Annotated in this window: 176 protein-coding genes, 7 tRNA genes, 4 other RNA genes and 34 pseudogenes (2 of these 221 running past the window's edge); 143 read left to right on the top strand and 78 right to left on the bottom strand. The window is 56.2% G+C overall.

Annotation, left to right across the window (positions count from 1 at the left end; genetic code table 11):
* The 18 genes and pseudogenes from pbpC to WLO32_RS15145 all read left to right on the top strand — a co-directional run.
* Positions 1–34, top strand: partial view of a peptidoglycan glycosyltransferase PbpC gene (gene pbpC, locus WLO32_RS15230; RefSeq protein WP_435945842.1) — the final stretch only. 2,288 nt of this gene lie to the left of the window's left edge; 34 of the gene's 2,322 nt are visible here — the last part of the coding sequence; the start codon falls outside the window, past its left edge; its stop codon occupies positions 32–34.
* A 165-nt stretch (positions 35–199) separates the two neighbouring features.
* Positions 200–631 carry a nucleoside-diphosphate kinase gene (gene ndk, locus WLO32_RS15225; RefSeq protein ID WP_121265977.1) on the top strand — a complete coding sequence of 144 codons (432 nt, stop codon included), beginning with the start codon at positions 200–202 and terminating at the stop codon, positions 629–631.
* Between the two features lie 176 nt (positions 632–807).
* Positions 808–1,975, top strand: a pseudogene (locus tag WLO32_RS15220) (bifunctional tRNA (adenosine(37)-C2)-methyltransferase TrmG/ribosomal RNA large subunit methyltransferase RlmN).
* Positions 1,976–2,400: 425 nt separating this feature from the next.
* Positions 2,401–3,393 (top strand): cytoskeleton protein RodZ, encoded by a 993-nt coding sequence (rodZ, locus tag WLO32_RS15215; protein ID WP_435945841.1) that lies wholly within the window; start codon positions 2,401–2,403, stop codon positions 3,391–3,393.
* 37 nt (positions 3,394–3,430) lie between these two features.
* Positions 3,431–4,552, top strand: coding sequence for a flavodoxin-dependent (E)-4-hydroxy-3-methylbut-2-enyl-diphosphate synthase (ispG, locus tag WLO32_RS15210; protein ID WP_121265984.1), 1,122 nt, complete (start codon positions 3,431–3,433; stop codon positions 4,550–4,552).
* A 117-nt stretch (positions 4,553–4,669) separates the two neighbouring features.
* Entirely contained in the window at positions 4,670–5,944 is a 1,275-nt protein-coding gene (gene hisS / locus WLO32_RS15205; RefSeq protein ID WP_435945840.1) for a histidine--tRNA ligase, read from the top strand.
* Positions 5,945–5,979: 35 nt separating this feature from the next.
* Positions 5,980–6,600: a YfgM family protein gene (locus tag WLO32_RS15200; protein ID WP_435945839.1), complete on the top strand. Its 621-nt coding sequence runs from the start codon at positions 5,980–5,982 to the stop codon at positions 6,598–6,600.
* A 10-nt stretch (positions 6,601–6,610) separates the two neighbouring features.
* Entirely contained in the window at positions 6,611–7,792 is a 1,182-nt protein-coding gene (bamB, locus tag WLO32_RS15195; RefSeq protein WP_435945838.1) for an outer membrane protein assembly factor BamB, read from the top strand.
* Positions 7,793–7,913: 121 nt separating this feature from the next.
* A pseudogene (gene der, locus WLO32_RS15190) lies at positions 7,914–9,417 on the top strand (ribosome biogenesis GTPase Der).
* A 222-nt stretch (positions 9,418–9,639) separates the two neighbouring features.
* A pseudogene (locus WLO32_RS15185) lies at positions 9,640–9,986 on the top strand (Arm DNA-binding domain-containing protein); the annotation flags it as partial.
* A 470-nt stretch (positions 9,987–10,456) separates the two neighbouring features.
* Positions 10,457–11,293, top strand: a complete 837-nt coding sequence (locus WLO32_RS15180; protein WP_435945837.1) for a YPO3983 family protein — start codon at positions 10,457–10,459, stop codon at positions 11,291–11,293.
* 48 nt (positions 11,294–11,341) lie between these two features.
* Positions 11,342–11,755 (top strand): DUF943 family protein, encoded by a 414-nt coding sequence (locus WLO32_RS15175; RefSeq protein ID WP_435948313.1) that lies wholly within the window; start codon positions 11,342–11,344, stop codon positions 11,753–11,755.
* A gap of 1,043 nt (positions 11,756–12,798) precedes the next feature.
* A complete protein-coding gene (locus WLO32_RS15170) occupies positions 12,799–13,638 on the top strand; it encodes a YPO3983 family protein (RefSeq protein ID WP_435945836.1) in 840 nt (279 codons plus the stop codon).
* Positions 13,635–14,105, top strand: coding sequence for a DUF943 family protein (locus tag WLO32_RS15165; RefSeq protein WP_435945834.1), 471 nt, complete (start codon positions 13,635–13,637; stop codon positions 14,103–14,105). The genes WLO32_RS15170 and WLO32_RS15165 overlap by 4 nt, the downstream gene beginning before the upstream one ends.
* Before the next feature lie 509 nt (positions 14,106–14,614).
* Positions 14,615–14,869, top strand: coding sequence for a hypothetical protein (locus WLO32_RS15160; RefSeq protein ID WP_435945833.1), 255 nt, complete (start codon positions 14,615–14,617; stop codon positions 14,867–14,869).
* Between the two features lie 367 nt (positions 14,870–15,236).
* Positions 15,237–16,157 (top strand): peptidoglycan-binding protein, encoded by a 921-nt coding sequence (locus WLO32_RS15155; RefSeq protein ID WP_435945831.1) that lies wholly within the window; start codon positions 15,237–15,239, stop codon positions 16,155–16,157.
* Positions 16,154–16,606, top strand: coding sequence for a lysozyme inhibitor LprI family protein (locus tag WLO32_RS15150; protein ID WP_435945830.1), 453 nt, complete (start codon positions 16,154–16,156; stop codon positions 16,604–16,606). Before WLO32_RS15155 ends, WLO32_RS15150 begins: the two co-directional genes overlap by 4 nt.
* A gap of 198 nt (positions 16,607–16,804) precedes the next feature.
* Positions 16,805–17,027, top strand: a pseudogene (locus WLO32_RS15145) (zinc ribbon domain-containing protein).
* A gap of 3 nt (positions 17,028–17,030) precedes the next feature.
* Here WLO32_RS15145 and xseA read toward each other — a convergent pair.
* Positions 17,031–18,413, bottom strand: a complete 1,383-nt coding sequence (gene xseA, locus WLO32_RS15140) for an exodeoxyribonuclease VII large subunit (RefSeq protein WP_435945829.1) — start codon at positions 18,411–18,413, stop codon at positions 17,031–17,033.
* Between the two features lie 169 nt (positions 18,414–18,582).
* Here xseA and guaB point away from each other — a divergent pair, with 169 nt between their 5' ends.
* The gene (guaB, locus tag WLO32_RS15135) at positions 18,583–20,049 is read left to right on the top strand and encodes an IMP dehydrogenase (protein WP_435945828.1); all 1,467 of its coding nucleotides are present in this window, start codon (positions 18,583–18,585) and stop codon (positions 20,047–20,049) included.
* Positions 20,050–20,117: 68 nt separating this feature from the next.
* The gene (gene guaA / locus WLO32_RS15130) at positions 20,118–21,695 is read left to right on the top strand and encodes a glutamine-hydrolyzing GMP synthase (protein ID WP_435945826.1); all 1,578 of its coding nucleotides are present in this window, start codon (positions 20,118–20,120) and stop codon (positions 21,693–21,695) included.
* A gap of 97 nt (positions 21,696–21,792) precedes the next feature.
* On the opposite strand, the gene WLO32_RS15125 is transcribed toward guaA, so the two are convergent.
* Positions 21,793–22,158, bottom strand: coding sequence for a winged helix-turn-helix transcriptional regulator (locus WLO32_RS15125; RefSeq protein WP_435945825.1), 366 nt, complete (start codon positions 22,156–22,158; stop codon positions 21,793–21,795).
* A 91-nt stretch (positions 22,159–22,249) separates the two neighbouring features.
* On the opposite strand from WLO32_RS15125, the gene WLO32_RS15120 reads away from it, so the two are divergent.
* Both WLO32_RS15120 and WLO32_RS15115 read left to right on the top strand, forming a co-directional pair.
* Entirely contained in the window at positions 22,250–22,576 is a 327-nt protein-coding gene (locus WLO32_RS15120; protein ID WP_435945823.1) for a nuclear transport factor 2 family protein, read from the top strand.
* Positions 22,576–23,356, top strand: a pseudogene (locus tag WLO32_RS15115) (SDR family oxidoreductase). The gene WLO32_RS15120 and the pseudogene WLO32_RS15115 overlap by 1 nt, the downstream one beginning before the upstream one ends.
* 139 nt (positions 23,357–23,495) lie before the next feature.
* Here the strand turns inward: WLO32_RS15115 and WLO32_RS15110 are convergent.
* A complete protein-coding gene (locus WLO32_RS15110; RefSeq protein ID WP_435945821.1) occupies positions 23,496–23,687 on the bottom strand; it encodes a YfgG family protein in 192 nt (63 codons plus the stop codon).
* 352 nt (positions 23,688–24,039) lie between these two features.
* Between WLO32_RS15110 and WLO32_RS15105 the strand changes: the two are divergent.
* Positions 24,040–26,296: pseudogene (locus tag WLO32_RS15105) on the top strand (EAL domain-containing protein).
* 20 nt (positions 26,297–26,316) lie between these two features.
* Here the strand turns inward: WLO32_RS15105 and ppx are convergent.
* The 4 genes from ppx to purM all read right to left on the bottom strand — a co-directional run bounded on the left by ppx (position 26,317) and on the right by purM (position 31,773).
* Positions 26,317–27,858 carry an exopolyphosphatase gene (ppx, locus tag WLO32_RS15100; RefSeq protein WP_435945820.1) on the bottom strand — a complete coding sequence of 514 codons (1,542 nt, stop codon included), beginning with the start codon at positions 27,856–27,858 and terminating at the stop codon, positions 26,317–26,319.
* Positions 27,859–27,862: 4 nt separating this feature from the next.
* Positions 27,863–29,923 (bottom strand): polyphosphate kinase 1, encoded by a 2,061-nt coding sequence (ppk1, locus tag WLO32_RS15095; protein WP_121266004.1) that lies wholly within the window; start codon positions 29,921–29,923, stop codon positions 27,863–27,865.
* A gap of 171 nt (positions 29,924–30,094) precedes the next feature.
* Complete coding sequence (purN, locus tag WLO32_RS15090) at positions 30,095–30,736, bottom strand: phosphoribosylglycinamide formyltransferase (protein ID WP_435948312.1); 642 nt, start codon at positions 30,734–30,736, stop codon at positions 30,095–30,097.
* On the bottom strand, positions 30,736–31,773 hold the full coding sequence (gene purM / locus WLO32_RS15085; protein WP_435945819.1) for a phosphoribosylformylglycinamidine cyclo-ligase: 1,038 nt from the start codon (positions 31,771–31,773) through the stop codon (positions 30,736–30,738). Before purM ends, purN begins: the two co-directional genes overlap by 1 nt.
* Before the next feature lie 369 nt (positions 31,774–32,142).
* On the opposite strand from purM, the gene upp reads away from it, so the two are divergent.
* The 3 genes from upp to WLO32_RS15070 all read left to right on the top strand — a co-directional run bounded on the left by upp (position 32,143) and on the right by WLO32_RS15070 (position 34,940).
* Positions 32,143–32,769 carry a uracil phosphoribosyltransferase gene (upp, locus tag WLO32_RS15080; RefSeq protein ID WP_435945818.1) on the top strand — a complete coding sequence of 209 codons (627 nt, stop codon included), beginning with the start codon at positions 32,143–32,145 and terminating at the stop codon, positions 32,767–32,769.
* Positions 32,770–32,851: 82 nt separating this feature from the next.
* The gene (uraA, locus tag WLO32_RS15075; protein ID WP_435945816.1) at positions 32,852–34,138 is read left to right on the top strand and encodes a uracil permease; all 1,287 of its coding nucleotides are present in this window, start codon (positions 32,852–32,854) and stop codon (positions 34,136–34,138) included.
* 100 nt (positions 34,139–34,238) lie between these two features.
* Positions 34,239–34,940, top strand: coding sequence for a DnaA inactivator Hda (locus tag WLO32_RS15070; protein ID WP_220667426.1), 702 nt, complete (start codon positions 34,239–34,241; stop codon positions 34,938–34,940).
* Positions 34,941–35,028: 88 nt separating this feature from the next.
* On the opposite strand, the pseudogene arsC reads toward WLO32_RS15070, so the two are convergent.
* Positions 35,029–35,386: pseudogene (arsC, locus tag WLO32_RS15065) on the bottom strand (arsenate reductase (glutaredoxin)).
* A gap of 11 nt (positions 35,387–35,397) precedes the next feature.
* Positions 35,398–36,861: a beta-barrel assembly-enhancing protease gene (bepA, locus tag WLO32_RS15060; protein WP_435945815.1), complete on the bottom strand. Its 1,464-nt coding sequence runs from the start codon at positions 36,859–36,861 to the stop codon at positions 35,398–35,400.
* A 221-nt stretch (positions 36,862–37,082) separates the two neighbouring features.
* Here bepA and WLO32_RS15055 point away from each other — a divergent pair, with 221 nt between their 5' ends.
* Positions 37,083–38,153 (top strand): AI-2E family transporter, encoded by a 1,071-nt coding sequence (locus WLO32_RS15055; RefSeq protein WP_435945813.1) that lies wholly within the window; start codon positions 37,083–37,085, stop codon positions 38,151–38,153.
* A 45-nt stretch (positions 38,154–38,198) separates the two neighbouring features.
* Here the strand turns inward: WLO32_RS15055 and bcp are convergent, their stop codons facing one another.
* Positions 38,199–38,669, bottom strand: a complete 471-nt coding sequence (bcp, locus tag WLO32_RS15050) for a thioredoxin-dependent thiol peroxidase (protein ID WP_435945812.1) — start codon at positions 38,667–38,669, stop codon at positions 38,199–38,201.
* A gap of 15 nt (positions 38,670–38,684) precedes the next feature.
* Positions 38,685–39,239: a glycine cleavage system transcriptional repressor gene (locus tag WLO32_RS15045; RefSeq protein WP_220667422.1), complete on the bottom strand. Its 555-nt coding sequence runs from the start codon at positions 39,237–39,239 to the stop codon at positions 38,685–38,687.
* A 145-nt stretch (positions 39,240–39,384) separates the two neighbouring features.
* Here WLO32_RS15045 and dapA point away from each other — a divergent pair, with 145 nt between their 5' ends.
* From dapA to ypfH, 6 genes are all read left to right on the top strand, one after another.
* A complete protein-coding gene (gene dapA / locus WLO32_RS15040; RefSeq protein WP_435945811.1) occupies positions 39,385–40,263 on the top strand; it encodes a 4-hydroxy-tetrahydrodipicolinate synthase in 879 nt (292 codons plus the stop codon).
* Positions 40,264–40,279: 16 nt separating this feature from the next.
* Complete coding sequence (gene bamC / locus WLO32_RS15035) at positions 40,280–41,314, top strand: outer membrane protein assembly factor BamC (RefSeq protein WP_435945810.1); 1,035 nt, start codon at positions 40,280–40,282, stop codon at positions 41,312–41,314.
* A gap of 106 nt (positions 41,315–41,420) precedes the next feature.
* Positions 41,421–42,134, top strand: coding sequence for a phosphoribosylaminoimidazolesuccinocarboxamide synthase (gene purC, locus WLO32_RS15030; RefSeq protein ID WP_435945808.1), 714 nt, complete (start codon positions 41,421–41,423; stop codon positions 42,132–42,134).
* A 134-nt stretch (positions 42,135–42,268) separates the two neighbouring features.
* Positions 42,269–43,147 carry a KPN_02809 family neutral zinc metallopeptidase gene (ypfJ, locus tag WLO32_RS15025; protein ID WP_435945806.1) on the top strand — a complete coding sequence of 293 codons (879 nt, stop codon included), beginning with the start codon at positions 42,269–42,271 and terminating at the stop codon, positions 43,145–43,147.
* Positions 43,148–43,167: 20 nt separating this feature from the next.
* A complete protein-coding gene (locus tag WLO32_RS15020) occupies positions 43,168–45,177 on the top strand; it encodes a tRNA(Met) cytidine acetyltransferase TmcA (RefSeq protein ID WP_435945805.1) in 2,010 nt (669 codons plus the stop codon).
* 74 nt (positions 45,178–45,251) lie between these two features.
* Positions 45,252–45,950, top strand: coding sequence for an esterase (gene ypfH / locus WLO32_RS15015; RefSeq protein ID WP_435945804.1), 699 nt, complete (start codon positions 45,252–45,254; stop codon positions 45,948–45,950).
* Positions 45,951–46,001: 51 nt separating this feature from the next.
* Here the strand turns inward: ypfH and WLO32_RS15010 are convergent, their stop codons facing one another.
* Genes WLO32_RS15010 through WLO32_RS15000 form a run of 3 tightly spaced genes read right to left on the bottom strand, consistent with a single transcriptional unit; the run spans position 46,002 to position 47,709 of the window.
* A complete protein-coding gene (locus WLO32_RS15010) occupies positions 46,002–46,190 on the bottom strand; it encodes a YpfN family protein (protein ID WP_121266037.1) in 189 nt (62 codons plus the stop codon).
* A gap of 30 nt (positions 46,191–46,220) precedes the next feature.
* Positions 46,221–47,348 (bottom strand): succinyl-diaminopimelate desuccinylase, encoded by a 1,128-nt coding sequence (gene dapE / locus WLO32_RS15005; protein ID WP_435945802.1) that lies wholly within the window; start codon positions 47,346–47,348, stop codon positions 46,221–46,223.
* Between the two features lie 4 nt (positions 47,349–47,352).
* Positions 47,353–47,709, bottom strand: a complete 357-nt coding sequence (locus WLO32_RS15000; protein ID WP_435945801.1) for an ArsC family reductase — start codon at positions 47,707–47,709, stop codon at positions 47,353–47,355.
* A 529-nt stretch (positions 47,710–48,238) separates the two neighbouring features.
* Here WLO32_RS15000 and ypfM point away from each other — a divergent pair.
* Complete coding sequence (ypfM, locus tag WLO32_RS14995) at positions 48,239–48,298, top strand: protein YpfM (protein ID WP_087867655.1); 60 nt, start codon at positions 48,239–48,241, stop codon at positions 48,296–48,298.
* 109 nt (positions 48,299–48,407) lie between these two features.
* Here the strand turns inward: ypfM and acrD are convergent.
* Positions 48,408–51,526 (bottom strand): annotated as a pseudogene (gene acrD / locus WLO32_RS14990) (multidrug efflux RND transporter permease AcrD).
* Between the two features lie 417 nt (positions 51,527–51,943).
* Between acrD and WLO32_RS14985 the strand changes: the two are divergent.
* From WLO32_RS14985 to WLO32_RS14975, 3 genes are all read left to right on the top strand, one after another.
* The gene (locus WLO32_RS14985; protein ID WP_435945800.1) at positions 51,944–53,623 is read left to right on the top strand and encodes a methyl-accepting chemotaxis protein; all 1,680 of its coding nucleotides are present in this window, start codon (positions 51,944–51,946) and stop codon (positions 53,621–53,623) included.
* Between the two features lie 191 nt (positions 53,624–53,814).
* Positions 53,815–54,390, top strand: a complete 576-nt coding sequence (nudK, locus tag WLO32_RS14980; protein WP_435945799.1) for a GDP-mannose pyrophosphatase NudK — start codon at positions 53,815–53,817, stop codon at positions 54,388–54,390.
* A gap of 147 nt (positions 54,391–54,537) precedes the next feature.
* Positions 54,538–55,581 carry a DUF1176 domain-containing protein gene (locus tag WLO32_RS14975; protein ID WP_435945798.1) on the top strand — a complete coding sequence of 348 codons (1,044 nt, stop codon included), beginning with the start codon at positions 54,538–54,540 and terminating at the stop codon, positions 55,579–55,581.
* Between the two features lie 93 nt (positions 55,582–55,674).
* On the opposite strand, the gene tkt is transcribed toward WLO32_RS14975, so the two are convergent.
* Together tkt and tal are read right to left on the bottom strand one after the other, a co-directional pair.
* Positions 55,675–57,678, bottom strand: coding sequence for a transketolase (gene tkt / locus WLO32_RS14970; protein WP_435945797.1), 2,004 nt, complete (start codon positions 57,676–57,678; stop codon positions 55,675–55,677).
* A 19-nt stretch (positions 57,679–57,697) separates the two neighbouring features.
* Complete coding sequence (tal, locus tag WLO32_RS14965) at positions 57,698–58,648, bottom strand: transaldolase (RefSeq protein ID WP_435945796.1); 951 nt, start codon at positions 58,646–58,648, stop codon at positions 57,698–57,700.
* Positions 58,649–58,908: 260 nt separating this feature from the next.
* Here tal and maeB point away from each other — a divergent pair, with 260 nt between their 5' ends.
* A complete protein-coding gene (gene maeB, locus WLO32_RS14960) occupies positions 58,909–61,188 on the top strand; it encodes an NADP-dependent oxaloacetate-decarboxylating malate dehydrogenase (protein WP_435945795.1) in 2,280 nt (759 codons plus the stop codon).
* A 34-nt stretch (positions 61,189–61,222) separates the two neighbouring features.
* Here the strand turns inward: maeB and hemF are convergent, their stop codons facing one another.
* Together hemF and amiA are read right to left on the bottom strand one after the other, a co-directional pair.
* The gene (gene hemF, locus WLO32_RS14955; RefSeq protein ID WP_435945794.1) at positions 61,223–62,128 is read right to left on the bottom strand and encodes an oxygen-dependent coproporphyrinogen oxidase; all 906 of its coding nucleotides are present in this window, start codon (positions 62,126–62,128) and stop codon (positions 61,223–61,225) included.
* Between the two features lie 4 nt (positions 62,129–62,132).
* Positions 62,133–63,005, bottom strand: a complete 873-nt coding sequence (gene amiA, locus WLO32_RS14950; protein WP_435945793.1) for an N-acetylmuramoyl-L-alanine amidase AmiA — start codon at positions 63,003–63,005, stop codon at positions 62,133–62,135.
* 214 nt (positions 63,006–63,219) lie between these two features.
* On the opposite strand from amiA, the gene WLO32_RS14945 reads away from it, so the two are divergent.
* The 9 genes from WLO32_RS14945 to cysM all read left to right on the top strand — a co-directional run bounded on the left by WLO32_RS14945 (position 63,220) and on the right by cysM (position 70,726).
* Entirely contained in the window at positions 63,220–63,645 is a 426-nt protein-coding gene (locus WLO32_RS14945; protein ID WP_121266058.1) for a GNAT family acetyltransferase, read from the top strand.
* A complete protein-coding gene (locus tag WLO32_RS14940; RefSeq protein WP_435945792.1) occupies positions 63,645–64,091 on the top strand; it encodes a DUF2919 domain-containing protein in 447 nt (148 codons plus the stop codon). Before WLO32_RS14945 ends, WLO32_RS14940 begins: the two co-directional genes overlap by 1 nt.
* A 64-nt stretch (positions 64,092–64,155) precedes the next feature.
* Positions 64,156–64,731 (top strand): RpoE-regulated lipoprotein, encoded by a 576-nt coding sequence (locus WLO32_RS14935; protein WP_435945791.1) that lies wholly within the window; start codon positions 64,156–64,158, stop codon positions 64,729–64,731.
* A 104-nt stretch (positions 64,732–64,835) separates the two neighbouring features.
* Positions 64,836–65,735, top strand: a complete 900-nt coding sequence (locus WLO32_RS14930; protein WP_435945790.1) for a Dyp-type peroxidase — start codon at positions 64,836–64,838, stop codon at positions 65,733–65,735.
* 208 nt (positions 65,736–65,943) lie between these two features.
* Positions 65,944–66,960, top strand: a complete 1,017-nt coding sequence (locus WLO32_RS14925) for a sulfate ABC transporter substrate-binding protein (RefSeq protein WP_435945789.1) — start codon at positions 65,944–65,946, stop codon at positions 66,958–66,960.
* Positions 66,960–67,793, top strand: coding sequence for a sulfate/thiosulfate ABC transporter permease CysT (gene cysT, locus WLO32_RS14920; protein WP_121266067.1), 834 nt, complete (start codon positions 66,960–66,962; stop codon positions 67,791–67,793). The genes WLO32_RS14925 and cysT overlap by 1 nt, the downstream gene beginning before the upstream one ends.
* Entirely contained in the window at positions 67,793–68,668 is an 876-nt protein-coding gene (gene cysW, locus WLO32_RS14915; protein WP_121266069.1) for a sulfate/thiosulfate ABC transporter permease CysW, read from the top strand. The genes cysT and cysW overlap by 1 nt, the downstream gene beginning before the upstream one ends.
* Positions 68,658–69,743 (top strand): sulfate/thiosulfate ABC transporter ATP-binding protein CysA, encoded by a 1,086-nt coding sequence (cysA, locus tag WLO32_RS14910; protein ID WP_435945788.1) that lies wholly within the window; start codon positions 68,658–68,660, stop codon positions 69,741–69,743. Before cysW ends, cysA begins: the two co-directional genes overlap by 11 nt.
* Positions 69,744–69,814: 71 nt before the next feature.
* On the top strand, positions 69,815–70,726 hold the full coding sequence (cysM, locus tag WLO32_RS14905) for a cysteine synthase CysM (protein WP_435945787.1): 912 nt from the start codon (positions 69,815–69,817) through the stop codon (positions 70,724–70,726).
* A 67-nt stretch (positions 70,727–70,793) separates the two neighbouring features.
* Here the strand turns inward: cysM and crr are convergent, their stop codons facing one another.
* From crr to cysZ, 5 genes and pseudogenes are all read right to left on the bottom strand, one after another.
* The gene (crr, locus tag WLO32_RS14900; RefSeq protein ID WP_121266075.1) at positions 70,794–71,303 is read right to left on the bottom strand and encodes a PTS glucose transporter subunit IIA; all 510 of its coding nucleotides are present in this window, start codon (positions 71,301–71,303) and stop codon (positions 70,794–70,796) included.
* Between the two features lie 40 nt (positions 71,304–71,343).
* Positions 71,344–73,073: pseudogene (gene ptsI, locus WLO32_RS14895) on the bottom strand (phosphoenolpyruvate-protein phosphotransferase PtsI).
* Positions 73,074–73,117: 44 nt separating this feature from the next.
* Positions 73,118–73,375, bottom strand: coding sequence for a phosphocarrier protein Hpr (gene ptsH, locus WLO32_RS14890; RefSeq protein ID WP_034459025.1), 258 nt, complete (start codon positions 73,373–73,375; stop codon positions 73,118–73,120).
* A gap of 387 nt (positions 73,376–73,762) precedes the next feature.
* A pseudogene (gene cysK, locus WLO32_RS14885) lies at positions 73,763–74,735 on the bottom strand (cysteine synthase A).
* Between the two features lie 150 nt (positions 74,736–74,885).
* A pseudogene (gene cysZ / locus WLO32_RS14880) lies at positions 74,886–75,648 on the bottom strand (sulfate transporter CysZ).
* 231 nt (positions 75,649–75,879) lie between these two features.
* Between cysZ and zipA the strand changes: the two are divergent.
* The 3 genes and pseudogenes from zipA (at position 75,880) to WLO32_RS14865 (ending at position 79,164) form a co-directional block, all read left to right on the top strand.
* Entirely contained in the window at positions 75,880–76,860 is a 981-nt protein-coding gene (zipA, locus tag WLO32_RS14875; protein WP_435945786.1) for a cell division protein ZipA, read from the top strand.
* 67 nt (positions 76,861–76,927) lie between these two features.
* Positions 76,928–78,947 (top strand): annotated as a pseudogene (ligA, locus tag WLO32_RS14870) (NAD-dependent DNA ligase LigA).
* 1 nt (position 78,948) lies between these two features.
* A complete protein-coding gene (locus tag WLO32_RS14865) occupies positions 78,949–79,164 on the top strand; it encodes a DUF3820 family protein (protein ID WP_435945785.1) in 216 nt (71 codons plus the stop codon).
* Here WLO32_RS14865 and WLO32_RS14860 read toward each other — a convergent pair.
* Positions 79,161–80,156, bottom strand: coding sequence for a bile acid:sodium symporter family protein (locus tag WLO32_RS14860; RefSeq protein WP_435948311.1), 996 nt, complete (start codon positions 80,154–80,156; stop codon positions 79,161–79,163). The genes WLO32_RS14865 and WLO32_RS14860 overlap by 4 nt on opposite strands.
* Before the next feature lie 90 nt (positions 80,157–80,246).
* Here WLO32_RS14860 and WLO32_RS14855 point away from each other — a divergent pair, with 90 nt between their 5' ends.
* On the top strand, positions 80,247–81,188 hold the full coding sequence (locus tag WLO32_RS14855) for a LysR family transcriptional regulator (protein ID WP_435945784.1): 942 nt from the start codon (positions 80,247–80,249) through the stop codon (positions 81,186–81,188).
* Here the strand turns inward: WLO32_RS14855 and WLO32_RS14850 are convergent.
* The 9 genes from WLO32_RS14850 to WLO32_RS14810 form a co-directional block, all read right to left on the bottom strand.
* On the bottom strand, positions 81,185–81,520 hold the full coding sequence (locus WLO32_RS14850) for a FlxA-like family protein (RefSeq protein ID WP_435945783.1): 336 nt from the start codon (positions 81,518–81,520) through the stop codon (positions 81,185–81,187). The genes WLO32_RS14855 and WLO32_RS14850 overlap by 4 nt on opposite strands.
* Before the next feature lie 135 nt (positions 81,521–81,655).
* Positions 81,656–81,776, bottom strand: a non-coding RNA gene (locus tag WLO32_RS14845) — RtT sRNA.
* Positions 81,777–81,807: 31 nt separating this feature from the next.
* Positions 81,808–81,928, bottom strand: a non-coding RNA gene (locus tag WLO32_RS14840) — RtT sRNA.
* A gap of 31 nt (positions 81,929–81,959) precedes the next feature.
* Positions 81,960–82,080, bottom strand: a non-coding RNA gene (locus WLO32_RS14835) — RtT sRNA.
* 31 nt (positions 82,081–82,111) lie between these two features.
* A non-coding RNA gene (locus WLO32_RS14830) (RtT sRNA) lies at positions 82,112–82,232 on the bottom strand.
* 31 nt (positions 82,233–82,263) lie between these two features.
* Positions 82,264–82,339: transfer RNA gene (locus WLO32_RS14825), tRNA-Lys, on the bottom strand.
* A 3-nt stretch (positions 82,340–82,342) separates the two neighbouring features.
* Positions 82,343–82,418, bottom strand: a tRNA-Val gene (locus tag WLO32_RS14820).
* A 32-nt stretch (positions 82,419–82,450) separates the two neighbouring features.
* Positions 82,451–82,526, bottom strand: a tRNA-Val gene (locus WLO32_RS14815).
* A 46-nt stretch (positions 82,527–82,572) separates the two neighbouring features.
* A tRNA-Val gene (locus tag WLO32_RS14810) sits at positions 82,573–82,648 on the bottom strand.
* Positions 82,649–82,908: 260 nt separating this feature from the next.
* On the opposite strand from WLO32_RS14810, the gene gltX reads away from it, so the two are divergent.
* Positions 82,909–84,321, top strand: a complete 1,413-nt coding sequence (gene gltX / locus WLO32_RS14805; protein WP_435945782.1) for a glutamate--tRNA ligase — start codon at positions 82,909–82,911, stop codon at positions 84,319–84,321.
* Between the two features lie 43 nt (positions 84,322–84,364).
* Here gltX and WLO32_RS14800 read toward each other — a convergent pair.
* Positions 84,365–84,707: pseudogene (locus WLO32_RS14800) on the bottom strand (YfeC-like transcriptional regulator).
* 237 nt (positions 84,708–84,944) lie between these two features.
* Between WLO32_RS14800 and WLO32_RS14795 the strand changes: the two are divergent.
* The 5 genes from WLO32_RS14795 to WLO32_RS14775 all read left to right on the top strand — a co-directional run bounded on the left by WLO32_RS14795 (position 84,945) and on the right by WLO32_RS14775 (position 89,281).
* Positions 84,945–85,020: transfer RNA gene (locus WLO32_RS14795), tRNA-Ala, on the top strand.
* Between the two features lie 46 nt (positions 85,021–85,066).
* Positions 85,067–85,142: transfer RNA gene (locus tag WLO32_RS14790), tRNA-Ala, on the top strand.
* Between the two features lie 340 nt (positions 85,143–85,482).
* Positions 85,483–87,624, top strand: coding sequence for an EAL domain-containing protein (locus WLO32_RS14785; RefSeq protein ID WP_435945781.1), 2,142 nt, complete (start codon positions 85,483–85,485; stop codon positions 87,622–87,624).
* 21 nt (positions 87,625–87,645) lie between these two features.
* Positions 87,646–88,170, top strand: coding sequence for a hypothetical protein (locus WLO32_RS14780; RefSeq protein ID WP_435945780.1), 525 nt, complete (start codon positions 87,646–87,648; stop codon positions 88,168–88,170).
* A 508-nt stretch (positions 88,171–88,678) separates the two neighbouring features.
* Entirely contained in the window at positions 88,679–89,281 is a 603-nt protein-coding gene (locus WLO32_RS14775; protein ID WP_435948310.1) for a diguanylate cyclase, read from the top strand.
* A gap of 40 nt (positions 89,282–89,321) precedes the next feature.
* Here the strand turns inward: WLO32_RS14775 and WLO32_RS14770 are convergent, their stop codons facing one another.
* Positions 89,322–90,509: a NupC/NupG family nucleoside CNT transporter gene (locus tag WLO32_RS14770; protein ID WP_435945779.1), complete on the bottom strand. Its 1,188-nt coding sequence runs from the start codon at positions 90,507–90,509 to the stop codon at positions 89,322–89,324.
* 355 nt (positions 90,510–90,864) lie between these two features.
* Here WLO32_RS14770 and WLO32_RS14765 point away from each other — a divergent pair, with 355 nt between their 5' ends.
* Complete coding sequence (locus WLO32_RS14765) at positions 90,865–92,103, top strand: Nramp family divalent metal transporter (protein ID WP_435945778.1); 1,239 nt, start codon at positions 90,865–90,867, stop codon at positions 92,101–92,103.
* A 35-nt stretch (positions 92,104–92,138) separates the two neighbouring features.
* On the opposite strand, the gene WLO32_RS14760 is transcribed toward WLO32_RS14765, so the two are convergent.
* Together WLO32_RS14760 and mgrA are read right to left on the bottom strand one after the other, a co-directional pair.
* Positions 92,139–92,453, bottom strand: a complete 315-nt coding sequence (locus tag WLO32_RS14760; protein WP_435945777.1) for a DUF2502 domain-containing protein — start codon at positions 92,451–92,453, stop codon at positions 92,139–92,141.
* Positions 92,454–92,605: 152 nt separating this feature from the next.
* Positions 92,606–93,595, bottom strand: coding sequence for an L-glyceraldehyde 3-phosphate reductase (gene mgrA / locus WLO32_RS14755; protein ID WP_435945776.1), 990 nt, complete (start codon positions 93,593–93,595; stop codon positions 92,606–92,608).
* A 180-nt stretch (positions 93,596–93,775) separates the two neighbouring features.
* On the opposite strand from mgrA, the pseudogene WLO32_RS14750 reads away from it, so the two are divergent.
* A pseudogene (locus WLO32_RS14750) lies at positions 93,776–95,435 on the top strand (alpha-keto acid decarboxylase family protein).
* On the opposite strand, the gene WLO32_RS14745 reads toward WLO32_RS14750, so the two are convergent.
* A complete protein-coding gene (locus tag WLO32_RS14745; RefSeq protein ID WP_435945775.1) occupies positions 95,432–96,667 on the bottom strand; it encodes an ion channel protein in 1,236 nt (411 codons plus the stop codon). The pseudogene WLO32_RS14750 and the gene WLO32_RS14745 sit on opposite strands and share 4 nt — an antisense overlap.
* A gap of 223 nt (positions 96,668–96,890) precedes the next feature.
* Here WLO32_RS14745 and glk point away from each other — a divergent pair, with 223 nt between their 5' ends.
* The gene (gene glk, locus WLO32_RS14740) at positions 96,891–97,856 is read left to right on the top strand and encodes a glucokinase (RefSeq protein ID WP_435945774.1); all 966 of its coding nucleotides are present in this window, start codon (positions 96,891–96,893) and stop codon (positions 97,854–97,856) included.
* A gap of 39 nt (positions 97,857–97,895) precedes the next feature.
* On the opposite strand, the gene WLO32_RS14735 is transcribed toward glk, so the two are convergent.
* The 3 genes and pseudogenes from WLO32_RS14735 to WLO32_RS14725 all read right to left on the bottom strand — a co-directional run bounded on the left by WLO32_RS14735 (position 97,896) and on the right by WLO32_RS14725 (position 101,736).
* Complete coding sequence (locus WLO32_RS14735) at positions 97,896–98,627, bottom strand: LytR/AlgR family response regulator transcription factor (RefSeq protein ID WP_121266106.1); 732 nt, start codon at positions 98,625–98,627, stop codon at positions 97,896–97,898.
* A pseudogene (locus WLO32_RS14730) lies at positions 98,624–100,334 on the bottom strand (LytS/YhcK type 5TM receptor domain-containing protein). Before WLO32_RS14730 ends, WLO32_RS14735 begins: the two are co-directional and overlap by 4 nt.
* 159 nt (positions 100,335–100,493) lie before the next feature.
* Positions 100,494–101,736: pseudogene (locus WLO32_RS14725) on the bottom strand (DUF1479 domain-containing protein).
* A gap of 246 nt (positions 101,737–101,982) precedes the next feature.
* Between WLO32_RS14725 and alaC the strand changes: the two are divergent.
* Complete coding sequence (alaC, locus tag WLO32_RS14720; RefSeq protein ID WP_435945773.1) at positions 101,983–103,221, top strand: alanine transaminase; 1,239 nt, start codon at positions 101,983–101,985, stop codon at positions 103,219–103,221.
* A 53-nt stretch (positions 103,222–103,274) separates the two neighbouring features.
* Here the strand turns inward: alaC and ypdK are convergent, their stop codons facing one another.
* Positions 103,275–103,334, bottom strand: a complete 60-nt coding sequence (gene ypdK / locus WLO32_RS14715) for a membrane protein YpdK (RefSeq protein WP_435948309.1) — start codon at positions 103,332–103,334, stop codon at positions 103,275–103,277.
* Between the two features lie 620 nt (positions 103,335–103,954).
* On the opposite strand from ypdK, the gene WLO32_RS14710 reads away from it, so the two are divergent.
* The 3 genes and pseudogenes from WLO32_RS14710 (at position 103,955) to WLO32_RS14700 (ending at position 106,700) form a co-directional block, all read left to right on the top strand.
* On the top strand, positions 103,955–105,454 hold the full coding sequence (locus WLO32_RS14710) for an MDR family MFS transporter (RefSeq protein WP_435945772.1): 1,500 nt from the start codon (positions 103,955–103,957) through the stop codon (positions 105,452–105,454).
* Positions 105,455–105,515: 61 nt separating this feature from the next.
* A pseudogene (locus tag WLO32_RS14705) lies at positions 105,516–106,281 on the top strand (LamB/YcsF family protein).
* Between the two features lie 146 nt (positions 106,282–106,427).
* Positions 106,428–106,700, top strand: a complete 273-nt coding sequence (locus WLO32_RS14700; RefSeq protein ID WP_435945771.1) for a hypothetical protein — start codon at positions 106,428–106,430, stop codon at positions 106,698–106,700.
* 367 nt (positions 106,701–107,067) lie between these two features.
* Here the strand turns inward: WLO32_RS14700 and WLO32_RS14695 are convergent, their stop codons facing one another.
* The 5 genes from WLO32_RS14695 to WLO32_RS14675 all read right to left on the bottom strand — a co-directional run bounded on the left by WLO32_RS14695 (position 107,068) and on the right by WLO32_RS14675 (position 112,579).
* The gene (locus WLO32_RS14695) at positions 107,068–108,903 is read right to left on the bottom strand and encodes an acyltransferase family protein (RefSeq protein ID WP_435945770.1); all 1,836 of its coding nucleotides are present in this window, start codon (positions 108,901–108,903) and stop codon (positions 107,068–107,070) included.
* A 103-nt stretch (positions 108,904–109,006) separates the two neighbouring features.
* Positions 109,007–109,228: a hypothetical protein gene (locus WLO32_RS14690; RefSeq protein WP_435945769.1), complete on the bottom strand. Its 222-nt coding sequence runs from the start codon at positions 109,226–109,228 to the stop codon at positions 109,007–109,009.
* 46 nt (positions 109,229–109,274) lie between these two features.
* Positions 109,275–110,375, bottom strand: a complete 1,101-nt coding sequence (locus WLO32_RS14685; protein WP_435945768.1) for an acyltransferase family protein — start codon at positions 110,373–110,375, stop codon at positions 109,275–109,277.
* Between the two features lie 1,109 nt (positions 110,376–111,484).
* Positions 111,485–111,559, bottom strand: a tRNA-Arg gene (locus WLO32_RS14680).
* Between the two features lie 87 nt (positions 111,560–111,646).
* A complete protein-coding gene (locus tag WLO32_RS14675; RefSeq protein WP_435945767.1) occupies positions 111,647–112,579 on the bottom strand; it encodes a formate/nitrite transporter family protein in 933 nt (310 codons plus the stop codon).
* Between the two features lie 189 nt (positions 112,580–112,768).
* Between WLO32_RS14675 and WLO32_RS14670 the strand changes: the two genes are divergently transcribed.
* The 3 genes from WLO32_RS14670 to WLO32_RS14660 all read left to right on the top strand — a co-directional run bounded on the left by WLO32_RS14670 (position 112,769) and on the right by WLO32_RS14660 (position 114,502).
* Complete coding sequence (locus WLO32_RS14670; protein WP_435945766.1) at positions 112,769–112,921, top strand: TPR domain-containing protein; 153 nt, start codon at positions 112,769–112,771, stop codon at positions 112,919–112,921.
* Between the two features lie 121 nt (positions 112,922–113,042).
* Positions 113,043–113,801 carry a phospholipid-binding lipoprotein MlaA gene (gene mlaA, locus WLO32_RS14665; RefSeq protein WP_435945765.1) on the top strand — a complete coding sequence of 253 codons (759 nt, stop codon included), beginning with the start codon at positions 113,043–113,045 and terminating at the stop codon, positions 113,799–113,801.
* A 317-nt stretch (positions 113,802–114,118) separates the two neighbouring features.
* Positions 114,119–114,502 (top strand): hypothetical protein, encoded by a 384-nt coding sequence (locus WLO32_RS14660; RefSeq protein ID WP_435945764.1) that lies wholly within the window; start codon positions 114,119–114,121, stop codon positions 114,500–114,502.
* 229 nt (positions 114,503–114,731) lie between these two features.
* On the opposite strand, the gene fadL is transcribed toward WLO32_RS14660, so the two are convergent.
* Complete coding sequence (gene fadL / locus WLO32_RS14655; protein ID WP_435945763.1) at positions 114,732–116,051, bottom strand: long-chain fatty acid transporter FadL; 1,320 nt, start codon at positions 116,049–116,051, stop codon at positions 114,732–114,734.
* Between the two features lie 370 nt (positions 116,052–116,421).
* Between fadL and WLO32_RS14650 the strand changes: the two genes are divergently transcribed.
* The 4 genes and pseudogenes from WLO32_RS14650 to sixA all read left to right on the top strand — a co-directional run bounded on the left by WLO32_RS14650 (position 116,422) and on the right by sixA (position 121,041).
* Entirely contained in the window at positions 116,422–116,706 is a 285-nt protein-coding gene (locus WLO32_RS14650; protein ID WP_435945762.1) for a YfcZ/YiiS family protein, read from the top strand.
* Between the two features lie 165 nt (positions 116,707–116,871).
* Positions 116,872–118,182: an acetyl-CoA C-acyltransferase FadI gene (gene fadI / locus WLO32_RS14645; protein WP_435945761.1), complete on the top strand. Its 1,311-nt coding sequence runs from the start codon at positions 116,872–116,874 to the stop codon at positions 118,180–118,182.
* Positions 118,182–120,343 (top strand): annotated as a pseudogene (gene fadJ, locus WLO32_RS14640) (fatty acid oxidation complex subunit alpha FadJ). The gene fadI and the pseudogene fadJ overlap by 1 nt, the downstream one beginning before the upstream one ends.
* A gap of 209 nt (positions 120,344–120,552) precedes the next feature.
* Positions 120,553–121,041 carry a phosphohistidine phosphatase SixA gene (sixA, locus tag WLO32_RS14635; RefSeq protein WP_435945760.1) on the top strand — a complete coding sequence of 163 codons (489 nt, stop codon included), beginning with the start codon at positions 120,553–120,555 and terminating at the stop codon, positions 121,039–121,041.
* Positions 121,042–121,166: 125 nt separating this feature from the next.
* Here sixA and smrB read toward each other — a convergent pair whose 3' ends face one another.
* Positions 121,167–121,718: an endonuclease SmrB gene (gene smrB / locus WLO32_RS14630; protein WP_435945759.1), complete on the bottom strand. Its 552-nt coding sequence runs from the start codon at positions 121,716–121,718 to the stop codon at positions 121,167–121,169.
* 170 nt (positions 121,719–121,888) lie between these two features.
* On the opposite strand from smrB, the gene prmB reads away from it, so the two are divergent.
* The 6 genes and pseudogenes from prmB to WLO32_RS14600 all read left to right on the top strand — a co-directional run bounded on the left by prmB (position 121,889) and on the right by WLO32_RS14600 (position 126,477).
* Entirely contained in the window at positions 121,889–122,821 is a 933-nt protein-coding gene (gene prmB, locus WLO32_RS14625) for a 50S ribosomal protein L3 N(5)-glutamine methyltransferase (protein ID WP_435945758.1), read from the top strand.
* Positions 122,822–122,895: 74 nt separating this feature from the next.
* Entirely contained in the window at positions 122,896–123,981 is a 1,086-nt protein-coding gene (gene aroC / locus WLO32_RS14620; RefSeq protein WP_435945757.1) for a chorismate synthase, read from the top strand.
* Positions 123,982–123,985: 4 nt separating this feature from the next.
* On the top strand, positions 123,986–124,810 hold the full coding sequence (gene mepA / locus WLO32_RS14615; protein WP_435945756.1) for a penicillin-insensitive murein endopeptidase: 825 nt from the start codon (positions 123,986–123,988) through the stop codon (positions 124,808–124,810).
* 11 nt (positions 124,811–124,821) lie between these two features.
* A complete protein-coding gene (locus WLO32_RS14610; RefSeq protein ID WP_435945755.1) occupies positions 124,822–125,619 on the top strand; it encodes a sulfite exporter TauE/SafE family protein in 798 nt (265 codons plus the stop codon).
* Positions 125,620–125,621: 2 nt separating this feature from the next.
* Positions 125,622–126,170, top strand: coding sequence for an elongation factor P hydroxylase (locus WLO32_RS14605; protein ID WP_435948308.1), 549 nt, complete (start codon positions 125,622–125,624; stop codon positions 126,168–126,170).
* A gap of 27 nt (positions 126,171–126,197) precedes the next feature.
* Positions 126,198–126,477: pseudogene (locus tag WLO32_RS14600) on the top strand (YfcL family protein).
* A 45-nt stretch (positions 126,478–126,522) separates the two neighbouring features.
* Here the strand turns inward: WLO32_RS14600 and mnmC are convergent.
* Positions 126,523–128,524: pseudogene (gene mnmC, locus WLO32_RS14595) on the bottom strand (bifunctional tRNA (5-methylaminomethyl-2-thiouridine)(34)-methyltransferase MnmD/FAD-dependent 5-carboxymethylaminomethyl-2-thiouridine(34) oxidoreductase MnmC).
* A 157-nt stretch (positions 128,525–128,681) separates the two neighbouring features.
* On the opposite strand from mnmC, the gene fabB reads away from it, so the two are divergent.
* Both fabB and WLO32_RS14585 read left to right on the top strand, forming a co-directional pair.
* Positions 128,682–129,899 carry a beta-ketoacyl-ACP synthase I gene (gene fabB / locus WLO32_RS14590; protein ID WP_435945754.1) on the top strand — a complete coding sequence of 406 codons (1,218 nt, stop codon included), beginning with the start codon at positions 128,682–128,684 and terminating at the stop codon, positions 129,897–129,899.
* A gap of 218 nt (positions 129,900–130,117) precedes the next feature.
* Positions 130,118–131,299: an MFS transporter gene (locus tag WLO32_RS14585; RefSeq protein WP_435945753.1), complete on the top strand. Its 1,182-nt coding sequence runs from the start codon at positions 130,118–130,120 to the stop codon at positions 131,297–131,299.
* A gap of 66 nt (positions 131,300–131,365) precedes the next feature.
* Here the strand turns inward: WLO32_RS14585 and flk are convergent, their stop codons facing one another.
* Positions 131,366–132,373: a flagella biosynthesis regulator Flk gene (gene flk / locus WLO32_RS14580; protein WP_435945752.1), complete on the bottom strand. Its 1,008-nt coding sequence runs from the start codon at positions 132,371–132,373 to the stop codon at positions 131,366–131,368.
* A gap of 126 nt (positions 132,374–132,499) precedes the next feature.
* Between flk and pdxB the strand changes: the two genes are divergently transcribed.
* The 15 genes and pseudogenes from pdxB (at position 132,500) to hisP (ending at position 146,655) form a co-directional block, all read left to right on the top strand.
* Positions 132,500–133,636, top strand: coding sequence for a 4-phosphoerythronate dehydrogenase PdxB (gene pdxB, locus WLO32_RS14575; RefSeq protein ID WP_435945751.1), 1,137 nt, complete (start codon positions 132,500–132,502; stop codon positions 133,634–133,636).
* A gap of 67 nt (positions 133,637–133,703) precedes the next feature.
* Positions 133,704–134,718 (top strand): annotated as a pseudogene (locus tag WLO32_RS14570) (aspartate-semialdehyde dehydrogenase).
* The gene (gene truA, locus WLO32_RS14565; RefSeq protein WP_435945750.1) at positions 134,718–135,530 is read left to right on the top strand and encodes a tRNA pseudouridine(38-40) synthase TruA; all 813 of its coding nucleotides are present in this window, start codon (positions 134,718–134,720) and stop codon (positions 135,528–135,530) included. The pseudogene WLO32_RS14570 and the gene truA overlap by 1 nt, the downstream one beginning before the upstream one ends.
* Before the next feature lie 28 nt (positions 135,531–135,558).
* Complete coding sequence (locus WLO32_RS14560; RefSeq protein ID WP_435945749.1) at positions 135,559–136,218, top strand: DedA family protein; 660 nt, start codon at positions 135,559–135,561, stop codon at positions 136,216–136,218.
* Between the two features lie 138 nt (positions 136,219–136,356).
* On the top strand, positions 136,357–137,277 hold the full coding sequence (gene accD, locus WLO32_RS14555) for an acetyl-CoA carboxylase, carboxyltransferase subunit beta (protein ID WP_183042684.1): 921 nt from the start codon (positions 136,357–136,359) through the stop codon (positions 137,275–137,277).
* A gap of 77 nt (positions 137,278–137,354) precedes the next feature.
* Positions 137,355–138,623 carry a bifunctional tetrahydrofolate synthase/dihydrofolate synthase gene (gene folC, locus WLO32_RS14550; protein ID WP_435945748.1) on the top strand — a complete coding sequence of 423 codons (1,269 nt, stop codon included), beginning with the start codon at positions 137,355–137,357 and terminating at the stop codon, positions 138,621–138,623.
* Positions 138,613–139,341, top strand: a complete 729-nt coding sequence (dedD, locus tag WLO32_RS14545) for a cell division protein DedD (protein ID WP_435945747.1) — start codon at positions 138,613–138,615, stop codon at positions 139,339–139,341. The genes folC and dedD overlap by 11 nt, the downstream gene beginning before the upstream one ends.
* A gap of 165 nt (positions 139,342–139,506) precedes the next feature.
* Positions 139,507–139,995 (top strand): colicin V production protein, encoded by a 489-nt coding sequence (cvpA, locus tag WLO32_RS14540; RefSeq protein ID WP_435945746.1) that lies wholly within the window; start codon positions 139,507–139,509, stop codon positions 139,993–139,995.
* 34 nt (positions 139,996–140,029) lie between these two features.
* On the top strand, positions 140,030–141,547 hold the full coding sequence (gene purF / locus WLO32_RS14535) for an amidophosphoribosyltransferase (protein WP_121268464.1): 1,518 nt from the start codon (positions 140,030–140,032) through the stop codon (positions 141,545–141,547).
* Positions 141,548–141,647: 100 nt separating this feature from the next.
* Positions 141,648–142,217 (top strand): UbiX family flavin prenyltransferase, encoded by a 570-nt coding sequence (locus WLO32_RS14530; RefSeq protein WP_435945745.1) that lies wholly within the window; start codon positions 141,648–141,650, stop codon positions 142,215–142,217.
* Between the two features lie 285 nt (positions 142,218–142,502).
* Positions 142,503–143,279 (top strand): lysine/arginine/ornithine ABC transporter substrate-binding protein ArgT, encoded by a 777-nt coding sequence (argT, locus tag WLO32_RS14525; RefSeq protein ID WP_435945744.1) that lies wholly within the window; start codon positions 142,503–142,505, stop codon positions 143,277–143,279.
* Between the two features lie 284 nt (positions 143,280–143,563).
* Complete coding sequence (hisJ, locus tag WLO32_RS14520; RefSeq protein WP_435945743.1) at positions 143,564–144,346, top strand: histidine ABC transporter substrate-binding protein HisJ; 783 nt, start codon at positions 143,564–143,566, stop codon at positions 144,344–144,346.
* Positions 144,347–144,472: 126 nt separating this feature from the next.
* Positions 144,473–145,159 (top strand): histidine ABC transporter permease HisQ, encoded by a 687-nt coding sequence (locus tag WLO32_RS14515; protein WP_435945742.1) that lies wholly within the window; start codon positions 144,473–144,475, stop codon positions 145,157–145,159.
* On the top strand, positions 145,156–145,872 hold the full coding sequence (locus tag WLO32_RS14510) for an ABC transporter permease (protein ID WP_435945741.1): 717 nt from the start codon (positions 145,156–145,158) through the stop codon (positions 145,870–145,872). Before WLO32_RS14515 ends, WLO32_RS14510 begins: the two co-directional genes overlap by 4 nt.
* 9 nt (positions 145,873–145,881) lie before the next feature.
* Complete coding sequence (gene hisP, locus WLO32_RS14505; RefSeq protein ID WP_435945740.1) at positions 145,882–146,655, top strand: histidine ABC transporter ATP-binding protein HisP; 774 nt, start codon at positions 145,882–145,884, stop codon at positions 146,653–146,655.
* Positions 146,656–146,696: 41 nt separating this feature from the next.
* Here hisP and WLO32_RS14500 read toward each other — a convergent pair whose 3' ends face one another.
* The 4 genes and pseudogenes from WLO32_RS14500 to yfcG form a co-directional block, all read right to left on the bottom strand.
* Positions 146,697–147,791, bottom strand: coding sequence for a toxin-antitoxin system TumE family protein (locus tag WLO32_RS14500; RefSeq protein WP_435945739.1), 1,095 nt, complete (start codon positions 147,789–147,791; stop codon positions 146,697–146,699).
* Positions 147,792–147,795: 4 nt separating this feature from the next.
* Entirely contained in the window at positions 147,796–148,689 is an 894-nt protein-coding gene (locus WLO32_RS14495; protein WP_435945738.1) for a TIGR01777 family oxidoreductase, read from the bottom strand.
* A gap of 22 nt (positions 148,690–148,711) precedes the next feature.
* Positions 148,712–149,080: a dihydroneopterin triphosphate 2'-epimerase gene (gene folX, locus WLO32_RS14490; protein ID WP_435945737.1), complete on the bottom strand. Its 369-nt coding sequence runs from the start codon at positions 149,078–149,080 to the stop codon at positions 148,712–148,714.
* 70 nt (positions 149,081–149,150) lie between these two features.
* Positions 149,151–149,781, bottom strand: a pseudogene (gene yfcG, locus WLO32_RS14485) (GSH-dependent disulfide bond oxidoreductase).
* A 152-nt stretch (positions 149,782–149,933) separates the two neighbouring features.
* Between yfcG and yfcF the strand changes: the two are divergent.
* From yfcF to yfcD, 3 genes and pseudogenes are all read left to right on the top strand, one after another.
* Positions 149,934–150,578, top strand: coding sequence for a glutathione transferase (gene yfcF, locus WLO32_RS14480; RefSeq protein WP_435945736.1), 645 nt, complete (start codon positions 149,934–149,936; stop codon positions 150,576–150,578).
* A gap of 58 nt (positions 150,579–150,636) precedes the next feature.
* Positions 150,637–151,189 (top strand): annotated as a pseudogene (yfcE, locus tag WLO32_RS14475) (phosphodiesterase).
* A gap of 59 nt (positions 151,190–151,248) precedes the next feature.
* A complete protein-coding gene (gene yfcD / locus WLO32_RS14470; RefSeq protein ID WP_435945735.1) occupies positions 151,249–151,794 on the top strand; it encodes an NUDIX hydrolase YfcD in 546 nt (181 codons plus the stop codon).
* A 55-nt stretch (positions 151,795–151,849) separates the two neighbouring features.
* On the opposite strand, the gene WLO32_RS14465 is transcribed toward yfcD, so the two are convergent.
* The gene (locus WLO32_RS14465) at positions 151,850–152,863 is read right to left on the bottom strand and encodes a LacI family DNA-binding transcriptional regulator (RefSeq protein WP_435945734.1); all 1,014 of its coding nucleotides are present in this window, start codon (positions 152,861–152,863) and stop codon (positions 151,850–151,852) included.
* 170 nt (positions 152,864–153,033) lie between these two features.
* On the opposite strand from WLO32_RS14465, the gene hisD reads away from it, so the two are divergent.
* The 3 genes from hisD (at position 153,034) to WLO32_RS14450 (ending at position 157,095) form a co-directional block, all read left to right on the top strand.
* Entirely contained in the window at positions 153,034–154,341 is a 1,308-nt protein-coding gene (hisD, locus tag WLO32_RS14460; RefSeq protein WP_435945733.1) for a histidinol dehydrogenase, read from the top strand.
* Between the two features lie 148 nt (positions 154,342–154,489).
* The gene (locus tag WLO32_RS14455; RefSeq protein WP_435945732.1) at positions 154,490–155,887 is read left to right on the top strand and encodes an NAD(P)/FAD-dependent oxidoreductase; all 1,398 of its coding nucleotides are present in this window, start codon (positions 154,490–154,492) and stop codon (positions 155,885–155,887) included.
* Positions 155,884–157,095, top strand: coding sequence for an NAD(P)/FAD-dependent oxidoreductase (locus WLO32_RS14450; protein WP_435945731.1), 1,212 nt, complete (start codon positions 155,884–155,886; stop codon positions 157,093–157,095). Before WLO32_RS14455 ends, WLO32_RS14450 begins: the two co-directional genes overlap by 4 nt.
* 52 nt (positions 157,096–157,147) lie before the next feature.
* On the opposite strand, the gene WLO32_RS14445 is transcribed toward WLO32_RS14450, so the two are convergent.
* The 4 genes and pseudogenes from WLO32_RS14445 to WLO32_RS14430 all read right to left on the bottom strand — a co-directional run.
* Positions 157,148–157,519: a DUF1937 family protein gene (locus WLO32_RS14445; protein WP_435945730.1), complete on the bottom strand. Its 372-nt coding sequence runs from the start codon at positions 157,517–157,519 to the stop codon at positions 157,148–157,150.
* A gap of 56 nt (positions 157,520–157,575) precedes the next feature.
* Positions 157,576–157,746: a hypothetical protein gene (locus WLO32_RS14440; protein ID WP_435948354.1), complete on the bottom strand. Its 171-nt coding sequence runs from the start codon at positions 157,744–157,746 to the stop codon at positions 157,576–157,578.
* Positions 157,747–157,776: 30 nt separating this feature from the next.
* Positions 157,777–157,929: pseudogene (locus tag WLO32_RS14435) on the bottom strand (FGGY-family carbohydrate kinase); the annotation flags it as partial.
* A gap of 445 nt (positions 157,930–158,374) precedes the next feature.
* A pseudogene (locus WLO32_RS14430) lies at positions 158,375–159,019 on the bottom strand (FGGY family carbohydrate kinase); the annotation flags it as partial.
* A 268-nt stretch (positions 159,020–159,287) separates the two neighbouring features.
* Here WLO32_RS14430 and WLO32_RS14425 point away from each other — a divergent pair.
* Positions 159,288–160,067: a DeoR/GlpR family DNA-binding transcription regulator gene (locus WLO32_RS14425; RefSeq protein ID WP_435945729.1), complete on the top strand. Its 780-nt coding sequence runs from the start codon at positions 159,288–159,290 to the stop codon at positions 160,065–160,067.
* A gap of 32 nt (positions 160,068–160,099) precedes the next feature.
* Here the strand turns inward: WLO32_RS14425 and WLO32_RS14420 are convergent, their stop codons facing one another.
* On the bottom strand, positions 160,100–161,323 hold the full coding sequence (locus WLO32_RS14420; protein ID WP_435945728.1) for an MFS transporter: 1,224 nt from the start codon (positions 161,321–161,323) through the stop codon (positions 160,100–160,102).
* A 523-nt stretch (positions 161,324–161,846) separates the two neighbouring features.
* On the opposite strand from WLO32_RS14420, the gene WLO32_RS14415 reads away from it, so the two are divergent.
* The 6 genes from WLO32_RS14415 (at position 161,847) to WLO32_RS14390 (ending at position 167,874) form a co-directional block, all read left to right on the top strand.
* The gene (locus tag WLO32_RS14415; protein WP_435945727.1) at positions 161,847–163,076 is read left to right on the top strand and encodes an ester cyclase; all 1,230 of its coding nucleotides are present in this window, start codon (positions 161,847–161,849) and stop codon (positions 163,074–163,076) included.
* Positions 163,077–163,251: 175 nt separating this feature from the next.
* The gene (locus tag WLO32_RS14410; RefSeq protein ID WP_435945726.1) at positions 163,252–164,016 is read left to right on the top strand and encodes an SDR family NAD(P)-dependent oxidoreductase; all 765 of its coding nucleotides are present in this window, start codon (positions 163,252–163,254) and stop codon (positions 164,014–164,016) included.
* A 12-nt stretch (positions 164,017–164,028) separates the two neighbouring features.
* Entirely contained in the window at positions 164,029–165,222 is a 1,194-nt protein-coding gene (locus WLO32_RS14405) for an MFS transporter (RefSeq protein WP_435945725.1), read from the top strand.
* The gene (locus WLO32_RS14400; protein ID WP_435945724.1) at positions 165,215–165,931 is read left to right on the top strand and encodes an alpha/beta fold hydrolase; all 717 of its coding nucleotides are present in this window, start codon (positions 165,215–165,217) and stop codon (positions 165,929–165,931) included. Before WLO32_RS14405 ends, WLO32_RS14400 begins: the two co-directional genes overlap by 8 nt.
* Positions 165,913–166,695 carry an HpcH/HpaI aldolase family protein gene (locus WLO32_RS14395; RefSeq protein ID WP_435945723.1) on the top strand — a complete coding sequence of 261 codons (783 nt, stop codon included), beginning with the start codon at positions 165,913–165,915 and terminating at the stop codon, positions 166,693–166,695. The genes WLO32_RS14400 and WLO32_RS14395 overlap by 19 nt, the downstream gene beginning before the upstream one ends.
* A gap of 12 nt (positions 166,696–166,707) precedes the next feature.
* A complete protein-coding gene (locus WLO32_RS14390; protein ID WP_435945722.1) occupies positions 166,708–167,874 on the top strand; it encodes a cupin in 1,167 nt (388 codons plus the stop codon).
* Between the two features lie 58 nt (positions 167,875–167,932).
* On the opposite strand, the gene WLO32_RS14385 is transcribed toward WLO32_RS14390, so the two are convergent.
* Positions 167,933–169,552 (bottom strand): FGGY-family carbohydrate kinase, encoded by a 1,620-nt coding sequence (locus tag WLO32_RS14385; RefSeq protein WP_435945721.1) that lies wholly within the window; start codon positions 169,550–169,552, stop codon positions 167,933–167,935.
* 23 nt (positions 169,553–169,575) lie between these two features.
* Positions 169,576–170,325 carry an SDR family oxidoreductase gene (locus WLO32_RS14380; protein WP_435945720.1) on the bottom strand — a complete coding sequence of 250 codons (750 nt, stop codon included), beginning with the start codon at positions 170,323–170,325 and terminating at the stop codon, positions 169,576–169,578.
* Positions 170,326–170,446: 121 nt separating this feature from the next.
* Here WLO32_RS14380 and WLO32_RS14375 point away from each other — a divergent pair, with 121 nt between their 5' ends.
* Entirely contained in the window at positions 170,447–171,469 is a 1,023-nt protein-coding gene (locus WLO32_RS14375) for a LacI family DNA-binding transcriptional regulator (RefSeq protein ID WP_435945719.1), read from the top strand.
* Positions 171,470–171,476: 7 nt separating this feature from the next.
* Here the strand turns inward: WLO32_RS14375 and WLO32_RS14370 are convergent.
* A pseudogene (locus WLO32_RS14370) lies at positions 171,477–172,419 on the bottom strand (sugar-binding transcriptional regulator).
* 208 nt (positions 172,420–172,627) lie between these two features.
* Here WLO32_RS14370 and dalD point away from each other — a divergent pair.
* From dalD to hxpB, 4 genes and pseudogenes are all read left to right on the top strand, one after another.
* Positions 172,628–173,996: pseudogene (dalD, locus tag WLO32_RS14365) on the top strand (D-arabinitol 4-dehydrogenase).
* Positions 173,997–174,006: 10 nt separating this feature from the next.
* On the top strand, positions 174,007–175,470 hold the full coding sequence (gene xylB / locus WLO32_RS14360) for a xylulokinase (protein WP_435945718.1): 1,464 nt from the start codon (positions 174,007–174,009) through the stop codon (positions 175,468–175,470).
* A gap of 67 nt (positions 175,471–175,537) precedes the next feature.
* Positions 175,538–176,818, top strand: a complete 1,281-nt coding sequence (locus WLO32_RS14355; RefSeq protein ID WP_435945717.1) for an RbtT/DalT/CsbX family MFS transporter — start codon at positions 175,538–175,540, stop codon at positions 176,816–176,818.
* Positions 176,819–176,868: 50 nt separating this feature from the next.
* Entirely contained in the window at positions 176,869–177,534 is a 666-nt protein-coding gene (gene hxpB, locus WLO32_RS14350) for a hexitol phosphatase HxpB (protein WP_435945716.1), read from the top strand.
* A gap of 85 nt (positions 177,535–177,619) precedes the next feature.
* Here the strand turns inward: hxpB and WLO32_RS14345 are convergent, their stop codons facing one another.
* The 5 genes and pseudogenes from WLO32_RS14345 to ackA all read right to left on the bottom strand — a co-directional run bounded on the left by WLO32_RS14345 (position 177,620) and on the right by ackA (position 184,521).
* Positions 177,620–178,879 (bottom strand): sugar ABC transporter permease, encoded by a 1,260-nt coding sequence (locus tag WLO32_RS14345; RefSeq protein WP_435945715.1) that lies wholly within the window; start codon positions 178,877–178,879, stop codon positions 177,620–177,622.
* 1 nt (position 178,880) lies between these two features.
* On the bottom strand, positions 178,881–179,690 hold the full coding sequence (locus WLO32_RS14340; protein WP_435945714.1) for an ATP-binding cassette domain-containing protein: 810 nt from the start codon (positions 179,688–179,690) through the stop codon (positions 178,881–178,883).
* Positions 179,691–179,753: 63 nt separating this feature from the next.
* A pseudogene (locus tag WLO32_RS14335) lies at positions 179,754–180,783 on the bottom strand (ABC transporter substrate-binding protein).
* Between the two features lie 307 nt (positions 180,784–181,090).
* Positions 181,091–183,233 (bottom strand): annotated as a pseudogene (gene pta / locus WLO32_RS14330) (phosphate acetyltransferase).
* Positions 183,234–183,318: 85 nt separating this feature from the next.
* Positions 183,319–184,521 (bottom strand): acetate kinase, encoded by a 1,203-nt coding sequence (ackA, locus tag WLO32_RS14325; RefSeq protein WP_435945713.1) that lies wholly within the window; start codon positions 184,519–184,521, stop codon positions 183,319–183,321.
* Positions 184,522–184,853: 332 nt separating this feature from the next.
* On the opposite strand from ackA, the pseudogene yfbV reads away from it, so the two are divergent.
* The 4 genes and pseudogenes from yfbV to WLO32_RS14305 all read left to right on the top strand — a co-directional run bounded on the left by yfbV (position 184,854) and on the right by WLO32_RS14305 (position 188,466).
* Positions 184,854–185,310: pseudogene (gene yfbV / locus WLO32_RS14320) on the top strand (terminus macrodomain insulation protein YfbV).
* A gap of 71 nt (positions 185,311–185,381) precedes the next feature.
* Positions 185,382–185,876, top strand: a complete 495-nt coding sequence (locus tag WLO32_RS14315; RefSeq protein WP_435945712.1) for a YfbU family protein — start codon at positions 185,382–185,384, stop codon at positions 185,874–185,876.
* Positions 185,869–186,549, top strand: coding sequence for a sugar phosphatase (locus tag WLO32_RS14310; protein WP_435945711.1), 681 nt, complete (start codon positions 185,869–185,871; stop codon positions 186,547–186,549). The genes WLO32_RS14315 and WLO32_RS14310 overlap by 8 nt, the downstream gene beginning before the upstream one ends.
* Positions 186,550–186,633: 84 nt before the next feature.
* Positions 186,634–188,466: an SLC13 family permease gene (locus WLO32_RS14305; protein ID WP_435945710.1), complete on the top strand. Its 1,833-nt coding sequence runs from the start codon at positions 186,634–186,636 to the stop codon at positions 188,464–188,466.
* A gap of 31 nt (positions 188,467–188,497) precedes the next feature.
* On the opposite strand, the gene yfbR is transcribed toward WLO32_RS14305, so the two are convergent.
* On the bottom strand, positions 188,498–189,097 hold the full coding sequence (gene yfbR, locus WLO32_RS14300) for a 5'-deoxynucleotidase (RefSeq protein ID WP_435945709.1): 600 nt from the start codon (positions 189,095–189,097) through the stop codon (positions 188,498–188,500).
* A gap of 79 nt (positions 189,098–189,176) precedes the next feature.
* The gene (gene alaA, locus WLO32_RS14295; RefSeq protein WP_435945708.1) at positions 189,177–190,391 is read right to left on the bottom strand and encodes an alanine transaminase AlaA; all 1,215 of its coding nucleotides are present in this window, start codon (positions 190,389–190,391) and stop codon (positions 189,177–189,179) included.
* A 1,002-nt stretch (positions 190,392–191,393) separates the two neighbouring features.
* Here alaA and lrhA point away from each other — a divergent pair.
* From lrhA to nuoN, 14 genes and pseudogenes are all read left to right on the top strand, one after another.
* Positions 191,394–192,329 (top strand): transcriptional regulator LrhA, encoded by a 936-nt coding sequence (lrhA, locus tag WLO32_RS14290; protein ID WP_435945707.1) that lies wholly within the window; start codon positions 191,394–191,396, stop codon positions 192,327–192,329.
* Positions 192,330–192,957: 628 nt separating this feature from the next.
* Positions 192,958–193,404: an NADH-quinone oxidoreductase subunit NuoA gene (nuoA, locus tag WLO32_RS14285; RefSeq protein ID WP_435945706.1), complete on the top strand. Its 447-nt coding sequence runs from the start codon at positions 192,958–192,960 to the stop codon at positions 193,402–193,404.
* 15 nt (positions 193,405–193,419) lie between these two features.
* Positions 193,420–194,097 carry an NADH-quinone oxidoreductase subunit NuoB gene (nuoB, locus tag WLO32_RS14280; RefSeq protein WP_121268543.1) on the top strand — a complete coding sequence of 226 codons (678 nt, stop codon included), beginning with the start codon at positions 193,420–193,422 and terminating at the stop codon, positions 194,095–194,097.
* Between the two features lie 89 nt (positions 194,098–194,186).
* On the top strand, positions 194,187–195,998 hold the full coding sequence (gene nuoC, locus WLO32_RS14275; protein WP_121268545.1) for an NADH-quinone oxidoreductase subunit C/D: 1,812 nt from the start codon (positions 194,187–194,189) through the stop codon (positions 195,996–195,998).
* 2 nt (positions 195,999–196,000) lie between these two features.
* Entirely contained in the window at positions 196,001–196,501 is a 501-nt protein-coding gene (nuoE, locus tag WLO32_RS14270; protein ID WP_435945705.1) for an NADH-quinone oxidoreductase subunit NuoE, read from the top strand.
* Complete coding sequence (nuoF, locus tag WLO32_RS14265) at positions 196,498–197,844, top strand: NADH-quinone oxidoreductase subunit NuoF (protein ID WP_435945704.1); 1,347 nt, start codon at positions 196,498–196,500, stop codon at positions 197,842–197,844. Before nuoE ends, nuoF begins: the two co-directional genes overlap by 4 nt.
* Positions 197,845–197,963: 119 nt before the next feature.
* Positions 197,964–200,688: pseudogene (gene nuoG, locus WLO32_RS14260) on the top strand (NADH-quinone oxidoreductase subunit NuoG).
* Positions 200,685–201,662, top strand: coding sequence for an NADH-quinone oxidoreductase subunit NuoH (nuoH, locus tag WLO32_RS14255; RefSeq protein ID WP_435945703.1), 978 nt, complete (start codon positions 200,685–200,687; stop codon positions 201,660–201,662). The pseudogene nuoG and the gene nuoH overlap by 4 nt, the downstream one beginning before the upstream one ends.
* A gap of 14 nt (positions 201,663–201,676) precedes the next feature.
* On the top strand, positions 201,677–202,219 hold the full coding sequence (gene nuoI, locus WLO32_RS14250; RefSeq protein ID WP_435945702.1) for an NADH-quinone oxidoreductase subunit NuoI: 543 nt from the start codon (positions 201,677–201,679) through the stop codon (positions 202,217–202,219).
* Between the two features lie 10 nt (positions 202,220–202,229).
* Positions 202,230–202,787 carry an NADH-quinone oxidoreductase subunit J gene (gene nuoJ, locus WLO32_RS14245; RefSeq protein WP_435945701.1) on the top strand — a complete coding sequence of 186 codons (558 nt, stop codon included), beginning with the start codon at positions 202,230–202,232 and terminating at the stop codon, positions 202,785–202,787.
* Complete coding sequence (nuoK, locus tag WLO32_RS14240) at positions 202,784–203,086, top strand: NADH-quinone oxidoreductase subunit NuoK (protein WP_121268556.1); 303 nt, start codon at positions 202,784–202,786, stop codon at positions 203,084–203,086. The genes nuoJ and nuoK overlap by 4 nt, the downstream gene beginning before the upstream one ends.
* Positions 203,083–204,925: pseudogene (nuoL, locus tag WLO32_RS14235) on the top strand (NADH-quinone oxidoreductase subunit L). The gene nuoK and the pseudogene nuoL overlap by 4 nt, the downstream one beginning before the upstream one ends.
* A 75-nt stretch (positions 204,926–205,000) precedes the next feature.
* Entirely contained in the window at positions 205,001–206,530 is a 1,530-nt protein-coding gene (gene nuoM / locus WLO32_RS14230) for an NADH-quinone oxidoreductase subunit M (protein WP_435945700.1), read from the top strand.
* A 6-nt stretch (positions 206,531–206,536) separates the two neighbouring features.
* Positions 206,537–207,994 (top strand): NADH-quinone oxidoreductase subunit NuoN, encoded by a 1,458-nt coding sequence (gene nuoN / locus WLO32_RS14225; protein ID WP_435945699.1) that lies wholly within the window; start codon positions 206,537–206,539, stop codon positions 207,992–207,994.
* A gap of 49 nt (positions 207,995–208,043) precedes the next feature.
* On the opposite strand, the gene rnz is transcribed toward nuoN, so the two are convergent.
* The gene (gene rnz / locus WLO32_RS14220) at positions 208,044–208,958 is read right to left on the bottom strand and encodes a ribonuclease Z (RefSeq protein ID WP_435945698.1); all 915 of its coding nucleotides are present in this window, start codon (positions 208,956–208,958) and stop codon (positions 208,044–208,046) included.
* 76 nt (positions 208,959–209,034) lie between these two features.
* On the opposite strand from rnz, the gene WLO32_RS14215 reads away from it, so the two are divergent.
* The 8 genes and pseudogenes from WLO32_RS14215 (at position 209,035) to menE (ending at position 217,014) form a co-directional block, all read left to right on the top strand.
* Complete coding sequence (locus WLO32_RS14215; protein WP_435945697.1) at positions 209,035–209,484, top strand: GNAT family N-acetyltransferase; 450 nt, start codon at positions 209,035–209,037, stop codon at positions 209,482–209,484.
* Positions 209,485–209,574: 90 nt separating this feature from the next.
* Positions 209,575–209,874: a stress response protein ElaB gene (elaB, locus tag WLO32_RS14210; protein ID WP_435945696.1), complete on the top strand. Its 300-nt coding sequence runs from the start codon at positions 209,575–209,577 to the stop codon at positions 209,872–209,874.
* Positions 209,875–209,997: 123 nt separating this feature from the next.
* Positions 209,998–211,299, top strand: a complete 1,302-nt coding sequence (gene menF / locus WLO32_RS14205; RefSeq protein ID WP_435945695.1) for an isochorismate synthase MenF — start codon at positions 209,998–210,000, stop codon at positions 211,297–211,299.
* A gap of 82 nt (positions 211,300–211,381) precedes the next feature.
* A pseudogene (gene menD / locus WLO32_RS14200) lies at positions 211,382–213,054 on the top strand (2-succinyl-5-enolpyruvyl-6-hydroxy-3-cyclohexene-1-carboxylic-acid synthase).
* Complete coding sequence (gene menH / locus WLO32_RS14195; RefSeq protein ID WP_435945694.1) at positions 213,051–213,830, top strand: 2-succinyl-6-hydroxy-2,4-cyclohexadiene-1-carboxylate synthase; 780 nt, start codon at positions 213,051–213,053, stop codon at positions 213,828–213,830. The pseudogene menD and the gene menH overlap by 4 nt, the downstream one beginning before the upstream one ends.
* Positions 213,827–214,684, top strand: a complete 858-nt coding sequence (gene menB, locus WLO32_RS14190; protein ID WP_435945693.1) for a 1,4-dihydroxy-2-naphthoyl-CoA synthase — start codon at positions 213,827–213,829, stop codon at positions 214,682–214,684. The genes menH and menB overlap by 4 nt, the downstream gene beginning before the upstream one ends.
* Positions 214,684–215,649, top strand: coding sequence for an o-succinylbenzoate synthase (menC, locus tag WLO32_RS14185; RefSeq protein WP_435945692.1), 966 nt, complete (start codon positions 214,684–214,686; stop codon positions 215,647–215,649). Before menB ends, menC begins: the two co-directional genes overlap by 1 nt.
* A gap of 9 nt (positions 215,650–215,658) precedes the next feature.
* Positions 215,659–217,014, top strand: a complete 1,356-nt coding sequence (gene menE / locus WLO32_RS14180) for an o-succinylbenzoate--CoA ligase (RefSeq protein ID WP_435945691.1) — start codon at positions 215,659–215,661, stop codon at positions 217,012–217,014.
* 13 nt (positions 217,015–217,027) lie between these two features.
* On the opposite strand, the gene WLO32_RS14175 is transcribed toward menE, so the two are convergent.
* Positions 217,028–218,476, bottom strand: coding sequence for a catalase (locus WLO32_RS14175; protein ID WP_435945690.1), 1,449 nt, complete (start codon positions 218,474–218,476; stop codon positions 217,028–217,030).
* A 262-nt stretch (positions 218,477–218,738) separates the two neighbouring features.
* Here WLO32_RS14175 and WLO32_RS14170 point away from each other — a divergent pair, with 262 nt between their 5' ends.
* The 4 genes from WLO32_RS14170 (at position 218,739) to glpQ (ending at position 223,338) form a co-directional block, all read left to right on the top strand.
* Positions 218,739–219,281: a YfaZ family outer membrane protein gene (locus tag WLO32_RS14170; protein ID WP_435945689.1), complete on the top strand. Its 543-nt coding sequence runs from the start codon at positions 218,739–218,741 to the stop codon at positions 219,279–219,281.
* A 103-nt stretch (positions 219,282–219,384) separates the two neighbouring features.
* Positions 219,385–220,581: a nicotinamide mononucleotide deamidase-related protein YfaY gene (locus tag WLO32_RS14165; protein WP_435945688.1), complete on the top strand. Its 1,197-nt coding sequence runs from the start codon at positions 219,385–219,387 to the stop codon at positions 220,579–220,581.
* A gap of 336 nt (positions 220,582–220,917) precedes the next feature.
* On the top strand, positions 220,918–222,270 hold the full coding sequence (gene glpT, locus WLO32_RS14160; protein ID WP_435945687.1) for a glycerol-3-phosphate transporter: 1,353 nt from the start codon (positions 220,918–220,920) through the stop codon (positions 222,268–222,270).
* A gap of 9 nt (positions 222,271–222,279) precedes the next feature.
* The gene (gene glpQ, locus WLO32_RS14155; RefSeq protein ID WP_435945686.1) at positions 222,280–223,338 is read left to right on the top strand and encodes a glycerophosphodiester phosphodiesterase; all 1,059 of its coding nucleotides are present in this window, start codon (positions 222,280–222,282) and stop codon (positions 223,336–223,338) included.
* Between the two features lie 30 nt (positions 223,339–223,368).
* Here glpQ and yfaE read toward each other — a convergent pair whose 3' ends face one another.
* From yfaE to ubiG, 4 genes are all read right to left on the bottom strand, one after another.
* Entirely contained in the window at positions 223,369–223,623 is a 255-nt protein-coding gene (gene yfaE, locus WLO32_RS14150; protein ID WP_435945685.1) for a class I ribonucleotide reductase maintenance protein YfaE, read from the bottom strand.
* A 3-nt stretch (positions 223,624–223,626) separates the two neighbouring features.
* Positions 223,627–224,757: a class Ia ribonucleoside-diphosphate reductase subunit beta gene (nrdB, locus tag WLO32_RS14145; protein WP_435945684.1), complete on the bottom strand. Its 1,131-nt coding sequence runs from the start codon at positions 224,755–224,757 to the stop codon at positions 223,627–223,629.
* A gap of 131 nt (positions 224,758–224,888) precedes the next feature.
* Complete coding sequence (gene nrdA, locus WLO32_RS14140; protein ID WP_435945683.1) at positions 224,889–227,174, bottom strand: class 1a ribonucleoside-diphosphate reductase subunit alpha; 2,286 nt, start codon at positions 227,172–227,174, stop codon at positions 224,889–224,891.
* Between the two features lie 356 nt (positions 227,175–227,530).
* Positions 227,531–228,250 (bottom strand): bifunctional 2-polyprenyl-6-hydroxyphenol methylase/3-demethylubiquinol 3-O-methyltransferase UbiG, encoded by a 720-nt coding sequence (ubiG, locus tag WLO32_RS14135; RefSeq protein ID WP_435945682.1) that lies wholly within the window; start codon positions 228,248–228,250, stop codon positions 227,531–227,533.
* Positions 228,251–228,409: 159 nt separating this feature from the next.
* Between ubiG and gyrA the strand changes: the two are divergent.
* Positions 228,410–230,686 (top strand): annotated as a pseudogene (gene gyrA / locus WLO32_RS14130) (DNA topoisomerase (ATP-hydrolyzing) subunit A); it runs 361 nt beyond the window's last position.

Genomic DNA, 230,686 nt, shown 5'->3' with positions numbered 1-230,686 from the left:
CCAGCTTGCCGCCGCGAATTTCACCCTTCAGTGAGGAAAAACGTATTTTTTTCATGCCTACGGAGAAAGTGTTGCTGAAATTACTCTTATTTTAAAAAAATGTTATCTCCGTCCATAGGCAACGACAGACTTGCTCATTATAATCGGCGCCAATTCATAACCGGCTGGCCGGTCAAACAGAACAAACACAGAGGTAATCATGGCTATTGAACGTACTTTTTCCATCATCAAACCAAACGCGGTGGCAAAAAACGTTATTGGTAACATTTATGCTCGTTTTGAAGCGGCAGGGTTTAAAATCGTCGGCGCGAAAATGCTGCACCTGACCAAAGAGCAGGCGCAGGGCTTCTATGCCGAGCACGAAGGTCGTCCATTCTTTGACGGCCTGGTTGAATTCATGACCTCCGGCCCGATCGTAGTGAGCGTGCTGGAAGGCGAAAACGCGGTACAGCGTCATCGCGATCTGTTGGGCGCCACCAACCCGGACAACGCGCTGGCAGGCACTCTGCGTGCGGATTATGCCGACAGCTTCACCGAAAACGGCACCCACGGCTCCGACTCTGTAGAATCAGCAGCGCGTGAAATCGCCTACTTCTTCGCAGAAGGCGAAGTGTGCCCGCGCACCCGTTAATGGGCATGCACTGTTAAGCGACCGTTACATTTTATTTGGCTTCGGCCGCTTTCAGTCGTGGCATACTTGCCATAGAATTTGTACAATGTTGCGCCCCGGATGAGTCCGCTCTCCGGGGCGCATCTTTTTAACCCACCTGGGGCCGTAACGTGTAACAACGAGGCCGGAAAAAAATTATGTCTGAGCAAATTGTCACCTCCGAGACGCCAGTAGCCGTTGTTTCTGGTAAATCTGAAAAAATTAACCTGTTGGATCTCAACCGTCAGCAGCTGCGCGAGTTTTTCGCCGCTATGGGGGAAAAACCCTTCCGCGCCGATCAGGTCATGAAGTGGATGTATCACTACTGCAGTGATGATTTCGACGAGATGACCGATATCAACAAGGTGCTGCGCAACAAGCTGAAAGAAGTCGCGGAAATTCGTGCGCCGGAGGTTGCTGAAGAGCAGCGTTCTGCAGACGGCACCATTAAATGGGCGATCAAGATTGCCGATCAGCTTGTGGAAACCGTGTATATCCCGGAAGAAGACCGCGCCACGCTGTGCGTCTCATCCCAGGTTGGCTGCGCGCTGGAGTGTAAATTCTGCTCAACGGCGCAGCAGGGCTTTAACCGCAACCTGCGCGTATCGGAAATTATCGGCCAGGTCTGGCGCGCGGCGAAAATCATCGGCGCGCAGAAGAAAACCGGCGTGCGTCCTATCACCAACGTGGTGATGATGGGCATGGGCGAGCCGCTGCTGAACCTCAACAACGTGGTTCCGGCCATGGAAATCATGCTCGACGATTTCGGTTTCGGGCTGTCCAAACGTCGCGTTACGCTGTCCACCTCAGGCGTGGTGCCGGCGCTGGATAAGCTGGGCGATATGATCGACGTAGCGCTGGCGATTTCGCTGCACGCGCCGACCGACGACATTCGCGACGAGATCATGCCGATCAACAAAAAGTACAATATCGAAACCTTCCTCGCCGCCGTGCGTCGCTATCTGGAGAAATCCAACGCTAATCAGGGTCGCGTCACGGTCGAGTACGTTCTGCTGGATCACGTCAACGACGGCACCGAGCATGCGCACCAGCTGGCGGAATGCCTGAAAGATACGCCGTGCAAAATCAACCTGATTCCATGGAACCCGTTCCCGGGGGCGCCATATGGCCGCAGCTCCAATAGCCGTATCGACCGTTTCTCTAAGGTATTAATGAGTTACGGCTTTACTACTATCGTGCGTAAAACCCGCGGCGATGATATCGATGCCGCCTGCGGCCCAGCTGGCGGGCGAAGTTATCGACCGCACCAAGCGTACGATGCGTAAGCGTATGCAGGGTGAACCTATCGCCGTAAAAGCAGTCTGATAAGCAGTTTTGTGCGCTAAAACAGAGCGCAATCTTCTCTGTTTAGCGCAAAAAGGCGCCAAATCATCGCTAACTGTAAATTTGGCGCCTTATACGTTAAACCGGTTAATAATTACGGTGCGTTTCTTTGCGCTTTAAGGCAGTATGTAGCCGCACAACAACAGTTTAGCCGTAGGGTATGTGGGCAAGCATTAAGCAGGGTTAGCCAACAGCATTTAAAAATGCGGTCTATGGTTAACTTACTGGCCGGAAGCGCCGCACGGCGTGGTTACGTGATTTACGTAATGCGGGCTGGAGTTTTTGCTGAAGGTTAGCCTTCTGGTGTCAGATTAGTTTCGCGGTACGGGTGAGCGTGGCGTAGCGGAAATGTTGCGATACAAAGCTCGTGCCTATTCCTTAATGAACAGTACCAGCAGTTGTAGCTAATGAATACTGAAGCCACTCAAGAAACAAATGCAGCACAAACCACAGGCGTTCGTTTGCGCACCGCGCGTGAACAACTCGGTCTTAGCCAACAAGCCGTGGCAGAACGGCTATGCCTGAAGGTTTCTACCGTTCGGGATATTGAAGACGACAAGGCGCCTGCCGAGCTGGCGTCGACTTTCCTGCGTGGTTACATCCGCTCGTATGCGCGTCTGGTGCATATTCCTGAAGAAGAGCTGTTGCCGATGATGGAGAAGCAAGCTCCGGTCAGGGCGGCGAAAGTGGCTCCGATGCAGAGTTTTTCATTAGGCAAGCGCCGCAAAAAACGCGACGGCTGGTTAATGAGCTTCACCTGGCTGATTCTGTTCGTTGTGGTGGGTCTGACCGGCGCCTGGTGGTGGCAAAACCACAAAGCGCAGCAGGAAGAGATCTCCACCATGGCAGATCAATCCTCTGCGGAGCTGTCCGCGGGCAACACGGCGCAGTCGGTGCCGTTAAATACCGGTGCTGATACCCCATCAGCGCCGGACGCCGCGACTCAGCCTGCGCCCGTTCAGGAAGATCCTCAATCACCGCCGGCAGATGCCACCGCGCAAAACGCGACTGCAGATAATTCAGCGGTAGTTTCGCCATCCCAGGCTCCGATTGATAACGCACAGAACACCACTACTCCGGCGCCGGCTCCAGGCGCAGGCGCCGCGGCGTCTTTGCCAACTGACCAGGCCGGCGTAACTGCGCCTGCCGCGGACGCTAACGCGCTGGTGATGAATTTCAACGCCGATTGCTGGCTGGAAGTGACGGACGCCACGGGCAAAAAGCTCTTTAGCGGCATGCAGCGTAAAGACGGTAATTTGAATTTGGCCGGCCAGGCACCGTATAAGCTTAAAATCGGCGCTCCGGCAGCAGTACAGATTCAGTTCCAGGGTAAACCTGTCGATCTGAGTCGCTTTATCAGAACTAACCAGGTTGCCCGTCTGACCGTGAGTGCGGAATAATCGCTTCCGGCGAGACGTGTACTTGTGGAGACTTGTAATGCATAACGAAGCCCCGATTCAGCGTAGAAAATCTAAGCGCATTTATGTCGGGAATGTGCCTATCGGCGATGGGGCCCCTATCGCCGTCCAGTCCATGACCAACACCCGTACCACGGATGTGGAAGCCACGGTCAATCAGATTAAAGCTTTAGAAAGAGTCGGTGCCGATATCGTTCGCGTATCGGTGCCTACCATGGACGCTGCAGAAGCGTTCAGGCTTATCAAACAGCAGGTCAACGTTCCGCTGGTCGCCGATATCCATTTCGACTATCGCATCGCGCTTAAGGTTGCCGAATACGGCGTTGACTGCCTGCGCATCAACCCGGGCAATATCGGCAGCGAAGAGCGTATCCGGACGGTTGTCGACTGCGCGCGTGATAAAAACATTCCGATTCGCATCGGCGTTAATGCCGGCTCGCTTGAAAAAGATCTGCAGGAAAAATACGGCGAGCCAACGCCGCAGGCCCTGCTTGAATCGGCTATGCGCCATGTGGATCACCTTGATCGTCTTAACTTCGACCAGTTCAAGGTGAGCGTCAAAGCCTCAGATGTTTTCCTTGCGGTGGAATCTTATCGCCTGCTGGCAAAACAGATCGATCAGCCTTTGCATTTAGGGATCACCGAAGCGGGCGGATTCCGCAGCGGTTCAGTCAAGTCGGCCATCGGCCTTGGCTTACTGCTCTCTGAAGGCATCGGCGATACCCTGCGCGTTTCGCTTGCGGCCGATCCGGTTGAGGAGATCAAGGTTGGCTTCGATATACTGAAATCACTGCGCATCCGTTCTCGCGGCATTAACTTCATCGCCTGCCCAACGTGTTCGCGCCAGGAGTTCGACGTTATCGGCACCGTAAACGCCCTTGAACAGCGCCTTGAAGACATCATCACGCCGATGGACGTTTCCATTATTGGCTGTGTGGTCAACGGCCCGGGTGAAGCGCTGGTGTCAACGCTCGGCGTGACGGGCGGCAATAAGAAAAGCGGTTTCTACGAAGACGGCGTACGTCAAAAAGAGCGCATGGACAATGACAACATGATTGCTCAGCTGGAAGCGCGTATTCGTGCCAAGGCCAATATGCTCGATGAGAAGCAGCGTATTAGCATCCAGCAGCTGGAAAAATAGTGCGAAACATGGGAAGCATAGGGCTTCGAAGTGTATGATTGAACCCGCCGGGCTTTTTGCGACAGCGAAGAGCCTGATTTCGGGTTCATTTTTTGTATAAAACGACAGAGAACAAACGTGGCAAAAAACATTCAAGCCATTCGCGGCATGAACGATTACCTGCCGGGCGAAACCGCCATCTGGCAGCGCATTGAAGGCATTCTGAAACAGGTGCTCGGCAGCTACGGTTATAGCGAAATTCGTTTGCCGATTGTAGAGCAGACCCCGTTATTCAAACGCGCCATTGGTGAAGTGACCGACGTGGTTGAAAAAGAGATGTATACCTTTGAGGATCGTAACGGTGACAGCCTGACGCTGCGTCCTGAAGGCACCGCAGGCTGCGTGCGTGCCGGTATCGAACATGGTCTTCTGTACAATCAGGAACAGCGCTTGTGGTACATCGGGCCGATGTTCCGCCACGAGCGTCCGCAAAAAGGGCGCTATCGCCAGTTTAATCAGCTGGGCGTTGAGGTCTTTGGTCTGCAAGGGCCTGATATCGACGCTGAGCTCATCATGCTGACCGCGCGCTGGTGGCGTGCGCTGGGCATCGATAAAGACGTACGCCTTGAGCTGAACTCTATCGGTTCGCTCGACGCGCGAGCAAAATACCGCGAAGCGCTGGTGGCCTATCTCGAGCAGTTTAAAGAGCAGCTGGATGAAGACAGCCAGCGCCGCATGTACAGCAATCCGCTGCGCGTACTGGATTCCAAAAACCCGGACGTACAGGCGCTGCTGGATAACGCGCCGGCGTTAGGCGACTATCTGGACGACGAATCGCGTGAGCACTTCGCCGGCCTGTGCCGCTACCTGGACGCCGCCGGTATCGCCTATACCGTGAATCAGCGTCTGGTGCGTGGCCTTGACTATTACAACCGTACCGTTTTCGAATGGGTGACTAACAGCCTCGGCGCTCAGGGAACCGTGTGCGCCGGCGGTCGTTACGATGGCCTGGTTGAGCAGCTCGGCGGCCGCGCGGCGCCGGCGGTTGGCTTCGCGATGGGGCTTGAGCGTCTTGTTTTACTGGTTCAGGCGATTAATCCTGAATTTAAAGCAGAATCCGTTGTCGATATTTACCTGATATCGTCGGGTCAGGGAACGCAAGCTGCCGCCATGCTGTTGGCCGAGCAGCTGCGCGATCGGGTTCCGGCATTAAAACTCATGACCAACTACGGCGGCGGCAACTTTAAGAAACAGTTCGCACGCGCGGACAAGTGGGGCGCTCGCGTCGCGCTGGTTCTGGGCGAAGACGAAGTTGCTAACGGCCAGGTCGTGGTGAAGGATCTGCGCACGGGTGAGCAGCAAACCGTAGAACAACAAAATACGGGTGCGCATCTGCAGGCGCTGCTGGGCTGATTACCCGGCGATTAATCGTTAAGGAGAAGGACTGCGTGGAAGTTTACGAGAACGAAAACGAGCAGATGGAAGCGGTTAAACGCTTCTTTGCCGAAAACGGCAAAGCGCTGGTGGTAGGCGTCGTACTGGGGATCGGTGCGCTGGTCGGCTGGCGTTACTGGAACAGCCATCAGGCAGACTCCGTGATGGCGTCTTCCCTGGAATATCAAAATGTCACCAGCGCTGTTCGCGCCGATCAACCGGCCACTCTTAGCGCCGCTGAGAAATTCGCCGCGGAAACCAAAAATACTTACGGCGCGCTGGCTTCGCTGGAACTGGCTCAGAAGTATGTAGATAACAACGACCTTGCGAAAGCGGCTACCCAGCTGCAGCAGGGTCTGAGCAATACCGGCGATGCAAACCTTCAGGCCCTGATCAATATGCGTCTGGCTCGTATCCAGATTCAACAAAAACAGGCTGATGCAGCGCTAAAAACCCTCGACGGCATTAAAGGCGAAGGTTGGGTTGCGATAGTGGCTGATTTGCGCGGTGAAGCGCTGCTCAGCAAAGGCGATAAGCAAGGTGCGCGCGATGCCTGGAGTAAAGGCGCGCAGACCGACGCTTCTCCTGCACTGCGCGAAATGATGCAGATGAAAATTAATAATTTGTCCAGCTAAGAGGGACCCGATGCAATTGCGTAAATTACTTGTGCCAGGGCTGATTTCTCTGACGCTGCTCAGCGGCTGCTCATTGTTCAGCGGTGAAGAAGACGTTGTTAAAATGTCTCCGCTGCCAAAGGTTGAAAACCAGTTCGAGCCGGAAAAAGTGTGGAGCACTTCGGTCGGTAGCGGAATTGGCGATTTTTATTCCAACCTTCATCCTGCCTGGCAGGACAGCGCGGTTTATGCGGCCGACCGCCGCGGCACCGTTAAAGCGGTCAACGCGGATGACGGCAAAGAAATCTGGTCGGTGGATCTCTCTGAGAAAACCGGCTTCTTCTCCAGCAACCGCCCGGCGTTGCTGTCCGGCGGCGTGACGGTATCCGGCGCGCATGTTTACGTCGGCAGCGAAAAAGCGCAGGTTTTCGCGCTTAATACTTCCGACGGTAGTATTGCATGGCAAACCAAAGCCGCGGGTGAAGTGCTTTCTCGCCCGGTAGTCAGCGACGGTTTAGTGCTGGTGCATACCAGCAACGGCCAGCTGCAGGCGATGAACGAGACCGACGGCGCCGTAGCATGGACCGTTAACCTCGATATCCCGGCGCTTTCCCTGCGCGGTGAATCAGCGCCGTCAACCGCTTTCGGCGCCGCCATTGTGGGTGGCGATAACGGCCGCGTCAGCGCGGTGTTGATGAAGCAAGGTCAGCTGATTTGGCAGCAGCGTATTTCCCAGGCGACGGGCGCGACGGAAATCGATCGTCTGAGCGATGTGGATACCACGCCGGTTATCGTCAACGGTGTGGTTTACGCCCTGGCCTACAACGGCAATCTGACCGCGCTGGACCTGCGTTCAGGCCAGGTGATGTGGAAACGCGAGCTGGGCTCAGTGAACGATTTTATCGTTGATGCCAACCGTATCTTCCTGGTCGATCAGAATGACCGCGTTATTGCGCTCAACGCTGAAGGCGGCGTTACGCTGTGGACGCAAAGCGATCTGCTGCACCGCAACCTGACTTCTCCTGCGCTGTATAATGGCTACTTAGTGGTTGGCGACAGCGAAGGCTATATGCACTGGATTAACACCGACGATGGCCGCTTTGTCGCTCAGCAAAAAATGGACGGCTCAGGCTTCCAGACCGAGCCGGTCGTCGCCAGTGATAAACTGCTGATTCAGGCGAAAGACGGTACGCTGTACTCGATCAAACGCTAAACTTGCCGGATAATTAGCGAGTACGAAACGGTTCCCGAAGTCCGGGAGCCGTTTCCTGTTTTTGAGAACGACGCGCTTAGGCGTCGTTTGACGATGAATTTTGAGTAATGAGGCTTTTATAATGGTACCTGTGGTTGCGCTTGTCGGGCGCCCTAATGTCGGAAAATCCACGTTGTTTAACCGCTTGACGCGTACCCGAGATGCGCTGGTCGCGGATTTCCCGGGGCTGACTCGCGACCGCAAGTATGGTCGTGCTGAGGTGGAAGGCCGTGAATTTATCGCCATCGATACCGGTGGTATTGACGGCACGGAAGACGGCGTTGAAACACGTATGGCTGAACAATCCCTGCTGGCGATTGAAGAAGCCGATGTCGTGCTGTTTATGGTAGATGCGCGCGCAGGTTTGATGCCTGCCGATGAGGCTATTGCCAAACACCTGCGCTCTCGCCAGAAACCTACGTTCCTGGTGGCGAACAAAACTGACGGCATGGACCCGGATCAGGCGGTTATTGATTTTTACTCCCTCGGCCTGGGTGAAATTCACCCTATTGCCGCATCCCACGGCCGTGGCGTAACCAGCCTGCTCGAACACGTGCTGATGCCGTTTATCGATGAGGTCAATCCTCGCGAAGCGGAAGAGGAAATTGATGAGGACGCCGCCTATTGGGCTGCGTTCAACGCCAAAAACGGCATCGTTTCTGAAGACGAAGAAGAGGAGGCGGAAGAAGAGGAAGAGTTTAATCCTCAGGATCTGCCTATCAAACTGGCTATCGTTGGCCGCCCTAACGTAGGTAAGTCAACGCTCACCAACCGTATTCTCGGCGAAGACCGCGTGGTGGTTTACGATATGCCGGGCACCACGCGCGACAGCATCTACATTCCGATGGAGCGCGACGAGCGCGAGTACGTGCTGATTGATACCGCCGGCGTGCGTAAGCGCGGCAAAATCACCGAAACCGTTGAGAAATTCTCCGTTATCAAAACGCTGCAGGCGATTGAAGACGCCAACGTGGTGCTGCTGGTTATCGATGCCCGTGAAGGCATCTCCGATCAGGATCTCTCGCTGCTGGGCTTTATCCTCAATAGCGGGCGCTCGCTGGTGATCGTGGTCAACAAGTGGGACGGCCCTGAGCAACGAAGTCAGAGAACAGGTGAAAGAGACGCTGGATTACCGTCTTGGCTTTATCGACTTCGCCCGCGTGCACTTTATTTCTGCGCTGCACGGCAGCGGCGTCGGCAACCTGTTTGAATCCGTACGCGAAGCTTACGACAGCTCAACCCGTCGTGTGAGCACCGCGCTGCTGACTCGTATCATGAACATGGCGGCAGAAGACCATCAGCCGCCGCTGGTGCGCGGCCGCCGCGTGAAGCTGAAGTACGCCCATGCCGGTGGATACAACCCGCCGATTGTCGTCATTCACGGCAACCAGGTAAAAGACCTGCCGGATTCCTACAAGCGTTACCTGATGAACTACTTCCGTAAATCGCTGGACGTAATGGGCACGCCAATCCGCATCCAGTTTAAAGAAGGGGATAACCCGTTTGCCAACAAACGTAACACCCTGACGCCGAACCAGATGCGCAAGCGCAAGCGCTTAATCAAGCACATCAAGAAGAGCAAATAATCATTCTTTAAAATTATTTGCTAAAAAATCCGGAAGCCCGCCTCGCGCGGGCTTTTTTGTTGTCATTAGCTATCATTACGATGCATGACAACGCTTAATCAGGATGTATATATGGGTGTGCCTAATCCACAATGGCGTGATTTTGTGTACACATTAAAGCGGTTTTGTGTACACGAAGCGGAAATTTTATGTACAAAAGAGCCGAAAATGTGAGTGATAGCTATGCCTGGATTAACTGATATTCAGATCAGGGCTTGGATTAAAAGCGGGGAGAGGTTTGACGGTAGAGCCGATGGTAACGGACTTTATTTGAGCTTTCCAAAAGCTACACGTGTCCATTCTGGAGGTTTCGCTATAAATTTGCTGGCAAGGCACGAGCCATGGTCATTGGCTCGTATGCTGATATAACTCTGAGTAAGGCGCGAGAGGCTGCTAAAAAGTTACCCGCTCGCGTTACGCTGGGCTATGACGTTGCCGGGGAGGAACAAGAGCGAAAGGCTGAGGCTGTTGCAAAAATCGAGGCAGAGAAGAATGCTATTAACGTTTCACAACTAGCCGCTGAGTATTACACCCCCGCCATGACTGGCTTATTGCCGCCAATTCCTCGTGAAGCCAGTCAGAAAACCCCATATTTCCATCAAAAGTGTCAACCCGTGATGCTTAGAAATGCCAGGGGTATTTGGAAAACGGCGAAAAGTGTCAACCTCACCCGGAAAACGAAACCGATAGCTTTACACTTTGGCCGACCACTGTAAAAGCGTAAATCCGAATAAAGCCGCGTCACTGCTGGGGTTTCGGGGAAAGAGTCAGGTAAGGATGTTAAGGATTGTTAAGGTCAGGCCGCGAAAAGTTTTAACCTGCCTCCTAAGATTTCCTAAGATTTTTTGCTGAGGGTCGGTAAATCCCACAGAACTCTTTTACCGTTCAGAAATCCGAATTTGCACGGTATAAAACAGGAAATATTTACACCATGGCAAGGTTCTGAATATGATTAGCGGCGCTAAGGCAGCATGGACTATCACTACAAGGAATGTAATTTATGCCAGCGCTCCAGTTTCCCTGCACGATATTTAAAACTCGAAAATGCATGGACGACTACCACGCCAGCGATATGCTGTGCGGTGACCTGTCCGAAAGCCAGCTCAAAGAGCATTTTCATCTGGTGGATGTTTCCACCAAGGTGAACCCATACACGCTGACGAAGATCACTCCGTTCAGCCAGCCACAATCAATGTTTCATGGCTCACGCGGCGAAGGGGAGAAAATTACCCGGCAGCAATGCGCCGCTATACTCTTTGACGAATTCCGGGACTTATCCCGCACGTTTGCGATTTACAGCCCTTACCAGCTGCTAATAAAGCAGATGATTACCCATATGCAGAAAGCCAGCGGTACGCCGTTCCGGCATATGTTGCTGGACAGGGCATTGAAGGACCATATTCTGATGGATAGTACTAAAAACAGTACTCGCTCACGGTTAGAGGAAGTTATAGAGAAAAATATTGACTGGGATAGGAAGTGTTTTCCAGCGAAAAATAAAGAGAAGTTAAAAGAAATTATTCTTGGAGGGAAACTTCCTAAATTTGACCGTTTTCAGGATAATTTCAACGGTATGGGGATAACTGTCCACGATACCTGGGCAACGCATATCACCATAAAATCACTACAGATTGATAATGATCGTTTCCGGGCTGTGGTTCATTACAAAGTTCAGGATCACTTTGGGCTGGACAGTGACGATATATCAAAATTTAAATTTAGCCAGTTCCGATTTTTCCGTATCTGGTTTGTGCTCCAGCGATACAGTCAGCTTGGTTTTAAGCCATTTATGACCAATATGGAAACCACCATTGAAATCACAGGAGCCCGCAAATGAGAGTGAAAAAGAAGCAGGGCCATTGTGCTGATCTTCCTGACTGGATGCATGCTGCTGGGATATTGGCTTTGGTTGTCGCTGCGTACGGTGGAAATCGTCGCAGTTCATGAGGATGGCAACCATGCTTCTGTTTTAGTCAAGGCTTTCCCGGTTACAGATAAGGGAAAAATAAGCTGGTGGCTTAAAAACAAAGACATGATAAAGGATAAATATAATATACCGAAACTATCCTCCTCCGGGAACTTTACTATTGTCTTCTGGGATTTTGGAGATGGGTATAAGGAAGAGGGAAAATATGACAGGAGATGCTTTTCTGATATGAAAACAAAAGAAAATTGCATTGATAAAAATCGAGTATTCTCCGTTGAAACTGGTCGGGATAGTGATATTTTATTCACTGTAAGTGACGCTATATACCTAATGAAAAAAAATGGTGAGCTAATAAAAAACAAATACAAATAAACTCCAAAACTGTATGCTGAGTGGATTATGTACAAAATGGGTAGCACTTGCGTTTATCATGTACACAAGGGTGTATACATTAAAATATGTCTGTGATTAAATTTGTTATAAATCAACGATTACTTGCTTTATTTTCCTTTCACATCAAGAAGAGCAAATAATCATTCTTTAAAATTATTTGCTAAAAAATCCGGAAGCCCGCCTCGCGCGGGCTTTTTTGTTGTCATTAGCTATCATTACGATGCATGACAACGCTTAATCAGGATGTACATATGGGTGTGCCTAATCCACAATGGCGTGATTTTGTGTACACGTTAAAGCGGTTTTGTGTACACGAAGCGGAAATTTTATGTACAAAAGAGCCGAAAATGTGAGTAATAGCTATGCCTGGATTAACTGATATTCAGATCAGGGCTTGGATTAAAAGCGGGGAGAAGCAAGAGCGAAAGGCTGAGGCTGTTGCAAAAATCGAGGCAGAGAAGAATGCTATTAACGTTTCACAACTAGCCGCTGAGTATTACACCCCCGCCATGACTGGCTTATTGCCGCCAATTCCTCGTGAAGCCAGTCAGAAAACCCCATATTCCCATCAAAAGTGTCAACCCGTGATGCTTAGAAATGCCAGGGGTATTTGGAAAACGGCGAAAAGTGTCAACCTCACCCGGAAAACGAAACCGATAGCTTTACACTTTGGCCGACCACTGTAAAAGCGTAAATCCGAATAAAGCCGCGTCACTGCTGGGGTTTCGGGGAAAGAGTCAGGTAAGGATGTTAAGGATTGTTAAGGTCAGGTCGCGAAAAGTTTTAACCCGATATACAGATTTATTAAGGTGCCAGGGGCATTTTGCGAAAAAGTGTCAACCGGGCTCTTATGATTTCCTAAGATTTTTTGCTGAGGGTCGGTAAATCCCACAGAACTCTTTACCATCCAGAAATCCGAATTCTCACGGTATAAAACAGGAAATATTTACACCATGGCAAGGTTCTGAATATGATTAGCGGCGCTAAGGCAGCATGGACTATCACTACGAGGAATGTAAATTATGCCAGCGCTCCAGTTTCCCTGCACGATATTTAAAACTCGAAAATGGATGGACGACTACCACGCCAGCGATATGCGGTGCGGCGACCTGTCCGAAAGCCAGCTCAAAGAACATTTTCATCTGGTGGATGTTTCCACCAGGGCGAACCCATACACGCTGACGAAAATCACCCCATTCAGCCAGCCACAATCAATGTTTCATGGCTCACGCGGCGAAGGGGAGAAAATTACCCGGCAGCAATGCGCCGCTATACTCTTTGACGAATTCCGGGACTTATCCCGCACGTTTGCGATTTACAGCCCTTACCAGCCGCTAATAAAGCAGATGATTACCCATATGCAGAAAGCCAGCGGTACACCGTTCCGGCATATGTTGCTGGACAGGGCATTGAAGGACCATATTTTGAATGATAATTCACCGGGGAATAGTACTCGCTTACTGCTGGAAAAAGTCTTTAATACAAAAATTGATTGGGAAAATAAATGTTACCCCATAAGTGAAAAGGAAGAACTCAGAGGGGCAATCATGGATGGCAAACTCCCTAAATTTGACCGTGTTCAGGATAATTTCAACGGTATGGGGATAACTGTCCACGATACCTGGGCGACGCATATCACCATAAAATCACTACAGATTGATAATGATCGTTTCCGGGCTGTGGTTCATTACAAAGTTCAGGATCACTTTGGGCTGGACAGTGACGATATATCAAAATTTAAATTTAGCCAGTTCCGATTTTTCCGTATCTGGTTTGTGCTCCAGCGATACAGTCAGCTTGGTTTTAAGCCATTTATGACCAATATGGAAACCACCATTGAAATCACAGGAGCCCGCAAATGAGAGTGAAAAAGAAGCAGACCATTATGCTGTTCTTCCTGACAGGGTGTATGCTGCTGGGGTACTGGCTGTGGCTGTCTCTGCGTCCAGTTGAGATAGTCGCAATTCATCACAGGAGCAGTGGCTTTAGTGATGTTCTGGTTACTAATTTTCCACCGGCTGATAAAGGTAAAATCAAATGGTGGTTAAAAAATAAAGATATGTTAAAAAATAAATATGCCATTCCTTCCCCTGATTCGGATGGTTATTTTTATGTTACTTTTTGGTCGTTTGGTGATGGCTATAAAGAAGAAGGAAAATATGACAGATTATGCTTTGATGATATGAAAACAAAGATAAACTGTATTGAAAAGGATGCCATATTCTCTGTAGATAAAAGTAAGAACATGGGCGTAATGTTCACTGTGTATGATGGTGATAATTACCGTTTAGATCAGAACGAAGATATTATAAAAATTGGTCACGAATAAGCATTTTCCTCAGTACAAGTCACCGATTTATGTCGGTGGGCCTGTACTTCCCCAGAATAGCTCTCGACAAAATTCGCAAGTTATCTGACCATTTTGCGCGAATTGGCAACCCCCCAGATTAGGGCTATAAGTTGCGCCATGAGCGAGGTTTCCGCCGACCAAATTACGCAAAATCATGAATTGTATTGTGCAAAACGCACAATCGTATCGCTACAACCCGTGCCATTACTGGATTTAATTAGGACACAGTGCACAAAAAAGTGCGCAAATTCGTAGTTTTTGCCCTATATGATTTCGGAAACTGTTTGCTGCATTTTGTGGCTGAAATGCCTTGCGGTCGGATATTCAGAGCCCTTGCGATACGTAAGCCTGCCCCGTGATAGTAGCTTGGTTGCCGCTATCTAAACTGCGCAGTATGCACCGCTAACCTACCCCATGAGCTGCTAAGATTTGCTAAGGTTTCCACTGCCCCTTACCCTATGGGATATATAGATTTATATAGGTTTGCGATGGACGATAAATATAAGGTGCGATTGTTACGCCTGCATAAGGTCGTGTGCCAGAGAAACTATGAAGCTTTGAACAAATACCGGCAGCAGTGCGATGCGGCAGGTCGTGAAAGCCTGTTTACCCGAATGCTGACAGGCAAGAGAGTGAGCGGGATTATTCCACCAGCACCAGAGTATGAGTCTTATCCGGATATAAGCGGCCTCTTTATTGCCGTGTACCGCGTTTACTACGAATATTTTGAGTCAAAACGCTGAGTGGATTTTGTACAAAATGGGTAGCACTTGCGTTTATCATGTACACAAGGGTGTACACATTAAAATATGTCTGTGATTAAATTTGTTATAAATCAACGATTACTTGCTTTATTTTCCTTTCACATCAAGAAGAGCAAATAATCATTCTTTAAAATTATTTGCTAAAAAATCCGGAAGCCCGCCTCGTGGACTGACTCCATAAAGTTGGACAGATCAAGTTCCGCAAACAAATATTAAGACTCTTTCTTTGTCGCCCGCATACCAGGATTTATGCCCGGGCAAAAATCCTGTTTTAAACCCCTTTCAGGACATAGCAGAGAACAGCCATTACACTCTCCTGCGAAGACAAGAATAAAGGGAGGTTTTCATGTCCGGTTATCACGATCCAATGCTGCTTCATCCCTCGCGGTTATTTTCCTCAGTCGGAACCTGCGGCACCAACGCCGCTGACGATGTAAAAAGCATACAGAAAATGATGGCGAATGCCGGCTATCAGCAGGCGACCGGCCGGGTTCTTGAGATAAACGGGCGGTGCGGACAGGCGACCATTGAGGCCATTCGCTGGTATCAGCGCTTGCTGCATATGCATCCATCGGGTCTGGTTCATCCTGTCGACGCTGCCTTTATGGAAGCCCTGAGAAACGCAGCGCCGGGCTGGCGTCCGAAACACCAGCGTGGTTCGCTGACGGTAACGGAAGGACAGATAACCTTCGATGCGGAAGGCGTTGATTATGTGACCGCCGTGCAGCCGTTCAGGCAGTACAGGACGCCTGGTTTTTCACGGATACTGCACTGGCCTCCCGTGGGTTTGTCCGGGGTTACGCTGGGGCGGGGTTATGATATGGGGAACCGCTCTGCCGGAGAAATCTACGCCACGCTGCGGCAGGCGGAGCTGGAGGAGTATAAAGCCAGCCTTTGCGCCAGAGCGGCCGGCCTTAAGGGAAAGCGTGCAGGTGAATTTGTGAAGGTGTACGGGCCGCTGGTCGGAGAGATTACCCATCAGCAACAGATCGGGCTGTTTGAAATCGCCTATAGCGAAAAACTTGCATATACCAAAAGCGTTTATGGCAGAGTATCCCGGCGTATACCTGATGCCCCCTCCTGGCAAAGCTTTGACCAGCGTATAAAAGATGTTTTAGTAGATATATTTTTTCAGGGTGTTGAAAATGCAGCAGCATTATTCAGCGCGGCGATAAAAGGAAAGCAGGCGCTTATAATCCATATTCAATCTTCAACTACTTATATGTCATATGAAATGAACAGAAACAGATTAAGGTATTTGAAATGAAAGAGAAATTTTTTATGTTAATTGTATTGCTGACTTTGCCTTTATGCGCACAGGCAAAGCTGTCAAGCGGCGCAGAAAGAGATCTATGCTTTAAAGAGCAAAAGCAGATCGCTAATGCCTATAATTGCCTTTCGGCAAAAGCTAAAAAAAGCGAAAAAGAATTAGATAAAGTTATTCAGGAAACCAGTAAAAGAATATTAGCGAATTATGAGTATTTTACAGAAAATAAACAGGATGCAGGAGAAACTGTTGGCGCTATATATAACAAGCATTTTCTCGATGCGCAAACCGTATGGAAAAACTACAGAGAAACACAGTGTCTGGGAGTCGCAAGCTCAATCGGCGAAAGAGCGTATGATTATCAATCGTACAAAGATCAGTGCGTGATAAACCTTAACAAACGCCATATTGAGGAAATTCATCTGCTGGATTTACCGCCCGTCGGGTAATGTTCAGGCAGGAAATAAGCCGCATTCTTCTGAGCCTGGCTACGGCTTTTCCATGCCTGTCGGCGGGTGCATATTAAAGGGTATATGGCGTTAAGCTCCTTAAAAACTAATACTAATTTTCTTTAGTATACTTTCCCGGTAAGGTAAATCATTAAGGCGGGAGCGAAAGGCTCCCGTTTGGTTTTTTGAGGAGAAATGATGGAGCTTAATTGTCCAGTCTGCGATAAGCCGCTCACGGCAACGGATAGCGGCGCACGCTGCGAAAGCTGCGGCCAGGATTTCATTCTGCAGGCCCCGCTGTCCCGACTGTCATGCGCCGCTGGAAGTGCTAAAAGCCTGCGGCGCCGTAGATTATTTTTGCCAAAACGGCCACGGGCTGATCTCAAAGAAACGTGTCGAGTTCGTCCCCGTTGCTCGCTAAGACTTAGCTTTTCGCCGCGGGTTTACGCCTGCGGGCGGGTTTTACCGGCGTCACGCCGGTGACCTGGCTTTCCACCCAGCCGTCTTCCAGACGCGTGGTCAGCGTTTCACCGGACTTCACCTGTTTCGCCTTTTTCAAGACTTTGCCGTCGGCCTGCGTTGTGACGCTGTAGCCGCGGGCAAGGGTTGCCAGCGGGCTGACGGCTTCCAGTTGCGCAATGGCGGTGCCAAAACGCTGTCGGGTGGTATTCAGCCTGGCGGTCAGCACCTGCGACAGCCGATATTCAAGCTGCTGAATACGCGTTTGCGCGCGATGGATACGCGCCTGCGGCTGCTGCTGATTCAGCCGCTGCGCCAGGCGTTGCTGCAGCTGGGTGGAACGGCGCAGCCTGCTATCCATGGCGACGCTCAGGCGCTGCTGCAGGCGTTCAAGCGTCGTTTGCTGACGCGCCAGGCGCAGCTGCGGATGCTGCTGCTGCAAACGGTGCTGCAGACGAGTAAAGCGCTGCGTCCGTTGCGCAAGGTAATAATCCATCGCCATCTCCATGCGTACCTGCTGCGACTGAATCTGGCGTAACAGCTCCACCTGATTGCGGCTGACGATTTCGGCGGCCGCGGAAGGCGTGGGCGCCCGCAAATCAGCGATAAAATCGGCAATGGTAACGTCGGTTTCATGCCCTACGGCACTGACGACCGGGATTTGGCTGGCGAAAATAGCGCGCGCTACCCGCTCATCGTTAAAGCTCCATAAATCTTCCAGCGAGCCGCCGCCGCGACCGACTATCAGCACGTCGCATTCCCCGCGCAGGTTCGCAAGCTCGATCGCGCGAACGATTTGCGCTGGCGCATCCGCGCCCTGAACGGCCGTTGGGTAGATGACGACGGGCAGGGAAGGGTCGCGACGTTTTAACACATGCAAAATGTCATGCAGCGCAGCGCCGGTTTTTGAGGTAATAACCCCCACCCGGCGCGCCGGCGCGGGCAGCGCTTTTTTATGCTGCTGCGCGAATAGCCCTTCCTCGGCTAAACGCTGCTTGAGCTGTTCATACTGCTGTTGCAGAAGCCCTTCGCCGGCGGGCTGCATGCTCTCAACGATAATCTGGTAGTCGCCGCGCGGCTCATAAAGCGTGATGTTGGCGCGCACCAGCACCTGCTGACCGTGCTGCGGCCGGAAGGTCACGCGCCGGTTGCTGTTGCGAAACATCGCACAGCGCACCTGAGCGGTATCGTCTTTGAGGGTGAAGTACCAGTGGCCGGAAGAGGGCTGGCTGAAATTAGAAATTTCGCCGCTGATCCAGACCTGCCCCATTTCCTGCTCCAGCAGCGAACGGACCGCCTGGTTCAGGCGCGTGACGGTAAAAATTGAAGGAGAGTTTGCGATAGGCATGTGAGCTGGATCAAATTTTAAATCAGCAGGTTATTCGGTTCATACTACCCGCCCTGACGCGGGTGGCAAGGAGTTTTCTTAAAAAAGTGTGGATGCAATCGATTCCGCTCTGTATAATGCCGCGGCAATATTTTATCTGTTCTCATTCACCCCAGGTTGAGATATTGCCATGCTACGAATCGCCAAAGAAGCACTGACGTTTGATGACGTTCTCCTTGTCCCAGCTCACTCCACCGTTCTGCCTAATACGGCGGATTTAAGCACCCAACTGACCAAAACTATTCGTCTCAATATCCCTATGCTGTCCGCAGCCATGGATACCGTGACCGAAGCACGCCTGGCAATTGCGCTGGCTCAGGAAGGTGGTCTTGGTTTCATCCACAAAAATATGTCGATTGAGCGCCAGGCTGAAGAAGTCAAACGCGTGAAAAAACACGAAAGCGGCGTGGTTACCGACCCGCAAACCGTGCTGCCAACCACGACCTTACGCGAAGTGAAAGAGCTGACCGCGCGTAACGGCTTCGCAGGCTATCCCGTGGTAACCGAAAACTACGAGCTGGTGGGTATTATCACCGGCCGCGACGTGCGTTTCGTTACCGACCTGAACCAGCCTGTCAGCGTGTACATGACGCCGAAAGAGCGCCTGGTAACCGTGAAAGAGGGCGAGTCTCGCGAAGTTGTGCTGGCTAAAATGCACGAGAAACGCGTTGAGAAGGCGCTGGTTGTCGACAGCAGCTTCCATCTGCGCGGCATGATCACCGTTAAAGACTTCCAGAAAGCAGAGCGTAAACCAAACGCCTGTAAAGACGACCAGGGCCGTCTGCGCGTTGGGGCTGCCGTTGGGGCAGGCGCAGGCAACGAAGAGCGTATCGATGCTCTGGTAGCGGCTGGCGTGGACATTCTGCTGATTGACTCCTCTCACGGTCATTCCGAAGGCGTTCTGCAACGTATTCGCGAAACTCGCGCAAAATATCCCGATCTGCAAATCATCGGCGGCAACGTGGCGACCGCTGCCGGCGCACGCGCGCTGGCGGAAGCGGGCGTAAGCGCGGTGAAGGTCGGTATCGGTCCTGGCTCTATCTGTACTACCCGTATCGTAACCGGCGTGGGCGTTCCGCAGATCACCGCCGTAGCCGATGCCGTTGAGGCGCTGGAAGGCACCGGCATTCCGGTTATCGCCGATGGCGGCATCCGTTTCTCCGGCGATATCGCCAAAGCCATCGCCGCGGGCGCGTCTGCCGTCATGGTTGGCGGTATGCTGGCCGGTACGGAAGAGTCCCCGGGCGAAATCGAACTCTACCAGGGCCGTTCTTTCAAATCCTACCGCGGCATGGGCTCTTTAGGCGCGATGTCCAAAGGCTCTTCTGACCGTTACTTCCAGACCGATAACGCTGCGGACAAGCTGGTGCCGGAAGGTATCGAAGGCCGCGTGGCTTACAAGGGCCACTTAAAAGAGATCGTTCACCAGCAGATGGGCGGCCTGCGTTCCTGTATGGGCCTGACCGGCTGTGGTACTATCGATGCGCTGCGTACCAAAGCGGAATTCGTACGTATCAGCGGTGCGGGCATCCAGGAGAGTCACGTGCACGACGTGACCATTACTAAAGAGTCTCCGAACTACCGCATGGGCTCCTGATTCTCCTCGCCCGGCCATGCGCCGGGCGATTTACTTTCTCTGTTTCACTTGCCTCGGAATTAGCGTCAATGACGGAAAATATCCATAAACATCGCATACTTATCCTTGATTTCGGTTCTCAGTACACCCAGCTGGTCGCGCGTCGCGTGCGCGAGCTGGGCGTTTACTGCGAGCTGTGGGCATGGGATGTCACTGAAGCACAAATTCGTGAATTCAATCCAAGCGGCATCATTCTCTCCGGCGGCCCGGAAAGCACCACCGAGCTGAACAGCCCGCGCGCCCCCGAATACGTGTTTGAAGCCGGCGTGCCGGTATTTGGCGTATGCTACGGCATGCAGACCATGGCGATGCAGCTTGGCGGCCACGTGGAAGGCTCTAACGAACGCGAGTTTGGCTACGCGCAGGTGGAAGTTAAAACCGACAGCGCTCTGGTTCGCGGCATCGAAGACTCTCTTAGCGCCACGGGCAAACCGCTGCTGGACGTCTGGATGAGCCACGGCGATAAAGTCACGGCTATCCCTTCTGACTTCGTGACCGTCGCCAGCACAGAAACCTGCCCGTTTGCCATTATGGCCAACGAAGAAAAACGCTTTTACGGCGTGCAGTTCCACCCGGAAGTGACCCATACCCGCCAGGGCCAGCGTCTGCTGGAGCGCTTTGTGCTGGATATTTGCGGCTGTGAAGCGCTGTGGACGCCGGCAAAAATTATCGAAGACGCCATCGAGCGTATTCGCGAGCAGGTTGGCAACGACAAGGTTATTCTTGGCCTGTCCGGCGGCGTGGACTCTTCCGTAACCGCAATGCTGCTGCACCGCGCCATCGGCGATCGTCTGACCTGCGTATTCGTCGACAACGGCCTGCTGCGTCTTAACGAAGCCGCGCAGGTAATGGAAATGTTCGGCGACCACTTCGGTCTGAACATCGTTCATGTACCGGCAGAGGAACGCTTCCTGTCCCAGCTGGCGGGCATTAACGATCCTGAAGCCAAGCGTAAAACCATTGGCCGTGTCTTTGTCGAAGTGTTCGACGAAGAGGCGCTGCGCCTGGAAGACGTAAAATGGCTGGCGCAGGGCACCATCTATCCGGACGTTATCGAATCAGCTGCCTCCGCGACCGGCAAAGCGCACGTCATCAAATCCCACCACAACGTGGGCGGCCTGCCGAAAGAGATGAAGATGGGCCTGGTTGAGCCGCTTAAAGAGCTGTTTAAAGACGAGGTGCGTAAAATCGGCCTCGAGCTGGGCCTGCCGTACGACATGCTCTACCGTCACCCGTTCCCGGGACCGGGTCTGGGCGTGCGCGTGCTGGGCGAAGTGAAGAAAGAGTACTGCGACCTTCTGCGCCGTGCGGACGCCATCTTTATCGAAGAGCTGCATAAAGCCGATCTCTACAATAAAGTGAGCCAGGCGTTTACCGTATTCCTGCCGGTACGTTCCGTTGGCGTTATGGGCGATGGCCGTAAATACGACTGGGTTGTTTCCCTGCGCGCGGTTGAAACCATCGACTTTATGACCGCACACTGGGCGCACCTGCCGTATGACTTCCTTGGCCGCGTATCCAACCGCATCATCAACGAAGTCAACGGCATCTCGCGTGTCGTCTATGACATCAGCGGCAAGCCGCCGGCGACCATCGAGTGGGAATGATTGGGTGCCTGGCTTAAGCTCAGCATTGCTTATCAACCCTCTGTATTGACAGAGGGTTTTTTATTTTCTGGCGCTTGTTTTTATTAATGCCTTCAGGCTAGCCGGCAGGACCTTCTTCCACAGCCCCTTTCAGCAGCAAGGCGTCGCGTTGTTCCGCCCATTTCAGCATTGAGTCCAAAGCTGGGCACAGGGCCTGGCCCCACTCGGTGAGGCGATACTCAACTTTGGGAGGAACCTGCGGATACACTTTTCGTGAAACAATGCCGTCTTCTTCAAGCTGCCGTAACTGCTGGGCCAGCATTTTCTGGGAAATGCCCGCAATCAGCTTCTCAAGATCCGAATAGCGCTGCACTTTGCCATCGAAAAGGTGGAAAAGAATAATGAGCTTCCATTTTCCTTCCAGTAAGCGAATCACTTCTTCAACGCCCAGCGCGGCGCTGGCCGGGGTATATATCTTTCTCATAAGTCAGTAACTTACTTTTTAGTGCGTTCTTGATAATTAGTTAGTCTATGTCGAAAATGATTCTCCGGCAAACCTTAGCGAGAATGCGAACATGGCTCTGTCTCTTCCCGATGCTGTCACCCTGTACTTCGAGGCTGGTAACGGCGCGGATATAGCACAAATCACCCGTTGCTTCATGCCTGATGCGGTTGTCACTGACGAAAAACAGACGTACCAGGGGCTTGATGCCATCCTGAACTGGAAATACGAAGCGAAGAAGAAATTTGAATACTCCGTCGAACCGCTCGCGGCTTCACGAGACGGCGATCGGCTGATCGTTACGGCAAACGTTGTCGGCAATTTTCCCGGCAGCCCGGTTCAGCTCGACCATGTGTTTCACCTGACGGGCGACAAAATCAATTCGCTGGAGATCCGCTGATGTCAATGAATCTGGAGCTACAGGGGAAACGCGTCCTGGTAACGGCCGGGACGAAGGGCGTTGGCAAAGCCGTCGTTGGCTTGTTCAGCGAAATGGGGGCGAGTGTGCTTACAACGGCGCGAGAGCAGCCGGCGGCTACTTCAGCCGAAATTTTCATTGCCGCCGACCTGACAACCGTCGAAGGCTGCAAGCAGGTAGCCAATGCCGTTATGTCCCGTTTTGGCGGCGTGGATATCATTATTCATGTACTCGGCGGATCCTCGGCGCCTGCCGGAGGTTTCGCCGCGCTCGATGAAGAGCAGTGGCAGCGCGAACTGAACCTGAATCTGCTGCCGGCCCGTGCGTCTGGACCGCGCGCTGTTGCCGGCCATGCTGGCGCAGGAGGCCGGCGTTATCATTCATGTCACCTCTATCCAGCGCGAGCTTCCTTTGCCGGAGTCGACCACCGCATACGCGGCCGCGAAGGCGGCATTATCAACCTACAGCAAGAGCCTGTCGAAGGAGGTCTCCGCCAAAGGCGTGCGCGTTGTCCGGGTGGCGCCCGGCTGGATTGAGACGGAGGCGTCCGTCGCTTTGGCGCAAAGGCTCGCTTTGCAGGCAGGAACGGATTACGAAGGCGGGAAAAAGATCGTTATGGACTCGCTGGGGGGCATTCCATTAGGGCGGCCATCCAGACCTGTTGAAGTGGCGAACCTTATCGCCTTCCTGGCATCTTCTCGCGCAGCAACGATCACCGGTACGGAATATGTGATTGACGGCGGCACTGTGCCGACGGCGTAGTAAGGGAAACCCTGCTGATGTGATATCCGAAGGTTGCAGGCGGCAGCGCGTCGCCTGCTTTTTATCTTTCAGGAGCGCAAGACGGGCGTGACAAAGCGCACCGCGGGAAACGGCGAGATTTTATAACAAGAAGAATAGGTTACCGGTTAGCGCTGTCCACAGACAGGCTGTTTTGCTGTACCTGCGCCTTTTGGTCCTGATGGTGATACCAGGCGCCAATAGAGGAATAGACAAATCGGCCAAAAAGGAAAAGAAAACTGATAAGCAGAATAATGCGGGTCATTCGACTATTAAATCGGTGTCGTCTTCGCATACTCGTAACCTGTGTCACGCAAAAGGCCCCTGGGGTTTGCCCGTCAACCGCGGGCGACAAGAGATATTTAGGCATAGTGATACGCCAGGGTCAATTCTTAAACATGTAAAAAAGAGTCAAGGCAATCATTGACCCAGTTTATATAAAGCTTTCTTAATATTTATATGAGGTTATTTATTGCTGCGTAAAGCGTTTTTTTTCAGCCCCGCGGGCATAACTTCACGCATAAATTGATCTGGATCAATTCCTTGCTGAAATCCCTAACTAAAATTTGCTGTCCACGCCATAGCGATATGGTTTCTATCAGTCAGGATGGAGCCCTTGCTGAATATTACCCGAGCAGGATTGACAGGGTTTCTGGCGACCATCTATGCATTTTGTGACCTGGTACAACAAACATAAAAATAACTGGTGGGCGCTGCCCCTGATACTGCCGGCGTTCATGCTGCCGCTGGCCGTATGGTTTAATGCCAATACGCTGCTGGAAGGCGGACGCGTATTCCTGGTCTATATGCCGCTTGGGCTGCTGTCGGCTTTCATCATGGTGTTCGGCTGGGGCCGCTTTGCCGGGGATCGTCCTTGCGCTCGTTATTCGCTATCTCCCGATAAAAGGGGAGATAGTCACCCTGCTTGCCGTCGTCCATTTTCTTTTGCCGCTGTCGCTGAGCTTTGCCGCTTACCGCGTCTTCGTTCCGCGTCGCCACGCCGTCACGTTCGGCTTTATTCCGCTGACGCTGCCGCGCATGTTCTGGCTGGTGCTGGTTAATTCCGCGATTTTTCTTTTTATCTATCAAATCGGTCTGTTCTTCGGCTGGTATGACCCTTTGTTGAGCATGGTTTCGGAAAACCCGCTCCATCCGCGCACGCTGATAAATTTCCAGGCGGTATTGGTCGGCACTTTAACCGGCATGCCTTTTTTCTACTTCATCATTCGTATGATTAGAAACCCGCACTTTGTTTTTACCTTTTTGTCCAGGATGCGCGGGCAGGTGCAAAACGGGGTGACGAAAACCGAAGTGGCGCTCTGGCTTGGGCTGATGGCGCTGCTGGTGAATCTGCTGCTGTTGCCGCTGGGCGATTCCACCTCTATTTTCAGAACGGATTATACGCTGACCCTTATTTTGCCGGTGATGCTATGGGGCGCCATGCGATTCGGCTTCCTGTTTGTTACCAACGTCTGGACCCTCATCCTGATTATTCTGTGTAGCGGGTTCCATAACTATTTACCGACGGAAATGGGGTTCCAGCTTCATCTGGCCATCGCGTCCTCCTGCTACGCGATATTTTCAATAACGATTTACATGATGGCCTCGGTAACCACGCGCCAGCGTTTTCTGCACGCAAAGGCCCACCGGGCCGCCTTCACCGATCCCATTATCCAGATGCCTAACCTGCGCGCGCTTAACCGTGATATTGGAAGCCATTCCTGGTCCGCGCTTGCTTTTCTGTGTATCCCCGAGCTCGAACTGCTGGGACGAAACTACGGCGTGCTTTTACGTATTCAGTACAAACAGCAGCTGGGCGAGTATTTGCGCCAGATCCTTACCAGCGATGAAAAGATTTACCATCTCTCCGGGCATGATTTGGTTTTGCGATTAAATTACGAGTCGCACGAGGAGCGAATTGAAGCCATAGATCTTCGCGTAAAGCAGTTCCGCTTTATGTGGGACGGCATGCCGCTCCAGCCGCAGGTCGGCATCAGCTACTGTTACGTAAAGCAGCCGGTGTCCCACCTGTATCTTCTGCTGGGAGAGCTCAGCACGATGGCCGAGCTTTCGCTGACCACCTACCATCCTGAAAACCTGCAGCAGCAGGGCTCGGTGCAGGTTCAGAAGATGGTTAAAAGCAAGGTTGCGATGATGAACCGCCTGCAAAACGCGCTGGACTGCGGCAATTTCATCCTGATGGCGCAGCGAATCGCCGGCATACGCGGTGATTCTTACCATGAAATCCTGCTGCGCATGAAGGGCGACGAGGGCGAGCTGCTTACCCCGGACAGTTTTTTACCCATCGCCCATGAGTTTGGCCTGTCGTCGAGGATTGACCACTGGGTGCTCGAAGCTACCCTGCAGTTTATGGATCGCAGCCGTGAACGGCTTCCCGGCTGCCGTTTCGCTATCAACCTGACGCCCGCTTCCGTAAGCCGCACGCAGCTGCCAACGGAAGTCAAACGGCTGCTCAAAAAATATAACATCGAGCCGTGGCAGCTTATTTTTGAGGTGACGGAAAGCAACTCGCTGCTTAATTTAGATCAGGCCAATATTACGCTCAGCGCGCTTCAGCGCATGGGCTGCCGGGTGGCTATCGATGATTTTGGCACCGGCTACGCCAGCTATGCGCGCCTGAAGGAGATAAGCGCCGACATATTAAAAATCGACGGCAGCTTTATTCGCAACCTGCTTACCAGCAGCCTGGACTATCAGATTGTGGAATCCATCTGCCAGCTGGCAAGAATGAAAAAAATGCAGGTCGTGGCTGAATACGTGGAAAGCGAGGAGCTCAAGGAGGCGGTGCAACGCCTTGGTATCGACTATATGCAGGGCTTTTTGATTGGCTATCCGCAGCCGCTGGCATCGCTGCCGGAGACGGTTGAAGATGAAATTGCCGCGGGCGGAGCAGCGTTTTAGCGCCGTCCGCCGCAGGTGATTCAGGCCGCGATTATCGGGCTGGCCTCTTCTTCTATCCTGAGCTTCCAGCCGGGCGTGTTGTCCCAGTAGTGCTGCTCGCGTTCCAGATCGAGCAGCACCAGCGTGTTCTGGCTGAACCAGTCGTGCGGGAAACGTAGCGTCCAGTGGTTCTCGTCGGTTTCCAGCACCAGCGTAGGCGGGGTGCTGGTGGCCTGCCGTTGATTGTTGAGCAGCACGCCCAGACGCAAAATCTGAATCAGCGGCAGGAACTGCTTTTTCTTAAACAGCGTAAAGCGCGGCAGATCGTCAATTTTGATGCCCTTGCGGTGATAGCGAACCAGCGAGGCGATAAGCATCTGCTGCTCCTGATTAAAACCGGGCAGGTTGCTGTGCTGCAGAATATAGGCCGAGTGGCGATGCAGGCCGCTGTGGTTAATATTCAGCCCCACCTCGTGCAGCATGGCGGACCATTTTAGCAGCGCGGCCATCTGCGGGTTGGCAAGCTTCGGGTTCTGCACCTCCCACTGCCGATAGATATGCTCGGTGGTTTCCAGCACGCGCCGGGCCTGATCGCTATCGATATGGTACTGATCCGCAAGGCTTTGCGCGGTACGGATGCGGATATCCTGATGGCGGAAACGGCCTTCCATTTCGTAGAGCACGCCTTCGCGCAGCGCGCCGTCGGACAGGCGCAGCTCGCGAATAGCCAGCGAATCGAATACGCCGCACAGGATAGCCAGCCCGGGAACAAAGACGGCTTTACGCTCCTCGGACAGGCCCGGCAGGCTCATCGAGCCGAAGCTTTTAAATTTCAGCACCTCGTCGCGCAGCATTTCCAGGCGCTCGGGCGTAATAATGCCGTTTTTCTCGCCCATATTGACCAGCACCTCATGCGCGGCCTTGATGGTGCCGGAAGCGCCCATCGCGACATTCCAGCCCTGCAGGCGGTACTGCCAGGAAAGATTCTCCAGCTTTTGTACCGCCGCCAGACGCGCGCGCCTGAAATTTTCGGGCGTGATCGCGCCCTGCGGGAAGAAATTCTGCCCAAAGCTCACGCAGCCCATGCGGCGGCTTTCAACCAGGATCGGCTCAAAATCTTCGCCGATCACCAGCTCAGTGGAGCCGCCGCCGATGTCGATCACCAGCTTGCGGCCTTTTTCCGGCTGCGTGTGCTCAACGCCCATAAAAATCAGGCGCGCCTCTTCGTTGCCGGGAATAATTTCAATCGGGTAGGGGATAACCTGCTCGGCGCGTTTAAGAAACACCTCTGCGTTGACCGCCTCGCGCAGGCTGTGCGTGCCGACAATACAGACGTTCTCCGCGGCAAAGCCCTGCAGGCGCTCGGCAAACAGCGCCAGGCATGAAAGGCCGCGCTCCATCGCCTCTTCGCTAAGCTCGTTCTGGGCGTTCAGCCCGTCCGCAAGGTGAACGCGTTGCTTTAAGCGCCCGATAATTTGCATCGCGCCGTCAACCACACGGGCGATAACCATGTGGAAACTATTGGAACCGAGATCGACCGCGGCAAACTCCTGCGGCCGGGGGGCATGTTTTTTTATCGGCATAGCGTTAGTCAGGTTGTTCCAGAGATTTAATGTAATCGTAAATCGCCAGCTGCGAGCGCACCTTACGGCGGTTGCCTCGCGGCACATAGCGGTTACTCAGTTCTTTGTCGAGATAGCGCGCTTTCACGGTATCGCTAAACAGAATGTCGATAATATCCAGCACCCGCTGCCTCAGGCGCGGGTCAAGAATGGCAACGGCGACTTCAATGCGGTAATCAATGTTGCGCGTCATCCAGTCGGCGGAGGAGAGGTAGACCTTTTTATCGCCGCCGTTTTCAAACACGTATACGCGATCGTGCTCCAGATAACGGTCGACGATGCTGATAACGCGAATGTTATCGCTGATCCCCTCAAGGTTTGGAATCAAGGAGCACATGCCGCGCACCAGCAAATTGACCTTAATGCCCGAGCTTGAGGCAGCATATAACCTGTCGACCAGCCCTTTATCAACCAGATTATTCAGCTTGAGCGTAATGCCCGCGGGCAGGCCGTTTTGCGCATTGGCAATTTCGCGATCCACCAGGTCGTAGAGCAGGCGGCGCGAGTTTTGCGGCGAGACCATCAGATACTCGAAGGTCACCGGGCGGTAGGGATTTTCAATAAAGTTAAACACCCGGCGCACTTCGTTGGTGATGCGCGCGTCGGCGGTCAGCAGCGAATAGTCGGTGTAGAGGCGGGCCGTTTTCTCATTAAAGTTGCCGGTGCCGATGTGCGCGTAACGCACCACCTCATCGCCTTCCTTACGCGAAATAAGAAACAGCTTGGCGTGGATTTTCAGGCCCGGCGCGGAGAAGATGACGTGCACGCCCGCTTCCGTCAGGCGCTTCGCCCAGTGGATGTTGGCCTCTTCGTCGAAACGCGCCTGCAGCTCAACGACGACGGTCACTTTTTTGCCGTTGTGCGCCGCGTGAATCATTGATTCGATAATGCGGGAGTCTTTCGCCACGCGATAGATATTGATTTTAATGGCCAGCACGCTCGGGTCGAACGACGCCTGGCGCAGCAGCTCCAGCACGTGCTCAAAAGTGTGGTACGGGTAGTAGAGCAGCACGTCGCGATTGCGAATGGCGTCAAAGCCGTTGCGGAACTTATCGAACCAGAGATGGCGCAAACGCGGCAGCGGTTTATTCACCAGGTTGGCTTTGCCGACGTTGGGGAAATTGATGAAGTCTTTAAAGTTGTGGTAACGGCCGCCTGGAATGATGGAATCGTAGTTGGTGATGGTCAGCTTGTTGCGCAGCATTTCGACCATCGCGTCGGGCATATCGCGCTGGTAGACAAAGCGTACCGGCTCGGCGGTAAGGCGCTGCTTCAGGCTTGAGGACATCAGCTCAAGCAGGCTGGATTCCATTTCGGTCACCAGATCGTATTCCGCGTCGCGGGTCATTTTCATTGAGTAGGCGTTCAGCGAGTCGTAGTCGAAGAAGCCTTTGAAGATGTCGTCCAGGCAGTAGCGCAGAATATTGTCCAGCAGGATCATCGGCTTGCGGCGGCGCGGCGCTTCCGGCGGCAGATTGACAAAGCGCGGCACCTTATCGGACGGGATCTCCAGCAGGGCGTAGCGGATATCGTCGCCGCGGATAATCTCCACCGCCAGATAGGTGTAATCGTCCTTCAGGAACTGCACCAGGTCGGTGTCGCGGTTGATAAGAATGGGCGTGATGTGCTGGCGCAGATAGTGTTTAAAGTAGTGGCGCAGCCATTTTTGTTGGTTTTCAGAAAGCTGGCGTTCGTTAATCAGGAAAATCTGGTTACGGGCCATCTCCAGCAGCAGATCGTTATACAGCCCGTCGAATTCCTGGTCGGCTTTTAGCACCCGGGCCTGGATTTTATTCAGCAGGTGACGCGAGTTGGGCGCGGTTCCCTGTTCTTCGCTGATCAGAATGCGCCGTTTGAGTTCGGCGAAACGTACCTTGTAAAACTCATCAAGGTTATTCGAATAGATGCCGAGAAAACGCATTCTCTCAATCAGCGGATTGAGTTTATCCGCCGCTTCCTGCAGTACGCGTTCGTTAAAAGATAACCAGCTCAGTTCTTTTTCGATATACAGCTTATCCTGACCCATTAGCCCTCACTTCCGTTTTCGCAGACGTTAAAATGCCGTCACGCCGGCCATTATGGCGAGCTTTGGCCGGGAATGTCCAACGGCACAGGTCAAAGTATGGCTTTTGGCGGCGCTGAAGGTAAAGCCTCCCGCAAGAGAGACATTAAAAAAGGGGCCGCAGCCCCTTAATACCTATTCTTCCGACGCATGTCCCTGCGGGGGAAGCTCTTTTCCATCGAGCCAGGCCGCGTTATTGCGCATCTCAAGCCTTCCGTCGATAAACCAGCTGATAACCAGCGGATAGATGGCGTGTTCCTGGTGCTGCACGCGGGCGGTGATTTCGTCTTCGTCATCCCCGACAAAGACGGGGATTTTAGCCTGTAAAATTACCGGGCCGCCGTCCAGCTCGTCCGTGACGAAATGAACCGAGGTGCCGTGCTCTTCATCGCCGTTATCCAGCACCTGGCGGTGGGTATACAGGCCCGGGTATTTCGGCAGCAAAGAAGGGTGGATATTGATCAAACGGCCGGCGTAATGCGCCACGAATTGCGGGCTGAGGATGCGCATATAGCCGGCGAGCACCACCAGATCCGGAGCGTAGGCGTCGATCTCCTGCATGAGCTCCCGATCGAAAGCCGCGCGGTCGGCAAACTGGCTGGCGGTGAGCGCATGGGCCGGGATCCCGGCCGCGCGCGCGCGCTCAAGGCCGAAGGCGTCGGCCTTATTGCTGAACACCGCCGAGAGGGTGCCGTTAATCTTTTTCGATTTACAGGCATCGATAATCGCCTGCAGATTGCTTCCGTTACCGGAAACCAGCACCACAATGTGTTTCATCACTCAATAACCACGCGCTCATCGGTTTTGGCTGCTTTAATGATACCGATTTTCCATGCGTTTTCACCTTTGGCCCGCAGCGACGCAATGGCTTTGTCCGCTTCGGCGGCGGGCAGGGCGATAAGCATGCCCACGCCGCAGTTAAAGGTGCGGTACATTTCGTGATTGCTGATGTTGCCGGCTTTTTGCAGCCAGCTGAACACGGCGGGCCACTGCCATGAAGCTTCGTCAATCACCGCCTGGGTATTGTCCGGCAGCACGCGCGGGATATTCTCCCAGAAACCGCCGCCGGTCAGGTGGGCGATTGCGTGCACGTCCACTTCGCCAATCAGCTCAAGCAGCGGTTTGACATAGATGCGCGTTGGCTCCAGCAGGTGATCCGCCAGCGGCTTGCCTTCCAGTTCGGTGGTCAGCGGATCGGCGCCGCTGACTTCCAGCACCTTACGTACCAGCGAGTAGCCGTTGGAGTGCGGGCCGCTTGAAGCCAGCGCAATCAGCACGTCGCCGTTGGCAACTTTAGAACCGTCAATGATTTCAGACTTCTCGACTACGCCGACGCAGAAGCCCGCAACGTCGTAATCTTCGCCGTGGTACATGCCCGGCATCTCGGCGGTTTCGCCGCCCACCAGCGCGCAGCCTGACTGCAGACAGCCTTCAGCGATGCCGGTAATAACGCTCGACGCGGTATCCACATCAAGTTTGCCGGTCGCATAGTAATCAAGGAAGAACAGCGGCTCTGCGCCCTGAACCACCAGGTCGTTGACGCACATCGCGACCAGGTCGATACCTATGCTGTCGTGACGTTTTAAATCCATGGCCAGACGCAGCTTGGTCCCCACGCCGTCGGTACCGGAAACCAGCACGGGCTCACGATATTTCTGAGGTAACGCGCACAGCGCACCGAAACCACCCAGTCCGCCCATGACTTCCGGGCGACGAGTCTTTTTCACTACGCCTTTAATTCTGTCGACCAGAGCGTTACCGGCATCAATATCAACACCGGCATCTTTGTAGCTAAGAGAGGTTTTGTCGGTCATGGTTCAAATTCCATCGGTAAGATTGCTGACAAAGAGCGAAAAAGCGTGGTTTTCCCTCTTTGTGGTTATCAGCCGAAAATCAATAAATTGATTTTCCTGGTTTATCTGTCTGACAACATCTTGCTTTTCATTGCGGCATAAGGTCTGTCATCAGGCTGATAGCTGGCCTGCAATAAAAATCGCGGCAATTCTAACAGTGCAGGCAAACGTTTGCGAGCCTCTTGTGAAGCGGGAAGGTAGTTTGTTGCTATATACTCATTCGGCTTCGGTTGATCCCGATCAACCCCAATACCGATGGCTTCGCTGCAAAAAAGCGGTATAATCCGGCGATTTTTTTTGTGGTCGCCAACATCTCGGGGAGAAAGAGTTATGAAGATCGTGGAAGTGAAACACCCACTCGTCAAACACAAGCTGGGCCTGATGCGTGAGCAGGACATCAGCACCAAGCGCTTTCGTGAACTCGCCTCAGAAGTTGGCAGCCTGCTGACTTACGAAGCTACCGCGGATCTGGAAACCGAAAAGGTCACTATCGAAGGCTGGAACGGCCCGGTAGAAATCGACCAGATCAAGGGTAAGAAAATTACCGTTGTGCCGATTCTGCGTGCCGGTCTGGGCATGATGGAAGGCGTGCTGGAAAACGTACCGAGCGCGCGTATCAGCGTGGTGGGCGTTTACCGTAATGAAGAGACGCTCGAGCCGGTGCCTTACTTCCAGAAGCTGGTTTCCAATATCGCAGAGCGTATGGCGCTGGTGGTTGACCCAATGCTGGCGACCGGCGGTTCTATGATCGCCACTATCGACCTGCTGAAAAACGCGGGCTGCACCAGCATTAAGGTGCTGGTGCTGGTGGCCGCGCCGGAAGGTATCGCCGCGCTGGAGAAAGCGCACCCGGACGTTGAGCTGTATACCGCATCCATCGATCAGGCCCTCAACGAGCACGGATACATTATTCCAGGCCTCGGCGACGCCGGCGACAAGATATTTGGTACGAAATAAACAAGCAGCCGACTTCGAAAGTCGGCTTTTTTTTGGTTTTTAAAACTCGTCGTTCGTAAAACAATACTCAGAGGAAAACAACATGACCCGCCGCGCTATCGGGGTGAGTGAAAGACCACCTTTATTGCAAACGATTCCGTTAAGTTTGCAGCATCTGTTCGCCATGTTCGGCGCCACCGTGCTGGTGCCGATTCTGTTTCATATCAACCCGGCGACCGTGCTGCTGTTCAACGGCATCGGGACGCTGCTGTATCTCTTTATCTGCAAAGGTAAAATTCCGGCTTATCTGGGTTCCAGCTTCGCCTTTATTTCACCCGTGCTGCTGCTTTTGCCGCTGGGTTACGAAGTGGCGCTGGGCGGCTTTATCATGTGCGGCGTGCTGTTTTGTATCGTGGCGCTGATCGTGAAAAAAGCGGGCACCGGCTGGCTGGACGTGATGTTCCCGCCGGCGGCGATGGGCGCGATCGTTGCGGTCATCGGCCTTGAGCTGGCGGGCGTTGCGGCAAATATGGCGGGCCTGCTGCCTGCGGAAGGCGCCGCGGCGGACTCCACCACCATCATTATTTCCCTGGTGACGCTTGCGGTAACCGTCTTCGGCTCCGTGCTGTTCCGCGGTTTTCTGGCGATTATCCCGATTCTTATCGGCGTGCTGGCGGGCTACGCGCTCTCCTTCGCGATGGGCGTGGTGGACGTTACGCCAATCCGTGAGGCGCACTGGTTCGCGCTGCCGACCTTCTACACGCCGCGCTTCGAGTGGTTTGCTATCTTCACCATCCTGCCCGCGGCGCTGGTGGTCATCGCCGAGCATGTCGGTCACCTGGTGGTGACGGCGAACATCGTCAAGAAAGACCTGATTCGCGATCCGGGCCTGCATCGCTCCATGTTTGCCAACGGCGTTTCCACCATCTTCTCCGGTTTCTTCGGCTCCACGCCGAATACCACCTACGGTGAGAACATCGGCGTGATGGCGATAACGCGCGTTTATTCAACCTGGGTTATCGGCGGCGCGGCGATCCTCGCCATTCTGCTTTCCTGCGTCGGCAAGCTGGCGGCGGCGATTCAGATCATCCCGGTTCCCGTTATGGGCGGCGTTTCGCTGCTGCTTTACGGAGTAATAGGCGCATCCGGCATTCGCGTGCTGATCGAATCTAAAGTCGACTACAGCAAGGCGCAAAACCTGATTTTGACCTCGGTAATCCTGATTATCGGCGTCAGCGGCGCGAAGGTGCATATTGGCGCCGCCGAGCTTAAAGGCATGGCGCTGGCGACGATTGTCGGCGTTGGCCTGAGCCTGATCTTCAAAGTCATCAGCGTGCTGCGTCCGGAAGAGGTGGTGCTGGACGCGCCTGAAAACGAAGTAAAACCCTAGTTTTTCTCCCGCGCCGGGCGGCGTTCCCGCCCGGTTCTACAGCCCCTTAATTCTGTGATAGACTCTCAGCGTTTTTCTGCCTGTTATGGTTGAGGTACTTCTGAATACGCCGGCACAGCTTTCACTGCCACTCTATTTGCCTGACGACGAAACGTTTTCCAGTTTCTGGCCGGGTGATAACCCTTCTCTACTCGCCGCCCTGCAGGCCGTGCTGCGTCAGGATCACAGCGGGTATATCTATTTCTGGTCGCGGGAAGGGGGCGGGCGCAGCCATTTGCTGCACGCCGCTTGTGCGGAACTGTCGCAAAGAGGCGAGGCGGTAGGCTACGTGCCGCTGGATAAACGCACCTGGTTTGTGCCGGAAGTTCTGGACGGCATGGAGCAGCTTGCGCTTGTGTGCATCGATAACATCGAATGCATAGCCGGCGACGAACCCTGGGAGATGGCGCTTTTTAACCTCTATAACCGCATTCTGGAATCAGGCAAAACCCGCCTGCTTATTACCGGCGACAGGCCGCCGCGCCAGCTCAACCTGCAGCTGCCGGATCTCGCTTCGCGCCTCGACTGGGGGCAAATCTACCGGCTGCAGCCGCTGTCGGATGACGACAAGCTTCAGGCCCTGCAGCTACGCGCACGCCAGCGTGGCTTTGAGCTGCCGGAGGACGTGGGCCGCTTCCTGCTCAAACGCCTCGACCGCGAAATGCGTACGCTGTTTATGACGCTCGACCAGCTCGATCGCGCTTCTATTACCGCGCAGCGCAAGCTGACCATTCCCTTTGTGAAAGAGATTCTGGGGCTTTAACCGTGCGGTGGCGGGCACAGCGCCTATCCCTCCTCGAAACCAGCGATGCAGACAGGATAAGCGGCTGCGCCCCGGCATTTATTCCGCCTTACAAAATCTCCAGCACCGACTCGGGCGGCCCGGCCGATACGCGCCTGGCCATTCGCCACCACTATCGGACGTTCAATCAGCCTGGGATGCTCAACCATCGCCTGAATCAGCTGCTCTTCGCTTAGGCCCGCATCCGTAAGGTTGAGCTCTTTATACAGATCTTCTTTCTGCCGCATCAGATCGCGGGCGCTTGCAAAGCCTAGCTTGCCCAGCAGCGCCTTAATGGCCGCCGCGTCCGGAGGGGTTTCCAGATACAGCACAACTTCAGGCTCCGCGCCGTTTGCCTGCAGCAGGCTTAGGGTTTCGCGGCTCTTCGAGCAGCGTGGATTGTGATAGAGGGTGACGCCTGCGGACATATTAACTCCTGTTACATCTTCTGGTATTGAAGGAAACGTTTTTGCAATTCGCGGAACTGGTCGATGCGCGCATCGTAGCGCGCCTGCTGCAGGCTGCCGAGCTTCACCTGGGCGCTGGCGCTGCTGAGCAGGGAAATGGCCTGGTCGAGACGTCCGCCGAGCGCCATCACTTCGGCGCGCGCCGCCAGCTCCTGATCGCGATTGCCCATTGCGGCTTCGCTTTGCGCCAACAAATCCCAGCCGTTGCTGTCATCGGGATTTGAGAACGTGTAGCGGTTAAGGATGGCGGCGGCCTGGGCCGGCTGCCCGCCCTGCATATAGGCGTTGGCAAGGTTAAGCTGCAGCACCGGGTTGAGTTTCAGGCCCGGCGCGTTTTTCAGCCGGTTAATGGCCTCTGTGGCTTTGTTCTGCCCCAGATCGATATCGGTCGCTAAATCGAGATACCAGGGATTAGCCGGCTGCGCCGACAACAACGGCTGCAGCTGTTTGCGCGCCTCATCCCAGTTTTTAGCTTCCATGGCCTGCAGCGCGCGGCCATAAACGGCGGCGTGCTGTTCGCGGATATTGCCCTTTGACCAGGCGTCGAGCAGGTCGCTGGTGAGCTGGTTGCGCCCGGAGTTGTACATGCCGAGCGTACGCGCTTTCGCCATGTAAAAATCTTCTGAAGACTGCACCACCATTGGCCGCATCTGGTTGGCGCGGTTACGCGCGTCCGCCAGACGGCTTTCCGGCAGCGGGTGGGTCAGCAGGATTTCAGGCGGGCGCGTGGAGTAGCGCGCCTGATCGAGCAGCTTCTCGAGGAAGGTCGGCATCGCCTGCGGATCGAAACCGGAGCGCTGAAGCACCTGGATGCCGATGCGATCGGCTTCCTGTTCGTTTTGCTGCGTAAAGCTGATCACGCCCTGCTGCGTGCCTGCCAGCGTCCCCGTCAGGGCCGCCATTCCCGCCTGCGGGCTGGCCATCGCCAGCAGAATAGAGCCCAGGGCGCCGACCCACGTCAGGGGCGCGTTCTTTTTCTGGTCTTCCATCGCCCGGGCGAGGTGGCGCTGGGTTACGTGCGAGATTTCGTGGGCCATAACCGAGGCGAGCTGGCTTTCGTTGTCGGCATAGCGGAACAGCGCGGAGTGCAGGACGACGTTGCCGCCGAAGAAGGCGAAGGCGTTGATTTCGTCATTGTTGATAAGAAAGAAATGGAACGGCGTCTTAACCGAATTCGCGTGGCTGACCAGGCGCATGCCCAGGCTGTTAATGTACTGCCCCAGCAGGGGATCGTTAATCAGGGGCGCGCTGCCGCGCAGCTGGCGCACGTAGAAATCGCCCATCTGCATTTCCTGGCCAATTGACAGCGTGCTCCCGGCCGAGGTTCCCATATCCGGCAGTTGGTCGGCCACGTCCGCGAAGGCTGGCGGCACCTGCGCTGCCAGTAAGGTTGTCATGAGTGTTGCAACCAGCGTTTTTTTCAACTGCTTGAACATAACCGCTATCCTGTTTATTCGGGGTCTAGTTTCGACACGTTACGGGCTGAGTTGTTCGTCTTTTGGCAGCGTTTGTCGGCCACGTAACGAACGGAGAAAATCTTACCACTGAAAGCGCAAGCCTACCTCAACCAGGAGCTTTCCGGGCGTAAAAAGCGAAGTCTTTGCGGTGACATTTAGATACAATCCCGACTCGCCTAAAGCTGTCAGGGAAGGGATATATGCTCGAGATGTTGTTGCAGTGGTACCGACGACGGTTTAGCGACCCGGAAGCCATCGCCCTGCTGGTGATCCTGCTGGCCGGGTTTGTCATCCTCTTTTTCTTTCACGGGCTTTTAGCGCCGCTGCTGGTCGCCATGGTGCTGGCCTATCTGCTGGAATGGCCAACGGCGCGCCTTGAACGCATCGGCTGCTCCCGTAGCTGGGCCGCAAGCATCGTGCTGGTGCTGTTTGTCGGCATCCTGATGGTTATGGTGCTGGTGGTGGCGCCGGTGGCATGGCAGCAGGGCATCTACCTGATTCGCGATATGCCGGGCATGCTCAATAAGCTGTCCGACTTCGCCGCCGCGCTGCCAAAACGTTATCCGGCGCTGGTGGACGCGGGCATTATCGATGCGATGGCGGAAAATATGCGCGGCCGCCTGTCGGGCATGGGCGACCAGGTGGTGAAATACTCTCTGGCATCCCTGGTGGGGCTTTTGACGCTGGCGATTTATCTGGTGCTGGTGCCGCTGATGGTCTTTTTCCTCGTCAAAGATAAAGAGCAGATGCTCAACGCCGTGCGGCGGGTCCTGCCGCGTAACCGCGGTCTGGCCGGACAGGTATGGCTTGAGATGAATCAGCAGATCACCAATTACATCCGTGGGAAGGTGCTGGAGATGATAGTCGTAGGCATCGCCACCTACATTGGTTTTATCGTCTTCGGGCTTAATTACTCGCTGCTGCTGGCGGTGCTGGTCGGCTTCTCGGTGCTGATTCCCTATATCGGCGCTTTTGTGGTGACCATCCCCGTCGTCTGCGTGGCGCTGTTCCAGTTTGGCCTGGGCACGGAGTTCTGGACGCTGTTTGCGGTGTACCTGATTATTCAGGCGCTGGACGGTAACCTGCTGGTGCCGGTGCTGTTTTCAGAAGCCGTTAACCTGCACCCGCTGGTGATTATTCTTTCGGTGGTGATATTCGGCGGGCTGTGGGGATTCTGGGGCGTGTTCTTCGCCATTCCGCTCGCCACGCTGATTAAAGCCGTGGTTCACGCCTGGCCTGACGGGCTGGTCATCGATGATAAGCAGCCTTAAAAATAAAAAGCCGACGCGAAGTCGGCTTTTTTAATCTCTGCGGGCTTAAGCGTTTTCTTTCAGCCAGTTCAGCACGAGGTCATGGTGGTTGCTGGTTTTGAAGTCATCAAACACCTTTTCGACCTTACCTTCAGCGTCCAGCAGGAAGCTGATGCGGTGAATGCCGTCGTAGGTTTTGCCCATAAAAGATTTCTCGCCCCACACCCCGAACTGCTCGCAAACCTGATGATCTTCATCGGACAGCAGGGTGAAGTTAAGCAGCTCTTTTTCGGCAAAACGTGAAAGCTTCTCTGGCTTGTCGGTGCTGATGCCCAGCACTTCCACGCCCGCCTTTTTCAACTCATCCATGTTGTCGCGCAGACCGCATGCCTGAACGGTGCAGCCTGGCGTCATCGCTTTGGGATAAAAGTAAACCAGAACGCGCTGTCCCTGGAAGTCGGTCAAATTTACTTGCTCGCCGTCTTGATCGGGCAGGCTAAATTTCGGTGCGCTGTCACCGGCTTTCAGTGGGCTCATCACTACTCTCCGTCTTTAATCATCTTGCTGTGGATTCACCACGCTAATAGTGCCTTGTGCTTTAAGCTCTGTACATAGCGCTTTAAAGGCCTGCTCAATAATTGCCGCATCTTCTGACGCGGGGCTGTGGGCGGTTATCTGAATATACAACTGCGGCGGCGTATTGTCCTGAGCGGGCTGCGTGCGGGACACCAGCTCGGCGATATTCATATGGTGCGTGTCGAATAAATCGGTAAAGCGTTCGATCAAATGCGGCGAATCCGCGACTTCCACCTGTACCCAGACCGTGGCAGGCATTGCCGGGCGATCCTGGGCGGCGGTGCGCTTCATCACGATCAGCAAATCCAGCTCGGCGCCTTTAAGCGGCAGCGTCGACTCAATCAGCGTTATCGCGTTCCAGCTGCCGGACAGCAGCATAATAAACGTAAACTCTTCACCGAGCATCGCGAGGCGGCTGTCTTCGATATTACAGCCGCAGCTGCTGACATGACGGGTGATGGTATTAACAATACCAGGTCTGTCCGCCCCAAGGGCCGTGATAACCAAATAGTGGTGGGGTGAAGGAGTCAAGCGCATTCTTCCTTTGAATCGGTGGGATATCATAAGGAAAGCATAAAAAAATCCTGCATACAACCGTGTAGACTCACCTGGCAGCTTGCTTTTGATCCTGCACCAAACGTACCATTGAGGCACTTGTTTGCACAGAGGATGGCCAATGTTCACGGGAAGTATTGTCGCGCTTGTAACACCGATGGATGAGAAAGGTAATGTCTGCCGGTCAAGCCTGAAAAAACTGATTGATTACCATGTCGCCAGCGGAACATCGGCGATTGTCTCCGTAGGGACGACCGGAGAGTCTGCTACCCTAAGCCACGAAGAGCACGGCGATGTGGTTATGCTAACGCTTGAGCTGGCAGACGGCCGTATTCCGGTGATTGCAGGCACCGGTGCGAACGCCACTTCCGAGGCTATCTCTTTGACGAAGCGCTTTAATAACAGCGGCATCGTTGGCTGCCTGACCGTCACGCCTTACTACAACCGTCCGACTCAGGAAGGGTTGTTCCAGCACTTCAAAGCCATCGCCCAAAGCACCGATCTGCCGCAGATGCTGTACAATGTGCCGTCCCGTACCGGCTGCGACATGCTGCCGGAAACCGTCGCCCGTCTGTCGAAAGTAAAAAATATTATTGGTATCAAAGAGGCGACCGGGAACTTAACGCGGGTAAACCAGATCAAAGAGCTGGTTGAAGACGACTTCATCCTGGTCAGCGGTGACGACGCCAGCGCGCTGGACTTCATGCAGCTCGGCGGCCACGGCGTGATTTCCGTGACGGCAAACGTAGCCGCGCGTGAAATGGCGGAAATGTGTAAACTGGCGGCCAACGGGCAATTTGCACAAGCGCGTGAGATCAACCAGCGCCTGATGCCGTTGCATAACAAATTATTTGTAGAACCCAATCCTATCCCGGTGAAATGGGCCTGTAGAGAATTGGGACTTGTGGCGACCGATACCTTACGCCTGCCAATGACGCCGCTGACTGAAGCAAGTCGTCCGGTGATTATCAGCGCGCTTAAGCATGCGGGTTTGCTGTAAAGTTTAGGGAGATTTGATGGCTTACTCAGTACAAAAGTCGATGGTGACAAAAGTTGCAGTGGTGTCGCTTGCCATGCTGCTGGCTGCATGCAGCAGCGACCAGCGTTATAAGCGCCAGGTTAGCGGCGACGAGTCCTATCTGGATGCAGCACCACTGGCGGAAATCCACTCTCCGGCGGGCATGATTCTGCCCGTGGAGAACGGACAATATACGATTCCGGTTACCAACGGCAGCGGCGCAGTAGGCAAACAGCTGGACATTCGTCCGCCGGCGCAACCGCTGGCGCTGGTTAGCGGCGCGCGTACCCAGTTTACCGGCGATACCGCTTCGCTGATGGTAGAAAGCGCGCGCGGCGCTACGCTGTGGCCGCAGGTGGTCAGCATCGTGCAGTCCAACAACTACACCGTCAGCAAACGCGATGACGCAGGCCAGACGCTGACGACCGATTGGGTACAGTGGAACCGTGCCGATGAGGACGAACAGTACCGCGGCCGTTATCAAATTACCGTGCAGCCGCAGGGCTACCAGCAGTCGGTGGTGGTGAAGCTGCTGAACCTGGAGCAGTCAGGCAAGCCGGTATCGGACGCGGCTTCCATGCAGCGCTACAGCGCGCAAATGCTTAACGTCATCAGCGCGGGCCTTGATAAAGTACAAACCGATCGCCAGAACGCGCAGGATAACCGTTCTTCCGCCCAGCTTGACGTGCAGAGCGCCGCAGATGACACCGGCTTACCAATGCTCGTGGTTCGCGGTCCGTTTAACATCGTCTGGAACCGTCTGCCGGCCACGCTTGAAAAAGCTGGCATGAAGGTAACGGATTCCACCCGTTCCACCGGCAGCATGGCGGTGACTTACAAACCTTTATCCGACAGCGCATGGCAGGATTTAGGGGCGAAAGATCCACAGCTTGTCAGCGGCGACTATAAGCTGCAGGTCGGCGATCTTGATAACCGCAGCAGCCTGCAGTTCATCGATCCTAAAGGACATACGCTGACGCAGGCGCAGAACGACGCGCTGGTCGCTGTATTCCAGGCGGCATTCAGCAAGTAACTTAAAGGGCCGGAGCGATCCGGCCTTTTTTCTGGCCGGCTACGCAAACGTGTGCGTAGCCGCAGAGAGCGGAATTTTTAGTTAAATCACACCTGGAGTAAGAAAGATGCAAAAGCAAGCTGAGTTGTATCGTGGCAAAGCGAAAACCGTATACAGCACCGAAAACCCGGATCTGTTGGTGCTCGAATTCCGCAATGATACGTCAGCAGGAGACGGCGCGCGCATTGAACAGTTCGACCGCAAGGGTATGGTGAACAACAAGTTTAACCATTTCATTATGGCCAAACTCGAAGAGGCGGGCATTCCTACGCAAATGGAGCGGCTGCTCTCCGATAACGAAGTGCTGGTGAAAAAGCTCGATATGGTGCCGGTGGAGTGCGTAATCCGCAACCGCGCCGCAGGTTCGCTGGTAAAGCGCCTGGGCGTTGAAGAAGGCATTGAGCTTAATCCGCCGCTGTTTGACCTGTTCCTGAAAAACGATGCGATGCACGATCCTATGGTCAACGAATCTTACTGCGAAACCTTTGGCTGGGTGAGCAAAGAGCATCTCGCCCGCATGCGCGAGCTGAGCTACAAGGCTAACGACGTGCTGAGCAAGCTGTTTGACGACGCGGGGCTTATCCTCGTGGACTTCAAGCTGGAGTTTGGCCTGTTTAAAGGCGAAGTGGTGCTTGGCGATGAGTTCTCGCCCGACGGCAGCCGCCTGTGGGATAAACAGACCCTCGACAAGATGGACAAAGACCGTTTCCGCCAGAGCCTGGGCGGCCTGATTGAAGCCTATGAAGAAGTGGCCCACCGTCTTGGCGTTAAATTAGACTAAATTTCCGCCGCGCTATTTAAGGCCGGGTGTGTTTTGCACATCCGGCTTTTTCACATCTCGTTTCTTATGGTAATCCTGCGATTAACCACCTACGATCTACCTGATACAAGGCGTAAATAAAAAGAGGTAGGGTTATGCGTTGGCAAGGACGTCGCGAAAGCGACAACGTAGAAGACAGGCGTAGTAACTCCCCCGGCCCGAGTTTTGGCGGCGGCGGTGGCGGTTTTCGTTTACCCGGCGGGAAAGGCGGGATAGTCCTGCTGATTATCGTCGTCGTGGCCGGTTATTACGGCGTCGATCTCACCGCGCTGCTCTCCGGCGACCAGCCGGTCACGCAGCAACAGGCCTCCCAGCGCTCCATTAGCCCGAATGATGACGAGGCGGCCAAATTCACCTCGGTTATTCTGGCCACCACCGAAGATACCTGGGGGCAGATTTTCCAGCAGATGGGACGCACCTACCAGCAGCCTAAACTGGTGATGTACCGCGGCGCTACGCGTACCGGCTGCGGTACGGGTCAGTCGGTAATGGGGCCGTTCTACTGCCCGGCGGACAGCACCGTTTATATCGATCTCTCCTTCTATGACGAGATGAAAAACAAGCTCGGAGCGGACGGCGATTTCGCTCAGGGCTACGTTATCGCCCATGAGGTTGGCCACCACGTGCAGAAACTGCTGGGCATCGAGCCAAAGGTTCGCCAGCTGCAGCAGGGCGCTTCTCAGACCGAAGGCAACCGCCTGTCGGTGAAAATGGAGCTGCAGGCCGACTGCTTCGCGGGCGTCTGGGGCCACAGCATGCAAAAACAGGAAGTGCTGGACGCGGGCGATTTGCAGGAGGCGTTAAACGCCGCCGAGGCGATTGGCGATGACCGCCTGCAGCAGCAGGGACAGGGGCGCGTTGTGCCGGACAGCTTTACCCACGGCACCTCTGAGCAGCGCTATACCTGGTTTAAACGCGGCTTCGACAGCGGCGACCCGGCGCAGTGTAATACCTTCGGCAACAGCGTTCGCTAATCGCGCAGGCTCATACAGGGATGACCGGCATGGAGCAGCTTCAACAGGCAACGGCCAGCATGGCCTGCGCCGGCATTCGGCGTCTGCTTATCCTGGCCGGCGAAGGCGCGTGGAGCAGCCGGCAGGTAAACCTGTTGAGCGGCCTGCTGCCCGGCGACTGGCTGTGGGTGGGCGCGGCACCCGAGCTTCCGCTGAGCTGCGCGCCATCGGCCATGCGCACCCTGCTTGGCCGGGAGTTTCTCCATGCGGTGTTTGACGCCCGCAGCGGGCTGGATGCCGAAGCGCTGGCGGCCCTTGCCGGAACCTTAAAAGCCGGCAGCTGGCTGGTGCTGCTGGCTCCCGAGTGGCTAAGCTGGCCTGCGCTTCCCGACGCGGATTCCTGCCGCTGGAGCGATTTTCCGCAGCCCATCGCCACGCCGAACTTTATTTCTCATCTTCAACGCTGCGTGCTCGCCGACAGCGAATCTTATCTCTGGCAGCAGCATAAGCCGTTTTGCCTGCCTGAATTTCGGCCTCGTCCCTGCTGGCATCCTGCCCAAGGTGCTCCTGAGCGGGAGCAGGCCGACATCCTTTGCGCCTTGCAGGCTATGCCTGCGGGCGTAGCCGTAATCACCGCCCCGCGCGGAAGAGGCAAGTCTGCGCTTGCGGGCATGCTGCTGCGAAGCCTGCCGGGCAAAGCCCTGGTGACCGCGCCGACGCGTGCGGCGACGGACGTGCTGGCGTTGCACGCGGGTGAAAAGTTTAGCTTCATCGCTCCGGACGCGCTTCTGGCCCAGCCTGAAAATCATGCGCAGTGGCTGATTATCGATGAGGCCGCGGCCCTGCCGGCGCCGCAGCTGCGTCAGCTGATAGCTCGTTTTCCGCGCACGCTGCTCACCACTACGGTTCAGGGATATGAAGGCACCGGCCGCGGCTTCTTACTGAAGTTTTGCGCAGGCATCGACTCGCTTACCCGCTACTCTCTTTCAGCCCCGATTCGCTGGGCGCAGCACGATCCCCTGGAGTCGTTAATCGACGGCATTTTGCTGTTTGAAGAGGCGGATATTACCCAGGCGTCTCAGGAGCCGGTTACGCTAAGCCCCGTCGCGCAAAGCGAGGGCGGGCGGTTGCAGAACATGTATCGCCTGCTGTCCGGCGCGCACTACCGCACCTCGCCGCTGGACTGGCGGCGCATGCTCGATGCCCACGGCCAGAGTTTTATTGCCGCCGACTGCGGCGATGAAACCCTTGGCGCCGCCTGGCTGGTGGCGGAGGGCGGGCTTGATGAAAATCTCAGCCGCGCGGTGTGGGCAGGCTTACGGCGTCCGCGCGGGAACCTTGTCGCACAGTCCCTGGCCGCCCACGGCGGAAGCCCGCAGGCGGCGGTTTTAAAAGGTTTGCGCGTAAGCCGCATTGCGGTGCATCCGCTACGCCAAAGGCAGCAGTTAGGGCAGCGGATGATAGCGATGGCCAGGGCAGTCGCGCAGCAGAAGGCTGATTATCTGTCGGTAAGTTTTGGCTTCACCGATGAGCTGTGGCGGTTCTGGGAAAGCTGCGGATTCGTGCTCGTGCGCGTCGGCAGCCACCGCGAAGCCAGCAGCGGCTGCTACACGGCGATGGCGCTGTTGCCCCTGAGCGAGGCGGGGGTGATGCTCACCCGCCGCGAACAGCTTCGTCTGCAGCGGGATTTTATCTGGCTGCAGCCGTGGATCGGGCAGCCTTTACCCATTATTCCTGAGCCAGCGTCTACGCTAAATAGTGATGACTGGCTTGAACTGGCAGGATTTGCCTTCGCGCACCGCCCGCTGGAAGCTTGCCTGGGCTCGCTCAACCGTCTGCTGATAGCCTGCGATCTGCCGCTGAACGCTTTACGCGGGCGGGTACAAAACAGGCTTGGGGTAGAGGCGCTGTGTGCGAAGCTTCGGCTTTCCGGGCGTAAGGCGCTGCTGGGGGCGATGCGCCAGGAAGCGCGGCAGGCGCTTGAAGAACTTAATTCCGCACAAAGCGCCGCGCTTAAAAATTCTCTTTTGCAATTGCAATTTTTCCACTAAGTCGTTCAGCCAAACGGCATGGTCATCACCTTTATCCGGCGTATAGTCAGCTGCAGAAACTTAAGGAGATAACCATGAAGCACGACCATTTTGTTGTCCAAAGCCCCTCCGTTCCGGCAAAACAGCTGCTGTTGCTGTTTCATGGCGTGGGCGATAACCCGGTCGCGATGGGGGAAATCGGCCGCTGGTTCGCCCCGGTATTTCCCGACGCGCTGGTGGTGAGCGTTGGCGGCCCGGTGGCAAGCGGTTCGCCTCAGGGACGTGAATGGTTTTCAGTGGCCGGCGTGACGGAGGAAAACCGCCAGGGCCGCATTGATGCGGTGATGCCAACCTTTATCGAGGTGGTGCGCTACTGGCAGAAACAAAGCGGCGTCGCGGCGAATGCTACGGCGCTGATTGGCTTCTCACAGGGCGCAATAATGGCGCTGGAAGGCGTAAAAGCCGAGCCGGAGCTTGCCTCCCGGGTGGTTGCCTTCAGCGGGCGTTATGCCGGGCTGCCGCAAAACATTCCTGCCTCCGTGACTGTCCATCTGATTCACGGCGATGAGGACAGCGTGATTAATGTGAAGCACGCCGTTGAGGCCTCCGAGGCGCTCGAGCGCATCGGCGGGGATTTCACGCTGGATATCGTAGATGCGTTGGGGCACGCCATTGACGACCGCAGCATCCGCATTGCGCTCGACCATCTGCGCTATACGGTGCCGAAGCATTATTTTGATGAGGCGTTAAGCGGCGGGATCCCGAAAGATGACGATATTATTGAACTGCTGTAAGCATGCCCTCACCCTGCTGCAGGGTGAGGGAAAAAACGTGCGCTACTTTTTCTATTTTTTCTTTGGCCAGTCGTCTTCGTCGTCCCACTTATCGTTAAAATCACGATGCGGCGGCAAGTCAGGCTTGTTGGCCATGTACTTTTTCGGGTCGATGCGTTTCAGGTCTTTAATGACGTTAAGGAAAATACCCAGCAACAGCACCAGTACAATTACCCACCAGTAATGCGATAGCCATTCCATGCTAATACCTCACTTAAGTTGTGCAGCCGGTCAGGCGACAAGCTGTTCCATAATGCGTTGATACATACGGGCAAGAAGCTGCAGGTCGGCGGCGTTGACGCACTCGTTAATCTTGTGAATGGTCGCGTTTACCGGCCCAAGTTCCACTACCTGCGCGCCCATGCGGGCGATAAAGCGTCCATCGGACGTGCCGCCGGTCGTTAAAAGCTGCGGCCTTATTTCATTATAGTGCTCAACCGCGTTCACCACCGCATCGACAAGCTTGCCGCGCGAGGTGAGGAACGGCAGCCCGGAAAGCCACCAGTCCAGCGTGTAGCGCAGCTGGTGTTTCTCAAGCAGGGCGACCACGCGCTGTTTGATGTCCGCATCGGTCAGCTCGGTGCTGAAGCGGAAGTTAAACTGCACGAATATATCGCCTGGAATAACGTTGTTGCTGCCGGTGCCGGCCTGAATATTGGCGATCTGCATGCTGGTGGCCGGGAAAAACTCGTTCCCCTGGTCCCACTCAATGGCCACCAGCTCGCTTAGCATCGGCGCGGCACGATGCACCGGGTTATCCGCCAGATGCGGATAGGCCACGTGCCCCTGCACGCCATGAATCGTCAGGTTGCAGGTCAGCGACCCGCGGCGGCCGTTTTTCACCACGTCGCCGACCACCTCGGTGCTCGAAGGCTCGCCCACCAGGCAGTAATCGAGGCGCTCGCGGCGCTCCATCAGCGTTTCGACCACTTTTACGGTGCCGTTTTTGGCGCTGGCTTCCTCATCGGACGTGATCAGAAAGGCAAGGCGGCCTTTATGGTGCGGATGCTGCGCGACAAAACGCTCCGCCGCCACCACCATCGCCGCAAGCGAGCCCTTCATATCCGCGGCGCCCCGGCCAAACAGCATGCCGTCGCGAATGGTCGGTTCAAACGGCGGGTTAATCCAGCGGTCCGCGTCGCCGGAAGGCACGACATCGGTATGTCCGGCAAAAGCCAGCGTTTCGCCCTGTCCTCTCCATGCCCAGAAGTTTTGCGTGTCGCCAAAATCCATGTGCTCAACGGTAAAGCCGATAGCGCGCAGCCGCTCAATAAGCAGCGCCTGGCAGCCGGCGTCATCGGGGCTCAGGGAAGGGCGGCGGATAAGCTGTTGCGTCAGCTCAATAACCGGGCAGGACATAAGACTATACCTCGTTGATAAACTGCTGATAGTTCGATTCATTGAAACCCAGAAGCATAGGCCGCCCGGGCGCGCAGAGCAATGGGCGTTTAACGATCGCCGGCATTTCCACCATTAATGCGGCGGCCGAGCGCGCGTCTTTAATAGATTCGCGACGCGCCTCGTCCAGCTTGCGCCAGGTCGTGCCGCGGGTATTGAGCAGCGCCTCCCAGCCCAGCTCGTCGATAAAGCTATTAAGCAAGCTGGCGTCCAGGCCGTCTGCGCGGTAGTCATGAAACCGGTATTCGACGTTCTGCGCTTCCAGCCAGCGGCGCGCCTTCTTCACGGTGTCGCAGTTTTTAATGCCATACAGGGTAATCACGCGATGTCAGTCCTTTTGTCGAGACTCTGATTTTTTAATCAGATAATTAGAATGATTGAAAATGATAATAAAATACCACGGAAAAATATAACTTAATTGCTACTGCGATTATCACAAAATATAACCATTGTGGCGCATTTCGAATAAAATTTCATCAGTTATGCCATTTCATTTCACGGAGGCGTTGAATTTTATCGCGTTGACGGTATTCGGCCTTATCCGAAACTGAATATATAAATAGCTGCGGCTCCCTCGTTAATACCGCTGCTTTGCCTTCCCGGCGGCGAGAAAACCCCGTAACCAGCGCCACCGGCGCGCTTTTTCCGCTAAATGCGAGCAAATTCTGAAATTCGAAGAAACATTTTGATTCAGGTGCTCCGTCACATTAATAAGCGCGGAAGGGGTTAAGATTAGGTTATTACGCAATGGCAATAAATATACGGTGGATGTGATGAAAGCAGCGGTCCAGAATTGCTTCACTCCCCGCAATGATTTGCGTATAATTAAAGCAATTATAAGAGAGGCCGTTATGATTGAGCATGAACTGGGGAACTGGAAAGATTTCATTGAAGATATGCTTCGTAAATGATCTGACCAGAAAATAGCAAGAGCAGGATGTCCTTATTTGAAAATCTCTGTGGGTACATCACTAAAAAGGCGACCGAAAAGGCCGCCTTTTTTGTTCTCTTTTTTTGCCCTTAGTCCTTGTGCGGCTCTTTAAGCGGGAAGCGGCGACGCACCAGCACGAAGAACAGCGGCACAAAGAAAATGGCCAGAACCGTGGCTGAAATCATGCCGCCCATCACCCCGGTTCCCACCGCATGCTGGCTGCCGGAACCCGCGCCGCTGCTGGTGGGCCATCGGCAGCACGCCGAAGATAAAGGCCAGCGAGGTCATCAGAATCGGCCGCAGGCGCTGACGGCAGGCGTCGAGCGTCGCCGCGACCAGCTCCCGCCCCTGCGCGTTCATATCGTTGGCGAATTCGACGATCAGTATCGCGTTCTTCGCCGCCAGCCCGATGACGGTGAGTAGCCCAACCTGGAAGTACACGTCATTCTCAAGCCCCCGCATCCAGGTAGCGAGCAGGGCCCCGATGACGCCAAGCGGCACCACGAGCATCACGGAAAACGGCACTGACCAGCTTTCATAAAGCGCGGCGAGGCACAGGAAGACCACCAGCAGGGATACCGCATATAACGCGGGCGCCTGCGCGCCTGAAAGCCTTTCCTGATAGGACATGCCCGTCCATTCCAGGCCAAACCCGTTCGGCAGTTTATGCACCAGGTTTTCCATGATTTCCATGGCCGTACCGGTGCTGATGCCGGCTGCGGCCTCGCCCACGATCTCTACGGCGGAATACCCGTTGTAGCGCTCCAGGCGAGGAGATCCCGTTTCCCAGCGCGAAGAGGAGAAGGCGGAGAAGGGCACCATGCCGCCGTCTTTGTTGCGCACGTACCACTGGTTAATATCATCGGGCAGCATGCGGTACTTCGCGGCCGCCTGGACATAGACCTTTTTCACGCGGCCGCGATCCATAAAGTCGTTCACATAGCTGGAGCCCCAGGCCGTTTGCAGCGTGTTATTGATATCGTCGATGGAAACGCCCAGCGCCTGCGCTTTACGCTGATCGATATCGATCTGCATCTGCGGGCTGTCGTCGAGGCCGTTATGGCGAACGCGGGTTAGCTGAGGTTCGTTATCAGCCAGGTTGAGCAGCTGGTCGCGCGCGTTCATCAGCGCATCGTGGCCGGCGCCGCCGTGATCCTGCAGCTCCATATCGAATCCGGCCGCGTTGCCAAGGCCGCTGATGGCCGGCGGGCTGCTGGCGATTACGCGCGCTTCTTTAATATCATGGAAGGCCTTAGTGGCGCGTTCGATAATAGCGAAGGAGCTGCCGGTGTCCGGATCGCGATCGTCCCAGTCTTTCAGGCGCACAAACATACGCGCCACGTTCTGCCCGTTGCCGCCGGGGCCGGAACCTATGGTTGAGAACACCGACAGCACGTTATCTTTCTCTTTGGTCAGATAATAGTTTTCGAGATTAGCCACGACCTTTAACGTCTGCTGCTGGGTTGAGCCGCTTGGCAGCTGTACCGAGGTCGTGAATACGCCGCGGTCCTCCAGCGGCAAAAACGAGGTTGGCAGGCGCAGGAATAAGAACACCATTGCGCCTAGCAGCAGGGCGTAAATCAGCATCCAGCGCGCGCTGCGGGCCAGAATTCTGCCCACGCCGTTTTCGTACCGCGCGGCATTGCGGTTGAACATGCGGTTAAACCAGCCGAAAAATCCTTTCTGGCCGTGCTGCTCGCCTTTATGTAAGGGCTTAAGCAGCGTGGCGCACAGCGCAGGCGTAAGGATCATCGCTACCAGAACCGACAGCACCATTGCCGAAACTATGGTAATGGAGAACTGGCGGTAAATGGCGCCGGTCGTGCCGCCGAAGAAGGCCATCGGCACGAACACCGCGGAAAGCACCATCGCAATCCCGACCAGCGCGCCCTGAATCTGGCTCATCGACCTGCGGGTCGCTTCTCTGGGCGACAGTCCCTCCTCGCTCATGATGCGCTCAACGTTCTCCACCACCACGATGGCGTCATCCACCAGCAGGCCGATGGCGAGAACCATGGCGAACATCGTCAGGGTATTGATGCTATAGCCGAAGGCGTAGAGCACCGCGAAGGTGCCCAGCAGCACCACCGGCACGGCGATGGTGGGGATAAGCGTGGCGCGGAAATTCTGTAAAAACAGGTACATGACGAGGAATACCAGCGCGATGGCTTCCAGCAGCGTTTTTACCACGTCTTCGATAGAGGCTTTTACGAACGGCGTGGTTTCATAAGCGATTTTCGCTTCCAGGCCGTGGGGGAAAAACTGCGAAAGCTCTTCTATTTTGGCGCGGGCGAGCTTGTCGGTTTCCATCTCGTTCGCGCCTGACGCGAGCTTGATGCCCAGCCCCGAGGCCGCCTGGCCATTGTAGCGGCTCAGGAAGTCGTACTTCTCGGCGCCCAGCTCAACTTCCGCCACGTCGCCCAGGGTTACCAGCGAACCGTCCTGATTCACGCGCAGGGTAATGTCCTTAAATTGCTGCGGCGTTTGCAGCAAAGACTGGGAATTGATGGTGGCGTTTAAAGCCTGAAGATCGACCGACGGCGTGCCGCCGAGCTGCCCAACGGCTACCTGCGCGTTCTGCGAGCTGATGGCATCCACCACGTCCTGGGTGGTGAGCTGATAGCTGGTGAGTTTGGTTGGGTCAAGCCAGATGCGCATGGAGTACTGGGAGCCGTAGGCATCCACATCCCCGACGCCGTTAATACGGCTCAGGGGATCCTGGATATTACTGGCGACGTAGTCCGCAATATCCTGTTTATCCATGCTGCCATCAGTGGAAACGAAGGCGATCATCAGGATGTTGGTATCCCCGGTTTTCCTTACCGTCACCCCCTGGGTTTGCACGGCCCTGCGGCAATTTGCGCAGCGCGGACTGCAGCTGGTTTTGCACCTGCTGCACCGCCTCGTCCGGATCGGTGCCGGCCTTAAAGCTCAGCATGATGGTCGCCTGGCCGGTGCTGCTGCTCTGCGACGACATATACATCATGTTGTCGAGGCCGGTCATATTCTGTTCGATAACCTGGGTGACGGTGTTTTCCAGAGTCTGGGCTGAAGCCCCTGGATAGTTCGCGGTAATACGCACGTTAGGCGGTGCGAGATCGGGATATTGCTCAACGGGAAGCGAAAAAATTGCAAGCGTACCGGTGAGGCACAAAATAATGGCCAGCACCCAGGCAAAAATGGGGCGATTGATAAAGAAATTCGCCATCTGGTCGGGACCTCGTAAGTACTACAGATTGTTGTTATGGGGGGCAGTGGTCACTGTAGCCTTAACCTTAAGCCCAAACGTGGAGAAATTGAGGAGATAATGTAAATTATCTTAGCCTGCTATTGACAGCAGATTGTGAATTTCAAAGGGTTAAACGCCGCCGCCTGTTTCCGTCATCCCCGAAAAACCTTTGCCGTTTCCTGCCGCTGCGCCTGTCATTTTTCTTGCCGGATTTTCTGCGTTCCTCGCCGGGGGTTTATGCGCTTCTGTAGGGTGATTGAGAGAAAAGGTGGCAATTTTATCTGCTTATTACGCGAAGCCGTGGTTTATATATTCAACAGTTTTTCAGGTCCGGGCCGATATTATAGTAGAGATATGAACAAAATGGATAAAGCCCGGGCTTAAGGAGAAGGGAATATGTTGACACGTGTAAGAGTGGTAACCAGTTTGATGATTCTGCTGGGGTTGTTCAGTTTCATACAAATTCTGTCCGGCGGCCTGTTTTATAACGCTTTGAAAAATGCGAAGGAAGATTATTCCCACCAGCAAACCATTCGCAACGAGCAGGTTTCCCTGAACAATACTTGGATAGAGCTGCTGCAGGCGCGTAATTCTTTGAACCGCGCCGGCTCGCGTTTTTTACTGCTGCATAACGATCTTTACGCCACGGGCGGAGGCGAGGCGGCCATTAAAGCCATGCTGGACGACTCAAAAAAGCACCTTAAACTCGCCGAGCATCACTGGGGAACCTATGGCGCCGTGCCGGAGGATTTCGGCGGCAATGAGGAAAACTATCGTCAAATTAAAAGCACTTTTGCTCTCTATTTCGGCGCGCTTAACGAACTAGCCCAGCTGCTTGAAGCGGGAAAGATTCAGGAGTTCCTCGACCAGACCACGCAAAAATACCAGGATGATTTTGCCGCCCAGATAAATAAATATTTTGAAATTAACGATCTTATTTTCCAGCAAGGCGGCGCTAAAAATAACGCCGCCTACAGCATGAGTATCTGGACGCTTATTATTACCCTGGGTACCGTCGCGGTGCTGGTTATTCTCGCCTGGGCCGGCATCCAGAAGGTGCTGATCGTGCCCCTCAACAAACTGATTACCAATATTCGTCAGATTACCGAAGGCGATCTTGTTTGCCGGATCGAAGTCGAAGGCAGCAACGAAATGGGCCAGCTGGCTGCCAGCCTGCGCAATATGCAAACGGGGCTTGCCAAAACCGTGAGCGGCGTACGCGACAGCGCCGACGCCATTTTTACCGGCGCCAGCGAAATTTCTCAGGGCAATAGCGATCTCTCTTCCCGCACCGAGCAGCAGGCGGCCTCTCTGGAAGAGACCGCGGCCAGCATGGAAGAGTTAACGGCGACGGTGAAGCAGAACGCGGAAAATGCCTCGCAGGCCAGCCAGCTTGCCCTGAGCGCTTCTGAAATTGCCCAGCGGGGCGGTAAGGTGGTCGATAACGTCGTGGCGACGATGAATGACATCGCCGACAGCTCGCAGAAGATCGCTGACATTATCAACGTTATCGACGGTATCGCTTTCCAGACCAATATTCTGGCGCTTAATGCTGCGGTTGAGGCCGCTCGCGCCGGCGAGCAGGGCCGCGGCTTTGCCGTGGTGGCAAGTGAGGTACGTAACCTGGCCCAGCGCAGCGCGCAGGCGGCGAAGGAGATTAAGGGCCTGATCGAAGACTCCGTAAACAAGGTCGATACGGGATCGAGCCAGGTGGGAACCGCGGGGAAAACGATGGTTGAGATCGTAGAGGCCGTCACCCGGGTAACCGACATTATGAGTGAAATTGCCTCGGCGTCGGATGAGCAAAGCCGCGGCATCGATCAGGTCGCCATTGCCGTTACCGAAATGGATCAGGTGACGCAGCAAAACGCCTCGCTGGTGGAAGAGTCGGCGACGGCTGCGGCTGCGCTGGAAGAGCAGGCCCGTCGTTTGACCCAGGCCGTCTCGGTGTTTCGCATTCATCAACGTGCCCGGACGCAGGCGCAGAATTTCAAGGCGGCTAAGCCGGGCGGCAAAGCTGTTAAGCCAAAGCGTTCTGAGCAATCCGATTCAAATGAGGAGTGGGCCACGTTTTAAACCTGTCTATCCGCAGATAGCCTAATCTGCGGTTCTATGCCATGAAACGCGCAGCGTCGTTTGCTTCCCCCCGCCTGCCAGGGCGCGGGGGAATCAGGCTTAGGGAAAATCCGGGCAGATAAAACCGGACGCGACAAAACGAAAACAACGGCCTATGATTACCGGCTCCTCTAACACGCGGCGGAGACCCCATGTCGATCAAAATCGAAGTCATCAAAGATAAAATCCTCTCGGATAACTACTTCATCCTGCGCAATATCACCTACGATTTGTCCCGCAACGGGGCCGAAAAGGTGCGCCATAAGCGCGAAGTCTACGACCGCGGCAACGGCGCGACCATGCTGCTGTACAGCCGTGAAAAGAAAACCGTCGTGCTGACCCGCCAGTTCCGCGTGGCGACCTGGGTCAACGGCAATGCGGACGGCATGCTGATTGAAGCCTGTGCGGGGTTGCTGGACGCCGACGAGCCGGAAGTCTGCGCGCGTAAAGAGGCGATGGAGGAGACGGGGTATCTGGTCGGTGAGGTCGAAAAGCTGTTTGAGCTTTACATGTCCCCGGGCGGCGTCACGGAGCTTATTCATTTTTATATGGCGGAATATACCGACGCCCAGCGTGAATTTGCCGGCGGCGGCATTGACGACGAAGACATCGACGTGCTGGAGATCCCCTTCGCGCAGGCGCTGGAAATGATTAAAAGCGGCGAAATTCGTGACGGTAAGACGGTGATTTTGCTACAGCAGCTGCAGTTACGCAAAATCATGCAATAAAACTATTATAATTCAGTTGGTTACAGGGTGAGTTTTTTGCACAAAGCTATCCGATAAATCCGATTGAGCGCGGGCACTGAGAAGCCGAAGATATCGCCAAAATTTGTCTGTTTTTTTCTCTTCGTCTTCTCAGGATATGTGCTGCTAATGTGTTACCGGCTGAAATCGCTTCTTCTCTTCATCCTGCTTCTGGCGAGCTCCGCATTCGCTGCACCCGCACAAAAATCCTTTGCCGACTGGCAGGTCACCTGTAACAACCAGAATTTTTGCTCGGCGCGCAATACCGGCCTTCACCAGGGTCTGGTGATGACGCTTACCCGCAGCGCCGGGGCGCATACGGACGTCAATCTGCGCATCGATTTGGGCAATCTGGACACCGCCGAAAGCAAGGCGCCGGCCATTGCCCCGCGGCTGCAGGTTGACGGCGAGCCGCTTACGCTGGATAAAGCAAAGTGGCGAGAAACCCCGCATCACCTGGTGACCGACGACGCCGGCGCCATTAACGCCCTGCTGGATAAAATCGGCAACGCCAACGCTATTACGCTGTTAAACGGGCAGGGAAATATCTCCCTTGCCGGGCTGAAAGCCGCGCTGCTGTTTATCGATAGCCAGCAAAAGCGCGTGGGCAGCGAAACCGCGTGGATTAAAAAAGGGGACGATCCGCCGCTTAGCGTGCCGCCCGCGCCCGCGCTTAAAGAAGTTACCCTCACCAATCCCACCCCAACGCCCTTCGCTCAGGATGAACTTAACGATTTGCTGGATTACGGCAGCTGGCGCATGAACAACAGCCAGTGCTCGCTGGATCCGATGCGTCGTGAAGTGCGTATTTTCGCGCTCAGCGACGATAAGGCCCTGATGCTGATAAGCTGCGAGGCCGGGGCGTACAACGTCGTCGATCTTGCCTGGATTGTTTCCCGCCAGAAGCCTTTCGCCTCGCGGCAAATTCGCCTGAAGCTGCCGTTTACACCGGCCGGTGGCGAGACTGATTTAGAGCTGATGAACGCGGGCTATGACGAGACGAATAAAGAGTTGACCACCCTTGCCAAAGGGCGTGGCGTGGGGGATTGCGGAGTGTCGAGCCGCTGGCGTTTCGACGGGCAACGCTTTCGCCTGGTGCGCTATGCCGAAGAGCCCTCCTGCGACGGCTGGCACGGCAGCGAGGCATGGCCTACTTTGTGGGTCACCAGGTAGCTTTTTGAAATGTCGGGCAGCGCTGCGCTTACCCGAGCTGCAAAAATAGTGAAAAGCAGGGCGGACAGGCGCAGGCGCCGTCCGCCGCTACGGTCAGGCTTTTTTACCCAACACCTTCTTCGCTTTTTCCACCACGTTCTCGACGGTAAAGCCAAAGAACGGGAACAGCTTATCGGCCGGAGCCGACTCGCCGTAGCCGGTCATGCCGACGATGGCGCCTTTGAGCCCGACGTATTTATACCAGTAGTCTGCGATACCCGCTTCCACCGCCACGCGCGCGGCGATATCCGAAGGCAGCACGGATTCCCGATACGCTTCGTCCTGTTTGTCAAACACGTCGGTCGACGGCAGCGAAACGACGCGAACCTTGTGGCCCTCGGTCGTCAGCTTATCCGCGGCCTGGACGGTAATCTCCATCTCCGAACCGGTGGCGATCAGGATGATATCCGGCGTGCCGTCGCTGTCCTTCAGGATATAGCCGCCGCGGCTTATCGCTTTTAGCTGCTCCGGGCTACGCTCCATTTGCGCCAGGTTTTGACGCGAGAGGATAAGCGCCGTCGGGCCGTGGTGACGCTCGATAGCCGCTTTCCACGCCACCGCGGCTTCTACCTGATCGCAAGGGCGCCAGGTGCTGAAGTTTGGCGTCAGGCGCAGGCTGGCAAGCTGTTCCACCGCCTGGTGCGTTGGCCCGTCTTCCCCAAGGCCGATGGAGTCGTGCGTGTAGACCATTATCTGCCGGGCTTTCATCAGCGCCGCCATACGCGCCGCGTTACGGGCGTACTCCACGAACATCAGGAAGGTGGCGGTATAAGGCACGAATCCGCCGTGATGCGCGATGCCGTTGGCGATTGCCGTCATGCCGAACTCACGCACGCCGTAGTGAATGTAGTTGCCCGCGACATCTTCCTTGATGGATTTAGAGCCGGACCAGATTGTCAGGTTGCTTGGCGCAAGATCCGCCGAGCCGCCGAGCAGCTCGGGCAGCAGCGGCCCGACGCTGTTAAGGGTATTTTGCGAAGCCTTACGCGTGGCGATCTTCGCCGGATTGGCCTGCAAATCTTCGATCAGTTTCTGCGTGGTTTCCTGCCAGTTTTGCGGCATTTCGCCGTTCATGCGGCGGGTGAATTCCGCAGCCAGATCCGGATGCGCTTTTGCGTAGGCGGCAAATTTATCCTTCCAGGCGGCCTCGGCCTTCTCGCCTTCTTCTTTAGCGTCCCAGTCGCGATAAATCTCTTTTGGAATCTCGAAGGCCGGATAATTCCAGCCGAGCTTTTTACGCGCCAGCGCCACTTCTTCTTCGCCAAGCGCCGCGCCGTGGGCTTCTTCTTTGCCCGCTTTGTTTGGCGAGCCGAAGCCGATAACCGTGCGGCAGATAATCAGCGAAGGCTTATCCTTCACGCTTTGCGCTTCGAGAATCGCTTTTTTTACCGCTTCCGGGTCGTGGCCGTCTATCTCATGCACCACGTGCCAGTGGTAGGCTTCAAAGCGTTTTGCGGTGTCATCGGTAAACCAGCCTTCGGTTTCGCCGTCAATGGAAATGCCGTTGTGATCGTAAAAACCGATGAGCTTGCCCAGCCCCAGGGTGCCCGCCAGCGAGCAAACCTCGTGGGAAATGCCCTCCATCAGACAGCCGTCGCCCATAAAGACGTAGGTGAAGTGGTCGACGATGTCGTGGTCAGGACGGTTGAACTGCGCGCCCAGCGTGCGTTCGGCAATCGCCAGGCCCACCGCGTTAGCTAAGCCCTGGCCAAGCGGCCCGGTGGTGGTTTCCACGCCCGGCGTGTAGCCCTTTTCCGGGTGGCCTGGCGTTTTGGAGTGAAGCTGACGGAAGTTTTTCAGCTCTTCCATCGGCAGGTCATAGCCGCTCAGGTGCAACAGGCTATAAAGCAGCATCGACGCGTGTCCGTTAGACAGAATAAAGCGGTCACGGTCGGCCCAGGTCGGGTTGCTGGGGTTGTGCTTGAGAAAGTCGTTCCATAACACCTCAGCGATATCCGCCATGCCCATTGGCGCGCCAGGGTGGCCCGAATTTGCTTTTTGTACCGCGTCCATGCTCAGGGCACGAATGGCGTTGGCAAGCTCTTTACGAGATGACATGTTTCACTCCCATGTGTTGTTAAAGTTTGGCGGCGAGTAAATCTTCCAGTTTGCGCTGGTCGACGGCGAACTGGCGGATACCTTCGGCCAGCTTGTCGACGGCCATCGCGTCCTGATTATGTTCCCAGCGGAATTCCGCTTCGCTCAGCGGCTCAGGGCGACGGAAGCCCTGCGAGTTCGGCACCAGTTTACGAATGACCGGCTCTTCGCTTTCCTGCAGCTCCTGCAGGAGATTCGGCGCAATGGTCAAACGGTCGCAGCCGGCGAGCGCCAGGATCTGCTCGGTACGGCGGAAGCTCGCCCCCATCACCACGGTGCTGTAGTTGTGCTGCTTGAAGTAGTCGTAGATATTGCGAACGGATTTAACGCCGGGATCCTCTTCAACCACGTACGGGTCCATCGGCTTGCGGGCCTGATACCAGTCGTAAATACGGCCCACGAAAGGTGAAATAAGGAAGACGCCCGCTTCGGCGCAGGCGCGGGCCTGGGCGAAGGAGAACAGCAGCGTCAGGTTGCAGTCGATGCCTTCATTTTGCAGCTCTTCTGCGGCGCGAATGCCCTCCCAGGTGGAGGCAAGCTTGATCAGAATGCGCGATTTATCAATGCCCTGTTCGGCATAGAGCTCAACCAGACGGCGCGCTTTCTCAATGCTTTTTTCTTTATCAAAGGAGAGGCGGGCGTCCACTTCCGTCGAGACGCGGCCGGGAATGCTTTTCAGAATTTCTGCACCAAAATTCACCGCCAGCTTATCGCAGGCCTCGGCGACCTGCGCTTCCTGGGTGCCGCCGCGCTTTTTGCCGTAGGCGAGAGCATCTTCTATAAGCGACTGATAATGTTCTAATCCTGCGGCTTTCAGCAACAGTGACGGGTTGGTGGTGGCGTCCATAGGCTGGTAGTGGCGGATTGATTCGATGTCTCCGCTATCGGCCACTACGGTGGTGAATTGTTTAATGCCGTCGAGCTGGTTCATATATATCTCCTTGAAATACAATGTCTTTATGGAGTGTTCCATGTCACTCACGAGGAAAGTCCATCAAATGTATAACTAAAAAGCATAGCAGACGGCCCGGGGCTTGCTGTTAATGACGTGTAACATAGCCACTATAATTCCCTAACAAAATTGCCGCCGGATGTTGATAGTATGGTCATGTTCAAAGTTTACGAAGCCCGCAGGCGTGATACTACGTAACCTTAGCGACCTATTGAAATGAGCAAGAAAGGAACGAAGAAATGGATGAACAGCTAAAGCAAAGTGCCCTCGATTTTCACGAATTCCCTATTCCCGGAAAAATTCAGGTTTCACCAACCAAACCGCTGGCCACCCAGCGTGATTTGGCGCTGGCCTATTCGCCAGGCGTTGCGGCGCCTTGTCTTGAAATCGAAAAAGATCCGCTGGCGGCCTATAAGTACACCGCGCGCGGCAACCTGGTCGGCGTGATTTCCAACGGCACGGCGGTGCTGGGGCTTGGCAATATCGGCGCGCTGGCCGGCAAGCCGGTAATGGAAGGCAAGGGCGTTCTGTTCAAGAAATTCGCCGGCATTGACGTGTTCGATATCGAAATCGACGAGCAGGATCCGGACAAGCTGATTAACGTGATTGCCGCCCTCGAACCCACTTTTGGCGGCATCAACCTGGAAGATATTAAAGCGCCGGAGTGCTTCTATATTGAAAAAACGCTGCGCGAGCGCATGAATATTCCGGTGTTCCACGATGATCAGCACGGCACCGCCATTATTTGCACCGCTGCGGTATTAAACGGCCTGCGCGTGGTTGAGAAAAACATCTCCGATATCCGTCTGGTGGTCTCCGGCGCGGGTGCCGCCAGCATTGCCTGTATGAACCTGCTGGTGGCGCTGGGCATGCAAAAACACAATATCGTGGTTTGCGATTCCAAAGGCGTTATCTATAAAGGCCGCGAAGAAAACATGGCGGAAACCAAAGCCGCCTATGCGGTGGACGATAACGGCAAGCGCACCCTGGACGACGTTATTGAGGGCGCGGACATTTTCCTTGGCTGTTCCGGCCCGAAAGTTCTGACCCCGGAAATGGTCAGGAAGATGGCGCGCGCGCCGCTGATTATGGCGCTGGCTAACCCGGAGCCGGAAATCCTGCCGCCGCTGGCAAAAGAGGTGCGCCCGGATGCGATTATCTGCACCGGCCGTTCTGACTTCCCAAACCAGGTTAATAACGTCCTGTGCTTCCCGTTCATCTTCCGCGGCGCGCTGGACGTGGGCGCCACGGCAATCAACGAAGAGATGAAGCTGGCGGCGGTTCACGCCATCGCCGAGCTGGCCCATGCCGAGCAAAGCGACGTGGTGGCCTCCGCCTATGGCGAAGAGGAGCTCTCTTTTGGTCCTGAATACCTGATCCCAAAACCCTTCGACCCGCGTTTGATCGTGCAGATTGCGCCGGCGGTCGCGAAGGCGGCGATGGAGACCGGCGTGGCGACCCGTCCTATTGCGGATTTCGAAGCCTATAAAGAGAAGCTCACCGAGTTTGTCTATAAAACCAACCTGTTTATGAAGCCTATCTTCTCCCAGGCGCGCAAAGAGCCAAAACGCGTGGTGCTGGCGGAAGGCGAGGAAGCTCGCGTGCTGCATGCCACCCAGGAGCTCATCACGCTGGGGCTGGCGAAACCTATTCTGATTGGCCGCCCATCCGTTATCGAAATGCGCCTGAAGAAGCTCGGTCTGCAAATGCGCGCCGGCAAAGATTTCGACATCGTCAACAACGAGTCGGATCCGCGCTTCAAAGAGTACTGGAACGAGTACTACAACATCATGAAGCGCCGCGGCATTACCCAGGAGCAGGCGCAGCGTGCGGTGATCAGCAACACCACCGTTATCGGCGCGATTATGGTGCATCGCGGCGAAGCGGATGCGATGATCTGCGGCACCATCGGTGAATACCATGAGCACTTCGAGGTGGTGGAAAAGCTGTTTGGCTATCGCGAAGGGGTGAAGGCCGCCGGGGCGATGAACGCGCTTTTGCTGCCTAGCGGCAACACCTTTATCGCCGATACCTACGTCAATGACGATCCAACCCCGGAAGAGCTGACGGAAATCACCCTGCTGGCTGCGGAAACGGTGCGTCGCTTTGGTATTGAGCCGAAGGTGGCGTTGCTGTCGCACTCAAACTACGGCTCCTCCAACTCGAAGGCCGCCTGCAAAATGCGCGCTACGCTTGAGATGGTTCGCCAGCGCGCGCCCGAGCTTGAAATCGACGGGGAAATGCACGGCGACGCCGCGCTGGTGGAAAGCATCCGCAGCGACCGCATGCCGGACAGCCCGCTGAAAGGTTCTGCCAATATCCTGATCATGCCAAACGTGGAAGCCGCGCGCATCAGCTATAACCTGCTGCGCGTTTCCAGTTCGGAAGGGGTCACCGTTGGGCCGGTGCTGATGGGCGTTGCGAAGCCTGTGCACGTGCTGACGCCGATTGCTTCCGTTCGCCGTATCGTCAACATGGTGGCGCTGGCGGTGGTGGAAGCGCAGACCACTCCGCTGTGATGATCTCCCCTTTCCCGGCAGGAAAGGGGAAAAACTAAATCCAGTCCCGAACCGGTAAGAACTCACGATACAAGGCAGCCTCCGGGCTGCCTTCTTCCGGCTGGTAGTTATATTCCCAGCGCACCAGCGGCGGCATCGACATCAATATCGACTCCGTGCGCCCGCCGGTCTGCAAGCCAAACAGCGTTCCGCGATCCCACACCAGGTTAAACTCCACGTAGCGCCCGCGGCGGTAAAGCTGGAAGTCGCGCTCGCGCTCGCCCCAGGCAATATCTTTGCGGCGTTCCACAATGGGCAGATACGCGTCCAGATAGCCGTTGCCGACGGCCTGCATGAAATCAAAGCAGCGGCTGAAGTCCGGCGTGTTCAAATCGTCAAAGAACAGCCCGCCAATGCCGCGCTGCTCGTTGCGGTGTTTGATAAAGAAATAGTCGTCGCACCATTTTTTATAGCGCGGGAAGACCTCTTCGCCGAACGGCTGGCACAGATCGCGGGCCGTTTTGTGCCAGTGAACGGCGTCCTCTTCAAACCCGTAGAACGGCGTCAGGTCAAAGCCGCCGCCGAACCACCAAACCGGGTCGCAGCCCGCCTTTTCAGCAATGAAAAAGCGCACGTTGGCGTGGCTGGTGGGAACATAAGGATTGAGCGGATGAACCACCAGCGAAACGCCCATGGCTTCGAAGCTGCGCCCGGCAAGCTCCGGGCGGTGCGCGGTCGCCGAGGCGGGCATCGCGTCGCCGTGCACGTGTGAAAAGTTAACGCCCGCCTGCTCAAACACCGCGCCGCCCCGCAGCACGCGGCTGCGCCCGCCGCCGCCGCCTTCTCTTTGCCAGCTGTCTTCCGCAAAGCCAGCGCCGTCGACGGCGGCAAGCTGGCGGCAAATAGCGTCCTGCAGCTGCAGCAGGTAGCGTTTGACGGCGTGAATATCAGGTGTGCTCATAGGATTAACGTTTCTTACCGTGTGCTTTGTGGTTATCGAACCAGTTGAAATAGCTGACGATCCCGTCGGCTATCGCGCTGGCAATCTTCTGGCGGAAAGCCGCGGTGCCGAGCAGTTTTTCCTCGCCGGGGTTGGTGATAAACGACGTTTCCACCAGCACCGAAGGAATAGAAGGGGATTTTAGCACCACGAAGGCGGCCTGCTCGGTGTTGCGGCTGTGCAGCCGGTGCACCGGTTTAATTTGTTTGAGGATGTGCGAACCCAGCGTCAGGCTGTTTTTGATGGTGTCGGTCTGCACCAGGTCAAACAGCACCTGCTGCAGATAGTGATCTTTGTTTTTTACCCGGCTGCCCGCCACATCGTCGGCGGCGTTTTCTTTATCGGAAAGATATTTTGCCATGGCGCTGCTTGCGCCGCGGTTGGAAAGGGCGAAAACGGACGCGCCTGCGGCCGTCGGGCTGGTAAAACCGTCGGCGTGAATAGACATAAACAGATCCGCGCCATGCTGATGAGCAATCTCAACGCGGTCGTATAAAGGAATAAATTCGTCGCTGGTGCGCGTCAGTTTGGCGTCGATCCCTTTGCTGCGCAGAATGCTGCGCACGTTTTTGGCGATCGCCAGCACCACGTGTTTTTCTTTCGAACCGTTGTGTCCGATGGCGCCGGTATCAATCCCGCCGTGGCCCGGATCCAGCATAACGACGCGACGGCTGCCGGACTTCTTTGCGGGTTTACTGTGGTTGGTCGTGGTTTTGAGCGTTTTGCTCTCCTGGCGGGCCAGCGCTTTGCCCGCGCCGGTTAAGGTCAGGGCAGCCAAACCAGTAAGCAGCAACTGGCGACGGGTAGTAAGTTGCGTTAGCGATTTTATTTTGCTCATGAGACTACTTTTTTATCTTATGAATTCTTGATTAGCGTTTATATCGTATCGGCAGGGCGTTAACGACAGGCGTATGGCCGAAATGTTTAACTTTTCATTTCAATCCGTGAATGAGCGATAAGTATGCCATTTTTTACCTGCTTTTGCGGCAGATATTGGCTTAACGGCGACTTGCCGCCATAATCAGGGTTTTCACACAACAGCGGCTAATACCATGGAAATACGCGTGTTTCGGCAGGAAGATTTCGAAGAGGTCATCACCCTTTGGGAGCGCTGCGATCTGCTGCGCCCATGGAACGATCCTGAAATGGATATCGAACGTAAGCTGCAGCACGATGCGGATCTGTTTTTGGTGGCGGAAGTGGGCGGGGAGGTTGTCGGCTCGCTGATGGGCGGCTACGACGGTCACCGCGGCTCTGCATATTATCTGGGCGTGCATCCGGAGTTTCGCGGACGCGGCATCGCCAATGCCTTGCTCAGCCGTCTTGAAAAGAAACTTATTGCGCGCGGCTGCCCGAAAATCCAGATCATGGTGCGTGAGGAAAACGATCTGGTCATCGGCATGTACGAGCGGCTGGAATACGAGCAGCAGGATGTGCTGATGCTCGGTAAACGCCTGATTGAAGACCAAGAGTATTAATGCTTTTAAAATATCCCCCTTCGGATTACGACGTTCACGGCAATCTGAAAACGCCTTTTCTGTTCTGGTGCATTCTTCTGTTCCAGGCGCGCACCTGGTTTTTGCTGGTGCTGGCGGGCGCGTCCCGCCAGCAGGGTGATGCGCTGCTTGGCCTGTTCTATCCGGATCGCGATAATTTCTGGCTGGGTCTGCTGCCCGGCGTGCCGGCCGCGCTGGCGTTTGTTATCAGCGGGCGACGCCACCTGTGGCCGGGATTATGGTCTGCCTGGCGCTGGGTGCTAATCGCCGCGCAGGTTGCCGTGCTGGTGTGGCAAATTGTAGCTATCCGGCAGGGGGAAGAGCTGACGGGCGTGACGCTGGCGCTGCTGGCAGGCGACGTGTTCGCCCTGTGGTGGCTGGCCGTCAACCGTCGTTTGCGCGACTACTTTTTGCCCCAGGGCGAATGACCGGGCACTTTTAGGGAAGTTTGTACTCCAATGCCCGTATCGCTCCAAAATAAAGGAATTTTTGATGAAAACTTTGCGCCTGATGATGCCGGCCGCGCTGCTGATGCTAAGCGGCTGTTCCACGCTTTCTGAGATGCACTGGTCAAGCCTTTCGCCGCTGAACTGGTTCGGCTCCTCGCTTGAGGTAAGCGAGAAAGGCGTCGGCGGCTTAAACGGCAGTACGCCAATGAATGAAGAGGCCGTAAGCGAAGGGCTTAACGGCAATTATCGTCTGCGCAGCGGCATGAAAACCGATAACGGCGCCGTGGTTCGCTACTTTGAGGCGCTCGATGATAAGACCCTGATGGTTATCGTCAACGGTGAGAACGGCACGGTGAGCCGCGTGGACGTAATGGATAAAGAAGTTAAGACCGACGGCGGCGTTGAAATCGGCACGCCGTTTAGCGAGCTTTACAGTAAAGCCTACGGCGCGTGCGAGAAAGGCACGGGCGACGACGCGCAAAGCGTGGAGTGCAGGGCGCCGAATAGCCAGCACGTCAGCTACCTGTTCAGCGGCGAATGGCGCGGACCGGAAGGCCTGATGCCGGCCGACGACACGCTCAAAAAATGGACGCTTAGCAAAATTATCTGGCGTAAATAAATCAGCCGCTGGTTTGCGCCTTCTCAAAAAGGCGCGGCGGTAATCGGTTATGATACGCCGATAAATGCCACGCAACGTGGCACGGGTTTTATTCAGGAGTAGGTATGTCTCGGGTTCAAACCGGCATTCTGCCGGAACATTGTCGCGCCGCCGTCTGGCTGGAGGCGACTATTCAGGGTGATTTCGACGCCGTCCGTCAGGGCTGCAAAACCTTTACTCAGTCGCTGGATGCGCTGCGGGCGAAATTCCCCGACGCGCGGCTGGGCGCGGTAGTGGCGTTTGGTCATGACCTGTGGCGCGATCTGAGCGGCGGCGTGGGCGCCGAAGAGCTGAAAAACTTTGCGCCGCTGGGCAAGGGGCTTGCTCCGGCAACCCAGCGCGATGTGATGATCCATATCCTTTCCCTGCGCCACGACGTGAATTTCTCCGTCGCGCAGGCGGCGCTCGCGGCTTTTGGCGATGCGCTAAAAATCGAAGAAGAAGTGCACGGTTTCCGCTGGATAGAAGATCGCGACCTGAGCGGCTTCGTCGACGGCACCGAAAACCCGCAGGGCGAAGAACAGCGTCGTGAAGTGGCGGCGATCGGCGAAGGCGTGGACGCAGGCGGCAGCTACGTGTTCGTGCAGCGCTGGGAGCATAATCTCAAGCAGCTAAATCGCCTGAGCGTTACGGATCAGGAAATGATCATGGGGCGGACTAAAGATGCCAATGAAGAGATTGACGGCGACGAGCGGCCGGCAACCTCACACCTGACCCGCGTCGATCTGAAAGAAAACGGCAAAGGGCTGAAGATTGTGCGTCAGAGCCTGCCATACGGCACCGCCAGCGGCGCGCACGGCCTTTATTTTATCGCTTACTGCGCGCGCCTGCACAATATCGAGCAGCAGCTTTTAAGCATGTTTGGTGAAACCGACGGCAAGCGCGACGGCATGCTGCGCTTCACCAGGCCGGTGACGGGCGGTTATTACTTCGCCCCGTCGTTGGATAAGCTGTTAAGCCTGTAGCAGCAGGCGGTGGAGGGCGCAGCGCCTGTCCACCTTTAAGTCGTCAGGCGGCCTGAGGTCGCCCGACAAAATTCCCTTCGGCTTCTTATATCCCTTTCTTATTGCAAATCACCAAACGGTATATAAAAGCGTTACAGCTTTGGCTCTCGTTATAAATAAACTGATGGCATGTTAAGCATGACCGTTATCACATTTATAAGGGTGCAAAATGGCAGTCACGTCAGTTAAAAATGTATGGAACGCGCTCGTTGTCTCTGCGTTGCTGGCAGGCTCTGCCCATGCAACGGAGCTGCTCAACAGCTCTTATGATGTGTCCCGCGAACTTTTTGCGGCGTTAAACCCGGCCTTTGAACAAAAATGGGCGCAGGAAAATAACGGCGACAGGCTGACGATAAAACAGTCTCATGCCGGCTCTTCAAAACAGGCGCTGGCGATATTACAGGGCTTAAAAGCTGACGTTGTAACTTATAACCAGGTGACGGACGTGCAGATCCTGCACGATAAAGGCGGGCTGATCCCGGCGGACTGGCAGAGCCGTTTGCCGAATAACAGCTCGCCGTTCTATTCCACCATGGGTTTTTTGGTACGCAAGGGCAACCCGAAGAATATTCACGACTGGAGCGACCTGGTTCGTCCGGACGTAAAGCTTATCTTCCCGAATCCTAAAACCTCCGGCAACGCGCGCTATACCTATCTGGGCGCCTGGGGCGCGGCCAACAAGGCCGACGGCGGCGACAAAGCTAAAACCGAACAGTTTATGACCCGGTTCCTGAAGAACGTCGAGGTGTTCGATACCGGCGGGCGCGGCGCGACCACCACCTTCGTCGAGCGCGGGCTGGGCGACGTGCTGATAAGCTTTGAATCGGAAGTGAACAACATTCGTCAGCAGTATGAAAAAGACGGCTATGAAGTCGTGGTGCCGAAAGTAAACATTCTGGCTGAATTCCCGGTGGCGTGGATTGATAAAAACGTCAAGGCCAACGGCACGGAGAAAGCGGCGAAAGACTATCTGAATTTCCTTTATAGCCCGGCGGCGCAAACCATCATCACCGACTATTACTATCGCGTAAACAGCCCGGAAGTCATGGACAAGCTGAAGGATAAATTCCCGCAGACCGAGCTGTTCCGCGTGGAAGATGAGTTCGGCAGCTGGCCTGAAGTGATGAAAACCCATTTTGCCACCGGCGCGGAGTTCGACAAGCTGGTAGCGGCGGGGCATAAGTAATGTTTGCTGTTGCCTCCAAACGCGTGCTGCCGGGCTTTACGCTAAGCCTCGGCACCAGTTTGCTGTTCGTCTGCCTGATTTTATTGCTGCCGTTAAGCGCGCTGGTGATGCAGCTTTCCGAGATGACGCTCGCCCAGTACTGGGAGGTGATCACCAACCCGCAGGTGGTGGCGGCCTATAAGGTTACGCTGCTGTCCGCGGGCGTCGCCTCGGTGTTTAACGGTCTGTTCGGCATGCTGATGGCGTGGATTTTAACGCGCTACCAGTTTCCCGGCCGCAGCCTGCTGGATGCGCTAATGGATTTGCCCTTCGCGCTGCCGACGGCGGTTGCGGGCCTGACGCTTGCCGGGCTGTTTTCTGTCAACGGCTGGTACGGCGAGTGGCTGGCGCAGTTTGGCATTAAGGTGACCTATACCTGGCTGGGTATCGCCGTTGCCATGGCCTTTACGAGCATTCCCTTTGTGGTGCGTACCGTGCAGCCGGTGCTTGAAGAGCTCGGCCCGGAATACGAAGAAGCTGCGGAAACCCTCGGCGCCACGCGCTGGCAGAGCTTCCGTCGCGTGATTTTGCCAGAGCTCTCTCCGGCTTTAATGGCGGGCGTTGCGCTCTCTTTTACGCGCAGCCTCGGCGAGTTCGGCGCGGTTATCTTTATCGCCGGCAACATCGCCTGGAAGACGGAAGTCACGTCGCTGATGATTTTCGTGCGTTTGCAGGAGTTTGATTATCCAGCCGCAAGCGCCATCGCTTCGGTGATTCTGGCCGCTTCTTTACTTTTGCTGTTTACCATTAACACGTTGCAAAGTCGCTTTGGTCGGCGTGTGGTAGGTCACTGATGACGGATGTAACCGAATTGAAAAGCTATCGCCGCACCGGTTTTAACTGGGGTAAATGGACGCTGATCGGTCTTGGCGTACTGATCTCCTTTCTGCTGCTGGTGGTGCCGGTAGCCTCGATTTTTGCCGAGGCCTTCTCAAAGGGGCTGATGCCGGCGCTGCAAAATATCGTCGACCCGGACATGCTGCACGCCATCTGGCTGACGGTGATGATCGCCCTGATTACCGTGCCGGTGAACCTGGTGTTCGGCATTTTGCTGGCCTGGCTGGTGACGCGCTTTAACTTTCCGGGCCGCCAGCTGTTGCTGACGCTGCTGGATATCCCCTTCGCGGTTTCGCCGGTGGTCGCCGGCCTGATTTACCTGCTGTTCTACGGCTCAAACGGCCCGCTGGCAGGCTTTCTGGACGAACACAACATCCAGATTATGTTCGCCTGGCCGGGGATGGTGCTGGTGACCATCTTTGTAACCTGCCCGTTTGTGGTGCGCGAGCTGGTGCCGGTGATGTTAAGCCAGGGCAGCCAGGAAGATGAGGCGGCTATTTTGCTCGGCGCTTCCGGCTGGCAAATGTTTAAGCGCGTGACGCTGCCGAACATCCGTTGGGCGCTGCTTTACGGCGTGGTGCTGACTAACGCCCGCGCCATTGGCGAGTTCGGCGCCGTCTCCGTGGTGTCCGGTTCTATCCGCGGCGAAACATTCTCGCTGCCGTTGCAGATTGAATTACTTCAGCAGGATTACAACACCGTCGGCTCGTTTACCGCCGCCGCGCTGTTGACCCTGATGGCGATTCTGACCCTGTTTTTGAAGAGTGCGTTGCAGTGGCGCCTGAATAATCAGGAAAAACGCCTGCAGCAGGAGGGAAATCATGAGCATTGATATTACCAATATTAAGAAATCTTTTGGTCGCACCCAGGTGCTGAATGATATCTCTCTGGATATCCCTTCCGGGCAGATGGTCGCGCTGCTGGGGCCGTCAGGCTCCGGTAAAACCACGCTGCTGCGCATTATCGCCGGCCTTGAGCATCAGAACAGCGGGCGCATCAGCTTCCACGGTACGGACGTGAGCCGCATTCACGCCCGCGATCGTAAAGTGGGATTTGTGTTCCAGCATTACGCGCTGTTCCGCCATATGAGCGTGTTTGACAACATCGCGTTTGGCCTGACGGTGCTGCCGCGCCGCGAGCGCCCGTCTGCGGCGGTGATTAAGCAAAAAGTGACCCGCCTGCTGGAAATGGTGCAGCTGTCCCATCTGGCCGATCGTTTCCCGGCGCAGCTTTCTGGCGGGCAGAAACAGCGCGTCGCGCTGGCCCGCGCGCTGGCCGTAGAACCGCAGATCCTGCTGCTTGACGAGCCTTTCGGCGCGCTGGACGCCCAGGTGCGTAAAGAGCTGCGCCGCTGGCTACGTCAGCTGCATGAAGAGCTGAAATTCACCAGCGTGTTCGTGACCCACGACCAGGAAGAGGCGATGGAAGTGGCCGACCGCGTGGTGGTGATGAGCCAGGGGAATATTGAACAGGTTGATACGCCTGAAGCGGTATGGCGCGAACCGGCAACCCGCTTCGTGCTTGAGTTCCTCGGCGAGGTAAACCGTATGAAGGGCACCGTTCGCGGCAGCCAGTTCCACGTCGGCGCTCACCGCTGGCCGTTGGGCTTCACCCCTGCGCATCAGGGGCCGGTGGATCTGTTCCTGCGCCCGTGGGAGGTGGACGTAAGCCGCCGCACCAATCTGGATTCGCCGCTGCCGGTACAGGTGCTGGAAATCAGCCCGCGCGGCCACTATATGCAGCTGGTTGTGCAGCCGCTGGGCTGGTATGACGAACCGCTGACGGTGGTGCTGCGCGAAGATCACGTGCCGGTGCGCGGCGAACGTCTGTTCGTCGGCCTGCAGCACGCCCGCCTTTACGACGGAAACAACCGAATTCAGGGTGTAGACCTGGCGCAGTCCGCCTGATAAGTTTACGACACTACACGCATCGCTATGGCGGCCCCTGTGGCCGCTTTTTTTATTTTCCGGGTAAGCAAGTGACGACTTTAGAAAGCACAATCGGCAATACGCCTCTGGTGAAATTACAGCGTACGGGCCTGACAAACGGCAGCGAGATCTGGGTCAAGCTGGAAGGCAACAATCCGGCTGGTTCGGTTAAGGACCGCGCGGCCTTATCGATGATCGTTCAGGCCGAGAAGCGCGGGGAAATCGCGCCGGGGGATACGCTGATTGAAGCAACCAGCGGCAACACCGGCATTGCGCTGGCGATGATTGCGGCGCTAAAAGGCTATCGCCTGAAGCTGCTGATGCCCGATAACATGAGCATGGAGCGCAAGGCCGCTATGCAGGCTTACGGCGCGGAGCTGATTCTGGTGACCAAAGAGCAGGGCATGGAGGGCGCCCGCGAGCTGGCGCGCCTTATGGGCGAACGCGGCGAAGGCAGGGTGCTCGATCAGTTTAATAACCCTGATAACCCCTACGCGCACTACGTCACCACCGGGCCGGAAATCTGGCAGCAGACGCAGGGGCGCATCACGCACTTCGTTTCCAGCATGGGCACCACCGGGACCATCACCGGCGTGAGCCGCTACATGCGCGAGCTGGAAAAGAAGGTCACCATCGTGGGGCTGCAGCCGGAAGAGGGCAGCAGCATTCCGGGAATCCGCCGCTGGCCGGAAGAGTGGCTGCCAAAAATTTATCAGCCGCAGCTTGTGGATGAGGTAATCGATATGTCTCAGCTTGAAGCCGAGCAGACCATGCGCCGTCTGGCGACGAGCGAAGGGATATTCTGCGGCGTAAGCTCTGGCGGAGCGGTTGCCGGGGCGTTACGCGTGGCGCAGGCCAATCCGGGAAGCGTAGTGGTGGCGATTATTTGCGACCGCGGGGATCGCTATTTATCGACCGGGGTATTCGGCGAAGAGAGCTATACGCAGGGCGCGGGGATTTAAAAGCAGTATCGCAGGCAAACAAAAACGGCACCCGAAGGTGCCGTTTTTAATTCAGTGTGCGCTCAGCTTACTTCTTGATGCGGATCACCGGGGTTTCGCCCACGGTTACGCTACCGGACAGTTTGATCAGCTCTTTGATTTCATCCATGTTGGAGATAACGACCGGCGTCAGGGTAGACTTGGCCTTCTCTTCCAGCAGCGGCAGATCAAACTCGATAACCACGTCGCCTTTCTTAACGCGCTGGCCTTCTTCTGCGATGCGCTTGAAACCTTCGCCTTTGAGCTCAACGGTATCGATACCGAAGTGAACGAACAGCTCAATGCCGCTATCAGATTCGATAGAGAAAGCATGGTTGGTTTCGAAGATTTTACCGATGGTACCATCAACCGGAGCAACCATTTTGTTGCCGGTTGGTTTAATCGCGATGCCGTCGCCGACGATTTTCTCGGCAAACACCACATCCGGAACATCTTCAATGTTGACGATTTCGCCAGAAAGCGGGGCAACAATCTCAATGGTTCCGGTGTCTTTTTTATCATCAGAAACCAGAGATTTCAGTTTATCAAACAAACCCATGATCTTCTCCTAAGCAGTAAATTGGGCCGCATCCGGTGGATTAGCAGATTGTTTTTTCTTCAATGAACTTGTTAACCAGCGTCATTAACTCGTCCGTTGTCGGTTGAGCAAGAGCCTGCTCTGCTAACACCTTCGCATCTTCGAAGTTCGTGTTACGGATAATCTTCTTAATGCGCGGGATAGAGATGGCACTCATACTGAATTCATCCAGACCCATCCCCAGCAACAGAAGTGTAGCACGTTCATCGCCTGCAAGCTCACCACACATACCGGTCCATTTACCTTCTGCATGAGAAGCATCAATGACTTGCTTAATCAGATTCAGTACGGACGGCGACATTGGCTGGTAAAGATGTGAAATCATATCATTACCGCGGTCAACTGCCAGGGTGTACTGAGTTAAATCATTGGTGCCGATACTAAAGAAATCGACTTCTTTGGCCAGATGATGAGCGATAGTGGCCGCGGGCCGGGGTCTCAACCATCACGCCGATTTCGACAGTTTCGTCAAACGCTTTGCCTTCTTCACGCAGCTGTGCCTTCAGAATTTCGATCTCTTTCTTCAGAGCGCGAACCTCTTCCACAGAGATAATCATCGGGAACATGATGCGTAATTTACCGAAAGCGGAAGCACGCAGAATAGCGCGTACCTGCGCGTGCAGGATCTCTTTGCGATCCATAGCGATACGAATCGCACGCCAGCCCAAAAACGGGTTCTCTTCTTTCGGGAAGTTCATGTACGGCAGCTCTTTGTCGCCGCCGATGTCCATGGTACGTACGATAACCGCTTGCGAGCCGCAGGCTTCAGCAACGGCTTTATAGGCGGCAAACTGCTCTTCTTCAGTCGGCAGAGAGTCGCGGTCCATGAACAGGAATTCGGTACGATACAGGCCTACGCCTTCAGCGCCGTTGCGCTCTGCGCCGTCGATATCACGAACGGTACCGATGTTGGCGCACACTTCTACCTGATGGCCGTCGAGAGTGATGGCCGGCAGGTCTTTCAGTTTTGCCAGCTCGGCTTTCTCAGAGGCAACCTGCTGCTGTACGGCGCGCAGGGCTTCGATCTCTTCGTTCGTCGGGTTAACGTAAACCTTGTTGTTAACCGCATCGAGGATCAGATAGTCGTCGTTTTTAACTTCGCTGGTTACGCTACCGGTGCCCACGATCGCCGGCAGTTCAAGAGAACGCGCCATGATGGAGGTGTGGGAGGTACGTCCGCCAATGTCGGTGATAAAGCCCAGAACCTTCTGCAGGTTCAGCTGCGCCGTTTCAGACGGCGTCAGGTCTTTAGCCACCAGGATAACTTCTTCCTGGATCGCGCTGAGATCGATAATCGCAAGGCCCAGAATGTTGCGCAGCAGGCGTTTACCGATATCGCGTACGTCGGCCGCACGCTCTTTGAGGTATTCGTCGTCCAGCTCTTCAAGAGCAGTAGCCTGACCTTCAATGATTTCGTGAGCCGCTGCGTCCGCAGTGACTAACTTATCTTTGATAAGGGCTATGATTTCCTGCTCCAGCTCTTCGTCTTCCAGCAGCATGATGTGGCCTTCGAAGATAGCTTCCTTTTCCTCACCGAAGGTCTCGCCAGCTTTAATTTTGATCGCTTCCAGTTGCGCGGACGCTTTGGCGCGGCCCGCTCAGGAAACGTTCAACTTCCTGCGCAACTTTGTCGGCAGAAATTTTCTTCCGGTCGATGACAATTTCATCTTCCTTCAGCAAAAGTGCCTTGCCGAAAGCGATACCCGGGGATGCTAAAATGCCTGAAATCATAACCCTACCTTACTTGTGACTGATATTTACGAAGAACCCAGAACTTACTCGAGTTCAGCCATCAGTTTTACCAAATGCTCAACCGCTTTCTGATCGTCTTCGCCTTCAGCGGAGATGGTCACAACGGTGCCCTGAGTCAGACCCAGAGTTTGCAGTTTGAACAGGCTTTTTGCGCTGGCGCTTTTGCCGTTGGAAGTCACAGTGATCTCAGAAGTGAAGCCTTTCGCTTCTTTCACAAACTGAGCAGCAGGGCGGGTGTGCAGACCGTTCGGAGCGGTAATGGTAACTTCTTGCTGGAACATTGTATTTCCCCAACTTATAGGTTTAGTGTTGTGGAACTAAAGTCTAGCCTGGTGGTTTAACTTTAGCCTGTATAGTTAGCGTCGGCGTTAACTGTATGCGACACAGGATGCTTAAAGAATCACGAAAAGTGCTGCGGCTTGCGCCCGGCAATTCGCGTTTCGCTGGTCCTTAACCATTATGCCGTGAAATTCTGGCTTAAACCAAATCGTAAAATCGATTCAGCACGGCTAAGTCACAAAGCGATTAATTTCGCGCATCAAAATAATTTGCTGGTTAAATACCAGACCTGCCGGGGTGAAGCAATGCTGAGGTGGGCAAAACTTTGACGAATGCCACAAAAAAGCACCCTGGCGGGTGCTTTTTTCGTCAGTTTTAACAAGCTGGCATTACTGTTGCAGTTCTTTCTCGGTAAAGAGATCCGCAAACAAAGCCGTACTGAGATAACGCTCGCCGGAGGAAGGAAGGATAACCACAATATTCTTATTGGTAAAGGCTTCGTCTTCCTGAAGCTTTAATGCCGCAGCGACGGCGGCGCCGGAAGAGATACCGGCCAGAATGCCTTCTTCATCCATCAGGCGGCGCGCGGTGGAGATCGCTTCCTCGTTGGTAATGGCGATGACCTTGTCGATAAGCTTCAGGTCAAGGTTGCCGGGAATGAAACCCGCGCCGATACCCTGGATTTTATGCGGGCCGGGCTTCAGCTCTTCGCCCGCCAGCGCCTGCGCGATAACCGGGGAGTCCGTAGGCTCGACGGCTACGGTAATCAAATCGGTTTTACCCTTGGTGTTTTTGATGTAACGGCTAACGCCGGTCAGCGTACCGCCGGTGCCCACGCCTGAGATAAACACGTCGACTTCGCCATCGGTGTCTTCCCAGATTTCCGGGCCGGTGGTCTTTTCATGGATTTCCGGGTTCGCCGGGTTGCTGAACTGCTGCAGCAGCAGATACTTAGCCGGATCGCTTGCCACGATTTCTTCCGCTTTCTGAATTGCGCCCTTCATGCCCTTAGCGCCTTCGGTCAGCACCAGATTCGCGCCGAGCGCCTTGAGCAGCTTGCGGCGTTCGATGCTCATGGTTTCAGGCATGGTCAGCGTCAGCTTGTAGCCGCGGGCCGCGGCCACATAGGGCCAGCGCGATACCGGTATTGCCGCTGGTCGGTTCAACCAGCTCAACGCCCGGCTTTAGCACGCCGCGTTTTTCGGCATCCCAAATCATATTGGCACCGATACGGCATTTGACGCTAAAGCTTGGGTTGCGGGACTCGACCTTCGCCAGGATGCGCCCATTACCGATGCGGTTCAGTCGAACCAGCGGCGTATGACCGATTGTCAGAGAGTTGTCTTCATAGATCTTGCTCATAGCCCGTCCTTAACTGTATGAAATTTGGGAAACCTCTCCAGCATACCTGCTCGTGAGTTATGGGGAAGTAAAGAAATCGTATATCTATATGTAGAAGGGAAATAAGGAAAAGCAAGAAGGAATAAGGAGCGACAAAGCCGCTCCGAAAAACTACTTCCATAAGGCGTGTTTAGCGCGGTAGCAATCGACCCACATCGCCGTCGCGCCGCAGACGGCGACCGGCATGATAAAGAGGTTCAGGAAAGGAATCATGGTGAAAAGGCTGACGAGCGAACCGAACTGCATATTCATCGCTTTTCTTTCACGCAGCGTGGCGCGCATATCGCGAAACGGCACTTTATGGTTATCAAACGGGTAATCGCAGTACTGAATAGCCAGCATCCAGGCGCTAAACAAAAACCACAGCACCGGAGCAACCGTCTGGCCGATACCGGGAATAAAATACAAAATCAGCAGCGCAATCGCGCGCGGCAGGTACCAGGCGAGTTTTTGCCATTCTCTTTTCATGATGCGCGGCACGTCTTTTAGCAGGCCCCAGCACGCCGGTGTCCGGCGGCGTGGCGCCGGTGAGCCGGGCCTCGAGCTGTTCCGCCAGCAGCCCGTTGAAGGGGGCGGCAATCCAGTTGGCGATCGTCGAGAAGAAATAGCCGAAGATCAGCAGTAAAGAGATGACCGCCAGCGGCCAAACCAGATAGCTCAGCCACTGCAGCCACTCCGGCACGTGGGAGAGCATCGTTGGGATCCAGACGTCAAGGCGGGTAAACAGCCACCAGAAGGCGCCGCCCATCAGTAATATATTGACCAGCAAAGGTAAAACGACATAACGCTTGATGCCCGGCTCACGAACCAGTTTCCAGCCCTGGGAAAAATAGTAAACGCCGCTCTTTGGGGCAGATGCAAAAGAAGAAACCATAGCCTTAGCAGACTCCTTTAACGTCAGTGCAGTGACAGGCGCGCCCATCATAACCGAGGCGTAAAAGAAAAACTTATTAAGAAATGGTCGAAAAAACAGCAAAAAGTCGATTTGGTAACATCTTTATGCTGAGAAAACCGTGTGCGTACTTGCACTTGAGCGGATGGGCAAATACTCTTAGTGAGTAAATGTTTGCCGCGTTGGCAAGGTGTTAGAACAACAGAGAATATAATGATGCAGGATTTGCGTCTGATATTAATCATTGTTGGCGCGATCGCCATAATCGCCTTACTGGTTCATGGCCTTTGGACCAGCCGTAAGGAGCGTTCTTCCGTTTTCCGCGATCGTCCGTTGAAGCGCATGAAGTCAAAGCGTGACGACTACGAAACGGAAGACGATGCCGACGATGAAGAAGATGAAGGGGTAGGTGAAGTGCGCGTGCGTAGGGTAACGCCTGCGCAGGAACCTGTGACTCGCGAGCCGGAAACGCCTCGTCAGCCGCAAGCGCCTCAGCATCAGTACGAACCGCCTTACGCCTCGGCCGAGCCGCGTCGTTCCGTACCGCCGAAGCCTGCGGTGCCGGAAGCGCCGCGTCAGGAAACGCCTGTACAGCCTGTTTCCGCGCGGCCTGCGCCAGCGCAGCAGCCGGAAGCTTTCCATCAGCCGGCGCCGGTAAGACAAGCCGAGCCTGAGCCTGAAAGGCTGCAGCCGGTACGCCAGCCCGCGCCTGAACCTGTGGTGGAAGCACCTGAAGCCGCAGAGCCTGCGCCGGCTCCTGCTCCGCAGGCGCTTAAAGAAACGGTTATCGTGATGAACGTTTCCGCGCACGCGGGCAGCATGATCAACGGCGATGTGCTGCTCAACAGCATCCAGCAGGCCGGGTTTATCTTTGGCGAAATGAATATTTTCCATCGCCATCTCAGCCCGGATGGCAGCGGCCCGGTGCTCTTTAGCCTTGCGAACATGGTTAAGCCCGGCTCGTTCGATCCGGAAACCATGGCGAACTTCGCCACGCCTGGCGTGACAATCTTTATGCAGGTGCCTTCGTATGGCGACCCGCATCAGAACTTCAAGCTGATGCTGCAGTCCGCGCAGCATATCGCCGATGAGGTTGGCGGCGTGGTGCTTGACGATCAGCGCCGCATGATGACGCCGCAAAAGATGCGTGAGTATCAGGATCGAATCCGCGAGGTCGTTGAGGCAAACGCCTGATAGCCCGCCGGACAGACTTCCCCCTAAACCCCCGCATGTCGGGGGTTTTTTCTATTGATGGTGCGATATGGACTCAATCGAACAACAAATCACTGAACTGCGAACCACGCTTCGCCATCATGAATATCTTTATCATGTGCTTGATAACCCTGAAATTCCTGACGCTGAATACGACCGGCTGATGCGTGAGCTGCGCGCGTTGGAAGAAGCTCGTCCTGATTTAATCACCCCTGATTCGCCGACGCAGCGCGTCGGCGCGGCTCCGCTGAGCGAGTTCACGCAGGTACGCCATGAAGTGCCGATGCTTTCGCTGGATAACGTGTTCGATGAAGCAAGCTACCTTGCCTTCAACAAGCGCGTGCAGGACAGGCTGAAAAACACCGACGCCCTGACCTTCTGCTGCGAGCTGAAGCTCGACGGCCTTGCCGTCAGCCTGCTGTATGAAGACGGCGTGCTGATTCGTGCCGCGACGCGCGGCGACGGCACCACGGGCGAGAACATTACGGCCAATGTGCGCACCATCCGCGCCATTCCGCTGAAGCTGCACGGCGAAAATATCCCGCGTCGTCTTGAAGTGCGCGGCGAAGTATTTCTCCCGCAGGCGGGCTTTGAAAAAATTAACGAAGAAGCTCGCCGCACGGGCGGCAAAATCTTCGCCAACCCGCGTAACGCGGCCGCAGGCTCGCTGCGCCAGCTCGATCCGCGCATCACGGCAAAACGCCCGCTGACCTTTTTCTGCTACGGCGTGGGCCTGCTGGAGGGCGGCGAGCTGCCGGCCAGCCACATGGGGCGCCTGCAGCAATTTAAGGCCTGGGGCCTGCCGGTAAGCGACCGTATCCGCCTGTGCAGTACGCCGGAGGAAGTGCTGGCGTTTTATCATCAGGTTGAGGCCGATCGCCCGGTGCTTGGATTTGATATCGACGGCGTGGTGATCAAAGTGGATTCCCTTGCTTTGCAGGAAACCCTCGGCTTTGTTGCCCGCGCTCCGCGCTGGGCCGTGGCGTTTAAGTTCCCGGCGCAGGAACAAATGACGTTTGTACGCGACGTTGAGTTTCAGGTAGGCCGCACCGGAGCCATTACGCCGGTCGCGCGGCTGGAACCCGTGCAGGTGGCGGGCGTTCTGGTCAGCAACGCCACGCTGCATAACGCCGATGAGATTGAACGTCTCGGCTTAAGAATTGGCGATCGCGTGGTGATCCGCCGCGCGGGCGACGTTATTCCGCAGGTTGTCGGCGTGGTGGAGTCTGAACGTCCCGCCGAAACCAGAGAAGTTGTTTTCCCCATTCACTGCCCGGTTTGCGGTTCTGACGTTGAGCGCGTGGAAGGCGAGGCGGTAGCAAGATGCACCGGCGGCCTGATTTGCGGCGCCCAGCGCAAAGAATCCTTAAAGCACTTTGTCTCCCGCCGTGCGCTGGATGTAGACGGCATGGGCGATAAAATTATCGACCAGCTGGTGGAGAAAGAGTATGTGCATACCCCGGCCGATCTCTTCCGCCTGACGGCGGGCAAACTCACCGGCCTTGATCGTATGGGACCAAAGTCTGCGCAGAACGTGGTGAACGCGCTGGAAAAAGCTAAGTCCACCACCTTTGCGCGCTTTCTGTATGCGCTGGGGATCCGCGAGGTGGGAGAGGCGACCGCGGCGGGCCTTGCGGCCTATTTCGGCACGCTGGAGGCGCTGTCCGCCGCTTCCATTGAGGAACTGCAAAAAGTGCCGGACGTAGGCATCGTCGTGGCGACGCACGTTTACAACTTCTTTGAAGAAGAGAGCAACCGGGACGTTATCCGCCAGCTTACCGATGAGGTGGGCGTTCACTGGCCCTGCCCCGGTGATTATCAAAGCTGAGGAGATTGACAGTCCCTTCGCGGGTAAGACCGTGGTGCTGACCGGCTCGCTCAGCATTCTGTCCCGCGACGATGCGAAAGCGCGGCTGGTTGCGCTTGGCGCCAAAGTTGCGGGCAGCGTATCGAAGAAAACCGATTTGGTGATAGCCGGCGAGGCCGCGGGTTCGAAGCTCGCGAAAGCGCAGGAGCTGGGCATCGAGGTCATTGATGAGGCGGAAATGATTCGCTTACTGGGTGAGTAATGTGGATAAAGAACAGCTTATCGAGATAGCCAATACGGCAATGCCTTTTGGCAAATATAAAGGCCGTGCGTTAATTGACGTGCCGGAAGAGTATTTTCTGTGGTTCGCCCGCAAGGACGAGTTTCCGCAGGGCCATCTTGGCGAGCTGATGAAGCTTACTTTACTGATTAAAACCGAAGGGCTGGAGGGGCTGGTAAGGCCCCTCAAAAGAAGCTAGGCGTTGGCGGCTGCCGCTTTTTCGGCTGCCGCTTTTGCCGTCTGTTGCTGATAGCGACGCGCCATCACGGCGCAAATCATCAGCTGCAGCTGGTGGAAGATCATCAGCGGCAGCACCATCATCCCCACGCTTGCAACCGGGAAGAGGATATTCGCCATAGGGATGCCGTTGGCGAGGCTCTTTTTCGATCCGCAAAACACAATGGTGATTTCATCGGCTTTGTCGAAGCCCAGACGGCGCGCGACAAAGATATTTATCGTTATCACTATCCCCAGCAATACCAGGCTTGCTACCACGATAAACAGCAGGGAGCCGGCGCCGACCTTGTGCCAGATGCCGTGCGTGACCGCCTCGCTGAAGGCCGAATAGACCACCAGCAGGATCGACGTCTGGTCGGTTTTGCCGATCCATTTTTTATGGCGCGCAACCCACTCGCCAATCCACGGACGTGAAAGATGGCCGGCCACAAAAGGCACCAGCAGCTGCAGCATAATGCTGCCGACCTGCTGCAGGCTGCCGCTTGCGCCATGCACGTGCATCACCATGCCTACCAGCAGCGGCGAGAGAAAAATGCCGAGCAGGCTGGACGCCGAGGCCGAACAAACCGCTGCGGCGACGTTGCCGCCCGCAATGGACGTAAACGCAATCGCCGACTGCACCGTGGCGGGAAGAATGCACAGATACAAAAAGCCCGTGTAAATTTCCGGGCTGACGTTGACCGGAGCCCACCAGGCGAACAGTATCCCGAGCGCCGGAAATAAAACGAATGTGCTGCACATTACCCACAGGTGGAGACGCCAGTGGCTGCTACCGGCAATAATCGCCTCGCGGGAAAGCTTGGCGCCGTGCATAAAGAACAGCAGGGCGATGGCAACCGTCGTCAGCCCTTCAAAAAAACCGACAAAGCTGCCTCGCGCAGGGAAGAAGGAAGCCAGTAAAACGGTACAGATCAGCGTGAGCGTGAAGGGGTCGAACAGGCGAAAAAGTTTCATCATTATTCCTCAGACTGGAGTCAGGCTATTGTGCTTTCCCCGCTTTAAGAAATAAAATTGATTTATTGAATACATTGATGAATTAAATAAATGAATTATTCGCTGCGTCAGCTAAGGGTTTTTGTGGCCATAGCCCAGGCCGGGAGCTTTAGTCGGGCAGGGGAGCGCATTGGCCTGAGCCAGTCGGCCGTCAGCCACAGCGTGAAAGAACTCGAAAACGAGGTGGGCGTCAAGCTGCTGGATCGCACCACCCGTGAAGTGGTGCTGACCGAGGCGGGCCTGCAGCTTGCTGGCCGCGTTGAGCGGCTGCTGGAAGAGTTAAATTCCACGCTGCTGGATGCACGAAGCGTCGGCCATCAGCTAAGCGGCACGGTGCGCGTGGCGGCCAGCCAGACGATATCCGCCCACCTGATGCCGCAGTCTATCGCCGCCGCGGCGCTGGCATATCCGGCCATTCGTTTCGTTTTGCACGACAGGCCGCAGCAATGGGTGCTGCAAAGCATCCGCCAGGGCGAGGTAGATTTTGGCATCGTTATAGATCCGGTTCAGGCAAGCGATCTGGACTGCGAGGCGGTGCTTTCCGAACCTTTTTTACTGCTATGCCGCAACGACCACCCGTTAGCCGGGGTGGAAAGCGTTTCGTGGCGGGCTTTGCAGGAAGAGCGGCTTGTGCTGCAGGATTACGCTTCGGGAAGCCGCCCTTTAATTGACGATGCGCTGGCAAGGTTTGGCATTGATGCGAATATCGTTCAGCAAATTGGCCATCCCGCCACGCTCTATCCGATGGTAGAGGCGGGAATCGGCATCAGCGTATTGCCGGCGCTTGCTTTGCCCCTGCCCGCAGGCCGACCTTTAGTCGTCAGGCGGCTGACGCCGGTAGTGGAACGCCAGCTGATGCTGGTGCGCCGGAAAAATCGCTCGCTTTCACGCGCGGCGGAGGTTATCTGGCAGATTATTGGTCAGCAGGCGCAGCTCCTGACCGCGGCCCGCCGGGGCGACGCCCTGTTTACCGATTCGTTGAGCCGCCCTTAGATAAAAATATCAATCTGGCGATCGTCTGACGGGTAGTTCACGCCTTCGGCTTTTACCTGCTGCTGCTCTTGTTTTTGCTGCGCTTCTTCCGCCTGCTGGTGCTGCAGCTGAGCCAGCTGGGCCTGCAGCATGCTGATTTGTGCCTGAATCAGCTCCAGCTGTTTCTCCTTCTCCTCAGCGGATGTGCTGCCGTTGGCGACGTCTTTTAGCTGCTGTGTCATTTTAGCGATCTGCTGCGTAATACGGGTGATTTGCGAAGAATAGCTGTTGTCCGCGGCGCTGGAAGACCCGCCGGTGATGCCCTGTAAAGCGGCGCTGTTGATAGTCGTCATGATAACTCCTTGATAGCAGTAATGAAGAAGTTATCGGCAAGCTTCGCAGAAAGGTTAGGAGAGTCTTGTTTCAATGACGCTGACAGGGCTGAATCGCGCGCAGCAAAAAGGCGCCTTTAGGGCGCCTTTCCACATTGGTGGGTCGTGCAGGATGACTCGCTTTGCTCGCCCTTTGGGTCGTTGCTAAAGCAACGCTGTGTCGCTTCGCTCCACTCGAACCTGCGGCAGGTTCAAATCCAGACGAATCGCGCACAGCAAAAAGGCGCCTTTAGGGCGCCTTTCTACATTGGTGGGTCGTGCAGGATGACTCGCTTTGCTCGCCCTTTGGGTCGTTGCTAAAGCAACGCTGTGTCGCTTCGCTCCACTCGAACCTGCGGCAGGTTCAAATCCAGACGAATCGCGCGCAGCAAAAAGGCGCCTTTAGGGCGCCTTTCTACATTGGTGGGTCGTGCAGGATGACTCGCTTTGCTCGCCCTTTGGGTCGTTGCTAAAGCAACGCTGTGTCGCTTCGCTCCACTCGAACCTGCGGCAGGTTCAAATCCAGACGAATCGCGCACAGCAAAAAGGCGCCTTTAGGGCGCCTTTCTACATTGGTGGGTCGTGCAGGATGACTCGCTTTGCTCGCCCTTTGGGTCGTTGCTAAAGCAACGCTGTGTCGCTTCGCTCCACTCGAACCTGCGGCAGGTTCAAATCCAGACGAATCGCGCACAGCAAAAAGGCGCCTTTAGGGCGCCTTTCCACATTGGTGGGTCGTGCAGGATTCGAACCTGCGACCAATTGATTAAAAGTCAACTGCTCTACCAACTGAGCTAACGACCCGAATGGTGGGTGATGACGGGCTCGAACCGCCGACCCCCTCCGTGTAAAGGAGGTGCTCTACCAACTGAGCTAATCACCCAAACTTCGGTACTGCTAATTGTAAGACAGAGATGGTGGGTGATGACGGGCTCGAACCGCCGACCCCCTCCGTGTAAAGGAGATGCTCTACCAACTGAGCTAATCACCCATCTCTTAATCTCTTACTACACCGCGGAGTAACACTCACTAATGAATGGTGGGTGATGACGGGCTCGAACCGCCGACCCCCTCCGTGTAAAGGAGATGCTCTACCAACTGAGCTAATCACCCCCGCTGTGTGGAGTCGCATTATAGGGAGAGTTGAAAATGAGTCAACGCCTTTTCTAAAGATTTTGTTTGTTCGTCTTAAAATTAGTCAAAGCGCTAACGATTTGTCCATTGGCGCTTGATTTCTCACCAGAATAAGCGGTTTAGAGCGAACTAAAGGCATCAACATTGAGGAATCAGCACAGGGTGGTAGAATGTTGTCCACTTTATTTTTCCTGGCATTTACCGATTTCCCGGTACTTTTGCGTAATTAAGGCCGTTTAATGAAAATCAAAACTCGCTTCGCGCCAAGCCCAACGGGCTATCTGCACGTTGGTGGCGCTCGTACTGCTCTTTATTCCTGGCTGTTTGCTCGTAACCACGGCGGCGAGTTCGTGCTGCGTATTGAAGATACCGATCTCGAACGTTCAACCCCGGAAGCCATCGAAGCTATTATGGACGGGATGAACTGGCTAAGCCTTGAGTGGGATGAAGGTCCGTACTACCAGACCAAACGCTTTGACCGCTATAACCACGTCATTGATGAGATGCTGGAAGCGGGCACCGCCTATAGATGCTACTGCTCCAAAGAGCGCCTTGACGCGCTGCGTGAAGAGCAGATGGAGAAGGGCGAAAAACCGCGTTACGACGGCCGCTGCCGCCACGGCCACGAACATCACGCCGCTGATGAGCCGTGCGTTGTGCGTTTCGCCAACCCGCAGGAAGGTTCCGTTATTTTTGATGACCAGATCCGCGGTCCTATCGAGTTCAGCAACCAGGAGCTGGACGATCTGATCATTCGTCGCACCGACGGATCTCCGACCTATAACTTCTGCGTGGTGGTGGATGACTGGGATATGGAAATCACCCACGTGATCCGCGGCGAAGACCATATCAACAACACGCCGCGCCAGATTAACATCCTGAAAGCGCTGAATGCGCCGGTGCCGCTGTATGCGCACGTATCGATGATCAACGGCGATGACGGTAAAAAATTATCTAAACGCCACGGCGCGGTAAGCGTTATGCAGTACCGCGACGACGGCTATCTGCCGGAAGCGCTGCTGAACTATCTGGTGCGTCTGGGCTGGGCCCATGGCGATCAGGAGATCTTCTCCCGCGAAGAGATGATTAAGCTGTTCGATCTCGCGACCGTCAGCAAATCCGCAAGCGCCTTCAACACGGAAAAATTGCAGTGGCTGAACCACCACTACATTAACCATCTGGCGCCGGAATATGTCGCCACCCAGCTGCAATGGCATATCGAACAGCAGAATATCGATACCCGCAACGGTCCGCAGCTGGCCGAACTGGTGAAGCTGCTGGGCGAGCGCTGCAAAACGCTTAAAGAGATGGCGGAAACCTGCCGCTACTTCTATGAGGATTTCAGCGAGTTTGACGCGGACGCGGCGAAGAAACACCTGCGCCCGGTTGCTCGTCAGCCGCTGGAAGTGGTGCGCGATAAGCTTGAAGCGCTAAGCGACTGGACTGCGGAAAATGTGCATCAGGCTATTCAGGCGACGGCGGATGAGCTGGAAGTCGGCATGGGTAAAGTAGGGATGCCGTTGCGCGTTGCCGTTACCGGGGCCGGCCAGTCTCCGGCGCTGGACGTTACGGTTCACGCGATTGGCAAGCAGCGTTCCGTTGCGCGCATTAATAAAGCTTTAGCTTTTATCGCTGAACGCGAAAGCCAGTAATCAATCTTAAGCAGATACCAAACCGGCGCCCGTCGCCGGTTTTTTATTCGCTATCGCGAATGCCCAGACGTTTTAGCACGCCCGCGATGCCTTCGCGTAAAATCAGCGCCGCCATTTTTTGCTGCTCGCCTTCCGACATCTGTTTGACCGAATGGAGCAGCAAGCCTTCCAGCGTGGAATCATTAGCCGAATAGACAGCCGGTTTGTCAGCGGCCCCGCTTGGCGCTGTTAATGAATTCCTGCACGCGTTCGTCAATATGAATCAACCGCGCTTTTCCGCCCTGAACGCCGGGCTTTTGCGTCGTGGTCCAGTTCTCTTTACGCACCCACTTGTTGATGGTTTGCCGACTGTACCCGGTGAGCGTAGCCAGTTCTTCAGGTGTCATTCGTTCCTTGAGCACGGCGTTTTCCTTAATCGAAAGAGGTTATTAGGGGTTCATTTTATGCGATCGTTTTACACGAAACTGTGACAGGATTAACTACAGCGGGTCGATATGCAATCAGGATCTTGATGAGTTGTTTGCTTTTTCGGCGATCGGCCGCAGAAGAAGAATTTGCCGTTGACACTTTCTGGCGGGTTTCATATTATGCCGCCCGTCAACACGACAAGGTTTCTACGGTTCGGGGCTATAGCTCAGCTGGGAGAGCGCTTGCATGGCATGCAAGAGGTCAGCGGTTCGATCCCGCTTAGCTCCACCAAATCTTCTCCAGCAAGATTTGCATCGTAGAATCAAAAGCCTATCGTGGGGCTATAGCTCAGCTGGGAGAGCGCTTGCATGGCATGCAAGAGGTCAGCGGTTCGATCCCGCTTAGCTCCACCAAAATACAAAACCCTCGCCCGACGGCGGGGGTTTTTTGCTTTCTGCCTTGCCGAAAATCCCGGCAGGCGATTTTTCCCGCCGTTATTCAGCACGCCGGCATTGATAAAATAAATGAAACTGATTCCTGATTATATTTATCAATATATGTCTCTTTGTTTGATTTTATTAAAGCCTTCCAGGATGATTATTAGAACAGGGCGAATGCTTGATTTATAAGCGGAAGGAAAGTATTATTCTTCATTCATTTACGCGCTCCCGCAAATACATAATATTAACACCCGTGCTTATGGTTTTTCACAAATTGGTTAAGAAGTCCGTTGCTGCACTGGTGTTATGTTTATTGCTTACGCCGTTTGCTCGCTATATTTCACCGACGACGGTTATGGACGGCCACAAGGTCTATCTCGCCTACCTTCCCGTCAGCCTGTTGATTTCCTTATTTTTAATTTTCGGCAGGGCCGCTATTTTCCCTCTGTTTATCGGCACCGCGATCACCTTTTTTATCACCCTTGATTTACCCATTATTCCATTATTCGTATTTGTCCTGTGCCTGTTATTTCCGTTGCTGGTTTCCTGCTTTATCGCGCGTTATTATCTTGGTTCCCGCTGGCGTTTTTCGCTGACAAATAAAGGTCTCGGCGTCAGGTTATTCTGGCTGGGATTTTTTGCCCCGTTAAGCATTAAATTGCTTATGCTTCTTGCCGGGCAATACATTAATTATCCTCCATCATTAGCGCCGTTCTTTGGCAAAAGCTCGCTGATGTACCTGGTGGTCGACCTGCAAAATCTGATAGCCGCCGCGCTTATCTTTACCATGCTGTTCTACTACCCGGTACGCATGCTGCTGAATCCTTATTTCGCGCGCGCTTTCTGGCGGCGCTGCGTGCTGCGCTATCTGGCAGCGGATCGCCGTCTGTACACGTTTAGCTGGTCCGGCGCCTGGATCGCTTTTTTGGTGCTGTTATGCTGCCCCTATCAGGCGACGCTGATTTCCGGCTACCTGGTGCCCCTGGTCTTCGTGCTCTTCACCCTGGGCATTCGCCATACCGGCCCGCGGCTTATCGTCTTGCTGTGGGGAGCTTCGGCCTGGCTGCTGCTGACCTACAACGATGGCTTTATGCGCGGGGTAACCACTGAATTCGCCTTGTCGTTTATTCTTTCGGTCTTTATCTCCTTCACCGTTTGCATGTTTTATATGACGGTTAGCTTCCATAAAAATGAATGGATGAAACGCGTCTATCGTTTACAGGCGCTGACCGATCCTCTGACGCAGCTGCCGAATTTGCGCGCGCTGGAGCGGCACGTAAAGCGTTTCCCTTCCGGCTCGCTATGCTGCCTGCGCCTGTCCAACCTGGAGTTTTTAAGCCGCCACTACGGCCTGATGATGCGCGTGCACTGTAAGCGCGAAATTACCCGGCTGCTCAAGCCGTGGCTGGATGAAGATGAGCAGGTGTTTCAGCTTCCCGGCTGCGAGCTGCTTATTTTTCTGCAGGGGGCGGAAACCGAAGCGCGCCTGAACCATATGGTCGATCTGCTCAACAGCAAAAAAATCAAATGGCATAACGCCATGCTGGAGATTGAATTCGGCGCTTCGTGTAGCGTGGCGGACGGCGATATCAACGAGCTGCAGCGCACCCTTGGGCAGCTAAGCTACCTTGCCGAGCAGGCCTGCTCCGCTCACCGGGTGCTGGGCCTTAACACGCGCATTGCAGCGGTTTCGGACCAGACCACCGAGCGGGTGCTGCTATTACACAAGGTAAAGCACGCCCTGAACGATGAGGCGTCGCTGCAGCTCTTCGCCCAGCCGATTGTAAACAAGGACGGCAAGGGTTACGCAGAGATTCTGAGCAGGCTCTTTTTCAACGGGGAGATGATAACGCCCGACAAATTCATTCCGATTATCGCCGAATTTAACCTGAGCGCTCGCTTCGACATGCTGGTGATAAGCAAGCTGGTGGCTTTCCTGCGCCAGCAGGGCGGCGAGGCGCAGCATCCGCTGTTCTCGGTAAACCTGATGCCTTTCACCCTGATGCAAAAAGAGACCGCTCAGGACATAGTGACGCTGTTTGCCCAAAACCAGGTGCCGACCGGCGCGGTCATTATTGAGGTCACGGAGGAACAGGCGTTTTCGAATTCGGAAACCTCCATGCAGAATATTAATCTGCTGCGTGAAAACGGCTTCAAAATCGCCATTGACGATTTTGGTACCGGCTATGCTAACTACGAGCGCCTGAAGCGCCTGCAGGCGGATATCATTAAAATTGACGGTTGTTTTATCAAGGATCTGGCTTCTGATTCGCTTGATAACCTGATTGTGAAATCCATTTGCGATTTGGCCCGTGCTAAAGATCTGGCCGTGGTGGCGGAGTTTGTGGAAACCGAAGAGCAGCGCTCCATTCTGCTGGCGCTGGGCGTGCAGTATCTGCAGGGCTATCTGATTGGCAAACCTGAACCTCTGACCGGCCCTGACGCCGGTGAATAACAGCCTGCGGAGGGAGTCGGCATGTCTTTAGCGAATCGCTTTCGTTTACCGTTGAAAAAGACGCTGCGCGTTATCCACCTGTGCTTTATTTTTGTTTTTCTGCTGACCACTTTCCTGTTCTGGCAGCAGGGAGAGCTTTTTAATCACGGTTACCGCACCAGTCAGCTAAGCCACCTTGAAAGCGTCATCTCCCGTCTGGAAAGCCGGGCAAAATACAGAATCGACAACCTGCGCTTCCTGCAGCGTATCTTTATCGAGGCGATGGACGAGCCGCTTTTCCCCGGCGGGATGAATGCGCCTTCCGGGCTCGTCCCGCAGGACGAGCTGGTTTCTTTATGGATCAGCGAACTGGCTTTGCCCGATAGCGTTACGCTTAATATCGGGCGTAGCCGCGATGAGGCGCAGCAAATTAAACAGCAGCTGCACGCGCTGCGCAAAATTCAGGATCTCTTTCCGCTGGCCCAGCGAAGCAGGGGAGGTACCGGCGGATATCTATTACATCTCCCGCCAGGGAGAATTTATCGCTTCTCTCTCGCCAGAAATTAATTCGCTGCTGGTTCGCAGCTACAACCCGCGCCGAAAAGAGGGTTCGTTTATTCTGGCGTCACCCCTGCTTAATCCGCAGCGCAGCCCTTTCTGGACCCGGCAGAATATCGCCCGCACGCGCGCTACGCTGATCAACGGCGCGGTGCCGGTAGATTTCCACGGCCAGTGGATTGGGCTGCTGGGAATAGCCATCACGGACGAAGGCGTAAAAAAGCTGCTTAACGATTCTCTTTCGGCCCGGACGCAAAGCGCCTATCAGCTTTTTGACGAGCGGTTAAACCCTTTAACCGCCGCGGCGGGCGCGTTAAACAACGTCGAGCTTACGGCGGCGCAGCTGAGGCTGATTGGCGAAAAGCTTAAAAAGTCATCGCGCGGCACGCTGCGTTTCGGACGGATTTACGCCACCTTCGGCACCGTCTCGGGTACGGAAAGCGTTTTAATCAGCACCCAGACGTTGCGTCAGGGCCTGCATGAGGATTTCGGCCGCTTTAGCGCCCTGCTGGTGGCGATGTGGATAATCTTCGTGCTTTTGCTGTGGGCGTCCCACCGGACCATCTGCCGGCTGGTGCGCGAGATGGGCAAGCTACAGGGCGAAATGCGCTGGCATGCCTACCATGACGATCTTACCGGCGTGCTCAATCGCCGCGGCTTTTATGACAAGACGGCGCAGCTCAGCCCGCGTTACAAAGGCTATACGCTGGTGCAAATCGACCTCGATCGCTTCAAAAAGGTAAACGACCGCTTCGGGCATCAGGTGGGCGACAGCGTGCTGGCGCACGCCGCGCGGCATATTCAGCAGGCTATTCGCCAAAAGGATGTGCCTGGCCGCCTCGGCGGCGAGGAGTTTTGCGTCTACCTGCCGGATACCGATCTTGCAGCGGGTGTCGCTGTGGCAAAACGCATTAAAAAGCACCTGGAGCTCTCACCGCTTACCCTGGACAGCGGCAGCGTGCTGACCATTACCGCATCGCTTGGCGTCGCGGCGCACAGCGAACATCCGCAGCATTCTTTAGATCAGATCCAGTCGTTAGCGGATTTTCGGCTGTACCGGGCCAAGCTGCGCGGCCGGAATCAGGTTTGCGCGGACGGCGAGGAAGAAAAGCAGGCATAAAAAAACCGGGGCGCAGGCCCCGGTTTTTACGTCAGGGGGATTACAGGAACAGCGCTGCAATAGAAGCAGACAGAATGCTCACAAGCGTAGAACCGTAAACCAGCTTCAGGCCGAAGCGTGAAACCACGTTGCCCTGCTCTTCGTTCAGGCCTTTAATCGCACCGGCGATAATCCCGATAGAAGAGAAGTTAGCAAAGGATACCAGGAACACGGACAGGATGCCTTCAGCGCGCGGAGACATGCTGCTGGCCAGTTTCTGCAGGTCCATCATCGCAACGAATTCGTTAGACACCAGCTTGGTTGCCATAATGCTGCCGACCTGCAGCGCTTCATGCGCCGGCACGCCCATAACCCAGGCAATCGGATAGAAGATGTAGCCCAGAATGCCCTGGAAGGAGATACCGAACACCGCGGCGAACAGGGCGTTCAGCGCGGAAATTAACGCGATGAAACCAATCAGCATCGCCGCAACGATAATCGCCACCTTAAAGCCTGCCAGAATGTATTCACCCAGCATTTCAAAGAAGCTCTGACCTTCGTGCAGATTGGACATTTGCAGATTTTCTTCGCTCTCGTCCACGCGGTACGGGTTAATCAAAGACAGGACGATAAAGGTGCTGAACATGTTCAGTACCAGCGCCGCCACAACGTACTTAGGATCAAGCATGGTCATGTACGCGCCAACAATCGACATGGAAACGGTAGACATGGCGGTTGCCGACATGGTGTACATGCGGTTGCGCGACATCTTGCCGAGGATATCCTTATAGGCGATAAAGTTTTCTGACTGTCCCAGGATCAGCGAGCTTACTGCGTTAAAGGATTCCAGCTTACCCATACCGTTTACTTTAGACAGCAAAGTACCGATAAAGCGGATAACGATCGGCAGCACGCGAATGTGCTGCAAAATCCCGATCAGGGCGGAGATAAAGACGATAGGGCAGAGAACTTTCAGGAAGAAGAAGGCCAGACCTTCGTCATTCATCTTACCGAATACAAAGTTTGTCCCTTCATTTGCAAACGCCAGCAGTTTCTCGAACATTTCAGAGAAACCACGTACGAAGCCGAGGCCAATCTCTGAGTTCAGGAAGAACCAGGCAAGCAATATTTCAATCACTAATAATTGGATCACAAAGCGAATACGAATTTGCTTGCGGTTAGGACTCACCAGCAAAGCAAGCAGCGCAACCACTGCAAGCGCTAAAACAAAGTGCAGAACGCGGGACATATTTGCTCCAAATATGAGGCAGGTTTAATTTCGTTGCACATTCTATGAAACAAGCAATAAGAAAACGAGAGCAATCGCACACTATAGTGATGACATGTGACGGATAGCAAAATTAGTGATCAACCATACATTTCTGCTATGTTAAGTAAAGAAGCTAAAGGTTGCGTCAGCGCACACAATTCATAACAAGCCTGCTTGTTATTGCCCGTTTCTTTAACGAGTGCGCAGGAACACACCTTCCCGCCATTGCTTTCATCTATCAGAGAAATCCAGATAAGCTGTTTAAACGATCTTGATAATCATTCTCATTTTGTTAGCATGAAACATAGCAAAGGCTATATCTCAGAGGCAGATGATGACTAACAGTCGTGTTGATAACAGCAGTGGTCGGACTGCGCGCAGGCTGCGACTGGCGTTAATGGGGCCGGCGTTTATCGCCGCCATTGGCTACATCGACCCGGGTAACTTCGCCACCAATATCCAGGCCGGGGCCAGCTTCGGCTACGGGCTGCTGTGGGTGGTGGTCTGGGCGAACCTGATGGCGATGCTGATTCAGGTGCTGTCCGCGAAGCTTGGCATCGCAACGGGCAAAAATCTTGCCGAACATATACGCGACCATTATCCGCGTCCGGTTGTCTGGCTGTACTGGATACAGGCGGAAATCATTGCGATGGCGACGGATCTGGCGGAATTTATCGGCGCGGCCATCGGCTTTAAGCTGATTCTGGGCGTTTCCCTGCTGCAGGGCGCGGTGCTGACCGGTATCGCCACCTTCCTGATCCTGATGCTGCAGCGCCGCGGACAAAAGCCGCTGGAGAAAGCGATCGGCGGGCTTTTGCTGTTCGTGGCCGCCGCCTACATTGTTGAACTGATTTTCTCGCAGCCTGATTTCGTCGAGCTGGGCAAGGGGATGCTGCTGCCAACCCTGCCAACCAGCGAGGCGGTCTTCCTCGCCGCCGGGGTGCTTGGCGCGACCATCATGCCGCACGTTATTTACCTGCACTCGTCGCTGACCCAGCATATGCACGACGGCAATCGCGCGGAGCGTTATTCCGCCACCAAATGGGACGTGGCTATCGCCATGACCATCGCCGGCTTTGTGAACCTGGCGATGATGGCGACCGCCGCCGCGGCGTTTCACTTCTCCGGACATACCGGCGTGGCCGATCTGGACCAGGCATATTTGACGCTCGAACCCCTGCTCAGCCATGCGGCGGCAACGATATTCGGCCTGAGCCTGGTCGCCGCAGGGCTGTCATCGACCGTTGTGGGTACGCTTGCGGGACAGGTGGTGATGCAGGGCTTTGTCCGGTTCTACATTCCGCTGTGGGTGCGCCGCTCCGTTACTATGGCGCCGTCGTTCATTGTGATTCTGATGGGGCTTGATCCGACGCGTATTCTGGTCATGAGTCAGGTGCTGCTCAGCTTCGGCATCGCGCTGGCGCTGGTGCCGCTGCTGATTTTTACCAGCGATAAAAACCTGATGGGCGAGCTGGTGAATACCAGACTGGTTAAGCAACTCGGCTGGGCGATTGTGGTGCTGGTGGTGGCGCTGAATCTGTGGCTAATTATCGGCACCGCGTTAGGGCTATAAAAAAACCTCTCCCGGTGGGAGAGGTTGATGTTCACTTAGTGGTGATGACCGTTTCCGCGACCGCGGCCACGATGATCGTCACGGTCGTTCCAGCCTGCGCGATAGCCTCTTTCGTAGCTGCTGCGCCCCCGGTCCCAGCCGCGATGACGGTGCCAGCCACGGTCACGCCATTCATAATTTCGATGCCAGTAGCCACGGTCGCGCCAGTCGCGTCCGTCCCAGTAGTTACCGCGATAATCCCGATCGCCAATATTTAGCTTCACCGACGGCAACAGGGTGATTTCGCCCGCATTCGCCACCAGCGGGACTGACGCCAGTAATGCAATCGCAAGAATCAGTGACCTGAACATACTCTCTCCTTAACCCACGGTAGCCGCGTGGCGGCCTGTTAACGTAATATTAAGGGGTGGTAAACAAGTGTTTCATCAGCATAACTCTTAAACCGCCGGCGAGAGCACTTTTTGCTAAAAACGCCGTTTAGCGCGGCGTCCAGGTTAAACGATTACACTAGAATAGCTTCTATTTCCGCCTGCTCGGCAGCGCTGAAGTGACGGTTCGCCAGCATGCCGACCGCATCATCTATCTGGCTGATTTTGCTTGCGCCAATCAGCACCGAAGTCACTTTGTCGTCGCGAAGCACCCAGGCCAGCGCCATCTGCGAAAGCTTCTGCCCGCGGCGTTCGGCAAGCGCGTTAAGCTTGCGCACCTTCGCCAGCTTCTCTTCGGTTAACTGATCGGGATTGAGGAAGCGGCTGCCGCTTGCCGCCCGGGAGTCCGCAGGAATACCGTTAAGATAACGGTCGGTAAGCTGCCCGCCGGCCAGAGGAGAGAAGGCGATGCTGCCGACGCCTTTTTCCTGCAGCACGTCCAGCAGACCGCCTTCGACCCAGCGTTCGAACATGGAGTACTTCGGCTGGTGAATCAGGCAAGGCGTGCCAAGATCGTTAAGAATATCAATCGCCTGTCGCGCGAGCTCCGCAGGATAGTTCGAAAGCCCTACGTACAAAGCCTTGCCCTGGCGGACCACGTGATCAAGCGCGCGCATCGTCTCTTCAAGCGGCGTTTCCGGATCGGGACGATGGTGATAGAAGATATCCACGTACTCAAGCCCCATCCGCTTCAGGCTCTGGTTCAGGCTTGCTATCAGGTATTTGCGTGAGCCCCAGTCGCCATAAGGGCCATCCCACATCGTATAGCCCGCTTTGGACGAGATAATCAGCTCATCGCGATACGGCAAAAAATCTTCACGCAGGATTCGCCCGAAGTTCTCTTCTGCGGATCCCGGAGGCGGACCATAGTTGTTTGCCAGATCCAGGTGGGTGATGCCCACGTCGAAAGCGCGGCGCAGCAGCTGGCGGCTATTGTCGAGCAGCGTGGTATCGCCGAAGTTATGCCACAGCCCAAGCGAAACGGCAGGAAGCCTGAGTCCGCTGTGGCCGCAACGGCGATACTCCATTGATTCATAACGGGAAGGATTTGCCTGATAGACCATTTTATTACCCTTGTCAGTGAATTCGCAACTTAGTGTATACGTTTACACAACGCCTGTGACCATCAGACGACGGCTCCTTTTGCTGTAAAACATTCTTTCCAGGGCCCGATCGGCGTATATCCTCGACACCGATCGCAGATATTCAATACTCACAGCAGGCCCTGCTAAAAGGAACATGCTATGCGCTACTGTGTTGCGGACTATCTCCTTGACCGTCTTAACGAATGTGGGATTGCCCACCTCTTTGGCGTGCCGGGCGATTACAACCTACGGTTTCTGGATAACGTCATTGCGCATCCGCAGCTTGCCTGGGTCGGCTGCGCCAACGAGCTTAACGCGGCCTATGCCGCAGACGGTTATGCCCGCTGTAACGGCGCGGGCCGCTTTGCTGACGACCTTCGGCGTGGGCGAGCTCAGCGCAATCAACGGCATCGCGGGCAGCTACGCGGAATACCTGCCGGTCATTCACATCGTCGGCGCGCCCTGCCTGGCGGCCCAGCAGCGCGGCGAGCTGATGCACCACACGCTGGGCGATGGGGATTTTCAGCACTTCGCGCGCATGGCAAAAGAGGTCACCGCAGCCCAGGGCGCGCTCACGCCAGAAAATGCGTGTTATGAAATAGATCGCGTGCTGCGGGAAGCGCTCAGCAAAAGCCGCCCCGGCTATTTGCTCCTGCCGGCTAACGTTGCTCAGACACCGGCGACAAAACCCGCCAATCCTTTAGATCTTAACGCCCGGCCTGCCGAAACCGCAGTGCTGGATGATTTTCGCAAAGCAGCGCAGGCAAAACTTTCCGAAAGCCGCAGCGTAGCCCTGCTTGCTGACTTCCTTGCGCTGCGTTACGCGCAGCAAAAGGCGCTGCAGCAGTGGATGGACGACACGCCGCTGCCGCATGCGACCTTGCTGATGGGAAAAGGGCTGTTTGATGAAGGGCTGCAGGGATTTATCGGCACCTACAGCGGCGCGGCGAGCGAAGAGGGCATTAAAACGGCCATTGAAGGCGCCGAGCTGGTGGTCTGCGTCGGGGTAAAATTTACCGATACCATCACCGCAGGCTTTAGCCAGCGGCTCACGAACCGGCAAACGATAGACGTACAGCCGGACGCGACGCGGGTGGGCGACCGCTGGTTCAGCGGCCTGCCGATGTCCGAGGCCGTTGAGGTGCTGCATCAGCTTTGCAAACGTCAGGTTTCTCACTGGCCTGTTTGCCGGCAAAAACCCCCGGCGCTGCCCGTGTGCGAAAGCGGAATACTGGATCAGCATGCGCTCTGGCAGGCTGTACAGGATTTCCTGCAGCCGGGCGATATCGTGCTGGCCGATCAGGGCACCGCGGCATTCGGCGCGGCGACGCTGACGCTGCCTGCGGGCACGACTTTTATCGCCCAGCCGCTGTGGGGATCGATCGGCTACACCTTACCCGCCGCCTTTGGCGCGCAGACCGCCTGTCCTCGCCGTCGCGTGGTGCTGCTGATCGGCGATGGTTCCGCCCAGCTCACCGTCCAGGAGCTGGGATCGATGCAGCGCGACGAGCAAAAGCCGGTGATTTTGCTGCTCAATAACGAAGGCTACACGGTGGAAAGGGCGATTCACGGCGCGGAGCAGCGCTATAACGACATCGCCCCGTGGAACTGGACGCAATTGCCGCAGGCCCTGCACCTGGATTGCCAGGCGCAGTGCTGGCGCGTGACGGAGACGGTGCAGCTTAAAGAGGTGCTGCAAAAAGCGGCAAAAGCACAACGCCTTACGCTTATCGAAGTCGTTCTGCCCAGGCAGGATATTCCTGAACTGCTCCAGGCGGTTACCGCGTCGCTCGCCAGAAGCAATGCGGACGAAAGCTAGCGCCCGCTTCTGTCCACCATCATCACCGGCTTGCCCGCCAGCAGCAGCCAGGCCGGAAGCATGACGATGCACAATAGCGGCAGCAGCTTGATATCCGGCACCACGGCCATCGCCATAAACAGGCTCAGCCAGCCGTCACGCGTGACCACCAGCACCATGCCGAGGATGGCGCACGACAGGGTGATAGCCGCCGGAACGGCCTCCACGTGCTGGTGCAGCATCATTCCCAGCGCAACCCCCACGAAGACCACCGGGAAAATACGTCCGCCGCGAAATCCGCTGGCGGAGGCGACAACCAGCGCCGCGAGTTTCACCACCGCGAACATCAGCAGCGCGGTGACCGTATTATCCTCAGAAAGCGCAAGCCGCCGCATCTCATCGAGCCCTTTAAACAGCGTCACTTCCCCGCCGATAATGCCCAGCAGGCCAAGCGCAAAACCGCCTGCGCTAAGGATCAGCACCGGATGCCTGAGCCTGTGCATCAGGCGGTGCGCACGCGGTAAGCACCATACGGCAATCATACCAAGCGCGATGGCGATGGCCGTTACTACCGCCCCGCTGAAAATATCCACCAGGCGTAGCTCGGGGTAAGGCGCGACCGGCAGCGCGAAATTGGGATGGAAGAACAGGTCGGTGGTTAGCGCGCCTGCGGCGGCCGCCATAAGCGGCGCAAACAGTCTGTCCCACAGCGGCACGTCGCTATTGCCGCTGAGCGTCTGGGAGAAAATAAGCGCGGCCGCGACGGGGGTGCCGAACAGCGCGCCGATCGTCCCGGCTGCGGCAAGTATCGTCCAGTCCAGCGCCCCCACGCGCGGGAAAAGGCGCGCGCCGACGGCGACGGCCAGCGCGATATTCACCGCCATAACAGGATGCTCGGGCCCCAAGCTAACGCCGCCTGCCAGACCAATAATCAGGGCGAGGACCAGCCCCGGCAGCGCCGTCACCGGTACGGGGGCGCCGATTAACGGCTCCGTTGCCGGATCGGGCCCCGCGTGGCCTGGCATATAGCGAATCACCAGCCCCACGGCGATGCCCGTAAGCGTAAGCATCAGCAGTATCCAGCCGGGAGAGTTCAGGTCCAGGCCAAAGCGTGCGGGCAGGCTTACCCACAGGCAGTTTTGTAAAACGGCTGCGGCTTTCATCAGCGCAATCAATATCAGGCTGGAAAAGATGCCGATAACTAAAGCTGGAAGCGAAAGAACCAGCATGGTTCTGGCTCGCGGATGAAGCATGAGAGTTCCTTAATCTGAATAGTTAAGCGCAAGACTCGCCCCTTTTTTACCACCTGTCGCACGGCCGTCGAACCCGTTGTGTAAAAGAGGCTGAAACGGTCAAGCTAATCTGTGATATACCTCTATAATTGCGGGGCATTTATAGCAAGGGCGTTGTTGTTTTGGCGGGCTTTTTTTACAGTGTTGCCAGAACTTATTCTGACTTTAGCGGAGCAGTTGAAGAATGACCAAATATGCTTTGGTGGGGGATGTTGGCGGCACCAACGCGCGTCTTGCACTGTGTAACGTTGAAAATGGTGATATCACCCGGGCAAAAACCTATTCCGGCCTCGATTTCCCGAGCCTTGAAGCGGTGGTGGTGCATTATCTCAAAGAGCACAACGCAACCGTGACGGATGGCTGCATCGCTATTGCCTGCCCGATAACCGGGGACTGGGTGGCAATGACCAACCATACCTGGCAGTTCTCGATAGCCGCGATGCAAAAGAATCTCGGCTTCGAACATCTGGAAATTATTAACGATTTTACCGCCGTTTCCATGGCCATTCCGATGATCAAAGAAGAGCATCTGATGAAGTTCGGCGGCGGCGAGCCGGTGGCGGGCAAACCGGTAGCCGTGTATGGCGCGGGTACGGGGCTGGGCGTGGCGCATCTTGTTCACGTAGATAAACGTTGGGTGAGCCTGCCGGGCGAAGGCGGCCACGTTGATTTCGCCCCAAACAGCGAAGAAGAGGGCATTATTCTCGAAGAGCTGCGCGGTGAAATCGGTCACGTTTCCGCAGAGCGCGTGCTGTCAGGCCCGGGGCTGGTCAATCTCTACCGCGCGATTGTCAAATCAGACGGCCGCGAGCCTGAGCGTTACGAGCCAAAAGACATCACGGAGCGGGCGCTGGAAGACAGCTGCACCGACTGCCGTCGCGCGCTTTCGCTGTTTTGCGTGATTATGGGGCGCTTCGGCGGCAACCTGGCGTTAACGCTCGGCTGTTTTGGTGGCGTTTATATCGCCGGCGGCATCGTGCCGCGCTTTTTGGAATTCTTTAAAGCCTCCGGTTTCCGCGGCGGCTTCGAAGATAAAGGGCGTTTTAAAGATTACGTCAAAGACATCCCGGTTTATCTGATTACCCACGAGCAGCCGGGCCTGCTGGGAGCGGGGGCGCATCTGCGTCAGACGCTGGGGCAAATTCTGTAAACCTGTCGGGCGCAGACGCCTGCGCCCGTTTTCACGCTTCTACAGCCGCATCAGCTGGCGAAACTCTTTGACTTTGCTGCGGCTGACCGGTACCTGAAAATCTAAATCCCGCAGGCGTAAAATATAGGTGTTGTTAAACCACGGCTCGATCTCGCGGATTTTGCTCAGGTTCACGCAGTAAGAACGGTGGCAGCGGAAGAAATGGCTTTCCGGCAGGCGGCTGCAAAATTCCGTAATGTTCATCGGCATCACGTAAGCTTCGCGCCGCGTGTAGACAAACGTCATTTTTTCGTGCGCTTCGGCGTAATAAATATCGTTGATATCCGTCACTATGATGCGCTCATCCTTCACCAGATTAATGGTGACGTTTTCGCGGCTGCTTTGACCCGTGGCATGGGGCGCGCTTTGCTGCTGCCAAGCTGCCTCCAGCTTTTGCAGCATGCCGATAATGCGCGACTCCTGATAGGGTTTTAAAATGTAGTCGAACGCTTCCAGCTCAAAGGCCTCAACCGCGTGCTCTTTCCAGGCGGTGATAAAAACGATAAACGGCTTATGGGCGAATTTGCTGATGTTCTGCGCCAGCAGCACGCCGTCCAGGGAAGGGATATTGATATCCAGAAAAATGGCGTCCACTTCGTGGTGCTGCAGATATTTCAGCACGTCCATGCCGTCATCAAAGGTGGCGACGATATCCATCTGCGAGTGCTCTTTAATCAGCCAGTTCAGCTCCTGCTGGGCCAGCACCTCATCTTCTACAATGATGACCTTCATGCTCTTTCTCCTTCCGACGCCAGCAGGCCCGGCGGTACGGCCTTCACCGCGTGAGGCACGTAAAACGCGATCTCGGTGCCAGGCTCCAGGCGGCGGATGTGCAAACCTTCGCCATAGAGGAGCTTCACCCGGTGATGCACGTTCAGCAGGCCAATTTTATTGCCCGGCATCTCGTTGGCCTCGACGCGCTCAATAACCTGCCGATCGATGCCGTTGCCGGTGTCCCTTACCGCAATGCGCACCCGGTTGCCGCTTTCCTCCACGCTGATGGTGACGACGCCCTTGCCTTTGCAGGGCTGAATGCCGTGCACTATGGCATTTTCTACCAGCGGCTGGATAAGCAGGCTTGGGATCAGGCAGTTCACCTCTTCATCAATCTGATAAATCACCGTCAGCTTATCGCCGAAGCGGGCCCTGCTCGATGGCGATATAATCCTTTATCTGATAAAGCTCTTTTTTGATATCAATCTGCTCGTCGTCATTTAGCTCGATGTTGTATCGCAGGTAGCGCGACAGGTTGAAAATCAGCTGCCGGGCGGTGTCCGGATTAAGGCGAATCGACGACGAAATGGCGTTTAAGGCGTTAAACAAAAAGTGGGGGTTAATCTTGCTTTGCAGCGCCCGCAGCTCGGCCTTATTGGCCATTTCGCGAAGCTGTTCGGCGCGGGAAACCTCCAGCTGCGTGGAGATAATCTGCGACAGCCCGACCGCCATCTCCTGCAGCGTTGAGGTAATCTGGTGCGCGTGGCGATAGTAGATTTTCAGCGTGCCGGTTACCACGCCCTTTTCCCACAGCGGAATGATGATTAGCGAGTGGATTTCCGGCGTGCGGTACGCCTCGTCGTCGTTGCGGATAATGATTTTACCGTCGCGCAGCGCCTGCTGGGTTCGCGGGCTGATGCCGATATCGTTCTGCTTATAGTTTTTTTCACCAACCCCAACGTAGGCCAGCACCTTATCGATATTGGTAATGGCTACCGCGTCGGCGTTGATATCCTGGCGAATAATGTCGCACACCTGACGCAGGGATTCGCTGTTCACGTTACGGAATAAGGGCAGGGTTTTGTTGGCGATATCCAGCGCAAGCTTCGCCTGACGCGCCGCGCTTGCCTCTTTTTCGCCCTCCACGCTTTGCACCAGCAGCACGATAAAGCCGATGGAGACGGTGCCAAGAATCATCGGAATACCGATTTTCGATACGATATCCCAGCCCAACGTGATGGAGGGAGCCCACAGCACCACCAGGATCATGGTCATGGTTTCACACAGCATGCCGCCCATAATCCCCACGCGCCAGTGCTGCTCTTTGGGAATTTTGCGGTTGATCCAGCCCGAGATAAAACCGGCCGCAATGCTGGTGATAAAACAGGGAACGGCGGTGATGCCGCCGATATCAATCAGATAGCGGTGCGTGCCGGCAATCACGCCGGTAATGATTCCCACCCACGGGCCAAACAAAATACCGCCCGCCATCACGGCGATAATACGCACGTTAACCAGTGAGCCTTCAACGTGGACGCCGGACCAGGTGCTGAAGAGGGCGAACATGGAGAAAATGGCGGTAACGGCCAGCAGCTCTTTGGGCGTATGGGCGTTTTTATGCAGCAGCTCGCGGAACAGGCGGATGCGAATCAGGAAAAACAGACAAATAAGCATCAACGCCGCCCGGTCGAATACCGCCAGCAGCATAGTAAAAATTTCGTGCACGGGTTACTCGCATGCCTGAGGGGAGAGGGGTAATGATAAGGAAATTCCGGCGGGGTTGCCAGAAAAGCGGCCGACGGGATTTTGGTGGGCGGGTAAGCAAAGCGCCGCCCGCTGCGAATAAGGGATGGACAGCGCCGCCTGTCCATCCTGGATTTTAGCTTATCTGCCGCCCAGCTGCTCCAGCCCGGCGGCGGTCAAATCTTCCGGCGTGGCGCGGCCGACAAAATCCACCTCAAAATCATCGGCCGCAAAGTCAGGCGGAGACCTGCCTTCGACAAACGCCGGCCACTGGCGCTGCAGGTAGGCGGCGTTCTTCTCACACCAGGGCGCGGCGGCGATATACATCACGTTGCTGTCGAACTCGCCCAGATGCTCGTTTTCCACCGCGTGAATCACATCGCAGTGCCAGAACACCGTGTCGCCCGCTTCCATATCGGGAATTGAGGAAATCCCCGTTAATAAAAGGGGATGCCATTGTTCGTTAATGGAAAGCGCGCGCCCGGGTTTGGCCTCGCAAAGAGACTCTTCCGGCACATCGTCCTGCAGCGCACGCAGCAGAATATAGGCCATAGCGTTGGCGACAGGCAGCAGGTTTAGCGTACCGCCGTGCTTACGCTGCGGGCTAAGCGCCGTCCAGCCCTGGAAGGTGCGGAACATGGAGCAAACCGCCGGGGAAGGAAACTCGCGGACCTCCGTGCGGGCCTTCTGCGGCAAAGGGGTTGTACTTCTGCCATTCGCCGGAAAAGACATGGCGATAAACGTGCCGGAAATTCTCATCCAGCCAGCGCTCTACCGAGCCGCCGTCCACGTGGGGAGAAAGGCCTAAAGAGGTGGAGCGGGGCGGGCGACGGCGGGTACGGTCGGCATAGCTCACCACGCGGTCGGCATCAAAATGCTGCCTGCCGGCGCCGTGCGTTTCCCAAAGGTTATTAAGAAACACCTGAACCGCCTTCATACGCTCGTGCTGGCGAGCCTCAACCTGCGGCCTGGACCAGTAAATACCGTAAATCTGCGGTTTGCTGGCGGCAAGGGTGCCGAAATAGTTATCCTCCGCGGCGTTCTTTAGCTTCTCAACGAAGTCGTTTTTTTCCAGATAATCGCCGATCTCTTCGTTCCATGCCTGTGCCTGCGCCTGTGGGAACACGCCTTTTATAGTGCAGCATCCGCGCTGGCGGATTAGCGCCTTTTGCTGCTCGCTGACGCGGTGATGAATGATATCGTCCGCGTGGATCTGCGGAACGGGATTTTCGCCGCGATCTCTTTCCGAGCGGATCGCTTCGATCTGGCGCTTCATGTCATTTTCCAGCTCTGCGAAGACTTCTTTATACCGGGGAAGCTCCCGGCGCAGGCGTTGTTTTATCTCGCGAATAGCTTGTGGCAAATCATCAATGTGCAGGTTCATGCGAGGACTCCACTTCGTGGTAAGGAAAGAGGTTATTGGTTTGTTATCGCTGGGTTAATATAAGCCTCTTTGCTTAAATGAAATAGGGATTACTTTCAAATGAAAGTTCATGTTTTATGCGGGCAGAAAAATATTTTGCTCGCCCTCTCGACAGACGATTTTTATTCGGGCTATTTTCTATTCAGGCCACCACAAGGTGGCAGCGTCGCTCGGACGGTCCGGGCGCTTACGTAATCTGAGGAATCTATGGCTGACACCAGTCCTGCACGCCGTTTTTCGCGTATCGATCGTCTCCCGCCCTATGTGTTTAACATTACCGCCGAGCTGAAAATGGCGGCGCGTCGCCGCGGCGAAGACATTATCGACTTCAGTATGGGCAATCCGGATGGCCCAACCCCGCCGCATATCGTGGAAAAACTCTGTACCGTGGCGCAGCGCGACGATACGCACGGCTACTCCACCTCCCGCGGCATTCCGCGCTTACGCCGCGCTATTTCACGCTGGTACAAAGATCGTTACGAAGTGGATATCGATCCGGAAAGCGAGGCGATCGTGACCATCGGCTCCAAAGAGGGGCTGGCGCACCTGATGCTGGCAACGCTCGATCACGGCGATACGGTGCTGGTGCCCAATCCAAGCTATCCGATCCATATTTATGGCGCGGTGATCGCCGGCGCCCAGGTGCGCTCCGTGCCGCTGGTGGAAGGCGTGGACTTCTTCAACGAGCTGGAACGCGCCATTCGCGAAAGCTATCCAAAACCGAAAATGATGATCCTCGGCTTCCCGTCGAACCCGACGGCGCAGTGCGTAGAGCTGGCGTTTTTTGAGAAGGTGGTGGCGCTGGCGAAGCGTTATGACGTGCTGGTGATCCACGACCTGGCCTACGCCGATATCGTCTACGACGGCTGGAAAGCCCCATCGATTATGCAGGTGCCGGGCGCTCGCGACGTGGCGGTAGAGTTCTTCACCCTGTCGAAAAGCTACAACATGGCGGGCTGGCGCATTGGTTTTATGGTGGGCAACCAGGAGCTGGTAAGCGCGCTGGCGCGTATTAAAAGCTATCACGACTACGGCACCTTCACCCCGCTGCAGGTGGCGGCCATCGCCGCGCTGGAAGGGGATCAGCAATGCGTGCTGGATATCGCCGCGCAGTACAAGCGCCGCCGCGATGTGCTGGTTAAAGGCCTGCATGAAGCGGGCTGGATGGTGGACTGCCCGAAAGCCTCCATGTACGTCTGGGCGAAAATCCCCGAGCAGTATGCGGCGATGGGCTCGCTGGAGTTTGCTAAAAAACTGCTGCAGGACGCAAAAGTCTGCGTCTCGCCGGGAATAGGATTCGGCGACTATGGCGATACCCATGTGCGCTTCGCGCTGATTGAAAATCGCGATCGCATCCGTCAGGCGGTGCGGGGTATTAAGGCGATGTTCAGAGCCGATGGGCTGTTGAGTAGCGGCTCTAAATCTTCCGTCGAGGTAAACGAGTAAAACGAAAACAGGAGCCCCGGGCTCCTGTTTTTTATCATCTGCTGCGCGTGATGTTATTCAACCATCATCACAAAAGTACCGACCCACACCACCAGAATGACCGAGATACCCATCAGAAAATATTTCACTTCACATGCTCCGTACGTGTTAACGCACTTTGATCGCCAGATAACGCAGTATAGAAAAGTGAAACCGCCGGCTGGAAAATTTGGGATTAACTTCATCCTTCCACAGGCCGCTTCACATTGTATTCCATGGCCGAACCATCGACCGGACGGCGCTAATGTACTCTCAAATCCCGAAGGAAAACAAGTGTCGCCAAAATGTGACGGTTATCATTCTTTTCGGTAATTTGTGAAAAGCAGCTTTAATGAAAATTAGATTAATAATTAATTGGTTACGCAGCACTTTTTGGTTAAGGAAGGGGGCGGCAATGTGGAGAATATGCATTCTGGCCAACCCTAAAGCGGCGCATATAACAGGATAAAAAAATGATTATTTCAAAGCAAAATGCGGAACGCTGCCGGTGGGGTGAAATTGCGACGGCTGGCATCTGGTGAAAGGGCAGGCGCCGAGCGTTATTCATCAAAGGAACAAGGAGAATATTTACCGTTCGCAGGGCTCAGTTTCAGAGTTCTGCAACAGCCGTAACGGAGCTTTTGTGCCAAAATTCTTGTCCAGATGAAAATATTTCTGATGTATTAATTTCTCCGCTAATAAAGCCAACGGGCCTATGACGACAACATCGACTTCGCAGACTGAATCTTCAACGCAGACGACCTCGGTTCGCCTGCTGTTTTCCGCGCTTATGCTGGTAATGCTGCTGGCCGCGCTCGATCAAACCATCGTTTCCACCGCGCTGCCCACTATCGTTGGGGAGCTTGGCGGGCTGGAAAAACTCTCCTGGGTCGTCACTTCCTATCTGCTGGCTTCCACGATAGTGGTGCCGCTGTATGGAAAATTCGGCGATCTGCTGGGGCGCAAAATTGTCCTGCAAACGGCGATTGTGCTCTTTTTGATTGGTTCGGTGCTTTCGGGCATCGCGCAAAATATGACGCAGCTTATTTTGATGCGGGCCCTGCAGGGGCTTGGCGGCGGCGGGCTGATGGTGGTGACCATGGCGGCTGTAGGCGACGTTATTCCTCCTGCCGAACGCGGAAAATATCAGGGCCTGTTCGGCGGCGTATTCGGGCTGGCGACTGTGGTCGGCCCGCTGATCGGCGGGTTTTTGGTCGAGCATTTTTCCTGGCGCTGGATATTTTACATCAACCTGCCTTTGGGGATTTTTGCCCTGCTGGTTATCGGCGCGGTGCTCAAACCCCAGACGGCGCGCATTCGTCATCAAATCGACTTTCTGGGCGCGGGATATCTCGCCATCTCGTTAACCTGCCTGATTCTTTTCACCAGCCAGGGCGGTACGGTAATGGCCTGGTCCGATCCGCAGCTATGGTGCATTTTTGCTTTCTTCGTCGTCACGCTCGGCGGATTTATTTATGAAGAGCGGCTGGCCATCGAACCCATTATTCCTTTGGGCCTGTTTCGCGATCGCACCTTTTTACTGAGCTGCCTGATTGGTTTTATTATCGGCATGTCGCTGTTTGGCTCCATGACCTTCCTGCCGCTGTATCTGCAGGTCGTCAAATTCTCCACGCCGTCGCAGGCCGGGATGCAGCTGCTGCCGCTGATGGGCGGGCTGATGCTCACCTCTATTATCAGCGGGCGCATCATCAGCAAAATTGGCCGCTACCGTATCTTCCCGATAATGGGTACGCTGCTGACGTTTATCGCTATGCTGCTGCTGGGCACGTTAAAAATCGCTACCCCAATCCACATGCTTTATCTTTATATCGCGCTGCTGGGGTTTGGCCTCGGCATGGTGATGCAGGTGCTGGTGCTGGCGGTGCAAAACAGCGTGGAACAAAAGCTGATTGGCGTGGCGACCTCAAGCGCGACCCTGTTCCGCCAGATTGGCGGCTCTATCGGCGTGGCGGCCTTCGGCGCTATTTTTACCAACGTGCTGCAGAATAAACTTATCGCGCTGATCCCGCCGGACGTTCAGCTGCCGCAACACCTGAGCGCAAATGCGGTGCACGAGCTGCCCGCGGCGCTGCGCGACGATTATCTGCAGGCTTTTGGTTCGGCGCTTCACTCGGTGTACATCATATCGGCGGGCGTCGTTATCTTCGCCTTCCTGCTGTCGCTGCTGATGAAAGATGTGCCGCTGCGTAAATAGCAGCCCGCGCCGGGGGGGGTATTTCTGGCCGCTGTAGAAGGGATAGTCTGAGGAAGAACAGATGTTAAAAACGATCGATCTGAATAGCGATTTGGGCGAAAGCTTCGGGCAATGGACCATGGGCGACGACGCCGCCATCCTGCAGCTGGTCAGCAGCGCCAACGTGGCCTGCGGGTTTCACGCCGGTTCCCCGGCGGGCATTCTGCAAACCCTGCGCGCGGCAAAGGCTCAGGGCGTGACCATCGGCGCGCATGTCGCCTACCCGGATCTGGTGGGCTTTGGCCGCCGTAATATGGATATCGCCAGCGATGAGCTGACCGCCGATGTGATTTACCAGATTGGCGCGCTGCAGGGGCTGGGCCCGCGCGGCGGGTACCCAGGTGCGCTATGTGAAACCTCACGGCGCGCTCTATAACACCATTGCCCATAATGAACGCCAGGCAACGGCTGTTATCGACGGCATTCTGGCGGTTGATGCGCAGCTGCCGCTGGTGGGGCTTGCGGGTTCGCCGTTGCTGGCGCTTGCGCGGCGCAGGGGGCTGAAAACCATTGCCGAAGCCTTCGCCGACCGGGCCTATCACGCTGACGGTACGCTGGTGTCCCGCCGGGAAGCCGGCTCCGTGCTGCACGATGCGCAGCAGGTCGCGGAGCGCATGCTGCAGCTGATTACCGACGGCGGAGTGAAATCTATCGAGGGTGAATTTACGCCGATCCAGGCGGAGTCCATTTGCGTCCACGGCGACAGTCCCGGCGCTGTTGCCATGGCACGACAACTGCGCACGCTGCTCGAAGAGCGGGGCGTTTTGATCAGGAGTTTTGCGTTCTGAGCAAAGCATTCAAAGCTAATTATTAGCCTGCGGCGATATATATCATGCGGGGCACTGGCCTTGTCGCCACCGGACAGCGGTAATCAGCAATTATCGCCGGGTCAAAATCCTTCTCTAAAAGCCTGGCGTGACGCCGGGAGGGCTCCGTGAAAAAATCTCTTCTTCTTTCAGCCGTGCTGGTGTTTATTAGTTCTTCCGCTATCGCACAAAATATTACCGTTGATGTGCCCAGCGGCTACAAAATTGCCGTGGTTCCGAGTTCAGTTTCGGTTCCGCAGGCCATAAATATCGTCTCAGCTGCGCCGCAGACAGTGTATGTCGCTCCGGCGCCGGCTGCCGTTTATCATCCACGGGCACGTCATGCGGCAAGCGTAGCGGAAGGCATGATTATTGAACACCAGTACGACGATCATCATTAATAAAGCTGAAGTTATTAAAGCCCGCTGAGCCGCATCGCATCTGTTTCAGCTTGCTGGAAATGGCGGGCCAGAAGGCTTGCGTAGCCTGGGTTTGATAAGAGGGGGCGAAGGTATGAATGGTGTCCCCTGCAAATAACTATTTCCAATTAACAATTGTTTGATATGGTTAATTAATTTTAAATATGCCTTTTGTTTCATTCATAAATTTATTTATCGGAACGAAACAAGGAGCTTTTTTTCGTGCAACCAGATTGATAGTCTGCGGATGTCAAGACAATTACAGGGGGAGTAATTGCATAATTAAGGCAGAAATCACCTTGACAGTTAATTGTACAATGTCATAGGCCGCTTTCGCGGCCTGGTTGAGTTAGTGCATTTTAGAGAATATATACTCTCCGACTAATGTTGATCCTGTCTTTGATAAATGACCATAATCAGTATAAACAGGCTTTCCATTTATTATAACATTGCATGAGTTTCCGTAACATAACGCCTCTCGGGGATCTATAAAATAAACCTTAGAGTATTTCTTAGCTATTGATTCTAATGTTGGATTGATAGCTTTATTTTCTTTAGGTTCTGATGTGTCACAATTTGCAGAGTTAAGCAAACGGTTTATAGGCAATGAATTTTTCGCCAGACACTCGAACATCAATTTTTTTGAACCAGGCGTGTCGCCAATAAGATATAAAGTTGACTTTGAGTTAACTATGTCCTTTATAAAGGAACTTATTTCTAAGTTCCATTTGGCATTTATATTTATTTCTGAATCATCAAATGATGCATCTCTTTTGTTTTTTGGTTCATTCCACACTGTTGCCCATATGATTTTTTTTCCAGGATGAGCATTAATAAAATCAATAGTCAGTTGATAGCGTTTCAAACAGCTGTCAGTACTCGAGCGAGAAAAGTAATTACTGGTTGAATCACAACCATCTAAAGCCAAAGAAACAACTTTCTTACCTGCTGTTGATATATAATGATAGAAATGCCGTGCATGACTGCTTCCAATTAAAATGTATTCAAAATTCTTTTCATCAGAATTAAAATATAGTGGTTTTGGACTATTGGCAAGGCCATCATGACCCTCGTTTTGGGCTCTGTATGTCTTGGCGTCAACCATAAATTCCTTCGCATCATCAAGGCGGGAGTTTATTCCATTAAGTGAAACAATGTGCGAAATATAAACAGTCAGTACATAAATAGCTAAACTTGCATATCCAAAATTCCGACGGCGTTCAACGAAATAATAAAGCGATATAGAAATCGCGAAAATACTTAAGAAGTAAATAGGAAAGGATTCAGGAATATACATCTTCTTAAAAGCGACAAGTACGACCCAGTGGACTAAGTATAATGAATATGATATTTTCCCAATGAATTGGAGGGCGCCATTTGATAGCAGGCTTTTTTTAGTATTAGAAGAAATAATAAGGGCCGCGCCAAATGTAGGGATAGTTGCCGCCAGTCCCGGCCACATAGTTATGTCATTGAATATAAAAAAAGAAGCAATTACAAGAATTATACCTATAACCTCTATTGCTTTACGTGGTTTAGCTCCTAATGAAAGAGGATACAAACAAACCAGTCCGCCTAATAGCATCTCCCAGGCTCTTGTCGTTATCATGAAATAAGAGTAGTCAGGATTTGACTTTGTGATAATAGCAGAAAAAATAAATGAAATTATAAATAAGGATGCTATAGAAAGTCTGAAGAAACGTACAGGTAAGTATCTGTATGCTGCAAGTATCATTATAGGGTATAAAATGTAAAATTGCCATTCTACTGATAATGACCAAGTGTGTAGTAAAAATTTCTCTTTAGAAGATTGATCAAAATAACCAGACTCACCAAAATAAATATAATTTGAGTAGAATAATAAGGATGAGTATGAGTGCCCACCGATCTCTTTATAGGTAAGTGGTTCAATAAATAGGTATCCAAAAATTAATAATGCAAGGACTACTATACATAATGATGGAGCAATTCGCTTAGCTCTGGAAATGTAAAATTTAAGGATGCTGAAATTATTAGCCATTGCACCTTTGATAATGATGCTTGTCATCAGGAAGCCGGAGATGACAAAAAAAACATCAACCCCAGCAAATCCGCCAGAAAGATAACCATTATTAAAATGGTAGAGCACAACTGACATTACAGCTAGCGCCCTGAGCCCTTGTATATCTTTTCTAAATTCCTTCATTAACAAACTCTCTTACACCTCAGAAGTTATAGAATTCTAGCATCATAAAATTACTATAATTGACAATGCGATACCAGAACATTGTTTTTCGGTTTGAAATTTTTTATTTAGGAACATAATGTTCATTTTCTAAATAAAATTTTCTTGTGTCAGTATCAGCATGCTTCACTTTAAACATTCTGACGTACAATTGAATCAGTTTTATTAATGCTTCATATCTGTAACTATTGCCATTAACAACAGTATATAACTGGATTTTTTTTATGATAACTTTGATTTCCGCTAGCAGAAGCATACCAGAATCAAGTATTATTTTTTTATCCATTGCTTGTTTAACTCCATTCTAAAATAAAATTTATTCACTTTATACTTTAATTTTCACGTGAATAATTTAGCAGCGGTATTGCTTTTTTAGATAAGGCAACACTTTTTGCATCAATATAACGTTGAAAAAACCATGATGCAGTATATAAAGATATTAAGCAAAGTAAGGCTGCTATAAATGCTGCAGATGTATAATTTATCCCTGAAATAGAGTTTACATACATAAATACTGGTGAAATCAAGAAGAACACTGGCATTTGCAATAAATAAGCAGAAAATGATACTTTGCCTAGCCAGACAGAAAAATTATTAGTAGTGACGATGTGAAGTATTCGTGATTTGACGCATGTCATAACCAATAGGTATCCTGAAAGTAAAGTATATAAATAGTAACCATCAATTTTATTAGCTCTTAAAATTCCAGTTTCAAGATGACCTAGCATTGTATACGCATGTTGTTTATAGTGATATCCTCCCAAATAAATGCCGATTAGTAATAGAATACTAACAACAATTTTGTTTTTTATATCAGGCATATAATACAATGATGCACCTAATAAAAAGGCGGAGTAACCGAATCCTATTTTATTTGGCGCGTTTATGCCAAAAAGAAAAGCTAATACAATATATATGATTACCCTTGATTTAAGCGTATGGATAACTGGGGCTGAGAAGAAAATTAAAAACGAGCCAAATAACTCCACTTGCATAGTCCACACCACCCAGTTATATGTTGCATCGCCCAGTAGTATGGATGAAAATAATGCATTGTATATGACGTGGAATAAGCCTAAGTCAGTTGTTGAGCCCCATTGTGATATCCAGGGTAAACCTGCTGCATGTCCATGGAATATAATTAGCACTAATGAACATAGCATAATTGAAACAAAGGTGGGATAGGCGAGACGAATATATCTGGCGGAGAACATTTTTGCTGCATTTCGCAAAGTTTCTCCTTTGTTAACGCACGCATACGTAAGTATAAACCCACTCAAGCAAAAAAATATATACACAGCTGCCGTACCGGAATAAAAAATTCCTAAAGGGTATGTGAATAATGTTTTATCAAATGATGATTTAATCAATTCTGGCCGTTGACCATGGAGATATGGAAAAAAGATCAATGATAAGTGTGATAATAAAACCATTAAGCACGCAAGGCCTCGAACGCCCTCGACAGATCTGAGCTTATTATCGTTTACGACAGGTTGATTTTTCATCATATACCATTGAGTTATCTAAACACAGTTAATAGGGACGAAGTTTACCATCTCGGATGAATCCGATCAGCAATTGATCGACCACTAATCCTGAGAGCTGATTATGTATACAGTATTTGTTGGATGATAGACACCATAGTACGAGGCTACAAATCAACGAGGCTTTTGTTAATACGCTAAAAATTGCTCAGAAGAAAGGGGGGATGGTTGCTGCTAACGGTTTTGTGACAGAACCGGAAAAATTGGAGCACTTCTGATCGCTATGCAAGCAAATGGATATCGTTCTGGCAGTCATTTTTTGTAAGTACAGAAGCATCAGCGCGAAAAAAACCAGCTTCCTGCTGCGTATGGTTACATAAAATGAATAGCGGTTTCCTGTTTACTGCAGCTGACTACTTAGAGAGATCGCTGACTATTTTTGACTCCGTAGGCTTGAATCAAATTGTAAAGCTAGCGAGACATCCTTTGGTTATGTTGCCACCGTTAAGGCTATGCAATACAAAATAGGTAGAGGTATTGTTAATGTTTCTTGACTCACAATCACGTTCATAAAGTTGATGAGCAGAGCGTTCATAACGGATAACAGCAGGGGCCCATATTCGAGTATCAAAACAATCAGTTCACAACCGAATCATTTCTCGTAGATGTCGGCTATGCGGGTATGCCAGGAGCTAAGTGTATTCCTTTGCGGTAGTCCTACTCTTGCGCTTCTTGTTTAGCATGGTACGAAACTGGTGATGGAATCCATGTTCATTTGTCAGACCGCCGTCATAGATGTAACGGATAACTCCAGCAGTACTATGCTCACTTACCGATACGTCATGGCTTTTATGTTATCTGGCGAGTACAAAGCGATACATACCCTTAAAAGGCTGCAACGATTTCAGGATAGTATTCCCCTGAGCTGATATCGGTACGACGTGGAACTTGCCGCTTTTCATAAACTGTTCATTATTCGCTGTACCGAGGAATGACTATGTGCCTGCTGATGCAGTTAATTAAGTCACGTGAAAGATGGCTGGTAACTTTAGAAAGAATGGTGTCCCCTGCAGGAATCGAACCTGCAACTAGCCCTTAGGAGGGGCTCGTTATATCCATTTAACTAAGAGGACAAGCGGGCGTAGTATACCCGCTTTTCGTGCCACGTTAAGAGGTGAGCGGACTGATTGCCTGAAACGTAACCAGTTCAGGCCTCTTTATCATCCTTTTTCTTCCTGCGCTTTCCGGCCGCGTTTCCTGCCGTTTTTCGCATAGCCTTTCTTCTTGTTGCTCATATCGTTACGGATCTGAGCATGGCTGATTAACGCGAAGATGAAGGTGCCGCCGCAGATATTGCCCGCAAGCGTTGGCAGGGCGAACGGCCAGAAGAAGTCGCTCCAGTGAATGGTGCCGTTAAACACCAGATAAAGTATTTCGATGGAGCCGACCACGATATGGGTTAAATCGCCAAGCGCAACCAGCCAGGTCATGAGGACGATCACCAGGATTTTAGCCGAGCCCGCCGCCGGGAACATCCACACCATGGTGGCGATGATCCAGCCGGAGATAATCGCGTTGGCAAACATTTCACCCGGCGTGTTTTTCATCACCTCCATACCAATTTTGACGAAGGCGTCTCGGGTTTGCTCATCAAAAATGGGCATGTATTCAAAGGCCAGGGCTGCAAGGCCGGTGCCAATCAGGTTGCCGAGCAGCACTATTCCCCACAGCCGTAATAACAGCAGGAAGTTGCTGCCGGTGGGGTTTTGCATGACGGGTAAAACGGCCGTGACGGTGTTTTCGGTAAAGAGCTGCTGGCGCGCCATAATGACGATGATAAAACCGAAGGTATAGCCAAGGTTTTCCAGCAGGAAGCCGCCCGGCACGCCCTCCAGATTGATGTGGAACACGCCTTTTGCCAGCAGCGAAGCGCCCATTGACAGGCCCGCCGCAACAGCCGACCACAGCAGCGCCATGGCGTCGCGTTCAAGCTCCTTTTCCCCGTCCTGGCGAATATGCTCGTGGATAGCCATCGCTTTGGACGGCAGGTTTTCCTCATCGACGTCAATGTCCTTGCCGCTGGAGTTTTCTTCGCTTTCCACCTCCAGCTCGTCGCTGGATCGATCGATTTTTTCTTCCTTTAACTCATCCATTTTTCGGGATACTCCACTCTTTTATCATTCCGTTAAGCGTAGCGGCTTTTGTCTGCTTGTTCCGGCTTATGGGAAAATTCGCCCTAAGACCGTCTGGCTGCAGATGCCGCGCCCCGGGCCGGGCCTGCGTACCCGTAGACGGCAAGATCCTGATAGTATTGCGTGCTGGATGATGCCCGGCGAAGGGATATGGCGCTAAATAACGCAACAACCGCTACACAAGCCTTTGCACATGCATATAAACTGTCGCCCATTAACGGTGATGTAAAGCTGGGCTATGCTGAAGTATTGACCCGCTCGGGCGAGCCGCAAGACACCCTTCTGGGTGGGCGTCTTGCGTGATCTGCTGAAATCCGATTGCACTAATGTATGCGTTTTCGATGCGCGCAAGGTATGCAACGGGCGAGGGCAGGTCAGGACATCACCAAACAGAGCGTAGATAAACAATAACAGGGAGACGCATATGAATTTTCGCCTGACCGGGCTGGCTCTGGCCACGACGCTGCTAGCCGGCTGCGCCAGCTCCGGCGACCAGGATCCACAGGGACGCTCGGACCCGTTTGAAGGGTTCAACCGCACGATGTACAACTTCAACTTCAACGTGTTGGATCCGTATGTTGTTCGTCCTGTCGCCGTGGCCTGGCGTGATTATGTGCCGCAGCCCGCGCGTAACGGGTTAAGCAACTTCACCAGCAACCTTGAAGAGCCCGCCGTCATGGTGAACTATTTCCTTCAGGGCGACCCATATCAGGGGATGGTGCACTTTACCCGCTTCTTCCTGAACTCCCTGCTCGGAATGGGCGGTTTTATCGACGTGGCCGGCATGGCAAACCAGAAGCTTCAGCGTGAAGAGCCGCATCGCTTTGGCTCTACGCTCGGCCATTACGGCGTCGGCTATGGCCCATATGTGCAGCTGCCGTTCTACGGCAGCTTCACGCTGCGTGAAGACGGCGGCGACTATGCCGATACGCTCTATCCGATTCTGTCATGGCTGACCTGGCCGATGTCCGTCGGCAAATGGACGATTGAAGGCATTGAAACCCGCGCCCAGCTGCTGGACTCCGACGGCCTGCTCAAACAGTCTTCCGATCCGTATATTATGGTGCGCGAAGCCTACTTCCAGCGTCATGATTTTATTGCCAACGGCGGCAAGCTTTCTCCGCAGGCCAATCCGAACGCGGCGTTGATTCAGGACGATCTGAAAGATATCGACTCGCAGTAAGCGACGGGCATAAAAAAGGCGAACCCTGGGTTCGCCTTTTTTACAGCCACCCCCCTGTTTTCACAATACGGGCTTTAATTTTATAGATATTAAGCTGCGCCTTTAAATCAGGAATAATGCCCGGTGGAAATCCTCAGTTTTTCATTCTGACCTTTAAATTACCAGCTGAGGTAAGTTATTTTAAAATTATATAATCAAGAGTGATTTATAATAGTGATGAATGGTTCTGGCGCTGATGCTTAAATATAGAGTTTAATCGCTTCGCCAAAGTGCGTATACTCTTCTTTCTCATATTATATTTACAGGAAGTAATTTATATGATTGAGTCTCAGTTAAGCCAGCGGCTTAGAGCGGATAAACGGCTGGCTAAATATTTAGAAGAAGGCTATAAAGCAGCTTCGGCCCAGGGTTACTCAACCTTGAAGCATTTATATCCTGGCCTGGAAAGATTATCGTGGTATGCCTCTTGCAGTTTTGAAAAGTACCAAAATATTTGTATGCAATTACACCATGAAGATTTACGTGCATTGCAAAACATTCAAAATCAGATTGCCCGCAAAGAAACCATTCTTCAAATTTTTCAATTCTTTTTTGAGAAGCTGACCAGGTATTTAAATCTTAAACCATACTTAGGGTTTTATCGTTACCGTAAAGAAGAGGATGTGCGTAAAGTCATAGAGGCGATATTAGGGACAAAATGAATAAGCAAATAAAGAGAGTTTTACTTGATATATGGAATGAGGTTTTCTTTTATATTCTGTTAGTCATACTGGTGGTAATAGCCTTTCTGGCTGGTGTCTATTTCCCGGACCACACAGGTAAAATAGTATTATTTTCATTTGTGTTACTTCTTGGGGTAGCTTTAAAATATATTATTAAATAAAAAGAGCCTCTTAATGGTATTGAGGCTCTTTGGGTTCCTGCTATTTATCAGAACGCGTAGTTGAAGTTCATGCCGTACAGCCAGGCTTTCCCTTCTGAACGGAAGGTGTAAGGACCTTCGTTAATCTCTACGTGCTGACCGTGCATATAGGAAACGCCAAGATCAACGGAGGCGTCGTCGTTAAACGCGTAGGTAGTCCCTGCGCTCAGCCACAGACGGTCCTGATCCGGGATGGAGATGGAACGGTTGTCCGCCGGAACCGGGCTATCGTCAAATGCGATACCGGTACGGAAGGTCCAGTTCTTATCCATAAAGTAGGTGGTACCCAGCGCAATGCGGTACGCGTCCTTGAATTTTTCATCTTTCTGGAACAGCGTCTGGCCATCGCTGCCGGTGGCTTTCAGCTCCTGGAACTGGCTCCAGCTGGTGTAGGTTATGCTGTAGTGAATCGCCCACTGCGGATCGACTTTATTGTAACCAGAAAGCTCCCACATCTCAGGCAGGTTCAGCGTCAGAGCGCCAGGGATTGTTTCACCGCCGGTACCATAAAGCCCATAACCGCCCAGGAGAGGGTTGTAAGCGGCGGGCAGGCTGCTCTTATAGTCGCCGTCGAAGTCGATTTTCACTTCTGAACGGTAGGTGAAGCCGTAGCGGTTGTTCTTATCGATTTCATAAAGAATACCGGCGTTCCAGCCGTAGCCCCACTCATCGCCTTTCAGGTGCGCGATTTGCGTATCCGCCGGGATCTGCGATACCGGACCCGCAAGCTGCGGAGGCAGCGCGCCGGAACCTGCAATCAGCTGAGGTAAGTCGCCGGCATAGCGCTCGATTTTCGCCCTCGCGTAAACCGCATCAAAGCCAACGCCGAAGCTCCAGCTGTTGTTTAAGCGCCAGGCGCCGCTCAGGTTAAGGTTCAAGGTTTCAAGATCGGTTTTACCGCCAACGGAACCCGCCGCGTAATCGTTAGTATATTCAGTCGCCAGCCCGTAGTTGGAGGTTACAGAAGCCCCCCAGCCGAACTGCTCATTAATCGGTGCGACGAAATGGAGGTTTGGCACCCAGGCTGTCGGCGCGATATTGTCCGCGTCGGTGCTGCGGCCGGATAGCGATGTCCCGGAAATATTGACATCCGGATCGACGAATATCGCACCGCCAGAAAACGACGGACGGTCAAACATCATGATGGTGGCGGGGTTACGGCTGGCCGAGCCCGCGTTGTCCGCAACCGCACCTTCCCCGGAATAAGCTCGGCCAAGGCCAGAGGAAGAGAACTCGTTTAACTGAAAGCCGGCTGAGTATGCCTGCGAGGAGACAATTGCCACTGCAACCGCGAGGGCTGACTTTGAAAACAGGTTTTTCTGGCTCATGACCAAAACCTCATAGATTTATTTTTATACAAATAATGTTACACGTGGTAACAGGAGCGCGAATAGTAGGGGCTGATCGAAAACAGAGAAAGCTGACCAGTGGCGAGAGTATAGGTCTGACCAGATAGTATGTTGCAAGTTTGTATCTAAACTTTTTCAAGTTTGATCTTTAAAACGAGATCCGCCCGGCAAAATCGCGGCCACCTTGCTTCATCCAGACCGGTGAATTTTGTTTTAGATCATTTTTAAGTGTGATTTTGGTCACTTACGGGCGCAGGCAAGATTAACGACTGGAGAGGCTTCAACGGGGGGCGTAAAATAAGCAGCAATTGTTTAATCCCTTTCGCTTTTAAATACAGAGGAAATCATAATGAGTAAAAACACCGCTGATGAAACCCCGGTTTGCTGCTGTATTGATGTTGGCTCCATCATCGACAACACCGATTGCACCGCGTCATACAGCCGCGTCTTTGCCAACAAAGCGCAGGCCGATGAAACGCTGGCCGCGCTGAGCGCCAAAGCCCGTGAAGTAGAATCCGAACCTTGCCAGATTGTGCCGCGCTACGCTGACGTTGAAGAAGGCGTGCGGCTGGATATCGACTTCGTATTCAGCTGCCAGGCTGAAACCATGATCTTCCAGCTCGGCCTGCGTTAATTTCTTCAGACGCTCTCTTTAGGGGAGCGTCGTTTATCCCTTCCAAAGCGTGTCCATCCTCCCAATTTTTTAGTCGGCCAGTTGGCTGAATGTAACTTTTTGGTTAAAACTGTGATCAGGTCAGACCACTTTTGGTTCGTTTACAATTTTTAACAGGGGAGCGTTATGAGTCAGGCACTTCCGCTGGTGACCCGCCAGGGTGACCGCATTGCCATCGTCAGCGGTTTACGCACGCCGTTTGCGCGTCAGGCTACGTCCTTCCACGGTATTCCCGCGATCGATCTTGGCAATATGCTGGTCAGCGAGCTGCTGGCGCGCAGTGAAATTCCCCCGGAAATCATTGAGCAACTTGTTTTCGGCCAGGTTGTGCAGATGCCGGAAGCGCCAAATATCGCGCGTGAAATCGTCCTCGGTACAGGCATGAGTATCCATACCGACGCCTACAGCGTGAGCCGGGCCTGCGCGACCAGCTTTCAGGCCGTAGCCAACGTCGCCGAAAGCCTGCTCGCCGGCACTATTCGCGCGGGCATCGCCGGCGGGGCGGATTCATCTTCCGTATTGCCGATCGGCGTAAGCAAAAAGCTGGGCCGCACGCTGGTGGATGCCAATAAAGCCCGCACGCTTGGCCAGCGGCTGAAGCTCTTTTCCCGCCTGCGCCCGCGCGATCTCCTGCCGGTCCCTCCGGCGGTCGCTGAATATTCCACGGGCTTGCGGATGGGCGATACCGCCGAACAAATGGCGAAAACCCATGGTATTACCCGCGAACAGCAGGACGCTCTCGCGCACCGTTCCCACGAGCGCGCGGCGCTTGCCTGGCAAGAAGGCAAGCTCGCCGATGAGGTGATGACCGCTTTTATTCCGCCGTATCGTCAGCCGTTTAGCGAAGATAACAACGTTCGCAAAGGCTCATCGCTTGCCGATTACGCAAAGCTGCGTCCGGCCTTCGACCGCAAACACGGTACGGTAACCGCCGCTAACAGTACGCCTTTAACCGACGGCGCAGCGGCTGTGATCCTGATGACGGAATCCCGGGCTAAAGAGCTGGGCCTGAAGCCGCTGGGCTTTTTACGCAGCTACGCTTTCACCGCCGTAGACGTGTGGCAAGATATGTTGTCAGGGCCGGCATGGGCCACGCCGCTCGCCCTTGAGCGCGCCGGCATCACCATGGGCGATCTGACGCTGTTTGATATGCACGAAGCCTTCGCCGCCCAGACGCTGGCTAATTTGAAAATGCTTTCCAGCGATCGCTTCGCCCGCGAGGTGCTGGGGCGTTCTCAGGCGACCGGGGAAGTGGACGAGGCGAAATTTAACGTGCTCGGCGGTTCCATCGCTTACGGCCACCCCTTTGCGGCAACGGGCGCGCGCATGATTACGCAAACGCTGCATGAGCTGCGTCGTCGCGGCGGCGGGCTGGGGCTGGTCACCGCCTGCGCGGCGGGCGGCCTGGGCGCGGCTATGGTTCTGGAGGTCGAATAATGGAACAGACAAGCGCATTCTCATTGCATATCCGGCCTGACAACGTCGCGGTGGTCACCATTGACGTGCCGGGCGAAAAGATGAACACCCTGAAGGCCTCGTTCGGCCCTGAGGTTCACGCCATTATCAAACAGGTGCGGGATAACAACGCGCTGCAGGGCCTGGTGTTTATTTCCGCGAAGTCCGACAACTTTATCGCCGGCGCGGATATCAACATGATTGCCGGCTGCCAGAGCGCGGAAGAGGCGCAGTCTCTGGCGCGCCAGGGCCAGCAGATTATGGCTGAAATCGCCGCGCTGCCGATCCCGGTAGTGGCGGCTATTCACGGGGCCTGCCTCGGCGGCGGGCTTGAGCTGGCGCTGGCCTGTCATTCACGAATCTGTACCGATGATGAGAAAACAAAGCTCGGCCTGCCGGAGGTTCAGCTGGGGCCTGCTGCCGGGTTCTGGCGGCACCCAGCGTTTACCGCGTCTGATTGGCGTGAGCAACGCGCTGGATATGATCCTCGCCGGCAAGCAGCTACGCCCTCGCCAGGCGCTAAAACTTGGGCTGGTGGACGACGTTGTTCCGCAGTCCATTTTGCTCGACGCGGCCGTTGAGCTGGCGCTTAAAGGCCGCAGGCCGGCGCGCGCTTTGCCCGTCCGCGAACGTATTCTGGCAGGCCCTGTCGGGCGTTCGCTGTTATTTAATATGGCGAGCAAGAAAGCGGAACAGAAAACCAAAGGGAATTACCCGGCCACGCGGCGCATTATCGAGGTGATAAAAACCGGTCTGGAGCAGGGGGCGCACAGCGGCTATGAGGCCGAGGCGAAGGCCTTTGGCGAGCTGGCGATGACGCCACAGTCCGCCGCGCTGCGGGGGATATTTTTCGCCAGCACCGAGCTTAAAAAAGAGCGCGGCAGCAACGCCGAACCTCATCCGATTCGTGCGGTAGGCGTGCTGGGCGGCGGCCTGATGGGCGGCGGTATCGCTTACGTCACGGCGACGAAAGGGGGCCTGCCGGTACGCATCAAGGACATCAGCAACGACGGCATCAACCACGCGCTGAAATACAGCTGGGATCTGCTGGATAAAAAGGTGCGGCGCCGGCATATGAAGGCGACAGAGCGGCAACGCGAGATGGCGCGCATTTCCGGCGCAACGGATTACAGCGGTTTTCACAATCGCGATATCGTGGTGGAAGCGGTGTTTGAAGACCTGGCGCTGAAGCAAAAAATGGTGGCTGAAATTGAGCAATACGCCGCGCCGCACACCGTTTTCGCTTCCAATACCTCTTCGCTGCCCATCGCGGATATCGCCGCCAACGCTGCGCGTCCGCAGCAGGTCATCGGCCTGCACTATTTCAGTCCGGTTGACAAGATGCCGCTGGTGGAGGTGATTCCCCATGCGGGAACCAGCGCGGAAACTATTTCCACAACCGTGGCGCTGGCGAAAAAGCAGGGTAAAACCCCGATTGTCGTAGGCGACAGCGCGGGCTTTTACGTCAACCGCATTCTGGCTCCTTATGTGAATGAGGCGATGCGCTGCCTGCTGGAAGGAGAGCCGATCGATAAGATTGACGAGGCGCTGGTGAAGTTTGGCTTCCCCGTTGGCCCAATCCAACTTTTGGATGAGGTGGGAATCGACGTCGGGACTAAAATTAGTCCGATCCTGCAGCGGGGCCTACGGCGATCGTTTCGCCGCCCCGGCTGCGGTTGCGGCAATATTGAATGACGATCGCAAAGGTAGAAAAAACGGGCGGGGTTTCTATCTTTATGGCGCGAAAGGGCGTAAAAGCAAAAAACAGGTCGACCCCGCAATTTATAAGCTTATTGGGGTGACGCCAAAAGGGCAGATGGAGGCGAAAGCTATCGCCGAGCGCTGCGTGCTGATGATGCTCAATGAAGCCGCACGCTGCCTTGATGAAGGCGTCGTGCGCAGCGCACGCGACGGCGACATCGGCGCCGTATTCGGCATTGGTTTCCCGCCGTTTCTGGGCGGCCCGTTCCGCTATATGGAAAGCCTGGGCGCGGGCGAAGTTGTCGCAAGGCTACAGCACCTTTCCAGCCGGTATGGCGAACGGTTTGCGCCGTGCGACAGGCTGTTAGCGATGGCCGCGAATAACCTTACTTTTAGTGATTCGCTGCAACATGAGGCGGAAGTTGAGGTCAAAGAAGCATGAGTTCTACCTACCCGCAGGGAGGTTATGAGCTCGGTGAATGGGCGCCGGTTGGTCATTTTGTAAACCATGATTGACTATACTTGCAGCATTGAGGTAAAAAACAGCGTTTCATTCGATGTACGGATAAGGCACAATGCCCGGCTGCTGATGATATCCTCTCCTGTTTGAGGGGGAATCGAAGCATTCCTGGTTAACAAAAGCGGTGCAATATGCAAGTTTTTATCATGCGTCACGGCGACGCAGCACTCGATGCCGCCAGCGACTCGGTACGTCCTCTCACCCAGTGTGGCTGCGACGAATCCCGGGTGATGGCGACCTGGTTAAAAGGTCAAGTAGCGGATATCGAACGTGTTCTGGTGAGCCCTTACCTGCGAGCTGAACAGACCCTGGACGTGGTGCGGGAAGCGCTTAATCTCCCGGAAAAAGAAGACATTCTGCCGGAACTGACCCCGTGCGGCGATGTCGGGCTGGTGAGCTGCTACCTGCAGGCTCTGGCTAATGAAGGCGTTGAATCGGCTCTGGTGGTCTCCCACCTGCCGTTGGTAGGTTACCTGGTCTCTGAGCTCTGCCCTGAAGAAACGCCGCCGATGTTCTGCACGTCGGCTATCGCCAACGTCACGCTGGACGCGCAGACCGGAAAAGGGGTGTTCAACTGGCAGATGAGCCCCAGGAATCTGAAAATAGCGAAAGCTATCTGACAGCCGGAAGCATGAAAAAAGAGCCGCATTTTGCGGCTCTTTTGTTTTTGGAGGCGGCAGCGGGTTACTTATCACTTTGCCAGCAATCCAGGGCAAGCGAAGCGCCACCCGCCACCCGCCATCGGCTAAGGCAGCTCGGGCGGCTGCCACTCTTCGACTTCGATCAACACCAGCAGGGCCGCATCGCCGCCGTACTCTTTCGGCGCCTGATGGAAGGCCATTACATGCGGATGCTGCGCCAGCCAGAGCGGGGTTTGCTGCTTTAATACGTGTTTGCCATGCCCGTGCATCACGCAGGCGCAAAATACGTGTTCCCGGCGGCAGGCGGCGATAAGCGCGCCCAGCTCCTGCTTTGCCTGCAGCTGCGTCAACCCGTGCAAATCCAGAAACAGCTCCGGAGAGTAATCGCCCCGGCGGATTTTCTTTAATTCAAAATGGCTGACGCCTTCCCGCACGTAGCGGGTAGGGCCTTCCGTCGCAAGCCTCGGCTGGAACTCGTCGGAAAAGTAATGGCTGGCGTCGGCCTGTTCCTGTAACAGCCGTTTCACCGGAACTTCCTGGCGCTTTTTGCGCACCGGACGGTGAACAATAGTGTCCTGGGCAAGCTTCTTTGTGCCGCTCATCAAATCGCGGAAAAGGTTCCGATCGTCAACGCTGAGCGGAGGTTTTTTCTTCATCTTTTTCTCGTCTCGCAACTGCTTTGTTGTCAGTTTACCCGCTTTGCCGCCCGGTACTAAATAAAACGCAAATTTCCGCGCCGTCGCGGCGATTGCATGCTGATTTGTCGCGGCCTTCATGGCAAACTAATCGATTATTGAATTAGCGCGAACGGCCTGCGGAGGGCAACGTGGATAAAATTTTCGTCGATGAGGCGGTCAGTGAACTGCACACCATTCAGGACATGCTGCGCTGGGCAGTCAGCCGCTTTAGCGCCGCCAACATCTGGTATGGTCACGGCACCGATAACCCGTGGGATGAAGCCGTTCAGCTGGTGCTGCCAAGCCTCTATCTGCCGCTTGATATTCCTGAAGATATGCGCACCGCGCGTCTGACCCCCAGCGAGCGTCACCGCATCGTCGAGCGCGTCATTCGCCGGGTCAACGAACGTATTCCGGTAGCCTATCTCACTAATAAAGCCTGGTTCTGCGGCCACGAGTTTTACGTGGACGAGCGCGTGCTGGTGCCGCGCTCGCCTATTGGCGAGCTGATTAGCAACCGTTTTGCCGGCCTTTACGATGCCGAACCGCAGCACATTCTGGATATGTGCACCGGCAGCGGCTGTATCGCCATCGCCTGCGCCTACGAATTCACTAACGCGGAAGTGGATGCGGTGGATATCTCCCTCGATGCCCTGGCGGTTGCCGAGCAAAACATCGCCGAGCACGGTCTGGAAAACCAGGTTACGCCGATTCGTTCGGACCTGTTCCGCGACCTGCCGAAGGTGCAGTACGACATTATCGTTACTAATCCGCCGTACGTTGACGCGGAGGATATGTCCGATCTGCCGGGTGAGTTCCGCTTTGAGCCTGAATTAGGCCTGGCGGCAGGAAGCGACGGCCTGAAGCTTGCGCGCCGCATTCTGGCCTGCGCGCCGGATTACCTGGCCGACGGCGGGATTCTGATTTGTGAAGTGGGTAACAGCATGGTACATCTGATGGAGCAGTACCCGGAGGTGCCGTTTACCTGGCTTGAGTTCGACAACGGCGGTGACGGCGTCTTTATGCTGACCAAATCGCAGCTGATTGCGGCTCGCGAACATTTCAGCATCTATAAAGACTGATTCGCGTAACGAGCCTGCGGGCTCGTTTTCTTCCCGCGACCCCAACACAACAAAGACAACGGTAAGGAGCCGTGATGGCAGGCAACAGTATTGGACAGGTATTTCGCGTAACGACATTTGGTGAATCCCACGGCTTAGCGCTGGGCTGCATCGTGGACGGCGTGCCGCCGGGCATTCCTCTTACGGAAGCCGACCTGCAGCACGACCTGGATCGCCGCCGCCCGGGCACCTCCCGTTACACCACCCAGCGTCGCGAGCCGGATCAGGTCAAAATTCTTTCTGGCGTCTTTGAAGGCGTCACCACCGGCACCAGCATCGGCCTGCTGATTGAAAATACCGACCAGCGCTCTCAGGATTACAGCGCCATCAAAGACGTGTTCCGTCCGGGCCACGCCGATTACACCTACGAACAAAAATACGGCCTGCGCGATTACCGTGGCGGCGGCCGTTCTTCCGCGCGCGAAACCGCGATGCGCGTGGCCGCGGGCGCTATCGCCAAAAAATATCTGGCGCAAAAATACGGCATCACCATTCGCGGTTGCCTGACGCAGATGGGCGACGTGCCCCTTGCCATCAAAGACTGGCAGCAGGTGGAGCAGAACCCGTTCTTCTGCCCGGACCCGGACAAAATCGAAACCCTCGACGAGCTGATGCGCGCGCTGAAAAAAGAAGGCGACTCTATCGGCGCGAAGGTAACCGTGGTGGCGGATAACGTGCCGCCGGGCCTTGGCGAGCCGGTATTCGACCGTTTAGACGCGGACATCGCCCACGCCTTAATGAGCATTAACGCCGTGAAGGGCGTGGAAATCGGCGAAGGCTTCGGCGTGGTGAACCTGCGCGGCAGCCAGAACCGCGACGAGATAACCAAAGACGGTTTCCAGAGCAACCATGCGGGCGGCATCCTCGGCGGCATCAGCAGCGGCCAGCAGATCGTAGCCAATATGGCGCTGAAGCCGACCTCCAGCATTATGGTGCCGGGGCGCACTATTAACCGTGAAGGCGAAGAGGTGGAAATGGTCACCCGCGGGCGCCACGATCCTTGCGTCGGCATTCGCGCGGTGCCGATCGCTGAAGCGATGCTGGCTATCGTGCTGATGGATCATCTGCTGCGCCAACGCGCTCAGAATGCCGACGTAGCCACTCCTTTACCACGCTGGTAACGCGATGAAAAAAGCTCTCGTGGGGCTGCTGGCGCTGGCTGCCAGCGCCGCAACCTTCGCCGCTACGCCGTGGCAAAAAATCAGCCATCCGGTTGCGGGCAGCCCGCAGTCCATCGGCGCTTTTGCCAATGGCTGCATCGTGGGGGCCCACGAGCTGCCGCTCAACGATCCGCGCTATCAGGTGATGCGCCAGGATCAGCGGCGCTACTTCGGCCACCCCGATTTAGTGATGTTCATCCAGCGGCTGAGCAACCAGACGAGCCAGCTGGGCCTTGGTACGGTGCTGGTTGGCGATATGGGGATGGCCGCGGGCGGGCGCTTTAACTCCGGCCATGCCAGCCATCAGACCGGCCTGGATGTCGACATCTTCCTGCAGCTGCCGAAAACGCGCTGGACGTCGTCACAGCTGCTTAAACCCCAGGCGCTGGATCTGGTCGCCGGCGACAACCGGCACGTGGTGCGCAGCCTGTGGCAGCCGGAAATCAGCAGCCTGATCAAGCTGGCGGCGAAAGATAATGACGTGACGCGCATCTTCGTTAACCCGGCGATTAAGCAGCAGCTTTGCCTGGACGCAGGCGCCGATCGCGACTGGCTGCGGAAGGTGCGTCCGTGGTTCCAGCACCGCGCGCATATGCATGTGCGGCTGCGCTGTCCGGCAGACAGCCTTGAGTGTGAGGATCAGCCCCTGCCGCCGCCGGGCGACGGCTGCGGCGCGGAACTGCAAAGCTGGTTTGCGCCTCCGGCGCCGGGCAGTACGCCGCCGAAAAAGAAAACGCCGCCTCCAATACCGGCCTCATGCCAGGCCTTGCTGGATAAGCACGAACTCTGACGGATAAGTTCATGGAATGGTTTATGGTTTCCCCCCTGATGCTGGTGGCGCTGTTTTTTGTCGCCCTGCTGGCGGGGTTTATTGATGCGCTGGCGGGCGGCGGCGGGCTGTTGACCGTCCCGGCGTTACTGGCGGCCGGTATGTCCCCGGCGCAGGCGCTGGCGACCAACAAGCTGCAGGCCTGCGGCGGTTCGGTTTCAGCCTCGCTCTATTTTATTCGCCGTAAGGTGGTGAGCCTTGCCGATCAGAAGCTCAATATTTTGATGACGTTTCTCGGCTCCACCAGCGGCGCGCTGCTGGTGCAGCATGTTAAATCCGATGTTTTGCGTCAGATCCTGCCGCTGCTGGTGATTGGCATCGGCCTCTATTTTTTGCTGATGCCGAAGCTTGGAGAGGAAGACCGGCAGCGCCGCCTGTACGGTTTGCCTTTTGCGTTAATCGCCGGCGGCTGCGTAGGCTTTTACGACGGTTTCTTCGGCCCCGGCGCGGGTTCGTTTTATGCGCTGGCGTTTGTGACGCTGTGCGGCTTTAACCTCGCGAAATCTACCGCGCACGCCAAGGTGCTGAACGCCACCTCGAACCTCGGCGGACTGCTGCTGTTTATCATCGGCGGCAAGGTGATTTGGGGTACCGGCTTTGTGATGATGGCCGGGCAGTTTTTAGGCGCGCGTATGGGCTCGCGTCTGGTACTGAGCAAAGGGCAAAAGCTTATCCGGCCGATGATTGTGATTGTCTCGGCGGTGATGAGCGCCAAACTGTTATTTGATAGCCACGGAACGGAGATCCTCCACTGGCTGGGGGCGGTATGAATATGAGTAGAGAGCACCATTATCAGGAGCTGATCGATATCTTCGACGGCTGTTTTAAAGATGATTTTAATACCCGTCTGATTAAAGGCGACGACGAACCGATCTATCTTCCTGCTGATGAAGAGACGCCGTACAACCGCATCGTCTTTGCCCACGGCTACTACGCCAGCGGCATGCACGAGATTTCGCACTGGTGTATCGCGGGTAAAGCGCGCCGCGAGCTGGTGGATTTTGGTTACTGGTATTGCCCGGACGGGCGCGATGCGCCAACGCAAAGCAGGTTCGAAGACGTGGAGGTCAAACCCCAGGCCCTGGAGTGGCTGCTGTGCGCGGCGGCGGGCTTTGCGTTTAACGTCAGCTGCGACAACCTGAGCGGCGATTTTGAACCGGACAGAGTTGCTTTCCAGCGCCGGGTGCATGCCCAGGTAATGGCTTATCTTGAAGAAGGCATTCCCGAACGGCCCGCGCGTCTGATGGCGGCCCTGCGCGACTATTATAAAACTCCGCCGGTAACAGCTGACCTGTTCCCGTGGCCGGAAGATTTACACTAATTACTTGCAAATGAGGAAGTAAGTACGATGATCGCGGAATTTGAAACTCGCATTCTGGCGTTAATTGATGGGATGGTGGAGCAGGGCCAGTGATGACGAGCTGTTTGCCAGCGGTTATCTGCGTGGCCACCTCACTCTGGCGGTAGCGGAGCTCGAGCACGGCGACGACCATTCGCCGCAGGCGCTGCACGCGGCGGTTTCCGGCAGCCTGGAAAAAGCCATTCAGGCGGGCGAGCTGTCCCCGCGCGACCAGTCTCTGGTGCTGGGCATGTGGGATAATCTGTACCAGCAGGCGGAGTTTAAGTAATCCGTGACGGGCGGCGCCGCCAACCCCCCGCGCCGCCCGACAAAATTAACGCACTTCTTTTCCCTTCAGCAGCTTCCTCACCCAAAAGCGGCTCGGGTTTAACGCCGCAAGCGTCGTGCTGTCCAGCGGAATCGGCTCGTCGCTCATTTGCGCCGCCAGAATTTCTGCCGCCAGCGGGGCGGTACACAATCCCCTTGAACCTAATCCTGCCAGCATAAACAGATTGCCGTAGACCGGCGCCGGCCCGGCGTTTTCTTTATCTTCGACGAGAACAGCGTAGTCCGTCAGCGTGCGCTGATAATCCGCGACGCTGCCGATGATGGGCAGATGATCGCGCGTGGCGCAGCGTATGCCGCAGCGCGCTTCGCCAGCGGAAACGTCCACTTCCTGCGGCCAGTCTTCATCCGGCAGGCAGTTAATCAGGCGCTGCCGGTTATGCAGCTGATCTTCCTCGTTGTACTGCATATCCCGTACGCCGCGGTGGTAGCTTGCGCCGATGCAGTGCCGCTGATTGTGCGGATTAAGCGGCGTCAGATAGCCGTCGTAGCACAGCACCTGGCGCAGCCTGGCAAGGGATGCGCTGGTTGGAATATGGCTCACCTGGCCGCCTACTGCGGAAACCGGCAGTTTTTCGGTTTGCAGGAAGGCGTTTATCTGATGCCCGTTCGCCAGTACGACCACCGCGTGCTGCTGTGGCGGCCGTCCGGCAAAGCTTAGCTTCCAGCCGTCGGCTACTTTATCCAGCGCCGTTACCCGGTGAGCGTAGTGCGTCTTCATCCCTTGCCGCCGCGCCAGTTCGACTGCGCCCGCGGTAAGCTGCGCCGGGCATAGCCAGCCGCCCAGCGGATAGGTGATGCCGCCGCAGCCTGTTTCAACGCCGCTAATTTCAGCCACGGTTTTTTCATCCACGGCGTGCGCAAGCGCCTGCGGAAACGCCAGGCTTAGCATCTGGTCGATTTTGTGCCGGCTTCTTTCATCCCAGCCAAGCTGCGTGACGCCGCACCAGTCATGATCGAAGGCGACGGGCAGCGAATCATACAGACGGCGGGCGAAGGTGAAGGCCGCGGCAAAGAAGGCGGTGAGCGAAGCGTCATGCGTGCTCAATAGCGGGTAAAGCGCCCCCTGACGATTACCGGAAGCGCCCTGCGCGGCGGCCTCATCTTCGCAGTAAAGCGTTACCTGCCAGCCGCGGCGGAGCAGGGCGAGGCAGAGCAGGGCGCTGGCAACGCCGCCGCCGACGATTGCCGCCTCTTTACCTTGTGCCGCCGGGCGCGCATACCACGGCGTCTGGGGTTGGAAAGCAAGCTCCTGCTCCATCACGCCGGTCAACATGGTGCGCTTGCGCCCGAAGCCCGGGGCTTTGGTCATGGTGAATCCTGCTTCAATGAGCCCGCGGCGTACGAAGCCTGCGCAGGTAAAAGTCGCCAGCGTGCCGCCGGGGCGGGCCAGCTTCGCCATGGCGTTAAACAGCTGCGGGGTCCACATATCCGGGTTTTTCGAGGGGGCGAAGCCATCAAGGAACCAGGCGTCAACCTGATTCGTCAAAGTGTCATCCAACTGTGGTATCAGTTCATTAATATCGCCAAACCACAGGTCGAGCGTGATTCGTCCCTGCGCCAGCAGCAGGCGATGGCAGCCCGGCACCGGCAGCGGCCCACTGCTGCTGGAGCGCTTCGGCGAACTCCGCAAGCTCCGGCCAGTGGCCGTGGGCCGTGCGTAAATCAGCGGCGGTGAGCGGGAATTTTTCAAAACTGATGAAGTGAAGCCGCTGCAGCCGGGCCTGCGGCTGTTTGCGGCAGAAATCGTCAAAAGCCTGCCATAAAGTCAAAAAGTTAAGCCCCGTCCCAAAGCCGCTTTCGCCGACGACAAAGAGCGAACGCTCGTGGGATGCGAAACGTTCTGACAGGCGATTTCCCTGCAGAAAGACATAACGAGTTTCTTCCAGTCCATTATCATTAGAGAAGTACACGTCATCAAACTCTCGGGATACAGGTGTACCTTCTTCGTTAAAGCCAAGGTTGGCGGTTTGTATAGGGGAGTGTTTCACGTAAGTTACTCGTCTGGCAGGCGGTGAAAGGATAGTAACGATGTGTGCGAAGCGGCGCAAATTTCACGCCGATTTGGCTGATCGGACTTGTTCGGCGTACAAGTGTACGCTATTGTGCCAGTCGAAATCCTAAATAGTGCAGTGGAAGAGGTATTGAATGAAACGTGCAGTGATTACTGGCCTGGGCATCGTTTCCAGCATCGGTAACAACCAGCAGGAAGTCCTGGCATCTCTGCGTGAAGGACACTCTGGGATCACCTTCTCTCAAGAATTTAAAGATTGTGGTATGCGTAGCCACGTGTGGGGTAACGTTAAACTTGACACCACCGGCCTGATCGACCGTAAAGTGGTCCGTTTCATGAACGATGCCTCTATCTATGCTTACCTTTCCATGCAGCAAGCTATTGAAGATGCTGGCTTGAAAGAAGAAGTTTATCAAAGCAACCCGCGCGTTGGGCTAATTGCCGGTTCCGGTGGTTCTTCGAAATATCAGGTATTCGGTGCGGACGCCATGCGCAGCCCGCGCGGCCTGAAGGCGGTCGGCCCTTACGTTGTGACCAAAGCGATGGCTTCTGCGGTTTCCGCCTGCCTCGCCACCCCGTTCAAAATTCACGGCGTGAACTACTCCATCAGCTCCGCATGCGCAACGTCTTCACACTGCATCGGCAACGCGGTTGAGCAAATTCAGCTGGGCAAACAGGACATCGTTTTTGCCGGCGGCGGCGAAGAGCTGTGCTGGGAAATGGCCTGCGAGTTCGATGCCATGGGCGCGCTGTCCACCAAATATAACGAAGAGCCGGCTAAGGCTTCCCGTACTTACGATGCCAACCGTGACGGTTTCGTTATCGCAGGCGGCGGCGGCATGGTTGTGGTTGAAGAGCTGGAGCACGCGCTGGCGCGCGGCGCGCATATCTACGCTGAAATCGTTGGCTACGGCGCAACGTCCGACGGCGCAGACATGGTCGCTCCATCAGGCGAAGGCGCGGTGCGCTGCATGAAGATGGCGATGCACGGCGTTGATACCCCAATCGACTATCTGAACACCCACGGCACCTCCACGCCGGTTGGCGATGTGAAAGAGCTTGGCGCCATCCGCGAAGTGTTCGGCGATAACTCTCCGGCCATGTCCGCAACCAAAGCGATGACCGGCCACTCCCTGGGCGCCGCGGGCGTACAGGAAGCCATCTACTCTCTGCTGATGCTCGAACATGGCTTTATCGCCCCAAGCATCAACATTGACGAGATGGACGAGCAGGCGAAAGGGCTGAACATCGTTACCGAAACCACCGAGCGTAAGCTGCACACCGTGATGTCCAACAGCTTCGGCTTCGGCGGCACCAACGCCACGCTGGTGATGCGCAAAGTCAACGCGTAGCTTGAGCAATAAATAACAGGGGCGCCTTTGGGCGCCCTTTTTTTTGCCTTTACGCAGATTGACGAAAAGGCCGTTTGACGGCACTATAGCCGGCCATAACATTATCTTATTGATAATGCGTAAGCGTTCAACGTTAACCAACGCACCTTTAATCTGACTATCAGATAGAGAGGCGCGGTGTTTCCTCGCCTTACTCTGCTGTAAATGGAGTAAGCAGTATGTCTACAACCCTTGATTCCCATCCTAAAAAGCCGAAGTCGGCCAACGGCCAGCTGTTCAAAATCACCTTCGCTATCTTCCTGACCTATCTGACGGTCGGCCTGCCGCTGCCGGTTATTCCTCTGTTCGTTCATCAGCAGCTTGGCTATGGCAACACCATGGTCGGCATCGCCGTGGGCATTCAGTTTCTCGCCACGGTTCTGACGCGCGGCTATGCCGGACGGCTTGCCGACCAGCAGGGCGCAAAGCGCTCAACCATTCAGGGCATGTTTGCCTGCGCGCTGGCAGGCATAGCCTATCTGCTGGCGGCGCTGCTGCCCGTTGAGGCCGCCGTCAAATTCGCTTTGCTGATCGTCGGGCGCCTGATTCTTGGCTTTGGCGAAAGCCAGCTGCTGACGGGCACGCTGACCTGGGGCATGGGGCTGGTGGGGCCCGCCCGCTCCGGCAAGGTGATGTCGTGGAACGGTATGGCGATGTATGGCGCGCTGGCCGCCGGCGCACCGCTGGGGCTGCTGCTTAACGGCCATTGGGGATTCGTTGCGCTGGGCGCGACCACTACCGCACTGCCGTTAGTCGCCCTGCTGTTTAACGGCCGCGTGCCGGCTGTGCCAGCCCATAAAGGCGAACGCCCGTCGCTGTTTGCCGTTATCGGGCTTATCTGGAAGCCAGGCCTTGGATTAGCGTTGCAGGGCGTTGGGTTTGCCGTTATCGGCACCTTTGTTTCGCTCTATTTCGCTGCCAAAGGCTGGGCGTGGGCGGGCTTTACGCTCACCGCCTTTGGCGGCGCTTTCGTGCTGATGCGCGTTTTATTCGGCTGGATGCCGGACCGCTTCGGCGGCGTAAGGGTGGCGCTGGCTTCGTTAGTTATCGAGGCGGCGGGCCTCGCGCTGCTGTGGCAGGCTCCCGTCGCCTGGGTTGCCCTGCTGGGCGCGGCGCTGACGGGCTGCGGCTGCTCGCTGATCTTCCCGGCGCTGGGCGTTGAGGTGGTTAAGCGCGTGCCGGCCCAGGTGCGCGGTACGGCGCTGGGCGGCTATGCCGCTTTTCAGGATATCTCATACGGGGTCACCGGGCCGCTCACCGGCCTGCTGGCGACCTCATTCGGCTATACGTCGGTGTTTCTGGCGGGCGCGATTTCTGCGGCGGTGGGCATTGTGGTTACGCTTGTGGCTTTCAGGAAGTAACGCGAAAGCTTTTCCAGACGCGCCGTCTGCTGTACAAAATCCCCCTCGGGCGGAGGGGGAGGCGTTTTAAACAACCATCCAGAATAAAATCATCACCACAATCAGCGCGGCTAACGCCAGCCCCGGACGCGCCGAAACAGCTTTAAACGGCTCGATGAACGGGGCGATAAACGGGTTATAAATAGGCTGAATGTTCTGTACCTCAGGCGCTGCTGCCTGGTGGCGCTCGGCGCGCTTCAGGAAGACCTGGTTCAAAATATCCTGCACCTGCGCGGTGGTCAGCAGCGTCTGCGGCGTGGCCTGGAAGCGCTGCTGCGAATAATCCGTTATCTCTTTCCATTCCGCAGGTTCGAGCGGCTGCTTTAAAGCCGCCTGCACGGAATGCAGGGTAGGGGACGTTTGCTGGCTGAGGGTCTGGCGCGCCTGCAGCCAGGTGGTCAGCAGCGTAAAATGTTTTGCCGGTATCAGCTCGCCGGTTTTCACCCCCGACAGCTCCAGCATCGACTGCCAGATTTGCTTGCCGGACTCGCCCGTCGCCGCGGTAAGTTTCGCCACCTGCTGATTTAGCGCGCTATGCTCAGCAGGCAGCAGCGGGCGGTCGGTAGCCGGGCGCTGCTGCGGCTGTGGAATGGTGAGCTGATTATTTTGCAGCAGCGTAAGCACGGTTTTTAACTGCTGCGGCGTAAGCTGGCTGAGCGCGCTGTGGCCGAACTCCCGGCGAATATAGTCGCTTACGGCCTGGCGGTTATTGCCCTGCGGCAGCAGGTCGCTGAGCTGCTGCACCGTCTGGCGCGTGGCGTGGGTCGTCTGCACGGTGGCCAGGCGCTGGTTGAGGTTCTGCTCGGCGGCCGGGAAATGGCGCGAGAGCAAAGGCATCTCGTTTTTCAGGCCCAGATCGTGTTTCATCCCGGCCCACACTTCAGCGCTCTGCAGCTGGCTCAGGGCGACAATGCGGGTAATCAGGCGTTCCAGCACGGTACGCTGCTGAGAAGATAGCGGTAACTCGCCTGCGGCGGACGGCGCGGGAGCGGGTTCTCCCGGAGGGCGAGGCGTAGCCCCCTGAATGGGTTGCATAGCGTTGAATCCTTAATCTGACCTGATGAGCGACAAAACATTACACGGTAGTTGGTTATGCCCGGACGCCAGATTATGGCACACTATCGGGCTTATTCTCGACGATTAACAGAACAGGTGCGTAACGTGAAAATCCTCGTTGATGAAAATATGCCCTATGCCCGCGAGTTGTTTAGCCGCCTGGGCGAGGTAACCGCTGTTCCTGGCCGTCCGATCCCGGTATCCGAACTCGCCGACGCCGGGGCGCTGATGGTGCGTTCGGTTACCAAAGTGAATGGTGATTTGCTCGACGGCAAAGGCGTTAAATTCGTGGGCACCGCTACTGCGGGCACCGACCACGTTGACGAAGCCTGGCTTGAACGCGCGGGCATCGCGTTTTCCGCGGCGCCCGGCTGTAACGCCATCGCCGTGGTGGAATACGTTTTCTCCTCGCTGCTGATGCTGGCCGAGCGCGACGGCTTTGCGCTGACGGATCGCACCGTTGGCATCGTCGGCGTAGGCAACGTGGGCTCTCGTTTACGCGCGCGGCTGGAGGCTTTCGGCGTGCGTACGCTGCTTTGCGATCCGCCACGTGCCGAGCGCGGCGACGAAGAAGATTTCCAGCCGCTGGAGCGCCTTGTACGCGAAGCCGATGTGCTGACGTTCCATACGCCGCTGTTCAAAGACGGCCCTTATAAAACGCTGCATCTCGCCGATGAGCGGCTTATTTCCAGCCTCAAACCCGGCGCTATTTTGATCAACGCCTGCCGCGGCCCGGTGGTGGATAACGCCGCTTTGCTTAACTGCCTGAAAAACGGCCAGCATCTCAGCGTCGTGCTCGACGTATGGGAGCCGGAACCCGATCTCAATATCGACCTGCTCGGCCTTGTGGATATCGGCACGCCGCATATCGCCGGCTACACGCTGGAAGGCAAGGCTCGCGGCACCACCCAGGTGTTTGAAGCGTTCAGCGAGTTTATCGGCAAGCGTCAGCAGGTGGCGCTGGACACCCTGCTTCCCGCGCCGGAATTTGGCCGCATCACGCTGCATGGCCCTCTCGATCAGGCCACGCTCAAAAGACTGGTTCATCTGGTGTATGATGTGCGCCGCGACGATGCGCCGCTGCGCAAAGTGGCGGGCCAGCCGGGCGAATTCGACAGGCTGCGTAAAAATTACCAGGAGCGTCGCGAATGGTCATCGCTTTATATTCAGTGTGATGATGAAAATGCGGCGGCTACCCTGCAAAAACTGGGCTTTAGCGCGGTTTATCATACCGCCCGTTAACCCTAATCTTCTGTCCCGCCGGCTATATTCCGGCGGGACGCTGTTTTTAAGTCTGGAGTAAACCAACATGTCTGAAGGCTGGAATATTGCCGTTTTAGGTGCCACGGGTGCCGTAGGCGCGGCTGTTCTTGAACTGCTCGCCGAGCGCCAGTTCCCGGTTGGTGAATTATACGCCTTAGCCCGCAGCGAAAGCGCCGGGGAAAACCTGCGCTACGAAGGCAAAACCGTGATGGTGCAGGATGCCGAAGCCTTTGACTGGACGCAGGCGCAGCTGGCCTTCTTCGTCGCGGGCGCCGAAGCTTCCGCACGCTACGCCGACGAAGCCGCCAACTCGGGCTGCCTGGTTATCGACTCAAGCGGCCTGTTTGCCCTTGAGCCGGACGTGCCGCTGGTGGTGCCGGACGTGAACCCGTTCGTGCTCGGCGATTACCGCAACCGCAACCTGGTGGCCGTTGCCGATAGCCTGACCAGCCAGCTGCTGACGGCCCTGAGGCCGCTGATTGAGCAGGGCGGGCTGGCGCGTATTCAGGTGACCAACCTGCTGGCCGCCTCCGCGCGCGGAAAAGCCGCCGTTGACGCGCTGGCGGGGCAGAGCGCCCGTCTGCTTAACGGTATGCCGATAGAGGAAAACGATCTGTTTGGCCGCCAGCTGGCGTTCAACATGCTGCCGCTGGTGCCGGACGCCGAAGGCAGCGTGCGCGCGGAGCGTCGTCTGGTGACGGAAGTGCGTAAAGTGCTGCAGGACGAAGCCCTGCCGATTTCCGCAAGCTACGTGCAGGCGCCCATCTTCTACGGCCCACGCGCAAATGGTAAATTTTGAAGCGATGCGCCCGCTTGCGGCAGAAGAAGCCCGCGATGCGTTCGGTCAGATCGAAGACTTCGAGCTGTCTGAGGAAGGGCAGTTCCCGACTCAGGTATCCGACGCCTCCGGCAGCGCGCATCTGTCCATCGGCTGCGTACAAAACGATTACGGCATGCCCGAGCAGATTCAGTTCTGGTCGGTTGCGGATAACGTTCGTTTCGGCGGCGCGCTGATGGCGGTAAAAACCGCTGAAAAATTAGTCCAGGAGTATATGTACTAATGTCCGACGAGCTGTCAGAAACCCCGCTTCACAAGATTGCGCTCGGCATTGAGTACGACGGCAGTAAATATTACGGCTGGCAGCGCCAGAACGAAGTGCGCAGCGTGCAGGAGAAGCTTGAAAAAGCCCTTTCGAAAGTGGCAAACGAGCCGATTAGCGTCTTCTGCGCCGGACGCACCGACGCAGGCGTTCATGCCACCGGCCAGGTTGTGCATTTTGAAACGCGCATGCAGCGTAAAGACGCGGCCTGGACGCTGGGCGTAAATGCGAATTTGCCTGGTGACATTGCGGTGCGTTGGGTGAAAGCTGTGCCGGACGATTTTCACGCCCGCTTCAGCGCCACGGCGCGCCGCTATCGTTATGTCATCTATAATCAGCGCCTGCGTCCGGCGATTCTCGCGCAGGGGGTGACGCATTTTTATCATCCCCTGGACGCCGAAAAGATGCACCGCGCCGCACAGTGCCTGCTGGGCGAGAATGATTTTACCTCGTTCCGGGCGGTGCAGTGCCAGTCACGCACGCCGTGGCGCAACCTGATGCACATTAACGTTGCCCGCTATGGTGCCTACGTAGTGGTGGATATCAAAGCGAACGCTTTTGTTCATCATATGGTGCGCAACATCGTCGGCAGCCTGATGGAAATCGGCTGCGGCAACCGGGCGGAAGACTGGATGGCCGAGCTGCTGGCGGCAAAAGATCGTAAACTTGCCGCGGCCACCGGAAAAGCGGAAGGCTTATACCTGGTGTCCGTCGATTATCCGGAACGTTTTGCGTTGCCTGTAACCCCACTGGGCCCTGTGTTTTTGAGCTGACTGACGCAGCTGAGAAAGGTAAATCACTATGGATTTTATCCGCTTTGTTATTGATTTTATTTTGCATATTGATGTGCATCTGGCGGAGCTGGTCGCGCAATACGGTATCTGGGTTTACGCTATTTTGTTCCTGATCCTGTTTTGCGAAACGGGTCTGGTCGTCACGCCTTTTTTGCCGGGAGATTCGCTGCTGTTCGTGGCCGGGGCGCTTGCCGCGCTGCCCACTAACGATTTAAACGTTCATACCATGGTGATTTTAATGGTGATCGCCGCCATTTCCGGCGACGCCATCAACTACACCATCGGGCGGTTATTTGGCGAAAAGCTCTTTAGCAACCCCGGCTCGAAGATCTTCCGCCGCAGCTATCTTGATAAAACGCATGCTTTTTACGAGCGTCACGGCGGAAAAACGATTATCCTCGCGCGCTTCGTTCCCATTGTGCGAACTTTCGCACCGTTCGTCGCGGGCATGGGGCATATGTCCTATCGCCACTTTGCGATGTATAACGTCGCCGGGGCGTTGCTGTGGGTGCTGCTGTTCACCTACGCCGGTTACCTGTTCGGCGATTTGCCGATTGTGCAGGAAAACCTGAAACTGTTGATTGTGGCGATCATTGTGCTGTCGGTCCTGCCGGGCGTAATCGAAATTATCCGTCACAAGCGCGCTCAGGCACGAGCGCAAAAGTAACCTACGAGCGCGGTTCGACCACTTTTTTGTCCAAAGTCGCGGGCCGTTATGTTTTAATGAGCACCATTTATGGTCTGGGGCAGGTCACACTGCCACAGAAAAACTGGCATCGACCAGGTTCAAGCAGAAAGGTCATCAATGAGCTGGATTGAACGAATTCTCAATAAGAGCAATATCACCCCCACCCGTAAGGCAAGCATTCCGGAAGGGGTGTGGACCAAGTGCGACAGCTGCGGCCAGGTTCTGTACCGCGCCGAGCTGGAACGTAATCTTGAGGTCTGCCCGAAGTGCGATCACCATATGCGTATGGCGGCGCGCGAGCGTCTGCACAGTCTGTTCGACGAAGACTCTATGGTAGAGCTGGGCAGCGAGCTTGAGCCGAAAGACGTGCTGAAGTTCAAGGACTCCAAAAAGTACAAAGATCGTCTGGCCTCCGCCCAGAAAGAAACCGGCGAGAAAGACGCGCTGGTGGTAATGAAAGGCACCCTGCACGGTATGCCAGTAGTCGCCGCGGCCTTTGAATTCGCCTTTATGGGCGGCTCCATGGGTTCCGTCGTCGGCGCGCGTTTTGTTCGCGCCGTCGAGCAGGCGCTGGAAGATAACTGCCCGATGATCTGCTTCTCCGCCTCCGGCGGCGCCCGTATGCAGGAAGCGCTGATGTCGCTGATGCAGATGGCGAAAACCAGCGCTGCGCTTGCGAAAATGCAGGAGCGCGGCCTGCCGTACATCTCCGTGCTGACCGACCCAACCATGGGCGGCGTGTCGGCAAGCTTCGCGATGCTGGGCGATTTAAACATCGCTGAGCCAAAAGCGCTGATCGGTTTTGCCGGCCCGCGCGTTATCGAGCAGACCGTGCGTGAAAAACTGCCGCCGGGCTTCCAGCGCAGCGAGTTCCTGATTGAGAAAGGCGCCATCGACATGATCGTGCGCCGTCCGGAACTGCGCTTAAAGCTGGCCGGCGTGCTGGCGAAATTTATGAACCTGCCGGCACCGAGTGCGGAAGCGCCGCGCGAGCCTGTCGTGGTTCCGCCAGCGCCGGAGCAGGGTCAAGAGGCCTGATAGTCAACCAAGGCAGGGCCGCTCGCGGACCTGCCTTTTTTCTTGAACCGTATTGAACCGCAGACAGAACGGGCATCATGGAAAAACATCTCATTCCCCAAGCCACGTCGCCCCTGGCCGCGTGGCTTTGTTATCTGGAAAATCTCCACGCTAAACCCATCGAGCTTGGCCTTGAACGCGTGCAAAAAGTCGCGGCGGCGCTCGACGTGCTCAAACCTGCCCCCACGGTCTTTACCGTCGCCGGAACCAACGGCAAAGGCACCACCTGCCGCACGCTGGAAATGATGCTGATGGCCGCGGGCTACAGCGTGGGCGTTTACAGCTCCCCGCACCTGGTGCGTTACACCGAACGCGTGCGCATTCAGAACGAAGAGCTGGACGAGGCTTACCACACCGCGGCGTTTGCGCAGATTGAAGCCGCGCGCGGCGAAACTTCGCTGACCTATTTTGAATACAGCACGCTGTGCGCCCTGCTGCTGTTTAAGCAGCTGAACGTCGATGTGGTTATCCTTGAAGTGGGGCTGGGCGGAAGGCTGGACGCGACCAACATCGTGGACGCTGACGTCGCCGTGGTGACCAGCATCGCATTGGATCACACCGACTGGCTGGGGCCTGACCGCGAAAGTATCGGCCGCGAAAAGGCCGGCGTGTTCCGCGGCGGAAAGCCTGCCGTCGTTGGCGAGCCGGATATGCCGCACACCATCGCCGATGTCGCCGCTGAAAAGGGCGCGCAATTGCTGCGTCGCGGCGTAGACTGGTCCTATAGCGTTGAAGCAAACGGCTGGCGTTTTAAAGACGGGCAGGGCGAACTTGCCGGACTTGCGCTTCCGTTAGTGCCGCAGCCGAACGCGGCCACCGCGCTTGCCGCGCTGCGCGCCAGCGAGCTGGAGGTTAGCGAAGCCGCCATCCGGGAAGGCATTGAGAACGCTACATTGCCGGGGCGTTTCCAGATTATTTCTCAGTCTCCGCGCGTTATTCTGGACGTGGCGCATAATCCGCACGCGGCGGCATATCTTGCCGACAGGCTTGGCCAGCTGCCAAAACAGGGGCGGGTGCTGGCGGTAATCGGCATGCTGCACGATAAAGATATTGCGGGCACGCTGGCCTGTTTGGCGGCTCAGGTCGATAGCTGGTATTGTGCTCCTCTGGAAGGGCCGCGCGGCGCCACGGCGGAACAGCTGGTGGAAAAGCTTGGCTGCGGAGAAATCTATGGCAGCGTGACTCAGGCCTGGCAGGCGGCGATGGCGGCGGCCGGGCCTGATGATACCGTGCTGGTGTGTGGTTCATTCCACACGGTGGCCCACGTAATGGAAGCGCTGGACGCGGGGAGAACAGGTGGCGAGTAAGTTTCAAAACCGATTAGTCGGAACAATTATTCTGGTCGCGCTGGGGGTCATAGTGCTGCCCGGCCTGCTCGACGGCCAGAAAAAACACTATCAGGATGAGTTTGCGGCGATCCCTTTAGTCCCCAAACCGGGCGATACGGATGAGCCGGACATGCTGCCTGCGGCAACGCAGGCGCTGCCTTCTCAGCCGCCGGAAGGGGCGGCCGAAGAGGTGCGGGCGGGTAACGCCTTTGCGCCAGGGCTGGACTCGACAACGCTGCCGGTAGAAAACGGAGCGGACATCGACGAAGTCCCCGTGGCGCGTGAAAAGCCGCCGCAGCCGAAACCTGTCGCCGAAAAGCCGAAGCCCAGGCCGGCCGAAAAAGCGCCTTCCGCACCCGCGGTAGATCAAACGAACGAGCGCCTGGCGATGGAAAGCGAGCAGCCGCCTAAAACCGACAGGCCCGCTAAGCAGGATGAACAGGCCGCGCCAACCGGGAAAGCCTACGTCGTGCAGCTGGGCGCGCTAAAAAATGCCGACAAAGTGAATGAAATTGTTGGTAAACTGCGTGGCGCCGGGTTCCGTGTTTACACCCTGCCTTCGACGCCGGTGCAGGGCAAAGTTACCCGCATTCTGGTCGGGCCGGACGCTTCAAAAGACAAGCTGAAGTCGTCTTTAGGGGAGCTAAGTTCGCTTTCCGGGCTTAACGGCGTGGTGATGAATTACACCGTTCGGTAGGTAAAATACCCGGCTTACAAGGGCAAGTTTTTAATGGCGTTGAGCATTATTTCAACGCCATTATTTATTTACGCGGGGGAAGGAAATCCCTACGCAAACGTTTTCTTTTTCTGTTAGAATGCGCCCCGAACTGGACGTCAGGGCGATTTGTCGCGAGATTTGGTCATGGTCTGGATAGATTACGCCATTATTGCTGTTATCGGCTTTTCGGCTCTGGTTAGTGTGATTCGCGGCTTTGTGCGCGAAGCTTTATCGCTGGTGACCTGGGGATGCGCTTTCTTTGTCGCCAGTCATTACTACACTTACCTGGCAGTCTGGTTCACAGGCTTTGAAGACGAACTGGTACGTAATGGGATTGCTATCGCGGTACTGTTTATCGCGACGCTGATCGTCGGCGCGATTGTCAATTATGTGATTAGCGCGCTGGTGGAGAAAACCGGCCTGTCGGGTACAGACAGGGTGTTGGGGATTTGTTTCGGAGCACTACGCGGTGCGCTGATCGTCGCCGCCATTCTGTTCTTCCTTGATACATTCACCGGTTTTTCGAAAAGCGACGACTGGCAAAAGTCGCAGCTTATTCCGCAATTCAGTTTCATCATCAGATGGTTCTTTGACTATCTGCAAAGCTCGTCAAGTTTCTTGCCCCGGTCATAAGGCGGGGGTTGTGGCTTAATGAGGAAAAGACAACATGTGCGGTATTGTCGGTATCGCCGGTTTTATGCCGGTCAACCAGTCGATTTATGACGCGTTAACGGTGCTTCAGCACCGTGGGCAGGATGCCGCAGGCATCGTCACCATTGATGCTTTAAATTGCTTCCGCCTGCGGAAAGCAAACGGCCTGGTGAGCGATGTGTTTGAAGCCCGCCACATGCAACGTATGCAGGGCAATATGGGTATCGGCCACGTGCGCTACCCAACCGCTGGCAGCTCCAGCGCTTCAGAAGCACAGCCTTTCTACGTTAATTCCCCGTACGGTATTACGCTTGCGCACAACGGTAACCTGACCAACGCCCACGAACTGCGTAAAAAGCTCTTCGAAGAGAAACGCCGTCACATTAACACCACCTCCGATTCTGAAATCCTGCTCAATATCTTCGCCAGCGAGCTGGATAACTTCCGCCACTATCCGCTGGAAGCAGACAACATTTTTGCCGCCGTCGCCGCCACTAACCGCCAGATTCGCGGCGCTTACGCCTGCGTGGCGATGATTATCGGCCACGGCATGGTAGCGTTCCGCGATCCAAACGGCATTCGCCCGCTGGTTATCGGCAAACGCGAGCTGGGCGACGGACGCACCGAATACATGGTGGCATCCGAGAGCGTTGCGCTCGATACCCTGGGTTTTGAATTCCTGCGCGATATCGCGCCGGGTGAAGCGGTGTACATCACCGAGAAAGGGCAGCTCTTTACCCGCCAGTGCGCGGACAATCCGACCAGCAACCCTTGCCTGTTCGAGTACGTCTACTTTGCGCGCCCGGATTCCTTCATCGATAAAATCTCGGTCTACAGCGCACGCGTAGAAATGGGTAAAAAACTCGGTGAGAAAATTGCCCGCGAGTGGGAAGACCTGGACATCGACGTGGTGATTCCGATTCCGGAAACCTCATGCGATATCGCGCTGGAAATCGCGCGCATCCTTGATAAGCCTTACCGTCAGGGCTTCGTGAAAAACCGCTACGTCGGGCGCACCTTTATCATGCCCGGCCAGCAGCTGCGCCGTAAGTCGGTGCGCCGCAAGCTCAACGCCAACCGCGCTGAATTCCGCGATAAAAACGTGCTGCTGGTGGACGACTCCATCGTGCGCGGCACCACCTCCGAGCAGATTATCGAGATGGCGCGCGAAGCGGGCGCGAAGAAGGTTTACCTGGCTTCCGCCGCGCCGGAAATCCGCTTCCCGAACGTCTACGGTATCGATATGCCAAGCGCCAACGAGCTTATCGCCCACGGTCGTGAAGTGGACGAAATCCGCCAGATCATCGGCGCGGACGGGCTGATTTTCCAGGATCTGGACGATCTTATCGAAGCGGTGCGCGTCGAGAATCCGGATATCACGCAGTTTGAATGCTCCGTATTTAACGGCGTGTACGTCACTAAAGACGTCGACCACAAGTATCTTGAGTATCTCGAATCCCTGCGCAACGACGATTCCAAAGCGCTGCTGCGTCAGAACGAAGTGGAAAACTTAGAGATGCATAACGAAGGTTAAGTTTATTTCGCCCTCTCCGCCGGGAGAGGGCGGCCGCTCCTTGCATCCGGCCCCATCTTGCGGCAAAGTCAGCCCAAATAAACTCTTTGGGCAGGCTTTTATGAAACGGTTAATTGTTGGGATTTCAGGTGCCAGCGGCGCGATTTACGGCGTGCGTCTGCTTAAGGCTCTGCAACAAGCGCCGGAGGTGGAAACCCATCTCATTATGAGTCACGCCGCCCGTCAGACCCTCACCCTTGAAACCGACCTTTCCCTGCGCGACGTGCAGGCTCTCGCCGACGTGGTTCATGACGCCCGTGATATCGCCGCCAGCATCTCTTCAGGCTCGTTTAAGACCCACGGCATGGTCGTGCTGCCTTGTTCAATCAAAACGCTTTCAGGCATCGTTCACAGCTATACGGACGGACTGTTGACGCGGGCCGCGGACGTGGTGCTTAAAGAGCGCCGTCCGCTGGTGCTTTGCGTGCGTGAAACCCCGCTGCATCTTGGACACCTGCGCCTGATGACCCAGGCGGCCGAGCTGGGGGCGGTGATTATGCCGCCGGTGCCCGCGTTTTATCACCGTCCGCAAACGCTGGAAGAGGTCATCGACCAGACGGTCAATCGCGTGCTGGACCAGTTCGATATAGAGCTGCCCCACGATTTATTCACGCGCTGGCAGGGTGCATAAAAGAGGCGCCAGCGCGGTGCGTCACAAAAACGCCTGCATCAATTTGGGGCGATTTTGTAACCCCGATCGCTTTTGAGAGATTTAGTCCGCATTTTACTCGGTAAAGACTTTGCCCCTTCGCCAGACCTGCTATCTTTCAAGCAGACGACAGAGTTGCAACGTTTTATTAACATAAAACCACGCACTTTCTTTTACGCAGGGAAAAGTGGCATGAGAACTGCAACTCCTCGTTTGCAACACACCACACAACATCACACATAATAAGAGACAACTTGAGGGTTATCTATGAAGAAGCAGGTTCTCGCTCTGTCTTTGCTGTTAGGTCTTACCAGCAGCGTTTACGCAGCAATTCCGCAGAACGTTCGTATTGGTACGGACGCCACCTATGCACCCTTCTCTTCTAAAGATGCGAAAGGGGACTTTGTCGGCTTTGATATCGACCTTGGCAACGAGCTTTGCAAGCGTATCAACACTAAATGTACGTGGGTGGGCAGCGACTTCGACGCGCTGATCCCTTCTTTAAAAGCGAAGAAAATCGACGCGATTATCTCCTCGTTATCCATCACTGAAAAACGTCAGCAGGAAATCGCCTTCTCGGACAAGCTCTATGCGGCCGACCCGCGTCTAATCGCCAGCAAAGGCTCGCCAATCCAGCCGACCCTTGAGTCGCTCAAAGGCAAGCACGTTGGCGTGCTGCAGGGCTCTACTCAGGAAGCTTTTGCTAACGCCGAGTGGCGTCCGAAGGGCGTTGACGTCGTGGCTTACGCCAACCAGGACCTGATTTATTCTGACCTGTCCGCGGGCCGTCTGGACGCCGCGTTCCAGGACGAAACCGCCGCCAGCGAAGGCTTCCTGAAACAGCCTGCGGGCAAAGATTTTGCTTTTGCAGGACCCGCGGTGAAGAACAAGCAGTACTTTGGCGACGGCACCGGCATCGGTTTGCGTAAAGACGACGCCGAGCTAAAAGCCGCCTTCGACAAAGCCCTTGCCGAAATGCGTAAAGACGGCACCTACGACAAATTTGCCAAGAAGTACTTCGATTTTAATGTTTACGGTGAATAAGTTTTTCCCGTAGTCTGTGGCCCGGTTATGAATATATTCTTAGCCGGGCTGGATAAAAATGCAGTGGTGCGGGCTTGTCTCCTCTGCACGCCGATGGTGCGATTTTACAGCAATGCATCATTGTGGCGCGCGTGGCGCACCGTTTTGGGTCATGGATTTTCTGATACTGGAATTTACGCTGGCATAAGCCGGGTAAAAATGGCATGAAACCTGCACTTTTATCCCTTATTAATTAGCCATAAAAACGGCATTAGCGCTAAAAAGACAGTCTATCGAGGATAATTATGAAAAAGTTGGTGTTGTCCCTTTCTCTGATGCTGGCGTTCTCCAGCGTTTCCACAGCATTCGCCGCTCTTCCTGCAAACTTACGTATCGGCACCGATCCGACCTATGCCCCCTTTGAATCGAAAAACGCCCAGGGCGAATTAGTCGGTTTTGATATCGATTTGGCTAAAGAGCTGTGCAAACGCATCGAAACCAACTGTACCTTCGTTGAGAACCCGCTAGATGCGCTGATCCCTTCGCTGAAAGCGAAAAAAATCGACGTTATCATGTCTTCGCTTTCCATTACTGAAAAACGCCAGCAGGAGATCGCCTTTACCGACAAGCTGTACGCCGCCGACTCTCGTCTGGTCGTCGCCAGGGGTTCCGCCATCCAGCCAACGGTGGAATCGCTGAAAGGCAAGCGCGTGGGCGTGCTGCAGGGCACCACTCAGGAAACCTACGGCAACGTTCACTGGGCGCCGAAAGGCATCGAAATCGTCTCCTATCAGGGACAGGACTCTATCTATGCAGACCTGACCGCAGGCCGTATCGACGCCGCTTTCCAGGATGAAGTGGCGGCCAGCGAAGGCTTCCTCAAACAGCCAATCGGTAAGGATTACCAGTTCGGCGGTCCTTCTATTAAAGATAACAAGCTGTTTGGCGTGGGCACCGGCATGGGGCTGCGTAAAGAAGATACCGAGCTGCGTGAAGCGCTGAACAAAGCCTTTGCCGAAATGCGCAAAGACGGCACCTACGAGAAGCTGGCGAAGAAATACTTCGATTTTGACGTTTACGGTGGTTAACAGTGTCGACGGGTGGACCGGCGCGGGCGCCGTCCACCCTTGATAAAAGTTGCGGCGGGTGACGCTTTGCTTACCCGCCCTGGGCTTAGCTGAATTTGTGCAGACACTGACGACAGGATACGCACCATGTTGTATGGCTTTTCTGAAGTGATATTTAAAGGGGCGCTCGTCACGCTGGAACTGGCGATAAGCTCCGTTATCCTCTCGGTAGTGATTGGTCTTGCCGGCGCTGGCGCCAAGCTGTCGAAAAATCGCCCGCTGGCGATGCTGTTTGAAGGTTACACCACGCTTATCCGCGGCGTGCCGGATTTGGTGCTGATGCTGCTGATTTTCTATGGCCTGCAGATGCTGTTCAACAGCATTACCGATGCCTTAGGCATGGCGCAGTTCGATATCGATCCTATGGTGGCCGGCATCATTACGCTCGGTTTTATCTACGGGGCGTATTTTACCGAAACCTTCCGCGGCGCATTTCTCGCGGTGCCCAGAGGGCATATCGAAGCGGCGACCGCCTTCGGATTTACCGGTTCGCAAACCTTCCGCCGTATCCTTTTCCCGGCCATGATGCGTTACGCTCTGCCGGGCATCGGCAATAACTGGCAGGTCATTTTGAAAGCCACGGCGCTGGTGTCGCTGTTGGGGCTCGAAGACGTGGTGAAGGCGACGCAGCTGGCGGGCAAAACTACCTGGCAGCCGTTCTACTTTGCGATTGTCGCCGGGATTATTTATCTGGTGTTTACCACCGTTTCCAACGGTGTGCTGCTCTGGCTTGAACGCCGCTATTCCGTGGGCGTGAAGAGGGCCGAGCTATGATCGACATTATTCAGGAATACTGGAAGTCCCTGCTGTGGACGGACGGTTACCGCTTCACCGGCGTGGCTATCACCCTGTGGCTGCTGATTTCATCCGTTGTGATGGGCGGCATTCTGGCGCTGCTGCTCGCCATCGGGCGCGTCTCAAGCAATAAGTTCATCGCTTTTCCCATCTGGCTGTTTACCTACGTTTTCCGCGGGACGCCGCTGTATGTGCAGCTGCTGGTGTTTTACTCCGGGATGTACACGCTGGAAGTGGTGAAGGGCACGGTGTTGCTAAATGAGTTTTTCCGCAGCGGGCTGAACTGCACCGTTCTGGCGCTGACCCTGAATACCTGTGCCTACACCACGGAGATTTTTGCCGGCGCCATACGTTCGGTGCCGCACGGCGAAATTGAGGCCGCCCGCGCTTACGGTTTCTCGCGCGTGAAAATGTACCGCTGCATCATTTTGCCAGCGGCGCTGCGTATCGCGCTGCCGGCGTACAGCAACGAGGTTATTTTAATGCTGCACTCCACCGCGCTGGCCTTCACCGCCACCGTGCCGGACCTGCTGAAAATCGCCCGTGATATCAACTCCGCGACCTACCAGCCGTTTACCGCGTTCGGTATCGCTGCGGTGTTGTACCTGATTATTTCTTACGTGCTGATAAGCCTGTTCCGCAGGGCGGAAAAACGCTTTATGCAGCATGTTAAACCCAGCTCTTCGCACTGAGTGATTTCCATGGCTGAAAATAAATTAAACGTTACTGATTTGCACAAACGCTACGGCGAACATGAAGTGCTCAAAGGGGTTTCTTTGCAGGCCAACGCTGGCGATGTTATCAGCATCATCGGCTCATCCGGCTCGGGGAAAAGCACGTTTCTGCGCTGCATTAACTTCCTCGAAAAACCGAGCGAAGGCAAAATTGTGGTGAGCAACCAGAATATCAACCTGGTGCGCGATAAAGATGGCCAGCTGAAGGTTGCGGATAAAAACCAGCTGCGCCTGCTGCGTACCCGCCTGACGATGGTGTTTCAGCACTTCAACCTGTGGAGCCACATGACGGTGCTGGAAAACGTCATGGAGGCGCCCATTCAGGTATTGGGGCTGAGCAAGCCCGAAGCGAAAGAGCGCGCGATTAAATATCTGGCGAAAGTAGGGATTGACGAGCGCCAACAGGCGAAATACCCGGTGCATCTTTCCGGCGGCCAGCAGCAGCGTGTTTCCATCGCCCGCGCGCTGGCGATGGAGCCGGAGGTTTTGCTGTTCGACGAGCCAACCTCCGCGCTGGATCCGGAGCTGGTGGGCGAGGTGCTGCGCATCATGCAGAAGCTGGCCGAAGAGGGGAAAACGATGGTGGTGGTAACCCACGAGATGGATTTTGCCCGCCATGTTTCAAGCCACGTAATCTTCCTGCATCAGGGGGTAATCGAAGAAGAAGGTGCGCCGGACGAGCTGTTCGGCAACCCGAAAAGCGCTCGCCTGCAGCAGTTTTTATCGGGGTCTTTGAAATAAAGAAACGGGCAGAGGATCTGCCCGTTTCTTTATATCTGCAACTATTTTGCCTGCCGGCGCTTTTCCTGGCTGAGGGTTTTCAGGCGCACGATATCAAACAGGGGCAAACCGTACAAAAAGCTCGCGGTTCGAACATCGCTTTTACGATCGGGTCGCGAGTGCTCGTGATGGGGGAAAAATGCCAGGTCGGGATGATCGGGCGCTGAATCGGCCCGGTAGACGGCTTTCTTATCATCCGGCCTGAACAGCATATAGCTGTAGTCCATCAGGGTATTCAGCCGCAGCAGCCAGCGCCAGCCTTCGCTTAAGCGAATCTCAAGCAGCCATCCACGTTTGCGTTTTTCGCACTGTCCCGGCTCACCTTCCAGCTCGTCCGCAACGTGTTGATGAATATCAGCGATCATTTCGTCCGGAATCGCTTCCCAGCTTCTGGTAACAGGCAGATCCATGGAGAGATTAAAAATCCCCAGCAGAAATGTTAAGACGTTCGGCGCCTCGCCCGCAAGCTTGAGATGATGCTGACAAACCGGCAACTGTACCAGGGTGGACGCGTCCGGCGGAATGCCGATGGTTGTGTTGGCATAGCCGGTAGCGGAGGCATTGCAGGCTATGCACCCTGCTTCGCCCGAGAAGATAATGGTCTTATTAACGCTGGTATTATTCATTCTTCCCTGCGCTAGCGCGGTCTGCTGCTGTGTTTTCGTTTCTGTCCAGTCATACCAACGGCGATAGATCTCCCTTGCCGAAGGCGTATCCAGCATCTGGTACAAATCTGCTTCTGTGGCAATGCCTTTCCACGGGCGATCGGTACTGCCGCGCAGTGCAAAGCGGGGGCTTTTGAAACGGTAGGTTCTTAAGCATCCGCAGTGCGACGTCGCTTCGTAAACCAGAACGCCTTCCTGACGATCCCTGAGCCAGTAGCAGGCGCTTGCTTCATCAAACAGCATCTGCCAGAGCGCTTCGCTGCTGCAAATGCACTCCACGATGAAGGGGAAGCGACGCGGGTAAAAATCGAAGTTACGAAACGCAAGCGCCGCTACGCACAGATCGATGGTAGTGGCGCTCCTTTCATCGGGAGAACAGGACTGAAAAATTTCGTCGACGTTAAACAAGCGGAAATGAGCAAAATTTTCCATGCAGTTAACGCACCACGTCCGCCAAAGCCTCTTCCAGGTCAAAGTACCGGAAGCCGAAGCCTGACTCCTCAAGCCGTTTAGGCAGCGCGCGCTGGCCGCCCAGCACCAGAACCGCGGATTCCCCCATCAACAGCTTCACGGCGGCGGCGGGCGCGCGTACAAAGGCCGGGCGATTGAGCACGTGGCCGAGCGCGTGGGAGAAGCGTTCGTTGCGTACGGGGTAGGGCGAAACCATATTGAACGGCCCGCGCAGATCGTTATTCAGCAGCCAGAGAATACCGTTGACCATATCATCGATGTGGATCCACGCAAGATACTGCCTGCCGTTGCCTACCGGGCCGCCGAGTCCGGCACGAAAGAGCGGCAGCAGTTTTGCCAGAATGCCGCCTTTCGGCGCCAGCACTACGCCGGTGCGCAGCAGGCAAACCCGGGTGTTTTCGCTCTGCGCGCCGCAGGCGATTTGCTCCCAGCGTGAGCAAAGCTTGTGGGTAAATTCATTGTGCGGCGGCTCATCTTCCGTCACCACCACCTCGCCCAGATCGCCGTAGTAACCGGCGGCGGAGCCGGAAATCAGAACGGAAGGCGGCGTCTGGCTTGCCTTAAACATGGCCACCAGGCGTTCGGTAATCTGCCAGCGGCTCTGGCACAGGCGCTGTTTTTGCGCTTCGTTCCAGCGCTTATCGGCGATGGGTTCGCCCGCGAGGTTGATGACGGCGTCAAAGCCGTCAAGATTTTCATGGTCGTTAAGCCCCTTCCACAGCGTAACGCGGGGGTCGAACCTGTTCCGGGCTTTATCCGGATCCCTTGTGACCACGGTCACGCTATGGCCTGTTTCCAGCAATCGCGGAACCAGATGGCTGCCGATGAGCCCGGTGCCGCCGGTTATCAATATCTGCATGCGCGTCTCCTGTCGAGTGCGCCTACCTTCGCCAGCTCATGGTCATCGATACCGAGTCGGCATAACGCAGCGCGTGAAGTTTATCTATCTCCACTTCAGCATAAGTCACCCACGGATGGTCGCATGCGATATTGAGCACATCCTGAGTTAATTTTTCCAGCAAAGAGAAGCGGTTATTCTCCACCAGCTGGATGATGCTTTTGGTGATGGTGCGGTAGTTCAGGGCGTCGTTGATGTCTTCGCTGGCGCGCGCTTTGTCCGCCGGGTAGTGAAGGGCGACGTTGACGACAATATCCTGACGGTTGGCGATCTCTTCTTCTTTGATACCGATAAAAGTACGCAGGCGGAGATTTTTAATACGAATAACGGCGTCTGGCTGGGGGGATGACATTGCAGGTTTCCTCCGTGTGTTGCTTCCCGCCACAGATTACACCACAGCGGGAAGATTTAGACACGCGGGCTCAGAGGTTTTCCGCCTGCTGGTAAGCCCGCTCCGTGGCGGGACGCGAACGAATGCGTTCAAACCAGTTTTTTACCGCAGGGTAGTTTGCTAAATCGATGCGCTGGCGTTCATGGGAGACGGGCCCAGGGCCAGGTGGCGATATCAGCGATGCTGTAGTCCTGCCCGCCCAGCCACGGCGTTTTTTCCAGCTGCCGGTTAAGCACGCCGTACAGACGCTGGGTTTCCACCTGGTAGCGTTCGATAGCGTAGGGAACAGTTTGCGGAGCAAAATGGTTGAAGTGATGATTCTGCCCCAGCATGGGGCCAAATCCGCCTACCTGCCAGAAAAGCCATTGCAGCGTGTGGGCGCGCTCGCGCAGGTCTTTGCTGAGCAGTAGATTTGTTTTCTCGGCCAGATAAAGCAAAATCGCCCCGGATTCAAAAACGCTTAACGGACCGCTGCCGTCGGCGGGCAGGTTATCGACTATCGCCGGGATTTTATTGTTCGGGGAAATGGCGAGAAATTCTGGCCTGAACTGATCCCCTTTGCCAATATCAATACGATGAATTTTGTATTCCAGCCCGGCTTCTTCCAGGAACAGCGTGATTTTATGGCCATTCGGCGTTGGCGCGTAGAAGAGATCGATCATGGTCAAACTCCTGTAATAGTAGCGTTGGCAAACTTTTGCAGTATAGGCTTTGTGGCGCGAGACGGGCGGGCAAAGTTGAGGTTTGCTCAAGTGACAGCGGCGTTTTTTCGCTATATGTTCAGAAGTCGGCAGCGATGATGATGAGGATAAGAATGAGCCAGCCTGCGATAACCCTGTGGTCCGATGCTAACTATTTCAGCCCCTACGTGCTTTCGGTCTACGTTGCCCTGAAAGAGAAGGGGCTTAACTTCAGCTTACAGACCCTCGACCTTGCCGCCGGGCAAAATTTGCAGCCCGGCTGGAAGGGCTACGATCTCACCCGCCGCGTGCCGGTGCTTGCGGTGGATGAATTTGTCCTCAGCGAATCCTCGGCAATCGCTGAATATCTGGACGAGCGCTTCGCGCCGCCAACCTGGGAGCGCATCTATCCCCTCGATATTGAAAAGCGCGCGCGTGCGCGCCAGATTCAGGCCTGGCTGCGCAGCGACCTTATGCCCATCCGCGAGGAGCGTCCGACGGAGGTTGTTTTCGGCGGCGTGAAAAAGCCCGCCCTTAGCGAGGCCGGGTTGAAGGCGGCGGAAAAGCTTACCTCGACGGTGGAGCGCCTGCTGCCCGCCGGCCAGCAAAACCTGTTCGGTGAATGGTGTATCGCCGATACGGATCTCGCCTTGATGCTCAATCGGCTGATCCTTAACGGCGACGAGGTGCCGGAACGCCTGCAGGAATACGCGGCGTTTCAGTGGCAGCGCGCTTCGGTGCAGGGTTTCATTGCCCGTTCAGCAAAACGGGCGGGCTGATTCCTGCGGCTTTGTTCGCTATCATTAAGCCACTTATCATTAAAAGAGATGTGGATTTATGAAGCTGATGTTTGCCTCGGATCTTCACGGTTCCTTGCCGGCCCGCCGAGAAAGCGCTGGCCATTTTCGCGCAAAGCGGCGCGCGGTGGCTCGTTCTGCTCGGCGATCTGCTCAACCACGGGCCGCGCAATGCGCTGCCGGAAGGTTACGATCCGGCCGCGGTCGCGCAGCGGCTTAACGACGTGGCGGATAAAATTATTGCCGTGCGCGGCAACTGCGACAGCGAAGTGGACCAGATGCTGCTGCGCTTTCCTATTACCGCACCCTTTGCGCAAATTCTGCTGCCGGGGCAGCGTTTATTTATCACCCACGGCCATCTTTATCATCCGGATAAATTGCCGCCGCTGGCGCCACACGATGCGCTGATTTTCGGCCATACTCATCTTCCGGTGGCTGAAAATCGTGACGGACTGTACTTCTTTAACCCCGGCTCCGTAAGTATGCCGAAAGGGGGTTTTGAGGCGAGTTATGGCATGCTCAATGACGGCGTTCTGAGCGTTCACACGCTGAATGATGATGGGGTTATTGCGCAGGTCGACATTACCCCGTAACTTACCGCTTGTAAAACCGATAACGCGCCGTAAGAGCGCCCTGAAGAGAAGGTTTCCCGATGGTGGAACAGAGTCATTTTGTTGGCACGGAATGGGTAGACATTGTCAATGAAGACAATGAGGTAATAGCACAGGCCAGCCGTGAGCAAATGCGCGCGCAGCGTTTACGCCATCGCGCTACCTATATCGTCGTTCATGACGGCATGGGCAAAATCCTGGTGCAGCGCCGCACCGAGACGAAGGATTTCCTGCCGGGCATGCTTGACGCCACCGCGGGCGGCGTCGTCCAGTCGGACGAACAGCTGCTGGACTCCGCGCGCCGCGAGGCGGAAGAGGAGCTGGGCATCGCCGGCGTACCTTTTGCCGAGCACGGCCAGTTCTATTTTGAAGATGAACATTGTCGCGTTTGGGGCGGCTTGTTCAGCTGCGTCTCGCACGGCCCCTTTGCGCTTCAGGAAGAAGAAGTCAGCGAAGTGAGCTGGATGTCGCCGGAAGAAATTACCGCCCGCTGCGACGAATTCACTCCTGATTCCCTGAAGGCGCTGGCGCTGTGGATGACGCGCAACGCCAAGAATGAGAAGCAGTCGGCGACGGAAACTGACTAAGCTCCGTCAGCCCTGATAGCGTGATTTGTGAGGTGAGAGTCTATCACTTCACAAATCATGGTTTCCGGGCGCTCCCCCTGATAATCAGTCTGCCCTCAAGCACCCTATTGCTGACCGGCGTTTGCGCACCGGCTAAATTACCCTGCAAAATATCCATCGCCGTAGCCACCATTGCGTCAAGCGGTTGCTCATAGGTTGTCAGGTCGAACAGCGGCCATGCCGCCATAGCAATATTATCGAAGCCAACGATGGAAATATCCTGCCCGGGAATCATGCCCCGCTCGCCTGCCGCCACGTTAAGCGCGGCAATCGCCATCAGGTCGTTAGCGCAAAAAAGCGCGTCGGGAGGCGCCGGAGAATCCAGCAGCGCGCGGGTTGCCGCCATGGATTCGGGCAGGGTGTAATTTCCCTGAATGCGAAGCGGTTCATTACCTCCCTGCGACCTGATGCGGTTTACAAAGCCCAGTTCGCGATCCCGGCTTGTTGAAGAACTCTCTCGTCCGGCCATGAACGCGATGCGCTGATGGCCGCCGGCTAAGAGAAAATCAGCGATTTTCTCGCCTCCTGCCTGGTTATCGCTGGTCACGCTGGAGACGCTCGGCGCCTCATTTTTGCGGTTAAGCAGCACAACAGGCAGGCCGGAACGGGCGCACTCCTGGGCAAAGCGTGAAGACAGGCTGGCCGACACCAGGATTAGGGCTTCAACGCGGTGGCGCAGCACCTCTTCCAGCACCGGATCGGTATCGTTATCGCGAAAGGTCGAAAACAGCAGCACCTGATAGCCGATCTGTTTGCAGGCCTGCGTCAGGCGATCGAGCAGCTCAGAATAGAAGGGGTTGACCAGCCCGGGAACCACGACGCCAATTTGGTTTGAGCGCCGGGTGATGAGGGAGCGGGCGACAAAACTCGGACGATAGCCCAGTTCCTCTGCGGCCTGGTGGATTTTTTTTCGCGTGGCGTCGGAAACCTTTCCGCCCTCGGTAAACGCGCGCGAAACGGCGGACTGCGATACTCCGGCATGTTTTGCCACGTCATAGCTGGTCACGGGGCGGGGCGCGCGTTCGGTCATCACTCTTCCTTAGTCGTTTCGTCTGGTCGCATTATGCGGGATTTGATCGCCAAAAGGGAACTTTTGCGATCCTCGTTGCATTCGAATGCATTAACGCTTTCCTTTTTCCTGCAATGACGCCAGGATTGTTTTGCATTCGAATGCATTCACTGTTTATTTCGGAGATGAAAATGGCTAAATGGCTCAAGCAAGGCGCGGATGAAAAAAGCATTAAAGATTCGGATCGTCAGGTTCGTGAAACGGTAGAGAACATCCTCGCGGATATTGAAGAGAGGGGAGATGCGGCAATCAGAGAACTGGCTATACGCTTCGACAGGCTGGATCGCGAAAGCTACCGCCTGACGGAGGAGGAGATCTCAGAGTGCTACGCGCAGCTTTCCACGCGTGATATCGCGGATATTCGCTTTGCCCAGGAGCAGGTTCGTAATTTTGCCCAACACCAGCGTGACAGCATGAAAGACATCGAGGTGGAAACGCTGCCGGGGGTGATCCTTGGTCACAAAAATATCCCCATCAGCGCGGCCGGTTGCTATGTTCCCGGAGGAAAATATCCGCTGCTGGCATCGGCACATATGTCGGTGATCACCGCGAAGGTCGCGGGCGTGGAGCGTATTGTCACCTGCGCTCCCCCCTTCAACGGCAAACCGGCGCCGGCGATTGTCGTGGCTCAGCATATGGCCGGAGCCGATGAGATTTACTGTCTGGGCGGGATTCAGGCGATAGGCGCGATGGCGATTGGTACCGAAACCATTGCCCCGGTGGATATGCTGGTGGGGCCGGGCAATGCCTTCGTCGCGGAGGCGAAACGGCAGTTGTTCGGCCGTGTGGGTATCGATCTCTTTGCCGGCCCGACCGAAACGCTGGTTATTGCCGATGAGAGCGTGGACGGGGAAATTTGCGCTACGGATCTCCTCGGCCAGGCAGAACATGGCCCGGATTCTCCGGCGATTTTATTAACCACTTCGGAAAAACTGGCCCGGGACACCCTTGGCGAAATCGATCGCCTGCTGGGTATTCTGCCCACTGCACATATAGCACGCCAGGCCTGGGAAAAGTACGGCCAAATTATCGTTGCCGAAAGCGACCAGGAGATGTGCAATATTGCCGACGGGCTGGCGTTTGAGCATGTGCAGGTTATGACGAAGGATCCTGACTGGTTCCTGGCGAATCTACAGAACTTCGGGGCGTTATTCCTCGGCCCGCGCACCAACGTCGCCTACGGCGACAAGGCTATTGGCACCAACCACACGCTGCCAACCCGCAAGGCCGCCCGCTATACCGGTGGGCTGTGGGTGGGGAAATTCCTCAAAACCTGCTCATACCAGAAAGTCATTACGGACGCTGCTTCAGCCTTGGTGGGGGAATATTGTTCACGGCTGTGCGCGCTGGAAGGGTTTGCCGGGCATGGCGAACAGGCGAATATTCGGGTACGCCGCTACGGCAAGCGGGACGTGCCCTACGCCGGGATCGTTGAGTAATACCGCGGGCGCTGTGGCTCTTGCCACGGCGCTTTTTTCTTTTACTGCGTCACTATTGTGGTTTGTATGTTGTTTTTGTCTTTCTAATGTTGTTATTTGTGTTGTTTTGTGGTGGTATTGCTTCATCTTCTGATGATGGAGTGAGCGAATGGAACAGCTAGCGGGGGAATTTGATGTCATCGTCATAGGCGGTGGCGTGGTGGGATGTGCGGTATTCCGTCGTTTCACGCTGATGGGCGCGCGCGTCGTTTTGCTGGAAAAAGGCGGCGACATTCTTTCCGGAGCGAGCAAGGCCAACAGCGCGCTGCTGCATACCGGGTTTGATGCGCCGCCGGAAAGCCTGGAGCTGGCCTGCATGCAGGCGGGCTACCGGGAATACCTGGCGATTCATCAACGGATGAATCTGCCGCTGCTGCCGACCGGAGCCATCGTTGTGGCATGGAATGACGAGCAGCTGGCCGCGCTCCCCGCCATTGTCGAACAGGCGCACCGAAACGGGGTGACGGATGTCAAAGAGATTTCCGCGGCGGAGGTTTATCAGCGTGAACCCCATTTGGCTGCCGGAGCCGTGGGGGGCGTCGCGGTGCCCGGCGAGAGCGTAATCGATCCCTGGAGCGCGCCGCTGGCCTATGTCACCCAGGCCGTGCAGCACGGCGGACAATACCGTTTTAACTGCGAGGTCAAAGGCGTAGAGTTTGCGCACGAACGCTGGCAGGTGGCCACCACGCGCGGGAATTTCCAGGGGCGCCTGGTGATTAACTGCGCGGGCAATCACGGAGACCGCATCGACGCGCTCTGGCGCGAGCCTGAATTTGAAATTCGCCCGCGTAAAGGCCAGTTTCTGGTGTTCGACAAGGCCGCAGCCGGGCAGATTAACGCCATTATCCTGCCGGTTCCCACCGCGCGCAGCAAAGGCGTCCTGCTCTCAAAAACCATTTTTGGCAATCTGCTGCTTGGCCCGACGGCCGAAGAGCAAAACGATCGCGACCGCGCGGAAGTTGATGAAAACATGCTCAAAGCGCTGGTGGAGCAGGGCGCCCGCATCCTGCCTTCGCTCAAGGATTATCCGGTGACGGCGACTTACGCCGGCCTGCGTCCGGCCACGGAGGAAAAAGGCTACCGGATCCTCGATTACCCGGCGCACCAATGGATAACCGTAGGCGGCATCCGTTCCACCGGCCTTACCGCCGCGCTGGGCATCGCTTCGCACCTTGAGAGCCTCTACCACGAGCGTTTTGCCCCGCTTTTTAACGGCGCGCCTGTGGCTGCTCCCCGCTGGCCCAGCATGCCGATGCTTTCAGAATACGCTACCCGTGACTACCGCTGTCCCGGTAACGGCGGAGTGGTATGCCACTGCGAACTGGTGACCCGGCGCGAGCTTGAAGCCGCCTTCGATAGCGCCGTTCCACCGGAAAGCATCGGCGGGCTGCGGCGGCGCACGCGGGTAATGATGGGGCGCTGTAACGGCTTCTTTTGCAGCAACCACGTGGCGGAAATTGTAGGCGACCGCCTGGAAAACACCTTGATTACGGGGCCAGTCAAATGAGCGATTCTTACGATGTGATTATTATCGGCGCCGGGCCTGCGGGGCTGGCCGTCGCCCGCTCTTTGCAGGAGGCCGGCACGGAAAACGTGCTGCTTATCGAGCGCGAAGCCGAAGCCGGCGGCGTGCCGCGCCACTGCCGCCATCCCACCTTTGGCTTATTAACCGAGCATCGGCCGATGCAAGGCCACGTCTGGGCGAAGAAGCTGGTGGCGGCGGTTCGCTATCCGCTGCGCACCTCCACTACGGTGACAAAGCTGTTGCCCGGCGGGGTCATTGAGGTCGTCTCAGACAGCGGAGCGGAAACGCTGCGGGCAAAAAAAGTCGTGCTCGCCACGGGCGTCCGTGAAACGCCGCGCCACCCTCGACTGGTGGGCGGGCTACGGCCGCAGGGGGTGCTGACGGCGGGCGCGCTGCAACAATTTGTTTATCTGCGCGGGCTTAAGCCCGGCAACGCGCCGGTGATAGTCGGTTCTGAACTGGTAAGCTTTTCGGCCCTGTGGACGCTGCGTAACGCCGGCGTACGCCCGGTGGCGATGATTGAAGAGGGCCGGCGGCCGATCGCCTGGCGGTACTGTACGCTGTTTGCCCGCCTGCTGGGCGTGCCCGTTTATTTTAATCACCATGTGTCACGCATTGTCGGGCTCGACCGCGTGGAGGGGGTTGAGTTAACCGGGGCGGACGGCACGACACGGCAGCTCGCCTGCGACAGCGTCATTTTTACGGGCAGGTTTACCGGTGAATACACGTTAATCCGCAGCAGCCACCTGGATTACAACCCGCGGAGCGGGCTGCCGCTGTTCGACCAGTTCGGCGCCTGTTCCGACCCTGCCTATTACGCGGTGGGCAATATGACTCACCCGGCGGATATGGGCGATCGGTGCTACCAGGAAGGCCGCCGGCTGGGGGAAATTATTGCCCGCGAACTCGTCCAGCCGGCGGCGGCAGGCGCGAGGATCCTGGTAGCGCACGGCCCTAATATAAGATCCTCCGCGCCGAATATTGTGCGGCAGGATGCGGCGGGCGGATGGGTCGACTTCAACATCCGCGTCGATAAACCGGTGACCGGCGTGGTGATGGTCAGGGAAGGAGATAAGGTGCTTTATCGCCGCCGCCATCGCTGCATGCCCGAAAGGCGCATCATGCTCAAGCGTATTCCCGTTCCGGAGCTCACCGGCGGTCGCGAAGTGACGATTACCCTCGACGAATAGGCTGCTAAAACCGCTGTTAACTTAATAAGGGGCTTATCGCCCCTTTGATGTTTCAGGCAATACTGACCGGCGCAAACAGATGTTCCACCTCGGACCACAGGCTGACGGGCTGTCCGCGCAGGCGGTAAAACTCCATCTCCCGCTGAATTCCGGCGCTTTTATCCCAGCCCGGTAAATCCACAACGATCAGCTCTTCCATTGCATCAAGAAACAGCGCGTCTACCGGCGCCCAGCGTTTGCCGATGTCGCTCTTTTGGGTGTGGCGAAAAAGGCCGTTTAACGGATGGGACAGGGTGACCTGGCTGTAGACCGCGTGTCCAGCCTCTATCAGCGTTGCCGCGACCTGGTTGCAGGCGCTGACGCGCCCGGCGACCACCGCGTCGTCAGCGTGGCTGTAGGGACAGGCAAGAAAGATTTTGCGCATAGCAGGGGTGCTCCATAGTTATAAAAAATTGCCGCCCGGCGGGGCGGCAACGAGGGTTATTCGGGACGAAGATGGTGCGCTTTGGCGATAATTTCCTTATAGCGCAGGAACAACGGACCGAGATCGCGTTCGCGCGGCACCGTCACCTCGTGGCTGGCGTTGACCTTCAGCGGGTGTTCGATACCCAGCCCTTTGCGGGCCAGCATCGCGACGCCCTGGGCGGTCATCTCTTTATTGCCCGGCGTGACGATGCGCTTTTGCAGCAGGTCGGCAAGGAACTGCCTGAAGTAAAGGTTGGCGGAAAGACCGCCGTCGACGGAAACGGATTCCCCGACCCGGCTCACGCCCTCCATTGCGGCCACCACTTCCGCCGCCCGCATGGCGATACCTTCGAGGATCGACTGCAGCATGTCCTTGCGCTCGGTTTCCAAAGACAGCCCGGCCCCAAAGCCCGGCGGCCGACCTGTCCCAGTAAGGGCAGCCCAGGCCGGACAGCGCGGGCACAAACGCCAGCCCGCGGGCAATGGCCGGTTGCCCAGGGAAGTCGCTGAACTCTTCAAGGTCGCTGAACAGGCCGATTTTATGCGCCCAGTTAATCGCCGAGGCGGCGTTGTAAACGCCGCCGTCCAGGCCAAAGAGCGGGGGTTCATCGGGAAACTTCCAGCAAAGGGTGGGCAGCAGCCCGGAGCTGTTCGTTTCCGGCACCTGGGAGCCGGTGATGGTCTGCAGAAAGGCGCCGGTGCCAAAGGTGATTTTCATCTGCCCGGGCGTGAGGCAGCCGTGGCCGTATGTTCCTGCGAACTGGTCAACGATGCAGGCGGTGACCGGCATCGCGCTGCCGTTGAGCGTGACGTCGCCAAAATGGCCGACGTTATGCTTAATTTCCGGCAGCGCCGCAAGCGGCACGCCGAACAGCTCGCAGAGCTCTTCATCCCAGCTCAGGGTATGAATATTAAACAGGGAGGTTCTCGATGCGGAGTTGTAATCGGTGACGTGGTCGCCGCAAAGATGGAAAAGGAAAAAGCTGTCCATGGTGCCTAAGCGCAGGCGGCCCTGCTTTGCAAGCGCGGCCGCGGCAGGGACGTTACGCATAATCCAGCCGAACTTGCTGGCGGAAAAATACGGGTCCAGCGGCAGGCCGGTTTTTTGCTGCACCAGCGGCTCCAGGCCCTCAGCCCGCAGCTTACGCAGCAGCCCCTCGGTACGCTGATCCTGCCAGATAATAGCGTTATAGAGCGGCTGCCCGCTGCGGGCATCCCAGGCCACCACGCTTTCTCCCTGATGGCCAAGCCCTATGGCATCCACGACGCCGCAGCTCCCCAGGCAGCTGCGGATATTACGCAGGATTTCCAGGGGGTCGTGCTCCACCCATCCCGGATTGGGGGTTATCTGCTTATGGGTGATGCCGGCGGGCGAATGGTGCTGGCCGTTTTCTGCAAACACCACGACACGCGTTCCCGTCGTCCCCTGGTCTATAGCTGCATAGCGTTGATTGAGCATGTGCGCCTCACGTGTGTTGTTTTAATGTGGATTTAATGTTGTTTTGTGATTAATTTCGCATTTAAGCCAATTTTTTGCAATATCTGAACGGCATCGTCAGCAGAGAAATGTGATGGTGGTTTCGTTTTGTTGGCTGCGTTTTCACAACGTACAGGGCGGCATTCGCAAACGCTGAGGATAACGGCGACGGGCGATGCCCGGAGGAAGGTTGCAAGATATTGTCTAATAGCCTATTTTGCCTGCTAAAGTTCGCGAACGGGGAAGCCAGATGAGCACAGAAACGGTTAATTCATCAGAAAGAAGAACAATCATTCTTGAGAAGCTGAAGGCCGACGGCCAGGTCTTCGTTCACGAACTTGCCGATCTGTTTCAGGTCTCGCAGGAGACGATTCGCCGCGATTTGAATAAGCTCGAAGAGCAGCGGCAAATTAAAAAAATTCACGGCGGCGCGGTCAGCAGCCAGATCGGTTTTGAAATGGAGTTTAACGAGCGGGCAAAACTGGCCGCGGACGAAAAGAGCGCCATCGCCAGGAGCGCGGCCGGGTTATTTAACCCAGGCGATTCGCTGTTTATCGATTTCGGCAGCACCACGCTGGAATTTACCCGCAAGCTGGTGGCGGTAAACGAGCTTACCGTTATCACCAATTCTCCCCAGATCGCCGGCGTGCTGCATGAAAACGAAACCATCAGAACCATACTTATCGGCGGCGAATTTATTCACTCCCGCATGGAGTGCGTAGGCCCTATCGCGTTGGATAACCTGAAGCGCTTTTTTGTGGATTATGCGGTCATCGGCGCAGGCGCTATTCACGCCGATGCGGGAGTTATGGACCAGGACATCAATGAAGCCGCGGTGGCGCGCCAGATGATTGAAAACAGCCATCACACCGTGGTGCTGGCGGATGGGCATAAGCTGGGCAATCACGCCACCACGCTGGTTTGCGGATGGGACAAGGTCAGCTACCTCTTCACCACGCGTCCGGCCGGAACGACGGAAAAAATGCGCTTCCCAACCGGCGTTCGCGTGACCTACGCAAGCGTAGAATAACAAGGCCGGACCTGCCGTGGTCCGGGTTATTATTAAGAGGTTTCACCGACCTTTAGCACGCTTACCGCTTCCCTGGGTTTACGGTTATAGACCTGTTTTGCCGCCACGCCGGTGAGTATCGCCGCCGCGCAGGAGAGACAGGCGATTAACGTATAGCCCGCCTGAATACTGAAGTACTTCATCGTCACGCCCATCAGCACCGGCCCCCAGAACATGCCGGTCGAGTAGATCGTCTGGAACAATCCCATCCTCGCCGTCTGCTCGTCGGCCACCGTATTGACCACGCTAAGGGACATCATGACGGCAAAAGCCATGCCGAAGGCGAATCCCGCCAGCGCCTGAAAAGCGAAAATCAGCATCAGGCTGTGGGTTAAAGGGATGCCCAGCGCCGCCACCGCCTGCAGCAGCGAGCCGATAAGCGCGGTCTTCACCAGCCCCAGCCTTGCATAGAACCAGGTGCTACACAGGGCGACCGCCAGCGCATAGAAGAGCAGGTGGGTATTGCTCAGCGCGGCGATGGTTATGCCGCTGCCGCCCAGTTTCATCAAATAAATCGGCGTCAGGGTATCGCGGGTGGCGAAAGGAACGAGCAGGACAAAGGCGCTGAGAATGCCCACCATCCAGATGGTCCGGTCGCTCAGCTGACCCCAGGCGCTTTTAAAGCAGTCTTCCAGCCGCGAGCGGGCAGGCTTTGCGACGTGCTCCTGCAAAAAGAGCGAGATAACCAGCGCCATCAGCGCCGCGACGCTTGGGATCCAAAAACCCAGCTTCGGCGGCAGGTTCTGCACGATGATGCCGCACAGCGTGTTGCCCAGAAAGACCCCCACCGGGCTTGCCAGCGCCAGCAGAGCGACGGCCGAGGGGGCCTCGTTCTGGCTGAAATAGCGAATAAACATAATGTTGTAGAGCACCCATGTCGCCGAGGCGACGCCGGAGGCGGTTTTTGCCAGATACAGCGTGGCGTCCGTGGTGTGAAAGAAGGCTATCGGCCAGAGGACCATCGGCAGCAGCAGGCTAAGCTGGATGAAAATTTTACGGTTATGCAGCGTGCCCGATACCACGCTCAGCGGAAAACGGAGGATCACCGTCGCCAGCCCGGTCGCCCCCATAATAAGTCCGACGATTTCCGGCGGAATATCCCGTTTAACCATATAAGAGGCAAGGAAGGCGTCGTAGCCGTTGATACAGATAAAGAACAGCAGGCTCATGATAAAAAAGAGCAGAACTTCCCGGCGCATAAATAACTGTTTAAACATAATCGCTTCCTGATTGGCTCTTACGTTCGTTAAGAACGCAGGAATGAAAACATCCGTGACGCCAGCAAAAGCGCGGCGCTTTCGCTGGCGTCAACGTCCCCTCAGGTCTCATCTGCTCGCGCAGGGAGGGACCCGCAACTCTTTGCCCCGTAAATCCCTTATACAGATCGCTCCGCAGGGAAGCGATATTCAACAACAAAACAACATATATTTTGGTGAAATCCAACAATTAACAACATTAAAATCACAATTCAGGCTAAGATACAACACTCAATCAGCGGCGGGGAAGCGAATTACGCGCCGTTTTAAGCAGCAGCCTCTGTGACTGTGAAATGGATCACTAATCTGCTTTGATGTGTGATTTTTATGTTGCTTTAAGATCGTTTTAACGTGAATGTTTTTTACAGGCAACACAAAAACAACATCACCTTAACACACCGGGGCGGCAGGCAAGACGGCGCGACTCGGGTAATCGACAGCGGAAATAGCGGCTTAGCTAAGCCAATCAGGCAAAGAGGGTAAGATGAACAAACCACAGGCAGTTAACGACTTCGGCGATGGCAAAGCCATTCAGGAAAGCAAAGCGGAAGGCGGCATTGCTCAGCCAAAAGCGAAACCCGCGGCTAGCGGCACGCACACTCGCCTGCCGCGGCAGCTTGATGACGGCTATATGCCTGCGGATTTCAGCATCTCCTGGGACAGCTACAAGCGCGGCGGCACCGACAAATTCCTCGCCCGGCGCCCTCAGCATTTGAAAAGCCAGCCCATGCGTGGCTTTGAGGAAGAGTACGTCAATATTATTGACTACATCGTGCGTATCACCCACCGCATCTGGGAAGAGGGCGATATCGGCTATATCTACGACACCTACAGCCATGACTGTAACGTGTGGGACGCCGATCTCGGCCTGGGCGTCGGGCGCGATCGCGTCGTCGCCGGCACCGCTCGTACCTTAAACGCCTATCCGGATATGCGTATTCTGGGCGACGAGGTGATTTGGGCCGGCGATGAGAATGTGGGGTTCCACTCGTCGCACCGAAGCTACATTACCGGCACCAACACCGGCTTTAGCGCCTTCGGGGCGCCGACAAATCGCCCGGTGCGCTTTATGTGCATCGCCAACTGCGTGATGGTGGAAAACGAAATCTTCTACGAGCACGTGATGCACAACACCGCCAGCCTTATTCAGCAGCTGGGGCTGAACGTGTTTGACGTGGCCCGTGAGATGGCGGACAAACATGGCGATACCGTGCTGGCCCGCGATTTCGGCGCCAGCGAGCCGTATCGCCTTCCGGGCCAGGGTAAACCCGCGCTGCTGCCGGTACCGACGGCCGAGACATTCGACGTGCGCGCGTTTGTCACCGCCTTTTACCAGAACGTCTGGAACCGCCGCATGCTCGGCTCGCTGCCGACATTCTGTTCTTCTTCCATTACCTATCAGGGCCCGACGGAACGTTATTATCAGGGGCTTGGCAACTATAAGTCCTGGATCCTTTCGCTGCTGGCAATGTTCCCGGACCTGACCTTCTCGGTGGAGGATCTCTACTGGATGGGCAACGACCAGAGCGGCTATATGGTTTCGGCCCGCTGGTGCGCGCAGGGCACCCACCTGGGCAATGGGATTTACGGCCAGCCTTCCGGTAAAGAGATCCAGCTGATGGGCATCAGCCAGCTCAAGATTCAGAACGGCAAAATTCTGCAGGAATGGTCCATTTTCAACGAGCTTGGGGTCATTACGCAGATCGTTTCCTGATCGCATAGCGTGAGCGGGGCGGATCTGCGTCCCGCCGCTCTTCGCGCTTAGCCGGCGTTAGCCGAACAGCAATTCTCCGTGCGACGGCAACACACGCTGTCTGAAACGTTGCGTTTCAGACACGGGGCCTTATTGCGCCCGTAAAAACTGCCGTCCTTAAGAAAAGGAACGTGAAATGTCATTTCCTGAAACGCCCACTTTTTGCCTGCGGGGCAAGCAGGCGCTGGTCACCGGCGGCTCTAAAGGGATTGGATTCGCCGCGGCGGTGGCGCTGGCAAAGGCAGGTGCTCGCGTCTGGATCGCCGCCCGCAGCCGGCAGGTGCTGGCGGAAGCGGTAAGCGTGGCGGCGGCCCACGACGTGCTGCTTTATCCGCTGGAGCTGGATATCACCGACGACGCGCAGGTTGCGCGCGTTATTGAGGAGCTTCCGCCGCTGGATATCCTGGTCAACAGCGCAGGAATGGCGCGGCATGCGCCCTTCAGCGAGGCGACGATGGCGGACTACGATGCGGTGATGGCGGTGAACGTGCGCGCTACGTTCTACCTCTCCCAGCAGGTCGTGCGCCGTATGCGGGCGGCGGGCTCGCCCGGCGCCATTATCCACGTCTCCTCACAAATGGGGCATGTCGGCGGACAAAACCGCAGCGTGTACTGCGCCTCTAAATTTGCGCTCGAAGGGCTGACCCGCGCCATGGCCATTGAGCTTGGCCCCGACAACATTCGTGTTAACACCCTTTGTCCGACCTTTATCGACACGGCGCTGTCTCGCCAGTCGCTGGCGGATCCTGACTTTTACCAGCACGTCATGCGTCAGATTGCCCTCGGACGCGCAGGCGAGCTGGAAGACATCATGGGGCCGGTCGTTTTTCTGGCGTCACCTGCGGCGGCGATGATTACCGGAACTTCATTACTGGTAGACGGCGGCTGGACTGCATCCTGAAGCGGAGGAGTTATGAGTCATTTAATGCGTCGCGACGTGCTGATCTTTTTTATTATCAGCCTGCTTTTTTTCGTCAGTATTCACGCCTTCGATCCTTTTCTCGCCCCCTACATTACGTCGTTGAACGTGGAGGCGCGCACGATGGGCATTATCATCGGGGCGACGGGGCTTGCCTCGATGCTGCTGAGGTTTCCGGCAGGCATTATCTCCGACCGGCTGCATAACCGTAAGCGCATTATTCAGATAGGGCTGTTCTTTACCATCTGCGCCTGGCCGGTGGTGTTCGTGCATCCGACGCCTGAAACGCTGTTTATCGCCAAACTCGCCGACGGCGTCACCAGCGCCACCTGGGTGATTTATAACGTGATGTTTGTGGCGTTCTTCCCGCCGCTTGAGGCCGCGGCGGCCGTGGCGCTGCTCAGCGTGGCCTCGCCGGTAGGCACCTTTATCGGCATTTCGCTGGCCGGATTTATGGCGCAGCATTTTGGCCCGCAGTCCAGTTTCCTGGTCGCCTCCTTCGCCGCATCGCTGGCCTTCGTGCTGACCTTCTTTATTCGCGAAGTACGGCCCGCGCGCACCGCAGAGGAAAGCAGGCATTCGGCGCTGGCTATTCAGCTACGCGATAAATCGGCCTGGCTGCTGGGCGGGCTTTGCGCGCTGGTGATGATGGTGCCTTTCGCTACCCGCGATACCCTTACGCCGTTGCTGGCGGAAAGTATGGGCATGGCGTCGGCTTCCCTCGCTACCCTCAGCGGCGTTCACCTCTTTTTCTACGCCCTCTCCACCGCGCTTTGCGCTCCGCTGTTTTATCGCTATCTGGGGCTGGGTAAAACGGCGTTGATCGGCGGGGTATTGCAGGGGCTGGCGGCGATGGCCATGCCCTGGGCGAGCGGCCTGTGGACGCTATTTGCGCTCCAGGCGCTGGCGGGGATCTCTTTTGGCATGATCTTCACGGTGCTTAACTCGCTGATCGTGACCCATACGCCTGCCTGGCAGCAGTCAACAAGGGTTGGGCTTTATCAAAGCGTTTATTCCGCCGGCATCTTCTTCGGCCCGGTACTGATGGGGTACATCAAGTACTACTTTGCCATCCAGGAGGGCTTTGTCGTTATCGGCATTATCTCCCTGGCGTCGGTGCTGCTGATAGGCTCGGTGATCCGCATGGTGGAATCCCGCCGTACGCAGCAGCAGGTGGCCTATGAGTAAACTGCCGGTCGTATTCCTTGGCGGCACGCTGTGCGATGCGCGTTTATGGGCATCGGTTTTCCCGCAGCTTCCGGATAATCCCGTTATCGTGCCGGACATCCGCGGGGCGGACTCGGCCGACGACATGGCGCGCCGGCTGCTGGCTGAGCTTCCCGAACGCTTTTGCCTGTGCGGTTTCTCCCTCGGCGCCATTGTCGCTTTGCATATGATGGCGCGGGCGCCGCGGCGGCTTGCCGGGCTGGCGTTAATCTCCGTAAATCCGCTGGCCGATCGTCCGGAAAACGCGCCGGGGCGGCACCAGGCCGTCGCCAGGGCGCGTCGTTACGGCATGGAAAGCGTTATCGACGAGCTCTGGCCGCGCTATGTCGATCCCGTACGCTTCGCCGATCTGACGCTGCGGCAAACCATCGTCGCAATGGCGAAGGCCTGCGGGCCGGATGTCTTTGAGCAGCAGGTCAACATTGCGATAAACCGTCGCGACGTACGGGAAAAGCTCTCGCGGCTGCGCGCGCCCTTCCTGCTGATCGGCGGCATGAGCGATCCGATTTGTCCGCCAGAGCGTCACGCTTTGCTGGCGCAGGCCTGTGCGCAGGCGCGCTGGCTTTCACTGCCCCGCTGCGGGCATTTTGTTCCCCTTGAAGCGCCGCAGGCGACCGCCGAAGCGCTCGTGAAATGGATTGAGGAGTCTGCATGCGAGTTAACCCACTAAAGAGAAAGAACGGGCCGATAATAAACGGCTGGCTGGCGCTGGCGTGCGGCTATAGCGCGGAAATCGTCGGCCACCAGGGCTACGACTGCGTCACCGTCGATATGCAGCACGGCATGATTGATTTTGCCAGCGCCTTGACGATGCTGCAGGCGCTTTCCTCCACCCCCGCGCTCCCGCTGGCCCGCGTGAACAGCAACGAACCGGCGCAAATCATGCGCCTGCTTGATGCGGGCGCCTGGGGCATCATCTGTCCGATGATCTCAACGGCGCAGCAGGCGGAGCAGTTCGTCGCGGCGTGCCGCTATCCGCCGCTCGGCAACCGCTCTTATGGCCCGGCGCGCGCGCTGCTCTACGGCGGCAAAGATTATCCTCAACACGCCAACGAAGAGATCCTGACGCTGGCGATGATTGAAACCCGCGAAGGCCTGCAGAACCTGGACGCGATTCTCGCCACCGACGGGCTGGACGGCATATTTATTGGTCCGAACGATCTCTCTTTAACGCTCACCGGCAGCGCCAGCGCCGAGTCCCAGCATCCGGAGATGCTGGCCGCCATCGAGCTGGCGCTAAGCCGCTGTCGCGTACACGACAAGCTCGCGGGAATTTTTTGCACCTCGGGCGAGGCCGCGGCTAATCGTCTGGCGCAGGGGTTTCACTTCGTGACGCCCGCCAATGACGTTATGCAGCTGGGCCGCGCCGCGCGCGCCGCCATTGCTCTTACGCGCGGTGAGACACCGCCTGCTACCAGCACATCCGGTTATTAATGGAGAATTTCTATGCAATACGTAACTCTGACCCAGGAAGAAGCGCTGCGTCGACTGGTGCGCCCGGAAGATCGCGTTTCCTGCAGCGTGGCTTTTATCGACTGTAAGCTGCCGGGTTCGCATTTGAAGCAAAACTACTCATTTATCGGCCCCGGCGTTACGCAGTCGGCTTCGCAGGTGGTGAATATTCCCGAACCGCACGGTTTTAATATCGGCGCCGCCGCCATGCCTAAGGGCGTGACGAATAACCTGCATCTGCACTTTACCGCCGAGGTGTTCCTGATTCATGAGGGCAGCTGGCGTTTTCGCTGGGGGGCCAACGGCGAGCATGAAGCTGAATTTAGCGCGCCGGCCATCCTGTCGATTCCGACGTGGATTTTCCGCGGCTTCACTAACGTCAGCCCGCAGGATACCAGCGGCATGGTGTTTACCGTGCTCGGCGGAGACAACACCGGCGGTATTATCTGGCACCCTTCGATTCTGCAGGCGGCCCGCGAGTACGGTCTGTATCTCAGCCGCGACAACATGCTTATCGACGTGGGGGCGGACGGCGAAGCGCCTGACGAGGCCGACCTGCTGCAGCCGCTGGCGGCGGAGCATATCGCCGCGCTGCGTGATTACTCCGTCGAAGACATGAGCCGGCGGGCGGTGACCGGCGAGCAGCGTCAATGGTCGCGAAATGCCCTGCTGGACGCCGTGCTGCCGGGCCACGGCGGCGAGCTTGCCCCGGTCATCGGCTACGGCATTTCCCAGGACAGGGACAGCGCGCCGCCGATAGTCAACCCCCACGGGTTCTCGGTGGAATGGCTGCGCATTCAGGATGGCCATAACGTCGGCCTGCACTGCTGCCCGGACGTTCAGGTTCTGATGGTGTTTAAAGGCGCCCTGGAAGTGACATGGAATCGTGCCGGGGAAGAAGTGAGCGTCGTGGCGGAGGAAGGGTCGGTCATTTCTGTTCCCGGCGGCAGCTGGAGACGGTATCGCGCCGTGAACGGCGTGATGGAGGCGACCCTGACCACCCGCGGCGATCGCCGCAAGCAGCTGTTCTGGGATGAGGAAATTATCGCTCAGGCGCTGGAGCAGGATCGCTGTCTCGATCCCGATGGCTACGTGGCGATTGCCAGCATACTACCGGCGACGGCGCGGCGGGCAGGAGAGCGCATCGCTGTCGCAAAATAGCCGACCTTCTGCGGCTATTCTTTTCGGGTTTAACAGGCGGACTTTCATCCGCCTGATTTCAGCAGTCGCGAAATGACTTCACGGTTTGCTGCAGGCGCTTATAGCACTCATAGCGCGCCCGGTGCGTCTGGCGATAAGCCTCCTGCGGCTCGAACTGCCTGTCCAGCTTAGTCATCAACGTCATGGCTTCGCTCACGGTTGCGGTCACCTTCCCGGCAACGGCCCCCAGAATCGCCGAGCCCAGCAGTACGGGTTCGCTGCACTGGGTGGCGAGGATCGGCAGATCGCAGGCGTCGGCCAGCAGCTGGCGCACCAGAGGATGCTGACCCGCGCCGCCGCTGATAACGATTTTATCCGTCTTCACCCCCTGCTGGCGCTGGGCGTCGATAATCTGCCGCAGCCCGTAGCCGATGCCGCATAATCCGGCGACGTACAGGGCCACCAGATTATCCAGATCACGCTCCATGCCTAAACCGGCGATGGCCGCCCGGGCGTGGGGATCGGCAAAGGGCGCGCGGTTGCCTGAAAACTCGGGCACCACGTGAAGACCGCGCGCCAGTTCGATGGCCCGGGAAGGGTCGGTAAGCTTAGCCAGCGCCAGGTCCGCCAGGTAAACCGGTAACGGAACGTTAAGCGCCTGCGCCTGCGCGCCAGCTTCGGCGGCGGCGGGGTGCAGAGCCACCAGCCGATCGATAGCCGCGCCCGCGGCGCTCTGGCCGCCTTCGCTCAGCCACATTCCCGGCACCATCGCTGAATAATACGGGCCCCACACGCCGGGAATATAAACGGGATCTGCGGTGGAGGTCATGGTGCAGGCGGAGGTGCCGAACACCCAGGCGAGGTTGTGCGCCGCGCCTTTATCCACGCCCGCCGTGCCGATACCGCCCGCATGGGCGTCAATCATACCGACGGCGACGGGGGTGCCGACCGGCAGGCCCATTTCATCGGCCGCCTGGGCGCTAAGTCCCTCGCCGCAGGGCGTTCCCGGCTCCAGGATACGCTGGCCGATACGCGCGAACGCCTCGTCCGCCAGCTCGCCGAGGCCGATGGTGTGGAAATAGTCCGCATCCCAGCGTTTTTCATGCGCCAGGTAGGTCCATTTACAGGTTACCGTACAGGTTGAACGGGCCAGGTCGCCCGTGGCGCGCCAGGAGAGAAAGTCCGCCAGGTCGAAAAACTGCCAGGCGGCGTCGTAGACTTCCCGGCGGTTCTCCTTCAGCCAGAGGATTTTCGGCGTTTCCATCTCCGGCGAAATTTTACCGCCGACGTACCGCAGCACGGGATGGCCGGTCTCGTTGACACGTTCGGCCTGTTCGGTGGCGCGGTGATCCATCCAGACGATAATATTGCGTTCTGGATCGCTGCTGTCACCTACCGGCAGCGGCTCGCCGTCTTTTCCCAGCACCACCAGGGAGCAGGTGGCGTCGAAACCTATGCCGCCTACGCTTGCGGGCGCCACGCCGGCCGCGCCGATCGCTTCGCGGATGCTCTCGCATACCGCCTGCCAGATTTCGTTACTGGACTGCTCAACCTTGCGGCCCGCGCTGCGCTTGAGCGTAATCGGACGCGTGGCGTGGGCCAGCAGATGCCCGGAAAGATCGAAGACCCCGGCGCGCACGCTGCCTGAGCCGACATCCACCCCGATAAGCGTATTTTTTTCTACGGTTTCATTTTTCATTTTTGCAACCAGTCCTCCCTGGATTAGAGATCGACGCTGTTAGGCAGGATAACCAGATCGCGAACGGTGACGTTTTTACTGCGGGTGACCATAAAGAGCACGGATTCCGCGACCTCAATCGGCTGCATCAGGCTGCCGTTTGCCAGCGCCTCTTCCATTTTTTCCTTCGGCCAGTCGTCCAGCAGGGCGGTGACCACCGGCCCCGGCAGTACGGCTCCCACGCGCACGCCGTATTGCGCAACCTGACGGCGCGTGGAGTGAACGAAGGCCTGCACGGCGAATTTCGAGGCGGTATAAATCGGCTCCCAGATAACCGGCACCACGCCGGCAATGGAGCTGGTGAAGATGATGTCCCCGGATTTCTGGGCGATAAGATGAGGCAGCACCGCGCGCACGCTGCGGAAGGCGGCGTTGATGTTCAGGTGCAGCACGCGATCCCAGACGTCCGGATCGCCTTCCGCCACCGGACCGCCGATGTAGGCGCCGGCGTTGGCGTGGAAGATATCCAGGCGCCCGGCGAGTTTGAGAATGCCGTCAAGAATGCCGTCGACCTGCTGAGGCTGCATAAGATCGACAACCAGCGGGAAGGCGTTTTCACCCATTTCCGCGGTCAGCTTTTGCAGCTTTTCGCCGTCGCGGTCGATAAGCACCACTTTCGCGCCCGCCGCCAGCAGGGTCCTTGCGCATTCAAGGCCGATGCCGGACGCGGCGCCGGTAACGGCGGCTACTTTACCGCTAAGAGAGCTATTCATAGAGGAGAGGGCGTTTTTCATTTTATAATCCTTGTCAGGTGGTCAGAATCTGGCATGCCATATTTTTTGCTCAATCGATAGAGCAGATTTAGCACCAGATGAAATCTGCGGCAAGTGCGATAAAAAACGGAGAGAAAAATTTGTGATACGCGCCAGGAAAACGAAGAAAATTACCATTTACGATTTGGCGGAGCTGACGGGCGTTTCGGCAAGCGCGGTGAGCGCGATCCTTAACGGTAACTGGAAGAAGCGCCGAATCAGCGCGAAACTGGCGGAAAAGGTGACGCAGGTGGCGCAGGAGCAGGGCTATGCCGTTAACCGCCAGGCCAGCCTGCTGCGCAAAGAAAAATCGCGCGTTATCGGCATGGTGGTGCCGAAATACGACAACCGCTATTTCGGCTCCATCGTCGAGAAGTTTGAAGAAATGGCGCGCGAGCGCGGTCTTTTCCCGATAATCACCTGTACCCGCCGCGACCCGGAGCTGGAGCTGGAGGCGGTGCGCACCATGCTTTCCTGGCAGGTGGAATGGGTGATTGCCACCGGCGCAACGCGGCCTGATGAAATCTCCGAGCTGTGTTCGCAGGCCGGGGTGCATACCTTAAACCTGGATTTACCCGGCACGCTGGCGCCTTCGGTTATTTCGGACAACTATGCCGGAGCGAAGGCGCTCACCGAACGTATCCTGCTGAACGCGGAAAAGCGCTTCGGGCAAAAAGTCGCCTTAACTTTCGTCGGCGGCCGGCGCAATGACCACAACACCCGCGAACGCCTGCGCGGGTTCCGCGACGCCCACCAGCAACACGGGCTGCGCGTGCTGACAAAAAACATTTTTATTGAAGGCTATTCGCCAAAGCACGTGCAGGCGGCGCTTAAGGCGTTCACCCCGCCGGAAAGCGGCGTTTACGGCCTGTTCGTCAACTCCACCATCTCGCTGGAAGGCGTGGTTCAGTGGCTGGCCGCAAGGGGCCAAACCGGCGTGGGCCAGCCGCCGATGGGCTGCTTTGACTGGGACCCCTTTGTTCCCCTGCTGGGCCACGATATCGATATGGTCAAACAGGATGTGCCGGCCATGCTGGAGGCGGCCTTTGCCATTATCGATTCCGGCGACACGAAAATTCAGTGTATCGAAATTCCCCCCGCGCTCAGCAGCGAAACGCCGCTTTAAAGGCGAGTTAACGGGTCAACAGCCAGCGGGCGGTGTGCTCATCGGTGACCAGGCCGTTAATCCATTTGCCCTTGAGGGCGGCGAAAATAGCGGCCCGCTTGTCTTCGCCGCAGGCCGCCGCCACGCGCGGGCAGCGGCTGCGGCGAATATCATAGCTGGTGATGAGATTGTTGATATCGCTCTCCACCACCTCGCCGTTGGCGTCGATAAAGCGGCCAAGAATTTCGCCGATGGCCCCCTGCAGGGTGAGCGTTTCAAGCTGTTCGAGCGTGATAAAGCCGTCCTTGAAAATCGGGCTTTCCTGCGAAAGCGCGCCGATACCGACGAAGATAACGTCGGCTTCGTGCGCCACGTTTAACACGTTGTTGAACAGGCGGTTTGAACACCACATTTGATGTTCAAGGGACGTCTGCGCATAGCGTGGCGCGGGCCACTGATAGTATTTAGCCTGAATTTTACTTGCCAGCAGCAGGGGGACATCGTCGTAGTAGTTGCATTTGCCTTCGGCGTCCATGGCGCTGATTAAGGCGACGCAGCGCGCGTTGGGGCTGTCGAAATCGATGCGCCTGATGGTCTTTTTCAGCGTCAGGGCCGGAACCGATGCCGATAATTTTATCGTTATCGGCGCGCAGATATTTTTCCATCAGCTGATAGCAGCCGAAGGAAACGCTGTCGAGGGTCACATCGGCAGTAAAGGCCGGCACGACGTTGCATTCAATAAGGCCGTATTTTTCTTTCAGCATCAGCGCATAGTTCAGACAGCTGGCGACCGGGTGGTTAAGCCCCACGGAGACGATGCCTTCCTCTTTCGCGGCGGCGATCAGCCGCTGCACCACCGGGCGCGAAGTGCCCAGCTGGGTGGCGATTTCGCTCTGGTTCTGCCCGGCAATGTAGTACATCCACGCGGCACGAACTTTCTGATCCAACCTTATGTCTTCTTCAGTTATCAATTTTCAGCGCCTTAAAGTTTATGGAGGAAGCATTTTCCCTGCGAATTCCCGCATTTTGGCGCTTGCAGGGTGCTCAGGCAACTCTATTTTCTTCGCGGTTGGTCATTTGTAATTTTTTAGATCTTTTGCTCTTTTGTGATGTAAAGCTCTTAATTCGGTTAATTGTTCAATTACAGTCTTTATCACAAACCGAATGGAGAGCAACGTTATGACTACGCAAAGTACCTGGTTACACATTGGTCTGGGATCTTTTCATCGTGCGCACCAGGCCTGGTATCTGCACCGTTTGATAGCCGAAGGCGATGCCCGCTGGCATATCGCCGCCGGCAACATCCGTAACGACGCAGAGCATGTTGTCGCCGCCCTTACCGCGCAAAAGGGGCGCTATGTGCTGGAAACCGTCAGTCCGGAAGGGGAGCGTGAATATGAAGAGATCGCTTCCATTCAGAAACTGCTGCCCTGGCAGGCGGATCTGCAGCCGCTGATTAGCGAAGGCGCGAAGCCGCAAACCAAAGTGATAGCTTTTACCGTCACGGAAGGCGGCTACTACCTTAATACCGCGCACAGCCTAGAGGTCGGCAACGCCGATTTAGCCGCCGATCTGCAAGGAGGCAACAAAACAATTTATGGCGTCATTACCCGTATTCTTGAGCAGCGTATGGCGAACGACGCCGGTCCGTTAACGCTGCTGAACTGCGATAACGTGCGCCATAACGGCGAACGCTTCCACGATGGCCTGGTGGAGTTCCTTGAGCTGACGGGGAAACAAAACGTTATCGCCTGGCTTAAAGCGAACGCCACCTGCCCGAATACGATGGTGGATCGCATCACGCCGCGCCCGGCGGCGGATCTCCCGGCGCGTATCAAAGAGAAAACCGGTATTGATGATAAAGCGCCGGTGATGGGTGAAACCTTTATTCAGTGGGTGGTCGAGGATAATTTCCGCGACGCGCGGCCGAATCTCGAAGCGGTGGGCGTGGAGATGGTTGACTCGGTTATCCCTTACGAAGAGGCGAAAATCCGCATTCTGAACGCCTCCCACAGCTGCATCGCCTGGGGCCGGCACGCTGATGGGCAAAGAATTTATCCACGAAAGCACGCTGACCGAAACCATCTACGCCGTAGCGGATCGCTACGTCACGGAAGACGTGATCCCAAGCCTTGGCAATAACGGCATCGACCTGCCGAAATACCGCGACGTGGTCCTTAAGCGCTTCACCAACCCGTACATCAAAGATACCAACCAGCGCGTGGCGGCGGATGGTTTCTCCAAGATCCCGGCGATGATTACCCCGACGATGATCGAATGCTATCAGCGCGGCGCCGTCCCGCACGCCACCGCCATGCTGCCCGCGCTGTTCTTTGTGTTTATGGAGCAGTGGCATAAAGGGCTGCTGCCGTACGAATACCAGGACGGCATTCTGGATGCGCAAGCGGTACACGCCATGTTTAACGCCGAAGATCCCATTGCGCTGTTTGCCGGCGATAGAGCCCTGTTCGGTGAATTAGCCGCTCGGGAAGATTTCGCCGCTTTGCTGCGTGAAAAAATTCAGGCCGTCTATTCGCTGATTCGCTGAGGAATAAATCATGTACCTGGGCATCGATCTTGGCACTTCCGAAGTAAAGGCGCTGGTCATTGACGAGAACGGCGACATCGTGACCAGCCACAGCGCGCCGCTGACTATCCAGCGGCCCCATCCCCACTGGTCAGAGCAAAGCCCGCAGGCGTGGTGGGAAGCCACCGACTACCTGATGAGCACGCTAAAGGAGAAATGCGGGCCGCACTGGGCGGCGATAAAAGCCATCGGCCTTTCTGGGCAGATGCACGGCGCGGTGCTGCTCGACGCGCAGGAAGAGGTCATTCGTCCCGCTATTTTGTGGAACGATACCCGCAGCGCCCTGGAGTGCGCGGAGCTGGAGGAGATTGCGCCGGAGCTGCACGCCGTCGCCGGCAACCTGGCGATGCCGGGCTTCACCGCGCCGAAGCTGCTGTGGGTGCGCAGGCATGAGCCGGAGAATTTCAAACGCGTCGCGACGGTTTTGCTGCCCAAAGACTACCTGCGGCTGCGCATGACCGGGAAAAAAATCTCTGATATGTCCGACTCCGCGGGCACGCTGTGGCTTGATGTCGCCAGGCGCGACTGGTCGGACAGCCTGCTTGCTAAGTGCGGCCTTGCAAGAAGCAATATGCCGCAGCTGGTCGAAGGCTGCGACGTTTCCGCCACGCTGTCAGCGGAAATTGCCGCACGCTGGGGGCTGAATCCTTCAGTGGTGGTGGCCGGCGGCGGCGGCGATAACGCGGTGAGCGCCATCGGCGTGGGCGCGGTAAATCCCGGCGACGCCTTTATTTCGCTCGGGACTTCCGGGGTGCTGTTTGTGGTCAACGAAGCGTATCGCCCGGCGCCGGCGTCCGCCGTACATGCGTTTTGCCACGTGCTGCCCGGCCGCTGGCACCAGATGAGCGTGATGCTAAGCGCCGCCAGCTGCCTGCAGTGGTTCTGCCGCCTGGTTGGCGTAACCGAAACGGTATTGCTTGAGGAAGTGGCGCAGCTAAGCGACGACGAAAGAGCAAACGCGCCGATGTTTCTGCCTTACCTGTCCGGCGAGCGCACGCCTCATAACGATCCTGACGCCAGGGGCATGTTCCACGGCCTGACCCACGCCAGCAATCGCGCAGCCATGGGTTACGCCGTGCTGGAGGGCGTCAGCTTCGGCCTGGCCGACGGCCTGCGGGTGCTGCAGGAAAGCGGCACGCGCATCGAACAGTGTTCGCTGGTCGGCGGCGGCGCGCGCAGCCCGCTGTGGGCGCAGCTGCTGGCGGACGTTCTCAATATGCCGGTCGTCACCCATAAAGGCGGCGAAACTGGAGGCGCGCTGGGCGCCGCGCGGCTGGCCTCGCTGGCGGCGGGCAAGGCGACGGAGACGGTTTGTAAAAAGCCGGAAATTTACCAGCAGTGGCTTGCCCGTCCCGCGCAGCATGCGGGCCTGATGAAAAGATATACGCAGTTTAAAGCGCTTTACCTTAACGATAGAAACAATAGAACTTACTGATTTTAATAATAAAAGCGGTCCCGGCTGCGGCCGGGGCACACCCCTGTACACGATAAACGAGGTCACTATGTCTGTTGCTAACAAACAGTGGTTTGGATTACCGCTACACCTGCTGTGGGGTTATATCGCCATCGCCGTATTTATGACCGGAGACGGTTTCGAGCTGGCGTTCTTATCCCACTATATTAAGGAGCTGGGCTTTTCCCCGGCGCAAGCCTCTTTCGCCTTCACCCTCTATGGCCTGGCCGCGGCGCTTTCTGCCTGGGTTTCCGGCGTGGTGGCCGAAATCATTACGCCGCAGAAGACCATGTTTATCGGTTTTGTGCTGTGGTGCGTTTTCCACGTTCTGTTTTTGACCTTCGGCCTGGGACACGCGAACTATCCGCTAATCCTGCTGTTCTACGGCATCCGCGGCTTTGCCTATCCGCTCTTCCTCTACTCATTCATCGTGGTGATTATCCATAACGTGAAGAGCGAAAACGCAAGCTCGGCGCTCGGCTGGTACTGGGCGGTTTACTCCATCGGCATCGGCGTGGCCGGCAGCTACATTCCAAGCTTCACCATCCCGCTGGTGGGGGAGCTGGGCACGCTGTGGATGGCGCTGTTCTTCTGCCTGGCAGGCGGCCTGATTGCGACGATCTCGCTGCGTAAAGTCCATACCCCGACGCACATGCACAACCTCACCACCCGTGAGAAATTTAACGAGCTAAGCCGTGCCATTACCCTGCTGTATACCAACCGCAGCATTATGTATTCGAGCATGGTGCGTATTATCAACACCCTTTCCCTGTTCGGTTTTGCGGTGATTATGCCGATGATGTTTGTCGACGAGCTGGGCTTTACCACCTCCGAATGGCTGCAGGTCTGGGCGGTATTCTTCTTTACCACCATTTTCTCCAATATCTTCTGGGGCATCGTCGCCGAAAAAATGGGCTGGATGCGCGTAGTGCGCTGGTTTGGCTGCATCGGCATGGCCCTGTCCAGCCTGGCGTTCTACTATGTGCCGCAGCACTTCGGCCATAACTTCGCAATGGCGCTGCTTCCCGCCATCGCGCTGGGGATTTTCGTCGCGGCGTTTGTGCCGATGGCGGCCGTCTTCCCGGCGCTTGAGCCTCGTCACAAAGGGGCGGCAATTTCGGTCTACAACCTCTCGGCCGGCCTGTCCAACTTCCTTGCTCCGGCCATCGCGGTTGTGCTGCTGCCTTACTTCAGCACCCTGGGTGTCGTTATTGCCTATACGGCGCTGTATATCATCGCCTTCTTCCTGTGCCACTTCATCCGTGTCGAACAGCCGGGCTTTGAGAGCTATACCTCTGAGGCGGCGAAAGCGGCGGTCAGAGCATCGTAATAAGAATGCGGCAGGCCGCTTAGCGCCTGCCCTGAATAAATGGAACAGCAATGAGCTTGCAAGCGGTTATTTTTGATATGGACGGCGTCATTATTGATTCCGAAGGTTTCTGGCAGGACGCGCAGATTGAGGCGCTGGCAGGCTTGGGCATCGCCATCACCGTGCAGGAGTGCGAAAAGCACACTAAAGGAAAACGCATCGATGAAATCGCGCGTATCTGGTGCGAAAGGCATGCTCTGAAGGTGCAGCCGCAGCGGCTTGAGCAGCAGATTGTTTCACGGGTCTGCGCGGCTATCAGAACCCAGGGGGAGGCGATGGACGGGCTGCCGCAGGCTTTGCGCTGTTTTCGCGACCGCGGCTATCGCCTTGCGCTGGCGACCTCATCCAGCCAGCAGATTATTGAGGCGGTGTTCGACAGGCTGGCGCTGTGGGAGTGGTTTGAGGTGGTTTGCAGCGCTGACGACGAAAGCTTCGGCAAACCGCATCCGGCAGTCTATCTTACGGCCATGCGCAAGCTGGGGCTGGAAGCCGGGGAGTGTATGGTTATTGAGGACAGCCTGAACGGCTTTCTCGCCGCTAACCGGGCGCGGATAAAAACTTTTGTCGTCGCTCCCGACTACCACAGGCCAAAATTTTCGGCGGCGGAAGGGCGGCACCCTACGCTTACCGAACTTATTGAGGCGCTGAAGCTGCCGGTGCTTAGCGGCAGCTGCTGACAAATATGGAAGCGCAGAAACTATCCCGGGGGAGTAAACGGTCTGCTGACCTGGCTTTCTGCGCTTCCTTTCTTTATTTCACTTACTATGCGCGGCCGTGGCTCACGCGCGAGCGTCTGGCCATCGAGTCCACGATAACGGCAACGGCAAGCACGCCGCCGGTTATCATGTAGCGCAGTGACGAAGGCAGGTTAAGCAGCGTCAGGCCGTTGGAAATACACTGGATGACAATAATCCCCAGCAGGGCGGACCAGGCGCTGCCCCGCCCGCCAAACAGGCTGGTGCCGCCGATAACCGCCGCGGCGATGGCGTTTAAATTCACATCTCCCGTTCCCGCCTGCTGGCTGGCCGAAGCCAGTCGGGAGGCGGCAAGGATCCCGCCGGTGGTGGCGAGCAGCGAGCAGATCATAAATGCGCTGATATAGATGCCGCGCACGTTGATACCCGAGCGGCGCGCGGCTTCGCGGTTGCCGCCAACGGCAAACATCGAACGGCCCCATTTCGTCCGCTTGAGCGCGTAGTTAAGCACCACCACCACGAGGATAAACAGGCCGAAAATCCAGGGCACGCCGCGGCCGATGTTGAGATAAAACACCATAAATTCAAAGACGGCGGTCATAAAAATGCTGCGTGCCCACAGTCCGCTCAGCGGTTCGGAAGACAGGTTTACCTGCGCGCGGCGGGCGCGGGTACGCAATCCCTGGGCGAGCATCACCACGCCGGGCAACAGCGCGAAAACGTGCGCCAGCCAGCCGGGCATCACCAGCACCTGGCCGAAGCGAACCAGCGGGGACACATAGGGAAGGTTGATGCTGCCCGAAGGCCCGAGGATATAAAGCTGCATCCCCAGCAGCGCCAGCAGCCCCGCAAGCGTGGCCACGAAGCTTGGCATCCCCAACCGGCTGTAAAGCTCGGCGTAAAGCAGGCCAACCGCGGCGCCCACCGCAAGCGCGGCGGCAATGGCGCCCATCACGGGCCAGCCCTGATTAACCCACAGCACGCCGATAATCGCCGAGGCGAGGCCGCTCATCGAGCCCACGGAGAGATCGATCTCTCCTAACAGCAGCACGCAAACGATGCCCAGCGAAATAAACCCGACCGTGGCGCAGTCAAACAGCATATTGACCAGGTTATTCGGCGCCAGGTAAACAGGGTTAAGCAGGGTAAAGACGATGGAAATAATAATCAGCCCGAGGACGACGGGGATCATGCCCAAATCGCCGGTTTTAATCCTGTCAAGGTACGCGCGCAGCAGGCCGACGATAGTGTCATGGTGATGAACGCGCTCATCGCTGCGATCCAACATGGTTTCGGGAGTAATTGGTTTTTTGGCGGTGGTATTCATATCAATGTGCCCCCAGCGAATGTTGCGTCTTTCTTTCCACCCGGCGCGATACGGCGTTCTCCGTCGCTCCGGTTATCGCGGCGACTAAATCCTGGTTGGTCGCTTCCGGCGTGAAAATACCTTTATTGCGGCCCAGGCGCAGCACCACGATACGGTCCGCCACGGCCCGAACGTCCTCCATGTTATGGCTGATGATAATCACCCCCAGCCCGCGCTCGCGCACGCGCTCAATCAGATTCAGCACCTCGGCGGTCTGGGCGACCCCAAGGGCCGCGGTAGGCTCATCGAGCATGATTATCTTCGGATTCAGCAGCAGCGAGCGCGCGATGGCGACGGTTTGCCGCTGGCCGCCGGACAGCGAGGCAACCGGCTCGCGTACGGAAGGAATTCGCGCCGCCAGCTCTTTGAGCAGCGTCCAGGCGCGCACCTCCATCGTCACTTCATCCAGTTGCCAGGCCGACAGTTCGTGGCCGAGAAACAGATTCGCCACCACGTCCAGGTTTTCGCATAACGCCAGATCCTGAAAGACGGTAGAGATACCGTACTCCAGCGCCTTGCCGGGGCTGTCGAGGCTTATCTTTTTCCCTTCGAACTCCACCGTGCCGGAGGTGGGCTGGTGCACGCCCGCTAATATTTTAACCAACGTCGATTTGCCCGCGCCGTTATCGCCGACCAAAGCGACGACCTCGCCGGGGTAGACGTCAAGGTCAATATCCGTCAGCGCCGAGACGGCGCCGAAATTTTTAGAGACTTTGCTTAATTTCAGCAGCGGTGTTTGCGTGCGGGTTGCGAGGTCATTTTCAATTAACATAGCCAGAACCTTAATATCCTCTGTGCGTCCGTATCCGTTTCCTACGGACGCACTAATCAGTACTTAGTTAATGCCTAATTTGCTGCAGGCCCTGCTGATATTCGCCGGTACAGACCTGCTGCGGCGTCTGGATTTTCTTGTCGAAGATTTCCGCTTTAATGTTTTTGGCGGTAATCACCGCCGGCACGAACAGCTGCGATGGCGTGTTATAAAGCGTGGAGGTTGCTTTCGGCGTCTGGCCGTTAATGAGCTGCACGGCGACGTTCGCGGCGGCGGCGGCAACGATTTCCGAAGGTTTGGAAATGGTGTTGTACTGATCGCCGGCAATAATCAGCTGCAGGGCGGCGATAGTGGCGTCGTTGCCGGTAACCGGCGGAATAGGCTGTACGCCGCCTGCCTTAAACGCGGCGATAGCGCCGCCGCCCGTACCGTCGTTGGCGGCGACCACGCCTTTAATTTTATCGCTAAAGCGGGTGATTTGGCCGGCGGTCCACTCCTGGGCTTTCGGCGGCGCCCATTCCGGCGTATCAAATTCCGCAAGCGTCGTGTAGCCGGAGTCTTTCAACCCGCGGTGAATACCGTCGCGAATAAGCCCCGCTGCGGCATCCGTTGGCGAACCGTTGATCTCAAGCACGCCGGAGCCGGCGGGAACATTCGTCGCTTTCAGATGCTCGACCAGCGAGGTGGAAATGGCGTAGCCGATGCCTTCGTTGTCAAAAGAGATATAAAAATCAGCAGGCTTAGCGGGGATTGGACGATCGTAAGCGATGACCTTCACATCCTGCGAGTGGGCGATTTCCACAAGGCCCGCCGCCGCGGAGGAATCTACGGGGTCGAGCACGATCACCTTCGCGCCCTGGGCGATAGCAGAGTTAAACTGCTGCTGCTGCAGGGAGGCGTTGGCGTTGGCGTTCTGGTAGATGACCTTGCACTGCTGGCACAGCTTGCTCAGTTCGGCTTTAAAGCCTGGAAAATCGTGCTGTTCGTAACGGGTGGAGGCCTGGTCAGGCATTAAAAAAGCCACGGTCGCGGCTTCCTGCGCGTGCGCCAGACCGGTAAAACCAAGCGCCGCCATAAGGGCTGCTTTGAACATTGTAGGGTAACGCATTTTTCTGCTCCTCACTGACTCGAACATGATGACCGCCTCACGGCTTATTAACGGAGGCGGAGGCTATGTTTTTAACGTTAAGAAACCAAAATGAAGCTTTTTATTAGCATTGCGATTACATTTGCTCAATCGGTGAAGCAGAATTGCCACTACTCATTTAGGTTGTCAAGAAAGGGCAAAAAAGCGATGTGTATTTTGTGATTGACTGCAGATTAGAAGGGGATTTTGTCGGGGAAAGCCCATAAAAAAAGGCCGCGCAATCGGGCGGCCTTTTGGTGCTTATTAACGACGCTTAGTCCTGCTGGGAAGACTGGATCGCCGTCAGCGCGATGGTGTAGACGATATCGTCAACCAGCGCGCCGCGGGAGAGGTCGTTAACCGGTTTACGCATGCCCTGCAGCATTGGCCCGATGGAGATCAGGTCCGCCGAGCGCTGTACCGCTTTGTAGGTGGTGTTGCCGGTGTTCAGATCCGGGAAGATGAACACGGTGGCGCGGCCTGCAACCGGGGAGTTTGGCGCTTTGGATTTCGCCACGTCCGCCATAACCGCGGCGTCATACTGCAGCGGGCCGTCGATAACCAGATCCGGGCGTTTTTCCTGAGCGATACGGGTCGCTTCGCGTACTTTCTCAACGTCGCTACCCGCGCCGGAGGTGCCGGTGGAGTAGGAGAGCATCGCAACGCGCGGTTCGATGCCGAAGGCAGTCGCAGAATCCGCGGACTGAATGGCGATTTCCGCCAGCTGTTCTGCGGTTGGATCCGGGTTGATCGCGCAGTCGCCGTAAACGTAAACCTGCTCAGGCAGCAGCATGAAGAACACGGAAGAAACCAGCGAGCTGCCCGGGGCGGTTTTGATCAGCTGCAGCGGTGGACGGATGGTGTTCGCCGTGGTGTGAACCGCGCCGGAAACCAGGCCGTCGACTTCGTCCTGTTCCAGCATCAGGGTGCCGAGAACCACGTTGTCTTCGAGCTGCTCGCGCGCAACCGCTTCGGTCATGCCTTTGCTCTTACGCAGCTCAACCAGACGGGCCCACGTAGCTTTCGCGCACCACTTCCGGATCGACGATTTCGATGCCTGCGCCCAGCTCAACGCCCTGCGCCGCAGCGACGCGGGTGATTTCATCCGGGTTGCCCAGCAGCACGCAGGTCGCGATGCCACGTTCGGCACAGATAGCGGCCGCCTTCACGGTGCGCGGCTCGTCGCCTTCCGGCAGCACGACGCGCTTGCCGGCTTTACGCGCAAGCTCGGTCAGCTGATAGCGGAACGCCGGCGGAGAGAGGCGACGGCTGCGCTCGGAGGTAGCGGTCAGGGATTCAATCCAGTCCGCGTCGATGTGGCTTGCCACATATTCCTGCACTTTTTCGATGCGCTGATGGTCGTCGGTTGGGACTTCCAGGTTGAAGCTCTGCAGGCTCAAAGAGGTCTGCCAGGTGTTGGTGTTCACCATAAACAGCGGCAGGCCGGTGGCGAAGGCGCGCTCGCACAGTTTGGTGATGCGCGCGTCCATTTCATAGCCGCCGGTCAGCAGGATGGCGCCGATCTCAACGCCGTTCATGGCCGCAAGGCAGGCCGCGACCAGCACGTCCGGACGGTCTGCGGAAGTCACCAGCAAAGAGCCCGGGCGGAAGTGTTCCAGCATGTGCGGAATGCTGCGCGCGCAGAAAGTCACGGATTTAACGCGGCGGGTTTTGATATCGCCTTCGTTGATAATGGTGGCGCCCAGGTGGCGAGCCATGTCGATTGCGCGGGTGGCAATCAGATCGAAGCTCCAGGGTACGCAGCCCAGCACCGGCAGCGGGCTGTCGGCAAACAGCTCTTTAGGATCGATATTGGCGATGCTGGCCTTGGTGGAGTCATCGAAAATCTCGGACAGGTCCGGACGGGTACGGCCTTGTTCATCAACCGGGGCGTTCAGTTTGTTGATGATAACGCCGGTGATGCTGGTGTTTTTGCTGCCGCCGAAGCTGCTGCGCGCCAGCTCAATGCGCTCTTTCATCTGCTCCGGGGTGTTGTTGCCCAGGGACATAACGAAGACGATTTCGGCGTTCAGGGTTTTGGCGATTTCGTAGTTCAGGGACTGGGCGAACTCGTGTTTACGCGTCGGCACCAGGCCTTCGACCAGCACCACTTCGGCGTCTTTGCTGCTCGCGTGGTAGTTGGCGATGATCTCTTCCATCAGCACGTCCTGCTGATTGCTCGAAAGCAGCGTCTCAACGTGGCTCATGCGCAGCGGTTCGGCCGCAGGGATGGTGGAGTTAGCACGCACGATGCTGGTGGTCTGGTCTGGCGTATCGCCGCCGGTACGCGGCTGGGCGATAGGCTTGAAGACGCTAAGGCGAACGCCTTTTTGTTCCATAGCGCGGATCACACCGAGGCTGACGCTGGTCAGGCCGACGCTGGTTCCGGTAGGGATCAACATAATAGTACGGGACACGGTATAACCTCTTTCGTTTTCGCGAGCGGCTCGCTCGCGAGACTCAGAAAACAACACCGCCAGCGAAGCGCTGGCGGTGGGAGAATCAGGCTGTCAGGCGGAATGCATCCTGAGCGATAACCAGCTCTTCGTTAGTGGTGATGACCACCGCCGGGCGGGTACCCTCTTTGTTGATGAAGCCGGACTTGCCAAAACGCGCGGCCAGGTTGCGTTCGTGGTCGACTTCAAAGCCCAGCACGCCCAGTTTGCCTAAAGAGAGCTCGCGTACCATCGCCGCGTTCTCACCGATGCCGCCGGTGAACACTACCGCGTCCAGACGGCCTTCCATCAGCGCGCAGTAAGAGCCGATGTATTTCGCCAGGCGGTGGCAGTAAACGTCCATTGCGCGCTTAGCGTCCGCTTTGGTTTCGTAGTTGTCTTCAACATAACGGCAGTCGCTGGTGACTTCGGTCAGGCCCAGCAGGCCGGACTCTTTGGTCAGCATTTTGTTGATGTCTTCAACGCTCATGCCCAGGGTGTCATGCAGGTGGAAGATGATGGCCGGGTCGATATCGCCGGAACGCGTACCCATCACCAGGCCTTCCAGCGGGGTCAGACCCATGGAGGTATCAACGCATTTGCCGTTACGGATAGCGGAAACGGAACCACCGTTGCCCAGGTGGCAGGTGATGATGTTCACTTCTTCCACCGGTTTGTTCAGCATTTTTGCCGCTTCCTGGGTGACGTAGAAGTGGCTGGTGCCGTGCGCGCCGTAGCGACGAACGCCGTGTTCTTTGTACAGCTTGTACGGCAGGGCGTAGAGGTAAGACTCTTCCGGCATGGTCTGATGGAACGCGGTGTCGAACACGGCAACGTTTTTATCAGCCAGTTTCGGGAAGGACTTCAGCGCTTCGGCAATGCCGATCAGGTGCGCCGGGTTATGCAGCGGTGCAAAAGAAGCGGAATCTTTGATACCCTGAATCACAGAGTCGTCGATAACCACGGAGCTGGTGTATTTCTCGCCGCCGTGAACAATACGGTGGCCGATGGCGGTCAGCTGCTCGGACAACTCTGGTTTTTGTGCCAGAATAGTATTAACCATATAGTTAAGAGCTTCGCTGTGAGCGGCGCCTGCGCCCAAAGCCGCTTCTTGTTTACCGCCATCCATTTTCCATTTGATACGCGCTTCTGGAAGATGGAAACATTCGGCTAAACCAGAGAGGTACTCGTCACCGTTTACAGCATCAATAATTGCGAATTTCAGTGAAGAGCTACCGCAGTTCAGAACCAGTACTAACTTACTCGACATGGAAGTACCTACTTTTACGTGGCTAAAAAAACGTCAGATAGTCTCTCAGCGTAGCGCATGATGAGGCTGACATTTATGATTAACGTCATGCCGGAATGGTTTTTCTGGCATGGCGAATAAATAATCCAGAGTTTACGTCATTTTGCGCAATTTTTCGGCAAAGACGAATGAGTGACGGTTTGACAGCCAGCGGTTTCCCTTCTACGGCCATCAAAAGCCCGCACAGGATAACCTCCGGGGCCCTTAAAGACAAAATATTTTGAACCATGTCATTTAGAGTTGTTATCTTGCACAATAATTTTATTTTTTATACGTGAAGTTGAGGTAAAGCCATGTCGACACCCCAGAATAGCCACATCAGCTGGTTTAGCTTATTTGGCCGTGGCCAGCATTATTCGAAGACCTGGCCCGTCGATAAGCGCCTTGCGCCCGTCTTTGTCGAAAACCGCGTTATCCGCGCCACCCGCTTTGCGATCCGCTTTATGCCTCCGCTTGCCGTTTTCACGCTGACCTGGCAAATCGCCCTCGGCGGCCAGCTTGGTCCTGCCGTGGCTACCGCTTTGTTTGCCTGCAGCCTGCCGATGCAGGGGCTGTGGTGGCTGGGCAAGCGCTCCGTTACGCCGTTGCCGCCCACCGTCCTGCACTGGTTCTATGAGGTGCGGGGAAAATTACAGGAGGCGGGGCAGGCCCTAACGCCGCTGGAAGGCAAGCCCGACTATCAGGCGCTGGCCCGACGTGCTCAGGCGGGCGTTCAAGCAGCTGGATAAAACTTTCCTGGATGATTTGTAAAAGAGCTGCCGTTACGCCTATAAAGGAAGGCATACTTTTTAGCAGGTTACTTTGCTTACAGGAGCTAATAGATGGAAATGACTAACGCCCAGCGTCTGATTTTATCCAATCAGTACAAAATGATGACCATGCTCGACCCGGACAACGCCGAGCGTTATCGTCGCCTGCAAACCATCATCGAACGCGGCTACGGCCTGCAAATGCGCGAGCTGGACCGTGAGTTTGGCGAGCTGACGGAAGAAACGTGCCGCACCGTCATCGACATTATGGAGATGTACCACGCGCTGCACGTCTCCCGGGCTAACCTCAAAGATACCCAGAGCATCGACGAGCGCCGCGTCACCTTTTTAGGCTTTGACGCCGCAACCGAGGCGCGCTTTTTGGGCTACGTCCGCTTTATGGTCAACGTTGAAGGCCGCTACGCGCACTTTGACGCCGGCACCCACGGCTTTAACGCCCAGACGCCAATGTGGGAAAAATACCAACGCATGCTGAAAGTGTGGCAGTCCTGTCCGCGTCAGTATCATTTAAGCGCGAATGAAATCGCGCAGATTATCAATGCCTGAGGGGATAAGTGTGGTGAAGTGTAAAGGGTTCTTGTTTGATTTGGACGGCACGCTGGTCGATTCCCTGCCGGCGGTCGAGCGCGCATGGATAAACTGGGCGAAGCGCTTTGATATCTCTCCTGAAGAGGTGTTGGGCTTTATCCACGGCAAGCAGGCGATTACTTCACTGCGCCATTTTATGGCCGGCGCCTCCGAAGAGGAGATTCAGCAGGAGTTTACGCGGCTGGAGAAAATCGAGTCTGAGGATACCGAGGGCGTAACGGCGCTTCCCGGCGCCGTTGAGCTGTTGACGCATCTGAACGAAGCGGGCATTCCCTGGGCTATCGTTACCTCCGGCTCCGTACCTGTCGCCACGGCGCGTCGCCTGGCGGGCGTGCTGCCCGAGCCGGAAGTTTTCGTCACCGCGGAACGCGTGGCGCGCGGCAAGCCGGAGCCGGACGCTTACCTGCTGGGGGCGCAGCTGCTGGGCCTTGAGCCGGAAGAGTGCGTCGTGGTGGAAGATGCCCCGGCGGGCGTGCTGTCGGGCCTTGCGGCCGGCTGCCATGTGATTGCGGTTAACGCGCCTGCGGATACGCCGCGCCTTGAGCATGTCGATTATGCACTACGGTCGCTTACCGAGCTGCTGGTGCAGAAATTACCCGACGGCAGCGTCGAAGTGTTAAGAAAACACTAATCCCATGATTTAACCCCGCATTGGCGGGGTTTTTTTATGGCATCCTCTGGGCATTCGGTTAACTTTCGGAAACAAGGATGCGTTTTGAATTCGGAACTGATATGGGTACTGTCCCTGCTCGGCATCGCGGTAGTGCTGTTCGCCACCAGCAAGGTGCGAATGGATGCCGTTGCGCTGCTGGTCATTATCGCTTTCGTGCTAAGCGGCACGCTGACGCTTAACGAGGCGTTTTCCGGCTTCAGCGATCCTAACGTCGTGCTTATCGCCGCGCTTTTTGTTATCGGCGATGGCCTGGTCCGAACGGGCGTGGCCACCAATATGGGTTCCTGGCTGGTAAAGGTCGCCGGCAGCAGCGAAACCAAAATGCTTATCCTTCTGATGTTCACCGTCGCCGGCCTGGGCGCGTTTATGAGCTCCACCGGCGTCGTCGCCATCTTTATTCCCGTTGTGCTTAGCGTCTCCATGCGCATGAAAACCTCCCCCTCGCGTCTGATGATGCCGCTTAGTTTCGCCGGTCTTATCAGCGGCATGATGACGCTGGTCGCCACGCCGCCTAACCTTGTGGTCAACAGCGAACTGCTGCGCGAAGGGCTGGAGGGGTTCGGCTTCTTTAGCGTGACGCCGATTGGCCTGGTGGTGCTCGTGCTGGGCATCGGCTATATGCTTTTTGCCCGCTTTGCCCTTAATGGACAAAATAAAGAAGAGGGAAAAGCAGGCTGGAGAAGGCGCACCTTTCGCGATTTGATAAAAGAGTATCGCCTGACCGGGCGCGCCCGCCGGCTGGCTATCCGTCCCGGCTCGCCGATGGTTGGCCATCGTCTGGATGATTTGAAACTACGCGAGCGCTACGGGGCCAACGTTATCGGGCTTGAGCGCTGGCGCCGGTTCCGCCGGGTGATTGTCAACGTTACCGGCGTCACGGAGTTCCGGGCGCGGGACGTGCTGCTGATTGATATGTCAGCCTCCGATGTCGACCTGCGTGAGTTCTGTAGCGAACAGCAGCTTGAGCCGATGATCCTGCGCGGGGAGTATTTCTCCGACCAGGCGCTGGACGTGGGGATGGCGGAAGTGTCGATGATCCCGGATTCGGAGCTGATAGGGCAGACGCTGCGCGAAATCGGTTTTCGTACCCGCTATGGCCTGAACGTCGTAGGCCTTAAGCGCAACGGCGCGGCGCTGGAAGGGCTGCTGGTGGACGAAGCTCTGCAGCTTGGGGATATTCTGCTGGTGGTCGGCGACTGGAAGTTAATCAGCCAGCTGAATAAAAATAGCCGCGATTTTCTGGTGCTCAATCTGCCGGTGGAAGAGGGGGAAGCTTCGCCGGCGCACAGCCAGGCGCCGCACGCCATTTTCTGCCTGGCGCTGATGGTTGCCCTGATGCTCACCGATGAAATACCCAATCCCGTCGCGGCGATCGTCGCCTGCCTGCTGATGGGGAAATTCCGCTGCATCGACATGGAAAGCGCCTACAAAGCGATTCACTGGCCGAGCATTATTCTGATTGTCGGCATGATGCCCTTTGCGCTGGCGCTGCAAAAAACCGGCGGCGTGGATCTGATCGTCAGCGGGCTAATGAAGCTGGGCGGCGGCTACGGGCCTTATATGATGCTCGTCTGTTTATTCGCCATGTGCGCGACCATCGGGCTGTTTATCTCCAATACCGCCACCGCGGTGCTGATGGCGCCTATCGCGCTGGCGGCGGCAAAATCCATGGGCGTTTCGCCTTATCCCTTTGCGATGATTGTGGCGCTCGCCGCCTCCGCCGCCTTTATGACGCCGGTTTCTTCCCCGGTGAACACGCTGGTGCTGGGGCCGGGCAACTATAAATTCAGCGACTTTGTGAAGCTGGGCGTGCCCTTTACCCTCATCGTGATGGTCGTAAGCGTGGCGATGGTGCCGATGCTGTTTCCGTTTTAAGGTCCCGGTAGCGGCTTACGTGTTACCCGCCCTACAGCGGGGAATCCTGGCTAATCTCATCGAGCGAAAGCTGGAAGCTGGGCACGAAGACCCGCATAAAATAGTCCATCTCTTCGCTGTGTCTGTCCGCCAGGGTCTTTTCCAGGCGGCTTTTGGCCAGTAAAAATTCGTTATTGCCCGCCGAGAGCTCTTCCAGGCATTTCAGATAGGCGCACAGCGCATCCGCCTGTTTTACGACGGCTTTTTCTTCATCGCTGTACTGATGTTCATCAATCAGCGGCGCCCAGATATCCCGCAGCTCTTCCGGCACCATGTCGATTAATTTCTGCTGCGCAATCTTCTCAATGGCTTTGTATTCGTGAGCGATTTGCGAATTAAAGTACTTCACCGGTGTAGGAAGATCGCCGGTCAGCACTTCGCTGGCGTCATGGTACATCGCCAGCAGCGCAATGCGTTCGGCATTCAGGCTGCCGTTGAATTTACGGTTTTTAATCGCGGCAAGGGCATGAGCGACCATCGCGACCTGCAGGCTGTGTTCCGACACGTTTTCCGTGCGCACGTTGCGCATCAGCGGCCAGCGGTTGATAAGCTTCAGGCGGGAAAGGTGGGCGAAGAAATGGCTTTGACTCATAGTGCACCTGGTATTACAGCAAAGAAAACCATTGTGCGAGGAGAAAGGGGAAGATGCAAACATCTTCCCCGGCAAAGCTTTACTGGTGGTAATGGCCCAGGAAGCGTCCGAGCTTGTTGATGGACATTTCCAGCTCGTCCACGCGCGGCAGCGTTACGATGCGCACGTGATCGGGCCACGGCCAGTTAAAGGCCGTTCCCTGCACCAGCAGCACTTTTTCCTGCAGCAGGAAGTCGAGCACCATTTTCTGATCGTCATGAATGTTGAAACGCTTCGCGTCGATTTTCGGGAACATATACAGCGCGCCGCGCGGTTTCACGCAGGAAACGCCGGGAATATCGTTGATAAGCTCCCAAGCGCGGTTGCGCTGTTCGTACAGACGCCCGCCCGGCACGATAAATTCGCTGATGCTCTGATAGCCGCCAAGCGCGGTCTGAATAGCGTGCTGCGCCGGAACGTTGGCGCACAGGCGCATCGACGCCAGCATCTCCAGCCCTTCTATATAGCCTTTGGCGTGCTTCTTCGGTCCGCTCAGCACCATCCAGCCCTGGCGGAAACCGGCAACGCGGTAGGTTTTCGACAGGCCGTTAAAGGTGATGGTCAACAGGTCCGGCGCAAGGGTCGCGATAGAGATATGCTCGGCTTCGTCATACAGGATTTTGTCGTAAATCTCATCGGCAAAGATGATGAGGTTGTGCTGCCGGGCCAGCTCGACGATTTCCAGCAGTAGCTCTTTGGAATACACCGCGCCGGTCGGGTTGTTGGGGTTGATTATCACAATGCCGCGGGTGCGCGGCGTGATTTTGGCGCGGATATCATCAAGATCCGGGAACCAGTCGGCGGACTCATCGCAAAGGTAATGTACCGCTTTACCGCCGGAGAGCGATACGGCCGCGGTCCACAGCGGGTAGTCCGGCGCCGGAACCAGCATTTCATCGCCGCTGTTGAGCAGCGCCTGCATCGACTGGACGATCAGCTCAGAAACGCCGTTGCCGATATAGATATCTTCGACGGTCACATCGCGCATGCCCCGAGCCTGATAATGCTGCATGATGGCCTTGCGTGCGGAGTACAACCCTTTCGAGTCGCAATATCCCTGCGCCGTGGGGAGGTTGCGAATCACGTCGACAAGGATTTCATCCGGGGCCTCAAAACCGAAGGGGGCGGGGTTGCCGATATTCAGTTTAAGAACTTTGTTGCCTTCTTCTTCCAGGCGTTTCGCCTCTTTGAGAACCGGACCGCGGATGTCATAACAGACATTATCTAACTTGCTGGATTTTTCGATAGGGGACATGAAGCTTCGACCTTAAATGTTAGCGTTGCTTCCTGCCGTGGAAGCAACCAGGCATCAATGTACTCCTGGCTGCTGCAGATTTGAACCCAACCGGGGCGCATAAAAGCAATTTATCTTTAGCAGGATGTAAAGGAAAAGGCGCTTTCCATCGCCGCTTGTTGGGTTTTAATTTTGCTTAATAAATTAATGATAAAATAATAATCTGGGTTTGTGGCGGGAATATGTTTTTATATTCTGACTGGCGCGGGTTATGAAGCGGGGGATGCTGCTTTTTGGCGAACCAGCCCTGAAAAAGGATAAGCGGCGATGAATATCCGCAGGCAAACCGCGGCGCCCGGCCTGGCGGGACGGTTAAAAAAATGTTTATGAACTTAATCGGAGATGTAATTAATATATAGGCCGGCAATTATTAAGCACCTTTTATTATAGGAAGTGATAACGGCCTCGGTCGTCATGGAATAAATATGTCGCCGGCTTCTTAAAAAAAGAGAATGAGATCAGATAATTCCTAACAGATCTTATAAACCAGCATAGTTTGAGGTAAGATACCCAAGCTAATTTGGCTGTTTTCATGCTCAGGACTTTCAGTAACGCCCCGCTTTATAAGGCGTTGACCGGCATGCCCGCACCAAATGAGCACCGTCTGCGGCTTTCTGGTCGGCGATTTCTCAGCGCTTCCCCGCGGCCTGGTAAGAAAGAATAAATAAGACCGGTTTTTGCAGTAGGGGTACCCTTAATACTTCGTTTTAATTTAATCGACTGGTATGACAAGCCTCTGGTTTGTATGTTGTATTAGCCAGCGTAATATCCCGTCGGGCGAGCTTCGCATAATTGAACCGCGCCGTCGGGAAAATAAAATATTAAACAATCAGGAAAACGATCTCTAAAAAGAGCATGCACTCGTCGGAGACGTTTGGTAAATGGAATTGCTTTATCTCTTTGATAAATCACAGCAATGGAACTAAGGCAGTCTCGCAAGAGCAACCTAATAGTGAAAAAATTATGATTAACGCAAATCGCCCGATACTTAATCTCGACCTCGATCTGCTAAGAACCTTCGTTGCGGTCGCCGATCTCAATACCTTTGCCGCCGCCGCCGCGGCGGTATGCCGTACCCAGTCTGCGGTCAGCCAGCAGATGCAGCGCCTTGAGCAGCTGGTAGGAAAAGAGCTCTTTGCGCGTCATGGCCGCAACAAGCTGCTGACCGAACACGGCATTCAGCTATTAGGCTATGCGCGAAAAATCCTGCGCTTTAACGACGAGGCCTGCACTTCGCTGATGTTCAGCAATCTACAGGGGGTGCTGACCATCGGGGCTTCCGACGAAACCGCGGATACCATTCTTCCCTTCCTTCTTAACCGGGTAAGCTCGGTTTACCCAAAACTTGCGCTGGATGTGCGGGTCAAACGCAATCCCTTCATGATTGAAATGCTCAATCAGCAGGAAGTGGATTTAGTGGTCACCACCTCGAAGCCCGCCCATTTCGAGTCAATCGTGCTGCGCACGTCCCCTACGCTTTGGTACTGCGCGGCAGACTATGTCTTTCAGAAGGGCGAAGCGGTGCCGCTGGTGCTGCTCGACGATCCGAGCCCGTATCGCGACATGATGCTTGAGCACCTTAACGCGGAACGCATTCCGTGGCGCATCTCCTATGTCGCCTCGACCCTTGCGGCGGTCAGAGCGGCGGTGAAGGCCGGGCTTGGCGTAACGGCAAGGCCGGTGGAGATGATGAGTTCGGAGCTGCGCGTGCTGGGCTCTTCTGACGCTCTTCCGGTGCTGCCGGAGACGCAGTATCTGCTTTGCCGCAATCCGCAGACCGATAACGAACTGGCGCAGGCGATTTTCAGCGCCATGGAAACCAACCCTAATCCCTATAGCTACGCGCTGGCCCAGGATGAGGACGATGACCCGTTGTTAATCGAAGGCGGGGTGGAGTAGTTTTCCGCGCTGCGTTAGTAACAAAATGTTAACTGTAAAAACAGGCCGCTGGAGAGATTATTTGCTCCAGCGGCCTGTTTTTTAGGCAGTTTGGCTTTTTTTTGTCACAATCACAGAAAAAAGGTCTTCTAAACAACGCGTTAGAATACAGCGCTGCGTTTTCATTTTTGCCCGCCGTCGCGAAGCCGGGTAGCAGGAAAATGTTAAAAAACAATCGGCAATGTTGCTTCTTTTTGCTGTGAATTAACAAAAGCGTGTCTCAGATCATGAAAATACTCCCAATTAGGGGGAGGAATAGTTGAGATTTCCTGCCAAAATAGAGGGGTTGTTTAAATTTTTCCACACGACGGACACGATTCAACATCATGGAGGTTGCGTGAATAACTCAGCGGCGCCGGGTTTTAACGCATTAAATGTTAATGAATTGATGTCAATGTAAACTAATGTGTGGATACTTTTGTTAAAGTTGACAAAAGGTTATAGAAAGGAGTAAAAAACCCCATCAATTTGCTGGTAAATTTTTGATTCCAGCAGTTATTGTAAGGTTTATTGTTCCTCCCATGAATCGATGTGGTGTTCATCTGCCAGCAAGAGCAGAGGTTTTGGCGCCACTTTTGATGAGTAAGCAATGAGTATGTCAACATCCACTGAAGTTATCGCTCATCACTGGGCGTTCGCTGTCTTTCTTATTGTTGCTATTGGCCTGTGTTGCGTAATGCTGCTCGGGGCATGGTTCCTTGGCGGGAGAGCTAAGGGCCGGCATAAGAATACCCCCTTCGAGTCAGGTATTGACTCCGTTGGTTCCGCGCGTTTACGCCTTTCCGCTAAGTTTTACCTGGTGGCCATGTTCTTCGTTATCTTCGACGTGGAAGCCCTGTATCTCTATGCCTGGTCTACTTCCATTCGAGAAAGTGGCTGGATTGGTTTCGTGGAAGCCGCAATTTTCATTTTAGTGCTACTGGCTGGTCTGGTGTATCTGGTGCGTATTGGCGCGCTCGATTGGACTCCTGCGCGTTCGCGTCGTGAGAAAATCAACCCGGAAACCGACAGTCTCACTAACCGTCATACGCGCTAACAGCGAGGCAATAAGATGGACTATACGCTCACCCGCATAGACCCCAACAACGGTGAGAACGACCGTTATCCCCTGCAAAAACAGGAAATCGTAACCGATCCTCTTGACCAAGAAATTAACCGTAGCGTGTACATGGGCAAGCTCGAGCATGCGCTGCACGACATGGTTAACTGGGGGCGTAAAAACTCAATCTGGCCGTATAACTTCGGCCTTTCTTGCTGCTACGTCGAGATGGTGACCTCGTTTACCGCCGTGCATGACGTGGCGCGTTTTGGCGCCGAAGTTCTGCGCGCGTCGCCTCGTCAGGCTGACCTGATGGTGATCGCCGGCACCTGCTTTACCAAAATGGCGCCGGTTATTCAGCGTCTTTACGATCAGATGCTTGAGCCGAAATGGGTTATCTCCATGGGCGCCTGCGCAAACTCCGGCGGCATGTACGACATCTACTCCGTGGTGCAGGGCGTGGATAAATTCCTGCCGGTTGACGTTTACATCCCGGGCTGCCCGCCGCGTCCGGAAGCCTACATGCAGGCGCTGATGCTGCTGCAGGAGTCGATTGGTAAAGAGCGTCGCCCGCTTTCGTGGGTGGTTGGCGATCAGGGCGTTTATCGCGCCAACATGCAATCGGAGCGCGAGCGTAAGCGCGGCGAACGAATTGCCGTGACCAACCTGCGGACACCAGACGAAATTTAATTTGCGCCTGTAGTCAGTAAGCATTGGCTTCGCAAATCAATAATATTAGCGCGAAGCACTGACCGACAGTCACCACAGAACCATTTGCAATGGTGAGAAATATGACCGATTTAACCGCGCAAGATGCCGCTCAGCAAGCATGTGTTACCCGTGACCATTTAGATGATCCGGTGATCGGCGAGTTGCGTAACCGTTTTGGGCCGGATGCCTTTACCGTTCAGCCTACCCGCACCGGGGTCCCGGTGGTCTGGGTTAAGCGCGAACAGCTGCTGGAAGTGGGCGATTTCTTAAAAAGGCTGCCAAAACCTTACGTCATGCTGTTTGACCTGCATGGCATGGACGAGCGTCTTCGTACCCACCGCGACGGTTTACCGGCCGCGGATTTTTCCGTTTTCTACCACCTGATTTCCATCGATCGCAACCGCGATATCATGCTCAAGGTGGCGCTGTCTGAAAACGACCTGAATGTGCCTACCTTCACCAAACTTTTCCCCAACGCCAACTGGTACGAGCGTGAAACCTGGGAAATGTTCGGCATTACCTTTAACGGCCACCCGCACCTGACGCGCATCATGATGCCGCCGACCTGGGAAGGCCACCCGCTGCGTAAAGATTACCCGGCGCGCGCCACCGAATTCGATCCGTTTGAATTAACCAAACAGAAAGAAGATCTGGAAATGGAGGCGCTGACCTTCAAGCCTGAAGACTGGGGAATGAAACGCAGCAGCGAGCATGAAGACTTCATGTTCCTGAACCTCGGCCCAAACCACCCGTCCGCGCACGGTGCCTTCCGTATCGTCCTGCAGCTCGACGGTGAAGAAATCGTCGATTGCGTACCGGATATCGGTTATCACCACCGCGGCGCCGAGAAAATGGGCGAGCGCCAGTCCTGGCACAGCTACATTCCGTACACCGACCGTATCGAATACCTCGGCGGCTGCGTGAACGAAATGCCGTACGTGCTGGCGGTGGAAAAGCTGGCGGGCATCAAGGTTCCCGAGCGCGTGGACGTCATCCGCGTCATGCTGTCCGAACTGTTCCGCATTAACAGCCACCTGCTGTACATCTCCACGTTCATTCAGGACGTTGGCGCGATGACGCCGGTGTTCTTCGCCTTTACCGACCGCCAGAAAATCTACGATCTGGTGGAAGCTATTACCGGCTTCCGTATGCACCCGGCCTGGTTCCGTATCGGCGGCGTGGCGCACGACCTGCCGAACGGCTGGGAACGTCTGCTAAAAGAGTTCCTCGAGTGGATGCCAAAGCGTCTGGACTCCTACGAGAAAGCCGCGCTGCGTAACACCATCCTGAAAGGGCGTTCGCAGGGCGTGGCGGCCTACGGCAAGAAAGAAGCGCTGGAGTGGGGCACTACCGGTGCCGGCCTGCGCGCGACCGGTATCGACTTCGATATCCGTAAAGCCCGTCCTTACTCCGGTTATGAAAACTTTGACTTCGAAATCCCGGTCGGCGGTGGCGTGAGCGATTGCTACACCCGCGTGATGCTGAAGGTCGAAGAGCTGCGCCAGAGCCTGCGTATTCTTGACCAGTGCCTGAAAAACATGCCTGCCGGCCCGTTCAAGGCGGATCACCCGCTGACTACGCCGCCGCCGAAAGAGCGCACGCTGCAGCATATCGAAACCCTGATTACCCACTTCCTGCAGGTTTCCTGGGGCCCGGTGATGCCGGCCAACGAATCCTTCCAGATGATTGAGGCAACCAAGGGGATTAACAGTTACTACCTGACCAGCGACGGCAGCACCATGAGCTACCGTACCCGGATTCGTACCCCGAGCTTTGCGCACCTGCAGCAAATCCCGGCGGCTATCCGCGGCAGCCTGGTTTCTGACCTGATTGTCTATCTGGGTAGTATCGATTTTGTAATGTCTGATGTGGATCGCTAACTATGCACGATAACCTACAACCCCAGGCTGAAGCTTTTGAGCTGACTCAAGCTGAGCGTGAAGCGATTGAGCACGAAAAACACCATTACGAAGATGCTCGCGCCGCGTCCATTGAAGCGCTGAAGATCGTTCAGAAGCAGCGCGGCTGGGTGCCGGACGGCGCGATTTACGCCATCGCTGACGTTTTAGGCATTCCTGCCAGCGACGTAGAAGGCGTAGCCACCTTCTATAGCCAGATTTTCCGCCAGCCGGTGGGCCGCCATGTGATTCGCTACTGCGACAGCGTGGTTTGCCACATTACGGGCTACCAGGGCATTCAATCGGCTATCGAAGCAAAACTGAACATCAAACCGGGTCAAACCACCTTTGATGGTCGCTTTACCCTGCTGCCGACCTGCTGTCTGGGGAACTGCGACAAGGGGCCGACGATGATGATTGATGAGGATACTCACAGCTATCTGACGCCGGAAGCGATCCCTGATTTGCTGGAGCAGTATAAATGAAGACGATTATTCGTACTGCCGAGACCCATCCGCTGACCTGGCGTTTGCGCGATGACAAGCAGCCGGTATGGCTGGATGAATATCGCAGCAAAAACGGTTATGAAGGCGCGCGCAAAGCGCTGACCGGCATGGCGCCGGACGACATCGTCAATGCGGTGAAGGACGCGGGCCTTAAAGGCCGCGGCGGCGCGGGCTTTTCCACAGGCCTCAAGTGGAGCCTGATGCCCAAAGACGAGTCCATGAACATCCGTTACCTGCTGTGTAACGCCGATGAAATGGAGCCGGGCACCTATAAGGACCGCCTGCTGATGGAGCAGCTGCCGCACCTGCTGGTGGAAGGCATGCTGATTTCCGCATTCGCCCTGAAAGCCTACCGCGGCTATATCTTTCTGCGCGGCGAGTACATCGAAGCGGCGGTGAACCTGCGCCGTGCTATTGCGGAAGCTACCGAAGCGGGCCTGCTGGGTAAAAATATCCTCGGGTCTGGTTTTGATTTTGAGCTGATCGTACACACCGGCGCCGGGCGCTATATTTGCGGCGAAGAAACCGCGCTGATTAACTCCCTGGAAGGCCGCCGCGCGAATCCGCGTTCAAAACCGCCTTTCCCTGCGTCAAGCGGCGTCTGGGGCAAGCCGACCTGCGTAAACAACGTTGAAACCCTGTGTAACGTTCCGGCCATTCTCGCCGACGGCGTGGAGTGGTATCAGGGCATCGGCGGCGGCTTAAGCAAAGATGCCGGCACCAAGCTGATGGGCTTCTCCGGACGCGTGAAAAACCCGGGCGTCTGGGAACTGCCGTTCGGCACTACCGCCCGTGAAATCCTTGAGGATTACGCAGGCGGCATGCGCGACGGTCTGAAATTCAAGGCCTGGCAGCCGGGCGGGGCGGGGACGGACTTCCTGACCGAGGCCCACCTCGATTTGCCGATGGAGTTTGAAAGCATCGGTAAAGCGGGCAGCCGTCTGGGCACCGCGCTGGCGATGGCCGTTGACCATGAAATTGGCATGGTGCCGCTGGTGCGCAACCTGGAAGAGTTCTTTGCCCGTGAATCCTGCGGCTGGTGTACGCCTTGCCGCGACGGCCTGCCGTGGAGCGTAAAAATTCTGCGCGCCCTGGAGCGCGGCGAAGGCCAGCCTGGGGATATCGAGACGCTTGAGCAGCTGTGTCGTTTCCTGGGACCGGGTAAAACCTTCTGTGCGCACGCGCCGGGCGCGGTTGAGCCATTGCAGAGTGCGATTAAATATTTCCGCGACGAATTCGAAGCAGGCATTGCCAAACAGGACTTCGGTAACACGCGTGCCATTAATGGCATTCAGCCGAACCTGTTAAAAACGCGCTGGTGATATAGCCCCTTCGCTCATTTGGTTTTCTCATCAGCAGAGGGCCGCAGCGAAGGTGGTATTGCACAAGAATTTTTGATTAACGCCTGAGTTTATTCAGGCCAACTGGAAGCATGCTGACTATGGCTACGATTCATGTAGACGGCAAAGAATATGAGGTTAACGGAGCGGACAACCTGCTGGAAGCTTGTCTCTCTTTAGGCCTCGATATTCCTTATTTTTGCTGGCACCCGGCGCTGGGCAGCGTCGGTGCTTGCCGCCAGTGTGCGGTGAAGCAATATCAAAACGCAGAAGATACCCGCGGCCGCCTGGTGATGTCCTGTATGACACCAGCCTCCGACGGCACCTTTATCTCCATCGACGATGGCGAAGCGAAGCAGTTCCGCGAAAGCGTAGTGGAATGGTTGATGACCAACCACCCGCACGACTGTCCGGTCTGTGAAGAGGGCGGCAACTGCCACCTGCAGGATATGACGGTGATGACCGGCCATAGCTTCCGCCGCTATCGTTTCACCAAGCGTACCCACCGCAACCAGGACCTCGGCCCGTTCATTTCTCATGAGATGAACCGCTGCATCGCCTGCTACCGCTGCGTGCGTTACTACAAAGATTACGCGGACGGCAAAGACCTGGGCGTGTATGGTGCTCACGACAACGTCTACTTCGGGCGTCCGGAAGACGGCGTGCTTGAAAGCGAGTTCTCCGGCAACCTGGTAGAGATCTGCCCGACCGGCGTATTTACTGACAAAACCCACTCCGAGCGCTACAACCGTAAGTGGGATATGCAGTTTGCGCCAAGCATCTGCCAGCAGTGCTCTTTGGGCTGTAACACAAGCCCGGGCGAACGCTACGGCGAGCTGCGTCGCATCGAAAACCGCTACAACGGCACCGTTAACCACTACTTCCTGTGCGACCGCGGCCGTTTCGGCTACGGCTATGTCAATCTTAAAGATCGCCCGCGTCAGCCTATTCAGCGCCGCGGCGACGATGTGATCGCCCTTAATGCGGAGCAGGCGATGCAGGGCGCGGCGGATATTCTGCGCCAGTCGAAGAAAGTCATCGGCATCGGCTCGCCGCGCGCAAGCGTAGAAAGCAACTTCGCGCTGCGTGAACTGGTGGGTGCGGATAACTTCTATACCGGTATCGCTTCCGGCGAGCAGGCCCCGTTTGCAGCTGATGCTAAAAGTGCTGCGTGAAAGCGGTATTCATACGCCGGCCCTGCGCGAGATAGAATCTTACGATGCGGTGCTGATTCTGGGCGAAGATGTTACCCAGACCGGCGCCCGCGCCGCGCTGGCGATTCGCCAGGCGGTGAAAGGCAAGGCGCGTGAAATGGCGGCGGCGCAAAAAGTGGCCGACTGGCAGATTGCGGCCATCCTCAACATCGGCCAGCATGCGAAACACCCGCTGTTTGTGACCAACGTGGACAGCACTCGTCTGGACGATATCGCCGCATGGACCTACCGCGCGCCGGTTGAAGATCAGGCGCGCCTGGGCTTCGCGATTGCTAATGCGCTCGACAGCAGCTCTCCGGCTGTAGAACTGGATCGCGACCTGCAAAACAAGGTCGACGTGATCGTTCAGGCGCTGGCCGGCGCTAAAAAACCTCTTATCGTTTCCGGTACTAACGCCGGCAGCGAAGCGGTTATCCAGGCCGCGGCAAACGTGGCGAAAGCCCTGAAGGGCCGCGGCGCGGATGTCGGCATCACCATGATTGCGCGCGCGGTGAACAGCGTGGGGCTGGGCATGATCGGCGGCGGCTCTCTTGAAGAGGCGCTGAGCGAGCTGGAAAGCGGCGCTGCCGATGCGGTCGTGGTGCTGGAAAACGATCTGCATCGCCACGCCTCCGCCGCCCGCGTTGACGCCGCGCTCTCTAAAGCGCCGCTGGTGCTGGTTATCGACCATCAGCGTACGGCGATCATGGACAAAGCCCATCTGGTGCTGTCCACCGCAAGCTTCGCCGAAAGCGACGGCACGGTCATTAACAACGAAGGCCGCGCGCAGCGCTTCTTCCAGGTTTATGACCCGGCGTACTACGACCACAACGTTGCGATGCTCGAAAGCTGGCGCTGGCTGCACTCCCTGCACAGCACCGTTCGCAGCCGCGAAGTGGACTGGACGCAGCTCGATCACGTGATCGACGCCTGCGTGAAAGCGTTGCCGCAGCTGGCCGGAATTAAAGAAGCCGCGCCTGACGCAAGCTTCCGCATCCGTGGCCAGAAGCTGTCTCGTTCTCCGATCCGCTCCAGCGGCCGTACGGCGATGCGCGCCAACATCAGCGTGCACGAACCGCGCCAGCCGCAGGATAAAGACACCATGTTCGCCTTCTCTATGGAAGGGAACAACCAGCCTTCCGCCCCGCGTTCGCAGATTCCGTTCGCATGGGCTCCGGGCTGGAACTCACCGCAGGCATGGAACAAATTCCAGGACGAGGTGGGCGGCAAGCTGCGCCACGGCGATCCGGGCGTGCGTCTGATTGAAGCCACGGACACGGGCATCGATTTCTTCGATAGCGTGCCGGAAAGCTTCCGCGCCGAAGAGGGAAAATGGCGCATCGCACCGTACTACCACCTGTTTGGTAGCGATGAGATGTCCCAGCGCTCTCCTGTCTTCCAAAGCCGCATGGTCGCGCCTTACATTACGCTCAACCCGGCCGACGCCGCGAAGCTTGGTGTCAACGCCGGCAGCCTGATTTCCTTTAGCTACGAAGGGCAAACCCTGAGTCTGCCGCTGCGGCTTTCCGAAGGGCTGACGGCAGGGCAGGTTGGCCTGCCGATGGGCATGCCTGGCATTGCGCCGGTTCTGGCGGGTGCCCGTCTTGAAAATCTGCAGGAGGCTGCGCAATGAGCTGGTTGACACCGGATGTTATCGACATTCTGCTGAGCATCCTCAAGGCGGTAGTGATTCTGTTAGTGGTCGTTACCTGCGGCGCGTTCATGAGCTTCGGCGAACGTCGCCTGCTTGGCCTGTTCCAGAACCGCTATGGACCGAACCGCGTAGGCTGGGGCGGCTCGCTCCAGCTGGTGGCGGACATGATCAAGATGTTCTTTAAAGAGGACTGGGTGCCGCGCTTCTCCGATCGCGTGATCTTTACTCTTGCGCCAATGATCGCTTTCACCTCGCTGCTGCTGGCCTTTGCGATTGTGCCGGTCAGCCCGAGCTGGGTGGTGGCGGATCTGAACATCGGTATCCTGTTCTTCCTGATGATGGCGGGTCTGGCGGTTTACGCGGTCCTGTTCGCGGGCTGGTCAAGCAACAACAAATACTCGCTTTTAGGCGCGATGCGTGCTTCTGCGCAGACGCTTAGCTATGAAGTATTCCTTGGCCTTTCCCTGATGGGCGTGGTGGCGCAGGCGGGGTCGTTCAATATGGGCGATATCGTCAACAACCAGGCGCATCTGTGGAACGTCATCCCGCAGTTCTTCGGCTTTATCACCTTTGCGATTGCGGGCGTTGCGGTTTGTCACCGTCACCCGTTTGACCAACCGGAAGCCGAGCAGGAGCTGGCCGATGGTTACCACATTGAATATTCCGGCATGAAGTTCGGTCTGTTCTTCGTGGGCGAATATATCGGCATCGTCACCGTGTCCGCACTGATTGTGACGCTGTTCTTTGGTGGCTGGAATGGCCCGTGGTTGCCTCCGTTCATCTGGTTCGCGTTAAAAACCGCGTTCTTCATGATGATGTTCATTTTGATTCGCGCAGCGTTGCCTCGTCCGCGTTATGACCAGGTAATGTCCTTCGGCTGGAAAGTTTGCCTGCCGCTGACGCTTGTCAATTTGCTGGTGACCGCCGCGGTCATTCTCTATCAGGCACCATAAGGGGTGAAAAAACCATGACATTGAAAGAGTTAGTGGTTGGTTTCGGCACCCAGGTACGCAGTATCTGGATGATCGGTCTGCACGCTTTCGCCAGGCGCGAAACGCAGATGTATCCGGAAGAACCAGTGTATCTGCCGCCACGTTACCGCGGCCGTATCGTGCTGACGCGCGATCCGGACGGCGAAGAGCGTTGCGTTGCCTGTAACCTGTGTGCGGTTGCCTGCCCGGTCGCCTGTATCTCTTTGCAAAAGGCGGAGACTAAAGACGGCCGCTGGTATCCGGAGTTCTTCCGCATTAACTTCTCACGCTGCATTTTCTGCGGCCTGTGCGAAGAAGCCTGTCCAACGACGGCGATTCAGCTGACCCCGGATTTCGAACTGGGTGAGTTTAAGCGTCAGGATCTGGTGTATGAAAAAGAGGACCTGCTGATTTCCGGTCCGGGCAAATACCCGGAATATAACTTCTACCGGATGGCGGGCATGGCAATCGACGGCAAAGATAAGGGCGAAGCGGAAAACGAAGCTAAGCCTATCGACGTCAAAGGCCTGTTACCTTAAGGAGTCAGGAATGGAATTCGCTTTTTATATTTGCGCCCTCGTGGCGGTCCTGACCACCCTGCGGGTGATCACGCACACTAACGCGGTACACGCGCTTTTGTATCTGATTATCTCTTTGCTGGCTATCGCCGGGGTGTTCTTCTCGCTCGGCGCCTATTTTGCCGGTGCGCTGGAGATTATCGTTTACGCCGGGGCCATCATGGTGCTGTTCGTCTTCGTGGTGATGATGCTAAACCTCGGCAACTCGGTGGTGCAGCAGGAGCGCGAATGGCTTAAGCCGCAGCTGTGGATCGGCCCGGGCCTGCTTTCTGCGCTGCTGCTGGTGGTGCTGGTGTACGCGATTCTGAGTCTTAACGATCAGGGTATCGAGGGTACGGCAATCGATGCGAAACAGGTGGGTATCGCGCTGTTTGGCCCATACGTTTTAGCCGTTGAGCTGGCGTCCATGCTGCTGCTGGCAGGCCTGGTCGTCGCCTTCCACCTGGGGCGTGAAGACCGCGCCGGCGAAGTGTTGAGCAACCGTCAGGCGGACATGGCTACAAAAAGAAAAACGGAGGAGCACGTATGATCCCGCTGCAACATGGACTTATCCTCGCTGCCATTTTGTTCGTGCTGGGGCTGACGGGTCTGGTTATCCGTCGCAACCTGCTTTTCATGCTGATCAGTCTGGAAATCATGATTAACGCCGCGGCACTCGCCTTTGTGGTTGCCGGAAGTTATTGGGGCCAGGCCGACGGTCAGGTGATGTATATCCTGGCGATTAGCCTTGCGGCCGCCGAAGCCAGTATTGGCCTCGCGCTGCTGCTGCAGCTCCATCGTCGTCGCCAGAATCTGAATATCGATTCAGTAAGTGAGATGCGTGGATGAACCTTCTCTGGTTAACCATTCTTTTGCCATTTATTGGCTTTGTACTGTTGGCATTTTCGCGCGGACGCTGGTCGGAGAACCTGTCCGCCGCGGTGGGGATTGGCTCTATCGGCCTGGCGGCGCTGGTGACCGCCATTGCGGGCGTTGATTTCTTCAACAACGGCCGCCAGGCGTTTGTTCAGCCGCTGTGGACCTGGATGTCGGTGGGCGATTTTAATATCGGCTTCAACCTGGTGCTCGACGGCCTGTCGCTGACCATGCTGTCCGTCGTAACGGGCGTAGGTTTCCTGATCCACATGTATGCCTCCTGGTATATGCGTGGGGAAGAGGGCTATTCGCGCTTCTTTGCCTACACCAACCTGTTTATCGCAAGCATGGTCGTGCTGGTGCTGGGCGACAACCTGCTGCTGATGTACCTCGGCTGGGAAGGCGTGGGCCTGTGCTCCTATCTGCTGATCGGGTTCTACTATACCGATCCGAAGAACGGCGCCGCGGCGATGAAGGCGTTTGTCGTTACCCGCGTGGGCGACGTGTTTCTCGCTTTCGCGCTGTTCATCCTCTACAACGAGCTGGGCACGCTGAACTTCCGCGAAATGGTTGAGCTGGCGCCTGCGCACTTCGCCGAAGGCAACGAGATGCTGAAGTGGGCGACGCTGATGCTGCTGGGCGGCGCGGTCGGTAAATCCGCACAGCTGCCGCTGCAGACCTGGCTTGCGGACGCGATGGCCGGCCCAACGCCGGTTTCAGCGCTGATCCACGCCGCCACCATGGTGACCGCGGGCGTCTACCTGATCGCCCGTACTCACGGCCTGTTCCTGATGACGCCTGAAGTGCTGCATCTGGTCGGTATCGTGGGCGCGGTGACGCTGGTGATGGCGGGCTTTGCCGCTCTGGTACAAACCGACATCAAGCGCGTGCTGGGCCTACTCCACCATGAGCCAGATTGGCTACATGTTCCTGGCGCTCGGCGTGCAGGCGTGGGACGCGGCAATCTTCCACCTGATGACGCACGCGTTCTTTAAAGCGCTGCTGTTCCTGTCGTCTGGTTCGGTGATTCTGGCCTGCCACCACGAGCAAAATATCTTCAAGATGGGCGGGCTGCGTAAGTCCATTCCGCTGGTGTATATCTGCTTCCTGGTGGGCGGCGCGGCGCTGTCCGCGCTGCCGCTGATTACCGCAGGCTTCTTCAGCAAGGACGAAATTCTTGCCGGCGCGCTGGCGAACGGGCATATCAACCTGATGGTGGCAGGTCTGGTCGGGGCGTTTATGACCTCCCTGTACACCTTCCGTATGATCTTCATCGTCTTCCACGGTAAAGAGCAGATTCACGCTCACGAGGTCAAAGGCATTACCCACCACCTGCCGCTGCTGGTGCTGCTGGTGCTGTCCACCTTCGTTGGCGCGCTGATTGTGCCGCCTTTGGCGGGCGTGCTGCCGGAAACCACGGAGCTGGCGCACGGCAGCGTGCTGACGCTGGAGATTACCTCAGGCGTCGTCGCTATCGCCGGCATCCTGCTTGCCGCATGGCTGTGGCTGGGCAAACGTACGCTGGTTACGGCTATCGCCAACAGCGCGCCGGGCCGCTTCTTCGGCACCTGGTGGTTCCATGCCTGGGGCTTCGACTGGCTGTATGACAAGGTCTTTGTGAAGCCGTTCCTTGGCATCGCATGGCTGCTCAAACGCGATCCGTTGAACTCAATGATGAACATTCCGGCGGTGCTTTCGCGCTTCGCAGGCCGCGGCCTGCTGGTAAGCGAGAACGGCTACCTGCGCTGGTATGTGGCGTCCATGAGTATCGGCGCGGTGGTGGTTCTGGGCCTGCTGCTGGTCTTGCGCTAATTCAACGTCTCCTCCCCTGCGGGGGAGGAGTGTGAGTGATGTTTTGGTTTATTTTGACTTAGGGACACAAATGCCATGCTATTACCCTGGCTAATATTAATCCCCTTTATTGGCGGCTTCCTGTGCTGGCAAACTGAGCGCTTCGGCGTAAAAGTGCCGCGTTGGATAGCGCTGGTGACCATGGGGCTGACACTGGCGCTTTCGCTGCAGCTGTGGCTGCAGGGCGGCTACTCTCTGACGCAGGCCGCGGGTCTGCCGCAGTGGCAGTCCGAATACGTTCGGGAATGGATCCCGCGCTTCGGCATTGAAATCCACCTGGCGCTGGACGGCCTGTCGCTGCTGATGGTGGTGCTGACCGGTCTGCTCGGCGTGCTGGCGGTGCTCTGCTCCTGGAATGAAATCGAAAAATATCAGGGCTTTTTCCACCTCAACCTGATGTGGATCCTGGGCGGCGTTATCGGCGTGTTCCTGGCCATCGACATGTTCCTGTTCTTCTTCTTCTGGGAAATGATGCTGGTGCCGATGTACTTCCTGATTGCGCTGTGGGGCCATAAAGCCTCCGACGGGAAGACGCGTATCACTGCCGCCACCAAGTTCTTCATCTATACCCAGGCAAGCGGCCTGGTGATGTTGATTGCCATTCTGGGCCTGGTGTTTGTGCACTATAACGCCACCGGCGTGTGGACCTTCAACTACGAGCTGCTGCTGAAAACGCCGATGTCCCACGGCGTGCAATGGCTGCTGATGCTGGGCTTCTTTATCGCCTTTGCGGTGAAAATGCCGGTGGTTCCGTTACACGGCTGGCTGCCTGACGCGCACTCCCAGGCGCCGACGGCGGGTTCCGTCGACCTTGCGGGGATCCTGCTGAAAACCGCGGCCTACGGTCTGCTGCGCTTCTCCCTGCCGCTGTTCCCGGAAGCGTCCGCTGAATTCGCTCCGATAGCCATGTGGCTGGGCGTTATCGGTATCTTCTACGGCGCGTGGATGGCCTTCGCGCAGACCGACATCAAACGCCTGATTGCCTACACCTCCGTTTCCCACATGGGCTTCGTCCTGATTGCCATCTACACCGGCAACCAGCTGGCCTACCAGGGCGCGGTTATTCAGATGATCGCGCACGGTCTTTCCGCGGCCGGCATGTTCATCATCTGCGGCCAGCTCTACGAGCGCCTGCACACCCGCGACATGCGCCTGATGGGCGGCCTGTGGAACAAGATTAAATGGTTGCCGGGTCTGTCGATGTTCTTTGCTGTGGCAACCCTCGGGATGCCGGGCACCGGTAACTTCGTAGGCGAGTTCATGATTCTGTTCGGCAGCTTCCACGTGGTGCCGGTCATTACCGTGGTGTCGACCTTCGGCCTGGTGTTTGCCTCCGTTTACTCCCTGGCGATGCTGCATCGCGCTTACTTCGGTAAAGCGAAAAGTGAAATCAGCGATAAGCAGCTGCCGGGAATGTCGCTGCGCGAGTTCTTTATCATCCTGTTGCTGGTGGTGCTGTTAGTCCTGCTGGGCTTCTGGCCGCAGCCAATTCTGGATACCTCGCATGCTGCGATGAGTAACGTTCAGCAGTGGTTCACCAGTTCAATTTCAACTACAAGGCCGTAATTCGCCATGACTATAACTCCTCAACATTTGATTGCGCTGCTACCGCTGTTAATCGTCGGCTTGACGGTGGTGGTTGTGATGCTCTCCATAGCGTGGCGACGCGACCATTTTGTCAATGCAACCCTGTCCGTCATCGGTCTTAACGCCGCGCTGGTTTCGCTGTGGTTTGTAGGGCAGGCGGGCGCGATGGACGTGACCCCGCTGATGCGCGTTGACGGCTACGCCATGCTCTATACCGGGCTGGTGCTGCTGGCAAGCCTTGCTACCTGTACGTTCGCTTATCCGTGGCTGCAGGGCTACACCGACAACCGCGAAGAGTTCTACCTGCTGGTGCTGATTGCCGCCCTCGGCGGTATCCTGCTGGCTAACGCCAACCATCTGGCCGCGCTGTTCCTCGGCATTGAACTGATTTCTCTGCCGCTGTTCGGCCTGATAGGCTATGCCTTCCGTCAGAAACGCTCTTTGGAAGCGAGCATCAAGTACACCATCCTGTCAGCGGCAGCCTCTTCATTCCTGCTGTTTGGTATGGCGCTGGTGTATGCGGAGTCCGGCAGCCTGTCATTCGTAAGCCTCGGCAAGAGCCTCGCGGACAACATGCTGCACGAGCCGCTGCTGCTGGCGGGTCTGGGCCTGATGATCGTAGGCCTCGGCTTTAAACTCTCTTTGGTGCCGTTCCACCTGTGGACGCCGGACGTGTACCAGGGCGCGCCCGCTCCGGTTTCCACCTTCCTCGCGACCGCCAGCAAAATCGCCATCTTTGGCGTGGTGATGCGTCTGTTCCTCTACGCGCCGGTAGGCGACAGCGAAGCGGTACGCGTGGTGCTGGGCATTATCGCCTTCGCCTCCATTATCTTCGGTAACCTGATGGCGCTAAGCCAGACCAACATCAAGCGTCTGCTCGGCTACTCCTCCATCTCGCACCTTGGCTATCTGATGGTGGCGCTGATCGCCCTGCAAAGCGGCAGCATGTCGATGGAGTCCGTGGGCGTTTACCTGGCGGGCTACCTGTTCAGCAGCCTCGGCGCGTTCGGCGTGGTCAGCCTGATGTCCAGCCCGTACCGCGGCCCGGATGCGGACTCTCTGTACTCCTACCGCGGCCTGTTCTGGCACAAGCCGATCCTGTCTGCGGTAATGACGGTGATGATGCTCTCTCTGGCAGGCATCCCGATGACGCTGGGCTTTATCGGTAAGTTCTACATCATCGCGGTGGGCGTTCAGGCGCACCTGTGGTGGCTGACCGGCGCGGTTGTGCTGGGCAGCGCCATCGGCCTTTACTACTACCTGCGCGTGACCGTGAGCCTGTACTTAAGCGCGCCTCAGCAGCTCAACCGCGATACCCCAACCAACTGGGCGTTCACCGCGGGCGGCGTTGTCGTGCTGATTTCCGCCGTGCTGGTGCTGCTGCTGGGCGTATATCCGCAGCCGCTTATCGACCTGGTGCAGCTTGCGAAGCCGCTGATGTAGGCTGAGCCACGCTGTTAAAAACCGCCGCCCGCCGGCGGTTTTTTTATGCTCAGATTTTAACGGTGAGGAAATCTTCAGCCGCAACGGTCGGCGGAAAAATATTCCTGCATTCGTTAAGTAAGGCTTCGCAGCCCGTCTGGTCGTAGCGGGAGCTGAAATGGGTTATTACCAGCCTGCCGACGCCTGCGGCTTTCGCCAGCGCCGCGGCCTGTACGGAGGTGGAGTGGCCGCGGCCGTTGGCCTTTTCTTCCATCGCGGCTTCAAGCGTCGCTTCGTGCACCATGACGTCCACGCCCTTCGCCAGCGCAAGCCCGGCGGGCGTCGGGCCGGTATCGCCGAAGATGGCTAACTTTTTCCCCGTTTGGGGAACGCCCAGATAATCCTCACCGTTCAGCACGCGTCCATCCTCAAGGGAGACCGTCTCGCCGCGCTTGAGGCGCTGAAAAATCGGCCCCGGACGCACGCCCTGCGCCATCAGCCGCGACGCGTCAAGCGCGCCGGGCTTGTCGTGTTGCTCAATACGATAGCCATAGCATTCAACCGGATGGGCCAGCGGGAAGGCGGTGACGCGAAACTCGTCATCGCAAAAAACTTCGCCTTCGCCGATCTCTTTTATCTCCAGGGGGAAGGCCGTCCAGGAGCCGCTAAGCTGCAAAGCCATTTCCGTAAAGCGGCCTATGCCCCGCGGGCCATAAATCGTCAAAGGCGCATCGATACCCGCCATGGAACGGCTGCACAGCAGGCCCGGCAGGCCAAAAATATGGTCGCCGTGCAGATGGGTGATGAAAATCTTGCTGAATTTACCGGGGTTGAACGCGGTGCTCAGCATCTGGTGCTGCGTGCCTTCGCCGCAGTCAAACAGCCAAAGGTGAGGCTGATTATTCATGGGGTTAAAAACTATCGCGCTGACGTTACGCGTTTTGCAAGGCACGCCCGCTGAGGTACCTAAAAAAGTTAGCTCCATTGCTTCCTTTTGCTCCGGCAAGTGCTAAAAAACCTTTAGTATAAGCCATCCTTAACGCCGCAATCAGGAGCGCAAAATGACCCACTGGCAGGACCTGCATCACTCCGAACTTGATGTCCCTTCTTTATACACCGTGCTGGCGCTGCGCAACGCGGTCTTTGTGGTGGAGCAAAACTGTCCTTATCAGGATCTCGACGGCGACGATTTAGTCGGTGAGAACCGTCACATCCTCGGCTGGCGCGACGGCAGGCTGGTGGCCTATGCCAGAATTCTGAAAAGCGCCAGCGGGCTGGAGCCGGTTGTGATCGGCCGCGTAATCGTCGATGCGAGCGTTCGCGGCGAAAAGCTGGGGTATAAACTGATGGAGCAGGCGATGGCCTCATGCCGGCAGCACTGGCCCGACAGCTCGATTTACCTCGGGGCGCAGGCGCATCTGCAGGCGTTCTATGCGCGCTTTGGTTTTAAGCCGGTTACCGAAATCTATGATGAAGACGGCATTGCGCACATCGGCATGGCGAACCGTTAACGCATAAACAGGCGAAAAGGACAGTTATTGTCTATAGTTAGCGGACGAGCAAATTTCCTTCCTTTTGTGGAAATAACACGGAGAATAAGAATGCAACCGTATGAATCTCGTCTTGATGATGATCTGACCTTGCTTAGCGAAACGCTTGAGGAAGTCCTGCGTTCTTCCGGCGACCCGGCGGATCAAAAGTATATTGAGCTTAAAGAACGTGCTGAACAGGCGCTTAACGATGTAAAAGCGCGCGTCAGCAACGCTTCCGATACCTATTACTACCGCGCTAAACAAGCCGTTTACCGGGCCGACGATTACGTCCACGAAAAACCCTGGCAGGGGATTGGCGTAGGCGCCGCCGTAGGGCTGGTGTTCGGGCTGCTGCTGGCCCGACGCTAGGGCAAGGCTGGCGCACCGTGCCGGGTGCGCCAGATAAAATGAAATCTTACCCATTGGGTGGGATTTTTTTTTATGGCCATGACCACGTATAATCCAGGGCTTTCCGGGGAAGGTGAGGTAAACGTGAGTTCAGTTATCGTCGCACTGCAACAGCTCAGGCTTGCGCTGACAGAAGAATTCGCGGACGAACCCGGCCTTCATCGCCTGTGCGTTGACCTCAACCTCAGCGACGCCTGCGACCCGCTTGCCTGGCTGTCCTGCCAGCAGCTTTATCCACAGTTTTACTGGCAGCAAAGAAATGGCGACGATGAGGTCGCCGCGCTCGGCGCCGTGCGCCAGTTCGACGCTCTGGCCGACGCGCAGGCCTTCCTGGATAAGTATCCGCAAACGCCTTCGCTGCGTATCTGGGGGCTCAATGCCTTCGACCCGGCGCAGGGTTTTCTCTTTCTTTCGCGTCTTGAATGGCGGCGCAAAGGGGGAGAGGCCTGCCTGTGGCTTCATCTGTGCAGCGAAACGTCCTTAAAAGAAGACGCGCGCAAAGCCGCGGCCTTTCTTGACCAAATTCTCCCGGCTAAGCCTTTACTCCCCCTTCATCTCCAGTGCCTGAGCGAGCATCACCAGCCGGGGCAGGACGAGTGGCACGAGCTGATCGGCAAGGCTACAGACTCGATTGGCCGCGGCGATCTGGAAAAGGTCGTGCTGGCGCGCGCCACCGATCTGCACTTTTCCACGCCGGTTTCCGCCGCGGGCTTTATGGCGGCCAGCCGCCGCGTAAATTTCAACTGCTACCACTTTCTGATGGCCTTCACTGCGCAAAGCGCCTTTCTTGGCTCCAGCCCGGAAAGGCTATGGCGCCGCATAGATTCCGCGTTGCGAACCGAAGCGCTGGCCGGCACCGTCGCGAACCACGTTGAGGACCATCACGCTTGGTCTTTAGGCCAGTGGCTGCTTAAAGATGATAAAAATCAGCGCGAAAATATGCTGGTTGTGGAAGATATCTGCCAGCGCCTGCAGCAGAGGGTAGGAGTGCTGGACGTACTGCCTGCGCAGGTGGTTCGCCTGCGTAAAGTGCAGCACCTGCGCCGCTGTATCTGGACCGAACTGCTCAAGGCGGACGACGCCGTGTGTCTTGAGCAGCTGCAGCCTACGGCGGCGGTAGCGGGCCTGCCGCGCGAGCGGGCGAAAGCATTCATTAGTGAGTTTGAACCGTTCGAGCGTGAATGGTATGCGGGTTCGGCGGGATATCTCTCCCGTCATCAAACGGAGTTCTGCGTCGCCCTGCGTTCGGCGAAAATTACCGGCGCCACGGTCAGACTGTACGCCGGGGCGGGCATTGTCGCAGGTTCGGACGCGCTTCAGGAGTGGCAGGAAATAGAGAATAAGGCGGCCGGTTTACGCACCTTGCTGACCAAATCAGCTTTCTGAATGACACATTACCGGTTCATATCAAAATATTCATTCCAGCAATAATTATAATGAGTCAGCAAAATTGACTCAGGACTTGAACATGTCGATAAGCTCCTTTAACCGCCGTTGGGCGCAGGTGATCCTCGAAGCGCTCACCCGCCACGGCGTGCGCCACGTCTGCATTGCGCCAGGCTCGCGCTCAACGCCGCTGACCTTAACGGCGGCCGGGAATTCGGCTTTTATCTGCCATACCCATTTTGACGAGCGTGGCTTAGGGCATCTCGCATTAGGCCTGGCGAAGGCCAGCGGCCAGCCCGTGGCGGCGATCGTTACCTCCGGTACGGCGGTGGCTAACCTCTATCCCGCGCTGATTGAAGCCGGCCCTGACCGGAGAAAAGCTTATCCTGCTGACGGCGGACCGCCCGCCGGAGCTTATCGACTGCGGAGCAAACCAGGCAATTCGCCAGCCGGGTATTTTTAGCTCGCACCCGGGCATTAGCGTGAACCTGCCGCGCCCGACGCAGGACATCTCCGCGCGCTGGCTGGTTTCCACCATCGACAGCGCTCTGGGCCAGCAGGTCAGCGGCGGCGTGCATATTAACTGTCCCTTTGCGGAGCCGCTTTACGGCGCGCCGGACGACACCGGGCTTGGCTGGCAGAAAGAGCTGGGCGACTGGTGGCAGAGCGAAAAACCCTGGCTGCGGGAAATTTACGGCCGCGAAATCGTCAAACAGCGCGACTGGTTTTTCTGGCGGCAGAAACGCGGCGTGGTCGTCGCCGGGCGCATGAGCGCGGAAGAGGGCGAGCGCGTCGCGGCATGGGCGAAAATGCTTGGCTGGCCGCTGATAGGCGACGTGCTTTCGCAAACCGGGCAGCCCTTGCCCTGCGCCGATCTCTGGCTGGGCAATAGCCAGGCCACGGAGGAGCTGGCGCGCGCGCAGATTATCGTCCAGTTCGGCAGCAGCCTGACGGGCAAACGCGTATTGCAATGGCAGGCGACCTGCGCGCCTGAGGAGTACTGGCTGGTCGATCCGCTGCCGGGCAGGCTCGATCCCGCTAACCATCGCGGCCGCCGTTTGTCGTGCGACATCACCGACTGGCTGGAGCTGCATCCTGCTGAAACACGTCCGGGCTGGGCGGAAAAACTGGCGCCGCTGGCGCGTCTTGCGCAGGATGCCGTCGCCCTCGGCACCGCTGAATTCGGCGAAGCGCAGGTGGCGGCCCGCCTGCCCGAGCTGCTGCCGGAAGCGGGGCAGCTGTTTGTCGGCAACAGCCTGGTGGTGCGGCTTATTGATGCTTTTGCGCAGCTGCCTGCGGGTTATCCGGTATACAGCAACCGCGGGGCGAGCGGCATTGACGGCCTGCTATCCACTTCCGCCGGCGTGCAGCGCGCCACCGCCCGCCCTACGCTTGCGGTCGTTGGCGATCTTTCCGCCCTGTATGACATGAACTCTTTAGCCCTGCTGCGCCAGGTTTCCGCGCCTTTTGTACTGCTTATCGTCAATAACAACGGCGGGCAGATTTTCTCGCTGCTGCCAACCCCTGCGCCGGAGCGCGAACGCTTCTACTGTATGCCGCAGGATGTGAATTTCGCCCACGCGGCGGCGATGTTCAGCCTGACTTATTACCATCCCGGCTCCTGGAGCGAGCTGCAGGAAGTGATGAACCGGGCATGGTCCTGGCCGCAGGCCCACCGTCATTGAGATCACCGTGCCGGAAACGGACGGCGCGCAAACGCTGCAAAACCTGCTGGCAGAGGTAAGCCAGGCATGATTCTGCACGCCGTAGCCACGGCTGGCCGACGGGCTGATTTACCGTGCCTGGTATGGCTGCACGGCTTTTTGGGCCGTGAGCAGGAGTGGGCCGAGTTTCAGGAAGCCTTTGCCGACTGGCCGCAGCTGCGCGTGGATCTGCCCGGGCACGGCGGTTCGGTCGATATCGCGGTGGATGGATTTTCCGCCGTCGACGCCCTGCTGCGCAATACGCTCCTTAGTTACAACATACTTAACTACCTGCTGGTGGGCTACTCGCTCGGCGGGCGCGTGGCGATGTATCACGCCTGTCAGGAAAATAACGCCGGCTTGCGTGGGCTGATTGTCGAAGGCGGCAATCCGGGACTCGCCGATTGCGAGGCGCGCAAAAAACGCCAGGCGGCGGACCGCGGCTGGGCGCAGCGTTTCCTGCGTGAACCGCTCACTGACGTTTTGACGGCCTGGTATCAGCAGCCGGTTTTCAGCTCGCTGACCCATGCGCAGCGGGAAGCGCTAATTGCGCTGCGCGGCCACAATAATCCCGCAGCGCTCGCCAGGATGCTGGAGGCTACTTCGGCAGGCGTGCAGCCCGATCTGCAGGCCTGTCTGCGCAAGCTGCGCGTTCCTTTTCACTACATTTGTGGTGAGCGGGATGACAAATTCCGCCGCATAGCGGAAAGCCTGCACCTGACACCACATCTTATTCCCGCAGCCGGGCATAACGCGCACAGGGAAAATCCCGCGGCGTTTCGCTCCTGCCTGCTGTCTATTGCGTCAACTGTTGAGGACACACCATGATTTATCCCGATGAACAAATGCTTTACGCCCCGGTTGAGTGGCAGGACTGCTCGGAAGGTTACACCGATATCCGCTATCACAAATCTGCGGACGGCATCGCTAAAATCACCATTAACCGTCCGGAAGTGCGTAACGCTTTTCGTCCGCTGACCGTTAAAGAGATGATCAACGCGCTGGCCGACGCTCGCTATGACGACAGCGTCGGCGTCATTATTCTGACCGGCGAAGGCGAGAAGGCCTTCTGCTCCGGCGGCGACCAGAAAGTGCGCGGCGACTACGGCGGCTATCAGGATGCGAGCGGCACGCATCATCTGAACGTGCTGGACTTCCAGCGCCAGATCCGCACCTGCCCGAAACCTGTTGTGGCGATGGTTGCCGGCTACTCCATCGGCGGCGGCCACGTGCTGCATATGATGTGTGACCTCACCATCGCGGCGGAAAACGCCATCTTTGGCCAGACCGGCCCGAAGGTCGGCTCCTTTGACGGCGGCTGGGGCGCCTCTTATATGGCCCGCATCGTCGGTCAGAAAAAGGCGCGTGAAATCTGGTTCCTCTGCCGCCAGTACAACGCGCAAGAAGCGCTGGATATGGGCCTGGTGAACACCGTTGTGCCAGTCGCCGGGCTGGAAAAAGAGACCGTGCGCTGGTGCCGTGAAATGCTGCAAAACAGCCCGATGGCGCTGCGCTGCCTGAAGGCCGCGCTGAACGCCGACTGCGACGGCCAGGCGGGCCTGCAGGAGCTGGCGGGCAACGCCACCATGCTGTTCTATATGACCGAAGAAGGCCAGGAAGGACGCAACGCGTTTAACCAGAAGCGCCAGCCTGACTTCAGCAAATTTAAACGGAATCCGTAATGCGCAGCGCGGGGCTGTGGCGCTTTCAGGTGCCGATGGATGCAGGCGTGGTGCTGCGCGAGCGGCGCCTGAAAACCCGTGACGGGCTGCTGGTGCGTCTGAAGCAGGGCGATAAAGAAGGCTGGGGAGAAATCTCCCCCCTGCCGGGATTTAGCCAAGAAACGCTGGATGACGCGCAGCGTGCGGTGCGGGAATGGCTCGCGGCCTGGCAAGCCGGCCGCGACGCCGGGCTGCCTGACATGCCGTCCGTCGCCTTTGGCCTTAGCTGCGCGCTGGCGGAGATGAGCGGAGCGCTGCCGACGGAGGCCGATTACCGCGCCGCCCCGCTATGCACGGGCGATCCTGACGAACTCTTTGCCATGCTCGAAGCCATTCCCGGCGAGAAAGTGGCGAAGGTGAAGGTCGGCCTGTACGAAGCCGTGCGCGACGGCATGGTGGTAAACCTGCTGCTGGAGGCCGTCCCCGATCTGCGTTTGCGGCTGGATGCCAACCGGGGCTGGACGCCGCTTAAGGCGCAGCAGTTCGCCAGATATGTTAATCCGCAGCTGCGCCCGCGCATCGCCTTTATCGAGGAGCCGTGCAAAACCCGCGAGCAGTCCCGCGCCTTCGCGCAGGAAACGGGGATCGCCATTGCCTGGGATGAAAGCCTGCGCGAGAGCGATTTTGCCTTTGCGGCGGAACCGGGTTTAAGCGCGGTCGTGATTAAGCCAACGCTTACCGGCAGCCTGGCGAAGGTGCGCGAACAGGTGGAAACGGCGCATGCGCTGGGCTTAACGGCGGTGATCAGCTCGTCCATCGAGTCCAGCCTTGGCCTGACCCAGCTGGCGCGTATTGCCGCATGGCTTACGCCGGGCACCGTTCCGGGTCTGGATACGCTTTCGTTAATGCAAAGCCAGCTGGTTCGCAGGTGGCCGAACAGCCCTTTGCCCTGCCGGGACGTTGACCAGCTTGAGCAGGTAGGGTGAGTACTGATTATGATTTTTAAACACTGGCCCTGGCAGCACTGGGCGACTATCCGGGGCGGGGCGCCGGCTTTAAAACTGGCGGATAAAACGCTCGACTGGCAAGGGCTCTGCCGGCGTGTAGACGCGCTTGCCGACGGATTCTGGCGGCAGGGCGTTCGCGAAGGACAGGGTGTTGCGCTGCGGGCAAAGAACAGCGAAGAGGTGGTGCTGTGCTGGCTGGCGCTGCTGCAGTGCGGTGCCCGCGTCCTGCCGCTAAATCCCCAACTGCCGGATAGCCTGCTTGCCCGGCTGCTGCCGGGGTTAACCGTTCATCATGCTCTGACGTCAGGCTCTGCGTCTGCTATTCCCGGCTATAGCTCGTTGCGGGTTATTGAGGGCGAGGCCCGGCAGGTGGACTGGCAGCCGCAGCGGCTTGTGTCGATGACCTTAACCTCCGGCTCCAGCGGTTTGCCCAAGGCTGCGGTGCATACGGCCGAAGCGCATCTTGCCAGCGCCGCGGGCGTTTTATCCGCGATGCGTTACGGGCAGGACGACAGCTGGCTTCTGTCGCTGCCGCTTTATCACGTTTCGGGGCAGGGGATTTTGTGGCGCTGGCTGCTTGCCGGCGGATGCATGGCGGTGCGCGATCTGCACTCCCTTAGCGAGGCGCTTGAGGGCTGCACCCATGCTTCGCTGGTGCCGACCCAGCTATGGCGTTTGCTTGAGCAATCTCAGCCGCTGACCCTGCGCGAGGTGCTGCTTGGCGGCGCGGCGATCCCGGTTGAATTAACCGGGCGTGCCCTGGCGCGTGGAATAAACTGCTGGTGCGGCTACGGCTTAACCGAGCTGGCGTCAACGGTATGCGCCAAGCGCGCCGATGGCTTAGCGGACGTTGGGGAAGCGCTGCCCGGCAGGGAAGTCAAAGTCGTCGACGAAGAGGTGTGGATCCGCGCCAGCAGCCTTGCCAGCGGCTACTGGCAGCAGGGCAAACTGGTGCCGCTGCTTAACGAGTATGGCTGGTTCAGCACCCGGGACCGGGGCGTTTTAAACGGCCGGCGCTTAACCATCATCGGGCGTCTTGATAACCAGTTCTTCAGCGGCGGCGAGGGCATCCAGCCTGAGGAAATCGAAAGCGTGCTGGTGGCCCACCCGGCGGTGAAGCAGGCGTTTGTCGTCCCGACGGAAGATGCCGAATTTGGCCAGCGTCCCGTTGCGGTCGTGGAGGCCGACGATAAGTTTGAGCTGGCCTCGCTTGAAAGCTGGGTGCAGGGGAAACTGGCTCGTTTTCAGCAGCCCGTTCGCTGGCTGCCTTTGCCTGATGCGGTAAGGCAGGGCGGGATTAAGATCTCACGCAAGGCCGTGCAGGAGTGGGTGGCGGGGAGCTGACTCCCCGCGACTGTTACTGCGCTTCTTTTATCGCTTTCAGCGCGTTGGCTACGCCCGCGCCATAGTCCGGGTGAACCTCGCTGAACAGGCTAATCTGCCGTTCCTGAATGAACGCCGGCACGTCTTTCATATCGCCGGCGATACGCACAAACATACGCTGGTGCTCTTCTTCGCTCAGCAGGTTATACAGCGCACGCGGCTGGCTGAAGTAGTCGGTATCTTCGCGATGATTCCAGCTGTCGGCCGCGCCTTCAAGGCTCAGCGGCGGTTCGCTGTAGTCGGGCTGCTCCTGGAAGACGTTAAAGCTGTTTGGCTCATAGGTCGGTCCGTTGCCGCTGTTGCCGTCAATACGCATCGCGCCGTCGCGATGGTAGTTATGGAACGGGCATTTCGGCGCGTTAACCGGGATCTGATGATGGTTGACGCCTAAACGGTAGCGGTGCGCGTCGCCGTAGGAAAACAGACGGCCCTGCAGCATACGGTCCGGCGAGAAACCGATCCCCGGCACCACGTTTGCCGGCGTCATCGCCACCTGCTCAACTTCCGCAAAGTAGTTGTCCGGGTTGCGGTTGAGCTCCAGTTCGCCCACTTCGATCAGCGGATAGTCGCCGTGCGGCCAGACTTTGGTCAGGTCAAAGGGGTTGTAAGGCGTATTCGAGGCTTCCGCTTCCGGCATAACCTGAATATAGAATTTCCAGCGTGGGAAATCGCCGCTTTCGATAGCATTAAACAGATCGCGCTGGGAGCTTTCGCGGTCGTTGGCAATAATGCCCGCCGCTTCGTCATCCATCAGGTTGGCGATTTCCTGCTGGGTTTTCAGATGGAATTTCACCCAAAAGCGCTGGTTTTCATAGTTGATAAAGCTGAAGGTGTGGCTGCCAAAGCCGTGGATATGACGGTAGGAGCGCGGCAGGCCGCGGTCGCTGAAGTCGATGGTCAGCTGGTGCAGCGCTTCAGGCAGATGGGAGAAGAAGTCCCATTTGTAGGTGTTGTTGCGCAGGTTGGTGCGCGGGTCGCGTTTAACCACGTGGTTCAGGTCCGGGAATTTCAGCGGGTCACGCAGATAAAACACGGGCGTGTTGTTGCCTACTAAATCCCAGTTGCCTTCTTCGGTGTAGAATTTGATGGAGAAGCCGCGGATATCGCGTTCCGCGTCGGCCGCGCCGCGCTCGCCGGCGACGGTTGAGAAACGAATAAAAATGTCGGTTTTCTTGCCGATATCCGAAAACAGCTTCGCCCGGCTGTACTGAGTAATATCATGGGTCACGGTGAAGGTGCCGAAAGCGCCTGAGCCTTTGGCGTGCATACGGCGCTCGGGGATCACTTCACGATCGAAGTGCGCCAGCTTTTCGAGAAACCAGACGTCCTGTAACAGCATCGGGCCACGCGGGCCTGCGGTTGCGACATTGTTGTTATGCGCAACGGGGGCTCCGGCCGCGGTAGTTAATCCTTTTTTGCTCATTGTAGTCTCCTTGAAGAAGAAAAATGGGGTATCACTGCGTGTTTAAAACTGCTGATTATTCTTCAGCAAGTGCCCCCCTGGAGACAATGTGGCACTTTCTATCGCTGTTATTCCTTGATCCTGTCACGCTAACGGTGTTCATTTTCAATTTCTTACAAACAAACTATGCCGAGCCTTTTTTAACGCATTGATTACAGGTTGCCTGCCTGTACAATCGGCGTTTTTTTGGGGTAGCCCTTTTCTTTAGTTCAGGATCCAAGGAATGAATAAATTACTTATGGCCGGCATCGCCGGCTTAGCGCTGGTTTCCGCCAGCGCCAGCGCTATTAGCATCAGCGGCGAAGCGGGTGAAAAATACACCAACGTCGGCGTAGGTTTTGGTACGGAATCAAGCGGCATTGCGATGACCGGCAACTATGCCCATAACGATGACGACGGCGATATCGTCGGGCTGGGCTTAGGCCTGAATGTGCCGCTGGGGCCGTTTATGGGCACCGTCGGCGGCAAAGGGATTTACCTTAATCCAAAGGATGGCGATGAAGGGTATGCGGTTGCCGTGGGCGGCGGTTTAAGCTGGCCAATTACCGATAGCTTCACCGTATTTGGCGATTACTACTACTCGCCGGACTCCCTCTCAAGCGGCGTGAAAAACTACCAGGAAGCCAGCGCGGGCGCGCGTCTGAGCATCGTGCGTCCGATTAGCATCGAAGCGGGCTACCGCTATATCGGTCTTGACGGCAAAGACGGCGAGCGCGACAACGCCGTTGCCGATGGCCCATACGTTGGCGTCAGCGCGCGTTTCTAAGCTTTACCTTGCCGCGGCGTCCTGCCGCGGCCAGCTTCATTTCCCCGCTCATCTCCCCGCGCTTAGGTTATAGTGAATCGTTATCTTCCCGCGGAGTAAAACGATGATAAAAGTGGAAATGCTCTCTACCGGCGACGAAGTGCTGTACGGGCAAATCATTGATACCAATGCAGCCTGGCTTGCCGACTACCTTTTTAACCAGGGTCTGCCGATGTCGCGCCGCAATACGGTGGGCGACAGCCTTGAAGATTTAATCGCGGTGCTCAAAGAGCGCAGCGAGCAGGCCGATATTCTTATCGTCAACGGCGGCCTTGGGCCAACCAGCGACGATCTGAGCGCGCTGGCCGCCGCGCGTGCGGCGGGCGTTGAGCTGGTGGAGCATACAGAGTGGCTTGCTCATATGGAGCAGTTTTTCTCCGAACGCGGGCGCGTAATGGCTCCGAGCAACCGCAAGCAGGCGCTCATCCCGGCGAACAGCGAAATGGTGGATAATCCGGTCGGCACCGCCTGCGGTTTCGCCATGCGCTTAAACCGCTGCCTGATGTTTTTCACCCCCGGCGTGCCGTCCGAATTTAAGGTGATGGTGGATAAACAAATCATGCCCCGCCTGCGCGAACGCTTCACGCTGCCCGAGCCGCCGGTCTGCCTGCGTCTGACCACCTTCGGGCGCTCGGAAAGCGAGCTGGCCGAAAGTCTCGATCCCCTTGTGCTGCCTGCGGGCGCGGTGATGGGCTACCGCTCGTCAATGCCCATCATTGAGCTGAAGCTCACCGGGCCCGCGAGCCTGCGCAAAGAGATGGAAGCCGTCTGGCCGCAGGTGCAGCGCGTCGCGGGCGAAAGCCTCATCTTTGAGGGAACCCAGGGCCTGCCCGCGCAGCTTGCGGAACGTCTGCAGGCCAAAGGGCTGACCCTTGCCATCAGCGAGATTTTCACCTCGGGCCTGCTTTGCCTGCAGCTTTCCGGCGCGCAGGCGCCGCTTGGCAGCTGCAGCGTTTTGCCGCCCATGTCTGAATCGCTGCCGCAGACGGCCCGCCGGGCGAAAGATCTGGCCGCGCAGGCGGGGTGCGATCTGGCGCTGGTAGTCGGCTCGCTGAATGAAGACCGCCTCAATTTCGCGTTGCATACTCCCGGCGGCACGCACGGCTTATGCGTGAAATTCAACGTTAACCGCCACGATTTGCGTACCCGTCAGGAAGTATGCGCCATGATGGCGCTCAATATGCTGCGCCGCTGGCTCAACGGCCGTGACTTGGCCGCCGAACACGGCTGGATCAACGTGGTCGAGGCCATTGAGATTTAAACCTCAGGCGAGCGCCCGGCCCGGCAAGGCAACCGGGTGCTCGCTGATTTAGCGTTGGGTATCCAGCCCGGCGCTTGCGGTTTCTCCCTTCTTCACCGCTGCTTTTCTTCCTGAATAACCTTTCCCATCGCCAGGCGACCACGCAAAGTTAAATGTTTTATATCGAGCAGATGCGAGCATAAATCGAAAGCTAAATGTGATGCCATGCACCATTTCGCTAATTTGTAATAAAAATGTAACGCGTTGTGCGATATTTCACACTAAACGCAGGCGATAATTATTAACATGCGCTCGCAAAAGAACATTGCTTAACAAAAAACGGCCACGGAGGCATTAATGCTAAGTATTTTCAAACCCGCAGCGCATCAGCCACGGCTGAAGACGGAGCACATCGATCCCACCTATCGACGCCTGCGCTGGCAAATATTCATGGGTATTTTCTTCGGTTACGCGGCCTATTACCTGGTGCGTAAAAACTTCACCCTTGCGATGCCGTATCTGGTGGAGCAGGGCTTCTCGCGCGGCGACCTGGGTTTTGCCCTCTCGGGGATCTCTGTCGCCTACGGTTTTTCCAAGTTTATTATGGGGTCCGTTTCCGACCGCTCTAACCCGCGGGTCTTCCTGCCCGCAGGGCTTATCCTGGCCGCCGCCGTCATGCTGTTTATGGGGTTTGTTCCCTGGGCGACCTCCAGCATCGCGGTGATGTTCGTGCTGCTGTTTTTATGCGGCTGGTTCCAGGGCATGGGATGGCCGCCGTGCGGTCGCACCATGGTGCACTGGTGGTCGCAGAAGGAGCGCGGAGGCATCGTCTCTATCTGGAACTGCGCCCATAACGTCGGCGGCGGCATTCCACCGTTGCTGTTCCTGCTGGGGATGGCGTGGTTCAACGACTGGCATGCCGCGCTGTATATGCCGGCTTTCGCGGCCATTCTGGTGGCGCTGATCGCTTTTGGCCTGATGCGCGATACGCCGCAGTCCTGCGGCCTGCCGCCCATCGAAGAGTACAAAAACGATTACCCGGACGACTACAGCGAAACGGCGGAAGAGGAGCTGACGGCCAGACAGATTTTCATGCAGTATGTTTTCCCGAACCGCCTGCTGTGGTACATCGCCATCGCCAACGTCTTCGTTTATCTGCTGCGTTACGGCATCCTCGACTGGTCGCCGACCTATCTCAAAGAGGTGAAACACTTCGCGCTGGATAAATCTTCCTGGGCCTACTTCCTTTACGAGTACGCCGGCATTCCCGGCACGCTGCTGTGCGGCTGGATGTCGGACAAAGTATTCCGCGGCAACCGCGGCGCGACGGGCGTGTTCTTTATGGTGCTGGTTACCATCGCGACGGTGGTTTACTGGCTTAACCCGCCGGGCAACCCGGGCGTGGACATGGCATGCATGATTATTATCGGCTTTCTGATCTACGGGCCGGTGATGCTTATCGGCCTGCACGCCCTTGAGCTGGCGCCGAAGAAGGCTGCGGGAACGGCCGCCGGCTTTACCGGGCTGTTTGGCTACCTGGGCGGTTCGGTTGCGGCGAGCGCCATCGTGGGTTACACCGTGGACTTCTTCGGCTGGGACGGCGGCTTTATGGTGATGATCGGCGGCAGCGTGCTGGCGGTGGTCCTGCTGCTGGTGGTGATGGTGGGCGAGAAGAAGCACCACCGCGACCGGCTGACGAAAAATAGCTAAGGAGCAGGGATGAAACCCGTGGTGAAACAGGTTCTGAGCGTGCTGTTGGGCACGCTCATCTGCGCGGCGGCACAGGCGCAGGATAAAATTGTCATCGCCCATCGGGGTGCCAGCGGCTATCTGCCGGAACATAGCCTGCCGGCAAAGGCGATGGCCTACGCGCAGGGGGCGGATTATCTGGAGCAGGATCTGGTGATGACCAAAGACGACAGGCTGGTGGTGCTGCATGACCACTATCTCGATCGCGTGACGGACGTGGCCCGACGCTTCCCGGAGCGGGCGCGTAAGGACGGTCGCTACTATGCCATCGACTTTACGCTGGACGAAATCAAGACCCTGGCCTTTACCGAGGGTTTCGATATCGTCGCGGGAAAAGCGGTGCAGACGTTTCCGGGCCGCTTCCCGATGGGCAAATCCGCTTTCCGGGTGCATACCTTTGAAGAGGAGATTGAGTTCGTTCAGGGGCTGAACCGCTCGACGGGAAAAAATATCGGCCTCTATCCGGAAATCAAAGCGCCATGGTTCCATCATCAGGAAGGGAAGGATATCGCGGCCAAAACGCTGGCGGTGCTTAAAGAGTACGGCTATACCGGCAAGGACGATAAGATCTATCTGCAATGCTTTGACGCCGCTGAGCTTAAGCGCATCAAAACGCAGCTGGAGCCGGCGCTGGGTATGGACCTGAAGCTGGTTCAGCTTATCGCCTACAGCGACTGGAATGAAACGCAGGAGCTAAGGGCGGACGGCAAATGGGTTAACTACAGCTATGACTGGATGTTTAAACCCGGCGCCATGCGCCAGATTGCCCAGTATGCGGACGCAATAGGGCCTGACTATCATATGCTGGTCGCCGGCGGCTCGGTAAAAGGCAAGGTTAAGCTGACCGGTATGGTTAACGAGGCGCACGCCAGCCGCCTGAGCGTGCATCCTTACACCGTGCGCGCGGATGCCCTGCCGGAGTACGTAAGCGACGTAAATCAGCTGTTTGACGTGCTGTACAACAAGGCTGGCGTCGACGGAGTCTTTACGGATTTTCCGGATAAGGGCGTGCAGTTCTTACAGCAGTAGGCAAATAAAAGGGCCGCTTAGCGGCCCTTTTTACATCTCAATTTCGATATCGCCCTGCGCCTGGCAGCAGCAGGGCAGAATCTCACCGGGCTGGATAAAGGCAAGCGGTTCGGTAAGCCACCTGACCTCGCCTGCCACCAGCCGCGTACGGCAGGAGCCGCAGTAGCCCTCTCTGCACTGGTATTCGACGGCGACCTGGTGGTGTTCCAGCGCCGCCAGCAGGGAAGGGTGCTCTTCCTGGCACATTAGCTGTGCGCCGGTGATGCGCAGCGTAATCCGGCTCATAACCTACAGCTGGAAGTTGCTCAGATCGTCAGCGTCGATATTGGAATCAATCTGGCCGACCAGGTAAGAGCTTACCTCAACTTCCTGCGGAGCCACCTGCACGTTGTCCGACACCAGCCACGCGTTGATCCACGGGATAGGGTTAGAACGGGTTTTAAACGGCAGGTCGAGGCCGACGGCCTGCATGCGGATGTTGGTGATGTAGTCCACATACTGGCACAGGATGTCTTTATTCAGGCCAATCATCGAGCCGTCGCGGAACAGGTAGCTTGCCCATTCTTTCTCCTGCTCGGCCGCCAGCACGAACAGGTCGTAGCACTGCTGACGGCATTCAATGGCGATTTCCGCCATTTCCGGGTCGTCTTCACCGGAGCGCATCAGGTTCAGCATATGCTGGGTGCCGGTCAGATGCAGCGCTTCGTCGCGGGCGATCAGCCTGATGATTTTGGCGTTGCCTTCCATCAGCTCGCGCTCGGCGAAGGCGAAAGAGCAGGCAAAGCTTACGTAGAAGCGGATGGCTTCCAGCGCGTTAACGCTCATCAGGCACAGATAAAGCTGCTTTTTCAGCGCGCGCAGGTTAACGGTGACGGTTTTGCCGTTAACGCTATGCGTGCCTTCGCCCAGCAGATGCCAGTAGCTGGTCATCTCAATAAGATCGTCGTAGTAGCCGGAGATATCTTTGGCGCGCTTGAGGATCTCTTCGTTGGTCACGATATCGTCAAACACGATCGCCGGGTCGTTGACGATGTTGCGGATGATATGCGTATAGGAGCGCGAGTGGATCGTTTCGGAAAACGCCCAGGTTTCCACCCAGGTTTCCAGCTCCGGAATAGAAATCAGCGGCAGCAGGGCAACGTTCGGGCTGCGGCCCTGGATGGAGTCGAGCAGCGTCTGGTACTTGAGGTTGCTGATGAAAATGTGCTTTTCATGCTCCGGCAGCGCCTGGTAGTCGATGCGATCGCGGGAAACGTCTACTTCTTCCGGACGCCAGAAGAAGGAGAGCTGCTTTTCAATCAGCTTTTCGAAGATGTCATATTTTTGCTGATCGTAGCGAGCCACGTTCACCGGCTGGCCAAAGAACATAGGTTCAGCAAGCTGGTTGTTTTTCGTCTGTGAAAAAGTGGTGTATGCCATGAGTATTGTCCTGTTGTCGAACCGAATGCCGGATGGCGCCTGGCTTATCCGGCCTGCGTATTTTCCAGCCGACGTGTTTTACAGGGCGGGTAAGCAAGGCGCTACCCGCCGCAGCGCGGTGAAAAACGGCGTTAGATTTTACATGCGCCGCTTTCGCAGCCATCGTCCTGGATGGAAGGTGCCAGGTCGTCTTGCGCATCTTCCGCACCGTCGCGGGTGTTCTGATAGTACAGCGTTTTCACGCCGAATTTATAGGCGGTGAGCAGGTCTTTGAGCAGCTGCTGCATCGGCACTTTTCCTGACGGGAAGCGTGACGGGTCGTAGTTGGTGTTGGCAGAAATCGACTGGTCGATAAATTTCTGCATCAGACCCACCAGCTGCAGGTAGCCGTCGTTGTTCGGCAGATCCCACAGCAGCTCATAGCTGTTTTTCAGCTCTTCGTAGTCCGGCACGACCTGGCGCAGGATGCCGTCTTTCGAAGCTTTAATGCTGATGTGGCCGCGCGGTGGCTCAATACCGTTAGTGGCGTTTGAAATCTGCGATGAGGTTTCAGACGGCATCAGCGCGGACAGCGTGGAGTTGCGCAGGCCGTGGGTTTTAATGGACTCACGCAGCCCTTCCCAGTCGAGGTGCAGCGGCTCGTTGCTGATCGCATCCAGGTCTTTCTTGTAGGTGTCGATCGGCAAAATGCCTTTGGCGTAGGTGGTTTCATTGAACCACGGGCAGGCGCCTTGCTCTTTCGCCAGCTCGTTGGACGCCTTCAGCAGGTAGTACTGAATGGCTTCGAAGGTTTTGTGCGTCAGGTTGTTTGCGCTGCCGTCGGAGTAGCGCACGCCGTGCTTCGCCAGGTAGTAAGCAAAGTTAATGACGCCGATGCCTAGGGTGCGACGGCCCATCGCGCCGCGTTGTGCCGCGATGATTGGGTAGTCCTGGTAGTCCAGCAGCGCGTCCAGAGCGCGCACGGCCAGAATCGCCAGCTCTTCGAGTTCGTCCAGGCTCTTGATTGCGCCCAGGTTGAAAGCGGACAGCGTGCACAGCGCGATTTCGCCGTTTTCGTCGTTTACATCGTCTAGCGGTTTGGTCGGCAGCGCGATTTCCAGGCACAGGTTGGACTGACGCACCGGAGCGACCGCCGCATCAAACGGGCTGTGGGTGTTGCAGTGGTCAACGTTCTGAATGTAGATACGGCCGGTGGAGGCGCGCTCTTGCATCATCAAAGAGAACAGCTCGGCCGCTTTGATGCGCTGTTTGCGGATGCTGTCGTCTTTTTCGTATCGGGTGTACAGGCGTTCAAACTCATCCTGGTCGGCGAAGAACGCGTCGTAGAGTCCCGGCACGTCAGACGGGCTGAACAGGGTGATGTCTTCGCCTTTTAGCAGGCGGGTGTACATCAGCTTGTTGATCTGCACGCCGTAGTCCATGTGGCGCACGCGGTTGCCTTCGACGCCGCGGTTGTTTTTTAGCACCAGCAGGCTTTCAACTTCCAGGTGCCACATCGGGTAAAACAGCGTGGCCGCGCCGCCGCGAACGCCGCCCTGCGAGCAGGATTTTACCGCGGTCTGGAAGTGTTTGTAGAACGGGATACAGCCGGTATGGAAGGCTTCGCCGCCGCGAATCGGGCTGCCCAGCGCGCGGATGCGGCCGGCGTTGATGCCGATGCCGGCGCGCTGGGAAACGTATTTCACAATCGCGCTGGAGGTGGCGTTGATGGAGTCCAGGCTGTCGCCGCACTCGATAAGCACGCAGGAGCTGAACTGGCGAGTCGGGGTGCGCACGCCGGACATGATCGGCGTCGGCAGGGAAATCTTAAAGGTGGAAACCGCATCGTAGAAGCGCTTCACGTAGCTCAGGCGCGTCTCACGCGGGTAGCCGGAGAACAGGCAGGCGGCGACCAGAATATAAAGGAACTGCGCGCTTTCATAGATTTCGCCCGTTACGCGGTTCTGAACCAGGTACTTGCCTTCCAGCTGCTTAACCGCCGCGTAGGAGAAGCTCATATCGCGCTCGTGGTCGATAAAATCGTCCATTTGCTTGAACTCTTCTTCCGTGTAGTCTTCCAGCAGATGTTGATCGTATTTGCCAAGCTCGGTCATTTTCACCACGTGATCGTACAGCTTAGGCGGTTCGAACTGGCCGTAGGCCTTTTTACGCAGGTGGAAGATGGCCAGGCGTGCGGCGAGGTACTGGTAGTCGGGCGCTTCACGGGAGATTAAATCGGCGGCGGCCTTGATGATGGTCTCATGAATATCAGAGGTCTTGATGCCGTCATAAAACTGGATATGGGAGCGCAGCTCGACCTGCGAAACGGAGACGTTGTTCAGCCCTTCTGCGGCCCAATCGAGAACACGATGGATTTTATCCAGATTAATACGCTCGGTGCGACCGTCACGTTTTGTAACCAGCAGACTCTGATTCATGTGAGTTATACCTGTCCGTGAAAAGAAATATCCCCCCGTTTATCCACAGCGGCCCGCTTGTGGCTAACTTTGTGGATAAATACTATATGTAGGGGGTTTGGGAATAATTGAACGCTATATGGTGAGTATTCTAGTAACTAATCCGTTGAGAACAAGTATTGATTTCGGCAAGAATTTGAGGTTGTGACAGGCTGGATTTCGCTAAGTCCACGTCACGTAAGGCCTGTGACAATTGTCAATGGGATGCAAAAAAAATGATATTTTTGATCGAGTGCTGATTTCTTAAACTTAATGGATAAGCGCGCAGCCTGAGGCTGCGCAAAATCCATAGCGTTAACCTATGACGAAGGGGTTAATCAGCCCTGCGTATGCAACATATAGTTAACATCAACGCCCGGGCCGAGGCTGAATTTATTGGTCAGGGGATTAAAGTGCAGCCCGATCATATGACGCTCGCGCAGCTGCGTTCCATCTACCCATGCCAGAAGCTCGGCGGGCTTGATGAATTTTTTAATATCGTGCGTGCCTTTTGGCACCATGCGCAGGATGTATTCGGCGCCGACCACGGCCATCAGCCAGGATTTACCGTTGCGGTTAAGCGTGGAGAAGAAGACGTGCCCGCCCGGCTTCACGAGTTTCGCGCAGGCCTTCACTACGGACTGCGGGTCGGGGACGTGCTCAAGCATTTCCATGCAGGTGACCACGTCATAAAGGCCGGCGTGCTTATCAGCATGCTGCTCCACCGTCTCCTGCACGTAATCCACCTGAATGCCGCTTTCTAACGCGTGCAGGCGTGCGACCTGCAGCGGCTCGAAGCCCATATCCAGCCCGGTGACGTTTGCCCCTTCGCGGGCCATACTTTCAGCGAGAATGCCTCCGCCGCAGCCGACATCAAGCACCTTTTTCCCGAACAGGCCGCCCGAGCGTTGATTGATATAGCCAAGGCGCAGCGGGTTAATACGGTGCAGCGGCTTAAATTCGCCTTCTAAATCCCACCAGCGTGACGCAACGGCTTCGAATTTGGCGATTTCTTCATGGTCGACGTTCTGGGTTACCGGTTGGTTTTCGGCATTCATAGGGACTCACACTCCTTGCTGGTGAAGACCGGGAAGTATATCAGCCTGCGGCAGCGAATAAAGCGCTGTGCAAACGTGTTCACGTTTCCCCACCGCGCGCCCGTTGTGTTATAATTTGCGACCTTTGAATCCGGGACACAGTAGAGGGATAGCGGTTACATGAGCGACCTTGCCAGAGAAATTACACCGGTCAACATTGAGGAAGAGCTCAAGAGCTCGTATCTGGATTATGCGATGTCGGTTATTGTCGGCCGCGCACTGCCAGATGTCCGCGATGGACTCAAGCCGGTACACCGTCGCGTATTATACGCCATGAACGTATTGGGCAATGACTGGAACAAAGCATACAAAAAATCCGCCCGTGTCGTTGGTGACGTAATCGGTAAATACCACCCTCATGGTGATACCGCCGTTTATGACACGATCGTACGTATGGCGCAGCCATTCTCCTTACGTTATATGCTGGTCGACGGCCAGGGTAACTTCGGTTCCGTAGACGGCGACTCCGCCGCAGCGATGCGTTATACGGAAATCCGTATGTCGAAAATCGCCCACGAACTGATGGCCGACCTGGAAAAAGACACGGTGGATTTCGTCGATAACTACGACGGCACCGAGAAAATTCCAGATGTTATGCCGACCAAGATCCCGAACCTGCTGGTTAACGGTTCTTCCGGTATCGCGGTAGGTATGGCGACGAACATTCCGCCGCATAACATCACCGAAGTGATCAACGGCTGCCTGGCCTATATCGAAGATGAAAACATCAGCGTAGAAGGGCTGATGGAACACATCCCGGGGCCGGACTTCCCAACGGCCGCCATCATCAACGGCCGCCGCGGTATTGAAGAAGCCTACCGCACCGGGCGCGGCAAAATTTATATTCGCGCGCGCGCCGAAGTGGAAGCCGATGCCAAAACGGGCCGTGAAACGATCATCGTTCACGAAATCCCCTACCAGGTTAACAAAGCGCGCCTGATCGAAAAAATCGCCGAGCTGGTGAAGGAAAAACGCGTCGAGGGCATTAGCGCCCTGCGCGACGAGTCTGATAAAGACGGGATGCGCATCGTTATCGAAATCAAACGCGATGCGGTGGGCGAAGTTGTGCTGAACAACCTCTATTCCCAGACCCAGCTGCAGACCTCTTTCGGCATCAACATGGTTGCGCTGCACCATGGCCAGCCGAAGATCATGAACCTGAAAGACATTCTTTCTGCGTTCGTGCGTCACCGCCGTGAAGTGGTGACGCGCCGTACTATTTTCGAACTGCGTAAGGCCCGCGACCGCGCCCATATCCTCGAAGCGCTGGCCGTTGCGCTGGCGAACATCGATCCGATCATCGAGCTTATCCGTCGCGCGCCGACGCCTGCGGAAGCGAAAGCCGGCCTGGTTGCCCGTTCCTGGGAGCTGGGCAACGTCTCGGCCATGCTGGAACGTGCCGGCGGCGACGCCGCGCGCCCTGAGTGGCTGGAGCCGGAATTCGGTATTCGTGACGGCCAGTACTATCTGACCGAACAGCAGGCCCAGGCTATTTTGGATCTGCGCCTGCAGAAACTGACCGGCCTTGAGCATGAGAAACTGCTCGACGAGTACAAAGAGCTGCTGGAGCAGATCGCCGAGCTGCTGCATATTCTCGGCAGCGCCGAGCGCCTGATGGAAGTCATCCGCGAAGAGCTGGAAGCCATGCGCGACCAGTTCGGCGACAACCGTCGTACCGAAATCACGGCTAACACCGCCGATATCAACATTGAAGATCTGATCAACCAGGAAGACGTGGTGGTCACCCTGTCTCACCAGGGCTATGTGAAATATCAGCCGCTGACCGATTACGAGGCGCAACGTCGCGGCGGTAAAGGTAAATCCGCCGCGCGTATTAAAGAAGAAGACTTTATCGACCGTCTGCTGGTCGCCAACACCCACGACACGATCCTGCTGTTCTCCAGCCGCGGCCGTCTATACTGGATGAAGGTCTACCAGCTGCCGGAAGCGAGCCGCGGCGCCCGCGGGCGTCCGATAGTTAACCTTCTGCCGCTGGAAGCGGACGAACGTATCACCGCCATCCTGCCGGTACGCGAATACGCTGAAGGCATTAACGTGTTCATGGGCCACCGCGAGCGGTACCGTGAAGAAAACCGCGTTAACCGACTTTAGCCGTCCGCGTTCCGCCGGCATCATCGCCGTTAACCTCAACGAGGGCGACGAGCTGATCGGCGTCGATCTGACCGACGGCAGCAACGAAGCCATGCTGTTCTCGGCCGCAGGTAAAGTGGTGCGCTTTAAAGAGGACGCCGTTCGTACCATGGGCCGTACCGCAACGGGCGTTCGCGGTATTAAGCTTGCGGGCGACGACAAGGTGGTTTCCCTGATCATTCCACGTGGCGAAGGTTCAATCCTCACCGTTACGCAGAATGGCTACGGTAAACGTACCGCCGCTGA

The sequence above is a fragment of the Dryocola mayonis genome (assembly GCF_051307045.1).
Taxonomy (GTDB): domain Bacteria; phylum Pseudomonadota; class Gammaproteobacteria; order Enterobacterales; family Enterobacteriaceae; genus Dryocola.
The sequence above is the reverse complement of the archived record's forward strand: the minus strand, read 5'-3'. Positions and strand labels throughout refer to the sequence as shown.

Coding starts and splice junctions, on each gene's coding strand:
- ndk (WP_121265977.1), top strand. CDS start 200: ATGGCTATTGAACGTACTTTTTCCATCATCAAACCAAACGCGGTGGCA.
- rodZ (WP_435945841.1), top strand. CDS start 2,401: ATGAATACTGAAGCCACTCAAGAAACAAATGCAGCACAAACCACAGGC.
- ispG (WP_121265984.1), top strand. CDS start 3,431: ATGCATAACGAAGCCCCGATTCAGCGTAGAAAATCTAAGCGCATTTAT.
- bamB (WP_435945838.1), top strand. CDS start 6,611: ATGCAATTGCGTAAATTACTTGTGCCAGGGCTGATTTCTCTGACGCTG.
- WLO32_RS15180 (WP_435945837.1), top strand. CDS start 10,457: ATGCCAGCGCTCCAGTTTCCCTGCACGATATTTAAAACTCGAAAATGC.
- WLO32_RS15175 (WP_435948313.1), top strand. CDS start 11,342: ATGCTGCTGGGATATTGGCTTTGGTTGTCGCTGCGTACGGTGGAAATC.
- WLO32_RS15170 (WP_435945836.1), top strand. CDS start 12,799: ATGCCAGCGCTCCAGTTTCCCTGCACGATATTTAAAACTCGAAAATGG.
- WLO32_RS15165 (WP_435945834.1), top strand. CDS start 13,635: ATGAGAGTGAAAAAGAAGCAGACCATTATGCTGTTCTTCCTGACAGGG.
- WLO32_RS15160 (WP_435945833.1), top strand. CDS start 14,615: ATGGACGATAAATATAAGGTGCGATTGTTACGCCTGCATAAGGTCGTG.
- WLO32_RS15155 (WP_435945831.1), top strand. CDS start 15,237: ATGTCCGGTTATCACGATCCAATGCTGCTTCATCCCTCGCGGTTATTT.
- WLO32_RS15150 (WP_435945830.1), top strand. CDS start 16,154: ATGAAAGAGAAATTTTTTATGTTAATTGTATTGCTGACTTTGCCTTTA.
- xseA (WP_435945829.1), bottom strand. CDS start 18,413: ATGCCTATCGCAAACTCTCCTTCAATTTTTACCGTCACGCGCCTGAAC.
- guaB (WP_435945828.1), top strand. CDS start 18,583: ATGCTACGAATCGCCAAAGAAGCACTGACGTTTGATGACGTTCTCCTT.
- guaA (WP_435945826.1), top strand. CDS start 20,118: ATGACGGAAAATATCCATAAACATCGCATACTTATCCTTGATTTCGGT.
- WLO32_RS15125 (WP_435945825.1), bottom strand. CDS start 22,158: ATGAGAAAGATATATACCCCGGCCAGCGCCGCGCTGGGCGTTGAAGAA.
- WLO32_RS15120 (WP_435945823.1), top strand. CDS start 22,250: ATGGCTCTGTCTCTTCCCGATGCTGTCACCCTGTACTTCGAGGCTGGT.
- ppx (WP_435945820.1), bottom strand. CDS start 27,858: ATGCCGATAAAAAAACATGCCCCCCGGCCGCAGGAGTTTGCCGCGGTC.
- ppk1 (WP_121266004.1), bottom strand. CDS start 29,923: ATGGGTCAGGATAAGCTGTATATCGAAAAAGAACTGAGCTGGTTATCT.
- purN (WP_435948312.1), bottom strand. CDS start 30,736: ATGAAACACATTGTGGTGCTGGTTTCCGGTAACGGAAGCAATCTGCAG.
- purM (WP_435945819.1), bottom strand. CDS start 31,773: ATGACCGACAAAACCTCTCTTAGCTACAAAGATGCCGGTGTTGATATT.
- upp (WP_435945818.1), top strand. CDS start 32,143: ATGAAGATCGTGGAAGTGAAACACCCACTCGTCAAACACAAGCTGGGC.
- uraA (WP_435945816.1), top strand. CDS start 32,852: ATGACCCGCCGCGCTATCGGGGTGAGTGAAAGACCACCTTTATTGCAA.
- bepA (WP_435945815.1), bottom strand. CDS start 36,861: ATGTTCAAGCAGTTGAAAAAAACGCTGGTTGCAACACTCATGACAACC.
- WLO32_RS15055 (WP_435945813.1), top strand. CDS start 37,083: ATGCTCGAGATGTTGTTGCAGTGGTACCGACGACGGTTTAGCGACCCG.
- bcp (WP_435945812.1), bottom strand. CDS start 38,669: ATGAGCCCACTGAAAGCCGGTGACAGCGCACCGAAATTTAGCCTGCCC.
- dapA (WP_435945811.1), top strand. CDS start 39,385: ATGTTCACGGGAAGTATTGTCGCGCTTGTAACACCGATGGATGAGAAA.
- bamC (WP_435945810.1), top strand. CDS start 40,280: ATGGCTTACTCAGTACAAAAGTCGATGGTGACAAAAGTTGCAGTGGTG.
- purC (WP_435945808.1), top strand. CDS start 41,421: ATGCAAAAGCAAGCTGAGTTGTATCGTGGCAAAGCGAAAACCGTATAC.
- ypfJ (WP_435945806.1), top strand. CDS start 42,269: ATGCGTTGGCAAGGACGTCGCGAAAGCGACAACGTAGAAGACAGGCGT.
- WLO32_RS15020 (WP_435945805.1), top strand. CDS start 43,168: ATGACCGGCATGGAGCAGCTTCAACAGGCAACGGCCAGCATGGCCTGC.
- ypfH (WP_435945804.1), top strand. CDS start 45,252: ATGAAGCACGACCATTTTGTTGTCCAAAGCCCCTCCGTTCCGGCAAAA.
- WLO32_RS15010 (WP_121266037.1), bottom strand. CDS start 46,190: ATGGAATGGCTATCGCATTACTGGTGGGTAATTGTACTGGTGCTGTTG.
- dapE (WP_435945802.1), bottom strand. CDS start 47,348: ATGTCCTGCCCGGTTATTGAGCTGACGCAACAGCTTATCCGCCGCCCT.
- WLO32_RS14985 (WP_435945800.1), top strand. CDS start 51,944: ATGTTGACACGTGTAAGAGTGGTAACCAGTTTGATGATTCTGCTGGGG.
- nudK (WP_435945799.1), top strand. CDS start 53,815: ATGTCGATCAAAATCGAAGTCATCAAAGATAAAATCCTCTCGGATAAC.
- WLO32_RS14975 (WP_435945798.1), top strand. CDS start 54,538: ATGTGTTACCGGCTGAAATCGCTTCTTCTCTTCATCCTGCTTCTGGCG.
- tkt (WP_435945797.1), bottom strand. CDS start 57,678: ATGTCATCTCGTAAAGAGCTTGCCAACGCCATTCGTGCCCTGAGCATG.
- tal (WP_435945796.1), bottom strand. CDS start 58,648: ATGAACCAGCTCGACGGCATTAAACAATTCACCACCGTAGTGGCCGAT.
- maeB (WP_435945795.1), top strand. CDS start 58,909: ATGGATGAACAGCTAAAGCAAAGTGCCCTCGATTTTCACGAATTCCCT.
- hemF (WP_435945794.1), bottom strand. CDS start 62,128: ATGAGCACACCTGATATTCACGCCGTCAAACGCTACCTGCTGCAGCTG.
- amiA (WP_435945793.1), bottom strand. CDS start 63,005: ATGAGCAAAATAAAATCGCTAACGCAACTTACTACCCGTCGCCAGTTG.
- WLO32_RS14945 (WP_121266058.1), top strand. CDS start 63,220: ATGGAAATACGCGTGTTTCGGCAGGAAGATTTCGAAGAGGTCATCACC.
- WLO32_RS14940 (WP_435945792.1), top strand. CDS start 63,645: ATGCTTTTAAAATATCCCCCTTCGGATTACGACGTTCACGGCAATCTG.
- WLO32_RS14935 (WP_435945791.1), top strand. CDS start 64,156: ATGAAAACTTTGCGCCTGATGATGCCGGCCGCGCTGCTGATGCTAAGC.
- WLO32_RS14930 (WP_435945790.1), top strand. CDS start 64,836: ATGTCTCGGGTTCAAACCGGCATTCTGCCGGAACATTGTCGCGCCGCC.
- WLO32_RS14925 (WP_435945789.1), top strand. CDS start 65,944: ATGGCAGTCACGTCAGTTAAAAATGTATGGAACGCGCTCGTTGTCTCT.
- cysT (WP_121266067.1), top strand. CDS start 66,960: ATGTTTGCTGTTGCCTCCAAACGCGTGCTGCCGGGCTTTACGCTAAGC.
- cysW (WP_121266069.1), top strand. CDS start 67,793: ATGACGGATGTAACCGAATTGAAAAGCTATCGCCGCACCGGTTTTAAC.
- cysA (WP_435945788.1), top strand. CDS start 68,658: ATGAGCATTGATATTACCAATATTAAGAAATCTTTTGGTCGCACCCAG.
- crr (WP_121266075.1), bottom strand. CDS start 71,303: ATGGGTTTGTTTGATAAACTGAAATCTCTGGTTTCTGATGATAAAAAA.
- ptsH (WP_034459025.1), bottom strand. CDS start 73,375: ATGTTCCAGCAAGAAGTTACCATTACCGCTCCGAACGGTCTGCACACC.
- zipA (WP_435945786.1), top strand. CDS start 75,880: ATGATGCAGGATTTGCGTCTGATATTAATCATTGTTGGCGCGATCGCC.
- WLO32_RS14860 (WP_435948311.1), bottom strand. CDS start 80,156: ATGAAACTTTTTCGCCTGTTCGACCCCTTCACGCTCACGCTGATCTGT.
- WLO32_RS14855 (WP_435945784.1), top strand. CDS start 80,247: ATGAATTATTCGCTGCGTCAGCTAAGGGTTTTTGTGGCCATAGCCCAG.
- WLO32_RS14850 (WP_435945783.1), bottom strand. CDS start 81,520: ATGACGACTATCAACAGCGCCGCTTTACAGGGCATCACCGGCGGGTCT.
- gltX (WP_435945782.1), top strand. CDS start 82,909: ATGAAAATCAAAACTCGCTTCGCGCCAAGCCCAACGGGCTATCTGCAC.
- WLO32_RS14780 (WP_435945780.1), top strand. CDS start 87,646: ATGTCTTTAGCGAATCGCTTTCGTTTACCGTTGAAAAAGACGCTGCGC.
- WLO32_RS14775 (WP_435948310.1), top strand. CDS start 88,679: ATGTGGATAATCTTCGTGCTTTTGCTGTGGGCGTCCCACCGGACCATC.
- WLO32_RS14770 (WP_435945779.1), bottom strand. CDS start 90,509: ATGTCCCGCGTTCTGCACTTTGTTTTAGCGCTTGCAGTGGTTGCGCTG.
- WLO32_RS14765 (WP_435945778.1), top strand. CDS start 90,865: ATGACTAACAGTCGTGTTGATAACAGCAGTGGTCGGACTGCGCGCAGG.
- WLO32_RS14760 (WP_435945777.1), bottom strand. CDS start 92,453: ATGTTCAGGTCACTGATTCTTGCGATTGCATTACTGGCGTCAGTCCCG.
- mgrA (WP_435945776.1), bottom strand. CDS start 93,595: ATGGTCTATCAGGCAAATCCTTCCCGTTATGAATCAATGGAGTATCGC.
- WLO32_RS14745 (WP_435945775.1), bottom strand. CDS start 96,667: ATGCTTCATCCGCGAGCCAGAACCATGCTGGTTCTTTCGCTTCCAGCT.
- glk (WP_435945774.1), top strand. CDS start 96,891: ATGACCAAATATGCTTTGGTGGGGGATGTTGGCGGCACCAACGCGCGT.
- WLO32_RS14735 (WP_121266106.1), bottom strand. CDS start 98,627: ATGAAGGTCATCATTGTAGAAGATGAGGTGCTGGCCCAGCAGGAGCTG.
- alaC (WP_435945773.1), top strand. CDS start 101,983: ATGGCTGACACCAGTCCTGCACGCCGTTTTTCGCGTATCGATCGTCTC.
- WLO32_RS14710 (WP_435945772.1), top strand. CDS start 103,955: ATGACGACAACATCGACTTCGCAGACTGAATCTTCAACGCAGACGACC.
- WLO32_RS14695 (WP_435945770.1), bottom strand. CDS start 108,903: ATGAAGGAATTTAGAAAAGATATACAAGGGCTCAGGGCGCTAGCTGTA.
- WLO32_RS14690 (WP_435945769.1), bottom strand. CDS start 109,228: ATGGATAAAAAAATAATACTTGATTCTGGTATGCTTCTGCTAGCGGAA.
- WLO32_RS14685 (WP_435945768.1), bottom strand. CDS start 110,375: ATGGTTTTATTATCACACTTATCATTGATCTTTTTTCCATATCTCCAT.
- WLO32_RS14675 (WP_435945767.1), bottom strand. CDS start 112,579: ATGGATGAGTTAAAGGAAGAAAAAATCGATCGATCCAGCGACGAGCTG.
- WLO32_RS14670 (WP_435945766.1), top strand. CDS start 112,769: ATGGCGCTAAATAACGCAACAACCGCTACACAAGCCTTTGCACATGCA.
- mlaA (WP_435945765.1), top strand. CDS start 113,043: ATGAATTTTCGCCTGACCGGGCTGGCTCTGGCCACGACGCTGCTAGCC.
- WLO32_RS14660 (WP_435945764.1), top strand. CDS start 114,119: ATGATTGAGTCTCAGTTAAGCCAGCGGCTTAGAGCGGATAAACGGCTG.
- fadL (WP_435945763.1), bottom strand. CDS start 116,051: ATGAGCCAGAAAAACCTGTTTTCAAAGTCAGCCCTCGCGGTTGCAGTG.
- WLO32_RS14650 (WP_435945762.1), top strand. CDS start 116,422: ATGAGTAAAAACACCGCTGATGAAACCCCGGTTTGCTGCTGTATTGAT.
- fadI (WP_435945761.1), top strand. CDS start 116,872: ATGAGTCAGGCACTTCCGCTGGTGACCCGCCAGGGTGACCGCATTGCC.
- sixA (WP_435945760.1), top strand. CDS start 120,553: ATGCAAGTTTTTATCATGCGTCACGGCGACGCAGCACTCGATGCCGCC.
- smrB (WP_435945759.1), bottom strand. CDS start 121,718: ATGAAGAAAAAACCTCCGCTCAGCGTTGACGATCGGAACCTTTTCCGC.
- aroC (WP_435945757.1), top strand. CDS start 122,896: ATGGCAGGCAACAGTATTGGACAGGTATTTCGCGTAACGACATTTGGT.
- mepA (WP_435945756.1), top strand. CDS start 123,986: ATGAAAAAAGCTCTCGTGGGGCTGCTGGCGCTGGCTGCCAGCGCCGCA.
- WLO32_RS14610 (WP_435945755.1), top strand. CDS start 124,822: ATGGAATGGTTTATGGTTTCCCCCCTGATGCTGGTGGCGCTGTTTTTT.
- WLO32_RS14605 (WP_435948308.1), top strand. CDS start 125,622: ATGAGTAGAGAGCACCATTATCAGGAGCTGATCGATATCTTCGACGGC.
- fabB (WP_435945754.1), top strand. CDS start 128,682: ATGAAACGTGCAGTGATTACTGGCCTGGGCATCGTTTCCAGCATCGGT.
- WLO32_RS14585 (WP_435945753.1), top strand. CDS start 130,118: ATGTCTACAACCCTTGATTCCCATCCTAAAAAGCCGAAGTCGGCCAAC.
- flk (WP_435945752.1), bottom strand. CDS start 132,373: ATGCAACCCATTCAGGGGGCTACGCCTCGCCCTCCGGGAGAACCCGCT.
- truA (WP_435945750.1), top strand. CDS start 134,718: ATGTCCGACGAGCTGTCAGAAACCCCGCTTCACAAGATTGCGCTCGGC.
- WLO32_RS14560 (WP_435945749.1), top strand. CDS start 135,559: ATGGATTTTATCCGCTTTGTTATTGATTTTATTTTGCATATTGATGTG.
- accD (WP_183042684.1), top strand. CDS start 136,357: ATGAGCTGGATTGAACGAATTCTCAATAAGAGCAATATCACCCCCACC.
- folC (WP_435945748.1), top strand. CDS start 137,355: ATGGAAAAACATCTCATTCCCCAAGCCACGTCGCCCCTGGCCGCGTGG.
- cvpA (WP_435945746.1), top strand. CDS start 139,507: ATGGTCTGGATAGATTACGCCATTATTGCTGTTATCGGCTTTTCGGCT.
- purF (WP_121268464.1), top strand. CDS start 140,030: ATGTGCGGTATTGTCGGTATCGCCGGTTTTATGCCGGTCAACCAGTCG.
- WLO32_RS14530 (WP_435945745.1), top strand. CDS start 141,648: ATGAAACGGTTAATTGTTGGGATTTCAGGTGCCAGCGGCGCGATTTAC.
- argT (WP_435945744.1), top strand. CDS start 142,503: ATGAAGAAGCAGGTTCTCGCTCTGTCTTTGCTGTTAGGTCTTACCAGC.
- hisJ (WP_435945743.1), top strand. CDS start 143,564: ATGAAAAAGTTGGTGTTGTCCCTTTCTCTGATGCTGGCGTTCTCCAGC.
- WLO32_RS14515 (WP_435945742.1), top strand. CDS start 144,473: ATGTTGTATGGCTTTTCTGAAGTGATATTTAAAGGGGCGCTCGTCACG.
- WLO32_RS14510 (WP_435945741.1), top strand. CDS start 145,156: ATGATCGACATTATTCAGGAATACTGGAAGTCCCTGCTGTGGACGGAC.
- hisP (WP_435945740.1), top strand. CDS start 145,882: ATGGCTGAAAATAAATTAAACGTTACTGATTTGCACAAACGCTACGGC.
- WLO32_RS14500 (WP_435945739.1), bottom strand. CDS start 147,791: ATGGAAAATTTTGCTCATTTCCGCTTGTTTAACGTCGACGAAATTTTT.
- WLO32_RS14495 (WP_435945738.1), bottom strand. CDS start 148,689: ATGCAGATATTGATAACCGGCGGCACCGGGCTCATCGGCAGCCATCTG.
- folX (WP_435945737.1), bottom strand. CDS start 149,080: ATGTCATCCCCCCAGCCAGACGCCGTTATTCGTATTAAAAATCTCCGC.
- yfcF (WP_435945736.1), top strand. CDS start 149,934: ATGAGCCAGCCTGCGATAACCCTGTGGTCCGATGCTAACTATTTCAGC.
- yfcD (WP_435945735.1), top strand. CDS start 151,249: ATGGTGGAACAGAGTCATTTTGTTGGCACGGAATGGGTAGACATTGTC.
- WLO32_RS14465 (WP_435945734.1), bottom strand. CDS start 152,863: ATGACCGAACGCGCGCCCCGCCCCGTGACCAGCTATGACGTGGCAAAA.
- hisD (WP_435945733.1), top strand. CDS start 153,034: ATGGCTAAATGGCTCAAGCAAGGCGCGGATGAAAAAAGCATTAAAGAT.
- WLO32_RS14455 (WP_435945732.1), top strand. CDS start 154,490: ATGGAACAGCTAGCGGGGGAATTTGATGTCATCGTCATAGGCGGTGGC.
- WLO32_RS14450 (WP_435945731.1), top strand. CDS start 155,884: ATGAGCGATTCTTACGATGTGATTATTATCGGCGCCGGGCCTGCGGGG.
- WLO32_RS14445 (WP_435945730.1), bottom strand. CDS start 157,519: ATGCGCAAAATCTTTCTTGCCTGTCCCTACAGCCACGCTGACGACGCG.
- WLO32_RS14440 (WP_435948354.1), bottom strand. CDS start 157,746: ATGACCGCCCAGGGCGTCGCGATGCTGGCCCGCAAAGGGCTGGGTATC.
- WLO32_RS14425 (WP_435945729.1), top strand. CDS start 159,288: ATGAGCACAGAAACGGTTAATTCATCAGAAAGAAGAACAATCATTCTT.
- WLO32_RS14420 (WP_435945728.1), bottom strand. CDS start 161,323: ATGTTTAAACAGTTATTTATGCGCCGGGAAGTTCTGCTCTTTTTTATC.
- WLO32_RS14415 (WP_435945727.1), top strand. CDS start 161,847: ATGAACAAACCACAGGCAGTTAACGACTTCGGCGATGGCAAAGCCATT.
- WLO32_RS14410 (WP_435945726.1), top strand. CDS start 163,252: ATGTCATTTCCTGAAACGCCCACTTTTTGCCTGCGGGGCAAGCAGGCG.
- WLO32_RS14405 (WP_435945725.1), top strand. CDS start 164,029: ATGAGTCATTTAATGCGTCGCGACGTGCTGATCTTTTTTATTATCAGC.
- WLO32_RS14400 (WP_435945724.1), top strand. CDS start 165,215: ATGAGTAAACTGCCGGTCGTATTCCTTGGCGGCACGCTGTGCGATGCG.
- WLO32_RS14395 (WP_435945723.1), top strand. CDS start 165,913: ATGCGAGTTAACCCACTAAAGAGAAAGAACGGGCCGATAATAAACGGC.
- WLO32_RS14390 (WP_435945722.1), top strand. CDS start 166,708: ATGCAATACGTAACTCTGACCCAGGAAGAAGCGCTGCGTCGACTGGTG.
- WLO32_RS14385 (WP_435945721.1), bottom strand. CDS start 169,552: ATGAAAAATGAAACCGTAGAAAAAAATACGCTTATCGGGGTGGATGTC.
- WLO32_RS14380 (WP_435945720.1), bottom strand. CDS start 170,325: ATGAAAAACGCCCTCTCCTCTATGAATAGCTCTCTTAGCGGTAAAGTA.
- xylB (WP_435945718.1), top strand. CDS start 174,007: ATGTACCTGGGCATCGATCTTGGCACTTCCGAAGTAAAGGCGCTGGTC.
- WLO32_RS14355 (WP_435945717.1), top strand. CDS start 175,538: ATGTCTGTTGCTAACAAACAGTGGTTTGGATTACCGCTACACCTGCTG.
- hxpB (WP_435945716.1), top strand. CDS start 176,869: ATGAGCTTGCAAGCGGTTATTTTTGATATGGACGGCGTCATTATTGAT.
- WLO32_RS14345 (WP_435945715.1), bottom strand. CDS start 178,879: ATGAATACCACCGCCAAAAAACCAATTACTCCCGAAACCATGTTGGAT.
- WLO32_RS14340 (WP_435945714.1), bottom strand. CDS start 179,690: ATGTTAATTGAAAATGACCTCGCAACCCGCACGCAAACACCGCTGCTG.
- ackA (WP_435945713.1), bottom strand. CDS start 184,521: ATGTCGAGTAAGTTAGTACTGGTTCTGAACTGCGGTAGCTCTTCACTG.
- WLO32_RS14315 (WP_435945712.1), top strand. CDS start 185,382: ATGGAAATGACTAACGCCCAGCGTCTGATTTTATCCAATCAGTACAAA.
- WLO32_RS14310 (WP_435945711.1), top strand. CDS start 185,869: ATGCCTGAGGGGATAAGTGTGGTGAAGTGTAAAGGGTTCTTGTTTGAT.
- yfbR (WP_435945709.1), bottom strand. CDS start 189,097: ATGAGTCAAAGCCATTTCTTCGCCCACCTTTCCCGCCTGAAGCTTATC.
- alaA (WP_435945708.1), bottom strand. CDS start 190,391: ATGTCCCCTATCGAAAAATCCAGCAAGTTAGATAATGTCTGTTATGAC.
- lrhA (WP_435945707.1), top strand. CDS start 191,394: ATGATTAACGCAAATCGCCCGATACTTAATCTCGACCTCGATCTGCTA.
- nuoA (WP_435945706.1), top strand. CDS start 192,958: ATGAGTATGTCAACATCCACTGAAGTTATCGCTCATCACTGGGCGTTC.
- nuoB (WP_121268543.1), top strand. CDS start 193,420: ATGGACTATACGCTCACCCGCATAGACCCCAACAACGGTGAGAACGAC.
- nuoC (WP_121268545.1), top strand. CDS start 194,187: ATGGTGAGAAATATGACCGATTTAACCGCGCAAGATGCCGCTCAGCAA.
- nuoE (WP_435945705.1), top strand. CDS start 196,001: ATGCACGATAACCTACAACCCCAGGCTGAAGCTTTTGAGCTGACTCAA.
- nuoF (WP_435945704.1), top strand. CDS start 196,498: ATGAAGACGATTATTCGTACTGCCGAGACCCATCCGCTGACCTGGCGT.
- nuoH (WP_435945703.1), top strand. CDS start 200,685: ATGAGCTGGTTGACACCGGATGTTATCGACATTCTGCTGAGCATCCTC.
- nuoI (WP_435945702.1), top strand. CDS start 201,677: ATGACATTGAAAGAGTTAGTGGTTGGTTTCGGCACCCAGGTACGCAGT.
- nuoJ (WP_435945701.1), top strand. CDS start 202,230: ATGGAATTCGCTTTTTATATTTGCGCCCTCGTGGCGGTCCTGACCACC.
- nuoK (WP_121268556.1), top strand. CDS start 202,784: ATGATCCCGCTGCAACATGGACTTATCCTCGCTGCCATTTTGTTCGTG.
- nuoM (WP_435945700.1), top strand. CDS start 205,001: ATGCTATTACCCTGGCTAATATTAATCCCCTTTATTGGCGGCTTCCTG.
- nuoN (WP_435945699.1), top strand. CDS start 206,537: ATGACTATAACTCCTCAACATTTGATTGCGCTGCTACCGCTGTTAATC.
- rnz (WP_435945698.1), bottom strand. CDS start 208,958: ATGGAGCTAACTTTTTTAGGTACCTCAGCGGGCGTGCCTTGCAAAACG.
- WLO32_RS14215 (WP_435945697.1), top strand. CDS start 209,035: ATGACCCACTGGCAGGACCTGCATCACTCCGAACTTGATGTCCCTTCT.
- elaB (WP_435945696.1), top strand. CDS start 209,575: ATGCAACCGTATGAATCTCGTCTTGATGATGATCTGACCTTGCTTAGC.
- menH (WP_435945694.1), top strand. CDS start 213,051: ATGATTCTGCACGCCGTAGCCACGGCTGGCCGACGGGCTGATTTACCG.
- menB (WP_435945693.1), top strand. CDS start 213,827: ATGATTTATCCCGATGAACAAATGCTTTACGCCCCGGTTGAGTGGCAG.
- menC (WP_435945692.1), top strand. CDS start 214,684: ATGCGCAGCGCGGGGCTGTGGCGCTTTCAGGTGCCGATGGATGCAGGC.
- menE (WP_435945691.1), top strand. CDS start 215,659: ATGATTTTTAAACACTGGCCCTGGCAGCACTGGGCGACTATCCGGGGC.
- WLO32_RS14175 (WP_435945690.1), bottom strand. CDS start 218,476: ATGAGCAAAAAAGGATTAACTACCGCGGCCGGAGCCCCCGTTGCGCAT.
- WLO32_RS14170 (WP_435945689.1), top strand. CDS start 218,739: ATGAATAAATTACTTATGGCCGGCATCGCCGGCTTAGCGCTGGTTTCC.
- WLO32_RS14165 (WP_435945688.1), top strand. CDS start 219,385: ATGATAAAAGTGGAAATGCTCTCTACCGGCGACGAAGTGCTGTACGGG.
- glpT (WP_435945687.1), top strand. CDS start 220,918: ATGCTAAGTATTTTCAAACCCGCAGCGCATCAGCCACGGCTGAAGACG.
- glpQ (WP_435945686.1), top strand. CDS start 222,280: ATGAAACCCGTGGTGAAACAGGTTCTGAGCGTGCTGTTGGGCACGCTC.
- yfaE (WP_435945685.1), bottom strand. CDS start 223,623: ATGAGCCGGATTACGCTGCGCATCACCGGCGCACAGCTAATGTGCCAG.
- nrdB (WP_435945684.1), bottom strand. CDS start 224,757: ATGGCATACACCACTTTTTCACAGACGAAAAACAACCAGCTTGCTGAA.
- nrdA (WP_435945683.1), bottom strand. CDS start 227,174: ATGAATCAGAGTCTGCTGGTTACAAAACGTGACGGTCGCACCGAGCGT.
- ubiG (WP_435945682.1), bottom strand. CDS start 228,250: ATGAATGCCGAAAACCAACCGGTAACCCAGAACGTCGACCATGAAGAA.